This is a genomic window from Neorhizobium descurainiae (assembly GCF_051400715.1).
Taxonomy (GTDB): domain Bacteria; phylum Pseudomonadota; class Alphaproteobacteria; order Rhizobiales; family Rhizobiaceae; genus Neorhizobium.
Window position 1 is genome coordinate 112,672 of record NZ_JBLFFK010000001.1, and the last position, 228,385, is coordinate 341,056.

198 protein-coding genes, 3 pseudogenes and 1 riboswitch (1 of these 202 cut by a window edge) are annotated in these 228,385 nt (G+C 63.5%); of the genes and pseudogenes, 111 read left to right on the plus strand and 90 right to left on the minus strand.

Going from position 1 to position 228,385, the window contains the following annotated elements; all coding sequences use genetic code 11:
- Positions 1–8 precede the first annotated feature (8 nt).
- The 7 genes from ACMGE0_RS00550 to ACMGE0_RS00580 all read left to right on the plus strand — a co-directional run bounded on the left by ACMGE0_RS00550 (position 9) and on the right by ACMGE0_RS00580 (position 9,253).
- Positions 9–1,403, plus strand: a complete 1,395-nt coding sequence (locus ACMGE0_RS00550; protein ID WP_436813911.1) for an aldehyde dehydrogenase family protein — start codon at positions 9–11, stop codon at positions 1,401–1,403.
- A 7-nt stretch (positions 1,404–1,410) separates the two neighbouring features.
- The gene (locus tag ACMGE0_RS00555) at positions 1,411–3,342 is read left to right on the plus strand and encodes an MOSC domain-containing protein (RefSeq protein ID WP_436813912.1); all 1,932 of its coding nucleotides are present in this window, start codon (positions 1,411–1,413) and stop codon (positions 3,340–3,342) included.
- 235 nt (positions 3,343–3,577) lie between these two features.
- The gene (locus ACMGE0_RS00560) at positions 3,578–4,999 is read left to right on the plus strand and encodes an aminotransferase family protein (protein ID WP_436813913.1); all 1,422 of its coding nucleotides are present in this window, start codon (positions 3,578–3,580) and stop codon (positions 4,997–4,999) included.
- A complete protein-coding gene (locus ACMGE0_RS00565) occupies positions 4,996–5,979 on the plus strand; it encodes a 3-hydroxyacyl-CoA dehydrogenase NAD-binding domain-containing protein (RefSeq protein WP_436813914.1) in 984 nt (327 codons plus the stop codon). Before ACMGE0_RS00560 ends, ACMGE0_RS00565 begins: the two co-directional genes overlap by 4 nt.
- Positions 5,976–6,782, plus strand: coding sequence for a beta-keto acid cleavage family enzyme (locus tag ACMGE0_RS00570; protein WP_436813915.1), 807 nt, complete (start codon positions 5,976–5,978; stop codon positions 6,780–6,782). Before ACMGE0_RS00565 ends, ACMGE0_RS00570 begins: the two co-directional genes overlap by 4 nt.
- Positions 6,779–7,699: a siderophore-interacting protein gene (locus ACMGE0_RS00575; RefSeq protein WP_436813916.1), complete on the plus strand. Its 921-nt coding sequence runs from the start codon at positions 6,779–6,781 to the stop codon at positions 7,697–7,699. Before ACMGE0_RS00570 ends, ACMGE0_RS00575 begins: the two co-directional genes overlap by 4 nt.
- A 171-nt stretch (positions 7,700–7,870) precedes the next feature.
- Positions 7,871–9,253 carry an aspartate aminotransferase family protein gene (locus ACMGE0_RS00580; protein WP_436813917.1) on the plus strand — a complete coding sequence of 461 codons (1,383 nt, stop codon included), beginning with the start codon at positions 7,871–7,873 and terminating at the stop codon, positions 9,251–9,253.
- A 39-nt stretch (positions 9,254–9,292) separates the two neighbouring features.
- Here ACMGE0_RS00580 and ACMGE0_RS00585 read toward each other — a convergent pair whose 3' ends face one another.
- The gene (locus ACMGE0_RS00585) at positions 9,293–10,729 is read right to left on the minus strand and encodes an ATP-binding protein (RefSeq protein WP_436813918.1); all 1,437 of its coding nucleotides are present in this window, start codon (positions 10,727–10,729) and stop codon (positions 9,293–9,295) included.
- A gap of 181 nt (positions 10,730–10,910) precedes the next feature.
- Between ACMGE0_RS00585 and ACMGE0_RS00590 the strand changes: the two genes are divergently transcribed.
- On the plus strand, positions 10,911–11,294 hold the full coding sequence (locus ACMGE0_RS00590) for a hypothetical protein (protein ID WP_436813919.1): 384 nt from the start codon (positions 10,911–10,913) through the stop codon (positions 11,292–11,294).
- On the opposite strand, the gene ACMGE0_RS00595 is transcribed toward ACMGE0_RS00590, so the two are convergent.
- Positions 11,291–12,007, minus strand: a complete 717-nt coding sequence (locus ACMGE0_RS00595) for a response regulator (RefSeq protein WP_436813920.1) — start codon at positions 12,005–12,007, stop codon at positions 11,291–11,293. The two genes, ACMGE0_RS00590 and ACMGE0_RS00595, sit on opposite strands and share 4 nt — an antisense overlap.
- A 264-nt stretch (positions 12,008–12,271) precedes the next feature.
- Here ACMGE0_RS00595 and ACMGE0_RS00600 point away from each other — a divergent pair, with 264 nt between their 5' ends.
- The 3 genes from ACMGE0_RS00600 (at position 12,272) to ACMGE0_RS00610 (ending at position 17,763) form a co-directional block, all read left to right on the plus strand.
- Entirely contained in the window at positions 12,272–14,842 is a 2,571-nt protein-coding gene (locus ACMGE0_RS00600) for a DUF1217 domain-containing protein (RefSeq protein ID WP_436813921.1), read from the plus strand.
- A 107-nt stretch (positions 14,843–14,949) separates the two neighbouring features.
- A complete protein-coding gene (gene flgK / locus ACMGE0_RS00605) occupies positions 14,950–16,419 on the plus strand; it encodes a flagellar hook-associated protein FlgK (protein WP_436813922.1) in 1,470 nt (489 codons plus the stop codon).
- 153 nt (positions 16,420–16,572) lie between these two features.
- Positions 16,573–17,763, plus strand: coding sequence for an OpgC family protein (locus tag ACMGE0_RS00610; RefSeq protein ID WP_436813923.1), 1,191 nt, complete (start codon positions 16,573–16,575; stop codon positions 17,761–17,763).
- Positions 17,764–18,009: 246 nt separating this feature from the next.
- Here the strand turns inward: ACMGE0_RS00610 and ACMGE0_RS00615 are convergent, their stop codons facing one another.
- Positions 18,010–18,189 (minus strand): hypothetical protein, encoded by a 180-nt coding sequence (locus ACMGE0_RS00615; protein WP_436813924.1) that lies wholly within the window; start codon positions 18,187–18,189, stop codon positions 18,010–18,012.
- 20 nt (positions 18,190–18,209) lie between these two features.
- Here ACMGE0_RS00615 and ACMGE0_RS00620 point away from each other — a divergent pair, with 20 nt between their 5' ends.
- Genes ACMGE0_RS00620 through ACMGE0_RS00650 form a run of 7 tightly spaced genes read left to right on the plus strand, consistent with a single transcriptional unit; the run spans position 18,210 to position 25,529 of the window.
- Positions 18,210–19,643 carry a M24 family metallopeptidase gene (locus ACMGE0_RS00620; protein ID WP_436813925.1) on the plus strand — a complete coding sequence of 478 codons (1,434 nt, stop codon included), beginning with the start codon at positions 18,210–18,212 and terminating at the stop codon, positions 19,641–19,643.
- A gap of 43 nt (positions 19,644–19,686) precedes the next feature.
- A complete protein-coding gene (locus ACMGE0_RS00625; protein ID WP_436813926.1) occupies positions 19,687–20,943 on the plus strand; it encodes an ABC transporter substrate-binding protein in 1,257 nt (418 codons plus the stop codon).
- A gap of 30 nt (positions 20,944–20,973) precedes the next feature.
- Complete coding sequence (locus tag ACMGE0_RS00630; RefSeq protein WP_436813927.1) at positions 20,974–21,879, plus strand: carbohydrate ABC transporter permease; 906 nt, start codon at positions 20,974–20,976, stop codon at positions 21,877–21,879.
- On the plus strand, positions 21,879–22,712 hold the full coding sequence (locus ACMGE0_RS00635; RefSeq protein ID WP_436813928.1) for a carbohydrate ABC transporter permease: 834 nt from the start codon (positions 21,879–21,881) through the stop codon (positions 22,710–22,712). The genes ACMGE0_RS00630 and ACMGE0_RS00635 overlap by 1 nt, the downstream gene beginning before the upstream one ends.
- Positions 22,713–22,715: 3 nt before the next feature.
- Entirely contained in the window at positions 22,716–23,864 is a 1,149-nt protein-coding gene (locus ACMGE0_RS00640; protein ID WP_436813929.1) for an ABC transporter ATP-binding protein, read from the plus strand.
- 17 nt (positions 23,865–23,881) lie between these two features.
- Positions 23,882–24,787, plus strand: coding sequence for an ABC transporter substrate-binding protein (locus tag ACMGE0_RS00645; protein ID WP_436813930.1), 906 nt, complete (start codon positions 23,882–23,884; stop codon positions 24,785–24,787).
- A 25-nt stretch (positions 24,788–24,812) separates the two neighbouring features.
- On the plus strand, positions 24,813–25,529 hold the full coding sequence (locus tag ACMGE0_RS00650; protein WP_436813931.1) for an aspartate/glutamate racemase family protein: 717 nt from the start codon (positions 24,813–24,815) through the stop codon (positions 25,527–25,529).
- Between the two features lie 14 nt (positions 25,530–25,543).
- Here the strand turns inward: ACMGE0_RS00650 and ACMGE0_RS00655 are convergent, their stop codons facing one another.
- The 9 genes from ACMGE0_RS00655 to ACMGE0_RS00695 all read right to left on the minus strand — a co-directional run bounded on the left by ACMGE0_RS00655 (position 25,544) and on the right by ACMGE0_RS00695 (position 35,750).
- Complete coding sequence (locus tag ACMGE0_RS00655; protein WP_436813932.1) at positions 25,544–26,446, minus strand: MurR/RpiR family transcriptional regulator; 903 nt, start codon at positions 26,444–26,446, stop codon at positions 25,544–25,546.
- Between the two features lie 150 nt (positions 26,447–26,596).
- Positions 26,597–27,445 carry a 5-dehydro-4-deoxy-D-glucuronate isomerase gene (kduI, locus tag ACMGE0_RS00660; RefSeq protein ID WP_436813933.1) on the minus strand — a complete coding sequence of 283 codons (849 nt, stop codon included), beginning with the start codon at positions 27,443–27,445 and terminating at the stop codon, positions 26,597–26,599.
- Between the two features lie 27 nt (positions 27,446–27,472).
- Positions 27,473–28,618 (minus strand): glycoside hydrolase family 88/105 protein, encoded by a 1,146-nt coding sequence (locus tag ACMGE0_RS00665; protein ID WP_436813934.1) that lies wholly within the window; start codon positions 28,616–28,618, stop codon positions 27,473–27,475.
- A 5-nt stretch (positions 28,619–28,623) separates the two neighbouring features.
- Positions 28,624–30,138, minus strand: coding sequence for a polygalacturonase PglA (pglA, locus tag ACMGE0_RS00670; protein ID WP_436813935.1), 1,515 nt, complete (start codon positions 30,136–30,138; stop codon positions 28,624–28,626).
- 5 nt (positions 30,139–30,143) lie between these two features.
- Positions 30,144–31,400 carry an ABC transporter substrate-binding protein gene (locus ACMGE0_RS00675; RefSeq protein WP_436813936.1) on the minus strand — a complete coding sequence of 419 codons (1,257 nt, stop codon included), beginning with the start codon at positions 31,398–31,400 and terminating at the stop codon, positions 30,144–30,146.
- A gap of 32 nt (positions 31,401–31,432) precedes the next feature.
- The gene (locus ACMGE0_RS00680; RefSeq protein WP_436813937.1) at positions 31,433–32,545 is read right to left on the minus strand and encodes an ABC transporter ATP-binding protein; all 1,113 of its coding nucleotides are present in this window, start codon (positions 32,543–32,545) and stop codon (positions 31,433–31,435) included.
- Positions 32,546–32,550: 5 nt separating this feature from the next.
- On the minus strand, positions 32,551–33,390 hold the full coding sequence (locus tag ACMGE0_RS00685; RefSeq protein ID WP_436814490.1) for a carbohydrate ABC transporter permease: 840 nt from the start codon (positions 33,388–33,390) through the stop codon (positions 32,551–32,553).
- A 72-nt stretch (positions 33,391–33,462) separates the two neighbouring features.
- On the minus strand, positions 33,463–34,347 hold the full coding sequence (locus tag ACMGE0_RS00690) for a carbohydrate ABC transporter permease (protein WP_436813938.1): 885 nt from the start codon (positions 34,345–34,347) through the stop codon (positions 33,463–33,465).
- Positions 34,344–35,750: a family 4 glycosyl hydrolase gene (locus ACMGE0_RS00695; protein ID WP_436813939.1), complete on the minus strand. Its 1,407-nt coding sequence runs from the start codon at positions 35,748–35,750 to the stop codon at positions 34,344–34,346. The genes ACMGE0_RS00690 and ACMGE0_RS00695 overlap by 4 nt, the downstream gene beginning before the upstream one ends.
- A 166-nt stretch (positions 35,751–35,916) precedes the next feature.
- On the opposite strand from ACMGE0_RS00695, the gene ACMGE0_RS00700 reads away from it, so the two are divergent.
- Positions 35,917–36,825: an AraC family transcriptional regulator gene (locus ACMGE0_RS00700; protein WP_436813940.1), complete on the plus strand. Its 909-nt coding sequence runs from the start codon at positions 35,917–35,919 to the stop codon at positions 36,823–36,825.
- A gap of 49 nt (positions 36,826–36,874) precedes the next feature.
- Here the strand turns inward: ACMGE0_RS00700 and ACMGE0_RS00705 are convergent, their stop codons facing one another.
- The 10 genes from ACMGE0_RS00705 to ACMGE0_RS00750 all read right to left on the minus strand — a co-directional run bounded on the left by ACMGE0_RS00705 (position 36,875) and on the right by ACMGE0_RS00750 (position 44,921).
- A complete protein-coding gene (locus ACMGE0_RS00705) occupies positions 36,875–38,083 on the minus strand; it encodes a UxaA family hydrolase (protein WP_436813941.1) in 1,209 nt (402 codons plus the stop codon).
- Positions 38,080–38,376: a UxaA family hydrolase gene (locus tag ACMGE0_RS00710; RefSeq protein WP_436813942.1), complete on the minus strand. Its 297-nt coding sequence runs from the start codon at positions 38,374–38,376 to the stop codon at positions 38,080–38,082. Before ACMGE0_RS00710 ends, ACMGE0_RS00705 begins: the two co-directional genes overlap by 4 nt.
- A gap of 7 nt (positions 38,377–38,383) precedes the next feature.
- Positions 38,384–39,073, minus strand: coding sequence for an RraA family protein (locus tag ACMGE0_RS00715; protein ID WP_436813943.1), 690 nt, complete (start codon positions 39,071–39,073; stop codon positions 38,384–38,386).
- A 27-nt stretch (positions 39,074–39,100) separates the two neighbouring features.
- Complete coding sequence (locus tag ACMGE0_RS00720) at positions 39,101–39,862, minus strand: SDR family NAD(P)-dependent oxidoreductase (protein ID WP_436813944.1); 762 nt, start codon at positions 39,860–39,862, stop codon at positions 39,101–39,103.
- Positions 39,859–40,893 carry a zinc-binding alcohol dehydrogenase family protein gene (locus ACMGE0_RS00725; RefSeq protein ID WP_436813945.1) on the minus strand — a complete coding sequence of 345 codons (1,035 nt, stop codon included), beginning with the start codon at positions 40,891–40,893 and terminating at the stop codon, positions 39,859–39,861. Before ACMGE0_RS00725 ends, ACMGE0_RS00720 begins: the two co-directional genes overlap by 4 nt.
- A 4-nt stretch (positions 40,894–40,897) precedes the next feature.
- On the minus strand, positions 40,898–42,007 hold the full coding sequence (locus ACMGE0_RS00730) for an enolase C-terminal domain-like protein (RefSeq protein ID WP_436813946.1): 1,110 nt from the start codon (positions 42,005–42,007) through the stop codon (positions 40,898–40,900).
- A 71-nt stretch (positions 42,008–42,078) separates the two neighbouring features.
- Positions 42,079–42,855, minus strand: a complete 777-nt coding sequence (locus tag ACMGE0_RS00735; protein WP_436813947.1) for a transporter substrate-binding domain-containing protein — start codon at positions 42,853–42,855, stop codon at positions 42,079–42,081.
- 34 nt (positions 42,856–42,889) lie between these two features.
- Entirely contained in the window at positions 42,890–43,543 is a 654-nt protein-coding gene (locus ACMGE0_RS00740) for an amino acid ABC transporter permease (RefSeq protein ID WP_436813948.1), read from the minus strand.
- An 8-nt stretch (positions 43,544–43,551) separates the two neighbouring features.
- Positions 43,552–44,223: an amino acid ABC transporter permease gene (locus tag ACMGE0_RS00745; RefSeq protein WP_436813949.1), complete on the minus strand. Its 672-nt coding sequence runs from the start codon at positions 44,221–44,223 to the stop codon at positions 43,552–43,554.
- Between the two features lie 14 nt (positions 44,224–44,237).
- Complete coding sequence (locus tag ACMGE0_RS00750) at positions 44,238–44,921, minus strand: GntR family transcriptional regulator (RefSeq protein WP_436813950.1); 684 nt, start codon at positions 44,919–44,921, stop codon at positions 44,238–44,240.
- Between the two features lie 121 nt (positions 44,922–45,042).
- Between ACMGE0_RS00750 and ACMGE0_RS00755 the strand changes: the two genes are divergently transcribed.
- The 16 genes from ACMGE0_RS00755 (at position 45,043) to ACMGE0_RS00830 (ending at position 62,060) form a co-directional block, all read left to right on the plus strand.
- Positions 45,043–45,789, plus strand: a complete 747-nt coding sequence (locus tag ACMGE0_RS00755) for an amino acid ABC transporter ATP-binding protein (RefSeq protein ID WP_436813951.1) — start codon at positions 45,043–45,045, stop codon at positions 45,787–45,789.
- A 29-nt stretch (positions 45,790–45,818) separates the two neighbouring features.
- Complete coding sequence (locus tag ACMGE0_RS00760; protein WP_436813952.1) at positions 45,819–46,937, plus strand: mandelate racemase/muconate lactonizing enzyme family protein; 1,119 nt, start codon at positions 45,819–45,821, stop codon at positions 46,935–46,937.
- Between the two features lie 276 nt (positions 46,938–47,213).
- Positions 47,214–47,411, plus strand: a complete 198-nt coding sequence (locus tag ACMGE0_RS00765) for a hypothetical protein (protein WP_436813953.1) — start codon at positions 47,214–47,216, stop codon at positions 47,409–47,411.
- Positions 47,412–47,452: 41 nt separating this feature from the next.
- On the plus strand, positions 47,453–47,587 hold the full coding sequence (locus ACMGE0_RS00770) for a hypothetical protein (protein ID WP_436813954.1): 135 nt from the start codon (positions 47,453–47,455) through the stop codon (positions 47,585–47,587).
- A gap of 516 nt (positions 47,588–48,103) precedes the next feature.
- Positions 48,104–50,881, plus strand: coding sequence for an autotransporter family protein (locus tag ACMGE0_RS00775; protein ID WP_436813955.1), 2,778 nt, complete (start codon positions 48,104–48,106; stop codon positions 50,879–50,881).
- A gap of 37 nt (positions 50,882–50,918) precedes the next feature.
- A complete protein-coding gene (locus ACMGE0_RS00780) occupies positions 50,919–51,221 on the plus strand; it encodes a hypothetical protein (RefSeq protein WP_436813956.1) in 303 nt (100 codons plus the stop codon).
- A gap of 196 nt (positions 51,222–51,417) precedes the next feature.
- On the plus strand, positions 51,418–51,846 hold the full coding sequence (locus ACMGE0_RS00785; protein ID WP_436813957.1) for an SH3 domain-containing protein: 429 nt from the start codon (positions 51,418–51,420) through the stop codon (positions 51,844–51,846).
- A gap of 278 nt (positions 51,847–52,124) precedes the next feature.
- Positions 52,125–53,003 (plus strand): DUF2865 domain-containing protein, encoded by an 879-nt coding sequence (locus ACMGE0_RS00790; RefSeq protein WP_436813958.1) that lies wholly within the window; start codon positions 52,125–52,127, stop codon positions 53,001–53,003.
- A 686-nt stretch (positions 53,004–53,689) separates the two neighbouring features.
- The gene (locus ACMGE0_RS00795) at positions 53,690–54,724 is read left to right on the plus strand and encodes an ABC transporter substrate-binding protein (protein ID WP_436813959.1); all 1,035 of its coding nucleotides are present in this window, start codon (positions 53,690–53,692) and stop codon (positions 54,722–54,724) included.
- A 5-nt stretch (positions 54,725–54,729) separates the two neighbouring features.
- Positions 54,730–55,545 carry an ABC transporter ATP-binding protein gene (locus ACMGE0_RS00800; RefSeq protein WP_436814491.1) on the plus strand — a complete coding sequence of 272 codons (816 nt, stop codon included), beginning with the start codon at positions 54,730–54,732 and terminating at the stop codon, positions 55,543–55,545.
- Positions 55,542–56,375 (plus strand): ABC transporter permease, encoded by an 834-nt coding sequence (locus ACMGE0_RS00805; RefSeq protein WP_436813960.1) that lies wholly within the window; start codon positions 55,542–55,544, stop codon positions 56,373–56,375. Before ACMGE0_RS00800 ends, ACMGE0_RS00805 begins: the two co-directional genes overlap by 4 nt.
- Before the next feature lie 26 nt (positions 56,376–56,401).
- Complete coding sequence (locus tag ACMGE0_RS00810; RefSeq protein ID WP_436813961.1) at positions 56,402–57,760, plus strand: FAD-dependent oxidoreductase; 1,359 nt, start codon at positions 56,402–56,404, stop codon at positions 57,758–57,760.
- The gene (locus tag ACMGE0_RS00815; RefSeq protein WP_436813962.1) at positions 57,757–58,929 is read left to right on the plus strand and encodes a CaiB/BaiF CoA transferase family protein; all 1,173 of its coding nucleotides are present in this window, start codon (positions 57,757–57,759) and stop codon (positions 58,927–58,929) included. Before ACMGE0_RS00810 ends, ACMGE0_RS00815 begins: the two co-directional genes overlap by 4 nt.
- Positions 58,926–59,702, plus strand: coding sequence for an enoyl-CoA hydratase-related protein (locus ACMGE0_RS00820; protein ID WP_436813963.1), 777 nt, complete (start codon positions 58,926–58,928; stop codon positions 59,700–59,702). The genes ACMGE0_RS00815 and ACMGE0_RS00820 overlap by 4 nt, the downstream gene beginning before the upstream one ends.
- A gap of 34 nt (positions 59,703–59,736) precedes the next feature.
- Positions 59,737–60,660 (plus strand): LysR family transcriptional regulator, encoded by a 924-nt coding sequence (locus ACMGE0_RS00825; RefSeq protein ID WP_436813964.1) that lies wholly within the window; start codon positions 59,737–59,739, stop codon positions 60,658–60,660.
- Complete coding sequence (locus tag ACMGE0_RS00830) at positions 60,657–62,060, plus strand: amidohydrolase family protein (RefSeq protein ID WP_436813965.1); 1,404 nt, start codon at positions 60,657–60,659, stop codon at positions 62,058–62,060. The genes ACMGE0_RS00825 and ACMGE0_RS00830 overlap by 4 nt, the downstream gene beginning before the upstream one ends.
- Here the strand turns inward: ACMGE0_RS00830 and fdxA are convergent.
- Positions 62,057–62,401 carry a ferredoxin gene (gene fdxA / locus ACMGE0_RS00835; protein ID WP_436813966.1) on the minus strand — a complete coding sequence of 115 codons (345 nt, stop codon included), beginning with the start codon at positions 62,399–62,401 and terminating at the stop codon, positions 62,057–62,059. The two genes, ACMGE0_RS00830 and fdxA, sit on opposite strands and share 4 nt — an antisense overlap.
- A 224-nt stretch (positions 62,402–62,625) precedes the next feature.
- Here fdxA and ACMGE0_RS00840 point away from each other — a divergent pair, with 224 nt between their 5' ends.
- A complete protein-coding gene (locus tag ACMGE0_RS00840; RefSeq protein ID WP_436813967.1) occupies positions 62,626–63,645 on the plus strand; it encodes a ketopantoate reductase family protein in 1,020 nt (339 codons plus the stop codon).
- Here the strand turns inward: ACMGE0_RS00840 and bglB are convergent.
- Both bglB and ACMGE0_RS00850 read right to left on the minus strand, forming a co-directional pair.
- Positions 63,642–64,760 (minus strand): beta-galactosidase BglB, encoded by a 1,119-nt coding sequence (bglB, locus tag ACMGE0_RS00845; RefSeq protein ID WP_436813968.1) that lies wholly within the window; start codon positions 64,758–64,760, stop codon positions 63,642–63,644. The two genes, ACMGE0_RS00840 and bglB, sit on opposite strands and share 4 nt — an antisense overlap.
- A 68-nt stretch (positions 64,761–64,828) precedes the next feature.
- On the minus strand, positions 64,829–65,614 hold the full coding sequence (locus ACMGE0_RS00850; RefSeq protein ID WP_436813969.1) for a FadR/GntR family transcriptional regulator: 786 nt from the start codon (positions 65,612–65,614) through the stop codon (positions 64,829–64,831).
- 321 nt (positions 65,615–65,935) lie between these two features.
- Between ACMGE0_RS00850 and ACMGE0_RS00855 the strand changes: the two genes are divergently transcribed.
- The 11 genes from ACMGE0_RS00855 (at position 65,936) to ACMGE0_RS00905 (ending at position 77,515) form a co-directional block, all read left to right on the plus strand.
- Positions 65,936–67,084: a mandelate racemase family protein gene (locus tag ACMGE0_RS00855; protein ID WP_436813970.1), complete on the plus strand. Its 1,149-nt coding sequence runs from the start codon at positions 65,936–65,938 to the stop codon at positions 67,082–67,084.
- Positions 67,085–67,151: 67 nt separating this feature from the next.
- Positions 67,152–68,759, plus strand: a complete 1,608-nt coding sequence (locus tag ACMGE0_RS00860) for an ABC transporter substrate-binding protein (protein WP_436813971.1) — start codon at positions 67,152–67,154, stop codon at positions 68,757–68,759.
- A gap of 300 nt (positions 68,760–69,059) precedes the next feature.
- Complete coding sequence (locus ACMGE0_RS00865; protein WP_436813972.1) at positions 69,060–69,818, plus strand: IclR family transcriptional regulator; 759 nt, start codon at positions 69,060–69,062, stop codon at positions 69,816–69,818.
- A 5-nt stretch (positions 69,819–69,823) separates the two neighbouring features.
- On the plus strand, positions 69,824–71,533 hold the full coding sequence (locus ACMGE0_RS00870) for a hypothetical protein (RefSeq protein WP_436813973.1): 1,710 nt from the start codon (positions 69,824–69,826) through the stop codon (positions 71,531–71,533).
- Positions 71,530–72,267 (plus strand): hypothetical protein, encoded by a 738-nt coding sequence (locus tag ACMGE0_RS00875; protein WP_436813974.1) that lies wholly within the window; start codon positions 71,530–71,532, stop codon positions 72,265–72,267. The genes ACMGE0_RS00870 and ACMGE0_RS00875 overlap by 4 nt, the downstream gene beginning before the upstream one ends.
- Positions 72,264–73,235, plus strand: a complete 972-nt coding sequence (locus ACMGE0_RS00880; protein ID WP_436813975.1) for a dipeptidase — start codon at positions 72,264–72,266, stop codon at positions 73,233–73,235. The genes ACMGE0_RS00875 and ACMGE0_RS00880 overlap by 4 nt, the downstream gene beginning before the upstream one ends.
- Positions 73,236–73,250: 15 nt before the next feature.
- Positions 73,251–74,291: an ABC transporter substrate-binding protein gene (locus ACMGE0_RS00885; protein ID WP_436813976.1), complete on the plus strand. Its 1,041-nt coding sequence runs from the start codon at positions 73,251–73,253 to the stop codon at positions 74,289–74,291.
- A gap of 97 nt (positions 74,292–74,388) precedes the next feature.
- Positions 74,389–75,237 carry an ABC transporter permease gene (locus tag ACMGE0_RS00890; RefSeq protein ID WP_436813977.1) on the plus strand — a complete coding sequence of 283 codons (849 nt, stop codon included), beginning with the start codon at positions 74,389–74,391 and terminating at the stop codon, positions 75,235–75,237.
- 6 nt (positions 75,238–75,243) lie between these two features.
- Positions 75,244–76,047 carry an ABC transporter permease gene (locus ACMGE0_RS00895; RefSeq protein ID WP_436813978.1) on the plus strand — a complete coding sequence of 268 codons (804 nt, stop codon included), beginning with the start codon at positions 75,244–75,246 and terminating at the stop codon, positions 76,045–76,047.
- Between the two features lie 15 nt (positions 76,048–76,062).
- Entirely contained in the window at positions 76,063–77,124 is a 1,062-nt protein-coding gene (locus ACMGE0_RS00900) for an ABC transporter ATP-binding protein (protein ID WP_436813979.1), read from the plus strand.
- Positions 77,125–77,134: 10 nt separating this feature from the next.
- The gene (locus tag ACMGE0_RS00905; protein WP_436813980.1) at positions 77,135–77,515 is read left to right on the plus strand and encodes a RidA family protein; all 381 of its coding nucleotides are present in this window, start codon (positions 77,135–77,137) and stop codon (positions 77,513–77,515) included.
- Here the strand turns inward: ACMGE0_RS00905 and ACMGE0_RS00910 are convergent, their stop codons facing one another.
- From ACMGE0_RS00910 to ACMGE0_RS00980, 15 genes are all read right to left on the minus strand, one after another.
- The gene (locus ACMGE0_RS00910) at positions 77,516–79,033 is read right to left on the minus strand and encodes an acetolactate synthase large subunit (RefSeq protein ID WP_436813981.1); all 1,518 of its coding nucleotides are present in this window, start codon (positions 79,031–79,033) and stop codon (positions 77,516–77,518) included. It abuts the gene before it with no gap.
- 45 nt (positions 79,034–79,078) lie between these two features.
- The gene (gene gabT / locus ACMGE0_RS00915) at positions 79,079–80,386 is read right to left on the minus strand and encodes a 4-aminobutyrate--2-oxoglutarate transaminase (protein ID WP_436813982.1); all 1,308 of its coding nucleotides are present in this window, start codon (positions 80,384–80,386) and stop codon (positions 79,079–79,081) included.
- A gap of 74 nt (positions 80,387–80,460) precedes the next feature.
- A complete protein-coding gene (locus ACMGE0_RS00920) occupies positions 80,461–81,045 on the minus strand; it encodes a cupin domain-containing protein (protein ID WP_436813983.1) in 585 nt (194 codons plus the stop codon).
- Between the two features lie 127 nt (positions 81,046–81,172).
- Positions 81,173–81,931: an iron ABC transporter ATP-binding protein gene (locus ACMGE0_RS00925; RefSeq protein WP_436813984.1), complete on the minus strand. Its 759-nt coding sequence runs from the start codon at positions 81,929–81,931 to the stop codon at positions 81,173–81,175.
- Positions 81,928–82,869, minus strand: a complete 942-nt coding sequence (locus tag ACMGE0_RS00930) for an iron chelate uptake ABC transporter family permease subunit (RefSeq protein ID WP_436813985.1) — start codon at positions 82,867–82,869, stop codon at positions 81,928–81,930. The genes ACMGE0_RS00925 and ACMGE0_RS00930 overlap by 4 nt, the downstream gene beginning before the upstream one ends.
- Entirely contained in the window at positions 82,862–83,839 is a 978-nt protein-coding gene (locus tag ACMGE0_RS00935) for an ABC transporter permease (protein WP_436813986.1), read from the minus strand. Before ACMGE0_RS00935 ends, ACMGE0_RS00930 begins: the two co-directional genes overlap by 8 nt.
- Positions 83,836–84,735, minus strand: coding sequence for a siderophore ABC transporter substrate-binding protein (locus tag ACMGE0_RS00940; protein WP_436813987.1), 900 nt, complete (start codon positions 84,733–84,735; stop codon positions 83,836–83,838). Before ACMGE0_RS00940 ends, ACMGE0_RS00935 begins: the two co-directional genes overlap by 4 nt.
- Before the next feature lie 43 nt (positions 84,736–84,778).
- On the minus strand, positions 84,779–85,078 hold the full coding sequence (locus tag ACMGE0_RS00945) for a DUF2218 domain-containing protein (protein ID WP_436813988.1): 300 nt from the start codon (positions 85,076–85,078) through the stop codon (positions 84,779–84,781).
- A 112-nt stretch (positions 85,079–85,190) separates the two neighbouring features.
- Positions 85,191–87,446 (minus strand): TonB-dependent receptor, encoded by a 2,256-nt coding sequence (locus ACMGE0_RS00950; RefSeq protein WP_436814492.1) that lies wholly within the window; start codon positions 87,444–87,446, stop codon positions 85,191–85,193.
- Positions 87,447–87,644: 198 nt separating this feature from the next.
- Positions 87,645–88,616 carry a FecR family protein gene (locus ACMGE0_RS00955; protein WP_436813989.1) on the minus strand — a complete coding sequence of 324 codons (972 nt, stop codon included), beginning with the start codon at positions 88,614–88,616 and terminating at the stop codon, positions 87,645–87,647.
- Positions 88,617–88,714: 98 nt separating this feature from the next.
- Positions 88,715–89,230: a sigma-70 family RNA polymerase sigma factor gene (locus ACMGE0_RS00960; protein ID WP_436813990.1), complete on the minus strand. Its 516-nt coding sequence runs from the start codon at positions 89,228–89,230 to the stop codon at positions 88,715–88,717.
- Positions 89,231–89,482: 252 nt separating this feature from the next.
- A complete protein-coding gene (locus ACMGE0_RS00965) occupies positions 89,483–90,793 on the minus strand; it encodes a DUF6005 family protein (RefSeq protein WP_436813991.1) in 1,311 nt (436 codons plus the stop codon).
- On the minus strand, positions 90,790–92,070 hold the full coding sequence (locus ACMGE0_RS00970) for an AMP-binding protein (RefSeq protein WP_436813992.1): 1,281 nt from the start codon (positions 92,068–92,070) through the stop codon (positions 90,790–90,792). The genes ACMGE0_RS00965 and ACMGE0_RS00970 overlap by 4 nt, the downstream gene beginning before the upstream one ends.
- Positions 92,067–93,803: an IucA/IucC family protein gene (locus ACMGE0_RS00975; protein WP_436813993.1), complete on the minus strand. Its 1,737-nt coding sequence runs from the start codon at positions 93,801–93,803 to the stop codon at positions 92,067–92,069. The genes ACMGE0_RS00970 and ACMGE0_RS00975 overlap by 4 nt, the downstream gene beginning before the upstream one ends.
- The gene (locus ACMGE0_RS00980) at positions 93,787–95,571 is read right to left on the minus strand and encodes an IucA/IucC family protein (RefSeq protein WP_436813994.1); all 1,785 of its coding nucleotides are present in this window, start codon (positions 95,569–95,571) and stop codon (positions 93,787–93,789) included. The genes ACMGE0_RS00975 and ACMGE0_RS00980 overlap by 17 nt, the downstream gene beginning before the upstream one ends.
- 457 nt (positions 95,572–96,028) lie before the next feature.
- Positions 96,029–96,131, plus strand: a riboswitch (TPP riboswitch).
- Positions 96,132–96,263: 132 nt separating this feature from the next.
- Here ACMGE0_RS00980 and ACMGE0_RS00985 point away from each other — a divergent pair.
- The 8 genes from ACMGE0_RS00985 to ACMGE0_RS01020 all read left to right on the plus strand — a co-directional run bounded on the left by ACMGE0_RS00985 (position 96,264) and on the right by ACMGE0_RS01020 (position 104,888).
- Entirely contained in the window at positions 96,264–97,046 is a 783-nt protein-coding gene (locus tag ACMGE0_RS00985; RefSeq protein ID WP_436813995.1) for an ABC transporter permease, read from the plus strand.
- Entirely contained in the window at positions 97,043–97,987 is a 945-nt protein-coding gene (locus ACMGE0_RS00990; protein ID WP_436813996.1) for an ABC transporter substrate-binding protein, read from the plus strand. Before ACMGE0_RS00985 ends, ACMGE0_RS00990 begins: the two co-directional genes overlap by 4 nt.
- Positions 97,988–98,168: 181 nt before the next feature.
- Entirely contained in the window at positions 98,169–99,515 is a 1,347-nt protein-coding gene (locus ACMGE0_RS00995; RefSeq protein ID WP_436813997.1) for a lactonase family protein, read from the plus strand.
- Between the two features lie 174 nt (positions 99,516–99,689).
- Positions 99,690–101,216 (plus strand): ABC transporter substrate-binding protein, encoded by a 1,527-nt coding sequence (locus ACMGE0_RS01000; RefSeq protein WP_436813998.1) that lies wholly within the window; start codon positions 99,690–99,692, stop codon positions 101,214–101,216.
- A gap of 82 nt (positions 101,217–101,298) precedes the next feature.
- Positions 101,299–102,240 carry an ABC transporter permease gene (locus ACMGE0_RS01005; protein ID WP_436813999.1) on the plus strand — a complete coding sequence of 314 codons (942 nt, stop codon included), beginning with the start codon at positions 101,299–101,301 and terminating at the stop codon, positions 102,238–102,240.
- Positions 102,241–102,256: 16 nt separating this feature from the next.
- The gene (locus ACMGE0_RS01010) at positions 102,257–103,135 is read left to right on the plus strand and encodes an ABC transporter permease (protein ID WP_436814000.1); all 879 of its coding nucleotides are present in this window, start codon (positions 102,257–102,259) and stop codon (positions 103,133–103,135) included.
- Position 103,136: 1 nt separating this feature from the next.
- Positions 103,137–104,345 (plus strand): amidohydrolase/deacetylase family metallohydrolase, encoded by a 1,209-nt coding sequence (locus ACMGE0_RS01015; RefSeq protein ID WP_436814001.1) that lies wholly within the window; start codon positions 103,137–103,139, stop codon positions 104,343–104,345.
- Between the two features lie 30 nt (positions 104,346–104,375).
- Positions 104,376–104,888 carry a RidA family protein gene (locus tag ACMGE0_RS01020; protein ID WP_436814002.1) on the plus strand — a complete coding sequence of 171 codons (513 nt, stop codon included), beginning with the start codon at positions 104,376–104,378 and terminating at the stop codon, positions 104,886–104,888.
- A gap of 10 nt (positions 104,889–104,898) precedes the next feature.
- Here ACMGE0_RS01020 and ACMGE0_RS01025 read toward each other — a convergent pair whose 3' ends face one another.
- Positions 104,899–105,738, minus strand: a complete 840-nt coding sequence (locus ACMGE0_RS01025) for an IclR family transcriptional regulator (RefSeq protein WP_436814493.1) — start codon at positions 105,736–105,738, stop codon at positions 104,899–104,901.
- Between the two features lie 129 nt (positions 105,739–105,867).
- Between ACMGE0_RS01025 and ACMGE0_RS01030 the strand changes: the two genes are divergently transcribed.
- A complete protein-coding gene (locus ACMGE0_RS01030) occupies positions 105,868–107,064 on the plus strand; it encodes an aminotransferase class V-fold PLP-dependent enzyme (protein WP_436814003.1) in 1,197 nt (398 codons plus the stop codon).
- 221 nt (positions 107,065–107,285) lie between these two features.
- A complete protein-coding gene (locus ACMGE0_RS01035; RefSeq protein ID WP_436814004.1) occupies positions 107,286–109,121 on the plus strand; it encodes an ABC transporter ATP-binding protein in 1,836 nt (611 codons plus the stop codon).
- 3 nt (positions 109,122–109,124) lie between these two features.
- On the opposite strand, the gene ACMGE0_RS01040 is transcribed toward ACMGE0_RS01035, so the two are convergent.
- The 4 genes from ACMGE0_RS01040 to ACMGE0_RS01055 form a co-directional block, all read right to left on the minus strand.
- Positions 109,125–110,225: an alpha-hydroxy acid oxidase gene (locus tag ACMGE0_RS01040; RefSeq protein WP_436814005.1), complete on the minus strand. Its 1,101-nt coding sequence runs from the start codon at positions 110,223–110,225 to the stop codon at positions 109,125–109,127.
- 59 nt (positions 110,226–110,284) lie between these two features.
- The gene (locus tag ACMGE0_RS01045; protein WP_436814006.1) at positions 110,285–110,635 is read right to left on the minus strand and encodes a RidA family protein; all 351 of its coding nucleotides are present in this window, start codon (positions 110,633–110,635) and stop codon (positions 110,285–110,287) included.
- A gap of 82 nt (positions 110,636–110,717) precedes the next feature.
- Positions 110,718–111,827: an NAD(P)/FAD-dependent oxidoreductase gene (locus ACMGE0_RS01050; RefSeq protein WP_436814007.1), complete on the minus strand. Its 1,110-nt coding sequence runs from the start codon at positions 111,825–111,827 to the stop codon at positions 110,718–110,720.
- Between the two features lie 83 nt (positions 111,828–111,910).
- Positions 111,911–113,515, minus strand: coding sequence for an ABC transporter substrate-binding protein (locus ACMGE0_RS01055; protein ID WP_436814008.1), 1,605 nt, complete (start codon positions 113,513–113,515; stop codon positions 111,911–111,913).
- A gap of 299 nt (positions 113,516–113,814) precedes the next feature.
- On the opposite strand from ACMGE0_RS01055, the gene ACMGE0_RS01060 reads away from it, so the two are divergent.
- Both ACMGE0_RS01060 and ACMGE0_RS01065 read left to right on the plus strand, forming a co-directional pair.
- The gene (locus ACMGE0_RS01060) at positions 113,815–114,723 is read left to right on the plus strand and encodes a LysR substrate-binding domain-containing protein (protein ID WP_436814009.1); all 909 of its coding nucleotides are present in this window, start codon (positions 113,815–113,817) and stop codon (positions 114,721–114,723) included.
- Between the two features lie 86 nt (positions 114,724–114,809).
- Positions 114,810–115,499, plus strand: a complete 690-nt coding sequence (locus ACMGE0_RS01065; RefSeq protein WP_436814010.1) for a superoxide dismutase — start codon at positions 114,810–114,812, stop codon at positions 115,497–115,499.
- A 53-nt stretch (positions 115,500–115,552) separates the two neighbouring features.
- Here ACMGE0_RS01065 and ACMGE0_RS01070 read toward each other — a convergent pair whose 3' ends face one another.
- The 4 genes from ACMGE0_RS01070 to ACMGE0_RS01085 all read right to left on the minus strand — a co-directional run bounded on the left by ACMGE0_RS01070 (position 115,553) and on the right by ACMGE0_RS01085 (position 119,953).
- A complete protein-coding gene (locus tag ACMGE0_RS01070) occupies positions 115,553–116,566 on the minus strand; it encodes an acyltransferase family protein (protein WP_436814011.1) in 1,014 nt (337 codons plus the stop codon).
- A 56-nt stretch (positions 116,567–116,622) separates the two neighbouring features.
- Entirely contained in the window at positions 116,623–117,900 is a 1,278-nt protein-coding gene (locus tag ACMGE0_RS01075; protein WP_436814012.1) for an O-antigen ligase family protein, read from the minus strand.
- Positions 117,901–117,907: 7 nt separating this feature from the next.
- Entirely contained in the window at positions 117,908–119,164 is a 1,257-nt protein-coding gene (locus ACMGE0_RS01080) for a polysaccharide biosynthesis/export family protein (protein ID WP_436814013.1), read from the minus strand.
- A gap of 108 nt (positions 119,165–119,272) precedes the next feature.
- Positions 119,273–119,953, minus strand: coding sequence for a sugar transferase (locus ACMGE0_RS01085; protein ID WP_436814014.1), 681 nt, complete (start codon positions 119,951–119,953; stop codon positions 119,273–119,275).
- Between the two features lie 729 nt (positions 119,954–120,682).
- Between ACMGE0_RS01085 and ACMGE0_RS01090 the strand changes: the two genes are divergently transcribed.
- Positions 120,683–120,976, plus strand: coding sequence for an exopolysaccharide production repressor protein (locus ACMGE0_RS01090; protein WP_436814015.1), 294 nt, complete (start codon positions 120,683–120,685; stop codon positions 120,974–120,976).
- Between the two features lie 89 nt (positions 120,977–121,065).
- Positions 121,066–122,070 (plus strand): glycosyltransferase family 2 protein, encoded by a 1,005-nt coding sequence (locus ACMGE0_RS01095; protein ID WP_436814016.1) that lies wholly within the window; start codon positions 121,066–121,068, stop codon positions 122,068–122,070.
- Here the strand turns inward: ACMGE0_RS01095 and ACMGE0_RS01100 are convergent.
- Together ACMGE0_RS01100 and ACMGE0_RS01105 are read right to left on the minus strand one after the other, a co-directional pair.
- Positions 122,061–123,011 (minus strand): polysaccharide pyruvyl transferase family protein, encoded by a 951-nt coding sequence (locus ACMGE0_RS01100; protein WP_436814017.1) that lies wholly within the window; start codon positions 123,009–123,011, stop codon positions 122,061–122,063. The genes ACMGE0_RS01095 and ACMGE0_RS01100 overlap by 10 nt on opposite strands.
- Positions 123,012–123,054: 43 nt before the next feature.
- Positions 123,055–124,023, minus strand: a complete 969-nt coding sequence (locus ACMGE0_RS01105) for a glycosyltransferase family 2 protein (RefSeq protein ID WP_436814018.1) — start codon at positions 124,021–124,023, stop codon at positions 123,055–123,057.
- A 56-nt stretch (positions 124,024–124,079) separates the two neighbouring features.
- On the opposite strand from ACMGE0_RS01105, the pseudogene ACMGE0_RS01110 reads away from it, so the two are divergent.
- The 9 genes and pseudogenes from ACMGE0_RS01110 to ACMGE0_RS01150 all read left to right on the plus strand — a co-directional run.
- Positions 124,080–124,281 (plus strand): annotated as a pseudogene (locus ACMGE0_RS01110) (lipopolysaccharide biosynthesis protein); the annotation flags it as partial.
- A gap of 504 nt (positions 124,282–124,785) precedes the next feature.
- Positions 124,786–125,895 (plus strand): acyltransferase family protein, encoded by a 1,110-nt coding sequence (locus ACMGE0_RS01115; protein ID WP_436814019.1) that lies wholly within the window; start codon positions 124,786–124,788, stop codon positions 125,893–125,895.
- 2 nt (positions 125,896–125,897) lie between these two features.
- Positions 125,898–126,695 carry an endo-1,3-1,4-beta-glycanase ExoK gene (gene exoK, locus ACMGE0_RS01120; RefSeq protein ID WP_436814020.1) on the plus strand — a complete coding sequence of 266 codons (798 nt, stop codon included), beginning with the start codon at positions 125,898–125,900 and terminating at the stop codon, positions 126,693–126,695.
- Positions 126,696–126,755: 60 nt separating this feature from the next.
- Complete coding sequence (locus ACMGE0_RS01125; protein ID WP_436814021.1) at positions 126,756–127,964, plus strand: glycosyltransferase; 1,209 nt, start codon at positions 126,756–126,758, stop codon at positions 127,962–127,964.
- An 8-nt stretch (positions 127,965–127,972) separates the two neighbouring features.
- Positions 127,973–128,968 (plus strand): glycosyltransferase family 2 protein, encoded by a 996-nt coding sequence (locus ACMGE0_RS01130; RefSeq protein WP_436814022.1) that lies wholly within the window; start codon positions 127,973–127,975, stop codon positions 128,966–128,968.
- 2 nt (positions 128,969–128,970) lie between these two features.
- The gene (locus ACMGE0_RS01135) at positions 128,971–129,897 is read left to right on the plus strand and encodes a glycosyltransferase family 2 protein (RefSeq protein ID WP_436814023.1); all 927 of its coding nucleotides are present in this window, start codon (positions 128,971–128,973) and stop codon (positions 129,895–129,897) included.
- On the plus strand, positions 129,894–130,907 hold the full coding sequence (locus tag ACMGE0_RS01140) for a glycosyltransferase family 2 protein (RefSeq protein WP_436814024.1): 1,014 nt from the start codon (positions 129,894–129,896) through the stop codon (positions 130,905–130,907). The genes ACMGE0_RS01135 and ACMGE0_RS01140 overlap by 4 nt, the downstream gene beginning before the upstream one ends.
- Positions 130,898–131,803, plus strand: coding sequence for a UTP--glucose-1-phosphate uridylyltransferase (locus ACMGE0_RS01145; protein ID WP_436814025.1), 906 nt, complete (start codon positions 130,898–130,900; stop codon positions 131,801–131,803). Before ACMGE0_RS01140 ends, ACMGE0_RS01145 begins: the two co-directional genes overlap by 10 nt.
- A 72-nt stretch (positions 131,804–131,875) precedes the next feature.
- On the plus strand, positions 131,876–134,227 hold the full coding sequence (locus tag ACMGE0_RS01150) for a polysaccharide biosynthesis tyrosine autokinase (protein ID WP_436814026.1): 2,352 nt from the start codon (positions 131,876–131,878) through the stop codon (positions 134,225–134,227).
- Between the two features lie 33 nt (positions 134,228–134,260).
- On the opposite strand, the gene cysG is transcribed toward ACMGE0_RS01150, so the two are convergent.
- The 11 genes and pseudogenes from cysG to ACMGE0_RS01205 all read right to left on the minus strand — a co-directional run bounded on the left by cysG (position 134,261) and on the right by ACMGE0_RS01205 (position 147,798).
- On the minus strand, positions 134,261–135,769 hold the full coding sequence (gene cysG / locus ACMGE0_RS01155) for a siroheme synthase CysG (protein ID WP_436814027.1): 1,509 nt from the start codon (positions 135,767–135,769) through the stop codon (positions 134,261–134,263).
- Positions 135,741–136,757, minus strand: a pseudogene (locus ACMGE0_RS01160) (molybdopterin dinucleotide binding domain-containing protein); the annotation flags it as partial. The gene cysG and the pseudogene ACMGE0_RS01160, both read right to left, overlap by 29 nt.
- Positions 136,758–136,952: 195 nt before the next feature.
- Positions 136,953–138,590 (minus strand): annotated as a pseudogene (locus tag ACMGE0_RS01165) (molybdopterin-dependent oxidoreductase); the annotation flags it as partial.
- 31 nt (positions 138,591–138,621) lie between these two features.
- The gene (locus ACMGE0_RS01170; protein WP_436814028.1) at positions 138,622–139,473 is read right to left on the minus strand and encodes a formate/nitrite transporter family protein; all 852 of its coding nucleotides are present in this window, start codon (positions 139,471–139,473) and stop codon (positions 138,622–138,624) included.
- 48 nt (positions 139,474–139,521) lie between these two features.
- Entirely contained in the window at positions 139,522–139,857 is a 336-nt protein-coding gene (gene nirD / locus ACMGE0_RS01175) for a nitrite reductase small subunit NirD (RefSeq protein WP_436814029.1), read from the minus strand.
- Positions 139,858–139,861: 4 nt separating this feature from the next.
- A complete protein-coding gene (gene nirB, locus ACMGE0_RS01180; protein WP_436814030.1) occupies positions 139,862–142,312 on the minus strand; it encodes a nitrite reductase large subunit NirB in 2,451 nt (816 codons plus the stop codon).
- 4 nt (positions 142,313–142,316) lie between these two features.
- On the minus strand, positions 142,317–143,114 hold the full coding sequence (locus tag ACMGE0_RS01185; protein ID WP_436814031.1) for an ABC transporter ATP-binding protein: 798 nt from the start codon (positions 143,112–143,114) through the stop codon (positions 142,317–142,319).
- A 68-nt stretch (positions 143,115–143,182) separates the two neighbouring features.
- The gene (ntrB, locus tag ACMGE0_RS01190) at positions 143,183–144,073 is read right to left on the minus strand and encodes a nitrate ABC transporter permease (RefSeq protein ID WP_436814032.1); all 891 of its coding nucleotides are present in this window, start codon (positions 144,071–144,073) and stop codon (positions 143,183–143,185) included.
- Between the two features lie 181 nt (positions 144,074–144,254).
- Positions 144,255–145,553: a CmpA/NrtA family ABC transporter substrate-binding protein gene (locus tag ACMGE0_RS01195; protein WP_436814033.1), complete on the minus strand. Its 1,299-nt coding sequence runs from the start codon at positions 145,551–145,553 to the stop codon at positions 144,255–144,257.
- A gap of 342 nt (positions 145,554–145,895) precedes the next feature.
- Positions 145,896–147,173, minus strand: a complete 1,278-nt coding sequence (locus ACMGE0_RS01200; protein WP_436814034.1) for a CmpA/NrtA family ABC transporter substrate-binding protein — start codon at positions 147,171–147,173, stop codon at positions 145,896–145,898.
- 37 nt (positions 147,174–147,210) lie between these two features.
- Positions 147,211–147,798, minus strand: coding sequence for an ANTAR domain-containing response regulator (locus tag ACMGE0_RS01205; RefSeq protein WP_085420801.1), 588 nt, complete (start codon positions 147,796–147,798; stop codon positions 147,211–147,213).
- A gap of 150 nt (positions 147,799–147,948) precedes the next feature.
- On the opposite strand from ACMGE0_RS01205, the gene ACMGE0_RS01210 reads away from it, so the two are divergent.
- On the plus strand, positions 147,949–150,399 hold the full coding sequence (locus ACMGE0_RS01210; RefSeq protein WP_436814035.1) for a DNA translocase FtsK: 2,451 nt from the start codon (positions 147,949–147,951) through the stop codon (positions 150,397–150,399).
- 34 nt (positions 150,400–150,433) lie between these two features.
- Here the strand turns inward: ACMGE0_RS01210 and ACMGE0_RS01215 are convergent, their stop codons facing one another.
- The 4 genes from ACMGE0_RS01215 to ACMGE0_RS01230 all read right to left on the minus strand — a co-directional run bounded on the left by ACMGE0_RS01215 (position 150,434) and on the right by ACMGE0_RS01230 (position 154,269).
- Positions 150,434–151,603, minus strand: coding sequence for a pyridoxal phosphate-dependent aminotransferase (locus ACMGE0_RS01215; protein WP_436814036.1), 1,170 nt, complete (start codon positions 151,601–151,603; stop codon positions 150,434–150,436).
- A gap of 76 nt (positions 151,604–151,679) precedes the next feature.
- On the minus strand, positions 151,680–152,207 hold the full coding sequence (gene smoA / locus ACMGE0_RS01220) for an NADH-dependent FMN reductase SmoA (RefSeq protein WP_436814037.1): 528 nt from the start codon (positions 152,205–152,207) through the stop codon (positions 151,680–151,682).
- Positions 152,204–153,097, minus strand: coding sequence for an aldo/keto reductase (locus tag ACMGE0_RS01225; protein ID WP_436814494.1), 894 nt, complete (start codon positions 153,095–153,097; stop codon positions 152,204–152,206). Before ACMGE0_RS01225 ends, smoA begins: the two co-directional genes overlap by 4 nt.
- A 14-nt stretch (positions 153,098–153,111) precedes the next feature.
- Positions 153,112–154,269 carry an LLM class flavin-dependent oxidoreductase gene (locus ACMGE0_RS01230; protein WP_436814038.1) on the minus strand — a complete coding sequence of 386 codons (1,158 nt, stop codon included), beginning with the start codon at positions 154,267–154,269 and terminating at the stop codon, positions 153,112–153,114.
- Between the two features lie 103 nt (positions 154,270–154,372).
- On the opposite strand from ACMGE0_RS01230, the gene ACMGE0_RS01235 reads away from it, so the two are divergent.
- The gene (locus ACMGE0_RS01235) at positions 154,373–155,077 is read left to right on the plus strand and encodes a GntR family transcriptional regulator (protein ID WP_436814039.1); all 705 of its coding nucleotides are present in this window, start codon (positions 154,373–154,375) and stop codon (positions 155,075–155,077) included.
- Between the two features lie 25 nt (positions 155,078–155,102).
- On the plus strand, positions 155,103–157,094 hold the full coding sequence (locus ACMGE0_RS01240) for an alpha-glucosidase (protein WP_436814495.1): 1,992 nt from the start codon (positions 155,103–155,105) through the stop codon (positions 157,092–157,094).
- Between the two features lie 173 nt (positions 157,095–157,267).
- On the opposite strand, the gene ACMGE0_RS01245 is transcribed toward ACMGE0_RS01240, so the two are convergent.
- From ACMGE0_RS01245 to ACMGE0_RS01255, 3 genes are read right to left on the minus strand one after another with little or no spacing between them, the layout of a single operon-like run.
- Positions 157,268–157,909, minus strand: coding sequence for a ThuA domain-containing protein (locus ACMGE0_RS01245; RefSeq protein WP_436814040.1), 642 nt, complete (start codon positions 157,907–157,909; stop codon positions 157,268–157,270).
- A 16-nt stretch (positions 157,910–157,925) separates the two neighbouring features.
- Positions 157,926–159,029 (minus strand): Gfo/Idh/MocA family protein, encoded by a 1,104-nt coding sequence (locus ACMGE0_RS01250; RefSeq protein ID WP_436814496.1) that lies wholly within the window; start codon positions 159,027–159,029, stop codon positions 157,926–157,928.
- A 47-nt stretch (positions 159,030–159,076) separates the two neighbouring features.
- Positions 159,077–160,276: an ROK family protein gene (locus ACMGE0_RS01255; RefSeq protein ID WP_436814041.1), complete on the minus strand. Its 1,200-nt coding sequence runs from the start codon at positions 160,274–160,276 to the stop codon at positions 159,077–159,079.
- Between the two features lie 232 nt (positions 160,277–160,508).
- Between ACMGE0_RS01255 and ACMGE0_RS01260 the strand changes: the two genes are divergently transcribed.
- The 4 genes from ACMGE0_RS01260 (at position 160,509) to ACMGE0_RS01275 (ending at position 164,746) form a co-directional block, all read left to right on the plus strand.
- Positions 160,509–161,807 (plus strand): extracellular solute-binding protein, encoded by a 1,299-nt coding sequence (locus ACMGE0_RS01260; protein WP_436814042.1) that lies wholly within the window; start codon positions 160,509–160,511, stop codon positions 161,805–161,807.
- Between the two features lie 70 nt (positions 161,808–161,877).
- Positions 161,878–162,816 carry a carbohydrate ABC transporter permease gene (locus ACMGE0_RS01265; protein ID WP_436814043.1) on the plus strand — a complete coding sequence of 313 codons (939 nt, stop codon included), beginning with the start codon at positions 161,878–161,880 and terminating at the stop codon, positions 162,814–162,816.
- A complete protein-coding gene (locus tag ACMGE0_RS01270; RefSeq protein WP_436814044.1) occupies positions 162,809–163,657 on the plus strand; it encodes a carbohydrate ABC transporter permease in 849 nt (282 codons plus the stop codon). Before ACMGE0_RS01265 ends, ACMGE0_RS01270 begins: the two co-directional genes overlap by 8 nt.
- Positions 163,658–163,675: 18 nt before the next feature.
- Positions 163,676–164,746: an ABC transporter ATP-binding protein gene (locus ACMGE0_RS01275; RefSeq protein ID WP_436814045.1), complete on the plus strand. Its 1,071-nt coding sequence runs from the start codon at positions 163,676–163,678 to the stop codon at positions 164,744–164,746.
- 2 nt (positions 164,747–164,748) lie between these two features.
- Here ACMGE0_RS01275 and ACMGE0_RS01280 read toward each other — a convergent pair whose 3' ends face one another.
- The 4 genes from ACMGE0_RS01280 to ACMGE0_RS01295 all read right to left on the minus strand — a co-directional run bounded on the left by ACMGE0_RS01280 (position 164,749) and on the right by ACMGE0_RS01295 (position 170,859).
- Positions 164,749–165,369, minus strand: coding sequence for a nucleoside triphosphate hydrolase (locus tag ACMGE0_RS01280; RefSeq protein ID WP_436814046.1), 621 nt, complete (start codon positions 165,367–165,369; stop codon positions 164,749–164,751).
- Between the two features lie 48 nt (positions 165,370–165,417).
- Entirely contained in the window at positions 165,418–167,727 is a 2,310-nt protein-coding gene (locus ACMGE0_RS01285; protein ID WP_436814047.1) for a xanthine dehydrogenase family protein molybdopterin-binding subunit, read from the minus strand.
- A gap of 336 nt (positions 167,728–168,063) precedes the next feature.
- The gene (locus tag ACMGE0_RS01290; RefSeq protein WP_436814048.1) at positions 168,064–169,788 is read right to left on the minus strand and encodes a M28 family peptidase; all 1,725 of its coding nucleotides are present in this window, start codon (positions 169,786–169,788) and stop codon (positions 168,064–168,066) included.
- Positions 169,789–170,058: 270 nt separating this feature from the next.
- Positions 170,059–170,859: an IclR family transcriptional regulator gene (locus ACMGE0_RS01295; protein ID WP_436814049.1), complete on the minus strand. Its 801-nt coding sequence runs from the start codon at positions 170,857–170,859 to the stop codon at positions 170,059–170,061.
- Positions 170,860–171,143: 284 nt separating this feature from the next.
- Between ACMGE0_RS01295 and ACMGE0_RS01300 the strand changes: the two genes are divergently transcribed.
- From ACMGE0_RS01300 to ACMGE0_RS01340, 9 genes are all read left to right on the plus strand, one after another.
- Positions 171,144–172,796 (plus strand): ABC transporter substrate-binding protein, encoded by a 1,653-nt coding sequence (locus tag ACMGE0_RS01300; protein ID WP_436814050.1) that lies wholly within the window; start codon positions 171,144–171,146, stop codon positions 172,794–172,796.
- A 114-nt stretch (positions 172,797–172,910) separates the two neighbouring features.
- Entirely contained in the window at positions 172,911–173,888 is a 978-nt protein-coding gene (locus ACMGE0_RS01305) for an ABC transporter permease (protein ID WP_436814051.1), read from the plus strand.
- Positions 173,881–174,795 (plus strand): ABC transporter permease, encoded by a 915-nt coding sequence (locus ACMGE0_RS01310; protein ID WP_436814052.1) that lies wholly within the window; start codon positions 173,881–173,883, stop codon positions 174,793–174,795. Before ACMGE0_RS01305 ends, ACMGE0_RS01310 begins: the two co-directional genes overlap by 8 nt.
- Positions 174,792–175,808 (plus strand): ABC transporter ATP-binding protein, encoded by a 1,017-nt coding sequence (locus ACMGE0_RS01315; protein ID WP_436814053.1) that lies wholly within the window; start codon positions 174,792–174,794, stop codon positions 175,806–175,808. Before ACMGE0_RS01310 ends, ACMGE0_RS01315 begins: the two co-directional genes overlap by 4 nt.
- Positions 175,805–176,794 carry an ABC transporter ATP-binding protein gene (locus ACMGE0_RS01320; protein WP_436814054.1) on the plus strand — a complete coding sequence of 330 codons (990 nt, stop codon included), beginning with the start codon at positions 175,805–175,807 and terminating at the stop codon, positions 176,792–176,794. Before ACMGE0_RS01315 ends, ACMGE0_RS01320 begins: the two co-directional genes overlap by 4 nt.
- A 12-nt stretch (positions 176,795–176,806) precedes the next feature.
- Positions 176,807–177,814: an NADPH:quinone reductase gene (locus tag ACMGE0_RS01325; RefSeq protein WP_436814055.1), complete on the plus strand. Its 1,008-nt coding sequence runs from the start codon at positions 176,807–176,809 to the stop codon at positions 177,812–177,814.
- Positions 177,811–179,697, plus strand: a complete 1,887-nt coding sequence (locus ACMGE0_RS01330; RefSeq protein WP_436814056.1) for a hydantoinase B/oxoprolinase family protein — start codon at positions 177,811–177,813, stop codon at positions 179,695–179,697. The genes ACMGE0_RS01325 and ACMGE0_RS01330 overlap by 4 nt, the downstream gene beginning before the upstream one ends.
- Entirely contained in the window at positions 179,684–181,720 is a 2,037-nt protein-coding gene (locus ACMGE0_RS01335) for a hydantoinase/oxoprolinase family protein (RefSeq protein WP_436814057.1), read from the plus strand. Before ACMGE0_RS01330 ends, ACMGE0_RS01335 begins: the two co-directional genes overlap by 14 nt.
- Position 181,721: 1 nt before the next feature.
- Entirely contained in the window at positions 181,722–183,095 is a 1,374-nt protein-coding gene (locus ACMGE0_RS01340) for a M20/M25/M40 family metallo-hydrolase (protein WP_436814058.1), read from the plus strand.
- A gap of 209 nt (positions 183,096–183,304) precedes the next feature.
- Here ACMGE0_RS01340 and ACMGE0_RS01345 read toward each other — a convergent pair whose 3' ends face one another.
- Together ACMGE0_RS01345 and ACMGE0_RS01350 are read right to left on the minus strand one after the other, a co-directional pair.
- Positions 183,305–184,300 carry an MDR family oxidoreductase gene (locus ACMGE0_RS01345; RefSeq protein WP_436814497.1) on the minus strand — a complete coding sequence of 332 codons (996 nt, stop codon included), beginning with the start codon at positions 184,298–184,300 and terminating at the stop codon, positions 183,305–183,307.
- Between the two features lie 44 nt (positions 184,301–184,344).
- On the minus strand, positions 184,345–185,097 hold the full coding sequence (locus ACMGE0_RS01350; protein ID WP_436814059.1) for a FadR/GntR family transcriptional regulator: 753 nt from the start codon (positions 185,095–185,097) through the stop codon (positions 184,345–184,347).
- 216 nt (positions 185,098–185,313) lie between these two features.
- On the opposite strand from ACMGE0_RS01350, the gene ACMGE0_RS01355 reads away from it, so the two are divergent.
- From ACMGE0_RS01355 to ACMGE0_RS01365, 3 genes are read left to right on the plus strand one after another with little or no spacing between them, the layout of a single operon-like run.
- Positions 185,314–186,723 (plus strand): FAD-binding oxidoreductase, encoded by a 1,410-nt coding sequence (locus ACMGE0_RS01355; RefSeq protein WP_436814060.1) that lies wholly within the window; start codon positions 185,314–185,316, stop codon positions 186,721–186,723.
- Positions 186,724–190,203: an indolepyruvate ferredoxin oxidoreductase family protein gene (locus ACMGE0_RS01360; protein WP_436814061.1), complete on the plus strand. Its 3,480-nt coding sequence runs from the start codon at positions 186,724–186,726 to the stop codon at positions 190,201–190,203. It begins immediately after the preceding gene.
- A 32-nt stretch (positions 190,204–190,235) separates the two neighbouring features.
- Positions 190,236–191,213: a nucleoside hydrolase gene (locus ACMGE0_RS01365; protein ID WP_436814062.1), complete on the plus strand. Its 978-nt coding sequence runs from the start codon at positions 190,236–190,238 to the stop codon at positions 191,211–191,213.
- Here the strand turns inward: ACMGE0_RS01365 and ACMGE0_RS01370 are convergent, their stop codons facing one another.
- Genes ACMGE0_RS01370 through ACMGE0_RS01385 form a run of 4 tightly spaced genes read right to left on the minus strand, consistent with a single transcriptional unit; the run spans position 191,214 to position 196,261 of the window.
- Positions 191,214–193,319 carry an acetate--CoA ligase family protein gene (locus ACMGE0_RS01370; RefSeq protein ID WP_436814063.1) on the minus strand — a complete coding sequence of 702 codons (2,106 nt, stop codon included), beginning with the start codon at positions 193,317–193,319 and terminating at the stop codon, positions 191,214–191,216.
- A 14-nt stretch (positions 193,320–193,333) separates the two neighbouring features.
- Positions 193,334–194,158: an enoyl-CoA hydratase/isomerase family protein gene (locus ACMGE0_RS01375; protein ID WP_436814064.1), complete on the minus strand. Its 825-nt coding sequence runs from the start codon at positions 194,156–194,158 to the stop codon at positions 193,334–193,336.
- Between the two features lie 23 nt (positions 194,159–194,181).
- Entirely contained in the window at positions 194,182–195,111 is a 930-nt protein-coding gene (locus tag ACMGE0_RS01380) for a pseudouridine-5'-phosphate glycosidase (protein WP_436814065.1), read from the minus strand.
- 28 nt (positions 195,112–195,139) lie between these two features.
- Positions 195,140–196,261 (minus strand): carbohydrate kinase, encoded by a 1,122-nt coding sequence (locus ACMGE0_RS01385; protein WP_436814066.1) that lies wholly within the window; start codon positions 196,259–196,261, stop codon positions 195,140–195,142.
- Between the two features lie 116 nt (positions 196,262–196,377).
- Here ACMGE0_RS01385 and ACMGE0_RS01390 point away from each other — a divergent pair, with 116 nt between their 5' ends.
- The 5 genes from ACMGE0_RS01390 to ACMGE0_RS01410 all read left to right on the plus strand — a co-directional run bounded on the left by ACMGE0_RS01390 (position 196,378) and on the right by ACMGE0_RS01410 (position 201,255).
- A complete protein-coding gene (locus ACMGE0_RS01390) occupies positions 196,378–197,352 on the plus strand; it encodes an isopenicillin N synthase family dioxygenase (protein WP_436814067.1) in 975 nt (324 codons plus the stop codon).
- A gap of 80 nt (positions 197,353–197,432) precedes the next feature.
- Positions 197,433–198,470 (plus strand): ABC transporter substrate-binding protein, encoded by a 1,038-nt coding sequence (locus tag ACMGE0_RS01395; RefSeq protein WP_436814068.1) that lies wholly within the window; start codon positions 197,433–197,435, stop codon positions 198,468–198,470.
- 83 nt (positions 198,471–198,553) lie between these two features.
- Positions 198,554–199,609 (plus strand): ABC transporter ATP-binding protein, encoded by a 1,056-nt coding sequence (locus ACMGE0_RS01400; protein WP_436814069.1) that lies wholly within the window; start codon positions 198,554–198,556, stop codon positions 199,607–199,609.
- The gene (locus ACMGE0_RS01405) at positions 199,606–200,466 is read left to right on the plus strand and encodes an ABC transporter permease (RefSeq protein ID WP_436814070.1); all 861 of its coding nucleotides are present in this window, start codon (positions 199,606–199,608) and stop codon (positions 200,464–200,466) included. Before ACMGE0_RS01400 ends, ACMGE0_RS01405 begins: the two co-directional genes overlap by 4 nt.
- A gap of 6 nt (positions 200,467–200,472) precedes the next feature.
- Positions 200,473–201,255: an ABC transporter permease gene (locus ACMGE0_RS01410; protein ID WP_436814071.1), complete on the plus strand. Its 783-nt coding sequence runs from the start codon at positions 200,473–200,475 to the stop codon at positions 201,253–201,255.
- A 91-nt stretch (positions 201,256–201,346) separates the two neighbouring features.
- Here ACMGE0_RS01410 and ACMGE0_RS01415 read toward each other — a convergent pair whose 3' ends face one another.
- Together ACMGE0_RS01415 and ACMGE0_RS01420 are read right to left on the minus strand one after the other, a co-directional pair.
- Entirely contained in the window at positions 201,347–203,296 is a 1,950-nt protein-coding gene (locus ACMGE0_RS01415) for a methyl-accepting chemotaxis protein (protein WP_436814072.1), read from the minus strand.
- 394 nt (positions 203,297–203,690) lie between these two features.
- Positions 203,691–204,284, minus strand: a complete 594-nt coding sequence (locus ACMGE0_RS01420) for a TetR/AcrR family transcriptional regulator (protein ID WP_436814073.1) — start codon at positions 204,282–204,284, stop codon at positions 203,691–203,693.
- Positions 204,285–204,525: 241 nt separating this feature from the next.
- Between ACMGE0_RS01420 and ACMGE0_RS01425 the strand changes: the two genes are divergently transcribed.
- Genes ACMGE0_RS01425 through ACMGE0_RS01435 form a run of 3 tightly spaced genes read left to right on the plus strand, consistent with a single transcriptional unit; the run spans position 204,526 to position 208,279 of the window.
- Positions 204,526–204,999: a (2Fe-2S)-binding protein gene (locus ACMGE0_RS01425; protein WP_436814074.1), complete on the plus strand. Its 474-nt coding sequence runs from the start codon at positions 204,526–204,528 to the stop codon at positions 204,997–204,999.
- Positions 204,999–205,994 carry an FAD binding domain-containing protein gene (locus ACMGE0_RS01430; protein WP_436814075.1) on the plus strand — a complete coding sequence of 332 codons (996 nt, stop codon included), beginning with the start codon at positions 204,999–205,001 and terminating at the stop codon, positions 205,992–205,994. The genes ACMGE0_RS01425 and ACMGE0_RS01430 overlap by 1 nt, the downstream gene beginning before the upstream one ends.
- Positions 205,991–208,279, plus strand: a complete 2,289-nt coding sequence (locus ACMGE0_RS01435; protein ID WP_436814076.1) for a xanthine dehydrogenase family protein molybdopterin-binding subunit — start codon at positions 205,991–205,993, stop codon at positions 208,277–208,279. The genes ACMGE0_RS01430 and ACMGE0_RS01435 overlap by 4 nt, the downstream gene beginning before the upstream one ends.
- A 172-nt stretch (positions 208,280–208,451) precedes the next feature.
- Here ACMGE0_RS01435 and ACMGE0_RS01440 read toward each other — a convergent pair whose 3' ends face one another.
- The 3 genes from ACMGE0_RS01440 to ACMGE0_RS01450 all read right to left on the minus strand — a co-directional run bounded on the left by ACMGE0_RS01440 (position 208,452) and on the right by ACMGE0_RS01450 (position 210,446).
- Positions 208,452–209,078, minus strand: a complete 627-nt coding sequence (locus tag ACMGE0_RS01440) for a DUF3011 domain-containing protein (RefSeq protein WP_436814077.1) — start codon at positions 209,076–209,078, stop codon at positions 208,452–208,454.
- A gap of 51 nt (positions 209,079–209,129) precedes the next feature.
- The gene (locus ACMGE0_RS01445; protein WP_436814078.1) at positions 209,130–209,480 is read right to left on the minus strand and encodes a hypothetical protein; all 351 of its coding nucleotides are present in this window, start codon (positions 209,478–209,480) and stop codon (positions 209,130–209,132) included.
- Positions 209,481–209,783: 303 nt separating this feature from the next.
- Positions 209,784–210,446, minus strand: a complete 663-nt coding sequence (locus ACMGE0_RS01450; RefSeq protein ID WP_436814079.1) for a sulfite oxidase-like oxidoreductase — start codon at positions 210,444–210,446, stop codon at positions 209,784–209,786.
- An 89-nt stretch (positions 210,447–210,535) separates the two neighbouring features.
- Between ACMGE0_RS01450 and ACMGE0_RS01455 the strand changes: the two genes are divergently transcribed.
- The 3 genes from ACMGE0_RS01455 to ACMGE0_RS01465 are packed head-to-tail and all read left to right on the plus strand — an operon-like array spanning position 210,536 to position 213,333.
- The gene (locus ACMGE0_RS01455; protein WP_436814080.1) at positions 210,536–211,708 is read left to right on the plus strand and encodes an aminotransferase; all 1,173 of its coding nucleotides are present in this window, start codon (positions 210,536–210,538) and stop codon (positions 211,706–211,708) included.
- Between the two features lie 27 nt (positions 211,709–211,735).
- Positions 211,736–212,995, plus strand: a complete 1,260-nt coding sequence (locus tag ACMGE0_RS01460; protein WP_436814081.1) for a DUF763 domain-containing protein — start codon at positions 211,736–211,738, stop codon at positions 212,993–212,995.
- 56 nt (positions 212,996–213,051) lie between these two features.
- Entirely contained in the window at positions 213,052–213,333 is a 282-nt protein-coding gene (locus ACMGE0_RS01465; protein WP_436814082.1) for a hypothetical protein, read from the plus strand.
- A 15-nt stretch (positions 213,334–213,348) separates the two neighbouring features.
- Here the strand turns inward: ACMGE0_RS01465 and ACMGE0_RS01470 are convergent, their stop codons facing one another.
- From ACMGE0_RS01470 to ACMGE0_RS01480, 3 genes are read right to left on the minus strand one after another with little or no spacing between them, the layout of a single operon-like run.
- Positions 213,349–214,965: a 5-guanidino-2-oxopentanoate decarboxylase gene (locus ACMGE0_RS01470; RefSeq protein ID WP_436814083.1), complete on the minus strand. Its 1,617-nt coding sequence runs from the start codon at positions 214,963–214,965 to the stop codon at positions 213,349–213,351.
- A complete protein-coding gene (locus ACMGE0_RS01475) occupies positions 214,955–216,157 on the minus strand; it encodes a pyridoxal phosphate-dependent aminotransferase (protein ID WP_436814084.1) in 1,203 nt (400 codons plus the stop codon). The genes ACMGE0_RS01470 and ACMGE0_RS01475 overlap by 11 nt, the downstream gene beginning before the upstream one ends.
- A 15-nt stretch (positions 216,158–216,172) precedes the next feature.
- Positions 216,173–216,820 carry a TetR family transcriptional regulator C-terminal domain-containing protein gene (locus tag ACMGE0_RS01480; RefSeq protein WP_436814085.1) on the minus strand — a complete coding sequence of 216 codons (648 nt, stop codon included), beginning with the start codon at positions 216,818–216,820 and terminating at the stop codon, positions 216,173–216,175.
- A 284-nt stretch (positions 216,821–217,104) separates the two neighbouring features.
- On the opposite strand from ACMGE0_RS01480, the gene ACMGE0_RS01485 reads away from it, so the two are divergent.
- The 5 genes from ACMGE0_RS01485 to ACMGE0_RS01505 all read left to right on the plus strand — a co-directional run bounded on the left by ACMGE0_RS01485 (position 217,105) and on the right by ACMGE0_RS01505 (position 221,885).
- The gene (locus ACMGE0_RS01485; protein WP_436814086.1) at positions 217,105–217,878 is read left to right on the plus strand and encodes an ABC transporter ATP-binding protein; all 774 of its coding nucleotides are present in this window, start codon (positions 217,105–217,107) and stop codon (positions 217,876–217,878) included.
- A gap of 54 nt (positions 217,879–217,932) precedes the next feature.
- Positions 217,933–218,691: a transporter substrate-binding domain-containing protein gene (locus ACMGE0_RS01490; RefSeq protein WP_436814498.1), complete on the plus strand. Its 759-nt coding sequence runs from the start codon at positions 217,933–217,935 to the stop codon at positions 218,689–218,691.
- 15 nt (positions 218,692–218,706) lie between these two features.
- Positions 218,707–219,420 (plus strand): ABC transporter permease, encoded by a 714-nt coding sequence (locus ACMGE0_RS01495; RefSeq protein ID WP_436814087.1) that lies wholly within the window; start codon positions 218,707–218,709, stop codon positions 219,418–219,420.
- Positions 219,421–219,424: 4 nt separating this feature from the next.
- Positions 219,425–220,240, plus strand: a complete 816-nt coding sequence (locus tag ACMGE0_RS01500; protein ID WP_436814088.1) for an ABC transporter permease — start codon at positions 219,425–219,427, stop codon at positions 220,238–220,240.
- A 124-nt stretch (positions 220,241–220,364) separates the two neighbouring features.
- On the plus strand, positions 220,365–221,885 hold the full coding sequence (locus tag ACMGE0_RS01505; RefSeq protein ID WP_436814089.1) for a methyl-accepting chemotaxis protein: 1,521 nt from the start codon (positions 220,365–220,367) through the stop codon (positions 221,883–221,885).
- A gap of 14 nt (positions 221,886–221,899) precedes the next feature.
- On the opposite strand, the gene ACMGE0_RS01510 is transcribed toward ACMGE0_RS01505, so the two are convergent.
- A complete protein-coding gene (locus ACMGE0_RS01510) occupies positions 221,900–223,135 on the minus strand; it encodes an MFS transporter (RefSeq protein WP_436814090.1) in 1,236 nt (411 codons plus the stop codon).
- 217 nt (positions 223,136–223,352) lie between these two features.
- A complete protein-coding gene (locus tag ACMGE0_RS01515) occupies positions 223,353–224,714 on the minus strand; it encodes an LLM class flavin-dependent oxidoreductase (protein WP_436814091.1) in 1,362 nt (453 codons plus the stop codon).
- Positions 224,715–224,804: 90 nt separating this feature from the next.
- Here ACMGE0_RS01515 and ACMGE0_RS01520 point away from each other — a divergent pair, with 90 nt between their 5' ends.
- From ACMGE0_RS01520 to ACMGE0_RS01540, 5 genes are all read left to right on the plus strand, one after another.
- Complete coding sequence (locus ACMGE0_RS01520) at positions 224,805–225,368, plus strand: helix-turn-helix domain-containing protein (protein WP_436814092.1); 564 nt, start codon at positions 224,805–224,807, stop codon at positions 225,366–225,368.
- A gap of 226 nt (positions 225,369–225,594) precedes the next feature.
- Positions 225,595–225,864: a hypothetical protein gene (locus ACMGE0_RS01525; protein WP_436814093.1), complete on the plus strand. Its 270-nt coding sequence runs from the start codon at positions 225,595–225,597 to the stop codon at positions 225,862–225,864.
- Positions 225,865–225,913: 49 nt separating this feature from the next.
- Positions 225,914–226,114, plus strand: a complete 201-nt coding sequence (locus ACMGE0_RS01530) for a hypothetical protein (protein ID WP_436814094.1) — start codon at positions 225,914–225,916, stop codon at positions 226,112–226,114.
- A 22-nt stretch (positions 226,115–226,136) separates the two neighbouring features.
- Positions 226,137–226,379, plus strand: coding sequence for a hypothetical protein (locus tag ACMGE0_RS01535; protein WP_436814095.1), 243 nt, complete (start codon positions 226,137–226,139; stop codon positions 226,377–226,379).
- Between the two features lie 132 nt (positions 226,380–226,511).
- Complete coding sequence (locus ACMGE0_RS01540; RefSeq protein WP_436814096.1) at positions 226,512–227,192, plus strand: phosphoribosyltransferase; 681 nt, start codon at positions 226,512–226,514, stop codon at positions 227,190–227,192.
- Between the two features lie 4 nt (positions 227,193–227,196).
- Here the strand turns inward: ACMGE0_RS01540 and ACMGE0_RS01545 are convergent, their stop codons facing one another.
- The gene (locus tag ACMGE0_RS01545; RefSeq protein ID WP_436814097.1) at positions 227,197–227,949 is read right to left on the minus strand and encodes an endonuclease/exonuclease/phosphatase family protein; all 753 of its coding nucleotides are present in this window, start codon (positions 227,947–227,949) and stop codon (positions 227,197–227,199) included.
- A 67-nt stretch (positions 227,950–228,016) separates the two neighbouring features.
- Between ACMGE0_RS01545 and ACMGE0_RS01550 the strand changes: the two genes are divergently transcribed.
- Positions 228,017–228,385, plus strand: the beginning of a protein-coding gene (locus tag ACMGE0_RS01550; RefSeq protein ID WP_436814098.1) for a putative bifunctional lysylphosphatidylglycerol flippase/synthetase. The gene runs 573 nt beyond the window's last position; 369 of the gene's 942 nt are visible here — the first part of the coding sequence; the start codon lies at positions 228,017–228,019; the stop codon falls past the right edge of the window.

The window sequence follows — 228,385 nt, forward strand, 5'->3', positions numbered from 1 at the left end:
AGCGGTTCATGGGGTCTCAGGCTGCCGAGAACCGCAGCCCGTCGGACCAGTCGGACATTGTCGGTCTCTATTGCGTCGGCGATGCGTCGTCCTTGGGTGCCGCCGTTGCGGCCGCCCGTGACGCGTTTCCGGCCTGGTCGGTCACCACGCCTCAGCAGCGCTTTGCCATTCTCGACAGGGCGGCGACCGAAATCCTGGCGCGCGAGGAGGGACTGGGCCGGCTGCTCAGCCGCGAAGAAGGCAAGACCTTGCCGGAAGGGCGCGCCGAGGTGGTCCGTGCCGGCATGGTGTTCAAGTACATGGCGGGAGAGGCGTTGCGGAATCCCGGCGACGTTCTTCCCTCTGTGCGGCCCGGCATCAAGGTGGAAGTCACCCGCGAGCCGGTCGGCGTCGTCGGCGTCATCACGCCGTGGAACTTCCCGATCGCCATTCCCGCCTGGAAGATCGCGCCAGCGCTTGCCTATGGCAACACCGTCGTCTTCAAACCGGCGGAACTCGTTCCCGCCTGCGCGTGGGAGCTTGTCGATATCCTCCATCGTGCCGGACTGCCGGCGGGCGTCCTGAACCTGGTCATGGGACCGGGACGGACCGTCGGGCAGGCGATCCTCGATCATCGCGACGTCGATGCGGTATCCTTCACCGGTTCGGTCGGGATCGGCCGCGCCGCCATTTCGGCGGTCGCCGCCCGAGGCGCCAAGATCCAGGCCGAGATGGGAGGCAAGAACCCCTTCGTCGTCCTCGACGATGCGGACCTCGATGTCGCCGTCGAAGCGGTCACGAACGGCTCCTTCTATTCGACGGGCCAGCGGTGCACGGCCTCAAGCCGCATTATCGTGACCGAGGGCATCCATGACCGCCTGCTCTCGGCACTCAAGGCGAGGCTTTCGCGGCTGCGGGTGGGGCACGCCCTGCATGCCGACACCGAAATCGGCCCCGTGGTCGACCGGCGCCAGTTCGAGCAGGACCTTCGTTACATCGAGATCGCCCGCGCGGAAGGGGGCGTTCTCGAAGTGGGCGGAGAGGCTCTCGTGCGCGATACGGAGGGCTTCTTCCTTCAGCCTGCTCTGTTTTCCGGCACGACGAATGACATGCGCATCAACCGGGAAGAGGTTTTTGGTCCCGTTGCGGCCGTCATTCGCGTGAAGGACTACGAAGAGGCGCTGCAGGTCGCGAGCGATACCGAATTCGGCCTCTCGGCAGGTATCGCGACGACGTCGATCAGGCATGCCGAACATTTCAAACGGCATGCCCGCAGCGGCATGGTCATGGTGAACGTGCCGACCGCGGGGGTGGACTACCATGTCCCCTTCGGCGGCATCCGCGGATCGAGCTACGGTCCGCGCGAGCAGGGCGCCTATGCCCGTGAGTTCTACACGAACGTCAAGACCGCCTATTCGATGTGAGGCCGCAATGTCCGCCTCGTTTATCCAGGTTCGCAGCCTGCATGTCTATCCGTTGAAATCGGCCGCCGCCGTGGATGTTTCGACGGCTCTCGTGGAGCCGGAGGGATTGGCCGGCGACCGGCGCATGATGGTGATAGACGAAGCGGGTGAGTGCCTGACATCGCGGCGCTTTCCGGCCCTGCTGACCTTGCGCTGCGTCGTGGAAGGCGGGAACGTGATCCTGATAGCCCCGAACCGAAAGCCATGCGTCTTTTCGTGTGCCCGGCTTGAGGCGGCTCCCGATGTGGCGGCGCGGATCTGGGGAGCGGAGGTGAGGGTTCTGGATGCCGGCGCCCCGGTGGCCGCCTGGCTTTCGGAATTCCTCCGGCATTCCTGCAGGCTTGCGCTGAAGGGGCCAAGGACGGACCGCAGGCTTCTGCTCGATCCCGGCGGTGTCGTCAGCTTTGCCGACACGGCGCCGCTCCTGCTGGTCGGCGAGGCCTCGCTCGCCGACCTCAACGCCCATCTCGTGGAACCCGTCGAAATGGGGCGTTTCCGGCCGAATGTCGTCGTCTCCGGGACTTTGCCTTTCGATGAAGACGGCTGGAGAACGATACGCATCGGCGAAGTCGAATTCGACGTGGCGGGTCCCTGCGATCGCTGCATCGTCACGACCCTCGATCCCGGAAGCGGCGCCTTGCGCGAGGACCGGGAGCCGCTGTCCACCTTGGCTAAACGCCGCCGGGGGAGGGATGGAAAACCCTATTTCGGGCAATTCCTGGTGCCGCGCGGCGCGGGACGTATGTTCGTCGGCGATACGATCGAAGTCGTCTCCCGGAAGAAGCCGGTGGACCTCATGGAACCGCTCGAGACGTCGCGTCCGGTCGCTCTCGCGCGCGCTTTGCCCCGACCTCGCGCGGGGGCAATCAACCTCGTCTGCACGGGGGTCGTGCGCGAGACCGAGGACATGACAAGCTTCCGGTTCAGGCCGGAGGACGGCATTCCGATCGGCTATCATGCCGGCCAATTCATGACGCTCCGTCTCGATATCGGCGGCTCGGCCATCAGCCGCAGCTACACGGTCTCCTCCTCGCCGTCCCGGCCAGGCATTGTTTCAATCACCGTCAAGCGCGTCACCGGCGGCGTGGTGTCGAACTGGCTTCACGGCAGCATCCGCGTCGGGGATCGCATTGTGGGGACCGGTCCGCATGGGCGCTTTCACATCGCCGCGGTCGGGGCGAACCTCAAGCTCCTGATGATCTCCGCCGGGAGCGGCATTACGCCCATGATATCGATGCTGCGTTTCGTCGCCGATCTCGATCTTCCTTACGATATCGTCTTTCACCACAGTGCGCGCAGATTGCAGGACCTGCCGTTCATGGAGGAACTGGCAGCCCTGGAACGGCAGATGGTGGGCCGGTTGCGTCTGTCGTGGAATCTCACGGGGGAGGAGGATCGGAAGAACGGACGGGAATCCCGATATCTTCAGGGGCGTTTCGATGCCGGTATGCTGGAAGGCATCTGCCCGAACGCCGCCGACCGGGTTGCCCTGTGCTGCGGTCCTGCGGGTTTCAGGGCGACAGTCAGAGCGCTTCATCACAGCTTCGCTCCGAATGCGCTCTATCTCGAAGAAAGTTTTGGTGCGGAAGCCGGAACGGCCGGGATCGAATCCGCAACCGCTTCCTACGAGATCATGTTTCGAAAGAGCGGCGTCGACGTCAAAGGCGAGGGCTCCGGGACCATCCTGCAGATAGCCCGGCGGTCCGGTATCGATCTGCCGGCCGATTGCGAGGCGGGCATCTGCGGCACCTGCCGCTGCCGGATCGTATCCGGCGAGTGGAAGCTTGCACCCAACTGCGCCGATCCGGAATGTCTTGTTCTCGGTAATGATGAAAAACGCAGCGGTTACGTTCTTGCATGCAGTACCCAACCCGTCGGCCGGGTGGTGGTCGATATCTGACTAAGCGAGGCGGCAGTTTTCCGAGGGCCTCACCCGCTTCTGTGGATCGCACTGCTTCGGAAATTGCAGAGAAATGGCTTCGAAAACATACGCTTGGTTGAGGGGTTTCCTAATTTGGAAGCCGTTTGCGAGAATTTGAGAGTTCGCTATTGTGCGATCTGCGATCGCGCTATATCGTGCATTGAAGAAACAATGGGCCGCAGTGCGGACCGAATTCAAATGCGAGGGAAGATCCATGGATGGCTTGAGCATCGATCCGGTCATGGACGGCAACAGAAGTCTCGTCGACAAGGATCGGGAAGCTTTCTTCCACCCGTTCACGGCCATCAAGGACCAGAAGAGCAATGGTGCCCTCGTGATGGCTTCGGCCGAAGGTTGCCGCATTCGCGATGTCGCCGGCACGGAATATCTCGATGGCGCGGCGGGGCTCTGGTGCGTCAATGTCGGTTACGGCCGCAAGGAGATCGCCGATGCGATCCACGCGCAGTCGCAATCCCTGCCGTATTTTCACACGTTCAACACGATCGCCAACGCGCCGGTCGTTCGCCTTTCCGAGCGCCTTCTGGAGCTTGCGCCGCCGAACATGAAGCGGGTGTTCTTCGGATCGTCAGGTTCCGACGCGAACGACACGGCGGTGAAGATGCTCTGGTCCTACAACATCTGCCGGGGCAAACCGGAAAAGCGGAAAATCATCTCGCGCGCCTATGCCTATCACGGCGTGTCGGTCGCGGCCGGCAGCCTGACGGGCGTGCCCATGGTGCATCAATATTTCGGTCTGCCGCTCGATTTCGCCAAGCATGTATCCCGCCCCGATCTCTATCGCGACGCGCCGGCGCGCGGCTTTTCGTCCGAGGAGGCCTATTCCGCCCACCTCGCCAGGGAAATCGAGGACATCGTCATTGCGGAAGGGCCTGAGACCGTTGCCGGCTTCATCGCCGAACCGGTGATGGGAACGGGTGGTGTCCTGCCGCCGCCCAAGGGGTATTTCCAGGAAATCCGGAAGGTCCTCGACAAATACGATATCCGGATGATTGCCGACGAGGTGATCACCGGATTCGGCCGTCTCGGACGGTGGTTCGCCTCCGACCTCTATGGAATCAAGCCGGATCTGATCCTTGTTGCCAAGGGCCTGACCAGCGGCTACCTGCCGCTTTCAGCCGTCATCGTCGGCGGGGAAATCTGGCGTGTGTTCGAAGAAGCCGCCGATGACGGGCGGGCCTTCGCTCATGGCTTCACCTATTCGGGGCATCCGACCTGCGCCGCGGCGGCGATGGCCAATCTCGACATTATCGAGCGCGAGGGGCTCGTGGAGCGTGTGGATGAGATTGCGGCTGCTTTCCGCAGGATCTTTGACGACAGGCTTCTCGGTCTCGACATCGTTGGGGATATCCGAAGTGCCGGCCTGATGATGGGGATCGAGCTCGTCGCGGACAAGCGGGAGAAACGGTCCTTCGCCGCATCCGCCAAGGTCGCCGGGCGCGTGTCGCTCGCCGCGCGCCGCCATGGCCTGCTGTTGCGCGCGCTGCCGAATTCCGACGTGCTGGCGCTGTCGCCGCCGTTCGTTATCTCGCTTGAAGAGATGTCGACGATTGCCGAACGCGCTCACGCTGCTATCGTTGACATTACGCACGAGCTCAAGGCGGAAGGACTGGCATGACGGAAGCCGGAACGGTTTTCAGGTCGGAGGCGATCGGTACGGTCGCGATCATAGGTGCCGGTCTCATCGGGGGCGGCTGGGCGGCCTTCTTTCTGAGCCGCGGCTTGAAGGTGCGCGTCTACGATGTCGATCCGGATGGCGGGGCGAAGCTGCAGAAAGTGGTCGCAACGGCTCTTGCCGATCTCGAACAGCTCTCGCCGATCGCCTCGTTCGAGACGGAGAACCTGTTCTTCTCACATGACCTGCAAACGGTCCTCGAAGGCTGCGACTATGTGCAGGAAAATGCGCCGGAAAAGCTGGATCTCAAGCAAGCGCTTCTGAAACAGGTCACCGATCTGACGCCCGCCGATGTGGTCGTCGGGTCCAGCACCTCGTCCTTCCAACCGAGCGAATTGCAGGACGGTGGCGCCGATGCGCGGCGGATCGTGGTCGCCCATCCGTTCAATCCGCCGCATCTCCTGCCGCTGGTGGAAATCGTGGCCGGCCCTGCGAGCGATCCGGCGGCGCAGGAGGCGGCCTATCGCTTCTTCGAGCGTCTCGGCAAGGCGCCGATCCGCATCACGCGCGAGGCGGCCGGGCATGTGGCGAACCGCATGACCGCCGCGCTTTGGCGGGAAGCCGTGAACATCGTCGCGCAAGGCATTGCAAGCGTCGAGGATGTGGACCGCGCGATCCGTTTCGGCCCTGGTCTTCGCTGGGCGGTCGACGGGCCGCACATGCTCTACCATCTCGGCGGAGGCGAGGGCGGTATCGCCCATTACCTCAAACATCTCGGCCCGGCTCAGGAAGCACGCTGGCGCTCGCTCGGAACGCCTTCGCTGACGGCCGACGTCCAGCGGCAGCTCGTGGAAGGGGTGATGGCGGAAGCTGCGGGCCGCAGCATCGGCGAGCTCGGCGCCCGTCGCGATCGCCTGCTGATCTCGCTTCTGAAAACACTGGATGCCGATGGAGGCGCCCGAAAGAAAGAGGCCGCGGAATGAGCCGATCCGGCATCAGGGAATTGCCGCGCATCATGGTGGCACCGACGGGCGCCCGCCGCACCAAGGCGGACCACCCCGCGCTGCCGATCAGCCCCTGGGAGATCTTGGATTGCGCAATCGCCTGTCACGCTGCGGGTGCTGGCGCAATTCATGCCCATGTGCGCGACGACGAAGGTGGGCACAGCCTCGACATCGACCGCTACCGGCATCTGATGGCGCTTTTGCGCACGCATGTTCCGGATATGATCGTGCAAATATCGACCGAGGCGGTCGGCCTCTACGGGCCGGATGACCAGATGGAACTCGTCCGCCTGTTGAAGCCGGATTTCGTCTCCGTCGCCCTGCGGGAAATCCTGGGAGATGACGGGGACGAGCAAAAGGCTGCAGCCTTCTATCGTTGGTGTGAGGCCGAGGGAATTTCCGTCCAGCACATTCTGTATGATGCGGCAGATGTCGGCAATCTTGCAGGGCTGCAGCGGCGCGGCCTGATTTCGCAGTCGCGCCTGTCGGTCATCTATGTCCTGGGACGCTATTCGCCCGGCCAGGAGAGCCATCCCGACGATCTGAAACCTTTTCTCGAAGCATCGCGGGCATTTGTCGCATTGCCCGACTGGATGGTCTGCGCCTTCGGTCGCGGCGAGACCGATTGCCTCGCTGCCGCGCTTGCGGGGGGCGGAAAGGCGCGGGTCGGTTTCGAGAACAGTTTTTGGCACCGGGATGGCCGCCTGGCGGCCTCCAATGCGGAGCGCGTCGAGGTCATCCGCGGGCTTGCCGGCCGTCTGCTGCAGGAAGGTGCGGCATGACCCGGCAGATCACCACGCCTTATCGCATTTTCGACGTGGTTCTCGCACGGCGGCAAATGCTGTCGCCGAACATGGCGCGCCTGACGTTTGCCGGTCCTCAGATCAAGCACATGGCAACGCTCGCGCCCGACCAGCGCATCAAGATTTTCTTCCCCGCGGTCGATGGACGGCCGCCGGAGATCCCGCATCGTCCGGATTGGTACGAAATTTACAAGTCCCTGCCGCCACGGGATCGCGTGCCGATGCGCAGCTACACCATCCGGCATCTTCGAACCGATGATTGCGAGGTCGATGTCGATTTCGTCCTGCATGGCGATGAAGGCCCGGCCTCTCGCTGGGCGGCAAGCGCCGATCCGGGAGATCCCGTGCAGATGTCGGCACCGAACCGGGATCATGCGGCCGGCAATCAGGGCTATGAATGGAAGCCGCCAAGAGGTGTTCGAAACGTTCTTCTGATCGCCGATCTTACGGCCATGCCGGCGGCCGTCGGCATCCTTGAGGAGCTGGCCGCGCTTTCGCATCCGCCCAGGACGCAGGCCTTCTTCGAAATCCCGGAAGCCGGAGACCGGCTATCCGTTCCCGACTGGCCCGGACTTTCGATCTTCTGGATGAACCAATCGGAAGCCGGGCAGGAGCCTGCTCCCTACGGGACGCTGATGGTCGAAGCCGCGGGAAAGGCGGAATTGCCGGAGGCCGCGCTGTCGGCCGGCGCATCGGGCGAACTCGCCGAGATCGATGTCGACAGGGATTCTCTTTGGGAGAGGGCGGATGCCGGCAAGGACAGTTTCTACGGCTGGATCGCCGGAGAGGCGGATGCCGTCCGCGTGATCCGCAACCTGCTCATTAAGGAGCGGGGCGTCGACCGGACATTGCTCAACCTGATGGGCTACTGGCGGCATGGCCGCACCCGCGACTAGGAGCAGCCGGCATGTTCCTGTATACTTTTTTCGAGGATGTTTTCATTTCGACCCCGTCGGCCCGAACGCTTCATGCCGATCTGCTGCGTCTTTGTGCCCGCATCGGATATTCACCGCCGCAGCTCTTCTGAATCCACTTGAAAAAACTTCAATTCGGACAAGGAAGACAACATGAACACCCAGAAATACTCGCTGGCCGATCTTCAGCGGATCGACTCGACCCATTTCCTTCATCCTTTCACCGATCACAAGGAGCTGCGCACGAACGGCGCGCGGATGATCGTGCGCGGCGAAGGACCTTTCATCTACGACAGCGAAGGCGCGGAAATCCTCGACGGGATGGCCGGCCTCTGGTGCCTGAACGTCGGCTATGGCCGAGAGGAGCTCGCCGAGGCCGCGGCCGCACAGATGCGGGAGCTGCCCTTCTACAATTCCTTCTTCAAATGCACGACCCCGGCGCCGGTGCAACTGTCGGCCAAGCTCGCGGAACTCGCGCCGCCGAACATGAACCAGGTCTTCTATGGATCGTCCGGTTCGGAGGCCAACGACACGGCGCTCCGCCTCGTGCGGCACTACTGGGCGCTGGAAGGAAAGCCGCAGAAGAACATCGTGATCTCCCGCAATTACGCCTATCACGGCTCGACGATCGCTGGCGCTTCGTTGGGCGGCATGCCGGATATGCACAAACAGCTCGGCGGCGCCGTACCTCATATCGTGCATGTGATGGCGCCCTACGCTTACGACCTGGCGCTGCCCGGGGAAAGCGATCACGATTTCGGGCTGCGGGCGGCGCGGGCGGTCGAAGACGCGATCCTGGCTGCCGGCGCCGAGAATGTCGCGGCCTTCATCGGGGAGCCGATCATGGGTGCGGGCGGCGTCAAGATACCGCCGGCAAGCTATTGGCCGGAGATCCAGCGCATCTGCGAGAAATACGACGTCCTGATCATGCTGGACGAAGTCATCACCGGCTACGGGCGGACCGGTGAATGGTTCGCTGCCACGACCTTCGGGATCAAGGCCGACACGATCACCACCGCCAAGGCGCTCACGTCCGGCTATCAGCCGCTTTCGGCGCTCCTGGTGGGCGACCGGATTGCGGAAACGCTGGTGGAGAAGGGCGGCGAGTTCTATCACGGCTATACCTATACCGGTCATCCGGTATGCTGCGCGGTGGCATTGAAGAACCTGGAAATCATCGAACGCGAAGGCCTTGTCGATCGCGTTCGCAGCGAGACAGGTCCCTATCTCAACCAGCAACTCGCTCAGCGCCTCGGCGGCCATCCATTGGTCGGCGAGACCCGTTCGGTCGGGCTTATGGCGGCCATCGAGATCGTCAAGGACAAAGCGACACGCGAACGGTTCAAGCCGGCGAGCTCGGCCGCAACCCTCGTGCGCGACCATGCGATCGCCAACGGCCTCATGGTTCGCATGGTGGAGGATACGATCATCATGGCGCCGCCGCTCATCTGGACGCGGGAAACCATCGATCTTGCCTGCGACCGGCTCTCGCTGGCCTTGGATCTGGCCGAAGCGTCGCTGGCTCACAGGCGCTGAAAACAAGCGAACCGGCCGCTGTTCTTCGGCCGGTTCGCTTCATGTCGCGGAGCGCGGAAGGATGAGCCTCGCCTCGAGCCCGCCGCCGGGATTGTTTCTGAGCGAAATCTCGCCTCCAAGCTTGCGGATGAGATTTCGCGCGATGGTCAGACCCAGCCCCGAGCCGCCGGTTTCCCGGTTCCGCGATTGCTCGAGCCGGATGAACGGCTTGAATACCCGATCGATTTCCGTATCCCCGATCCCGGGGCCTTCGTCGGTGATCGAAAGGATGACGTGATGTTCGTCATGCCGGAGGGCGAGCCTGGCCCTGTGACCATATTTGATCGCATTCTCGACGACATTTCTGATCGATCGCCGCAATGCCACCGGAGGCGCAAGGCAGATGAGGCGCGGTGTTTCGCCCTTCAGGGGCTCCATGGTCGCCTCGTCGTATTCGTCGGCGATCGCATCTGCCATGCTCCAGAGATCGATCAGTTCCACGGACTCGGTATTGGCGCCCAATTTCGCCAGCCCGATCACGGACTCGACGGTTTCCTCGATATCGGCGATATCTCCCGCCAGAGCCTTCTTCAGCGAGGAGCTCCGCAGCAGCGCGAGGCGCAGCCGCATCCGTGTCAGAGGCGTCCGCAGGTCATGCGCCAGCGCCGCTGCCAGCAGCTCTCTTTCTTCAAAGTGCTCCTGGAGCCTCGCCTGTGTCTGGTTCAGCGCGCGGGCGGCGCTCCGGAAGTCCCGGCCGCCCTTCTCCGGCAGAGGCGGGCTGTTGAGATCGTCTCCAAGTCTTCTGACCGCTGCTTCAAGGAGCTGGTATGGAGCTGCAATACGCCACACCGCCCAGAATGCAATCACCACGACGCAGGCGCTGACGACCAGGTATCTTGGAAGGCTGTCGGGAGAGAGAAGCGGCCCCGTCGGCGTCACGGGGGTCACGATGTTCAGCCATTCGCCGTCCTGAAATCTCAGCGAAACCCTGTAACGCGGGCTCTTCATAAAATCGCTGGCGATTTCCGAGAGGTTTTCCTGCACGTCGCTGGTCTGGTCGGGATTTTCTTCTCTCCTTGCCGCAGCGTCCGGCGACTGCGGCTCTTCGAGACGAACCCGGACATCCTCTATGCCAAACCTCGAAAGCTGCGCGGAGAGAATATCCTCGAGTTCGGCAAGGGGATCGCCGGAGGCCGCGATCGGAGCGACACCAGGTGACGAAGAAAGGGTCAGGACGACCGTAGAGTCCGTAAGTTCGCCGCTGATGCGCTTGCGGTCCTCGGGCGAAAGCGGCGTCATGAGTTTGGCAAGCCAGAAAGCCCTTTCGTTGATCCGGTAGAAGTCGATGGCCTCGTTCGAGGCCACGCGGTCACGCGACATGATGACGAAAAGGCTGGTTTGCGAGACGAGCAGGACTGCGATCAGGACGATCAGCACCCAGGCCGGAAGCGTCCGTGGAATGAGACGCCGTGCAGTAGACCATCCTAGATCGCGCATAGTCGAGATGTGACCTCCAGCAACTGCATGCAAAGGCTAGCCGATACCATCCGCGCGGCGGTTCGTCAGTGGCCGTGCCCTCGGTTTTTACAATCCGGAAACACGATTTGCACGGCGGCGAAAAATGCCGCGGACTGTTGCGTGCAATAACGACCGTGTCTTCCAAACGGGGCAGCAGCGAATGGAGAACATCATGTTTGAAAGACCCTCGGACATGAAGGCCGGCCAGTTCCGCGACGGGGCGCGATGGCACGGACATAATGACAATACTTCTCCGGGAAAGCGAAACTCCAGGGACGACCCGGGCACATGTGGGCATCTGCGCGTAGAGGCGGATGGTAAAGTCGCGGAGTTCATCGTTCCAGGCGACGAAGAAAGCGAGCTGATGGTGCTGATCTCCGAAATCGCCGCGGCAGCGGATGCCGAGGAGGCCATTGCGGTCGCCCGAAGGCGGCGCAGATATCTGGTCGCGGGATCGGTCGCCCTGGGAATTTCAATGCTGGTGCTGATGATGCTTATTGAACTCGCACCTAACTTCGACCTCCAGGCCGAAGGTTCCGATTAGTCGCGGAACGTGTCCGCGACGAATTGATAGCCGCCGCCACGCACCGTCTCGATCATCGAAGGTGCCTTGGGATTGTCGTCAAGTTTGCGCCTCAGCCGGCTGACCAGGATATCTATGCTGCGGTCGAAGCTCTGGCTGGCGTTTCCGCCGCATCGCTCGATCAGCTGCTCTCTGCTGAGGACGCGCCCGGAAGCCTCCACGAGGGCTTCGAGCAGGTTGAATTCCGCGCGCGTCAGCTCCACCCGCACGCCGGCGGCATCGGTGAGCCGGCGGCGGCCGAAATCCAGGGTCCATCCGGCGAACCGAACGATAGCGCCGGCGGACGGCTCCGGAGGAACGGCTCCGCCGTGGCGACGAAGCACGGCGCGGATTCGCGCGAGAAGCTCGCGAGGGTCAAAGGGTTTGGACATGTAATCATCAGCGCCGACCTCCAGCCCGACGATCCGGTCGCTCGTATCCGTCATGGCGGTCAGCATGATGATCGGAATCCGCGAGCGCCGCCGGATTTCCTGGCAAAGCTCCAGCCCGGTCCTTCCCGGCAGCATGATGTCGAGAACGATCAGGTCGAGCTTCGTCCGCTCCAGTTCGAGAGCGAGCTCGTTACCGTCCTTGGCCAGCGACACGCGCATTCCGCGGCGCTGAAGGAAGTCCTTCAGCAGCGACCGTATTTCCGCATTGTCGTCCACGATCAGGATATGGGGAACAGAACTCAAGGCCACGAATCCACTAGGTTGGCGAGTCATTAGAATACCCCTTAAGCGCTCGCCACTCCTTCGTATCGGCCGATCTGCCGTCGTTACAATTCGGAAACACTTTTTTAACTTTCACGAAAAACACCGAAGCGGCCGTTCATGCGAAATAGAACGTGTCGGCTGATTCATCGGGATGCCAAGGGCGGACCGCAAGTCTTGCGTCACTGTGGTTGGACAGGCGGCGAAAGTCGCTGACACACGGATATTCCGCCGGAGATCGCCGCGATGGTATCGACCTATCTGACTTTCGATCTGGTGAACCGCGATATCGCAAAGAGCCTCAGTCGCGTTGCGGCACAGTCGACCGTTGCGAGGGACGCGGAATACTACCGTCAGAATATCGGAAAGGTGAAGACGATCGACGAGTTCATCGCGGACTATCGTCTCTATTCCTATGCGATGACCGCCTACGGCCTTGAGGAGATGATCTACGCGAAGGCCTTCATCAAGAAGGTTCTGGAGAGCGATCTCAACGACGCGAACAGCTATGCCAACCGCCTGACCGATGACAGGTACAAGAACTTCGCGGCCGCCTTCAATTTCGGCAGGACGGCTTCCGCGCAAGGCGTCGCCCAATCGGAAGCGCAGCGGGACAGGCTCTTGGGGCTTTACGACCAGAGCATCTCGGCTTTTGCGGAACATACGAAGGAGGAGACGCGCTACTATAAGGCGATGGTCTCTCAGGTGAAGAATGTCGACCAATTTCTTCAGAACGAGCGTCTGCGGACCTACATGTTCGAGTCCTACGGCATCGACGGCCGATACTTCATCTACAAGGATCTCCGCGGCGCCCTCACAAGCGACCTCGGCGACCCGAGCAGTTACTATAATCTGACCTGGGGCAATGCCGCCGCAGAGGCCAAGGCCAGGCTCGCAGCCGCCAGGAGCGAAGACGCCGATCTCATCGAACGGCGGAACCTGAATGGCTCCGTTACAAATCTGCAGGCGACCATAGTCTCCAAGGAAACGAGGATCGGTGCTCTGGAGACCGAAATTGCCGATCTCAGGGCGCAATTGGAGGACGGAGGGGATGAAGCCGAGCTTCAGGCGCTCATCGATGCGAAACAGGAGGAAATGGACGCCCTGCAGGAAAATCTCGAAACCGATCGGAGGAACCTCGAAAGCTCCCGATCTCGCCTGGACGACCTGAACGCGCGGCTCGTGCCGCTGGACAGGACGGATCAGCGCAGGGCCGAGCTTAAGACGCTGCAGACGCGCCTTACGGCCGACATAACATCGAACGAGAGGTTCCTTGCCCTTGTCGAGGATTTCCAGTTCAACGCCGATGGCTCGGCGCCGCCGGGGGGTATCCAGACTGCCGAAAAGCTGGACAAGACGGTTTCAGCCTACCTGATGAAGCAGCCGCGCCTCACTCAGACACAGGCCGAGATGATCCGGGATTACGCGATCCAGAGGCTTGCCACCGCAACGAGCATCGCCGACCTCAACCTGTCGCAGGACAAGCGGCTGTTCGACTATATTCGCTCCGCCTTCGATCTCAACGAATCCTACATCGTCCCCGCAACGATCGAGCAGATCCTCGTCAACTCCGGCGACATCGTCGGGAAAAACCTCGACACTCGTCCGCAATACAAGGCGCTCTACGAGGCGTTCAATTTCGATGCCGACGGGAGCGTGAACGGACAGGCGCAGACGAAGCAACAGTCCGACCGGACCGCCAGCTTCTACATGAGCAGGTACGACGACAAACAGGAAGAGGCGGACCAGAAGGCGATCAGGCTCTACAAGACCGCCCTTTCAAGCGTCACGTCGCTCGACGATTTTCTAAAAACCGGCAACGTTTATGCGCTGGCGCTTCGCGCGGTGGGGATCGATCCCTCCCAAGTGTCGAAATTCACCATCAAGAAGGTTCTGACGAGCGACCTTTCGGACCCGAAGAGCTATGTCAACCAGCTCAAGGACGAGCGTTTCGTCGTGCTGGCCAAGGCCTTCAACTTCACCCCGAAGGGGGCGTTCACGACGCCGGTCCTTGCGCAGTCCTCCACCACCATCACCCAGACGGCGCGCGACTACATCGTTGAAAAAACGCGTTTTCTGAGCAAAAGGGAAAAGGAGGAGGCGCGCAAGCAGGCCGAAGAGGAATCGAAATATTACACGGATCACATCTCGAGGGTGGAGACGCTCTCGCAATTCCTCGCCGACAGGAAACTGGTCGATATCGTGCTCACGGCGCATGGCATCGACCCAAGGGCGGTAAACGACGACTTCCTCAGGAAGATCTTTGCGTCCGATCTCAACGATCCGAAGAGTTTCGCCAACCGGCAAACCGACAAGCGGTTTGCGCAAATCCTCGGTTCTTTCAATTTCGACAGGCAGGGCAACATCTCGCGTGAGAAAGCCACGGGCGCACAAAACCTGGGAAGCGTCATGGTAACCGAGCAGGCCTATCTCAACCAGGTGCTGGAGACCCGGCAGGGCGAAGACAATCCGGGCGTCCGCCTGGCGCTTTATTTCCAGCGTGTCGCTCCGACGATCACGGACGCCTATGGCATCCTCGGCGACGACGCGCTTCTCGAGTTCTTCCGCGTGACCTTCAGCCTGCCGAGCGAGTTCAGCGCCATAAATGTCGACAAGCAGGCGAAGATCGTCGAAAAGCACCTCAACCTGAAGGACCTCAAGGATCCGGACAAGCTCGCGAAGCTCGTGCACCGGTTCACCATCATGTACGACCTCGAATACGGCTTTTCTCAGCCGCTACCGGCGCTGCTCCTCGGCGGGGGAGGCGGGATCAGCGCCGATACGCTGTGGGCACTTTCCCAGATCAGGCGCGGGTAGGGCCTCTTGGAAGGAAACCGGCAACCGCTCTGGCCGGCCAAGCGATACCTCCCCGATAGCAGGGATTTCACGGGCACGGAGATCCCGCAACCAATTCAGGAGTCCAGATGTCGTTGTCATCGACGCTTTCCACGGCGCAGGCAATCCTCGGCAACACGGGGACGCAGGCCGCGGTGGTCGCAAAGAACCTCGCGAACGCCCAGAACCCGGATTATGTCCGCCGGTCTGCCCCGATTGTCGCCGGCGGCAACGGTGCGGTTGTGGGCGATATGGTCAGGGCGAGCAATCCGGCGCTGCTGCGGCAGACGATCGAGAGCTCTTCCGCCGCGAGCGGCCAGCGGACGCTTCTCGACGGCCTGAACGCGATCAAGAACCTGATGGGAGGAAACGACAACGAATTCTCCCCCGCAAAGCTCATAGCCGCCCTCCAGACCAATCTCGACGCCTTTGCCGCCAAGGCCAACGACATCGGGCTCGGTATCGCCGTGCTTGCAAGCGCCCAGGATGTAGCGGCGGGCCTCAAGACCGCTTCCGACAAGCTTCAGGATCTGCGCAAGCAGGCCGACGAAGAGATCGGGAGCCAGGTCCGAGAGCTCAACGCCTTGCTTTCGCAATTCCAGGAGGCGAACAACCGGGTCAAGAACCTGACAGCGACCGGCGCCGATCCCAACGACGCGCTCGACACCCGCGATGGCCTGCTCAAGAAGATAACGGAAATCGTCGGCGTCTCCGCGTCGCTCCGCGACGGCAATGATATGGTCCTCTACACGTCGGACGGCACCACGCTGTTCGAGACCGTGCCGCGCAAGGTGACCTTTCAGCCGACGGCCAGCTTCGACGCGTCTACGCTCGGCAACGGCATTGCCATCGACGGCGTCCCGCTGAAGCCAGGGCAGGGCGGAGATACGACCGCGAAAGGTTCGCTGCAGGCCCTCCTTCAACTGCGCGACCAGATAGCCCCCGTCTTCCAGAGCCAGCTCGACGAGATCGCACGGGGGCTCGTCACGGCGTTCGCGGAAACCGGGCCGGACGGCACGCTCGCCCCCATGACCGGGCTGTTCACCTACAAGGACGGGACGGGCGCCCTGCAGACGGCCGTGCCTGCGGCCGGCACGATCCTTCCCGGTCTCGCTTCCAGATTGGTCGTCAATCCGGCCGTCGTACCGCCGGCAGGCAGCATGGACGCGCTGCGGGACGGCGGCATGAACGGCGCCGCGTATGTCGTGAACACCGGCGGGAGCAGCTATGCCGGCCTGATCGATCGCTACAACCGGAACCTGGAGGCGCCGATGACCTTCGATCCGGCAACGACGATCGGCGATTCCAAGAACCTCCTTTCCTTCGCGACCATGTCGATCGGATGGCTGGAGCAGCTGCGCAGCTCCGCCACTCACTCGGACGAAGCCAAATACGCGATGCTCACCCGTTCGCTGAATGCCTATTCGAGCGCGACGGGGGTCAGCATCGATGAGGAACTGTCGCTGCTTCTCGACATCGAACAGGCCTACAAGGCCGCCGCCAAGCTGCTGCGAATGGCCGACGAGATGATGGAGGCGCTTCTGAAGATGGGGCGCTGATCCGACGACGCGAGCGGGCCGCCGGCGGCGGGCTCTCACGATTGCGAGAGCGAAAACTCACTGCATATCAGCCTTCTTTCATTTGACATCGATCCGCGATTTCGTCACCCCACAAAGGGCGTGACCACGGAAGACATTGCCCAAGGCCAGAACATGAAGCGACATGAAATCATCGACGGTTTGCGCGGTTATTTCCTCGTCTTCATGCTGATCAATCATCTTGTCTTCGTCGGCGGCTATTGGATGCTGCTCGTCAATCACAACCAGCTCGCCTTCGTGGAGGATGCGCAGGGTTTCGTCTTCCTGTCCGGCCTGCTCGTCGGCATGGTCTACAGCCGCAAGATGGCCAAGAACGGCTACAGGCAGGCGCGCCAGCAGCTCTGGGCGCGCGCCTTCGAGATCTATCGCTATGCGATGCTTATCGTCATGGCCGTCCTTGTGGCGCAGATGGCGCTGCCGGACGCCCACCGGATCTGGCATGCCTGGCTGGGATATACGACCTTCGGCGAGCCGCTTCGCCTCGCGGCCATCGCCGCGCTGCTGTTCCAGCCGACCTTCATGGACATCCTTCCCCAATACGTCGTCTACATGATCTTCGCGCCGCCGATCATCTGGTTCTGCCTCAACGGCAAATGGGCCCATGTCGTGGTCGGCTCCCTCATCCTGTGGATGGCGGGACAGCTCGGCCTGCAGCGGCTGGCCACGGAGAGCGTCAACGGCTGGATCGTCGGCAGCGACCAGCAAGGCGTGCGCGCGAGCTTCAACCTGTTCGGCTGGCAGATCGTCTTCTTCTCCGGCCTCGTCATCGGCGTTCTGACGGCGAACCGGAAGATCGACTGGTCAAAGGTCTTCCGGCCGGAAGCTACGCTCGTTCCGAAACTATGTCTGGCGGTCTGCCTTTTTTTCCTGCCGCTGCGGATCGCCTCCGCTCATGACCTGCTGCCGCAATTCGTGCTTGCGAAGTTCACGACGATGGAAATCCGCGCCGATTTCGGGCCGGTTTACATCGCGAACTTCCTGGCTGTCGCCGTGGGGCTCGTCTGGCTCCTGATGGCGGGCCCGCGCCACGAAAACATCCACGTGCGCCGATTGGCGGCCGGGCTGACCTGGCTGTTTTCGGCCGGCTTTCTGCGCCTTCTCGGCCGGCATTCGCTGCATGTCTATGTCTGGCATGTGGCGATCGTCTACATGGTCTTCTATGTCGACCAGCAGACCCCGGAATTCTCTCAGTTCACCAAGACGCTGATCGCCTTGATCTCGATCATGCTGCTCTCGCTGCCGGCGCTCTGGCGCGAGCGGGACCGCTTCATCGGCGGACCGCCCGCAAAACTTGCCAATGGCTAGCGTTGCCATGCCCTGAAGCGCTTTGGGGTCCTCTCGCCGGCCATCCCGGCGACCGGCTCAGGCGGCGCCAAGTTCGGGGAGTTCGCCGGGAGCCGAAATGTGAAACTTTTTTTTCTTATTGTCGGGATGTTGGCATTTGCTCGCCTTTCCGCGGATTTTTGACGATGCGCTAGGCAGTGTCCGCCGCGTTGTGCGGCAGTATTTTCATGTAAATTGCGTTTTTTATGTAGCTCAGGGATTTCGGCGTCAAAGATTATGAATATCATTCAATGATTTACCGTTCCATTCCGAAAACCTGTTGCTGACTTTTTTCAACTTTTCTCCCAATTTTTCGTCATTTGCCTCAAGCTTCGGCAAAACGGTCAGCAAACGGTCAGTCGCGGGTCTTTGCAAAATAATTTTCATCGGTAAGCTATCGTCATCCATATTTACCGATGAGAAGTCCCATGAGTGCCTTGAACCGTTCGAACCTTGCTGCCCTACCCGATATGCGGTTCGAGCGCCTCCTCGACGGCTTTACCCCGAATTTCGAGTTCGAGCCGGTCGGGCCCTTGCCGGAGAGCGAATTCGCCGACCGTCTGCGGCGTATCCGGCGGGAGGCCGTCGTCGCCGGCCACGATGTCGTCCTCGTTCACGCGGATTCCATCGGTTCCTACAAGGTCTCCAATTCCTATCTCCGCTATATCTGCGACTGGGCGCGCGAGGGCGTTCTCGTGGTTCCGACGGACGACGACAAGCCGCTCACCATGTTCTCCTTCTTCAGCAGCTCCGTCCTGCTTCCGCCGGCTGGCGAGCCGGTCCTGGTCGAAGACATCTGGCAGGTCGGCACCTGGGGCCGGGAGACCTATAACCGGCCGGGAAAGACGGTCGACAAGGTTGTCGAAGCCGTCGCCTCCTTCCTGGAGCGCGAGGGCTTTTCCGTGGCGCAGGTCGGATTGATCGGCGACGCGACCTCCGCCGGCTACTGGAACGGCTTGAAGGCACGGCTCCCCAGGAGTTCCTTCGTCCATTCCGAAGCGATCGTCGACCGCATGCAGAAGATCCGCTCGCCGCGGGAACAGGCGATCGTCCGGGCTGCGGCACAGCTTGCCGATATCGGCATCCAGGCGGCCTATCACGTCATCCGGCCGGGCGTGACCGATCATGAGATCTACGCCGCCTTCACCTATGCCCAGATGTCGCGCGGCGGCGAAAGCGGCGACGGCTACCAGATCGGCATCAATCGTTACGGCACCCATTGCGGCAAGCCCTACGGCCACGTGGTTCGCAACGGCGATCTCATCAACCTCTATATTTCCGCCGTGATCTACCAGGGCTACACGGCCCAGATCGCCCGCATGATCGCCGTCGGCGATATCACCGACAAGCAGGAAGAGGTGCTGCAGATGTGCGTCGAGGGCGTCGAAAAGGCGGCGGCGCTCGTCAAGCCGGGCACGTTGATCTCCGACGTCGCCAATGCGTCGTTCGAGCCTTACATCGCCCGCGGCTACCTATCGTCCGCCGACAGCCGGACCATGCCCTACAACTGGGCATCGGCCGACGACGGCGCGCCGCGGCTCATTCCGCGCAAGCATGTGGTCGACGAGGACTGGGAACGGCAGGGCCGCAAGCTGATGCACGTCTATCCGGCGACCTTCGGCCCGCATAATCCGAATGTCGGTCACTCGGTGTCCATGCCGAAATTCGCCAACTACAACATCCAGTCGAACAATCACGACAAGCTGGAGGAGGGCATGACCTTCGTCCTTCATTCGCAATGGCTCGAACCGGAAGTGGCCGGCTGCAATGTCGGCGACTGCTATCTGGTCACCGCAACGGGGGCTGAAAATCTCAGCTGCCATACGCCGCTTGCGCCGCATCGGGTGAAAGCCGGCGCCTGATCTTTGAAAAATAAAAAAAGCAACCCCAGAAGGAGAACTGAACATGTTTGAGAAGATTCGTCGCCGCAAACTTCTGGCCACTGCCGCCGTGGTGAGCTTCGCGTTTACGATGGGTGCAGCGGGTGCCGGCCATGCCCAATCCGGCGAGAAGGTCACGCTGAAGATCGCCAATTCCCAATGGCTCGACGCGCTCCGGGGCAAGAACCTCTGGAATGCCATCCTCAAGTACCAGGAGGTCGCTCCCAACGTCACGCTGGAGCAGGAAGCCATTCCGTCGGCGGAGTTCGCCGACAAGCTGACGACGGAAATGGGCGCCGGCCAGGGGCCGGATATCGCCATCATGCAGGAAGGCTTGTTCTACGCGATGGCGGACGCGGGCTTTCTGGTCGATGTCGCCAAGGCGACGGAGGGCGTCAAGCTCAACAAGACCAACGACAACGGCATCATAGACGGAACGCGCTACGGCATTGCCTGGCAGCGTGCGGTTTATGCGCTGATCTACAACAAACCCGTGCTCGACGCGGCCAATGCCAAGGTTCCGGCAACGGTGGAGGAATTGATCGCCTCCGCGAAGGCGGCTTCCGTGGCAACACCCGGCGTCATCGGCTTCACGGCACGTCACCAGATCGCCGATTTCAGCGGCTGGTTCATGGACTTTCAGAACTGGGCTTACGGCTACGGCGTCAACTGGGTGGATTCCAGCGGCAAGCTGACGATCGATACGCCGGAAGCCGTGGAAGCCGTTGCCGCCTTCAAACAGACCTACGATTCCGGCATAATCCCGGTCGGCGACAGCATGCCGACGCAGCGCACGCGCTTCAAGGAGAAGCATGTTGCCTTTTCGATCGACAATTCCGGCGGAACGCTCAACATCGCTTCCGGCGGTGCGCTGGCGAGCGCCGACATCGGCGCCGCGGCAATGCCTTTCAAGAATCCCGGCGCCCACCAGCAGATATTCCTCGGAGTGAGCACCCACAGCGAGCATCAGGAAGAGGCCGTCAGGTTTCTCGCCTGGCTCGTCAGCCCGCCGGGTCAGCAGGCTCTTCGCGATGCCTCCGGGCCGGATGCCCTGGCGACGGATGTGCCGGTCAGCGATGCCTATGCGGCGGCCAATCCCTGGGCTCCGGCATTCGTCAAGCTGGCGGAAACGTCCCGCAGCACGCTCATACCGGGCCATGAAGTCGAAACGGCACAAATTATGCGTTTCGTCATGCAGGCGGTCGAGAAGGTGATCCTCTCGAATGCCGATCCGAAGGCGGCTCTCGCGGAAGCTCAGGCTGCCGTCGAGAAGCAGTTCTGAGACGGGCGTCCAGCAGCGAGGGAGAATGACGTGAGCACGAGCGGCTTGGCAAAAAGGAACGGCATGGCCCGGCTCTTGCCCTATGCCTTCATTCTGCCGCCCATGATCTATCTGGTGGTCTTCATGTTCTGGCCGCTCGCCCGGCAGATGTATATGAGCCTGACCAACACGCGGATCATCAATCCCAACCGGGGCCGGTTCATCGGCCTCGGCAATTACGAACGGCTCTTCGAGGATCCGGCGTTCTACGTCTCGCTCAAGGCGACGCTCATCTATGCGTTGCTGGCGGTCATTCTCGGTGTCGCGCTCGGGGTCGTCTCGGCACTCGCCATAGATCGCCCCTTCCGGGGAAGGGCGGTCGTGCGCGCTATCCTTCTGTTCGGCTGGGCCGTGCCGAACGTTGCCGCCTCCCTGATCTGGCTGTGGATGTACAACGAGCGCTCCGGCGTCTTCAACCGGATCACGGAATTGCTCGGCCTCGGCCGCTTCTCCTGGCTCACCAGCATCGATCTCGCCCTCGGCTCGATCCTGGCGGTCACGGTGTGGCAGGTGGCGCCCTTCGTCATGCTTGTGGTTCTCGCCGCACTCCAGTCCGTGCCCCAGGAGGTTCGGGAGGCCGCCCGCATCGATGGTGCGGACGGCCTCAGCATCTTCCGGGCCGTCACACTGCCGCATATCCGCCCGGCCGTTCAGCTTGCCGCGCTTTTGGTGGCCGTCTGGTCGATCCGCCGCTTCGACATCATCTACCTGCTCACCGGCGGCGGGCCGCTCGGAACGACGAGCACGCTCGTCGTCAAGATCCGGCAGACGGCCTTCGAAGGGCACGAGCTCGGGCTCGCCAGCGCCTACGGCGCCGTAGGCCTCGTCCTCGCGCTCGCGATCGCCGCGATCCATTACACCGTCGAACAACGCCGCATGAAGTGGATGGCCCGCTGATGACGCCCAGGAAGCTCATTCTCAAGGCATTGCGATACCTGCTGATCGGTGTCCTGGTCGTTCTTGCCGGCTTTCCCGTCTACTGGATGGCGGTCACGGCGCTGTCGGTCAATTCCGAACTCTACGGCACCGGTCAGGTCGTCTGGCCGCAGCCCCAGAACTTCCCGGGCCTGATCGAAGAACTCGGCGAGGTACCGATCGGCCGCTGGCTGTTCAATACGCTGCTGATCGCCGCCGGCGGCACGGTGCTGAGCCTGACGCTCGGCTCGCTGGCAGGGTATGCGCTGAGCCGTTTCCGTTTCCACGGACGGGGCCTCGTCGGCTTCCTGCTGTTCATGACCCAGGTGGTTCCGGAAGCGCTGATCCTCGTGCCTCTCTATGCGATGTTCATCACCTTCGGCCTGCTCAACAGCCTGACCGGGCTGATCCTCGCCAATGTCGGCTTCTCGCTGCCCGTCGCCTGCTTCATCCTCAAGGGCGCCATGGACGCGGTGCCTTACGAGATCGAGGAATCCGCCATCATCGACAACTGCCCGCGCTTTGGCGTGCTGACGATGATCATCCTGCCGCTGATCATGCCGAGCATCGCGGCGGCGGCGGTCGTCGCCTTTTTCGCGGGCTGGAACGAGTTCCTGTTCGCCTCCACCTTCCTGATGGATGGTTCCCGCTGGCCGGCGAGCGTGGGGCTTGCCTCCTTCATCGGCCAATACGAGACGCCGATGTCGGCGGTCATGGGTGCGGCGCTGGTCTTCAGCCTGCCGGCCATCGTCTTCTTCCTCCTCATCCAGCGCAAGATCGTCGCCGGTCTCACCGCCGGTGCCGTAAAGGGATAATTCATGCCGGCTCTGACCTTCAACAACGTTTCCAAGAAGTTTGGCGACAATACCGTCATCGATGCCTTCAGCGCGGATATCCATGACGGCGAGTTCCTGGTTCTTCTCGGCCCGTCGGGCTGCGGGAAATCGACGCTGCTGCGCATGATCGCGGGGCTGAGCGACATCACCTCGGGCGAACTTCTGTTCGACAGGACCGTTGCCAACGACTGGGAGCCGAAGCAGCGCGGCGTCGCCTTCGTGTTCCAGACCTATGCGCTCTATCCGCACATGACGGTCCGCGAGAACATCGCCTTTCCCCTCGTCATGGACGCGTTCCGCAAGTGGTATCACCTCCCGGTCGTCAACGTCATCGCCCGCCACCGCCTGATGAAACGTCCAGACATCGCGGAACGGACGCTGCGGATCGCCCGCCAGCTCGAGCTCGAAGCCCTGCTCGACAGGCGCCCGTCCAGTCTTTCCGGCGGGCAGCGGCAGCGTGTCGCGCTTGCGCGCGCCCTTGTCCGCAATCCTTCCCTCTACCTGCTCGACGAACCGCTTTCGAACCTCGACGCCAAGCTGCGCACGCAGATGCGCTCCGAGATATCGGCGCTGCATCACAAGGTCGGCAAGACCTTCGTCTACGTGACGCACGACCAGGTCGAGGCCATGACCATGGCGACCCGCATCATCGTCATGAACAAGGGCGTGGTGCAGCAGGTGGATACGCCCGACGAGATCTACGACCGGCCTGCGAATACCTTCGTGGCGCGGTTTGTCGGCTCGCCGCCGATGAACCTCATCCCCACGGAAGCAAAGGCGGGGTCGCTTCTCTTCTCCGGAAAGCTTGCGGTCGAACATCACGGACCGGTGCCGCGCACGGGCGAGATCGTTTTCGGCATCAGGCCGGAGAAGCTCGTCCTCAAGGCAGAGGGCGAGGGGCGTCTGCCGGCGCAGGTCGCCGTGGTCGAACGCCTCGGCGCCGAGACCGTTATCGGTTGCCGGTTGCTTACCGAAAACAGCGGGGGCGACACCCGGCTCCTGGAGCACGACCTCGTATTCGTGCGCGTATCCGGCAATCCGCGGCTGCGGGTCGATGACCGCTGCTCGCTCGATTACCGCGCAGACGACGTCCTGTGGTTCGACAAGGCGACAGGCCAGCGCATTTCCTGACAGGCAGAGTGAGCACCATGCAGACCTTCCACGTTTCCGCCACGGGGCACAGCCTCAACTATCTCCCCGAATATATCGCCGTCCGGCAGGGATTTTTCGCGGAGGAGGGGCTGGCGGTCACCGCCAGCGTTCCCTCGCCCTGGGATCTCGTCCTGAGCGACATCGGCTCCGGCAGCGCGGCGGCCGCGCTCGGCGGCATATGGGTACCGTCCATGTTCTTCGGACGCGGCAAGCGTTATACGCCCTTTGCGCAGGTAGCAGCCCGCGCGCCGCTGGCGATCGTCGGCCGCGAGAAGCCGGAGGATTTCGACTGGCAGGCCATGCCGGGCAAGGTCGTCGCGATGAAGGGCAGCAATGGTGCGAGCGTCGGCCTCTTCACCAAGCTTCTCATGCGGGAACACGGCATCGACCCGCTGGCGGTGGGCTTCGTCCAGGACCTCGACGGAAAGATGCTGTCCGATCTCTTCGTGGGCGGCATGGCCGATTATCTGGTGATCGACTATCCTTCAGCGATGACGCTCGCTGCGGCGGGGGGCGGCCACGTTGTCGCGCCGCTGCCGGTCACCGGCGGCAATGTTCCCTGGAGCGTCTACTATGCCGAGGGCGAAAGCGACGAGGCGCGGCTGGAGGCGCAGACCCGCTTCGCGCGGGCGCTCGGGCGCGGCATGGATTGGATTCTCGCGCGAGAGGCCGGGGAATACCGCGATTTCCTGGCGAAAACCTTTCCGAAATTCGCACCCGACCTCTTGGTCCAGCTCACGAATGTCTACCGGGCCAACGGCATGTGGACGACGCCGCGGATCGACCCGGACGCTTATGCGCGCTGGCAACAGGGCATCGCGGACGGCCACCTGACAAAGGCGCCGATCGCCTATGACGACCTCATCGACGCACGTCCCACCGCGGCATTCGCAGGCGAGTGACGATCAGAACCCCGGGGAGAAAACGATGCGTATCGCCGTCATTAATCCGAACACAACCGCGTCGATGACGGCGCGCATCGCCGCGGCCGCGCGTTCCGTTGCCGGCGATGCCACCGAGATCATCGGGCGTCAGCCGGTGGTCGGACCGGAAGCGATCGAGGGACCGTTCGATGGAGCCCTTTCCGTCCCCGGGCTCCTCAGGGAAATCGTCGCTGCCGAGAAGGAGGGCGCCGACGCGCATGTCATCGCCTGTTTCGACGACACCGGGCTCGATGCAGCCCGGGCCGTGGCATCGAAGCCCGTCATCGGCATCGGGGAGGCCTCGTTCCACGCGGCAAGCCTCGTCGCCCACAGTTTCTGCGTCGTGACAACGCTGTCGCGCTCGGCGCCGGTCATCGAGGACAATATTCATCGCTACGGTTTCGGCCATCGCTGCCGGCGTGTCTTCGCAACCGACATTCCTGTCCTTGAACTGGAAAGCCCCGCAAGCGGGGCGTTCGAGCGCATATCTGCCTTCATTCGGCAAGGCATCGCCATGGGGGCGGAAGGCGTGGCGCTCGGCTGCGCCGGGATGGCCGACTTCGCACTCGACCTGCAGAAGGCACACGGCATTCCGGTCGTCGACGGCGTAACGGCGGCCGTCGGCCTTGCCGAAACACTCGTCAAGTGTCGGCTGAATACGTCCAAGGCCGGCATATGGGCGCCACCGACCCGGCTGCACGTTCTTGAAGATTTCCGGTGAACGAAGGCTGCGGCTCAGCGGCCGATATTCGTCTGCGGTGTCGAGACGTCGTCGAGCAGCTTCACCAGCCTGTCGATCTTCCGGAAGCGGGCCAGGCTTTCCTCCCCCATGGCCGTGGCCACGCTCCAGGCGAGATAGTTGATGATGGTGAGCGCAGCGACGAAGGAATTGAAGGGAGAGGGCGACTGGCAACGGCATCTGAGGACATGGTCGGATGCCTTCGCGCTTGCCGCGGCGCTGAGATCGGTGATCAGCACCGTGACGGCGCCCGCGGCACGCGCTTCCTTGATGATGGTCGGCAAGAGGCGCGGCCGCCGGCGAAAGGCGATGACGAGCAGCACGTCGCCTTTCGCGATGGAGGCGATCTCGTGCGAATAGCTCGCCCCGCCCGCGGGGAGGACCTGCACGTCGTTCTTCATCAGCGTGAGGTAGTGGGCGGCCTGATGGGCAAGGCCGTATCCGCTGCGCAATCCCATGATCCAGACGCGCCGCGCCGCCACGATCGCGTCGCTGGCCTCCTGAAGCGTCTTTTCCGACAGGCTCTCGGCCGTGGTGCGGATATTGTCGAGGTCCATCTGCACCGTGCTGCTCAGGGAGACCTTTCCTGACGGCGCCTGGTCCGGATCGACCAACCCGGCGCGGGGTGAACCCCAATGCTGATCCGTCCGGATCTGCCGCTTCGCATCCGGATAGGTCGCGTAGCCGAGCGAGCGGATCAGCCTTGCGGCCGTGGCCTTCGAGACCTGCGCCTTCTCGGCAAGCTCGCCCGCCGTATAGCTCGGCAGATCCATCTGGTATTGCAGCAGCACGTCCGCCAGCCGTTTTTCCGCCGGGGAAAGGGTCGAATAGATGGCATAGATGCGCGCTTCGAGCGAACGCGGCCGCTTTTGGGCGGTCGATCTGCCGGGAGACTTCACAGGATTTCCTTTGCCTGCCTGAACGTTTCCGGTCGAACCTAAGCCAAGGCCGTCCGGCAAGGCAAGCATCCGCGACCGGCACCCGGCCTGCCCCGCTTAGACACCAAGGTTCTCATCTTTCCCGAGGAGCTTCCCGTGAGCCCGGCAGCCTCAATTCAGGCTCTTCATGTCAACCATATCCATATCCGTGAAGGACTGGTTGTCGCCGGCCATGCTCCAGATGAAGGCATAGGCCCCGGTGCCGGCGCCGCAATGGATCGACCAGGGCGGCGAGAGCACGGCCTGTTCGTTGCGGACGATGAGGTGGTTCGTGGCCTGCGGCCGGCCCATCAGATGCACGACGAAGGCGTTTTCCGGCACTTCGAAATAGAGATAGGCTTCCATGCGCCGGTCGTGGAGATGGGCCGGCATGGTGTTCCAGACGCTGCCGGTTTCGAGCCGCGTCAGGCCCATCAGCAACTGGCAGGTCGGCAGGACCTTGGGATGCAGGTACTGGTAGAGCTTGCGCTTGTTGGAGGTGGCGCCGTCGCCGAGATCGTTCTCGATCGCGTCCGTCCTGCTGACGATCCGCGAGGGGAGGCTCGTATGGGCCGGCGCGCTGTTGATGTAGAATTTCGCCGGCGTCGAGGCATCGAGGCTTTCGAAGGAAACTTCCCTGGTGCCCTGGCCGAGATAGAGCCCGTCCATCGGCCGCAGTTCATAGGCCTTGCCGTCGGCGATGACGCGCCCGGCGCCACCGATATTGATCAGGCCGAGCTCGCGGCGCTCCAGCAGGTAATCCGTGCCGACCAGCTTCGCCAGCTCGCCGCCGACGCCGATGGTACCCGTGGTCGGCATCGCTCCGGCCACCAGCATCCGGTCGTAGTGCGTGTAAACGGCCTGCAGAGTGCCTTCCGCGAAAAGGTTCTCGATCAGGAAATGCTCGCGCAGCTCCGTGCCGGTCATGCGCTCGGACTGGGAATAGTGGATCGCATGGTGAGTCCGGACATTGGTGCTCATGGGTATCCTCGTTTTCTATGGCGTGCTCTATCGCTTGGCAGCGGCGGCGAGTTCAACGTATTCATCCATTTGCGGGGACGCTAGTCCGACAGACTGCGGATTCCGCAATGTTTCCGCATAGGCCATCATCAAGGGGCCGACACCCTTGATGTCGTCGGGGCGGATTTCCTCCGAGAGATAATATCCGACGGTGCCGTCCCGGTAACGGCCGTTGAAGCCGCCGAGCCCCGCGACGCAGCAGATATTGTGGAGCTGAAGCCGGCCATGCGCATCGGGCCGCAGCTCGTGCCGGACGAGCGACCGGAAGCTCGTCTCCCCGGCCTCCGCAAGGGCAACTGGCCCGCCGAGGCGGGCAAGCTTCTGCAGGAAGTAGGAGAACATGGCGGTCGCGGAGCTTTCGGGATAGTTCCCGGCGGCATCCGGCCGGTCGATGACCTGCAGCCAGCGGTGATCCGATGTCCGCAAGGCGAGCAGCCGAGCCGCCAGTGCCGAGGCGCGATCGACAAGTTCCTGCCGCTCCGGCCCGGGGGGCAGGTGTTCGACGATATCGACGAACGCCATGGCCAGCCAGCCGATCGACCTTGCCCAATGGGCAGGCGAAAGTCCGCTTTCCGCATCCGCCCAGGGCTGCTGGCGGGCCTCGTCATAGCCGTGGCGATAGAGGTCGGCATCGCGGTCATAGGTCAGATCAAGTGCGGTGGAGAATTGGCGAAGCGCCTCGTCCACCATGGCAGGCTTCGAGGCGGCCCGGGCATATTCCACCTTGAAGGGGAGCGCCATGTAAAGCCCGTCCAGCCAGATCTGGTGCGGATAGCGAAGCTTGTGCCAATAGACGTCGCTTTCCGTGCGCGGGTGGGTTTCGAGCTGCCTTGCGAGCGGTGCCGCGGCATCGAGCCAGGTTGTTTCGCCGGTCAGCGTATGGAGGAAGACGAGCGCGCGGCCCGACAGGATATTGTCGATGTTGAACTCTTCGATTTCATAGCCCACCAGCCGGCCCTGGGCGTCGATCTGTCCGCCCACGAGCCGGACGAGATGATCCAGCCAGCGCTTCTCGCCCGTCGCCTGGTGAAGCGCGCTCAGGCCGCGATAGAGGCATCCATCTTCGTAGCACCAGGCGCCACCCTTGTAATATTCGTAGTCGCGGACATAGGTCTCGAAATAGTCTTGAAGCATCTGTGTCAGTCTTGTGCTGGATGGATGAAAGCGGGAGAAAGCCGCGCGAGGCGGCTGAAGACGGTGTTTTCCGCGACGATGCCGGCATGGCGCAGCGGCGGGAGGAGCAAGGCCATCTCCGGCACTTCAGCTTGCGCGTCAGGTGCGAAGGAAACGGAATAGTCCTCGAAGGCGATGTCATGGATCGCCGCTTCCGGCAGGCCGTAGAAGACGGCGGCCGCGGTGCGCGCACCGGAGACCGTGACGTTCCTGATCGTGATGGATTTGATGCTCGGCGTCTCGGCGGATACGGGCAGGGGCGAGCGGGACTGGACGTAGTCCGACCGGCCGTCGGCATCGCAGAAGTAGAAGGAATTGACGGCGACCGGCGTCGCCACATCCTCCATCAGGCTGTCGGAAAGCCTGATATCCGAGACCATGCCGCCCCGGCCCCGCCGGGTCTTGATGCGAAGGCCGCGATCGGTGCCTTTGAAGTGGCAGTTCGTGATGGCGATGTCGCGGACGCCGGCGCTCATCTCGCTGCCAATCACTACCGCGCCGTGACCGCGCTCCATGAGGCAGTTGGCAATCCGCACATGCTCGGTCGGCCGGTCAGGACCGCCGTTCGGGCTGCGTTTACCGGCCTTGAGGGCGATGCAATCGTCGCCGACCGAGATGGAAAGGCCGATCAACCGGATGTCGGAACTGCTCTCGGGATTGAAACCGTCGGTGTTGGGGGAGTGCGGATCGTTCTCGATCGTCAGGTCCGCCGCGAGCAATCGCCTGCACAGAACCGGGTGGACCGTCCAGGACGGCGAGTTGCGGATGGTGAGACCCGAAAGGACCACGTCCTCGCAGCCGGAGAGGAAGAGCGTACGCGCCCGCCGCGCGCCGTCGCGCGTCTCCTTCGGCCAGGACCACCAGTCGCCGCGGTTGCCGCCGCCGTCGATGATCCCTTTGCCGGTGATGAAGAGGTTTCTGCAGTCGAGCGCGTTGATCAGGCTTGCGTAACAGGCTTCGGCCACGCCCTCCCAGGTGCCGAGGACGCGACCGTCCGGATGGAGCGCGGGGAGGACGGGAAAAGCTTCGCGTTCGGAAATCGCGGCGAGTACCGCTCCCTCCTCGACGAGCAGCGTCATGTCGCTCTTGAGGAAGACCGGTCCGCTCGGCCAATGACCGGCCGGTATCTTCAGCGTTCCTCCCGCGGGAAGCGCCGAGATCGCGCGCCGGATGGCTTCGGCATTGTTCGGCGCATCCGTCGAGGCGCCGAAGTCGCGGATGTCGGCCAGGGCGGTTTCCGGCCGCGTGCGGAATTCGAGCCGGGCGCCGCCTGCATGAAGAATATAGGCTTCGTCAGGCGCGAGCTGAACGGCCGTGAAGACGACCCGCCGGGTCCTCCCCTCGGCCGCGAGGCCGCCATCGGGCTTTCGCACCTGCCAGGCGAGCGCAGCACCGCGTTCATAAAGATGCCTTTCGGCATCGACGCTGAAGGTCGCGCTGCGTGGACCGGAGGCCAGGAGTTCGATGGCGGCGATCGTCACGGTGCTCAGATTCCCGTCAGCGCTTCGTTGATGCCGGCGATGATCTCCGCCGCCGCATCCTTGGCCGACTGCTGGCCATAGGCGAAGGCTTCGAAATTGCTGTCGAAGACCTCGGTGACGCGGGGATGCTCGTTGAGCGGCGAAACGCCGGGGCTCGACGGTTCCATGACCTGCTTGTAGGCTTCCAGTTGGACCGGCTTGACCTTGCCTTCCTTGGTCAGAACGTCGAGCGCGGCCTTGCTGGACGGAATGCCGCGCGTGGCGCCCATCACCTTCACCGCTTCCGGATCGTTGAGCAGGCAATTGACGATCTGAGCCGCCGCCTTCGGGTCCTTGCTGTTCCTGGAGACCGCAAAGAGCATGGACGGCTTGCGGTAGACCCCGTCCGTCTTGGCGCCCTCGACGGTCAGCAGCTTGACGGGCACGAGTTCCTGGCCCTTTTCCATCGGCGTGGAAATCTTGCCGTAGGTGCTGTCCCACTGGTAGCTGCCGGCGATCTGGCCCTTCGCCCATTTCTGGTTCTCATGCAGCGGCGTATTGCCGCCGGCGGCCACCTGCTTCCAGGATTCGATGACGCCCTTGTCGACGAGCGTCTGATAGAATTCCAGTCCTTCGACGAGTTCGTCCTCCGTCCAGGCGACCTTGTTGGTGGCGGGGTCGATCAGGTCCTTGCCGGTCTTCTGCGTGGTGCGCAGGATGACGACGAGGCGCGCATCGAGTGCTGCGCCCTCGAAAGGATAATAATCCTTGCCGAGCTTCTCCTTCATCTTCGGGGCGGCGGCGATCAGATCGTCCCAGGTCTTCGGAATCGGGACGCCGGCCTTGTCGTAGGTCGTCTTGTTGAACATGAAGACGCGGCCGGTGGTGGAGACGGGGATGCCGTTCAGCTTGCCCTTGACCGTGCCGCTGTCGAGGTCGGCCTTGGTCCACTGGCTCAGGTCGATGACGTCCTTGTACTGGTAGAGATCGGCAAAGCCGGTGCCGTTCTTGGTGAAAAGCGGCAGCCATGGCCAGTTGATCTGGATGATGTCGGCTTCGGTTCCGCCGGCGAGCTGGGTGGCGATCTTCTCCTGATGGCCCGTCCAGCCGGAGAATTCCGGCGCGATCGTGTGGCCGAACTTGGCCCCGCAGATTTTCAACGCCTCCTGCGTGGCGATGTGGCGGTCGTCGCTGCCCCACCAGGACATGCGCAGGTCCGCGGCGGATGCCGTCGAAAGGCTCGTTGCGGCAAACAGCGCCGCGGTTATGATCATGGTTCTCATTTTGGCTCCTCCCAAGTTGGAACGATGAAGTTTCAGGCCGCCAGGCTGATGTTCTCTCCCGTCTGGCGGTCGAACAGGTGGCACCCCTTCGGGTCGGCGGTCAGCCAGACCCAGTCGTCGCGCAGCGCGCCGCGATCGTAGGACGCGGACGGCACGACGGCGATCAGGCGTTTCGGGCCGATGTCGACATAGAGGTAGACTTCGTGGCCCATGAATTCGATGTGATTGACCTTGCCCTTGAGCGTCCCCGGCGTTTCCGGCATGGCTATGCGCAGATGCTGGGGCCGGATGCCGAGCGTGACCTCGCCTCGTGAGCCGGCCGAGAGCCGCGGGGCGAAGTCTTCCCCGAGCGCAACCGTCTGGCCCGCGGCCCTGACGTTGCCGGCGCCTTCCATCTCTGCGTCCAGGAAATTCATCTCGGGACTGCCGATGAAGCCGGCGACGAAGGTGTTGGCGGGGCGATTGTAGAGCGTCACCGGATCGGCGACCTGCATGATGCGGCCGTCCTTCATGACGCAGATGCGGTCGCCCATGGTCATGGCTTCGGTCTGGTCGTGGGTGACGTAGATGACCGTCGCCTGCTGGCCTTCCGCCTTCAGCCGCTTGTGCAGGTCGGTGATGCGCACGCGCATCGAGGCCCGCAGCTTGGCGTCGAGGTTGGAGAGCGGCTCGTCGAACAGGAAGACCTGCGGTTTCTTGATGAGCGCGCGGCCGACCGCGACGCGCTGGGCCTGGCCGCCGGAAAGCTGTTTTGGAAGCCGGTCGAGGAGTGGGTCTATTTCCAGAAGACCGGAGACATGCCGGGTAGCCGTCTCGATCTCGTTGCTCGGCCGCCGTTTCAACCGCATGCTGAAAGAGAGGTTCTTGCGCACCTTCATATGCGGATAGAGCGCGTAGTTCTGGAAGACCATGGAGATGCCACGGTCGCCGGGCGTCTTGTCGTTGACCAGCTCGCCACCGATGCGGATCTCGCCGCCGGTCACCCGTTCGAGACCGGCGATCATCCTGAGCGTCGTCGATTTGGCGCAGCCGGAAGGGCCGACCAGCACCATGAACTCGCCGTCCTCGACATCGAGGTTGATGCCGTGCACCGCGCGGAACGAACCGTAATCCTTTTCGAGGTTTCTCAGTTGCAGACGCGCCATTTCGATTATCCCTTGATGCCGCCGGACGAGATGCCGTCGATGAAGTATTTCTGAGCGAGGAAGAAGACCGCGAGCGCCGGCGTGAGTGCCAGCACCGACATGGCGAGCACGCGGTTCCATTCGAAGGCTTCCGTCGTGTCGATCGAGAGTTTCAGCGCCAGTGACACCGGGTATTTGTCGACCGAGGAGATGTAGATCAGCGGGCCCAGGAAGTCGTTCATCGTCCACATGAACTGGAAGAGGCAGACCGAGATCAGCGCCGGCATGAGCAGCGGCACGACGATGAAGATCAGCGTCTGCCAGGTGGTGGCGCCGTCGACGCGGGCGGCCTCCTCCATGTCGCGCGGGATGGCGCGCAGGAACTGCACCAGCATGAAGACGAAGAAGGCGTCTCCCGCAAAGGCCGAGGGCACCCAGAGCGGCAGGTAGCTGTCCAGCCAGCCGAGGTCGCGGAAGAGCAGGTATTGCGGAATACGGGTGACCACGTTCGGCAAGAGCAGCGTCGCGATCAGCGAGGCGAAAAGCAGCTTCTTGAACGGGAAGTCGAAGCGGGCGAAGCCGTAGGCGACCGCGGTGCAGGAGATCGCCGTGCCGATCACCTTCGGGATGACGATCCAGAGCGTGTTCAGGAAGAAGGTGCCGAAGGAATAGGGCGTCGAGGTCTGCCACCCCCTGATATAGCCGTCGAGCGTCGGGTTCTCGGGCCAGAAACCGGGATTGGAGAAGATCTCGGAATTGGTCTTGAAGGACGCGCCGATCAGCCAGATCAGCGGATAGAGCATCAGGAGACCGACGCCCGCAAGCAGGATGTAGCGGAAGGCAACGCCGATGCGGTGGCGGCGCATTTCCCGGGCGCGGACGGTCTCGACGTCCTGGGCCGCGGAAGGGCTTTGCGAAAGAACGTGTTCGGCCATCGGTCAGCTCCTCTTGTCGCCGGCGTAGTAGACCCAGTGGCGCGAGGACCAGAAGGCGATGAGGGTGAGCGCCATGATGATGACGAAGAGGACCCAGGCGATCGCCGAGGCATAACCCATGTCGAAGCGCTTGAAGGCCTCGTCATAGATGTAGATCGGCAGGAGATAGGTGGATTTCAGAGGCCCCCCTTGCGTGATGATGTAGGGGCCGTTGAACTCCTGGAAGGCCTGGACCATCTGCATGATCAGGTTGAAGAAGATCACCGGGGTGATGAGCGGCAGCGTGATGTAGACGAAACTCGTCCACTTTCCTGCGCCGTCGATTGCGGCGGCCTCGTAGAGCGTCCTGTCGATGCTCTGCAGAGCGGCGAGGAAGATCACCATGGCCGACCCGAACTGCCAAAGCCTCAGCAGCGTGATGGTGAACAGCGCGTTGGTCGGATCGCCGAACCAGTTGACGGGTTCCAGGCCGACGAGCTGCAGGCCCATGTTGACGAGACCGACATCTGCGAAGATGTAGCGCCAGAGCACCGCGATCGCGATCGAGCCGCCGAGGATCGAGGGCACGTAATAGGCGGTGCGGAAGACGTTGATGAATTTCAGCTTGTAATTCAGGATCACCGCCATGAAGAGCGCGAAGGCAAGCTTCAGGGGCACGGTCGTGAAGACGTAGACGAGCGTCACCCAGAGCGACTTGCGGAAGGTACGGTCGTTGGTGAAGAGTTTGATGTAGTTCGCCAGGCCGGTGAAGATCGGCTCGTTCATCAGGTTGTAGTTCGTGAAGCTCAGGTAGAGCGAAGCGACGAAAGGCAAGGTCGTGAAGACCAGCAGCCCGATGATATAGGGCGACAGGTAGAAAAGCCCCAGGAACCGGTTGTCTCCGCTCATGCCGCTTTCCCCGCTTTCGCCAGGGCTTCCGGCAGCCGGTGCATCGTCGCGGCAACCATCTCGCGGAACATGGCGGCAGCGCGATCGGGGGAGAGTGCGGCAACGAGCGGATCGGACAGGAACAACGGCAGAAGGGCACCGCCGTCATGGGCGAGAACCGCCTCCACCAGCGCCGTCTGCCGTTCGGCATGCGGCCGGACGATCACTTCCAGCGCCACCGGCAGGCGTCCTGCCTGGATCGGCTGGACGCCGAGGCCGCTGAAGCGTGCATTCGTCTCGACGATCGCGCCAAGCGGCAGGCCCTGCATCTGGCCCAGGTTCGGCAGGTTGACGTTGCTGACGTGCTCCGGGCCGCCGGTCAGCGCCTTGATCTGCTCGACGATCGCCTCGTCGGAGGGGGCCGGCGGAGGGAGGGGTGCACCGGCATCCAGCGCGGCTGCAGCGGCCTGCTTTTCGGTACGTTCACGAATGCGGTAGTCGACTGGGGTCAGGCCGAACTTCCACCTTTCGTTTTCGTCCAGGTACCAGGACTGCGGCACGAATTCCGCCAGATGCCGGTCACCCGCGGCGCCTGCGATGCCGAAGCGGCAGGCGAGATCGAACTTCACGCGGTTCATGTCCTCGAAATAGCCGGCATGCTCGTCCGCAGGGTCGATCGGGCTTTCGCGCCACCCGGCGGCATGGTGTTCCTTCGCAAAGGCCATGTAATCGGCCATCATGTCCATGCCCCCGACGGAGGCGGCGTCGACGAAGGTGAAATGGTTGATGCCGAGGACGTTCACCTTGGCGTCCCGATATCCGAACGCGACCTCGCCCTTGCGGCGATTGGCGAGGAAGGCCATCAGCTTGCGGACCTTGATGACCTCGTGGCACGAGCCCCAGGCGCGGATTTCCGGAAAGACCCTGTAGAGGGTTCCGGTCAGCACCGACATCGGATTGGTCAGATTGCAGACATAGGCCTTCGGGCAGAACTCGCCGATCGCCGCCGCGATCCCGGCAAGCTGCGGAATGGCGCGCAGCGCACGGACGAAACCGCCAGGCCCCACCGTATCGCCGACCGATTGGCGGATGCCGTAACGCTCGGGAATGGCGATATCATGCGCCATGTCGTCGAAGCTTCCGGGCAGGATGGAGATAATGACGAAATCTGCATCCGTGAGCGCCGATTTCAGCGAAGGTTCCGCGGTATATCGCAGGCGTTCCGTCTGGCCGGCCCGGTCGGCATAGCGCATCCCGATACGGGCATTGCGCTCGGCGGCGGCCTGGTCGAGGTCGTAGAGTCGGACATGTGCCGCGACCGTTCCGTCATAAGCAAGGTCGCCCATGAATTTCGTCGCCCAGTTGAGCGAGCCGCCTCCGATATAGGCGATATTGTACGAAGAGCCATTTCCTTTATTGTGCATCGCAATGTCTGGCGTTTCGACATGCGGGCCGGCCTTCCGCGGCCGATACCCCGCAAATAATCCGCCAATTCCTCCCATTGATATCTCAGATCTGTTGAGGTCCAAGCTCCCGCGTTGATATTCTCATGTTGCATGGTAGATCAAATCGACAAATTCGGGGAAAAGGATGGACAAAATCGAAGGTAGCTTTCTGGCCGGGATTCCCATGGGCGCGCTGGCGCTGACGCTGACGCGCTCAACCATAAGGATGCAGCATTCCCACACCTGGAGCGTCGACAAATCGAACAGCGTGCACGATCTCATCATCTGCCTGACGGGATCGGCGAATTACGAGGTAGAGGGCGAAATCATAGAGATAAAGCCGGGGCGGGCTATGCTCCTGCCGGCCGGAGTGCGCTTCACCGGTTACTCGACCTCCCGTGAGCCCTACACGGGGATCGCACAGCATTTCACGCTCGACCTATTCGGCCGGCTGGACATGATCTCCCAGATGCACCTGAAGCGATCCGTCACGCTTGCCCGCTGGGAGATGATGGAGCCGCTCACCCGCTACTACCACGACAATTCGCCGCCCTATTCGCCGACGCTTCTGCAACACCACCTCTTCATGTTCCTGCTGATCGAGTTCCTCGAACAGGCGCATATCGGCTGGCGGGAGCAATCGGTCGGGAACGTCAACAATCCCGATGCGCTTTCGCTCTCCATCATGGTCGTGGCGAGCCAGATCGCCGCCGATCCGCTCAACGACTCCATCGTGGAGCGGGCCTTGAGTTCCGCGCCCTATAACTCCGACTATTTCAAGCGCGAGTTCCGCAAGCGCGTGGGCTGGACCCCCGACAAGTTCCAGGAGTTCAAGCGGATGGAACGGGCGATGGGTCTGATGGCCGGCGGCTGCAGCGTGAAACGGGCGGCGGAACTCTCGGGATATTCCGATGCCTATTATTTCTCGCGCATGTTCAAGCGCTATATCGGCATCAGCCCGCTCGGCTACCGGCAGGCGGAAAAACGCAACCGCGAGGGCGCATTTCCGCGAGGCGAGGAGGACGGGCAGCTCCTCTATCCGCTGACCCGTTAATGTGCGGGATCAAGCTAGGCGGCGGCGCTGCCGCCGAATTCATGTCAGCCTATGCAGGCAGACACGCCGGGCCGGCCGGCTCGAACGTCTTGTAGGTCAGGATGAACTCGCGGTGGCCGAGCCGCTCAGACTTGGTCGCCTGTCCGTTGGCGACCGAAAGGATCAGGTCGAAGATTTCGTCGCCGACGTCGGAGAGTTTCGCGCGGCCTTCGAGGATGCGGCCGGCATCCACATCCATGTCGCCGGATAGCCGGCGATAGGTCTCCGGATTGGCGCAGATCTTGATGACCGGCGCGATCGCCGATCCGGATACCGAGCCGCGGCCGGTGACGAACAGCGTGAGGTGACAGCCGGACGCGATCAGTTCGACGATCTCGGCATTGTCCGAGATATTGGGGAAGCCGAAGCGGACATCACCGTCAGGCACGACGTCCATGAGATAGAGCCCGCCCCTGGGCGGAATGTCGCCCGGCTTGATGAGGCCGGAAATCGGCGAGGAGCCCGACTTGGCGTAAGCGCCCATGGATTTCTCCTCGATGGTGGAAAGGCCGCCGTCGGCATTGCCGGGAGCGAAACTGCCATAGCCCAGCGTCGCATAATACCGGGCGGCCTTGGCCACCGAAGCACGCAGCTCGGCGCCGAGCTCCGGCGTCACGGCGCGGTTCGCCATGATTTCCTCGCAGCCGATCAGCTCGCCCGTCTCCTCGAAAATGCAGGCCGCGCCTGCTTCGACCAGCCGGTCGAAGGCGAGACCGGCGGCAGGGTTGCCGGTCATGCCGCTCGTGCCGTCGGAGCCGCCGCAGATCGTGCCGACGATCAGTTCGCTCGGGTCCATCGGTACCCTCGGGACCCGATCCAGCTCTTCGAGGCGTCGGATGATCCAATCGATGCCGTCGGAGATGGTGGAGAGGGTGCCGCCGTTTTCCTGGATCGTCAGCGTCGCGACGGGCCGGCCGCTCGCTTCCACGATACGCGAGAGCGAGAACTTGTTGAAGCTTTCGCATCCGAGCGACAGGAGCAGCACGGCGGCGACGTTCGGGTGCGTGCAGAGCCGTTCCATCATCCGCTGCGCATAAGGGTTCGGAAAGCAGCCGGGAAAACCGATCAGATGCACGTCCTTGCCGCGGAAATGGCTGACGATCTCGCGGCCGACATGATGGGCGCATTCCACCAGATAGGCGACGACCACGATATTGCGGATGCCCTTGCGGCCGTCCGGCCTCAGATAGCCGAGAATGGTGGGGTGCTCACCTGTCATGACGCGGCCTTTGCGATCACATGCGTCTTCGTGTAGTCGCTCTTCAGGTTGTGGATATGGACGTGCTCGCCGGGCTCGATCGCCCGCGTCGCCGAGCCGATCGGGACACCGTATTTGACGACCTTCTCGCCTGCTCCGATGGGACACCGCGCCAGCTTGTGGCCGAGTTCGACGGTCTTTTCGAGAACGTGCGGCCGGCCGCCGATGACAACAGTCTCGCCCTCTTCGATGCGCCGGCAGGCCACCAGCACATTGTCCCGTTCCGAAAGCAGAAGCAGGCGCGGGTCGTCCATCGTCCGCTCACATGACGCCGAAGGTCTGGAACGCTTCGCAGGCGCTCATGCCGTTGCGGATGGCAGTCGCGACCTTGTTCTCCGTGCTGACCTTTTCGAGCGCCCGCTCGATCGCTTCCTTTTCGGCCTCGCGCGGGATGACCAGCACGCCCTCGCGGTCGCCGAAGATCAGGTCGCCGGGCGTCACACGGACGCCGTCGATCTCGATCGGGCAGCCGTAGTCGATCACCTTGCCCCGCGGCCCCTGGTCCTGGGCATAGATGCCGCGCGAAAAGACGGAGAAGCCGAGCTTCTCGATTTCCCAGCTATCGCGCACATACCCGTTGAGGACGGCGCCGGCCGCCTTCAGCTTCTGGGCGCGGGTGGACATCAACCCGCCCCAGAGCGCGTAGCGGAAGGATGAGCCGCTGGCGATATAGACGTCGTTCTCCGTCAGGCTGTCCAGCGCTTCCATCATGATGCCGAAGGGCTTATTGGCGAGGGGGCCATGCGCCTCCGGCGAGCCGTCAGAGAACACGTCCGCCTCCAGCACCGGCATTGCCCGGCCGATGACCTTCATCCCGGGCTGCAGCGGCGCGATGCCGGCCGGCAGGAACTGGCGCCGATGTCCCATGACGTCGAGCACGTCGCCCACCACGGCGGTGAAAAGCTCCTTGCGGATGACCTCGAACATGGCCTTGTCGGTATCGGTCGTCATCTGGTTTTCCTCCTCGAATGTCTGGTGTCAGAAGCCGTGCAGCGCGCCGCCGTCGACCACCACGATGTGGCCCGTCACATAGGCTGCGGCGCGAGAGGCGAGATAGGTCATGGCCCAGCCGATATCGGCGCCTTCGCCGAACCGGCCCATCGGAATGCGGCTGTTGATCTTGCGCGCCCGTTCCGGATCGGCGGCGGTCGCCTGGCGGAGCAGGGCGGTATCGATCCAGCCCGGCGCCACGCCGTTGACGCGGACGCCGGAAGGCGCAAGTTCGGTCGCAAGCGCTCTCACCATGCCGACATAGGCGGATTTCGCCGCGGAATAGCCGATGACATTAGGAATGCCGAGGAACGAGCTCATCGAGGCGGTGAAGAGGATGCTGCCTTTCGCTTCGGTCACCTGCGGCAGGAAGGCGCGCGACAGGGCAAAGGCCCCGCCCACATGCACGTTCAGCACGGAATTGAACGCCTCCACGCTCATCTCGCCGAGCGGCTTCTTGACCGTGTTGCCGGCATTGTTGACGAGGATCGAGACCCGTCCGAACTTCTCTTCGATGTCGCGCGCGAAGTCTTCCGCACTAGCCGTGTCGGTCACGTCGAAGACATGGCTTCCTGCGGATGGGCCCAGCGCCTCGCAGGCTTTGGCGAGCTTTCCGGCATTGGTGCCGACGATCGTCACCCTGGCGCCCGCTTCCAGGAAACAGGTGGCGATCGCCAGCCCGAGGCCGCTGCCGCCGCCGGTGACCACGGCATGTTCGCCCTTCAGCCCGAAAATGTCCTGAAGGCTCATAGGTCCTCTCCCGCTTCGATCCGGACGACGATCTTGGTGAAGCCGCCGGGGTCCTTGTCCCAGGCCTCCATGGCCGCGCCGGCCTCTTCGATCGGTACGACGCGCGAGACGATGCGGTCGCCGGCATCCGGATGCTGCTTCAGGTAGGCGACGACATCATGGAAATCGGCGAGTTCCGAACCCCGCGACCCGCGGATATCCATCTCCTTCAAGAGGAAATACTTGGTGTCGTAGGCGATCGGGTTCTTGGCATAGCCGACATAGACGACCCGGCCGCAGGAGGCGACGAGATCGATCGCCTGCCGGAAGGTGACATCCGCGCCGACGGCCTCGATGACCACTTGCGGGCCATCGCCGCCGGTCATTTCGAGTACATGCGCCAGCACGTCCTCGCGTAACGCATCGATGGTCTCATCGGCGCCCAGCGCCTCGGCGACGGCGAGCTTGTCTGCGCTCAGATCGACGGCGATCACGCGGGCGCCGCGCCTGACGGCGCCGAGGAGAGCGCCAAGTCCGATCACGCCGCAGCCGAGAATGACGACAGTCTCGCCAGCCTGGAGTTCGGACCGGCGGACGGCATGGAAACCGACCGCGATCGGCTCGATCAGTGCGAGATCCCGCTGCCGCATGCCTTCGACGGGAATGACCTTGCCCGCCGGGACGACGACGGTGGAGGTCATGGCGCCTTCGCGCTGGACGCCCATCGTCTGGTTGTTCTTGCAGGCGTTCGGGCGGCCAAGCCGGCAGGCGTGGCATTTGCCGCAGTTGAAATAGGGCAGGATGGTCACCGGCTGGCCGATCGCCAGTCCGCTGACGCCGGCGCCAAGTGCTGCGACCGTTCCGGAGATCTCATGGCCGGGAACGCGCGGATAGGAGATCAGCGGATTGAGGCCGCGGAAAGAGGTGAGATCGGAACCGCAATAACCCACATATTCCATCCGGACCGCCACCTCACCCGGGCCGGGTTTCGGTTCGGGCAATTCGATCAGCGAAATCTTGCCGGGTTCGTCGAGGCAAACGGCTTTCATCATGGCGTCAGACCTCGGCGATCGTGCTGTTGTCGATGACGTCCCAGTCGATCTCCACCCCGAGACCGGGACCGGTGGGCGGCGTCGCGTAACCGTCCTTGATCGGCAGCGGCTGCTTGAGGCCGAAGGCGAAGTTCTCGATCGGGTAGAGCAGTTCGAAGAAGTCGCAGTTCTTGATCGCCGCGGCGCAGTGCAGGTTGACGATCTCCATCGGGTGGAAGATCGCGGTATGGATTTCGCAGTTGACGCCGAAGGCCTCGGCGAGGCGCGCAGTCTTCATCACACCCGTGACGCCGCCCGTCCATGAAACGTCGGCGCGGACGCGGTCGACAACGCGGGTCGAGATGCATTCGGCGATGCTGTAGGGGTGCTTTGCGAGGACTTCGGTTCCGACCAGCGGGATTTCCAGCGTGCGGGCAAGCTCCCGCAGCGAATGGACGTCCTCGTCGTAAAGGGGCTCTTCGAGCCAATAGAAGCCGAGACGCTCCAGCTCGCGGCCGAAGCGGATCGACTGTTCGAGGTTGAACATCGAGACGGGGTCGGACATCAGCGTGAAATCGGGACCGACTGCGGCGCGGACCTGGCGATGCACGTCGATATCGTAGTCCAGATCGAGGCCGGGGGTATGAAGCTTGTAGGCCTTCAAGCCTTCCGCCTTGGCGCGCAACACCTCGTCCACATAGTCCTGCGGGCCGGTGAGGATCATCGAACTGCCATAGACCGGCACGCTTTCGCGGAAGGCGCCAAGGTATTTGTAGAGGGGCTGGCCGGCGGCGGCGGCAGAGAGCAGCCAGAGGCAGGTATCGAACGGTCCATAGGCATAGATCGGCAGATGTCCCCACCAGCGGTCGGCGACGCGAAAATCGTGCCAGGCTTTCTCCCGGTCCAGCGGATTGCGGCCGATGAAGAAAGGGCGGAGCGTATCGGCGATCAGCCTGCCGGCGCCGGGGGCGGAGCGGCCGGCGAAGCCGAAGGCGGTCGCCTCAAGCCCGGTATCCGTCACCATGGTGATGGCGAGAAACTCGAATTTCTGGAAATCCCTGGTTCGAAATGCGCTGGCGGCAAATTCGCCTGGTTTGCGCTGGCAGCAGCGCACCTTCACGTCCGTAATCTTCATGGAAAAGCCTTTAAAACCGATCGTAGCGGCATGGTGGGATCCGGAAGAGGCTTCCGGATCCCATGTCGTTCTCAGAAGCGCGGCAGGTCGACTTCCACGCCCATCCATTTCTTCTGCAGCGCCTGCAGTTCGCCCGTCGACTGCAGCATGAAAAGCTCGGTATTCAGCCAGTGCAGGAAGTCCGGATCGTTGCGGCGCAGGCCGATGGCCATCGGGGCCGAGGCCACGACGAACTGTTTCTGGAGTTGGGAATTGCGTTCCTCGACGGCCTTGGCGAGCGCTCCGCTCGTGACGATGCCCTCCACCTGGCCGGCGAAAAGGGCCTGCGACGTGGAAGCGTCGTCGTCGTAGCGCTGGAGCTGCACGCCCTCGATGGCTTTCTTCGTCATGACGATGTCGTTCGTGCTGGCGCGCGTCACGCCGATTTTCCTGCCCGCCAGATCCTCCACCTTGGCAATAGGCTTGTCGGCCGGGCCGACATAGACCTGCTGGTCGACATAGTAGGTATTGGTGAAGGCGATCGCCTTGGCGCGTTCGGCGGTGATCGAGAACGAATAGATCACGATGTCCAGCTTGCCCGACGTCAGGTTCGGGATGCGGTTGGCGGCGGTGGTATCGACCAGGTTGACCTTGACGCCGAGATCGCGGGCAATCAGCTTGGCCACGGATACGTCATAGCCGTCGGGCTGCATGTTGCTGTCCATCAGGCCGTAGGGCGGCGTTCCAAGGCCGACCCCGACATTGATGGTGCCGCGCTGGATGATGGCATCCAGCGTGCTTTCGGCTTTGGCGGGCAATACGGTCGCCAGCACGGCGGCAAGCCCGATGGCAAGTCTCTTCAATAGCATGGCACTTTCCTCCCTCGAGTGATGAGCTACGATTTCAATGGCCTGTCCGGTGTAGCCTCTGCTCCAGGCGCCGGCTGGAATAGGACAGCACGGAGCAGATGGCGAAATAGATGGCCGCGACGACGAGATAGACCTGCAGCGGCTGGAACGTCGCGCTGGAGACGATCTGGCCCGCCCGCGTCAGCTCCACGAAGCCGACGATCGAGGCTAGCGCGGTGTTCTTGACGACCTGGACGGTGAAGCCGATCGTCGGCGGAATGGCGACGCGAAGAGCCTGGGGCACGATGATATCCGTCATCGTGTGCCGCCAGCCGAGCGCGAGCACGAAGGCCGCTTCCCACTGCCCCTTGTTGATCGACTGGATCGATCCGCGCCAGATTTCTCCGAGAAACGCGCTGCTGTAGAGCGTGAAGCCGATGCCGGCCGCATAGATCGCCGGCAGATCGTAGCCGAGGCTGGCGACGCCGAAATAGGCGATGAACAGGATGACGAGCAGCGGCGTGCCCTGGATGACATAGATATAGGCCTGTGCGATCCAGCGCAGCCACGCAAAGCGCGACAGCCGCATGAGGGCGACGATCGACCCGCCGATAGCCCCGCCGACAAGCGCAATGACCGACAGGACGACCGTCCAGGTCGCGCATTGCAGAAGAAACCCGACGTGATGAATGTTGAAGGTCTGGAACATGGGCGTTCTCAACGGGCCGCGTAGCGGAAGGAGAAGAGGGCGCGGTCGATTGCCGCGAAAGCGCCTTTGAAGACGGCGGTCAGCGCGAGATAGATGGCCGCGACCACGAGATAGGCTTCCAGGCTCCGGAAGGTCAGCCCCTGCACGTCGTTGGCCACACCGGTCAGTTCGGGCACCGAGATGACCGAGACGACGCTTGAAGCCAGCATGATCAGCACGAACTGGCTGGTCAGCGCCGGGAAGATGGCGGAGATCGCCGGCAGCAGGACGACGTAGCGGAAGGTCAGGTAGGGCGACATGCCGAGCGTGCGTGCGGCCTCCCGCTGGCCCTTGCCGATCGTCAGGATGCCGGCGCGGACGATTTCGGTGATGTAGGCGCCGGCATAGAGGGTCAGCGACAGGACGGCCGCCGTCATTTCCGAAATCCGGATGCCGACCGAGGGCAGGCCGAAATAGACGATGTAGATTTGAACGAGGAACGGGGTGTTGCGGATGATTTCCACATAGGCCGCGGCGATCGACGAGATCACCTTCGATCCGGAGAGGCGCATCAGGGCGCCGATCACGCCGACGCACATGCCGAGCACCAGGGCGGCGACCGAAAGCGCCAGGGTCAGCACGACGCCATGGACGAAGAGGTCGCTGCGCGCGAACGTGCCGGAAAAATCTAGGTACCCCATACTCGTTCCCCGGATTAAAGGAGATTCGGTTCCATCGTCTGCGCCAGGACCTTGACCTGTCGCAGCGTGTTCTGGCGGCTTCTCTCGAGATGCCGCTGCAGCGCTTCGATGATCTGGCTTTTCTTGCCGGCAACGATCGCGTCGAGAATGTCCTGATGTTCCTCGACCGAACGGCTGTAGTCACCCGGAATGGACACGAAAACCGTATGCGTCTGGCCGACGATGCGGGCATGCGCATCCGAGATCATCGGTATCCTGGCTGCGCCGACGAGGGCGCTGTGAAAGGCCCTGTCGTGGGAAAGCGCCTTGGCAAGGTCGTCGAGCGATGTTCCCTTCGCATAGCGTCGATGGCTTTCCAGGCTTTCCGCCAGTTTCGCTTGCAAAGCCTCGTCTATCCGACCGGCGTCGAAGGCTGCCTCCACGGCGCCTTTTTCGATCAGCATCCGCGCCGCGTAGAGCTCCTCGACGTCTTCTTCGTTGAAGCTGCGGACCACCATGCCGCGCCTTGAGGAATTGATGAGAAGCCCATCCGCCTCCAGACGCAGGCAGGCCTCCTTCACCGGTGTGGGGCTGATGCCCAGGTCCGCCGCAAGTTCGTTCGGCAACAGCCGCTGCCCGCCCGCCAGCCTGCCGCTGACGATCCGGGAGCGCAGCTCCTGATAGGCCTGCTCGGCCAAGGTCATCTTGATCATGTTCATGCGCCAAACATTGTCCACCTTCCCGCTCGGCGCAAGAAAAAAATTAAAAATGAAAAATTTTTTATTTTCCGTTTTCGATCTTTCACGTTACAAGCCATGCCAGACGAATGAGGAGGAGTTCATGAGCTTGAACGGCAGCGCCTTCGTGAAATTGCGGGGCGGAGTGAAGATGTTCGGCGCCTTTCAGGCGCTCGACCATGTGAACCTGGACGTCGCAAAGGGCGAGAAAATCGTGATCTGCGGTCCGTCCGGCTCCGGCAAATCGACGCTGATCCGCTGCATCAACGGGCTGGAAGAGTTGCAGAAAGGCTCGGTGGAAATCGACGGCAAGCCGTTGATCGACAAATCTCGCGGCCGGATGGCTCCGCGCCGCGACATCGGCATGGTGTTCCAGCAGTTCAACCTGTTCCCGCATCTCAAGGTGATCGAGAACTGCACCCTGGCCCCGATCCGCGTGCTCGGGAAATCGAAGCGCGAAGCCTTGGAAAATGCCATGGAAATGCTGCGCAAGGTGCGGATTGCCGACCAGGCGGACAAATACCCGTCGCAGCTTTCGGGCGGTCAGCAGCAGCGCGTGGCGATCGCGCGGGCCTTGTGCATGCAGCCCAAGATCATGCTTTTCGACGAGCCGACATCGGCGCTGGACCCGGAAATGGTCAAGGAGGTGCTGGACACGATGGTGTCCCTTGCATCCGAAGGCATGACGATGATCTGCGTGACCCACGAGATGGGCTTTGCCAGCCAGGTGGCGGATCGCATCGTGTTCATGGACCAGGGGCGGATCGTCGAGGAGGCCACGCCGAAGGAGTTCTTCGCCGCGCCAAAGCACCAGCGCTCCCGCGAGTTCCTTTCGCAACTCCTCCACTGACGAAATTGAGACCATCCCGAGGTTCGCCCATGAAAATTGCAGCCGTCCATCCGTTCATCCTCCATCTTCCTCTGACCTCGGATTCCATCTCCGACTCAACCCACAGCATCACCCATTGGGGCGTCGTCGGGGCAAGGATCGTCACCACGGACGGGCTCGAAGGCTACGGCTTCACCGGCACCCATGCGCATCTTGCCTCGGACCGGCTGATCACCTCCTGCATCAGTGATTGCTACGGGCCGCTGCTGATCGGGGAAGACGCGTCCGACCACCAGCGCCTCTGGACGAAGCTCGCGCGCTATCCTTCGCTGCAATGGGTCGGCCGGGCCGGCATCACGCATCTGGCGCTCGCGGCGATCGACGTCGCCCTGTGGGACCTGAAGGCGAAGAAGGCCGGCGTCCCGCTCTGGAGCTATCTCGGTGGTGCGCGCACGGAGGCGCTGGAGGCCTACAACACGGATATAGGCTGGATTTCTTTCGATCTGGAAACGCTCTTGCGCGGATCGGCGAAAGCCGTCGAGGAAGAGGGCTTTACCCGTATCAAGATCAAGGTCGGCCATGACGATCCGAACACCGACGTCGAACGGCTGGCGGCGGTGCGCAAGCGCGTCGGAGCGAAGGTCCGCATCGCCATCGACGGCAACGGAAAATGGGACCTGCCGACCTGCCAGCGTTTTTGCGCGCTGGCGCGCGATCTCGACATCTACTGGTTCGAGGAACCCCTCTGGTATGACGACGTCGCCAGCCATGCGACGCTTGCCCGCAATACGTCGATACCGATCGCGCTCGGCGAACAGCTCTACACGGTCGATGCCTTCCGATCCTTCGTGGATGCGGGTGCGGTGGCCTACGTGCAACCGGATGTCACGCGGCTCGGAGGGATCACCGAATATATCCAGGTGGCGGACCTCGCGCTTGCGCACCGGCTTCCCGTCGTTCCGCATGCCGGCGAAATGAGCCAGGTGCATGTGCATCTCAGCTACTGGCATCCCGCCTCGACGATTCTGGAATACATCCCCTGGATCAAGGATCATTTCGAGGAACCGATCAGCGTCCGGAACGGGGTGTATCGGCGTCCCGAACAACCCGGAGCGGGCACGACCGTCCTTGCCGAGAGTTTCGCGCGATACGGCAAAAGTCTGAGCTGACCGGCCCGGCCAAGCGCAATCCAGCCGGGGTGAGTGCTGGACCCGCCACCGCGCTGAAAGCCCGCGGTCTGCGAAAATATACGGTGCTGTCGGCCCGGTTCCGAAAGGAGGATGACCCGTGTATCTTCCTTGTCGGCCGCGACCGCGAACATGCTCCCGCGCCAAAACTTTCACCGGTTGCGAAACCTTCTGCTTTCGATCTTGTTCGGTTGTTGGTTCACAATGCGAAGGAGCGGGAGGCCTGGTCGAAGCCACGCTCCACGTCAGGAGACAAAGATGACCGAGGCACGGAGACTGGCGGAGGAATATCTGCGGCTCGGCGGTCGCCGAAAGTCCAAGATCGACGACAATATCGTCAACACCCGGCTGTGGGAGGACGAGCCTCCCGAGGCGGATAAGTTCTGGACCGAACATATCCAGCCCCTTGGTGAAGAGCGCCGGAGGCAGGTGGAGATTTTCCTTCCGAGCATCTGACGCACCCGTTCACGGTTGCGGACGCGAATTCGGAGTGCAGCATGAGCAAGCGCAATATCATCATCCTGGGCGCCGTCGTGATCGTGGCGCTCATCGCCATATTCGGATCCAGACCATTCCAGGCATCAGTGAACGAGGAGGCCGGAACGGCGTCTCCTCATGCCATCGACCAATGATGGACGCGGTGAGGCTATCCTCGAGCTGATTCGCGTCGGAGGGACCCGCTTGAACGCGCCGGCGAATACCGGGTCGTCGTAAGATGCCGATTTTCCGATCACATTTTCGTGTTCCCCGTGGCAGAGAAGCCCGGTCACTGCTTTCACATCGCGATCAATATCGGGAACGTTTTTCTTACTCAACCCTAAGATGTTCATTGCTTGTATTTTGGTAAAATAATTTAGGTGTACATAATATTTTACAAAGGCGTCCAAATAGGCAATTCTACTCATCCTTGCGAGATTCCTGCGCAGTAAACCCATAAAAATCCATGGAAATTTCCCCAAATTAACCTCGCGTATACTGATCTGACAAAGGCGGCCTTCAATTCTCTAGTTAGCGCCCTAACCTTCACGGTGTTCGCGAGAATGCGGCAGGCTCGGCTCAGGGTTGCGCTTCGGTTGCTGCTGTGGCGTACTCGGCGGGTCGGGGGGATGGCTTGAACAGAGCATTTCACATTTATCGACGGGGGGACGATGAACAATCGTGCTGATTTGAGGGTGTTGAGACGGTTCCTGCTTTCCGGAACCGGACTGGTTTCAGGCGTTATCCTTTTCTCTACCGATCCCGCCCACGCATGCTCCTTCGCACCACCCACCGGAAACGACAATTACATTTGCGACAGCGGTACGTCGATCGGCGGCCTGACTGACACGGGGGGCAACAACACGCTCCTTCTGCCGCCGTCGGGCACGGGTACGATCGCAGGCAACGTCGTGTTCGGCGCTGGCGCCGACACGATCGAAATTCACTCCGGCACGATCGGCGGCGCGGTCAACCAGGGCGACGGCGCCGACACCTTCATCATCTCCGGAGGAAACGTGACCGGCAATGTCCAGCAGGGCAGCGGCGCCGACGACTTTCAGATGAGCGGCGGCGAGATATTCTCGCTTAGCCAGGGCGATAATCTCGACACCTTCCGCATGACCGGTGGCCGCATCGTCGATTCCTTCGAAGACGGCGACTACGCCGAGATGACCGGCGGCCGCATCGGCCGCGTCAACATGAAGCTCGACGACAACACCTTCGACATGTCGGGCGGCATCATCGACAAGAACCTGGTGACCGGCTTCGGCAACGACACGATCATTCTTTCCGGCGGCACGATCGGCGGCAACATCAGCGTCAGCGGCGGCACGGACAGCGTGACCGTAACCGGCGGCACGATCGGCGGCGAGGTGCGGCTGAGCGTCGGCTCCGACGCCTTTACCTGGAATGGCGGCGGCATCATCTACGGCCTGGTCGATCTCGGCGGCGACAACGACACCGCATCCCTCAGCAACCTGACCGATGCCAATATCGGGGCCACGCCGCAGATCACCGGCGGGCTCGGCACGGATGCCATCACCTTCGACAATGTGAAGACCGGCGACGTCGCCCGTTTCGACAGCTGGGAAACGATCGGTCTCACCAACGACACCCAGCTCGTCTTCGACGAGACCCTGACGCTCGGCGACAGCGGAACCGGGACGGGATCGCTCACCGTCGATGCGGCCAGCACCATCTATGGCGGCGGGGCCAATGGCGGCATCGCCGCCTTTACGGCCGGGCAGGTGGTGGAGGTCGTCAACGCGGGGCGCCTGGATCTGACCAATGGCGGCGACGGTGCGACCGACACGTTCACCATCGGCGGCAATTACATCGGCAATGACGGGCAGATGTTCCTCAACACCGTGCTCGGCGACGATTCCTCCGCATCCGACAGGCTGATCGTGGAGGGCGATGCGTCCGGCACCACGGGTCTCAACATCCTCAATGCCGGCGGTGCCGGCGATGCCACCACGCAGGACGGCATCATGGTGGTGGACGTCGGCGGCACGAGCGCCGATGGAGCCTTCGCCCTCAACGGACGTGTCGCAGCCGGCGCCTACGAATACTATCTGTTCAAGGGCGGCGTTTCCGCGAGCACGGAAGAGAACTGGTATCTCCGCTCGACGCTCGTGACACCGCCGGCAGCGCCGCCGCCGGAGCCGGCGCCGGCCCCCGACCCGGTGTCTCCGCCGGCGGAGGAGCCCGCTCCGGAAGAACCCGAAGTGGTCCCGCCGCCGCCGCCGTCGGAGCTTCCCGCGGTCGATCCGCCGACGGAAGGCGATCCCGTGACGGAACCGGTGGACCCTACGCCCCCGGTCGATCCAGCCGATCCCGAGCCGGAACCACCGCCTCCGCCACCTCCAGCCGAACCGGCGGATCCTCCTCCTCCGCCGCCGGCACCGCCCACGGCACCGGCACCTGTGCCGGTGCCGGGCGGGACTGCGATACCGCCGACGCCCGGAGCGACGCCCGTCATCGCCGAGGTCGTGCCGCTTTATCGAATGGAGGTTCCGACCTATTCCGTCGTGCCGCCGGTCGCTCACCATCTGGCGCTCTCGACGCTTGGTACGTTCCACGAGCGCCGCGGCGAGCAAATCCTGCTTCAGGATGGCGGCTGGCTGCCCACCACGTGGGGGCGCGCCTTCGGGCAGAAAACAGAGCTGGAGTGGGACGGTACCGTTTCGCCGAGCTTCGACGGCAACCTCTTCGGCTTCCAGGCGGGCCAGGACCTGTTCGGCCGCGAAACCGATGGCGGGCATTTCGACCGGTTCGGCCTTTTCTTCGGCTACGCCAAGATAGATGGCGACGTGAAGGGGCAGGCGCTCGGCTGGAACGACCTTGCCGTGGGTGACGTCGACATCAGCGGCACGAGCTTCGGCGGATACTGGAGCCATATCGGGCCGCAGGGCTGGTATGTGGACGCCATTCTGATGGGTACCTGGTTCGATGGCAGCGCCTCGTCGAATGCCGGTCAATCGATCGGCATCGACGGAACCGGTCTGACGGCCTCGCTGGAAGGCGGTTATCCGATCGTTCTCGACGATCAGTGGAGCCTCGAACCCCAAGGCCAGATCATCTGGCAGCGCCTCTCGCTGGACGATTCCTCCGACCGTTTTTCCTCGGTCTCGTTCGACTCCGACAATGCCGTTACCGGCCGGTTCGGCTTGAGGCTGCAGGGTAAATACCAGACGGACTCGGGGCTCATCCAGCCCTATCTCAAGGCAAACCTCTGGCACAACTTTTCGTCCGACCAGACAGTCCGTTTCGATGGCGATCCGATCATCACCGAGATCGGCGGAACATCGCTCGAGCTCGGCGGCGGCGTCATCGCCAATTTGACGGAGAAGGTCAGCCTGTTCGCGACGGTGGACTACACGACCAATCTTGGAGGCGAGAAAACCCGCATCTGGGAAGGGAATATAGGCCTTAGCATCAAGTGGTAGTCCGCTGGCGGTCAGCGGACCGGTGGAAGTGGAGGAAATGATGGAAGCCATTCTCGCACAATTGATCGGCGGGGCTGTCGGCGGAGCGGCCGGTGGCAAGGTTCTCAAGGATTCCGATCTTGGAGGCATCGGCAATCTGCTTGCCGGCGCGGTCGGAGGGATCGGCGGAGGCCAGTTGCTGGGAGCCTTGCTTGGCGGAGCAACCGGCGACGCTACGGCCGCCACGGCCGGTCTCGATATCGCGGCTCTCGCAGGCCAGTTCGTGGGCGGCGGCGTCGCCGGCGCCATTGTCCAGATCGTCGTCGGACTTATCAAGAACAGGCTGGTGGCACGGCCTTAACCCCCCGGCACATGCCAAAATCGGCAGAGGAGCTCGAACCGCACCCGGCATCCAGCTTTTTTCCGTAACCGACAAGGGCGTCGCATAGCCTGAAGAGCTTGTCGAGGCGGCGGGACATCCCGCCGATCGCTGAAAGACTATTGGTGATTTGCAGCATTTAGAGCGTCAACGCAAAGCGTAGCGGATCGAGGAAACGATGCGAACGAAAGTCATTACGGCGGCTCTTGCCCTTCTCCTGGGGATTTCTCTCCCCTCATTGGCGGAAGCGGCGAATGCCTATGCCACGGGCTCGGTGAACATGAGAACAGGCCCCGGAACGGAATATGCGCGGATAGGCACCATTCCGGCCGGCGCGACGGTTACAATCCGGGGATGCCTTACCGGCTATAGCTGGTGCGATGTCAGCTTCGCCGGCCGGCGGGGCTGGGCTTCCAGCAATTACCTGCAGGCGCTGTATCAAAACCGGCGCCGGCCGATCATCTATGTCGGCCCGATGATCGGTCTGCCGATCATATCGCGTCCGCGACCGCCCCATTGGCGCCCCGACCGTCCGCGACCGCCCCATTGGGGCCATCGTCCCAGACCTCCTCATCACGGGCGCCCGCCGAGACCTCAGCCGCGTTGAGTGGGCGCCATGAACTCCAATGGTTATCTGGCCACCGCGGCGAGGGCTCTCTCATTGTCCAACAAGGAGATTGCCCATCAGCTGGGACTATCCGTGGGGGCTTTGAGAGCCCTCGACGGCCCCGTGCCGCCGTCTTATCTGCGCCTGGCTCTGGCAGCTCTCGTGGCGGGGCTTGATCCCGATTCCATTCTGAAGCCCGGTCCTGTATCCGCCGCGTATCCCCCGAAAGGAAGAAGTGCCGTCGGGCAGGAGCGGTCGAGCGACCCGGATCGCGAACAATGATCCGCTTTTGGCTTGCGGCGGTCGTCGTTCCGCTTGCGCTGCTTGTCGGCCAGACGGCATCGCATGCGGAGAGCTGCGCTCCTTCGAGAAGTCAAGGCCGCCTGGTAAAAAGCGCCAATGATACCCAGACCGCCCAGCTTGCAAGGCAATTGTCGGCGATCAGGGCGATGGAGCGTAAGCGCGAATGTACCGAGGAGATGTCGAGGGGCGGCGGCCTGTTCAACGCCTGCCGCGACCTTGCCAATCAGCGGAAAAAGATCCAGTTCCAGATCGAGGAAGCACGCAGATCCGTGGGCGGCAAGGAGGCGGCCGGTCGGAAAACCGCTTCCGCAGCCTGCGGCGCCGCGGCCAAAAGCGTGGAACGAAAGCAACCCGCGCCGAAGAAATCCGGCTACGGCAACGCCATGCTTTATTGCGTCCGGCTTTCGGACGGCTATCTGTTTCCCGCGCCGAATTCGCAATTCGTGAACGCGGCTGCGGCAGATACCACCCTCAGGCAATGCCAGTACATCTGTGAGGACCAAGGTATCGAGGTCTATATTCGCCAGGACCCGACGCTCGAGACGGAGGAGATGGTTTCGGTCCGAAGCGGCACGAGCTATAGGGAACTCCGCACCGCCTTCCGGTATCGCGACGGCGGAAATTTTCGACGGTGCGACTGGGAGCGTTATGTAGACCGCATCCAGGAGGTTCAGCTCGCGCGGATGATGTCGGAACATCTGCCGCAAGGCATGGTGCCGATCCCCGGGCAGCGTCCGGAACCTGAGCAAGAAGAGATATCTGAGGAGGCGACGGCGAGCATCGGCGGCGGAGACAGACCTTTGACCGACAGGCCGGTCAGGGTTGTCGGGCCTCCTTTCCTGCCGGAGCTGTAGCGACTGCGCCGCGCCGTGTTTGGCGAGAGCCACCGTGCCGCAGGGGCCAGGCGGGGACGATGCCGGCGGGCGGGAAAGAAATCCTCCTTCCGTTTCAACGGGAGGATTGGAAAGATATCCCCGCTTCGTCCACGCCCGGTTTGTGAGGCCTATGCTGATCGCGTCATCGGGCAGGGAGCCGGGTCGCGAACCGGTCTACCCACGGGGAGCAATCCGGCGTCCGGTGATGGTCGTTGAGGCAGGGGACGCGCCGTCAGGGCGCCAACCGCCGGAAGGAAGGTTTCCTGGCGCGGAAACCCTGTCTTGCGGAAAAGCCGAAGCGATCGGGCAGGCGGACAAGCCTGACATCCATATCACCCGATACCCACTGCCTGCCCATCCCGATGGATCAGGCCGCGGCGGAGCCCTCTCCGCCGCGGGCATTCGTGCTGCTTGCCGGACGGTGCTCCGCGCCGGGCCCAGACTTGCCGGACCCAGACTTGCCGGACCCAGACTTGCCGTGCCCGCACCTTCGCAAGCCGCAGGGCCGAACGAGGCTGGGGGCGTTGCCTTATCGGCAACGAGAGATACGAAATATTGTTCTTTATTAGAACGCGGCATTGCGCCATCCTCCCCTTAATCCGGCAATCGAGACCGGGCGCAGCCAAGCCGGCACATCCGGTGTCGGAGCAAAACAGGGGAACAAGATGTCCAATTTCATGATGAACCGCCGGCGTTTCATGACCCAGACGGCCGCCCTTGGCGGCCTTGCGGCGGCCTCCAGTTTCGTCGGCATCAGGGCAGGTCTCGCCAAGGACGTGGCCAAGGTCAGGATGCAGCTCGGCTGGCTCGCCTCGAACGGCGTGCTGGGCGAAGTCGCCGCCGTGAAGAAAGGTTTCTTCGAGGAGGAAGGCGTCGAACTCGAAATCGTGCCCGGCGGGCCGAGCGTCGACGGCGTGGCGGGCGTCGCGTCGGGCCAGTCCGCGACCGGCCAGATCTCGTCGAGCCCTTCGGTCATGCTGGCGCGATCGGCGGGCATGCCCGTCAAGGCGTTCCTGTCGGGATACCAGAAGCATCCGTTCACCTATTTCTCGCTGAAGGACAAGCCGATCCGCGAGCCGAAGGACATGATCGGCAAGACGATCGCCACCCAGCCAACCGCCTTCATCCTGCTGCGCGCCCTGCTCGCCAGGAACGGCATCGCCGAGGACCAGGTGAAGATGGTCAACATGGGCTCTGACATGAACCAACTCCTCACCGGCCAGGCCGATGCGGTCACCGGCTGGCTCACCAACGTCAATGCGCTCGACGTGCTCGGCGACAACCGGGTCGACATGATGCTCTGGGACAGCGGCCTTCAGCTTTATGCCAACGTCTACTACACGACCGACCAGCAGATCGGCGAACATGCCGATGTCCTTCAGCGGTTTACGCGCGCCGCCGCCAAGGGCTGGGGGTATGTCCGCGACAACCAGCAGGAGGCCGTGGAATATCTCTGCGAGGCCTATCCGAACCTCGACAAGCCGAGCGAACTGAAGGCGGTCGGCCCTTGCGTCGATTTCTCCTTCGGCGACACCACCAAGGCTGCCGGCTGGGGTACGATGTCGCGCGAGAACTGGGAGGCCCAGATCAAGGCCTATGCCGATCTCGGCCAGTTCAAGGGCACCGTTCCGACGGTCGACGACGTCGTGGATTTCACGATCCTCGAAGCCACGTCCGACGTCCGCAAGCAGGTCGGGTGACCGTCATGCAGGGAGCGGTGAAGTTGAAGCCCAATGTTCCAGCGCCCCAACCGGCCGCCTCGGCGGTGTCGGTCCGGAACCTGCATGTCCGGTTCGGCGACAGGAACAACGAGATCACGGCGCTTTCCGATATTTCCGTCGATATCCCGGAAGGCGCCTTCGTGACCATGCTCGGGCCTTCCGGCTGCGGGAAATCGACCCTTCTCCGGTGCATCGCCGATCTCGTCCATATCAGCGAGGGCTCGATCTCGGTCTTCGGACGCAGTCCGCGGGAGGCGCGCGAGGGGCGGGATTTCGCCTTCGTCTTCCAGGATGCGACGCTGCTTCCCTGGCGGACCGTCCTCGACAATATCTGTCTGCCGCTGGAAGTCGGCAGGCGGTCCGAAACCGGCGACCATGCCGATCCGCATGCTCTCCTTGAAATGGTGGGCCTGAAGGGACGGGAGAAGGCGCTGCCGCACGAGCTTTCGGGAGGAATGCGCCAGCGCGTGGCGATCGCCCGCGCGCTCGTCACCCGGCCGCGCATCCTGCTGATGGACGAGCCTTTCGGAGCGCTCGACGAGATCACCCGCGACCGCCTGAACGAGGAACTGCTGCGCGTCTGGCAGGAGACGGGAACGACGATCCTGTTCGTCACCCATTCCATTCCCGAAGCGGCCTTCCTCGGCCAGAAGGTGCTGATGCTCCAGGCCCATCCCGGCCGCGTCAAGGAGTTCACCAAGGTCGATCTTCCGTTCCCGCGTTCGCTCTCCGTGCGCGACACGGTGGAATTCATCGGCGTCACCGCGCATTTGCGCGCCCGTCTGGAGGAATGCCTATGAGCCAAGTCGTTTCCTCCTCCAGAAAGGCCGAGGCCTTGCCGGATCGCAAGATCGCACTCCTCGATGCGACGGCCGGCGTTCTCGCGAGACACATGCCGGCGATCCTTGCCGCCACCGGCCTGGTGGTCCTGTGGCAGTTCGTGGTCTGGTTCTTCGCGATCCCGACCTTCATGGCGCCGAGCCCGGTCGATGTCTTCTTCGCCTTCCGCGACAATGCCGGAATGCTCTGGACCAACCTTCTGCCGACGGTGCTCGAAACCGTCCTCGGCTTCGTGTTCGGCAATCTCGTCGCCATCCTTCTCGCGATCTGGTTCGTGCACAGCGCGACGGCGGAAAAGGCCTTCTATCCGATCGCCGTCTTCATCAAGGCGATCCCGATCATCGCGCTTGCGCCGATCCTCGTCCTGATCTTCGGGAACGGACTGGCGCCGAAGATCATCATCGCCGGTCTGATCTGCTTCTTCCCGACGCTGGTCAACATGGTGCAGGGCCTGAAATCCGCGAGCCCGGCCATGCTCGACCTGATGCGGGTTCTTTCGGCCAGCAACACCGAGATCCTCTGGAAGGTCCGGCTGCCGAGTTCCATGCCGTTCCTCTTCGCGGCGTTGAAGATTGCCGCGACCAGCAGCGTCATGGGCGCCATCGTCGCCGAATGGATCGGTTCGAGCTTCGGTCTCGGCGCCCTCATCATCGAGGCCACCTACAATTTCCGCTCGCCGCTGCTCTACGCAACGGTCGTGGTCGCCGCAGCGCTTGCCGTCGTCCTCTTCTTCATCGTCTCGGTGGTCGAAGCGAAGATGGTCCGGTGGAAGCCGGCCGGCACGCACTGAGCCTGAGCTCTCTGGGAGTTTTGAACATGCAGCAGACAATCATTCAGGCGGCGCGCGACGCTGCGGTGGTCGACCGATCCGATGTGGTCGTGGTCGGCGGCGGGCCAGCCGGCATTTCGGCGGCGGTTTCTGCCGCCCGCAACGGCGCCAAGGTGACCCTTCTGGAACGCTATCCCTATGTGGGCGGGCTTGCCGCCGGCGGCATGGTGCTGGTGCTCGACGACATGATCAACGGCCTGGAGATCACCGTGCAGGGCATCTGCATGGAGATGATCGAGCGGATGAAGAGATGGGATCTCTGCGTCACGCCGACCGGCCGCGACCGCGAGCTCGACATCCGCGAGACGCCGGAGGCCTGGCGGCGCTGGGCACGCTGGGGCCTGTTCGATTTCCACACGCAATCCATGCCGCACCCGATCTGCTTCTCGGCCGCCTTCGATCCGGACGGCTTCAAGCGGGCCTCCTACGACATCCTCTCCGAAGCGGGCGTGAAGCTGAGGACCCATAGCTGGTTCTCCTCCGCCATCATGGACGGCAAGACGATCAAGGGCGTCGTCTGCCAGACGAAGCCGGGACTGGAGGCGATCCTCGGCGACGTCGTGATCGACACGACCGGCGATCTCGACGTGGCGGCTTCGGCCGGCGCCTCGCATGCGGAATCGAACTTCATCCTGACCACCGTCTCCCGCTGGGGCGGGGTCGATACGGACGCTGCCGAGCGTTTCGAATTCGAGGAGCCGGAAGCCTTCAAGAAGCTCGATCACGAGGCCAAGCGCCTGATCGGCGGCTGCTGGTCCTTCTGGTGGCTGAAGACGCCGCTGCCGGGCGTGGTGTGGCTCAACTGCCCGCATATGCCGAACCTTTCCGGCCTCAAGACCGAGGACCTGACGAAGGCGGAGTTCGAGGGCCGCGCCCGCATCGGCAGGCTGCTCGATTTCGCCCGGGAAAAGATGCCGGGTTTCGAAAAGGCCTATGTGGTGGATTTCGCGCCACAGACCGGCGTGCGCCAGACCCGTCTCCTGGAAGGCGAGTATGTCGTGACCAAGGACGACGTGATGAACCGCATCCATTTTGCCGACACCGTCTGCCGCGGCCGCGACTATTACACGCCTTACCGGTCGATGCTGCCGCGGGAGGTGGGCCAGCTCATCGTCGCCGGCCGGCATTATTCGGCAACGCCGCAGGCGCAGAAATCGAGCCGCGAAATCCCGCCCTGCATGGCCATGGGCGAGGCGGCGGGCGTTGCCGCCGTCGTTGCGCTCAACGCGGGAACGACGGTCAGGAACGCCGATATCGCCAAGATCCGGAAGCAGATGCGGGCGCAGGGCGCCGATCCCGGTGACATTCCCTCCGAAAATGCAACATTCCTCGAGGCAGCAGAATGACTTTACTCCCACTCGACGGCATCCGCGTGATCGATTTCACGCAGGTCATGCTCGGCCCCTGCTGCACCCAGACGCTCGCCGACTACGGCGCGGAGGTCATCAAGATCGAGAAGAGCCGGATCGGCGATCTTTCGCGCTGGTCGCTCGGCTCCGATCCGGACGGGCTCAACAATCCCGTCTTCTGCTCGCTGAACCGCAACAAGAAGAGCCTGGCGCTCGACCTCAAGCTCGAGGAAGCGCGTGAGGCCGTGCTGACGCTGATCGAAGGCGCGGACGTGGTCGTCAACAATTTTCGGCCCGGCGTCATGGAGCGGATGGGCTTTGGCTACGAGGACCTGAAGACGGTCAACAAGCGGCTGATCTATGCCGTGGGCACCGGCTTCGGCCTGACCGGCCCCTACCAGCACAAGGGCGGCCAGGACATCCTGGCCCAGGCGCTTTCGGGCGTCATGCGGCGCAAGTCGGACGATACCCATCCGACCTCGATCTACGCGACGCCGCTTGCCGACTATTCCGCCGGCATGCATCTCGTCCAGGGCATCCTGCTGGCGCTGCTGCACCGGGAAAAGACTGGCGAAGGCCAGCAGGTTGCCGTCAGCCTCTATAATTCCATGCTGGCGATGCAGATGCAGGAGGGGGCCGCGCACATGATGCGCGGGAAGGATCTGAACTGGGGCGCCTTTCCGCTCACCGGCGTGTTCGACACGACGGACGGTGCGATCGTCATGGTCGGCGCCTTCAAGCAGAACCCGCTTCAGGACATCTGCAACGCGCTGGAGATCGAGGACCTCTCCCAGCAGCCGCGCTACAAGGATTTCGATGCGCAGATGGCGAACCGGCCGGAACTGCAGACGATCTTCCGCGAGAATTTTGCAAAGAACAGCACCGCGCATTGGCTGAAGCGGCTGGAGGAGGTGGACATCCTCTGCGCACCTGTCCGCAACCTCGCAGAGGCGCTGGAAGACGAGCAGACCATCATCAACAAGATGATCCTGGAGGCCGGCGAGACGGCGGCAGGCCCGATCCGGCTGATCGGCTCGCCGATCGACATGTCGGCGGCGCCGGTTTCGGTCCGCATCCCGCCGCCTCGGCTCGGCCAGCACAATGACGAGATCCTCGCTTCGCTGGAAGCCCGATCACTGGAAGCGACGCGGGGAGATGCGGCATGACCGTCGGGTTTTCCGTCGAGAACCGGGTGGCGCGCGTCACGCTCGACCGTCCGGAGCGGATGAATGCCGTGGACGCCGAGACCGAGCGGGAGCTCGAAGCCGTCTGGCTGGAGATCGAGGCCCGCGACGACATCAGTTGCGTGGTGCTGACCGGTGCGGGCCAGAAGGCCTTCTGCACCGGCGCCGATCTCAAGGGCAGCGGTACGAAGACGGGGCTGGAATACTGGGCGGAAAGCCGCCTCAACGGTTTTGGCGGGCTGGCCTTCCGCAAGTCGCTCGATGTGCCGGTGATTGCCCGCGTCAACGGCTATGCGCTCGGCGGCGGCTTCGAGATGGTGCTCGGCTGCGATATCGTGATCGCGGCGGATACGGCTAGGTTCGGCCTGCCGGAGGCCCGCGTCGGCCGCATGCCGCTTGACGGCGGCATGGTGCTGCTGCAGCGGAAGATCGCCCATAACCAGGCGATGGCGGTGATGCTGACCGGCCGGCAGTTCACCGCCGCGGAAATGCAGGGCTTCGGCATCGTCAACGAGACGGTGCCCCATGACGAACTCGACGCGGCCGTGGGCCGATGGGTGAGCGAGATCGTCGCCTGCGCTCCCCTTTCCCTGAAGGCGATCAAGCAGACGGTGAACCGCACCGGCCATCTGAGCCCCGCCGAAGCGCAAGGGTTGCGCACGCCGGCGCTCATCCGGGCGCTCCAGAGCGAAGATGCTGTCGAGGGCGTGACGGCTTTCCGCGAGAAGCGGGCACCCGTTTGGCGGGGTCGCTAAGCATGTTATGAATTTCAGGATATCGGGGACGTTCATGCACGCCAGCATCCTGAAATATTTCATAGAAGTCGCTCGCTCCGGTTCGATCCGAAAGGCGTCGGAGGAGCTGCACGTGGCGACTTCCGCCGTCAGCCGCCAGATCCGCAAGCTGGAGGACGAGCTCGGCATGCCGCTGTTCGAGCGCTTCTCCGACGGGCTGCGGCTGACCGCCGCCGGCAAGGTGGTGCTGAAGCATGCCAAGGAGACCATGCAGCACTACGAGATCATGAAATCCGATCTCGGCGACCTTCACGGCAAGCGGACGGGGCGCGTCCATATCGCCTGCCTCGACAGTCTCGCCGTGCAGTTCATGCCGGAATTCGTGGCTGCCTTCCATCAGAAGAACCCGGCCGTCGATTTCCGCATCCGGGCCGACAATTTCAACAACATCTTTCATTTCGTCGCCGACGGGGATTGCGACATCGGCATCACCTTCGATCTGGCGCGGCCGCATGACATCAAGCTCGTCCACGGCGTGCGCATGCCGCTCATGGCGATGGTCGCGCGCCATCATCCGCTCGCCCGGCAGAAGAGCGCGACATTGCAGGAATGCGCACAGTTCAATCTGCTGCTGCAGCTCGACAACGAGGTGATGAGCTCGATGATCGCCGTCGAACTCGCCTCGCTGGACCGCGTCGGGCGTACCTTTGTTGCCACGAACAACCAGATGATGCTGAAGCCGCTGATCCTTTCGGGGGAAGGGGTGGCCTTCTTCACGCCGCTCGGCCTGTTGAAGGAACTGAAGGCGGGCGACGTGGTGGCGCTGCCGATCGCCGGTTCCCGGCTGCAGAACATGGAAGTCGGCATCGTGGCGCCGCGCCAGAGGCAGCTCACCCATGCCACCGAGGCGGTGATCGAGGCCATGAGCGTCGATCTCGGGAAATTCGCCGAACAGATCGCGGAGGTCATCAAACGGTGACGGCAAAAGGGGATATACGCTTCCTGTCCCGGCCGGGTCACGAAAAGGCGATCCGCGGCGAGGCGGCGCTTGCGGCCCTGCCAGCAGCGGCGGCGGACTTTCCGCTTGTTTCCGGCGATCTGATCCTGCCGATGCCGGTCAACGCCCATGACCATGGCTACGGCATCCGGACGCTCGATTTCGGCAGTATCGACGATGCGCTGGAGGCCTGGATACCGACGATGCGGCTGAGGCCCCGCACCGATCCTTATCTGGAGGCGCTGGTGGCTTTCGCGCGGCTGGCCAAGACGGGAATCGGCGCGACGATCCATTGCCACAATTCGCTGAACGCGGCGCGGCTGGTGGACGAGGCTCTGCAGGTGATCCGCGCGGCGGGCGAAGTCGGCATTCGCGTCGGCCTTTCCTGCCCACTTCTGGATCACGACGCCTGGGCCTATGACGGCGGCCCGGAAAGGCTGAGGCCGTTCCTCAGCCCCGAAGACTGGGAAACGCTTTCGCCAGCCGCTCCACGCTATGCGCCGTTCCGGGAGCAGATGGCGGCAGTCGATGCAGTGGCCGCGGCAAACACCAATCCGTTGGTGGACGTTCAATATGGTCCGGTCGGGCCGCAATGGTGTTCCGATGCGCTGCTTGAGGCGATCGCCGAAGCATCCGCCGCAAACGGCCGCCGGATACACATGCATCTTCTCGAAAGCCCGCGGCAGCGGCTGTGGCTCGACCGCCGCTTCCCGCAAGGGATCGTCCGGCATCTCGACGATATCGGCTTCCTTTCGCCGCGGCTTGCCGTGGCGCATGGCGTGCAACTCCGGCCGGAGGAATACGAATTGCTGGCGGAGCGCGGCGTCCAGCTCGTCTCCAATCCCTCGGCAAACCTGCGTCTGCGCTCCGGCATCGCGCCTCTGGCGGATGCCGTCCAGAGCGGCCTTCGCTTCGGCATCGGCCTCGACGGCAGCGCCTTCGACGACGACCAGGACCTCTGGCGGGAAATGCGCCTTCTCTATTTCCTCCATGGCGGGCGCGGGCTGACGAGGGATTTCACCGCCGCGGCGATTTTCGATGCCGCGATCAAGACCGGCTCGGTCGTGGTCAATGCGCCACTGGATCAGGATTTCACGGTGGTGGATTACGCCGGCCTGACCGAGGACAGCCTTTTCGACGATCTCGACGAGGCGGAGGTGCTGCTGACGCGCATGTCGGCAACCCGCGCCAGAGGCCTCTATGTCGCCGGCCGTCCTGTCATGCGGGACGGCAAGCTTCTGACGGTCGATTTCGATGCGGCGCGAAGGGAGCTCGTGGCACAGGCGAAAGCCGACCTGCCGCGGCTGGCGGCGGAACGGGAGCGTTGCGGCAAGCTCATCGCCGCCACCCGGGCCTATTACGCGGGCTGGGCAAAAACCTAATGTGAGGGCGCTGCCGCCTTGGCGGGGACAGCGGCGACAGCCGGATGATCGGCGGCCCGCGTGCGGCTCTTGTCCCAGCCGCCGGGAGAGCCGAGGCCGGTGACCGCCGGCCCGAAATAATCCCTGTTCACCGGAATGAAGGTCTTCTGGGCCTCCGTGGCCTCCTCGTCATAGGCGATCGCATCGACGGGACAGATGGAAAGACAGAGCCCGCAATTGATGCATTCGTCCGGATGGATGTAGAACATCCGCCCGCCTTCGTAGATGCAATCGACAGGACAGGCCGCGGTGCAGGCGCCGTCCTTCACGTCGATGCAGGGTTCGGTAATGATATAGGCCATGGGGTCTCGATCCCGCAGGGAGTTTCCCGGCAATATCGCAAGCCCCGGCGTTGCCGGAAAGCGCTATATTTCGTCCGCGCCGTTCGAATTTCGGCAATCAGCCGCCTCTATCGGAGAGCCGCTTGACCCGACTACAGGGCGCAGGATAACCCTCGTCATTGCGTATTGGCGGGATATGCAGGCGATCGAGGACGACCCGCGCGCATTGCTGGAGGAGCTTGGGCATGAGCCAACCGATCCTGATCTGGGGCGCCGGCGCGATCGGCGGAACGCTTGGCGCCACCTTGATCCGGGCAGGCGAAGAAGTGATCTTCGTCGACAGTGCCAGGGAGCATGTGGACGCGATCAACGGGAAAGGCCTGAAGATCGTCGGGCCGATCTTCGAGGAGGTGGTGAGGGCGAAAGCCTGCCTGCCCGAGGAGCTCGAAGGCGAATATCAGCGCACCTTCCTCTGCGTCAAAGCCCATCACACCGAAGAGGCGGCCAAGGCGCTTGTCCGGCATCTCGCCGCTGACGGCTATGTCGTCTCGGCCCAGAACGGACTGAACGAGAGGGTGATCGCCCGCATTGCCGGCGACCACCGCGTAATCGGCTGCTTCGTCAATTTCGGCGCCGATTATCTGGAGCCGGGCGTCGTCCAGTATAGCGGCCGCGGCGCGGTCGTCATCGGCGAGCTGGACGGTCGGTTTACCGACCGCGCCGAAGATATCTATCAGCTGATGAGGCATCTCGAGCCGAAGGCGCTGATCACCAGCAACATATGGGGCTTTCTCTGGGGCAAGCTGATCTACGGCGCATTGCTGTTCGGCACGGCGCTCACCAATGACAGCATCGCGGACGTGCTCGACAATCCGGCCGCGCGGCCGGTCCTGCGCAAGCTCGCCCTGGAAGTGGCGACGGTCGCCGCGATCAACAATGTCAGGCCGGAAGCCTTCGACGGTTTCGATCCCGCGGCTTTCGGTCCGTTGGCGACGCCGGAACAGACGGACGCATCCTTCGACGAGATGGCGGCGCATAACCGCAAGTCGGCGAAATCCCATACCGGGGTCTGGCGGGATCTGACGATCCGCAAACGCCGGACGGAGGTCGATGCGCAGATGCTGCCGGTCGTGGAGATCGGCCGGGAATCGCGTGTGCCGACGCCTATGTGTGTCCGCCTCATCGAGATGATCCACGAGATCGAAGACGGCAAACGGCCGCTCGACCTTGCGAATATCGACGAGCTTGCAGGGGTCGCCGCCTAGATATAGGCGCGCAACAGTTCCGAAAGGCAGAGCATCGCCATGGCCTGACCATAGGGCATCGATGTCAGCTTGATGTTGCGATAATAGTCGAGCGTGTCGCCCATGGCCGTGCCGAAGGAGACCTGCTTCAGTTCGCCGTTCCGGTCGATATTGGCGACCACGGCCTTCACCGCACGTTCGGCGGTCTCGATGTATTCCGAAGGCAGGTAGCGTTTCCTTACCGCTTTCATCAGCCCGTATCCGAATCCCGCGGTGGCGGAAGCCTCAAGGTAGCTGCCGGGGTCGTCGAGCAGGGTATGCCAGAGACCTGATGGATGCTGGCAGGCCTTCAGAGCGGCCGCTTGCCGCTCAAGCGCCGAGAGCAGGTGGCGGCGGAGAGGATCTCCCTCCCGCAGATCGACAAGCTCGATGAATTCCGGGATGGCGACCGTGATCCAGGAATTGCCGCGCGCCCAGAGCGCGGACGCGAAATTATGATTGCCGTCAAAGGTCCAGCCGTGAAACCAGAGCCCCGATTTGCGGTCCGCCAGATATTGCGCATGAACGAGGAACTGGTACTTCGCTTCCTCCACATAGTCCGGCCGGTCGAGCACGAGACCGATCTTGGCGAGCGGCATGACGCTCATCATCAGGGTGTCGTCCCACATCTGCTGGTCGTTGAAGGAATTGTAGACGATGTGCTGGAAGCCGCCCTCCCTGGTGCGGGGCAGGCTGTGCATCACCCATTCCGCCCAGGTTTCGAGATAGGCCGCCCATGCCGGCGAGGGGTTTCGCTCGTAGAGGCAGGCAAGGGTGAGAAACGGCGCCACCGTATTGATATTCTTGGTGGGCGTGCCTTCCTTCAGGCGTGCGTCGAACCATCCGGTGATGATGTCCAGCGTCTGCGCGTCGCCGGTCAGCTGCCAGAATTTATAGAGCCCGTAGAGGCCTATGCCATGCGTCCATTCCCAGCCGGCCCAGCCCTTGGTGTCGATGACCCGTCCGTCGTCGAGGTGCAGAAGGAACTCGCCCGTCTCGTCCCGGATGTTGACGAGGTTGTCGGTCAGGCGCCTGATCAGAGCGGTGACTTCGTCGCGGGAAAGGAAACGCGCCGGCTGGCGAAGCTGGGGGTGCATGGGCATTTTTCCGGGAATGAGCCGCAGGTTCGATATTTCAGGGATGGCTTGTCGGTTGCGTGCCAGCCTCAACCCTCGCCATCGAGGCGGGCCGCAGCCGGGCGGATGGGATCGGAAACCCGTTCGATCAGCAGGGTCTTGTAGCGGCTGAGGCTTCCCTGCAGATGCGCCCTCATGGCTTCACGCGCTTCCGCAGGCTTGCCCGCGAAGATGGCATTGACGATCAGGCCGTGCTCTTCCTGCAGATGGCGGTTCGGCGGCAGCGCATCGGGATGGCGCCCGCCCTGAAGATCGCGGTCCATGATGATGCCCGGCTTGATGAGCCGGAGGAGTTCGGAGAAACGGCGGTTCTGGGTCGCCTCGGCGATCGCCAGGTGGAGCGCGAAATCGGCCTCTCGGGTCGAAAGGCCTTTTTCGAGATTGGCGCCGATCTTGCGGTGCAGTTCGAGGATCATCTCCAGTTGCGCCGGCGAACGGCGTGCCGCCGCCAGGGCGGCCGCCTCGGTTTCGCAGGCGGCGCGCAATTCCAGAAGCTCGATGACCGAGGAAATCCTCTCCAGGGAGAGGCCGCTGAAAGGCTGGCCGCGCTGCTCGGCATCGACCACGAAAACGCCCACGCCACGGCGCGCTTCGAGCATTCCCTCCGAGCGGAGGATGGCGACGGCCTCGCGAATGACCGCGCGGCTGACCGAATGAAGCCGGGTCAGTTCGTTCTCGCTCGGCAGCTTGTCGCCCGGCTTGACCGTTCCGCGCTCGATGTCGCGCCGCAATGCCGTGACGATCTGCCGGACAAGCGACTGGCCGACGAGATCGACCAGGTCGTTGTCGCTTTCCTGCTCAATCAAATCCCTCATCCGCTCTCCTTCGCTTCCTCGTAGCCTAGCTGACTGCGTGCGCCACTTGTCATACTGCAGATTGCTGTGTGAGCGCAATTGAAACATCACGAACCCATTCTTGTAGGTCCTAAATGGCCAAGCGGGCGCCAGTTTTCCCCAGCGGCAACAGCTTATCGGCTCTCTTCCAATCTTGACGCGCTCTTGCTGTTGGCTTAGCGTTGTCATATTACATCGGCAATGTAGTCTGATGTCTAGGCGATGTAGGCTGATTGCAATGCCTGCTCGACGATGGATTAGCCAGCCAGCCGGCAATTTGCGCGGGCCACGTGAGGGAGAAGTATGAAGATCATCGATGCCAGCGTCCGGACCTTCTGGTATACGACGCACGAGGAGCTCGACAGCGACGGGCATGCGCATCCGGGGCCGGCGCGCCGGGTGAAAAAATCCCTGCTGACGCTCACCTGCGAGGACGGCACGAAAGGCCACGCATTCGGCAGCCCCGAGCAGCTTCGGCCGCATCTGCTCGATCGCTTCATCCGTCCCGTCGTGCTGAACCAGGATGCGCTTGCGCGGGAAATGCTGTGGCAGGATCTTGCTCACTGGCAGCGCGGCAGCGGCGGGCAGCTCAGCGACCGGACCCTTGCGATCGTCGATTGCGCCCTCTGGGATCTCGCCGGGCATCTGCTCCGGGCTCCCGTCTACAAGATCATCGGCTCCTACCGGGACAAGGTGCCCGCCTACGGCTCGATCATGTGCGGCGACGAGCTGGAAGGCGGTCTCGCGACGCCCGAGGACTACGGCCGCTTTGCCGAAAAACTGGTCGCGCGCGGTTATCAGGCCATCAAGCTTCACACCTGGATGCCGCCGGTGAGCTGGTCGCCCAATATCGAAATGGACCTGAAGGCCTGCGCGGCCGTTCGCGAAGCCGTCGGGCCCAAGGTGCCGCTGATGCTGGACGCCTATCACTGGTATTCGCGCGAGGAGGCTTACGAGCTCGGCAAGGGCTTGGAGGCTCTCAACTTCGCCTGGATCGAGGAGGTGATGGACGAGCAGTCCATGTCGTCCTACGCGTGGCTCGCGGCGGAACTGAAAATCCCGGTCATCGGACCGGAATCCATGGGCGGCAAGTACAAGCACCGCGCCGAGTGGATCAAGGCCGGAGCCTGCGACATCCTGCGCACCGGCGTGGAGGATGTCGGCGGCATCACCCCGGCGCTCAAGACCATGCATCTGGCCGAGAGCTTCGGCATGAATTGCGAGGTGCACGGGCATGGAGCGGAAAACCTCGCGATCTCTGCGGCCACCAAGAACTGCCGCTGGTACGAGCGCGGCCTGCTCCATCCGTTCCTCGATTACGACGCGTGCCCCGAATATCTGAACTCCATTCCCGACCCCATGGACGCGGAGGGCTTCGTCTGGCTCTCGCAGGCGCCCGGCCTCGGGGAGGATATCAACTTCGAATATATCGACGCCAACCTGGCGGAATAGTCGGGCCGGTCGGCTCATATCCGGCGCAGGGGGAGGTCTGCTGCGCCTTACATCAACGGGAGGTAACATGAAACGACGCAGCCTGTTTCTCGGCGCTACCTGCGCGATCATCGCATTCACGTCCATGCACGGAGCAGCCTCGGCCGAAACGCCGGCCAACCAGCTCGTGATCGGCTTTTCGATGTCCAACGTGCTGACCCTCGATCCCGCGGGATCGTCGAGCAAGGAGAGGGTGCAGATACTCGCCAATCTCTACGACGGGCTGGTGGGCATCGACCCGGTTCAGCGGTCCAAGGTCGTTCCCGCTTTGGCGGAAAGCTGGGAAGTCGCCGCCGATCGCCGTTCGATCCGGTTCCAGTTGCGGCCGGACCTGCGCTTCGCCTCCGGAAACCCGGTGACTGCGGACGATGTCGTATGGTCGCTGGAGCGCGTCCTGAAGCTCAACCAGGCGCAGGCGACAAACCTTCGACTGCGCGGCTATACCGCCGAGAATGCAGCGCAGAGTTTCCGCGCGGTCGACGAAAAGACCGTCGAGATCGCCATCCTGCAGCCGATCGATCCGCAAATCGTCCTGATGACGCTCGCGATGGCCGGAACGGGAAGCGTGCTCGACAAGAAGGAAGTCCTCAGCCACGAGAAGGCAGGCGACCTGGGTGCGGCGTGGCTTACCACAAATTCCGCCGGTACCGGTGCCTTCACCATGCAGTCCCTGCGGCCGAACGAAATGGCGATCCTGGCCCGGAACGAGAATTACTGGGGTCCGGCGCCGGCCATGACCCGCGTCCTGATGCGCCATATTCCGGAGGCGCAGAGCCAGCGCCTGCTGATCGAGAAGGGCGATCTCGACATCGCCTATTCGCTCGGGGCTGCCGATCTCAAATCGCTTGAGAGCAACAAGGATGTCAAGGTCACGACGGCGACCGGCAACGGGCTCTATTATCTCGCGATGTCCCTGAAGAACGCGAACCTCGCGAAAGCCAAGGTTCGCGAGGCCATTCTGAAGCTCATCGACTACGACGGCCTGAACAAGACGGTGATGCCCTATTACGGCGTCAAGCATCTCAGTCCGATCCAGGTCGGCCTCGCGCAGCAGCCTTACGAACCCGAGATCAAGATGGATGTGGCGGCGGCCAAGGCATTGCTTGCGGAGGCGGGATATGCCGACGGTCTCGATTTGACGATCCGCACGCTCTCCGAGCCGCCGTTCGACAATCTGGCGGTGGCGCTGCAGAGCATGCTCGGCCAGGGCGGCATCAGGGCCAAGATCCTGACCGGCAGCGGCGAACAGGTCTACGGCCCGATGCGCGAACGGAACTTCGAATTGATCGTCGGCCGCAGCGGCGGCCAGATCTCCCATCCGGACGGCGACATGCGCAGCCTTGCCTACAATCCCGACAACAGGGATGAGGCGAAGCTGACCGGGCTTCAGGGCTGGCGCGTTTCCTTCAAGGACGACAAGCTGAACCAGAAAATCGAGGCCGCATTGCAGGAGCCGGATCCTGCAGCCCAGGCGAAGCTCTATCACGACATCGAGCAGCTTTACGCCGAAGGCATCCCGGCAATCCAGCCGATTTCGCAGGTCACCGACTCGGTCGCACAGCGGGCGGACATCGAAGGATTCCAGATCAGTCCCGTCTGGCAAACGAAGCTGGAAACCGTCCGCAAAAACCGCTGACGGCGATCGATCGTCGGACGGTAATCCGATCTGCCAAAGCCCGCCGCGGACCTTCGCGGCGGGCTTTCCGGCGTTGAAAACCAGGCAAAGGCTTGGGAACAACGAGCCGCGGCCGCGAAACCTCTCCTCAGCTCCTGCCGAATCCGCCTTGCTGCAAGAGAAGGCATGCCTCCGACACCTATGCGAGGCGAAAAATTTCAAAAGGTAATGAACGGCTTAGTGCCTTGGTCCGGCAAAAGCGCAGCAAAACCTCCGTCAGTGCAGTTGACAGAGATCGATTCTCGGCAAATCATATTCTCTATGGATACATCATATTCATATAGAATACAAGAAGAAAGTGGCGGCGTCCGCCCCCTCTCGACAGTGCTGAAGACCATGGCGGTGCTGGACGTGCTGGCGTCGAGCGCGCGCGGCATGAAGCTGCCGGAGGTTGCCGCCGCCATGGAACTGTCGCGGCCGACCGCCTATCAGCGCCTCTTGACGCTCATCGAGGCGGGCTGGGTCGAGCAGGATCAGGAGATGCGCTACCGGCTCTCGATGCATGCCTGCCGCATCGCGGCTTCGGCACTGGAACAGGCCAATCTCGGCACCCGCGTCCAGCCCGTCCTTGAAATGCTGGTCCACCGTGTGAAGGAAACCGCTTCGCTGGCGGTGCTCGATCGGGGGGTCCCCTGCATCGTCTCGCGTGTCGAATCCGAAAGCGTGCTGCGCGCGGAACAGAAGATCGGCACGACCATGTCGCTGGAAGGCTCCGCATCGGGTCGTATCCTCACCGCCTTCGCGGACGATCTGACGCTTGCGCGGCTGAAGGAAAGCGGCGAGCCGCTTGCTGCCGACGAACTTCTTCAGGAAGCGCGCGCCAACGGTTACGCGCTGTCGAGCGGCTACACCCATAGCGGCGTCATCGCGATCGCGGCGCCGATCTTCGATCTCAACGGCAAATGCACGTCGACCGTCTCGCTGGTCATGCCGGAGATGCGCTTCGATCTCGAAACCTTCCGCGAGCCGCTTCTCGATGCGGCGCGCACAATCACGAAAATGCAGCAGGGAGAACGTTGACGGTCATGACCGCGACTTCCGAACAGGCAGCGAAGCCGCTGCCACGACCGGGCCACAAGGTGATGGAGACCGCGCGGCTGGCGGCGATCCAGCCCAGCCGCCTGAGCGGCACACGGGCCTTCATGAACAAGATGATCCGCGAGCGCTGGGACATTTCCAACGTCCTGTTCGACGTGGATGGAAACGCCGAAGGCACGGTCGTCTATTCGATCAAGGCGCCGGATCAGGAATTCTCCTTCATCGGCTTTTCCCGGCCGCCGAGCCGCACCGCGCGCACAGGCCGCATCATCGGCCAGGCCTGGGACATGATGGGAGCCCTGATCGAGGGACCGGCGACGGAGGCGGAGATCGAAACCGCTAGGCGCGAGATCCCGAAGCTCTATACGGGCCGGGCGACCCCGAACACGCTGATCTGGTGCCGCTCCAACCGCTCGATGCGCGTCTTCGACCAGACGCTCGAAGCGCTCGCCGAAGGCCGGCAGCCTAACGTCGCCGATCTCGCCAAGGTCTGCTATCTGATGCGCAATACCGGGCTCGACGGTAACGGTACGTTCGGGACGCGCTCCTTCCCGTCCCTCGGCGCCCGGCATGCGCTCGGCGGCGTCCTGCAGGCGCAGCTTCTGACCGCCTATCTGATGCGGGAGTTCTCCTGCGATCTCGTGGAGCACTTGGCCGCCAAACGGTCCGACAAGGCGGTGCGGCTCGATCCGAAACTGCGCCGCTATATCGGCGTCGGCAACGGTTCCGCGCTCGGCCTGATCTTCTTCGTGCACAAGCATCCGCGGCTGATCGACGGCTTGATCGCGGCGCGCGAAAGCGCGATCGCCATGGCGCGCGGGCTGAAGCTGGAACCATCCGATTCACGCGTTGCAAGGCTGATCGAGCTGCTCGCTCAGGCGATCGTCTTCCGCAAAGAGGACCGGATGGTCTACGAAACCTTCGCCTCGAGCGCCGAGGTGGCCGCCGATCTCGAAAAGCTTGTCGAAGCGCTGGAGGAATTCCGCCGCAGCGGAACGGTGCTGGGCCGCAAGGCGGACCATCCGCTCGATATCCTGGCTTTCGAATTCGAGACGGAACTGGTCCCGGAAGCCTACGAGACCTTCCTGTCGCTGCTGATCGAACTCGTTCCGGAAGCGGCCGACCGCCTGCTGGAGGCGGTTCATGCGCCCGACGAATTCAATGTCTCGCCGGCGGAAACCGTGGAGAGCCTCGCAAACCTCATCGGCGAGGAATACCGGTGGGCGCTCGACACCGACATGTCGGGTCCCGACGCCTACAAATATGTCTGGTACAAATCGGAGACGGCGGAAGAACCCCGCCGCGGCGCGCGCGAAGAAGTTCCGGATGCGCTCGATCTCGGCCTGGACGTCTGCGGCGGCATCCAGGCGCTTCATGGCGATCTCGCCAAGGCTGCGCCCGCGCTCAGCGTCGCCCGTTTCCTGATGAAGCATCCGGAACATCGCTTCATGGTGGCGCGCGTCCAGAGTCTCCGGGGCCTCGGCTATCATACGCCGCGCGCCAACATCAACGCGGAAGCCTTCGTGCCGATCGATCTCGTGCGGCTGATGAATGTCGGCATCCACGGCATCGACAAGACCCGCGACTTCCTGAGCCGCAACCTGCGCGGCGTGCTCTATCACGGTGCCCCGACGCCGGACGATCTGCGCTCCGGCTACACCGGTACCTGGTACTACCCGGCGGAACCTGTTCTATGACCTCTTCGCATTCCAATACCTCCATGCGCGTGATGCCCCGTGAAATGCGGCTGATGTCCGAGCGCATATTTTCGCTCACCAACCTGCCGAAAGGCTTCGTCCTCGGGATCGGCGATTTCCCGATGTACTCGCAGAAGCTCGGGCTTGGCGGTTTCGCATTGTTCGAAGGACGTTTCGAAAGCCTCAAGTCCGCCGATCCGGCCCGTATTTCGATCACGGCCGAAAACGGCAGCCGGGTGATCCTCGATGCGGCAGGCGAACACGCGTGGTTCGTGGTGCCGGCGGCGATCGATCTTCTCGGCGAGCTCGCCCAGCGTTTCGGATCGGCGGAGCTTACGGTGGCCAACGCGGCGGATGCGGCGGAACTGGCGATCGCGGCCAGCCTCGGCGGCCGGACCGGACTTCAGATCACCGTAGCGGGCAACGTGCTCAAGGCGGTTCCGGCGGCGGTCACCGGTGATGTCCGCAAGGACGATCCGCTCCTCTGGTCGCTGCTGGAGAACGGCGCCGACATCGAGGCGGACCTGTGGTGGCGCATCTATCATCTCGCCAAGCAGGCGCTTGCGACCGACAGCGTCGTCTCTCGCCGCCATGCTGGCCCGATGATCATCAACGAGGACGGCACGATCATCGGCCGCAAGGACAATGATGACGAAACGGATGTGAGTTTCCTTGCATCGAAGCTTTCCGAACGTGAACAGGCCCAGCCTCAAAAAGAAAGTGCGAGATCATGATCATCGACGGTTTGCAATGCGGGCATTTCGATCGCGCAGCCTTTGAAACGCTGCTCAAGGGAACGGTCGGCGGCGTCGTCAATACCTGCGGCTTCTGGGAAGGCACGGTGGAATCCATGGATTCGATCGGCCGCTGGCGCGACCTCGTCCGCGAAAATTCCGACATTGCCGAGATCGCGCTGACGGCCGGCGACATCACCCGCATTTCCGATGCCGGAAAGCTTGCGATCATCATGGGCTTCCAGAACAGCAACCTGTTCGAAGGCCGCATCCGGTTCGTCGAGATGTTCGCCGAGCTCGGCGTACGCGTCGTGCAGCTCACCTACAACAACCAGAACGAACTTGGCGGCTCCTGCTACGAGGCCGAGGATTCTGGCCTTGCCCGCTTCGGCAGGGAAGTGGTGCGCGAGATGAATGCGGCCGGTATCCTGGTCGATTGCAGCCATGTCGGCGACCGCACGACGCTCGACGCCATCAAGGTTTCCGAAAAACCGATCGCCGTCACGCATGCCAACGCCCAGTCGCTTTTCATGCACAAGCGCAACAAGTCAGACGACGTCATCCGGGCGCTGAAGGATACCGGCGGCGTAATCGGCTGCGCGGCCTATCGCAACATCACGGGCGACGAGTTCTGTGCCTCGATCGAGGCCTGGTGCACGATGGTCGCCCGGACTGTCGATATCGCCGGCATCGATTCCGTCGCGATCGGCACCGACAAGAGCCACAATTTCACCGCCCCCGACTATGCCTGGATGCGCAAGGGCCGCTGGACGCGCGGCGAGGACTACGGCGCGAGCGCCGCAGGCAAGCCGCTGAAGGCGGCACCACCGGAATGGTTCCAGAAGGTCGAGGACATCAAAGTGATCCCGGACGGCCTGCGCGCCGTGGGCTTCTCGGAACAGGAAGTCGCGAAGATCACCCACGGAAACTGGCTCCGGCTCTACGAAGCCACCTTCAGAAAATCATAAAGAGGAGAACTGACCATGACCGGAATGAAGACTTTTCTCATGCCCAGCCGCCGACGCTTCCTGAAGACTGCCGGTGCCGCCGTCACGGCCTCGCTTGCTGCGCCCTATATCGTTCGCGCTCAGGAGAAGATCCTGTACGTGAACACCTGGGGCGGTCCGTGGGAGGCCGCCGCCAAGGCCAATCTCATCGATCCGTTCACCGCCGAAACGGGCATCCAGGTGAAGACCGTTTCTCCGGTTTCCTTCGCCAAGCTCGCCCAGCAGGTGAAGACGGGCACCTATGAATTCGACGTCACCACGCTCGGCGGCGGCGAACTGGTGCGCGCCAACCAGGCCGGCATCATCGAGGAGCTCGAGGCGCCTTACGAAGGCGGCCTTTTCGAGAACGGCGTCGCATCGCACGCTTTTGCGACCGTCCTCGCCTGGCGTACCGACAAATACAAGGAAGCCCCGAAGACCTGGGCGGACTTCTGGAATGTCGAGAAATTCCCGGGCGGCCGTTCGCTGCAGCGCTATGCCTCGCGCGTCATCCCGATCGCGCTTCTGGCCGATGGCGTCGCGGTGAAGGACCTCTATCCGCTCGACGTGGACCGCGCCTTCGAGGCGCTCGACAGGATCAAGCCGCATGTCCGCGTCTGGTGGACGGCGGGCGCCCAGTCGACGCAGATCCTGCGCGACGGCGAGATCGACATGATCGGCATCTGGCACGGCCGTTACTTCGAGGCCGAGAAGGCGGGTGCGCCGGTCGCCATGACCTGGAACCAGGGCGAAATCGAGCGCGCCTACTGGGTCGTCGCCAAGGACACGCCGAATCTGGAAAACGCCAAGAAGTTCATCGAGTTCGCCACCAGCGCCAAGCCGCTCGCCGGCTTTGCCAAGGCTGCCGACTACGGCGCGCTGAACCCGGCTTCGAACGAGTTCGTCAGCGCCGAAGACGCCAAGCGCATGCCGACTTCGCCGGAAAACTATCCGCTCACCTTCGAGCAGGACATGGCGAACTTCGGCATCGACCCGGCAGAGCTTGCCGAACGCTTCGAAGAGTGGGTCGCAAGCTGATCCGCTTCCGCGGACCGATCCGATCCGTAGACCGTCATCGCGGGCGAGGCCCCGCGATGACGCATCGACCTTGCCAACCATAAAAAGGGGAGCGGCAATGGGCATAAGCCTTTCAAAATTGGCGGAAAAGACGAACCTTTGGCCCTGGCTTCTGCTGGCGCCGCTGGGCATCTACATGCTCATCTTTTTCGTCGTGCCGCTCGCCGACGTGGCGATCATGAGCTTCACGGAACCGCGCGTGTCGCTCGCGAACTACGAGCGGGTGCTGACCGGAGCGCTCTATCAACGCGTCTTCGTCAACACCTTCCTGACCGCCGCTTTCGTGACCCTCTGCTGCCTCGCGGTCGGCTACCCGCTCGCCTATCTGATGGCGCATTCCAAGCCGCGTACCGCGATGCTGATCCTGCTGCTCGTGACCATGAGCTTCTGGACGAGCTTCCTGGTGCGCACCTATTCCTGGATGGTGCTGCTCGGCAACAACGGCCCGCTGATCGCCTTCCTGCAGATGATCGGCATCGAGCAGCCGCCGCAGCTTCTCTTCACCCGTTTTTCCTCGACGCTTGCCATGGTGCACATCCTGGCGCCCTACATGATCATGAACATCTATTCCGTCATGAAGAAGATCGATCCGGTGCTGATCCGCTCGGCGGAAAGCCTCGGCGCCAAGGGCTGGTCGCTGTTCCGGCACGTCTATCTGCCGCTGACTGCGCCCGGCATCGCCAACGGATCGGTGCTCGTCTTCGTCATCTGCCTCGGCTTCTACGTGACGCCGGTCCTGCTCGGCAGCCCGCGCGAGCAGATGATCGCCGGCCTCATCGGCCACCAGATCGACGAGTTCCTGGCGTTCGGCATGGGTTCGGCGATGGCGATGGTGCTCTTGGTCGTCACGCTCATCATCCTCACCATCTATCACCGCCGCTTCGGCCTCGACAAACTCTGGGGTTGACCGATCATGAACCTCTTCATGCGCTGGACCGGCATTCTGGTCGTGATCTTCATCGCCGCGCCGCTCGTCATCGTCGTCCCGATGTCGTTTTCAAGCGCGAACTCGCTGCAGTTCCCGCCGCCGGGATACTGGCTCGGCTACTACCGCGCCTATTTCACCAATCCGGACTGGCTGGTCCCGACCTGGAACAGCATCCTGATCGCCACGGCGACCACGATCCTGACGATGGTGCTGGTCGTGCCGGCGACCTTTGCGCTGGTGCGCCACAAGTTCCGCGGCAAGAGTTTTGCCGACCTGATGATGCTGATGCCGCTTGCGGTGCCGCATATCGTCATGGCGGTCGGCTATTATTCCTATCTCGGCGATCTCGGGCTCGTGCACAGCCATCTCGGCGTCATCCTGGCGCATACCTGCCTGTCGGTGCCGATCGCCTTCCTCGTTCTCTCCGCCAACCTGAAAGGCTTCGACCGCAATCTGGAGCGCGCGGCCCAGAGCCTCGGCGCCAGCCCGACGAAAACCTTCATGCACATCACGCTGCCGATCCTCAGGCCCGGCCTGATCATCAGCGCGCTCTTCGCCTTCGTGCAGTCTTTCGACGAGACCGTCGTGGCGATCTTCATCTCGGGCCGCGATGCGGCGACCCTGCCGCGCAAGATGTTCGACAGCATCCGGCAGGAGGCCGATCCGGTGATAGCGGTCATCTCGACGCTGCTGTTCTTCCTCGTGCTGATCGGCATCGCCGCCCCCTATTTCGTCAGCGCGCTTCGCAGCCGCGCTCCCAAGCCGAGCCGGCCCGCCGGCGCACACTGATCCCAAGGACTTTCCATGAGCTATCTGCAACTCTCCAACATCACCAAGACCTACGGGCATTTCACGGCGCTCGACAATGTGAGCCTCTCGGTCGACAAGGGGGAGTTCGTGACTTTCCTCGGGCCGAGCGGTTCCGGCAAGACGACGACCCTGATGATCATCGCGGGCTTCGAGAAGGCGAGCGCCGGCACGGTCGAGGTCGGCGGGCAGTCGATCTCGCAGCTCGCGCCGCATGAGCGCAATATCGGTATCGTTTTCCAGAACTACGCACTTTTCCCGCACAAGACGGCGGTCGAAAACGTCTACTTTCCGCTGCAGATGCGCGGCGTCGGCCGCACCCAAGGCCTCCGCCAAGCCGAGGACATGCTGTCGCTCGTCGGCCTCAAGGGTTTCGGCCATCGCCATCCGAAGGAGCTTTCCGGCGGCCAGCAGCAGCGCGTGGCGCTTGCCCGCGCGCTCGTCTTCGAACCGTCGCTTCTGCTCCTCGACGAGCCGCTCGGCGCGCTCGACAAGAACCTGCGCGAGCAGATGCAGATCGAGATAAAGCGCATCCAGCGCAGCCTCGGCGTGACCACGATCTTCGTCACGCACGACCAGTCGGAAGCCATGTCCATGTCCGACCGCATCGTGGTCTTCGAGAAAGGCCGGATCGAGCAGGCAGCCGCGCCGCTCGACATCTATCATCGCCCGCAGACCTCTTTCGTCGCGGCTTTCATCGGCGAGAGCAACCTCATCCCGGCGACGATCACCAGCGCTGCGGGGAAGACCGCCGAGAACCCGGCGCTCGGCGCGTTCGACTATGCGGGCGGCGAGGCCCTGTCCGACGGCCAGAAGGTGACGCTGCTGATCCGTCCGGAGCATATCAAGCTGTCGCGCAATCCGATCGAAGGGCGCAGGAACGTCCGCATGACGGTCGAGACGATCGTCAACTACGGCGACAACGCGCTGGTGATCGGCCGGGCAGGGGAGGTGGCGATGCGGGTCCGCGTGCTCGGCGCCGACGTGGTCATCATCAAGGAAGGCGAAGAGTGCTGCATAAGCTGGACGCCGGATTCCGTCTTCGTCATCACGAAATAAGGTGTCTGCCATGACCCAGGACTTTTCCTCGATCATCCAGCGCTTCGGCGTCGGCAAGCGCGGCAGCCTCGCCGTCGTCCACCAAGGCACGGGTTACTTCGCCTGCACGCCTCAGGCGCCTTACGACGGCTCGCTGAGCACCGCCGAACAGGCCCGCCAGCTTCTTGCCAAGGCAGAAGGACGGCTTGCCGAGATCGGCAGCTCGAAGGAAGGGCTGATCTTCTGCGCGATCATGCTGGCGGACATGGACGATTACGCCGCCATGAACGAGGTCTGGGACGAGTGGGTCTCCGGCATCTCTCCGCCGGCACGCGCCTGTTTCGAGGCGCGGCTTGCAAGCCCGGACCTGAAGGTCGAGATGATCATGGTTTGCGCCGCCAAAGCGGCGTGATCACGCCATGACGGCTTCGATGAGGAACGGTCTCTTGCGGCCGAGCGCGCCGGTATAGAGCTTCACGAATTCCTCGACGGTCGTGGCGCGGCCGGATTCGACGCCGAGGCCTTTGGCGAGCGAGCACCAGTCGAGCTTCGGCTGGTCGAGGTCGAGCATCTTGCGGGCGTTCACGCCGAAGGAGTTGACGCCGACATTCGCCATCTCGCCCTGCAGGATTTTGTAAGCGTTGTTGGCGAAGACGATCGTCACCACGTCGAGCTCTTCGCGGGCCTGCGTCCAGAGGCCCTGGAGCGTGTACATGCCGCTGCCGTCCGCCTGCATCGCCACAACCTTCCGCTCGGGCGCGCCGATCGCCGCACCCGTCGCGAGCGGAATGCCGATGCCGATCGAGCCGCCTGTGATCGGCAGATGATCGTGCGGATGAAGGCCGGGGGCCAGCGCGGAATGCTGGCCGATCGAGGTCAGCGCCTCGTCGATGACGATCGCGTTTTCCGGGAGATGGCGGGCGATCGCAAGGCTGATCGCATCGGGCGTCAAGGCGCCGCCGGTGACCTGGATGTCGTTCTGCCGGAAGGGATTGCGCGCGAAATCGGCATTCGGCCTGACGCCCAGCTCGTCGGCCAGCGCGTCCAGGACGTTCGCGAGGTCATGCTCGTGTTCGGCAAGCTGGATGACCTCGCAGGAGGGAGGCAGCGTCGTGCTCGGTTTGCCGGGATAGGCGAAGAAGGTGACGGGCCGCGGCCCGCCGATGCAGATCGCCACCTCGAATTCCTTCAACGCCTCGACTGCGAGCTCGATATTGTAGGGAACGGGCCGCACCAAAGGGCGCCCGGCGCCGCGTGCGCTTCTGGCCGAGGAGGTCGAGAAGAGGGCGGCCCCGGTGGCGGCGGCGATCCGGCCGGCCGTTTCCACCGGCTTTTCGCGCATCGCCCGGCCGGCAAGGATGATGACCGTCCGCTTGCCGCTGCGCAGTGCTGCGGCGGCGGCCTTCAACCTATCCGGATCGACGGACGGCGGCGCCGGGATCTCCACGGGGGAAAGCGTTTCCGGCGAGACCTCGCCCCAGGCGGCATCGGCCGGCAGGATCATCGTGGAGACGCCACGCCGGGCGATCGAGGCCGCAAAGCCTTCCTCGGTGCAGCGGCGGATGTCGTGAGCGCCGGCGGCGCGCCCGACCCAGTGGGACATAGGCCTTGCCAGGCTTTCGATGTCGCTGGTAAGCGGCGCGTCGTATTGCAGGTGATAGGAGGCGTGGTCGCCGACGACGTTGAGGATGGGCGTGCGGGCGCGCCGGGCGTTGTGAAGATTGGCAAGGCCGTTGGCGAGACCCGGTCCGAGATGGAGAAGCGTCGCGGCCGGCTTGTCCGCCATGCGGGCATAGCCGTCGGCCGCGCCGGTGACCACGCCCTCCGAAAGCCCGAGAATGCAGCGCATCTCCGGCTTGCGGTCGAGCGCCGCGACGAAGTGCATTTCGGACGTGCCGGGATTGGCGAAGCAGACGTCGACGCCGTTCATGCGCTTTTCCCTTCCTGGTTTCGCCTTGTTGCTTCGGTGAGCCGGTCAGGCTGTCGCTGAAGCGGCCGTGTCGGAAAACGCGGCCTCGATCGAGGCTTCGAGAATGTTCAATCCTTCCTCGAGGACATCCCATTCGATCGTCAGCGGCGGCAGCAACCGGATCACGTTGAGCCGCGTTCCGCAAGAGAGCAGGATGAGGCCGCGGGCTTCCGCTTCGGCGACGATCCGGTTGGTCATCGCCGGGGATGCGGCTTTCGACTGGCGATCCTCGACCAGCTCGAACGCGACCATGGCGCCGAGCCCGCGCACCTCGCCGATCCGCTCCATGCCCTGGCGCGCGGCAATCGAGTTGAGGCGGTCGGTGATCCTGCGGCCGACTTCGGCGGCCCGTTCGCAAAGCTTCTCGTTTTCGATCACGTCAAGCACGGCATTGGCGGCGGCGACGCTGAGCGGATTGCCGGCATAGGTGCCGCCGAGCCCGCCCGAATGCGCTGCGTTCATGATCTCCGCCCTGCCGGTGACGGCCGACAGCGGGAAGCCGCCGGCAAGGCCCTTCGCCATGGTCACCAGGTCGGGCTTGACGCCCGCATGCTCGAAGCCGAACATCTTTCCCGTGCGGGCCATGCCGGCCTGCACCTCGTCGGCGATCAGCACGATCCCGTATTTGTCGGCGATCTCGCGAAGGCGGACGAGGAATTCCTTCGGCGCGACGTTGAAGCCGCCTTCGCCCTGAACCGGCTCGACGATGAAGGCTGCGATCCGCTCCGGGTCGACATCGGCGGCGAACAGGCGCTCAAGGCCGGCGATCGCTTCTTCCGTGGACAAACCGAGATAGGGGTTCGGGAAGGGCGCATGATAGATATCGGCCGGGAAGGGACCGAAATTCTTCTTGTAGGGCATGACCTTGCCGGTCAGCGCCATGCCGAGCATGGTGCGGCCGTGAAAGGCGCCGGAAAATGCGACGATGCCGGCGCGGCCGGTATAGGCTCGGGCGATCTTGACGGCGTTCTCGACAGCCTCGGCGCCGGTTGTCACCAGCATGGTGCGGTTTTCCGCACCGGTCGGCGCGATTGCGTTCAGCCGTTCGGCGAGCTTCACATAGCCTTCGTAAGGTGCGACATGGAAGCAGGTATGGGTGAAGCGCTCGGCCTGTTCGGCGACGGCCTTCATCACCACCGGATTGCGATGGCCCGTATTGTTGACGGCGATGCCGGCGGCGAAATCGATGAAGCGCTTGCCGTCCACGTCCCAGAGTTGGGCGTTCAGCGCCTTCTCCGCGAAGATGGCGCGGGTGCCGACCCCGCCCGCCACGGCAGCCTTCTGACGCGAATGGAGATCACTGGAAACGGTCATCGCAATATCCTCTGATGTCGATGACCAAGCTATATCTCTGCTCATTATTTTGAGCAATAGGGCGATCCGAGGAATTACAGGTAGGGCGGAGAGCAGGCGGAGATGACGATCGTGCGGCGATCGGAGAGGTTGCGGAAGCGATGCGGCACGCGGCTGTCGAAGAGATAGGCCTCGCCGGCTTTCAGCACGCGGACTTCCTCGCCGACGGTGACCTCCAGCTCACCTTCGACCACGTATCCTCCTTCGGACGAGGCATGCTGCAGAGGCGTGTCCCCGGTATCCGCATTCGGTTCGTAGACCTCGTGAAGGATCTGGAGGTTATGCGCCCGCGCGTCGCCGATCTGCCGGAACACGAGAGTTCCGTCACCGCCGGAAATGGGTGAGGCAGCGACTTTCGACGTCAGATCGACGAGTTCATGCGCCGAGAAGAACGGACCTTTCGGGGGGCTGCGCTCCGGTTCGAAAAAGTCGCCCATGCCGACGCCGAGGCCGTTCAGGATCTTCCGCAATGTCGCGACGGAAGGGCTGACCTTGTTGGTCTCCACATTCGAGATCTGGGCATGCGGCACGCCCGCCCGCTCCGCAAGCTGACGCTGTGAAAGGCCCGCTGCCAGACGCATGGCGTTGAGCCGCGCGCCGATATCGAATGTCTGATCCATCTGCATCATCCCGGCTTCCGAAGACCGGTTATGCCGTGGATGGCCCGGATGATCAACTGGCTCATATTTTGAGCGGTATGGCTGGTGTCATGGCGACCGGCATGATCGGCCTTGGCACGGCTTCCTCCTACCGGAAATGCAGCGCCACCGGCTTGCCGTCGAGGACCTCGACCGGCATGCGGAAGCCGAACACGGCTTCGAGGACATCCGGGTTCAGGAGATCCGCAGGCGCTCCGTCGGCGATGAGGCGGCCGTCCTTCATCGCGACGATCCGGTCCGCATAGGCGCCCGCCTGGTTGATGTCGTGCAGCACGATGACGATCGTCTTTCCCTTTTCGTCGGCGATCGCGCGCAGGGACCGCATCAGCCCGCGGGCATAATACATGTCGAGATTGTTGAGCGGCTCGTCGAGCAGCAGGTAATCGGTGCCCTGGCAGAAGGCCATGGCGACGAGCGCCCGCTGCCGCTGGCCGCCGGACAGCGTCTCGATGAAGCGGTCGGCGAGATCGGCAAGGTCGAATTGCTGCAAGGACTGCTCGACGATCGCCCGATCCTCTTCGGTGAGCCTGCCCCGGCCATGGGGAAACCGCCCGAAGCCCACGAGTTCGCGGACCCGCAACCGGCTCGCAACGATCGAATCCTGCCGCAGGATGGCGATGACCTTCGCAAGTTCCCGGTTCGGCGTCGTATCGACCGGGAGGCCGTCGATGGTAATGCTGCCGTCCTGCAGCGTCTGCAGCCGCGAAATCAGCGACAGCAGCGAGGATTTGCCGGCGCCGTTGGGTCCTACGAGGGCGGTTATGCCGCCCTTCGGGATGATGAGGGAGATGTCGTGCAGGATCTTCGCCGGGCCATGCCGAAACGAAACATTCTCTATCCGGATCATTTGCGGCTCCCGAGAATGAGCAGAAGAAGGAAGACGAGCCCGCCGGCAAACTCGATGACGACGCCGAGCGTCGAGCTGTTACCGAGGGCGTGCTGGAAAAGCGTCTGGCCGCCGACCAGGATGAAGACGGCCATCAGGGCGGTAGCCGGCAACAGCACGGCATGGCGCCGCGTATCGACGAGGCGTTCGGCGACGGCGACGACCAGCAGACCGAGGAAGGCGACGGGTCCGACGAGCGCGGTCGAAACAGCGACGAGGGCAGACACAAGCAATAGCAGGCCGGTGACCGTCCTTGCCCAGGCCACTCCCAGCCCGGTTGCGGCATCCGGTCCCAGAGCGACGATATCGAGAACGTGCCTTGCCCTCCAGGCGATCGCGGCGCCGACGAGGGTCAGCGCGGCCGCGAAGACGAGGAGGTCGGTGCGCACGTCGTTGAAATTGGCGAAGCTCGCGCCCTGGACGACGGCGAAGTCGTTGGGGTCGATCAGCCGCGCGAGCAGCGAATGCAGGCTGCGGAACAGCACCCCGAAGATGACGCCGGCCAGCAGCATTAGGCCCATGTCCACACGGCGCCGAAGCATCGGCAGCAGCAGGCCGGTCGCAAGCGCCATCAGCACCAGCACTTCGCCGCCGAACTTGAATTGGGGGTCGAGCGCGGCATAGCCCATGCCGCCGAGCAGGAAGACCAGCAGTATCTGACCGAAAAGATAAAGCGCGTCGAGCCCCATGATCGACGGCGTCAGGATACGGTTGCCGGTGACGGTCTGGAAGATCACCGTCGAGACGGCGATCGACACGCTCACCTGCAGAAGTGCGGCAAGTTTCGCAGCGCGCAGGCCGAGCACGAAGCCGAGATTGCCGCGAAGCCCGATCGTCATGAAGGCGGCGACGCATAGGAGGGCGGCCAGGCCGAGATAGAGGAGGCGGCGGTCAGGCATGGGCCGGGCGGCGGAAAAGGAGCCAGAGGAAGATGAGGCCGCCGACGACGCCCATGACCGTGCCGACCGGGATCTCATAAGGGTAGCGGAGCAGCCGGCCGAGGATATCGCAGCCGAGCACGAGTGCCACGCCGCTCGCGGCGACGACGGGAAGCGTGCCGCGCAGGTTGTCGCCCATCAGCCGGGAGACGATGTTCGGCACGACGAGGCCGACAAAGGGGATCATCCCGACCACGACAACGCCGAGGGCCGATATAATCGAGACGATGAGGAGCCCGAGCTGCATCATGCGGGCGTAGTCGATGCCGAGGCCGATGCTGGCGTCGCGGCCGAGCGTCATGATCGTCAGGCGGTCGGCGATGAACCATGCGACGGCGACCATGAGCGCGCCGATCCACAGAAGCTCGTAGCGGCCGCGCAGCACGCCGGAAAAATCGCCATTGGTCCAGACGGCAAGATACTGGAGGAGATCCGCCTGCCAGCCGATGAAGGTGACCGCCGCGCCGATGACACCGCCGTAGACGAGGCCGAAGAGCGGTACGAGGAACGGCTGGGTCGGCGGCAGCCGGTGCGCGGTCATCAGGAAGACAGACGTGCCGAGAAGGGCGGCGGCACCGGCCGCAAGGCTCTTGAGGGCGAGGCTTGCCGACGGCCAGAGAAGCGTGGCGAGAAGGATGCCGAGTTCGGCGCTCTGGGCGGTTCCCGCGGTGGACGGCTCGACATAGCGGTTGCGGGCCAGCGTCTGCATGATGAGGCCCGCGATCGCGAGGCCGGCACCCGCGAGGATTGCGGCCAGGGTCCGCGGCAGGCGGCTCACCAGCAGAAGCTCGAGAGCGTCTCCGTCGGAGAGCAGGCGGCCGAGGGGCATATCGCCGACGCCGACGAAGAGGCTCAAAACGAAAAGGATCGCGAGCCCGAGGCCCGCGACCGCCGCCGTTCCGAATGGATGCTTTGCGGTTGCGGCGCTCATTCGGCGGCAGCGAAGGCCTCCGCGACCGTCGCCATGACGCGCTGCAGCGACTGCACGCCGCCGGCGGCGATGTAGAATTCGGCGGCCGGCAGGTAGACGACCTGGCCCTTCTTCCAGGCCGTCGTCTGGGCGACCAGTTCGTTGTCCAGCGTCGCCTTGGCGCCCTGTTCGCCGGAGCCGATGGCGGATGCCCGGTCGAGCACCAGCAGCCAGTCGGGATTGGCGTTGCGGATGAACTCGAAGGAGACTGCCTCCCCATGGTTTGCGGCCTCCACATCGGGGACCGCCGGTGGCAGGTCGAGGGCCTCATGCACCCAGCCGAAGCGCGAGCCGGGGCCGTAAGCCGTGACCTTCGGCCCGTTGGTCATGACGATAAGGGCCTTTCCCTTGCCGGCGACGGCTGCCTTTGCGGCCTGGAGCTGGGCGTCGAGCTCGCCGGCGGCCCGGACGGCTTCGTCTTCCTTGCCGAAAAGGATGCCATAGGTCGTGAGCCTCTCCTTCGCCTGTGCGATCAGGTCGTCGCCGTTCATCGTCATGTCGATGGTCTGCGCCACCTGCGCGGTCACGTCCGCCTTGGTCGAGGACCGGCCGCCGACGATGACGAGGTCCGGGCCAAGGGCGCTCAGGGCTTCGAGATCGGGCTCGAAGAGATCGCCGACGATTTCGGCGCCCTGCTTGAGGTCCTCCAGCTGCGAGACGAACAGCTTTTCCGGCACGCCGGCCGGCTTGATGCCGAGGCGATCGAGCGTGTCGAGTGCGGCGATGTCGAAAACCGCGACCGTTTCGGGCGTTTCCGCGATCGTGACCGGCCCCTTGGCGGTCGAGATTTCCGCCGCGTCAACGGCGATTGCCGAAACCGCAAAAGCGGCAAATGCCGCGATCATCCTCAAATTCATTCCGTCACCGTCTCCTGGATATCATTCGGCCGAAAAGCAGGCATCAAGCGGCCTGGTCCAGCGTCTTCCATTGCAGGCCTTCCAGATTCTCGCGGAAGGCGAAGCGCACGAGATGCCTTTCGATCACCGATTTCGTCTCGGCGAGCTGGTCCTCGTCGGCGGCCGTGGCCAGGATTTTCAAGCCGGTGTCGTCCGAATCGAGGATGGCGGTGCCGCAGGAGAAGCGGCACTCTCCATGGTTTTCCGAATAGGAGGTCTCGATCTTGTGCGCGAAATGCTTGCACAACTGGGTGAGGTATTTCTGGCCGTGTTCCGTGTGCCATTCCGCAAGCGCCTGAAGCATGGTCGCATTCCTTCTTGAATTTCACGCTCCACTTATACTCGCCGGACGGCGCCGCACAATCGAAAACCGGAAGAGGTGCTGCGATATGAAGCAGCACCTCCGCCCGCCACCGTCAGAACGTCGCCTTCGCCGTCAGGAGGAAGCTGCGGCCGGGCTCGTAGAGCGGATTGACCGTGCCGAATTCCTGACCGTAGGTGGCGCGGTTGGCATAGGTTTCGTCGAAGACGTTCTTCAGTTCGGCCCGGAAGGTGAAGTTCGGCAGCGTTTCCGGCTTCCACTCGGCGAAGATGTTGACCACCTCATATGCCTTGTAGGCAGGCGTCCCGGCCACGACGTGATCGTATTTCGGTGCGAGCTCGATATCGCCGCCGATCGTCAGGCCCCAATCCGCGAAAGTATGCGCGGCCGTAATGGTGATGATGTCGCCGACCGGCGTCGCAAGATAGTTGCCGGCATCGGAATCAGCCGGAGCATCGTCGATATCGACGTCGATATGGGCGTATTTGATCTTTACGTAGCTGTTCGTCCACTCGTAGCCGACGCCGATCTCGAAGCCTCTGGATTCCACATCCCGGCTCTCCACCGCTCCTCCGACCGGTGGGTTGTAGCTGGCGTCACGGGCGTTGAAGATGTCGGTCCGGAAGACGCTGGCCTCGGCAGTGAAGCCTTCATATCTGGCTTCGAGGCCGAACATGTAGTTGTTGGCGGTGACGACGTCCGGACCGTCCGGCCCGTAGTCCCATGCGGGGTTGATGATGAAGTTCTCGGCAAGCGGTATGCCGGCCCAGACATGCGAGAAGCCGGCCTTGGCGGTCAGGAAATCCGTCAGGTCGTATTCGCCGGAGATGTTGGCGCTGAGACCGCCATGGTCGAACTCGGACCCGTCGACGCCGGTGAACCATTGATGATCGGCGCGCGCGCCGAAGGAAAGCCTCGTCCGCTCCCAGGGTTCCAATCTCGCCTGGGCGTAGATGCCGACATTGCTCGCCTTTTCGCGCCCGGAATCGGAGAAGCCGAGCACCGTGCTCTCGGCATCGAGTTTGGCGCGGTCACTGTAGAAGTCGACGCCCGCGACGATGTTGCCGATGTCGAACGAGAACTTGTTCTCGAACTTTCCGTTGAAGCTCGAGGTCTCGCCGATCGACGGATAGGTCGTGGGGATCGACGGGGGAGGGCAGGCGCGCGGGCAGGCATAACCCAACGTCTCGACCTCTGTCGCGCTGTAGGCCAGCATGATCGTCGGGTCCCACCAGCCTTCGGGTGACGTATCCGTATAGGTAAAGACGGTATTCTGACGGTCTATCCTGAGGTCGCGGATACGCGGTTCCCAGGTCGGGCGGCCGGGAATCTCCCCGATATTCGGCCGGAACGGGCGAGGCGCGTCGTCGACGACCCGGTCATGGCTGATCTCGAAGCGGTGACCCTCTTCGGATTCGTAGGCGATCTTGCCGAGACCGCTCAGGAGATCGGTGCTCGTACCACGCACCTCGTCGCCGTTGCCGGCATGGAAGTTGTTGCCCTTGCCGAAGGTGAAGTAGCCGAGGAACTCGAATCCGTCGTGCTGGCCATAGGCGGAGAGGCCAGTCGTCACCGTATCGCTGTTGAAGTTATAGGTGGAGGTCACGAAGCCGCCGATCGACTGGCCGGGCGCCAGGAGGTCGATCGCATCCTTGGTCTCGTAGTTGATCGCGCCGGCGAGCGCGCCGGGCCCGGCATCCGCCGGCGCAATCCCGGCATCGACATCCACGGCCTTCAGGATCGACGGATCGATGAGGTTGGTGGCGTTGTGGTGGAAGACCTTGTTGTTCTGGCGGGCGCCGTCGATGCTGACGGCGAGATTGGTTTCCTCGACGCCGTGGACATAGACCTTCTGCGACATGGGAAGCGAGCTGCCGACCTGCACGCCGGGTTCTTCCCGGAAGACGTCGGCAAGATCGGTCGGATTGATACGTTCGAGCTGTTCCGGACCGATGACCGTTTCGCCGATATCGCCTTCCGCGCCCGGCTGGCCCTGCAGGACGATCGGCTGGAGCGTGGTTGCGCCCTCAGCCGGAACATTTCCCGCGGCGCCTGCCGGTGCGCCGATGACCGCCGTGCCGTTGGCGATCCGATAAGAGACGCCGGTGCCGGCTAGCAGGCGGGCGAGCGCCTGGTCGGGCGTGAGATTGCCGCTGACCGCCTGCGCGCTGATGCCGCGCGACGTGGAGGCGGCGAGCGTCACCTGCAGGCCGGACTGGCGGCCGAAGGCATTCAGAGCCGCGGCAAGCGGCTGGGCCGGGATATCGAAGCTGCGCGTCGCGGTCTGCGCCATGGCGGGAGAGGGGAGGGAAGGTGCTGCGAAGATAGCGGCCGTCGCCACCGTCGCCATCAATCTCAAGGCGATGGCCCTCCGCCTGCGCTTCGTCCGAACTCCGCACGTCACTCCGCTTACCGGCAAAATCATCCGCCCCGTCTCCTGCTACGCTTTATCCGCCAAGGCCCCCCGGCCTGCGTTCAGCGTTAAGACGACCGCGCCCGGCGCTTTTTTCACGGGCGCCGGAAAAATTTCGGAAAATTTTAATCGCCCCTAAAAGAGGGCAAGCACCCGGAGATAGGGCGAGATGCGGTGCACTTTGCCGCCATAGGGCTGGACAAGCGCTTCGAGCGCCCTATCCGGGTCGGACAGGTTATAAAGTCCGGTGACGCGGCGGCCGGCGAGATCGCCGCTCGGAATGCTGATCCAGGCGGGGTGGTAGCGCTGCAGCTCCTCGACCACGGAGGCGATGGTCACGTCGTTGACGAACAGCCGGCCGTGCCGCCAGGCGGCCATGTCTTCCGGCGCCAGTCTGCCGCGCGATATCCGGCCGTCGTCGCGGCGGACCGTCACCGTGTCCCCCGGCGAAAGCTCGAACGTATTCGGTGCGCTATCCACGGTGAGGCCGACCACGCCGCGGGCGAGTTCGATCGTGGTGTCCTCGGGCGTCATGCGGACGTCGAAGGCGGTGCCGAGCACGGTCACCTTCACTCCGCCCGCCGTGACGACGAAGGGGCGGGTCGGATCGTGCTTCACGTCGAAGAAAGCTTCGCCGGCAAGCAGCGTCACGTGCCGGGATCCGCCGGTGAAATCCGTGTCGATCGCACTCGCCGCCCCGAGTTCGACCGTGCTGCCGTCCTTGAGCGTGACCGTGCGGAGCTCGGCCGTCGCCGTTTTGAAATCCGCCTGGTAACGGAGGAGAAGGGAAGGGCCGGCCAGCGCCAGCACAAGACAGGCCGCCAGAGCCATCGCCGCGCCGACGCCGAAAGCGCGCCGCCGGCGGCGGGCGGCCACGGCCTTCGCCTGCCGGCCCGGACGCCAGAGGTCCTCGTGGATGGGCGTCGTCTCGCCCATCAGTTCCCAGGTCTTGCAGGCCTTCAGCCAGGCCTCCCGGTGCGCCGGCGACCGGTTGAGCCAGACGGCGAAATCGCCTTCGTCGCCCGCCGCACGGGACGCCCTGAGGCGCAGGAACCAGTCCATCGCCTCTTCGAGAATGTCTTCGTCTGTTTCGCCGTTGCGTGCCAAATCGTACCTGCTTCGGATGTCCCGTCGCTTCTATCCGAATTTTTCTTCCATGCGTAGGAACGATTGACGCGTGCGGATTTTTCGTCGGCCGCGACTGTTCAGGAATTTTTTCTATCGAGCGCCGTGGCGATCTTCACCATGGCGGTGCGCACATGGCGATGGGCGGTCGCGACCGAGATGCCGAGATGGTCGGCGACGCCTTCGAGCGTGTAGCCGCCGAAGCGGTACATTTCCACAGCCACCTGGATCTCGTTCGGAAGCGAGGCAAGCACGCTTGCCGCGATGCGCACCTCGTCGCAGAACATCACCGCCTGTTCGGGCGTCTCGGCCGACTGCGGCATAGTCCAGAAAGGCGGATCCTCCGCATGCCCGCGATGCTCGATCCTGCGGCGCTTCAGCACGTCGAAGGAGAGGTTGCGGACGATGCGGTAGAGATAGGCAACCTTCTGGCGTGCCGATTCCGTCGTGGTCCTGCCGGGGGCGAAACGCAGATAGGCTTCCTGCACGATGTCTTCGGCGGCTTCCCGAGAGCCCAGGATACGCGCTGCGTAATCGACCAGGGCCGACCGGTGGGCGAGATAGAGGCTGTGTCGGTTGTCTGCTTCCAAAGTCATCTGATTGGAATATCGGGTTTCGTCCAATATGCAGCCATCCACGCGCCGAAACGCATCAGAGCTGAGTTCGTGATACGAATGACACGTCCGGATCGTCCGCCATGCCGGACGCATATCTATCATCAAAAACTTGATGGCAATAGTCATATTATGATGACAATGGAAAAGGCATATCCTCCCGCCGCTGTTGCCGGGAACTGCATCAGCGGCGGGGCATAGGCAGGAAGAGCGAAGCGGTCGCCTGGATTGCGTTCACCCTGCGGCTCTTTTGAGCGCGGTGACGGGTGCTGCGACGTTCCGGTCGCACCACAGGGCGAAGACCTCTCCGAGCCTGTCCTTCAGCTTCCGCTCCAGGCGGTCGGCCTCGTCCAGCCGTTCGAATACCGCGTCCGCCTGCTCCCTGTCGCCCGTCTGGCCGAGCTTCATGCAGGCATAGTGAAGGCCCTTCAACGACTGGACGAGCGCTTCGATCTCCTCGCACCATGTCTCGAATTCCGCCGCCGGCAATTTGAGGGCGCGCCAGAAGAAGGCGAAGCCGTGCTCATAGGCATATTTGCGAATGGTAATGACCGGCAGTTCGCGCACCGCCGCCGCAAGGTCCGCAAGCGTCAGGCCGTCGCGGCCTTCGAGATGGGCGGCGACGATATCGCGGACGGCATCGACGATCGGATTCCTGTCTGCGATGAAGCAGGCCTCGAAATAGGCCTTGATGTCTTCCGCGTCCGGTTTCCGCGCCTCAGCGTTGTCGAAGACGTAACCGCCGCCGACCGTCGGCTGCATGATCGCGTGGATCACCTTCTCCCGCTCGATCTCGCCTTCCCAGCGGTAGTCCGGATCGTGCACGAACCATTTCCGGGGATCGGCGGTTTCCTGCAGCATCAGGTAATGCGGAAAGGGGTTCTGGTTGAACTTGTTCTCCCGCTCGGGGAGGTGGAACATGTCGAGCATGACCATGACCGAACCGGTATCGGCACGGGTCTTCACCAGATCGAGAAGCACGGCGAGGTTTTCGAGCTTGGTTTTTCGAGGGTCGTACCATTCGCGGACGGTGACGCCGTAGAGCCGCTGAAACCAGCTCCGGAAGAACTCCTGGGTGATTTCCGGCGAATGGTAGAGAAGCTGGAAGCGGTCGCTGACGGTGAATTTCGCGTCCCAGACACCGAAATAGAAAGGCCGCTGATCGAGGCTCTGCCGCTTCAGCCCGTCGCAGACGCAGCTCACGAAGCAGTGCACCTTGATGTCGTAATAGGCCTCGCCATGCACGCCTTCATCCGTGGTGCCGCCGGTCAGGGGGAAGGAGGGAACGGTCGCGGCGGTGGGTTTCGGCACGTAGAGCGAAACCAGGTCGGCCACGGTCTCGATCTCCTGCCGGGCGATCGCCTCTTCGGGCATGGCGAGGCCGTATTCGAGCTCCAGATTGAGGAAGATCTGCAGGATCAGCACGGAATCGAGGTAAAGATCCTCGTTGAGGCGAGCCTCCGGACCGAAACCCTGCATATGCGCATGCGCCATGTGCTCGGAAAGCACGGTCCGGATCGCATCGAGAACGTCTTCGCGTGTCATGAGGCAACTCCTGCCGCCGTTGTGCTGAATTCGCCCGCCGCATGGCGGGCCGCCACGTCGCGGCGGCTGATCTTACCGTTCGCCTGGCGGGGAATTTCGGTGACCTGGATCATTTCCATCGGCAGTTGATGGCTGGCGAGATGGCGGCTGCACCATTCGCGGATGTCCTGCGCCGGAACCGGCCGGCTGGCGCTGTAGAGGAGCGCCACCCTTTCTCCTGCAAAACGGTCACTCTTGCGGAAGGCGACGGCATCGGTGACGGCCGGCATTGCCATGACGGCGTCCTCGACATCCTTGGGATAGACGTTGAGGCCGGAGACGTTGATCATGTCGTCCATGCGCGACACGAAGACCAGCATGCCGTCTTCGCGGCGGTAGCCGAGATCGCGGGTATGGATCGCATCGCCGCCTTCGCTCTGCACGACGATCTCGCCCGTGTCTTCGGCGCTCGTTCCGGTGGTGGCCGTCAGGTGCGGCAGCACGAAGCCCATGTCGCCGGCGGCGCGGACATCCGGATTGATGGCGATGCAGCCGGATTCCGAGCAGCCGTATTGCTGGAAGAGATGCTCGCTCTTGGCGCGGATCTGCGTGAACCACGGGTCGGGCAGCAGGGTGCCGGAGGTCATGGCCGCGTAGAGCCGTTCTCCCTCGGGCAGAAGCCGGGAGAGCGTATGAAGGATCGCCGGCGAGGAATAGAGCAGGGGGCGATCGGTCTCGCGCAGCACCTTCAGAAGATATTTGGGATTGGCCGTCTCGACGATGACCGGCACCTGCCCGCGCTTCAGGGCGACGAGAATGCCGCAGATGAGCCCGTAGGAATGGGTGGTGGGGCAGGCGATGACCGGCGTCATGCTCTCGGGCTCGCGGAAGGTGCGCACGTAGCTTTCGACCTCGCGGTCGATCTCGTCCCAGTTCCGGGCGATGCATTTCGCGGCCCCCGTCGTGCCGGAACTCATGTGCAGCAGCCGACCGGGCTTCGGCGCCTCTTCCCGTGCGTCGAGCACTTCGGCCGTCATGCCGTTATAGAAAAGCCGGTCACAGTTCGCGGTCATCGCAAGCTTGCGGGCGGCGGCATAGGGCGTGCCCGGATGGATCGGCAGGACGCTGGCGCCGGCCTTGCGGATGGCGAAGAAAAAGGACAGCCATTCCGTGGTGTCGCCAAAGCAGACCGCGTAGCGGCCGGTACCGTCCTCGTGGAGGCCTATCTGTTCGGCGATGCGGTTCGATGCCTTGTCGAAATGGGCATGGTCGTAGAGCCGTCCGTCGATCCGGATCATGGCTTCCTCCTTCGTTCGGACGTCCTTTCGGCCAAAGCGTTGGATATCGCGTGGTGATATTCCGGCTTCAGCGCGAGGAGCTTTCGGGTGATCAGGGATTCGGTGAGGACGAGCGGGCGGTCGTGCCCGAGCTCGGCCTGGCGGCGCTGCATGCCCCGCTCGTTCGCATAGGACGCCAGCAGGCTTTCGACCCGCTGCCAGAAGCGGAATTCCGGAAGGCCGTAGCAGACATCGAGAAGATGCGAGATTTCGCTCAGGTTATAGACGAAGAGCGTGTCCATCACGAGTTCGCGGAGCGAATCGAGATTGTCCGTCCAGTAATACCGGTCCGGCTCCGCGTCGCGGTAGAGCGGGTTGATCGACAGGAAGTCGGGCGCCTTCTCGGGCTCGCGCAGGAAGCCGGGGGAGAATTCCACGCTCTCGTGGAAGTCGCGCAGGATGAGACGCGTCGGCCAGCCGTCCCGGTGCACGAGCAGCATGTTCTGTCCATGCGCTTCCACCGCGATCCCGTGCCACACGAGCAGGTGCCAGACGGGGAGAACGGCGATCTCCAGGAGCCGGTTCATCCACGGCATGAGGCCGAAGCGATCGATCCACTCGTCCGCGAATGCCCGCCCGTCCGCCTCGACCATCATCAGGGCGTTGAACGGAACGATCGCCTCGCCCGGCAGAAGCGAGGCTTCCGCATTCTCGCGCCAGATCGCCCCGATCTGGCCCGCGAGCCGCCCCTCGGCATCGCCGATGATTCCGGCATATTCCCGCAGTATGGTCAGCGGATATTCTTCGACGAAGACAGGATCGCTTTGGACGATGCCGGCGATCCAGTTCGAGAGAGGCGGCGCGGTGCAGACCGAATGCGGTTCGAGGATGCGCTTCGAAGAAGTATTGACCATGTTCATCGGGAGCTTGACGCTCGCCGCCAGCGGCCGGTCGACATTGAGCAGCGAGCGCACCGACTGGGTCGCGACATAGCGGTCCCCTATCGGCCCCAGATGATGGGCTTCGCCCTTGGCGATCCAGCCCGACAGCAAGGTTTCGCGCAGCGTCTGCCATTGCCACGGATGCAGCGGCAAAAGCCCGAATTGCTCGTTGGACAATCCAAGCTCCTGCCGCCTGGCCTGGATTTTCCCCCACGTTTCCTCGCCTAGCTCGGTAAGCCAGAAGGCATCTTCGCTGCCGGGAAGCGCCTGGCGGAGATGCTTTCGTGCGACAAGCAGCCAGACGAGCTGGAAGGCCTGACCGGTCTCCGGCCCGTAGGCCGTGTGATCGGCGATCGAGAAGCCGGTGCGCGCTTTGTAGCAGGGATGGTAGGGGTGCCCTTCGTCCAGCGCGCCTTCCAGCTCCGTAAAGCTCATGCGGCGGCGGACGCGCGGCGGAAGATTATGGTGGTTCCATTCGCAGAGGGCGATCGTCTCTTCCAGTTCGCGGAGAAGCTTTCCGCGCGAAATGCCGGTGCCCGGAAGCGACGTGACGATCGCGCCCAGCGAGGCGGGCTCCCATCTGCCATCATGAGCCTGCATTTCGACGGAGGCTTCCGCGACGCGAACCCGTCCGAAAGGACCGGCCGTGCCGCGGCACCGGAACTGCCGGCCGCCGAGCGACCAATGGAATTGCCCCGGGCCATCGCCGGCACTTTCCCGCGCATCGGCGATGCCTTCGAAGAGCAGCGCCGCCACGAGCTGGCGCAGCACGCGGTCATGCGGCCGGCCCGGTGTTTCAAGAGGCAATGGCATGGCTCGTCCTCGGGGCGGCAAGCACCATCGGAACCCTCAGCGGGTTCGGAACCTGCCGGTAGAGGGTGTGGGTGCCGTCGGATTGCAGCTCGTCGATATCGAAGAGGCGCGTCGTCAGATTGGCCTTGGAGGCGATCGTCGGCAGGTCGAGGACATGCCGCGCGAACTCCTGCCCGGCCCCGGTCATCTTTTCCGCGCATCGTTCCAGATGGCCCCTGAAAGCACATAGAAGCACGCTCTCGTCGCAGAGACCGTCATGGCCCATGCGGCTGATGACCGAGAAGACCTGGTTGACGATCAGGTAATAGGCGAAGCGGTCGCGGATCTCGCTGTCCGGGAAATACAGGGAAGCGATCGCTTCCGTTTCCGGCACGTGGCCGGCAAGCAGGCCGCGATAGCGCTCGGACAGATAGAAACCCTGATTGTCCCGATAGTACCCGATGGTGGGATAGCCCGCGCCGATGTCGAGAAGGCTGTTCTGCTGATGGGCTTCCAGCGCGATGCCGTAGTCGTCATAGAGCCGGATCAGCGGTTCCACGGCGCAATCGAAATAATGCCGGAACCAGGCGAGGGCCGTATCGGATATGCTGTCGGCACGTCTGACGGCGAGCCTGCGGACAAGGCGTTCCAGCCTCGAAACGTCGCCGGGAAGCGGGTCGGCGGTCAGCGCGGCGACGGTGACCACGCCGCGCGCGCCGTCGCCCCTGAACGGGTTTTCGCGCAAAATCACCTCGAAGCCGCTCTCGTCGCGGCCGGGCATGTCGAGCGCGATATAGGCGGAATCGTGGATGATGCGGAAATTCGCCGACCGTTCGGCAAAGCCGATGCGCCGCATCAATTTTGCCATCGCCACGCCGGCTTCGAGCTCCTGACGGCGGTTGATGCGGACGGAATTGGTGATCCTGACGGGAAGCGAGAACTTGAGCATCCAGTCGGAGCGGGCGCTGTAGACCGTGCGGACGGAGGAGGTGGCGGTGAAGAGGGGACCTGCCGGGCCGATATGGCGCAGGCTGCCGCCCCGCTGCAGCGCCTGCACGTCCGGGTCGAGAAGCAGCGCTTCCGCCTGAAGCGGATGCATGGGGACGAGGCATTCATCGCTGCCGGCCTCGACATCGCTGCCGGACATGCCGAGCTGCGACCGGATGATCTCCTGCACGTCAGTCCCGCGCGCCGAAGCCTGGCGCACATGGCTTTTCCTTGCGGCAAAGTAATGGAGCCTGAATTGGCCGCGCAGTTCCGGCGCATACCGTTCCTGCTGCCAGAACGTCATGCCCTGCCGGCTTTTCGGCGTCGGATGCTGCCAATGGCCGAAGACGAGCGACTGCTCCGCCTCGATGAAATGTCCTTCGTCCTGCGGGATGGGAGAGGCTTTCTCGATATAGAGCGCCATCTGCTGGTAGCTGTCGAGAACGCGCATCAGAAGCTCGAGCTCGAACGTGCGCAGGGCATCGGTCCGGCCGTCTTCCATCTGCCGGTAGGCCTCATGGATGAGGAGGTGGAGGGCCGACATCGGCTCGGCCTGCCGCCAGGCGGCATCGGAGACCGCCCGCAGCCACAGCCTGCCGAAATGCTGCGGCCCGCAAAGGGAGGAGGAGAGGATTTCCACCCGCAGCAGCGTCTGCTGCCGCGGCAGGGACCATTCGATGCATTCGACCGATCCGGCAGGAATTCGATGCACGACCGGCGTGCCGGGATTGACCTCCCGCAGGTAGCAGTTTGCAAAACTCTGGAACGTGGCAGCTTCGGCGGCTTGCCTGGACGATTGCATGATCTCCATCCCCGGCACGCGATACAAAGGATCGCGCAATTGCTCGTCTGTTTCGGCTTCGATGACGGAGAGCGGTCGTAACCTTCCCGCTCACCATCGGTACCGGCACGTCTGTGCCGCTGATCGGGTTGGGCTCTAGGTGACCGGTTTCGGTGAGAAGGATTTTCGATCGGCGAAAGGCACGAACATTGCCTCGCGCGGCGGCAAATGGAGTTGATGTCTCATGGAAGCGAACTCGTCTTAACCCGTCTATGTCGTCCTGGATGCGCTCCGAAGCCAAAGACGACGAGCTCGCGATCTTTTTTCATCACATTCGAATTTTGCCGAAATTTTCCATCCGGCCTCGGAGAAGGCGCATATCCGCCGGGCAATCTCTCCTTTTGGCGCGCGGGTGAATGGCCGGGCGGCCCTTCCGGCTCGTACCCATTGACAGGTTCTCGGAAAACCGACAGTTTCGGGGAATTCCGAGGGGGGCATCCTACGATGCTGAGATGGCGGTGAGCCGGACCCTTGAACCTGATCCGGGTCATGCCGGCGTAGGAACGGAAACAGACGTCACCAGACGGCACTTTCTCTTCTCCGCTTCACCTGGATCTCCGTGATTGGCACATCTGGAGATCGACCGATGACACATATGCATCTTTCCCCCGTCGGACATTCGCCGGCCGCCAGCAGCCGCGCCTGACAAACCCATGCGCGCCTCCCATGCGGCCGTCGGGCTTGCCGTGCTCCTTGCCCTCTGGCAGGCCGGCGTCTCGGTCTTCTCTCCGCCCCGTTACATCCTGCCGTCGCCGGTTGCGGTGGTCTCCGCACTCCTGCGCCAGCCGGGCTTCCTGCTGGAAAACAGCGCCGTCACGCTGACGGAGATCGCGCTGGGGCTCGCGATCGGCTCCGTGCTCGGCATCGCCATCGCCTTCGGCGTGGCGGCGCTGCCGCGGCTGGGCCGTCTCGTCTGGCCGATGGTCCTCGTCGTCCAGGCATTTCCCGTCTTCGTGCTGGCGCCGATCCTCGTTCTCTGGCTCGGCTTCGGCCTCGCCTCGAAGGTGGCGATGACGACCATCATCATCTTCTTTCCCGTCGCCTCCGCGTTTGCGGACGGCCTGCGCCGCACCGACCGGGAAATCCTCGACGCCGTCTCGCTGGAGGGCGCGACGCACTGGCAGACGCTGGTGCGGGTGCGCGTGCCGCTGGCGATCCCCCATCTCGTATCCGGCCTCCGGGTCGCCGCGCCGCTGGCGCCGCTCGGCGCCGTCGTCGGCGAGTGGGTCGGGGCCTCCGGCGGCCTCGGCTTCGTGATGGTCCAGGCCAATGCCCGCATGCAGACCGATACCGTATTCGCGGCAATGACGGTGCTTGCCGGCCTCACACTCGTTCTCAGGCTTCTCGTCGACCGGCTGACGGCGAACCTCGCCCCATGGGCCAGCGAAGCCGATCCCGTGTCCCCGTTCACATCAAGGAGTAACTCCCCATCATGATCCGCATCCTTTTCGCCTCCTTCATCGCGCTCGCGGGCGCGCTTGCGCCCGTTCCGTCGCAGGCGACCGACAAGCTCACCGTGCTTCTGGAATGGTTCGTCAATCCGGACCATGCGCCGATGGTGATCGCCCGGGAGCAGGGGCTGTTTGCCGCAGCCGGGCTCGACGTCGAACTCGTGCCGCCTTCCGATCCCTCCGCCGTGCCGCGCCTCGTCTCCGCCGGCCAGGCGGATATCGGCGTCCATTACCAGCCCAATCTCTATCTCGATCACGAAGCAGGCCTGCCGCTCGTCCGCTTCGGCACGCTCGTCGAGACGCCGCTCAACACCGTGACCGTGCTGGCGGACGGACCGATCAGGAGCCTCAAGGACTTGAAGGGCAAGAAGGTCGGTTTCTCGGTCACCGGCTTCGAGGACGCCATGCTGAAGCGGATGCTGGCCTCCGAAGGTCTGAGCAACGACGACGTGGAACTGATCAACGTCAATTTCTCGCTCTCTCCCTCGCTGATCGGCGGCAAGGTGGATGCGACGCTTGGCGGATTCCGCAATTTCGAGCTGACGCAGATGAAGCTGGAAGGCCATCAGGGGCGCGCCTTCTTCCCGGAAGAGCACGGCGTTCCGGCCTATGACGAGCTGATCTTCGTCACCCGCCGCGACCTTGCGGAAGACAGCAGGTTGCCGCGGTTCCTGGCGACCGTGGAACAGGCTTCGATCTTCATCACCAACCATCCGCAGGAGGCGTGGCAGCTTTTCATCAAGGCCTATCCCAACCTCGACGACGAACTGAACCGCACGGCCTTCTTCGATACGCTGCCACGCTTCGCCAAGCGCCCGGCCGCCCTCGATCGAGCGCGCTACGCCCGCTTCGGCGCGTTCATGCAGGAGATGGGGCTGATCAAGACCGCGCCGTCCCCGGAGGAGATCGCCATCGAAATCCATTGAGCGGAATGGCGAATGACAATGTGCGAGGCGGCGCGGTTCGCCTCGCATACCGGCAGCAGACATGCATTCTTTATTGTTCTGGATTGCCTATCACAGAGGCTGAACTTCCGATTGGACGCCAATCAGCATCGCCGACATCCTTGCGCTCGTGCAAACGTCGAACACGGGCCGCAAGATGAAGATGACCAAGACATTTACCCTTTCCGCAATGCTGCTAACCGCTGCCATGCCGCAGGCCGGGGCTGCTTCGCTTCCAGATTTCGTCGGCGGCATTTCCGCCGGCACTATCGCCGCCATCTCCGACGGGGAGTTTTTCGGCAGCACTTACGGGACGGGACAACTCACCCCTCGCTCGGCGGGCTTCCGGGATGCGCTGACCGTGATCTCCATCGAGGACGGCAAGGTGGCCGTGGGCGAGGTCCCCGTCTCGAATTCGGTGACGGCCGCGCCCGAAATCCTGCAGCTCACCCCGGACGGCCGGACGGCCTTCGTCGCGGAGCGCCTGGGCGAGCGGCCCGAGAACGGCGAGACCATCCGGGACCTGCCGCCCGGCCGGCGTCTCTTCGCGGTGGATTTGTCTGACAAATCGGCGCCGCGGATTGCCGCGACGGTCGAGGTCGAGGCCTTCCCGGAAGCGCTTTCGATCAGTCCGGACGGCATGCGGATCGCTGTCGTGTCCAACACGCCGGAAGCGAGCTTCGTCCAGATCGTGTCCTATCGCGATGGACGCTTCGGCGAGGTGATGCGCTTTGATCTCGCCGATCTCGGGATTAGCGGCACGGTTCCCGGACCACGCGGCGGCGTCACTTCAACCAACGTGCACTGGCATCCGTCGGGCCGTTTCCTTGCCGTCAACATCAACTCGCAGAACCGTATCGCCTTCTTCGAGGTGGCGGAGGCCAATGGCACGGCAGCGTTCGCGCCCTGGGGCAATGTCGTCGAAACCGGGCGCGATCCGATGGTTGGCCGGTTCACGCCGGACGGTCGCTTCTACATCACCTCCGACTGGGGTCGCGACCTGCAGGCGCCGACGCTCGAAGGCCGCATTCCGCAGACACCGTCGGGCATCAGCGTCATCCGTCTTGCAGACACTGCCGCGGATAGGGAAACGGCCCGCCACGAGCGGGTGGCGACCGCGACGACCGACCGGTCGGCCGAGGGCCTTGCCATCAGCCGCGACGGACGGCTGGTCGCGACCGTCAACATGCGGGATACCGCGTTTCCGCCCGGAACGCCGCGCTTCCAGCGCGAGGCGACGGTGACGCTTCTGACCTTCGATCCTCAAACCGGGGCGATCGAAAAGATGGGAGATTATCCTTTCGAGGGCGTGCTGCCGGAAGGCGGGACCTTCGATCTGACGGGCGACCATTTCCTTGCCACTGTGTTCCACGGTCATGAAGGCGCCGGCGCCGAGACCGGACCGGGGCTCGAGGTCTTCCGCATCGTGAAGGGCGAGCGGCCTTCGCTCGAACGCCTTGGCCGCATTCCGCTGCCGCATGGCGTCCACCATGTGGATGTGGCGCGGTAGGATCCGCTGACAATCAATGCTTTCGGAAGCCGGCTGCGTCTTGGGCGGCCGGCTTCACCCATTCCAGCAATCGTCGGCCGTCGCGCATGCCATTGACAGAGGCTCCCACGTCGCTATTCTGTTATAAAAGTCGTTATAACATAATTGTGGAACACTAAAACGGGAGCCTCCTACATGCGATTGAAACTTGCATTCCTTGTCGCCACCGCGCTCGTCGCCACGCCGTCGTTCCTGACGGCTCAGGAAAAGGGCGGGGTGATCAACGTCGCGACGATCGGCGAGCCGCCGACGCTCGATCCGATGGTTTCCACCGCCGACCTGGTGGGCATCGTCACGCAGCACATCTTCGAAACCCTCTACACGTTCGACAAGGACTGGAAGGTGACGCCGCTTCTGGCGGAAAGCCTGCCGGAGATCAGCGCCGACGGCAAAACCTACACGATCAAGCTGCGCACCGGCATCAAGTTCCACGACGGCAGCGACATGACCTCCGAAGATGTGGTCGCCTCGCTCGACCGCTGGAAAAAGCTCGCCTCGCGCGGCAAGCAGGCCGCCGGCTTCATCGAAGAGATCGCCGCCGCCGATCCGGCGACCGTCACCATCAAGCTCAAGCAGCCCTATGCGCCGCTCGCCTCGCTGCTCGCCTTCAACAACTCCGCCGCCATCATCATCCCGGCCGAGAAGCAGGCCGACACGATGACCGATTTCGTCGGCACCGGCCCTTATATGCTGAAGGAACGCAAGGCCGACCAGTATATCCAGCTCGCCCGCTTCGACGGCTACAAGCCGCGCGAGGGCGAGAGCGACGGTTATGGCGGCGCCCGCCACCAGTATCTCGACGAGATCCGCTTCGTGCCGGTCCCGGATCCCAATACGCGCGTCGAGGCGGCCGTTTCCGGCCAGTATGACTATGTCGATTCCCTGCCTGTCGAATCCTTCGACAAGCTCAAGGCCTCCCAGGCCACCCAGCCTCTGCTCTTGAAGCCCTTCGGTTATCCGGTCTTCGTCTTCAACACGGCCGAGGGTGTTGCCAAGAACGTCGAGGTCCGCAAGGCCATCCGCCAGGCGCTCAGCATGGAAGACATGATGGCGGCAGCCTTCGGCGGCACGGATTTCTATACGCTCGACGGCAATATCTATCCGGGCAACTACACCTGGAGCACGGATGCCGGCGTCGAGGGCAATTACAACACCGCCGATCCGGAAGGCGCCGCCGCTGCCGCCAAGGCTGCCGGCTACAACGGCGAGCCGATCCGCATCCTGACCAGCCGACAATACGAGTTCCACTACAAGATGGCGCAGGTCGCCGCCGAATACCTCAAGCTTGCCGGCTTCACTGTCGACATGCAGGTGGTCGACTGGGCGACGCTTACCCAGCGCCGCGCCGACAAGGCGCTCTGGGACATCTACATCACCCACAGCCCCTTCCTGCCGGAACCGGCGCTGATCGGCTCGCTTTCGACCAGCTCGCCGGGCTGGTGGGACACGCCGGCCCGCAAGGCGGCGGTCGATGCGTTCACTTCGGAGGTCGATCCGGACAAGCGCGTCGCGCTCTGGGCCGACGTGCAGAAGGCCATCTATGCCGACGTTCCGTTCATGAAGATCGGCGATTTCAATGCGGTCGCTGCGGTGTCCACGAAGCTCGAAGGTGTCGATCCGGCGCCGTGGCCCTATTTCTGGAACGCGTCGATCAAGAAGTAAGCCGCTTCGATGAGTTCGGGTGCCGGCCGTGGCCGGCGCCCGGTCTCGATCCTGTCCGTTTGCGGACACAGGAACCGACCCAATGATACGTTACATCCTTCAACGCGTCGCCGGCATGATCGTGGTGATGTTCCTCGTCGTCACGATCGTCTTCGTGATCGTGCGCGTGACGCCGGGCGATCCCGCCGCCGTCATGCTCGGCCCCGATGCGACGCCGCAAGACATTGCACAACTCAGGACCCAGCTCGGCCTCGACCAGTCGATCGCGATCCAGTACATCTTTTATATCGGCCAGCTCCTGAGGGGTGATCTCGGCCAATCCATCTTCCTCAACATGCCCGTCACCTCCGCCCTGATGGAGCGGGCCGAGCCGACCTTCTTCCTGACGATCTTCTCGCTTCTGATCGCGAGCGTCATCGCGCTGCCGATCGGCATCTATGCCGCCTACCGGCGCGGCTCCTTCATCGACCAGCTGTCGACGACCGTCGCCATGCTGGCGGCGAGCATTCCGAGTTTCTGGCTCGGCCTCATCCTGATGCAGTTCTTCGCCGTGCGTTTCAACGTTTTCCCCGTCTCGGGCTATGGCGGGCCGGGCGCTTCCTTCGCCGAACGGATGTACCACCTGACGCTGCCCGCCTTTGCGCTCGGCCTCGTCTCCTCGGCGCTGATCCTGCGCTTCACCCGCGCCTCGATGCTCGACGTGCTCGGCGACGACTATATCCGCACCGCCCGCGCCAAGGGCCTCATCGAGCGCCGCGTCGTGCTGAAACATGCGCTGAAGAATGCTCTGATCCCGATCCTCACCGTCCTCGGCCTGACGGCCGCCGTGCTGATCTCCGGCGCCGTCGTCACCGAAACCGTCTTCGGCCTGCCGGGCGTCGGCAATCTGGTCGTCTCCGCCGTGCTTCGCCGCGACTATCCGGTGATCCAGGGGGCGCTGCTCGTCATCGCCGGCCTCTATGTCCTCATCAATTTCGCGATCGACATGCTCTACCTGGCTGTCGATCCCCGAGTACGTTATTAAAGGGGGTGCGCTACTGATGGTCGACATCGCAACCACCACTGAAAAGCCGGCCGCCGGCGAGCGCAGCAAATTCCTCCGGCGTCTCCTGAAGCGCAAGACCGTTGCCGCCGGGGTGATCGTGCTGACGATCTTTGTCCTGCTCGCGGTTTTAGCGCCGTGGATCGCGCCTTATTCGCCGTCGAAGCTTTCGATCGTCAACCGGCTGAAACCGCCGAGCGAGATGTTCTGGTTCGGCACCGACGAATTCGGCCGCGACGTCTTCTCGCGCACCATCTATGCCGGGCGGCTGTCGCTGCTGGTCGGCGCGGCGGTCGTGACGCTGTCGGCGCTGATCGGGGTGACGCTCGGCCTGCTCGCGGGTTTCTTCCAGAAGCTCGACACGCCGATCGCCCGGCTGATCGACGCGATGATGGCCTTTCCGGACATCCTGCTGGCGATCGCGCTCGTCGCAGCCCTCGGCCCGTCGCTGGTGACCGTCATCGTGGCGCTCTCGATCGTCTATTCGCCGCGGCTCGCGCGCATCGTCCGCGCCTCGACGCTGGTGATCCGGGAACTCCCCTATGTGGAGGCGGCGAAGGCGCTCGGCATTTCCACCTTCCACATCATGACGCGGCACGTCCTGCGCAATCTCGTCTCGCCGATCCTGGTGCAGGGCACGTTCCTCTTCGCCAGCGCCATGCTGGCCGAAGCCGGGCTCTCGTTCCTCGGACTGGGTGTAAGTCCTGAAATCCCCACATGGGGAACCATGATCGCCGCCGGCCGCCAGTATATCGGCCAGGCCGACTGGATGACCTACTTCCCGGGCTTCGCCATCATTCTCTCCGTGCTCTCGCTGCAGATGGTCGGCGACGGGCTCAGGGACATGCTCGATCCAAGACTTCGAAAGGACCTCTAAGATGACCGGTGAAAAGGCGGGCAAGCCGCTCCTCCTCACCAATGTGAAGCCGATGGCCTTCGGCACCGACAAGCCGGCGGGCGTCACCGACATCCTCGTCGGCGCGGATGGCAGGATCGCCGCGATCGGCTCCTCGCTTGCCGCGCCTGCCGATGCGGAGCGCATCGACGGCAAGGGCGCCTGGATTTCGCCGGGCTGGGTCGATCTGCACGTGCATATCTGGCATGGCGGGACCGACATATCGATCCGTCCGTCCGAATGCGGCGCCGAGCGCGGCGTCACGACGCTCGTCGATGCGGGCTCGGCCGGCGAAGCCAATTTCCACGGTTTTCGCGAGTATATCATCGAGCCGTCGAAGGAACGCATCAAGGCCTTCCTGAACCTCGGCTCGATCGGCCTCGTCGCCTGCAACCGCGTCGCCGAACTGCGCGACATCCGCGATATCGACCTCGACCGCATCCTCGAATGCTACGCTGAAAACGAAGACCACATCGTCGGCATCAAGGTGCGTGCGAGCCACGTGATCACCGGTTCCTGGGGCGTCACCCCCGTCAAGCTCGGCAAGAAGATCGCCAAGATATTGAAAGTGCCGATGATGGTGCATGTCGGCGAGCCGCCGGCGCTCTATGACGAGGTCCTGGAAATCCTCGGCCCCGGCGACGTCGTCACCCATTGCTTCAACGGCAAGGCCGGTTCGAGCATCATGGAGGACGAGGACCTCTACAATCTCGCGGAGCGCTGCGCAGGCGAGGGCATCCGCCTCGATATCGGCCATGGCGGCGCCTCCTTCTCGTTCAAGGTCGCGGAAGCGGCCATCGCCCGCGGCCTGCTGCCATACTCCATCTCGACGGACCTGCACGGCCATTCGATGAACTTCCCGGTCTGGGATCTGGCGACCACCATGTCCAAGCTGCTTTCGGTCGGCATGCCGTTCGACAAGGTCGTGGAGGCCGTCACCCATCATCCGGCGTCGGTCATCAAGCTTTCGATGGAGAACCGGCTGTCGATCGGGGAGCGCGCCGATTTCACCGTCTTCGATCTCGTCGATTCCGATCTGGAGGCGACGGATTCCAACGGCGACGTCTCGCGTCTCAGCAAGCTTTTCGAACCGCGCTACGCCGTCATCGGTTCGGAAGCGATTACGGCCAGCCGCTACATTCCGCGTGCCCGCAAGCTCGTCCGTCACAGCCACGGGTATTCGTGGCGGTGAGCAGAATACCGAAATCACCAAAGAAATAGCATGACAGGGGTTTACGTGAACACGTCTCCAGCAAAGGCCGCCCAAGGGCTGCAAACGCCTTACGAGCGGCTCGCTGCGCTCGGCATAGAGCTTCCGCCGTCGCCGCCGCCGATCGCCAATTTTCTGACGCATGTCTGCGAAGGCAACATGCTTTATCTCTCCGGCCAGGGGCCGCGCGAGGTGGACGGCCATCTTCATGCCGGCAAGGTCGGCGGCGATGTGGGCGTCGACCAGGCCTACCAGCATGCCAGGCTCACCGGCATCAACCTGCTCGCCGTCATGCACGAGGCGCTCGGCGACCTTTCACGGGTGAAGCGGGTGGTGAAGCTGCTCGGCATGGTGAATGCCGTGCCGCATTTCGAGGATCATCCGAGCGTCATCAACGGTTGCTCGGATCTCTTCATCGAAGTCTTCGGCGAGGCGGGCCAGCATGCCCGCTCGGCCGTCGGCTTCGGGTCGCTGCCGGGCAATATTACGGTGGAGATCGAGGCGATCGTCTCGCTCACCGATTAAGGAGACAAGGTCAGTGGCTGCGCCAGCCCATCAGCTTTTCGATCCGCTCCGCAGAGGCACGAACGTGCTCTCCGTAGTGGTTGCCGTCGGAAAAGACCTTCTGTTCCGGCAGCACGATCGAAATGGTGGCGACGCACTGGCCGTCCCGGTCGACGACCGGCGAGGCGATGCAGGCGACGGCGTAATCGGATTCGGCCACCTGGATCGAAAGGCGCTCCTGAAAGGCTTTTCCGGCAGAATCGGAAAGTGTGCGGGCGTCGATCTCGGCGCGGCCGGTGGGCGAGGTGCGGGCGCAGCGCTTGAAGAGCTCCATCCTTTCGCTTTCCGGCAGATGGCCGACCAGGAGGCGGCCCGACGCCGTCCAGTTGAGCGGCACGCGGGTGCCGACGCGCGAGGCCACCTGGAAATGGCTCGGACCGTCCGCCATGGCGAGCACCAGCATATAGTCGCCGTCGCGGCCGCAGACCTGCACCGTCTCGCCGGCCTGCCGGCAGAGATCGTGCATCTCGTGGGTGGCGACGCTCATGAAGTCCAGGGAGCGGGCGTAAGCCAGGCCATAATGATAGAGCCGCGCCCCGAGCCAGATCGAGCCGTCCGCATTGCGGGCCAGCATGTTCTTTTCAACGAGATCGTCGATGATCACGTAGACGGTGGAAAGCGGCGCCTTGACCGCCTTGGCGATCGCATAAGCGCCTGCGGGCGAACCCGTTTCATAAAGATAGTCAATCACCTGCAGCGCACGGTCGATGCCGCTCACGCGCGAGCGGCGCGCGGCCTTGGCCCCGGTTTCTTCCGCCGAAACCATGTCTTCGGAGAATGCTGCGGATGAGGTCTTGGCGTCCAACTCGATGCTCCTCTTGGAGGGCCTTGCGGGGCTCCTCGTCTGGCTTCGGGAGGCTATTACATTACTATGGCATAGCTGTCGATGACAATCCGCAGCCGCCATTCTTTTGAAGAGACAGCACTTTGGAGAGACAGAATGCCCGATGATATCCGCACCAAGATCGGCCTCAGGCCCGTCATCAACGTTTCCGGCACGATGACCAGCCTCGGCGCCTCGATCGTCGTTCCCGAAGTGATCGAGGCGATGGCGGCGATCCTGCCGCAGTTCGTCGAGATCAACGACCTGCAGCGCAAGGCAAGCGCCGTCATCGCGAGGCTGACGGGCGGCGAGGCGGGTTTCGTCACGGCCTCCTGCTCCTCCGGCATCACGCTCGCGGTCGCGGGCGCCATGACCGGCGACAACCTGCTCGCCATCGAGAGACTGCCGGACGTGACGCCCGACAAAAACGAGGTGATCGTGCAGACGGGCCATGTGGTGAGCTACGGCGCGCCGGTGGATCAGGCGATCCGGCTTGCCGGCGGCAAGGTCGTGCTGATCGGCCAGGCGACATCCACGCACCGGTTCCACCTGGAAAACGCGATCACCGAAAAGACGGCCGCCGCCGTCTATGTCGTGTCGCATCACGTCGTCGATTACGGCCTGCTGCATCTGACCGAATTCGTCGAGATCGCGCATGCCAGGGGCGTGCCTGTCATCGTCGATGCGGCTTCGGAATACGACCTGAAGCTCTTTTTGGCACAGGGAGCGGATATCGCGCTCTATTCCGGCCACAAGTTCCTGGGCGGTCCGACCTCCGGCATCGTCGCCGGCAAGAAGGAACTGGTGCGCAGCGCCTTCCTGCAGAACATGGGCATCGGCCGCGGCATGAAGGTCGGCAAGGAAAGCATCTACGGCGTCATGGCGGCGCTGGAGGCCTGGCAGAAGCGCGACCATGCGGGTATCCGCGAGCGGGAGACGGGTTATCTCAATCTCTGGAAAAGGACGCTGGACGGCCGGCCAGGGGTGACGGCGCTGATCGAGCCCGACCCGACCAACAACCCGCTCGACCGCATGCGGGTGATCCTCTCGCCGCAGGAGGCGCATATCACCGCCTGGGACCTTGCGGCAGCGCTCGCCCGCGGCAACCCGCCGGTCATCGTCCGCGACCACGAGGTGGAGCACAATCACTTTTACCTCGATCCGTGCAACCTGCATCCGGGCCAGGAGACGATCGTCGCCAACCGGCTCGCCGAGGAGCTCGACAAGGCGCGCGCCTCCAACGAGATCATCGCCACGCCGATCGAAGACCGCAGCAGGCACCGCTTCGACAGCGTGCTGCGCTGGCCGGATTGAGAGATGGGTGGATAGCAGGGCAGCGCATATAGAATATAAGGCGGTGCGTGGAGCCCCTCCCCCTTGTGGGGAGGGGTTGGGGAGGGGATCTTTCTCGAACAGAAAAGACCCCTCCCGCCTGCCGGCCACCCTCCCCACAAGGGGGAGGGTTAAGGATGCCGCACCGCCCGACCTTCCATAAGCGTCGGCCCTGCGGACAACGACAGAACAAGGGAACGATCATGAGCACGTCGCAGACAAAAACCATCGAGGCCCTCGAACCGGTTCTCTCCGTCGAGCACCTCACCACTTCGTTCAATGTGGATGGCGAATGGAAGCCGGTGGTGCGGGACGTTTCCTTCTCGGTCGCGCCGGGCGAGACGGTGGCGATCGTCGGCGAGAGCGGTTCCGGCAAGAGCGTCACGTCGCTGTCGATCATGCGGCTGCTGCAGGAAGGCACGAGCCGCATTCAGGGCAGGATCATGCTCGGCGGACGCGATCTGCTTTCTCTTCCCGAACACGAGATGCGCAAGGTGCGCGGCAACGACGTCTCGATGATCTTCCAGGAGCCGATGACGAGCCTCAATCCGCTCTTCACCATCGGCGACCAGATTTCGGAGGCGCTGCTCTGCCATAAGAACATGTCGGCGGCGCAAGCGAAAGCCGAGACGATCCGGCTGCTCGAAAAGGTGCGCATCCCATCCGCCGCCTCGCGCTTCGACGAATATCCGCACCGCTTTTCGGGCGGCATGCGCCAGCGCGTGATGATCGCCATGGCCTTAGCCTCGAAGCCGAAGCTTCTCATCGCCGACGAGCCGACGACGGCGCTCGACGTGACGATCCAGGGCCAGATCCTCGATCTCATCAAGATGCTGCAGGACGACGAGGGGACCTCGGTCCTCTTCATCACCCACGACATGGGCGTGGTCGCGGAGATCGCCGACAGGACGGTGGTCATGTATCGCGGCGAGCAGGTGGAAACGGGCGCGACGGCCGACATCTTCCATCGCGGCAAACATCCCTACACCCGGGCGCTGCTTTCCGCCGTGCCGGTGCTCGGATCGATGCAGCCCTACGGGCGGCCCCTGCGCTTTCCGGTGGTCAACACGGCAACCGGCGAGTCCAACACGCCGGTCGAGGTGCCGGACACGGTCGCGAAGGACAAGCCGATCCTCGAGGTCAAGAACCTTTCCAAGCGCTTCGATATCCATTCCGGCCTGTTCGGGCGCCTGAGCGGCCGGGTGCATGCGGTCGAGAACGTCTCCTTCGATCTCCAGGCCGGCGAGACGCTTTCGCTGGTCGGAGAATCCGGCTGCGGCAAATCGACGACCGGCCGCGCCATCATGCGGCTGATCGAGCCGGATTCCGGTTCGGTCATCGTCGAAGGGCGCGATATGGTCTCACTCGACAAGCGGGAAATGCGCGAGATGCGCAAATCCGTGCAGATGATCTTCCAGGACCCGTTCGCCTCATTGAACCCGCGCATGACGGTCGGCCAGGCGATCGCCGAACCCTATCTGGAGCACAAGATGGGAACGTCGAAGCAAGCGAAGGAGGTCGTCGCCGACATGCTGCGCAAAGTGGGGTTGACGCCGGACATGGCGACGCGTTATCCGCACGAATTCTCCGGCGGCCAGCGGCAGCGCATCTGCATCGCCCGGGCGCTGGCGCTGGAGCCGAAGGTGATCGTCGCCGACGAAAGCGTCTCGGCGCTCGACGTATCGATCAAGGCGCAGGTCATCAACCTGATGCTCGACCTGCAGCAGAGCCTGAACCTCGCCTTCCTGTTCATCTCCCACGACATGGCGGTGGTCGAGCGCGTCAGCCACCGCGTGGCGGTGATGTATCTCGGCGAGATCGTCGAGATCGGCCCGCGCGCCTCGGTCTTCGGCAATCCGCAGCACGACTATACGAAGAAGCTGATGGCCGCGGTTCCCGTGCCGGACCCGGACCGCCGCCGCGAAAAGCGCATGGCCGCCAATGACGAGCTGAAGAGCCCGATCCGTCCCGCCGACTACGTGGTAAAACCCCGCGAATATCGCGAGATCTCTCCCGGCCATCTCGTGCAGATCGCGTGAGGTTCAGCGCTTTGGGGCAATGACATCGCCGGACAGTTCGGCGACGGTCGAGCAGCCGAGATGGCCGAGCGTCGTCCAGAATTCGCGCTGCAAGAGCTCCAGCGTCCGCTTGACGCCGTATTCGCCATCGGCCGCAAGCCCGTAAGCGACGATCCGGCCGAGCGCCACGGCATCCGCGCCGAGCGCGACGGCGGCGGCGATATCGCTGCCGCGGCGGATGCCGGAATCGAAGACGATCGGCACATCCCTGCCTACGGCTTCACGGATCGCGGGAAGCGTTTCCAGCGCCGACGGCGTGCGGTCGATCGTGCGGCCGCCATAGTTCGAGACATAGAGGCCGACGGCGCCGGCATCGAGCGAGGCCCTGGCATCGCGCACGCTCGACACGCCCTTGACGATGCAGGGTAGCGGGGCCTTCCTGATGACGCTTGCGGCCTGAGCCCAGGTCCAGCGCGGCTGCGTGAAATCGAGAAGCTCTGTGAGTGCCGCCGGATCGGATTTGCCGGGGCCGAAGTTCGATGGGCCTGTTTCGCCGCGGATCGAAAACCGGTCCTCCATCATCCGCTCGCGCCACTGGCGGATCGGCGAATAGGTGACGCAGATATATTTGTAGCCGGCGGCCTTGGCGCGCTCCATCATGTCGAGCACTGCGCCATCGTCGCCGACGAAGGTCATCTGGAAGACGGATGCGACGGGCGAGGCCTTGGCGACGTCTTCCAGCGAATGGGCGGCCGCGACCGGCACCATCTGCTGAATGCCGACGGAGGCGGCGGCCCGGCCGATCGCCAGATGTCCTTCCGGATGGAAGACGGCCTCGCCGCCGCCGAAGGGCGCTATAAAGGCAGGGAAACTCAGGTCGAAGCCGAGCACTCTCGTGCGCGTGTCGGGATTGCCGATGCCGGCAAAGAGCGGCACCTCGAACCGGATCTCGTCGAAGGCGGCGGTGTTCTCGCGAAGCGTCACCTCGTCGCCGGTGCCGCAGGAAAGATAATTCCAGTCGATCTCCGAAAGCCGGCGCTGCGCGTCCTTATAGATGCCGCGCAGCGTCGTGTATTTCTCAGCCGTGGCGTAACGATCGTCGATCCGGTTCGGCTTGTCCGTCATGTCCGTCCTCCAGTCCTGAAATGCAAGACGGGCGAGCCTGAGCCCGCCCGTCATTCGTCTTACTTCTTGGCGGCGATCAGCACGATTTCGATCAGCCGCCTGGGATCGCCGAGATCGGCGACGCCGATCGTCGCGCGCGACGGCAGGTCGTCGGCCTCGATCCATTCGAGCCAGGCCTCGTTCATCTCCTCCTTGCGCGACATGTCGGAGAGATAGATGCGGGCCGAGAGGATGTGCTTCTTGTCGGAGCCGCATTCGGCGAGCACTTCGTCGAGTTTGGCGCAGGTCTGCTGCGTCTGCTCCTTCATGCCGACCGAGATGTCGCCGGCGGCGTGGCCGCCGAGATAGAGCACGCCGTTATGCTCGACGGCGCCGTGCATGATGCGGTGTTTGCGGTGACGTTTGATCATTTTGAGCATTCCTTTGACAAAGGGAAGGATGCCCGCCGCGTCGTCGCGGCAGGTCGGGGTGAAGCTGGAGGGACAGGGCGGCTCAGGCGCGGCCTTGCGGGGCGTAGCGGTCGAGCGGGATGTCGGTCGCCTGGCCGGTCACGACCCTGGCGAGCTGTGCGCCGGCGAAGGGACCGATGGTCAGGCCGCCGGCGCCGAGCCCATTGCCGAGCGTCAGATTGACGATGCCGGGGACGCGGCCGAGGATCGGGTTCATCGTCTCGCCGGCCGGGCGGAAGCCGATGCGGGTCTCGATCAGCGTCGCGTTGGCAAGGCCCGGCGCGATATTGAGGCCGGCGCCCAGAACCTCATGCTCGCCCGCCGCCGTGACGCGGTAGTCGAAACCGGAATTGTTCTCGCGGGTTGCGCCGATCACCACGCGGGAATCGTCGAAGGCGAGCATGTAGTGACTGCTCATCGGCAGAACGACCGGCCATTTGGCGGTCGCGACGCCGGGCAGGCGCAGATGGACGATCTGGCCCTTCTGCGGCACGACAGGATGCGTGAGGCCGAGCGGGCGGAGAATCTGCGAAGCCCAGGCGCCGGCGGTGACGATGATCTCGTCGGCCGCGATCTCAGCGCCGTTGCTGTCGAGGCAGCGGGCGCTATCGCCGTCGAGCTTCAGGGTCACGTAGTCGCCGCGGAATTTCGCGCCCATGGCGACGGCGGCGCGCACCATGGCGGCGGAAAGCAGGCGGGCATCGACGCGGGCGGCACCCGGAATGTGGATCGCGTCGAGATCTTCGCGGAGCGGCGGGAAGAGCGCGCGGGCTTCTGCCGGCGTCAGGTGGCGGACAGTGCCGGCTTCCGGCGCGTCCTTGACGCGGCGCGCGACGCGTTCGGCGGCGGCGTCGAATTCGGCTCGGTCCTCGGCGACGACCAGCGCACCGACCTTGCCGTAGCCGAGGTCGGTTTCGCCTTTCGCCTTCAGCCCTTCGATCAGGCCGTCATAGAAGCGCGCGCCGGCCGCGTACATTCTGTACCAGTCCGGCTCGTCCGCCTTGGTGGCCCAGGGGCAGACGATGCCCGCGCCGGCCATGGTCGCCTTGCCCTGATGGGCTTCGTCGACGATTTCCACTTCGACGCCTTGAGAGGCGAGATGATAGGCGGTGCTGGCGCCCAGGATGCCGGCGCCGATGATCAAGACACGCATTATTCCATTCCTGCACTTCAAACTTGGATCCGGCCGGGGCCGGGGAAATGCCGGCGGCATAAACCGCCGGCATTTGTCGGCTTTTATTCGACAGTCACGCCGGAGAGGCGGCTGGTGCCGAAGATCGCCGGGACGTAGCCCTTGACGCTCTTGGCGACGGCGGTGATCGTGTCGGCACCGCCGAGGATGACGGCCGGCACTTCCGCGTGAAATTCCTCCTGCGCCTTTTTGTAGAGCTCGATGCGGCTGGCTCGGTCGGTCACCGCACCGGCCTCGTTCATCAGGCCGATGAACTCCTTGTCGCACCAGGCGCCGATGTTCGACGGGCTCGGCTTTCCGGCGGAATCGCAGGTGAAGTAGTTGTTGGGGATCTGGCTCGGATCCGGGAAGTCGTAGATGCCGCCGAACATGCCGACCTCGGCTTCGCCGTTGCGGGCGCGGGTGATGTATTCGCCCCATTCGTAGGAGACGACCTCGGCCTTGACGCCGATCTTGGCCCAGTCGGCCTGGATCATCTCGGCGGCGCGGCGACCGTTCGGCATGTAGGGACGCGAAACCGGCACGGCCCAGAGCTGGGTCGAGAAACCATCGGGCAAGCCTGCCTCGGCGAGCAGCTTCTTCGACAGTTCCGGATCATAGCTGTAGGCACCGACATCCTTGTCATAGCCCCAGAGCGACGGCGGGATGACCGCGCCGGTGACGGTGCCCATGCCGTCATAGACGAGATCGACCAGCGGCTTGATGTTGATCGCGTGGGCCAGCGCCTCGCGGACGCGCTTGTCCTTGAACTTGTCTTCCCTGAAGTTGAAGGTGATGAAGCCGGTAGAGGCGACGGGAGTCTGAACGAGGTTGAGGGTTTCGCTCTTCTCGATCATCGCGCGATCGGCGAGGTTCGGATAAAGCGCGATCTGGCATTCGCCGGCCATGGCGCGCTGCAGGCGTACCGAAGCGTCGGCGCTGATCGCCATGACGACGCCGTCGAGCATCGGCGTGCGGGCCGGATTGTTGATCGCGGCGCCCCAGGTATCCTTGAAGGGCACGAGGCGGACGACTGCATCCTGCTGATAGGCCTGCAGCTCAAAAGGGCCGGTGCCGATCGGCTGGCGGTCGATGAGTTCCGGCGTGCCTGCCTTCGACAGGGCGTCGGCATATTCGGCGGAGGTGATCGCCAGCGACTGGTGGGCCATGATGCCGATAAAGGGGGCGAGCGGGTTCTTCAAGGTGAAGGCGACGGTATAGTCGTCGATCTTCTTCACCGATTCCAGCGCGTCCGCGAGCTTGGTGTTGAAGGTGATGAAGTTGCCGCCGTTGACCTTGGCATAGGGATGCTCGGGCTTCATCATCCGCTCGAAGGTGAACATCACGTCATCGGCGTTGAACTCGCGGGTCGGCGTGAACTTGTCGTTCGACTGCCACTTGACGCCTTGGCGCAGCTTGAACGTATAGGTGCGGGCGTCGTCCGAAACGGTCCAGCTCTCGGCAAGCGCCGGCTCGATGTCTGAAGATCCGGCTTTGACGGAAACCAGGCCGTCGTAGATCTGGCCGAGGACATAGGACGTCGTGCCGTTGCTGGTGAGTTGCGGGTTGAAGACTTCCGGCGAACCTTCGATGCAGACCGAAAGCACCGCGGCATTGGCGGGCGCGGCTGCCACCAGAGCCAGAATGGACAGGCCGATGATTTTCTTCATATGTCGTCGTTCCCTTCTTTGATGGGCCGCCTGCCGCGGCCTTCGCATGGATGTGCACCAGCCGGCCTCACGAGAAGCCGCCCGCCGGACCGGAATGGGCCTGCAGATGATTGTTTGCGGAGCCGGATTGCCGTCGGGAGCGGCGCTCTTTTCCTTGAATATCGCCCTTCTTCGGTCTGCAACCGGCATCGCTTGCATGATAAAGCGCCTTGACAATATGATTGTCAAATAGCTTGTTCTCCCGTCATTATAACCAAAACTCATGTCGAATATCGCGGCATGCAGGAGATCGGCCGATCATGAACATCAGGCAGCTTGAAGCCTTCCACACCACGATCGAAACCGGATCGGTGACGCTTGCGGGCGAGAGGCTCGGCATTTCCCAGCCGGCCGTCAGCAAGCTCTTGCGCAGCTTTTCGGAAGCCTGCGGGTTCCAGCTCTTCACGCGCAGCGGCGGCCGGCTGGTGCCGACGCTGGAGGCGCGGATGATGGCGGTCGAGGTCGAACGGATGTTCTCCGGCACCAAGCGGATCGCCCGGCTCGCGGAAGCCGTGCGCAACCGGGAATGGGGCGAGGTGACGATCGCGGCTCCGCCAGCGCTGGCAACCCTCTATCTCTCCAACGCGCTTTCCCCCTTCCTCGCCGAACAGCCGGACATTCACTTCACCCTGCAGAGCAAGACTTCGCCGCGGATCGGGGAACTAGTGTCCGCCGGACAGATCGATATCGGCCTCAGCGTACTGCCCTTCGACCATCCGAATGTCAGCGCCGAAGTGATCATGCGCTTCGCCATGGTCTGCATCCTGCCGGCAAGGCATCCGCTTGCCGAAAAGCAGGTGATCGAGATCGACGATCTGCGCAACGAGAGCTTCATCTCGCTCTTCCGCGACGACTGCTCGCTGATGACGATCGACCGGGCTTTCCAGCTCAAGGGCGTCCAGAAGCGCAACCGCATCGAAGTGCCCCTTTCGGAAACCGCCTGCAGCTTCGTCGCCAACGGCGTCGGCGTCTCGATCGTGCCGCCGTTCGTCGGGCTCGACTATTCCGAGGAGCGGCTTGTCCGGCGGGCGCTGCTGCCGGAAACCTTCATGGATGTCTGGCTGCTGACGCCGAACGGCCGGCCGCTGTCGCTCGCCTCCCAGAAGCTGGTGGATTTCATCCGTGCGGCGGTTTCTCCATTCGACCAGCGCCTGGCCTCCAGGCAGTGATGGGAGAAGCGATAACGGCTCTTTGAGGAAACATTTGCAGTCTTCCCGGGTTCGCGTGTCATCACCCGCTTTCAGGAGGTTTTCCGATGGATATGACACGACGCGCCGTTCTGACCGCCAGCGCCCTCACCGCTGCCGCTGCCGTTTTCCCCACACCCAACATCGCCCGGGCGGCGCTGCCGCTCAGCCAGCCAGCTTTGCCTTTCAAGGAAGATGCGCTCGCACCCGCCATATCGGCGAAGACCGTATCGCTGCATTACGGCAAGCATCACAAGGCCTATTTCGACAAGCTGAACCAGCTTGCGGCCGGTACCCGCTATGCGGATATGGACCTCGCCGGCATCGTCGAGGCTTCCGCGGATTCGGAGGCGGATGCCAAAATCTTCAACAACGCCGCCCAGGCCTGGAACCATGTGGCCTATTGGGAACAGTTCACGCCGGGCGGCCCGAACCGGCCCGAGGGCGATCTCGCGGCCATGATCGACGATACGTTCGACGGCTACGATGGCTTCACCGATCGAGCGATTGCGGTATCCGACGAAGTGTTCGGAACCGGCTGGGTATGGCTCACGCGCGACGATCGGAATGAGCTGGCGCTGGTCGGCTATGAGGACGGCAACAACCCGATCGCCGTCGGGCGTCCGGCCTATCTCGGCATCGACATCTGGGAACATGCCTATTATCTCGATTACGAGAACCGCAAGCCGGAGCATATCCGCGCCGTGCTGGACAGGCTGGTGAACTGGCGCGTCGTCGCCGACCGCGTCGGACAGTGATATTTTTCGGCGCCGCTACCAATGCTTCAAAGGCGTGAACCGATTAAGTGGGATCATCTTGCCGGTCGGCGCATCGGCAAGCGCCAGAGGGCGGACCTCTTTCCCTTGAGGAGGAATTGCACGGGTCTTTCCAGGCACTCGTAACCGGCGACGCCCGCCAGCGTGCCGAGAACGACGGCTGCGAGAAGGATTGCCGGGGCGGCAAGCGAAAGCACTGCGCCGACCTGCACGACGACGGAAATGGCAAAGGTGTGCCAGAGATAGATGGAGTAGGAACTGTCGCCCAGATAGGCGACCGCGGGAAGATCCGGCAACTTGCCGCCGGCCTCGACGGCGAGCGCTCCCAGTACGAGCATCACCGCCAACGGCCCGCATGACCAGGCATCGAATTCAAGCTTCAGCACATGGATCGCCGCAAAGCCCGCTATCGACGCACATACGAGCAGAAGGCCCGCCAAGGGCGACGGCAGGCGCCGGTCGCGCCACAGTTTCGCAAGCGCCGCCCCAGCGACGAATTCGAGGATCACGGGCGCCGTGTAAAAACCGATGACCGGATTTTCCGGCTGCAACACTGCTCCGGCGGCGACAAGCAGGCCGAACAGGACGGCGAGCGCCGGAAGCCGCGAAGCGGGTTTCAGGAACAGGATCAGGGCGAATATAGCATAGAAGAAGATTTCGTAGTTCAGCGTCCATCCCTGCACCAGGACCGGCCATAGCTTTCCGCTGTTCGGCGAGGCTACGGGCATGAAGAAGAAGGATCCGAGCGTATGGGCGAGGTCGAGCTTCAGGTTCGGAAAGAGGCCCACGACCGCCCCGATGACCATGACGAGGGTCGCGGCCCAGTAGGCGGGCGCGATGCGCAGAAGGCGGTTGCGGAAGAAGCCGGCGGGGCTGACCGGCCGGGTATCGCTGATGACCATCATGATGAAACCGCTGACCACGAAGAAGACGTCGACGCCGGCAGCGCCGATCGTGAAATGCAGGCCGGTGCGCTCGCCGGCGTGAAAGATCACGACGGCCATTGCCGCGAATGCTCTCAAATACTGGATGGAGTAGAGCGTCTGCATCTTGGATGTCCTTCAACGCGCGGCCGGGGTCATCCGATACGCGGGGTCGATAGCATTCAGCCCGCTTGCACGCCGTTGGGGCTGGAAACGAATTGATCGAAATAGGTCCGCCGGGCCCGATGAGAGGACTGTGCGACCGCCAGCCTGCCGGCGGCGAAATAGAGCAGGAACGAGCCGACATGATAGGGGTGCATGATGTCGATCTCGACGAAGGAACGCACCAGCAGCAGGCTGGCTATGCCGACGAGGAGAAGCGCTTCCGGGTTTTTGCCGGTGGTGAGCAGGCGTCTCAGATGGCCGAAGAGGGTCGTCAGCAGAATGAGGGTGAGGAAAACCGTGCCGAACACACCGGTTTCCACCATGGTCTCGATATAGGTGTTGTGGAAATGGAAGCCGCTGCGACCGGCGATGAAGAATTCCTGCCACAAGCGCTCCGCTTGGGCGAAGCCCGGCACCCAATATCCCTGATAGCCTATTCCGAAGTAGGGATTGTCGCCGGCTGCGGCAATGCCCTGCTGCCAGAGATAGGTCCTGCCGGTCAGGGTCGAATCCTTGCCGAAGATCGCCAGGATGGCATCCATGGCGCCGAACTGCAGGGCGCCGACGGCGGCGACCGCCACCAGAACCAAGGCCGCGGCGAAGAATATCCGCCGGGTCTGCGGCGTCAGCGACATCATCACCTGCATGCCGAGGCAAAGAGCGACCACGCCGAGCGTGGTGATGACGGAGGTTGCCGATTGCGATGCCAGGAGCGAATAGGCCGAAAGCAGGCCGATCAGGCCGGAGCCGATGAGCCAGAGGCCGCGCGCCCGGAAGATCATCACGGTCGCATAAGAAAAGAAGACGCCGAGCGAGGCATAGAGCCCAAGCTGGTTCTTCGAGGAGAACGCGCCGACAAAGCTGTAGGTGCCGTCGATCGAATCGTAGAGATAGGTGCCGAACAGCATCGAATACATCAGCACAATGGCGCAGCCGACGATGGCGCCACGCGACAGCGTCAGCACGCTCATCGTGCGCATGGCGACCAGCGCACAGACGATGTGCGTCAGATATTGGATCGCCGTGCGCAGCGATATGCCGAAGGCCGGCGACCAGAAGGCCGACAGGAAGCAGAACAGCGCGAAGGCGAAAACCCACAGATACCGGAAGGAATTGCCGAGGACGCGGCGGTAATCGACGAGGACCAGCAGGAACCAGAGGCCGTAATAGGCGAGGACGGAAATCTGGCCGAACCGGCTCGAATAGGCAAAGACGAAGAAGGACAGCGCGACCGCGGCCACGCCATACATCTCGTTGCGGGCCGGATCGATCAGCGCAGATTTGGCGATCCTCATGCGAACCTCACTGCATCAGGAGCTCGGAGCTGACCTTGATGACATCGCCGGGCAGAAGCCGGGCGTTTTCGTCCACCGTGATCTCCTTCGGCCCCTGGCCCTCGTCGCGCACCACGACATACTTGATGGTGGCGCTCTTGCCGGTGGGGTCGAATTTCAGCGCCTCGGCCGATTGCGCCAGCGCTTCCGACATCAATTCGCGGCTGGTGCCGAGCTGCAGCCCGAGCTTTTCGAGATCGGCCTCGGTATCCTGCAATTCCTTGGCGCGTTGGGCTTCCCAGTCGTTGCGCAGGTTGATCTCGTCCTGGTTGGCCTTGTTGATATCCTGCTTGGCACGAAGCGCTGCCGTATCCGTATCCAGCATGTTCGACTCGAGGTCGGCTGCCCGTTCCTCGGCGGTCAGGCGCCGGCTGGAGGTCGCCAGGCCTTGTTCGGTCAACCGCGCCATCTTCTCGCGATCCTCGCTGACGAGCTGAAGCTGACGCTTCTGGGTCTCGGACTTCTGGGCAAGCGACTGGACCTCGCTCTCGAGAAGGCTCCTGAGATCCGTCAGCGCCTTCAATTGAAGCTCGTAGCGATCCCGCCGCGATTTCATGAGCGAGGCTTCGCTGGCGATCAACTGGTCGGCATTGGGAACGCTCTGAAGTTCCGGCGGAGCTTTGAGTTCGGTTGCGCCCGAGACTTCCGCCAGAAGCCGGGTGCGGCGGGCCAGGAGCCGCCAGCGTTCGGAATCGTAGACGGAGGCATCTCCGCGGGCATTGATGAAATCGCGGGCGAAACGCTGCCCGGCATCGGACCGGCGAAGCCCGCCGGCAAGGCTTACGGCCTTCAGAACGGTCAGGTTCGGAGCATAGGGATATTCGCCGGGCGTATGCACGTCGCCGGCCAGGAAGACAGGGCGGAATTCGGCAATCTCGACGGAGGCGGAGGGCAGGTTGCGCAGCGCGAATTTGCTGCGCAGCTCCTCACCGATGGTTTTCGCCACGTCGGTCGTCGTCCTGCCCGCCGCCGGCAGGTCGCCGATGAAGGGCAGGGAAAGCGAGCCCGTCGGCCCGACGGTATAATCGCCGCTCACCGCATCCCAATTGCGGACTGTGCCTTCGGCCGGCTGCCACTCTGCCACCCGGATGCGCAGCTTGTCCATGACGCCGAGGCGATAGCCGGTCTCCTCGGCGGCGGCATTGCCGGCCAGCGCGACGAGGACCGCGCCTGCCAGAAAGCACAAAACACGCAAACTCCTTGCGGAGGCGGTTCGTATCTGCATGGATTTTTCCTTCAAACAGCGCGGAATTGCTCCACGCTTTGGCTCATCATTTGGCCGAACCCATCATTGCGACAGGCTTCGGATTCAGTGGCAAGAGAAGACGAACGATCAGTAGCTGCCGCGTGCCAGGCAAACGGCGGGGATCGTTTTCACGATGATTGCAAAGTCGCCGACAAGCGACCAGTTCTGGACGTAGTGGGTATCGAAAGCGATGCGGCTTTCGTAGGAGACATCGTTGCGGCCGCTGATCTGCCAGAGACCGGTAAGGCCCGGGCGCGTCCGCAGGTAGTAGGCGGCAAAGCTGTCGTAGAGGTTCAACTCCTCATCGACGACCGGCCGCGGACCCACCACGCTCATCTCGCCCCGCAGGATGTTGATAAGCTGCGGCAGCTCATCGAGGCTGAGCTTGCGCAGCACGGTGCCGACGACCGTCACGCGGGGATCGACCTTGAGCTTGCGGGTCGCCCGCCATTCCTCCACAGCCTGCGGATTGGCCCTGAGATAGTCGCGCAGGATCTCTTCGCCGTTGACGGCCATCGTGCGGAACTTGAGGCATTTGAAGGTACGGCCATTATGGCCGATCCGGCGATGTCCGTAGAAGACAGGGCCGTTGTCGGTAAATTTCACCAGCGCCGCGATCATCAGGAAAATCGGGCTGAAGAGGATCAGGGCGAGGGCGGCGGCGGTGATATCGAAGGTACGCTTCGCCAAGCCGCCGGTCGGGAGAACCATGTCGGCTTGGTCGGGAGTTGAAAACGGCGAACCTGCCGAACGTGTCGCTGACTTCATAGAGTGAACTCCATTTAGGTTTTGCGATAGTCGGTGCCATTACGGCGCGTCATTCCGAGCCATGGGATAATAAGTCTGTGTTCGGAATTTGATGCCAGTCAAATTTTCTGTGTGCTCGCGTCCGGCGGGCAGCCGCCATGGCGCGTGCGGAGCGGGAGGAGTGGCGATAAGCTTGGGCCGGCCATGTCGATATGTTTAAAAATACTAAATTTGGAGCGTAAAATTTGGCCTTCGTTCAATACTTTCCAGCCACGCTATTCTATTTCCGCCGTTCATTCTTGCGGCATGGCCAGCTATATTGGGCCGTGGATCTTTGACGGTGGGACCAAAGTAGCTTGCGGCTAGGACCAAAGGCCCAGCTCTGTTGCATCGCAATACAATGCTGCGCCGCAATAATCGTCGGCGGCTTCATGAGACCTTTGTAATAAAAGTTGATCGGCGGAGAGGCCGGCTTGCGGCAACCGATCAGAGGATTGTTCCAAACGCGGCAAATCCGGGCAGAAATATGGCAAAAGCGAGGCAAAGGGGCTTGTGGTACCGGGATAAAGAACGCTATGAGCCGCCAGTATTCCAGGGAACCTTGGGAACCTTACGAAAGTTTCACTAGTAGCCTGGCATAATTGAGATAGGGAAACTTGAATCCTCTCCTGCAGGCTCATATGGTTGTTTGATTGGGAGAGGAGCAGAAAGACCGACGAACTAACAAGTTTATGCTCGGGAGGAAGGATCATGTACGCACCGCGCGTCTTTGTCAGCATGACAGGGGTTCTGATCGTGTTTGCGGTGGCTGCGTATTTTATGACCGGATCGGCCTATACGGCGCTTATACAGACGCTCATCTGTGCCGTGCTTCTGCAGGCTGGTTATTTCATCGGTGTTCTTTATCTGGTGCGCCGCGAAAAGAAGCTCCGCGAAGGAGGACTTCCCGCAGAGGCGGCTTCCGCCAAGAGTTCCAAGGATAGCAGCCGGCGTGACGGTCTTCGCGCCGACGCGGCGCCCAATCTGCCCGCCGGCGACACCTGAGCGTTTCCTGAACGTTTTTCCTTAAATTTCACATCACGGCCATTTTCCTCAGCCCATAGTTCGCCTATCGATGAAGGATGGAGAGGGCTATGGCTGAAACCGCTCACCAGACGATCTGCGTCGTCATTGCGGCCAAGAATGCTGCGGAAACAATCCGCACCGCGATCCGATCGGCCTTGAACGAGGCGCATGTCGGCGAGGTCGTCGTCGTCGACGACGGTTCGACGGACGGAACCGCAGCGGCCGCGCGGGAAGCGGATGACGGATCAGGCCGGCTGACGGTGGTCTCGTTCGAGAAGAATCGCGGCCCCTCCGCCGCCCGCAACCACGCGATCGCCATATCCAGCGCGCCGCTGATCGCCATCCTCGACGCGGACGATTTCTTCTTCCCCGGACGTTTTGCTCCCATGCTGGCGGAAGAGGGCTGGGACCTCATCGCCGACAATATCGCCTTCATCTACGAGCCGAGCGAAATCCCCCATCCCGAACGGTTCGAGACCCGGGCGCGGACCATGTCGCTCACCGAATTCGTCGAGGGCAATATCTCGAAGCGCGGTGTGAAGCGCGGCGAGACGGGCTTCCTGAAACCGGTGATCCGGCGGGATTTCCTGGAGGCTCACGGGCTGCGCTACAAGGAGGAGATGCGGCTCGGCGAGGACTACGATTTCTATGTCCGGGCATTGGCGAAAGGCGCCCGCTACAAGGTGATCGAGCATTGCGGCTATGGCGCCGTGGTGCGGCGGGATTCGCTGAGCGGCCGGCATCGCACCGAGGACTTGCGCAAGTTCTATGAGGCTGATGAGGCGATCCTTGCCGATCCCGCGCTCGGCGAAGAGGCGCGGACCGTGATAGCGCGGCATCGCGACCATATCCGCGACCGTTACGAGCTGCGCGCCTTCCTCGACGTCAAATCGCAGGCCGGGAAGCTGGCGGCGATCCGCCGCCTGCTCGCCCGTCCGCAGGTCCTGCCCGCCGTCGCGACCGGCATCTTCCTCGACAAGCTGGACCTCCTGCGCGCGAAGTCGTCCAAGGCGCCGGTCGAGCCGATGCGCATGCGCTATCTGCTGCCCGGCATCCCCGCCGTTCAGAAATAATCGCGGCGAATCTCGTCCAGAACCGTGCGGAATTTCTGCTTCCGCTCTTCCAGAACGCTGTCCGGGCTCAGCCGCGGCGTCGCACGGCTTGCCTGCCAGAGCGCCAGGATGGAGGGCGATGCGAGGAACTGCTTGGCCATGCCGCGAAGCCCGGTCTGTGGCGGAGGTTTGCGGGTGATGACCTCCGAGCCGTGGGTCTCGATATCCGGTGCGGCTTCATGGGCGGATTGCTGGCCGTCGAAGCGCACGCCCCAGAAACGCGAACGCTTGGCGACCGCTTCGGCCCGGGTGGACACCGGCACGTAGTGGGGCTGGTAGGTCGTGCCGACAGAGCCTGCCCAGTCGTTCCATTTGAAATTGTTGATCGAACGGGACGTGCTGACAGCGATCCACGGCACGCGGAAGGCATCGGCAAGGATCGCCCCGTGCATGGATTCGGCAATCACCAGCTCCGACTGGGCGATATGGCGGATGACGGATTTGGCTTCGCCGCGGGGGTCGAGATAGGTGAGGCCGACCGGTTCGCAGACCGCGTCCCACATGCCGAACTCGGCCGATTCCCAATGGGGGATGAAGGTCTTTCTGTGGACTTTCGGCAGGTTGCGGAATTCCGGCATGTCGGCGATCAGCGCGGCCGGATCGGTGATCGCCTTGTCGGGCGAAAGGCCGAGTTTTGCGGCCGTCAGCGGCCCGCGAACCGCCCGCACGTCCCATTCCGACGTGTTGGCAACATCCGGCGGCGTGCCATAGCCGTAACCGCTGCCGATGACGAGCTTCTTTTGGCCGGAGGGGAGAAGGACGGGGTTGAGGACGGTGCCGACGCCGACCAGCAGAATTTCGGGATGAACGTCCCGGAAGCCGGGCAGCAATGCGTCCCAGAGCCAGAGGTTGAGATCGTCGCCGAAATTGCCGTGATGCGATTCCCAGTAGTACGCTTGCATGCGGGCCTCCGTGGGATGTTGATTGAATGGGGCGGAACAGGTTTCAGCGCGCGCTGCGGCCGAGCTTCCCGGTCCCAAGTTCGAAGGCGGCTCGGATCAAGCCGGGATCGCGCATCACCCAGCGGGCGAGCAGGCCGAAATCCGGCGCCTGGCGCCGCCTCACCCGCCCTGCCTGGCTCCAGAGCGCCTGCCGGCGTGCCGTGTTCTTGTAGGAGGCGATCGACGCCACGTCACCCGGCCGGGAGCGGAAACGCTGCTCCAGCGTGTCGAGCGCCACCCAGGTGTTGAACTGCTGGCGCAGGAACTGCGGCGAGCGGTTGTCTATGCTGTGGAAAATGTTGAGCCCCATGCCGCGGGCGGCGCCCGCCTCGTCGCAGAGCAGGGTTCGCTTCGATTTGAGGATGCAATCGCAGAAGAACAGTACGTCTTCCGCAGCCAGCCGCAGCGACGGCTCGAAGCGGATGGCTTCGAAGACCGGTCGCGCGATCACCATGCAGGAGAGATGCAGGAAGCTCCAGTTCTTCAGCATCACGCTCGCCAGATCCGGCATCTCGATGACCAGCGGATGCTCGGAGAGGCGCGTGCCGCCCTCCGCCTGTTCGAGCTCGGCCATGCCGAAATGATAGTAGAACTCGTCGCTCGCCTGCATGGAGGCCCAATAGCACTCGGCATCGAACCGGGTCATGCTGTCATAAGCGTTCTTCAGATGGTCCGGGAGCCAGACGTCGTCGGAGTCCAGAAGGGCGACGAAGCGGGTCGCGGCGGGCACGTTGTCGAGCCCGGTATTGCGCGCGGCGCCCGGCCCGCCGTTTTGCTGGCGGATCACCCGAATGCGGGATTTCCAAGCCTCGTCAGCGCCTTGGAGTTCGACGTCGGCCGGAAGGGGGGATTCGTCATCGACGACGATTATATCGAAGTCCTGATAGCTTTGATCGAAGATCGATTTCAATGCGCGGCGCAATATGCCGGCTTCCTTCTGGAAAAATGGGATCACCACCGTGAACGTCGCCATGTTTTTGCCCCTGCGTTCAAAGAATTGAAAGCCACCGATATTTCGGCGGCAGTTCGTTGCCGTATCCTCCCGACCTCCACCAGATTCCTATATGGCCCCAACCCACGCCGAATGTCGGCCGGAGCGCGCTATCAAAGACCGCCACATTCGGGCTGAAATTTGTCACGGTGTCCATTCTGGCAAGACTACGATACTCGAAGCCTTCCGATCGGTGGCCGTTGCGCTCTTCTTGGCGCGGTTCCGGCGATGATCGGCGGACCCCGGGGCCGGCCGCCGACCGGGAGGTGATATGGGCACCGCCCCGCAGGATTCTCGGGGCTACTCTCACCGCGGGCCTGTCTGAGGGCGCTTGTGCCTTCCATGTCGCAGATTTGCCTAAATCCTGCCACATTTCGGCCCGGGCGAGGGCGCAAGCGGTAACGCGGTAAGCGATCATCGGCTTTTCGCTCACCGGCGAGCGAGATTTTTTTCGTGTGCTGCGGCGCAATATTCCGCAGCAAGAATCACCTCGAACTCATTGGAAATCATAATGCCGTGTGGTCTACGTGAGGGGGGCAGCATGGGGAGGGCGGGACGCCGACTATTCTATCCCCGGCTGGCTTTTTTGCTGCGTCGCCACATTTTACGCTAAACTCGGAATGATCCTCTTACGGACTGCGGGCCCAAGTCTGCTCTGATTGAAACGGCGGTGACGGGAGGCACTGCCCAAAAGGGGTGACTCGTTTGACTGTTGATCAGAACTTATCCTCCCGTATCAATTTGATGCGCATCCTTTTGATCTCCGGCATCGTCTTCGTGCATGTGCCGCATGATCCACAGACCAGCCCGTTCCTCGGGCTGAACGGCTTTTTCGACTGGCTGCGGGTGTTTCTGGGAGACAGCCTGTTCCGCATCGGCGTGCCTTGCCTGAGCGCCATCTCGGGCTATCTGCTGTTCCAGCGCGGCCGGAACGCGTTCGATTATGGGAAGACGCTTCGTTCCAAGGCCAAGACCGTTCTGCTTCCTTTCCTGTTGTGGAATGGCGCTCTTCTGGCGGCCGTCCTCGTCATCCAGCCGTTCGGCATCGGCGTCGGCTATTTTCCCGACCTTTGGAACGCGTCCACACGGGAGTTCCTGAGTTACGCGCTCGCGACGGAAGGGTTGCCGATCGATATCCCGCTCTATTTCCTGCGCGACCTGATCGTCTGCATCCTGCTTTCGCCGGTCCTTGCCGTCCTGGTGCGCCGCTATCCCGCGGTAACGCTCGGCGTCCTGTTCGTGCTGGCCATCCTGCCGGGGGTGACGCTCGGCATCGTTCTCAAGAAATCGATCCTTTTCAGCTTCACCTTCGGGATTTTCCTGGCGCTCAACAGGCTGGACCTCAAGGCGCTCGACAGGTTCTCCGTCGCGGGATCGGCGGCAGTGCTTGCGGCTGCCGTCGTGCTCTCCATCGGTCTTTATCACACCGGCCCGGATTTCCCGTGGGCGCTCGATCTCGCGCGCAGCACGCTGTCGATCGTCGGCGCCGGAGGCTTCTGGCTGATATCGGCATTGGCCATCCGGTCCTCCATCGGCCAGCGTCTGGCCTCCACCGGCAGCCTGAGCTTCTGGATATTCTGCGCGCATTACCCGCTGCTCATGCTGATGTGGATGGCGTGGAACCGCGTGGCGGATGACGGCGCCTACCCGCTCTTCTACGTGATCGCGATCGCCGTGAGCTTCATCATCCTGCCTGCCACGAATTTCTTCGTCTCCCGCACATTGCCGGGGCTCTACGAGGTTCTGACAGGCAGCCGCGGACGGAAGGCCAAGCTCTTGGCCGCGTCGAAATCCTATTCCTCCGTCGGGCTGACCAATCCGGCAGAGCCGACGATGACACAACAACGGAGGTGAACATGACGCCGAAAGCCAGACAGATCAAGCGGACATGGCAGGTCATCGCCGCAGCCGTCGCGCTGGGGCTTGTTGCGCCTGCGGCGCAAGCGCAGCAGGGAGCGACCGGCAAATCCTTCGTCGAGAACTTCGACAAGCTCGACCGTTCGTTCTGGTATGTCTCCGACGGCTGGAACAACGGCAAGTATCAGAACTGCACGTGGTCGAAGAAGCAGGTGCGCGTCGAAAACGGCGCCCTCCGGCTGGAGTTTGCCGAAGGCAAGACCAAAGACCGCGACTACGCCTGCGGCGAGATCCAGACCAAGACACGCTTCGGCTATGGCACCTATGAGATACGAATGAAGGCTGCGACCGGCCCGGGGCTCAATTCGGCATTCTTCACCTATATCGGGCCGACCGACAAGAAGCCGCATGACGAGATCGACTTCGAGGTTCTCGGCAAGAACACCGGGCAAGTCCAGGTCAACCAATATATCAACGGCAAAGGCGGAAACGAAAAGCTCGTGCCGGTCGCAGGCGGCGCCGATCAGGGTTTCAATGACTACGCTTTCATCTGGGAGGAGAACCGCATCCGTTACTTCTTGAACGGCAAGCTCGTCCACGAAGTGACGGACAAGGCAAAGATACCCTCGAACCAGCAGAAGATATTCATGAGCCTTTGGGGCACCGACACACTGAAGAACTGGATGGGCGACTTTTCCTACAGCCAGCCGACATCCATGACGATCGACCGCATCGCCTTCACGGCGATCGGCGAAGACTGCCGCTTTCCCGAATCCGTGCTCTGCACGCTCGACTAAGTCCCTCAACCCCGGCGGCTCATTGCCCGACAATGATTTCGAGAGCCGGAAGGCTCGAAAATGGAGCTGGACGATTTGACTTTGAACGTTCTTTATCTCGCCCACGATCTCGCCGATGCGGCGATCCGGCGGCGGGTATTGACACTGAAGGCGGGCGGCGCCGACGTCACGGTCGCGGGTTTCAAGCGCGGCGCGAGCGCGCTGGCCGGCGAGCAGGACGTGCCAACCATCGTGCTGGGGCGGACAGCGGACGGCCGTTTCGTTCAGCGCATCGCGGCGGTCATTGCTGCCCGGATGGCGCTGAAGCGCAGGCTGGCGGGCATTGCGAAGCCTGACGTCATCATAGCCCGCAACCTGGAGACGCTGGCGCTTGCAGGGCATGCCGCCTCGCTTCTCGGGCGGGATATCCCGGTCGTCTACGAATGCCTCGACATTCACCGGCTGCTCCTCGACGAGGGCATCAAGGGCCGTCTGATGCGGCAGGCGCAACGCCATTTCGGCCGCCGCGCCAGCCTGCTGATCACCAGTTCCCCCGCCTTCGTGGAGAATTTCTTCAAGCCGCGCTCCGGGCTCGATCTTCCGATCCTGCTTCTGGAAAACAAGGTGCTGGCACTCAAGCCGGAGCCGGTTTCCGGACTGCGCGCGCCGCGCCTGCCGGGAACCGGAAAGCCCTGGCGGATCGGCTGGTTTGGTGCGATCCGCTGCCGTAAGTCGCTCGACATCCTGATCGATTTTGCAGCAAGGATGGAGGGCAGGGTCGAGATCGTTCTGCGCGGCCGCCCCGCCTATGGCGAGTTCGACGGCTTCGACGACAAGGTGAATGCCGCTCCGCACGTGGAATTCCACGGCGCCTACCGCAATCCGGAGGATCTCGCCGCCATCTATCGCGACGTGCACTTCACCTGGGCGATCGATTTCTTCGAGGAGGGCCTCAATTCGAGCTGGCTTCTGCCGAACCGGCTCTACGAAGGCGGCCTTTACGGCGCGGTGCCGATCGCGCTTTCTGCGACCGAGACAGGCCGGTTCATCGAGAGGCGCGGCATCGGCACGGTGCTCGATCGCGCCACGCCGGAGACGCTTCAGGCCCTGTTCGACGGCATGACGGAGACGCGATACGCCGAGCTTGCTTCACACCTCGCGGCCATCGAGCGAAGCCAGTGGGTCACCGGCCCGGCGGAGTGCCGCGCCCTTGTCGCCAGGCTCGCCGCCCTACATTCGAACGTCTCGTCGCCGGCGGACGTGCCGGCAATCTCAACCGTGCAGTCGTGAGGTAGGGTATGGTTCCGCGTTCTTGCTCCGATATCCGGACGCTCCTGGTGATCCCTTGCCTCAACGAGGCAAAGACGATCGAGCCGCTGCTGCATAAATTGAACGCGCAGCGCGGCGAACTCGACATGCTGATCGTCGTGGCGGACGGCGGAAGCCAGGACGGCACGCGTGATATCGTCAAGCGGCTGGCGGCCGACCTCCCTGGTCTCGTCCTGCTCGACAACCACAAGCGGATCCAGAGCGCCGCCATCAATCTGGCGGTGGAGCGGTTCGGCGAGGGGCGGGACTATCTGATCCGCATCGACGCGCATGGCGACTATCCCGACGACTACTGCAGGGTCCTTCTGCAGGAGGCGCTGGAGACGAGTGCGGATTCCGTCGTAGTCGGCATGGAAACGGTCGGCTTCGGCATGTTTCAGAAAGCCACCGCCGTGGCGCAGAATTCCAAGCTCGGCAACGGCGGTTCGAAGCACCGTGCCGGCGGCGGCGGCGAATGGGTCGATCACGGCCACCATGCGCTGATGCGGATAGAGGCGTACCGCGCCGTCGGCGGATATGACGAAAGTTTCAGCCACAACGAAGATGCCGAGCTGGATTTCCGGCTGCGAAGCGCCGGTTTCCGCATCTGGATGACCGGCAAGACCTATATGACCTATTATCCGCGGGCGAGCGCTTCGGCGCTCTTCAGGCAATATCTCGCCTATGGCCGCGGCCGGGCGAAGAACCTCATCAAGCACCGCTCGATCCCGAAGTTGCGCCAGGCCATTCCGCTGGCGGTCGCCCCCGTCGTTCTCGGCGCGCTGCTCACCTTGCTTTACTGGTGGGCGGCGGTGCCGGTCGTCATCTGGGCCGCTGCCTGCATCGGCTACGGCTTCTGGCTGGCCGTCGGACAGAAGAATCCCTATGGGCCGCTCGCTTCCTTGTCCGCCATGATCATGCATTTTGCCTGGTCGGCAGGCTTCTGGCTGGAACTGATCGGCATCCGCGCGCGGAGGGCCGTCTGACGATGAGAGAGGAGAAACCGATCCGCATCGATATCGGCATCTGCACCTACCGGCGGCCCGAATTGCTGGCTACGCTCGAATCCCTGTTTTCCCTGACTGTTCCGTCCGGCGCCGAACTGCGCCTGATCGTCGCCGACAACGATGCGGTCCCGAGCGCCCGTGACCTGGTGGAGAGCCTGCGCGAGCGTTCGCCTTTCGAAATCCGCTACGTCCATTGCCCGAAATCGAACATCTCGATCGCCCGCAACGCCTGCCTTGCCGAATGCGATGCGGATTATCTCGCTTTCATCGACGACGACGAAACGGCCGAACCTCAATGGCTGTCCGAACTCCTGGCCCAGGCGCAGCGCACCGGAGCCGACGCGGTTCTTGGTCCCGTCCGGGCGGTCTATGGAACCGGGAGCGCTGCCTGGATGCGCAAAGGCGATTTCCATTCCACCCTGCCGGTCTGGGTCGATGGGCGGATCAGGACCGGCTATACCTGCAACGTGCTTCTGCACATGCGTTCGCCCGCCGTCGCGGGACGGCGGTTTGCCCTGTCGCTCGGCCAGAGCGGCGGCGAGGATACGCATTTCTTCACCGAACTTACCGACGCCGGCGGACGTATCGAGTTCGCCCGGGATGCGGTCGTCGAGGAAAGGGTTCCCGAAAAGCGTGCGAGCTTCTCCTGGCTCGCCAAGCGGCGTTTCCGGTCGGGCCAGACGCATGGCCGCATCCTCGCTTCCAGGAATTCCGGCCTGAGCCGGGTTCGGCAGACCGGTCTGGCCGCGCTGAAATTCACTTTCTGCGCCGCGATGTCCGCCGCGACTTTCTTCTCTCCGGTCGCCCGCAACCGCTATGCCCTTCGCGCGGCGCTGCATGCGGGCGCGGTCTCCGGCACGCTCGGCATGCGCGAGATCCGGCAATATGGGGTCGCGGAAGCCACATGACCGTGCTCGTCCATCAGCCCGATATAAGCTTCGTCATCGCCGCCTATAACGCCGAGGAGACGATCGAGCGCGCCATCGCGAGCGCGCTTGCACAGATCGGCGTGACCATGGAGGTGATCGTCGTCGATGACTGCTCGACCGACGGCACCCGCGAGCTGGTGCGCGCCTACCGCGACGAACGGGTGAGGTTGATTACCCGGGAGAAGAACGGCGGGCCGGCCGCCGCTCGCAATGTGGGGTTCGACGTGGCGATAGGCCGCTGGATCGCGGTTCTCGATTCCGACGACACGATCCATCCGGAGAGGCTTCTCGCCATGCTGGAAAGGGCCGAGGCGGCCGAGGCGCAGATCGTGGTCGACAATATCGAGGTCGTCCCGCTCGATCTCGGGGAGCCGACCACCATGTTTCCCAAGGAGGAGCTCAGGCGGCGGCCGATCATGACGCTTGCCGATTTCATCGGCTCCAACGTGATTTTCCAGTCGACCTTCAACTTCGGCTACATGAAGCCGATCTTCGAACGAGACTTCCTAGCCCGCCATGAGTTGAGCTTCGATGAAACGCTGAGGGTCGGGGAGGATTATCTGCTGCTTGCCTCGGCACTCGCCTGCGGCGGCCGCTGCGCGGTCGTGCCGGATGTCGGCTATGTCTACCACCTCAGGCAGGGCTCGATCTCGCGGGTCCTGCAACAATCCCATCTCGATGCGATGCTGGCGTCCGACCGGGCTTTCCTCTCCCGCTACACGCTGGATGCGAAGGCCATGGCCGCCCAGCGCCGGCGCACCCGCAGCATCGTCGAGGCGGCTTCATTCCTCACGCTTGTCGAGGAGATCAAGAAAGGCTCCCTCGGGGGCTTCCTGAAAACAGCGATCGGAAATCCGCGTGCGCTCAAGCACTTGAGTATGCCGATCGCTGTTCGCATGCGCCGGCTGCTGGGGAGCGGCTGGCGTCAAATGAAATCCGATCGGTCAGGGCGGGGGCGCCCTCCAGAAAGGACGAAGGAATGGATATGAATAGACCAGTTCGAAAGGCGGTGATTCCCGTCGCAGGCAACGGGACTCGGTTCCTGCCGGCCACCAAGGCCATGCCGAAGGAGATGCTGACGATCGTCGATCGTCCCGTCGTCCAATATGCCGTCGACGAGGCCATGCAGGCGGGAATCGAGAACATCATCTTCGTGACCAGCCGCAACAAGACCGCGATCGAGGACTATTTCGACAGCGCACCGGAGCTGATCGCGACCTTGACGCGCTCCGGAAAAACCGTGCAGGTCACCCAGCTTGAAAAGATGCTGCCGGTCGCCGGAACCGTCAGCTACACGCGCCAGCAGGTTCCGCTCGGGCTCGGCCACGCGGTATGGTGCGCCAGGGAACTGGTGGGCAACGAACCCTTTGCTCTCCTGCTGCCCGACATGGTCTCCTACGGTCCGCAGGGCTGCATGGCGGGCCTGATGGAGCTTTACGAGGAAGTGGGCGGCAATGTCTTCGCCGTGGAGGAATGCTCGCCCGAGGAGACGTCGAGCTATGGCATCGTCGGGGTCGGCCATTCCGTCAAGCATGGCTTCGAGGTCACGCAGATGGTCGAGAAGCCGAAACCGTCCGAAGCGCCGTCCAATTATTACCTAAATGGTCGCTATATTCTTCAACCGGAAATCTTCGAGCTTCTGGCGCGTCAGGAACGCGGCGCCGGCAACGAGATTCAGCTGACGGACAGCATGCACAAGCTTGCTCAGGTTCAGCCGTTCCATGCGCATCCCTACAAGGGGCGTACTTTCGACTGCGGCAGCAAGCGCGGCTTCATCGAAGCCAATGTCGCCTTCGCCCTGCTACGGGCCGATATGGGAGCCGATCTCCACGTCTCCATCAAGGAACTGCTGATGTCCCACGAGACGCGGGTTCAAGCCGCGTAAGACCCGTAATCATCCGAGGCGGATGGCAGTGCACCTGCCGTCCGCTACCCAAAGCTCCGGAAAGCGAGCCCTATGGATCAGGTAAACTTTAGACCCAGAACAATATTTCCGAGTGAGACGCGCGACAACGACACGTTCATCGACCTGGACAAGCTCTGGGCGGCGGCGATCCGCCGCTTGAGCGTGATCGTCATCTGCCTTATCGCGACCGTCGCCCTCGCAGGGCTTTATCTCTTCACCGCAAAGCCGATCTACACGGCGCTGACGCAAATCCTCATCGACGACAATCTTTCGCGTTATGCCGAAGACGAGCAGGACAGCCAGACTGCGCAACAGATCGACAACCGCATGTCGAGCGCCGTGGAAATCCTGAAATCCAAGGCGCTTGCGCTGCGCGTTGTGGATCAGGGCAAGTTCGACCAGAACGAGATGCTGGTGAACCCGCCGCAATCGCCCGTCGATCTTGCCAAAGGCGCGATCAAAAGCGTCGTCACCATGCTGACGCCCGGCGGTCCGCCGCCGTCGGAAGAGCTCGAACGGCTCGGCCGGCGGGAAAAGGCGGCTGCCATCCTGCAACAGTCGCTGACGGTCGAGCGCGTCGGACGCAGCTCGGTGATCGCGCTCTCGGTTCGTTCGCCCGACCCGCAGCTTTCGGCAACGGTCGCGCGGACTTACGCGGATTCCTATCTCACCGACCAGCTCAACGCCAATTTCGACGCGTCCGAGAAGGCATCGCTGTGGCTGCAGGAGCGGCTGAACGACCTCAACGCCCGCTCCCAGCAGGCGTCGCTCGCCGTGGAGCAATACAAGGTCGAGCACAATCTCGTCTCGCCGCGCGGGGAACTGCTTTCGGCGCAGCAGCTTTCCGATCTCAACAGCCAGCTGATCGTCGCCCAGGCGGATGCCGCGAGCGCTTCGGCGCGCTACCAGCAGTACCAGGCGATCATCGACAAGGGAGCGGAAGCCGCCGTTCAGAATGCCGTGGTTTCGGCGCGTGACACGGACAATACGGTCATCCAGGATCTTCGGAAGCGCTATATCGCGATCAACGACCGGGAGCAGGGGGTCGTCCAGCAGTTCGGCGCAGACCATCCGCAGGCCATCGCCCTCAAGGCGGAAAAGAACGATGTCTCCCAGCAGATTTATCGCGAACTGCGGCAGTTGACCGGCAGTTTCCGCAATGAGTTCGAGGTGGCGAGTTCACGCGAGAGGTCGCTCCGCGAAAGCATCGAGAGGGTTGCGGGTCGAGATTCGCAGGCCAATGTCTCGATGGTTCAGCTCCGCGAGCTGGAACAAAGGGCAACGGCGCTGAAGACGCTCTACGAATCCTATCTCGGCCGCTTCGAAGAGGCCACGCAGCGCCAATCCTTCCCGATCGCCAAGGCGCGGGTGATCTCGGATGCCGGCCTTCCGACCGCGCCATCAAGCCCGCGCAAGACGCTGACCATGGCGCTTTCCATCGTGCTCGGCCTGCTCATCGGCGGTGCGGCGGCGACGCTGCTCGAATTCCGCGAGCGGTTCTTCCGCACCGGCGACGACGTGCAGGACAAGCTGGGGCAGCGCTTTCTCGGCTATCTGCCGAAGGTGAATACTGCTCTTGCGGAAGAAAGCACGGCGCCTCCGGCGCCGCCAGCGGCTACCGAGGGAGAGGCTGCGGCCGCTCCTCCCGGCAATCCCATCTCGTTCCGGCGCCTGATGCGGATCGCGGTGGAGGCGCCGCGGTCGCATTTCGCAGAAACGCTGCGCAACGCCAAGCTTGCCTGCGATATCATGCTTCAGGACCGGAAGTGCCGGGTGATCGGCGTCGTTTCCTGCCTGCCGGGCGAGGGCAAGTCCATGGTCGCCGCGAATTTCGCCGGCCTGCTCGCATCCACCGGCGTGCGGACGCTGGTGATCGACGCCGACCTGCGCAATCCCGGCCTCAGCCGCATGCTCGGCAGCGAGCCGGATGTCGGCCTCGTGGAAGTCATTCTCCAGAAGACGTCCTGGACCAGCGCCGCACGCGTCGACCGCAGGTCGCGGCTGACGATCCTGCCGATGACGATGCGCAGCCGCAATCTCGCCCATACGAGCGAGCTTCTGGCATCCTCCGGCATGAGCCAGTTCCTCGAGAGCATCAAGGAAACGTTCGACGTCATCGTCGTCGATCTGGCGCCGCTGATCCCGGTGATCGATGCCAAGGCCTTCGAACCCTATGTCGACGGGTTCCTCTTCGTGACCGAATGGGGCGTGACGCCTGCCAAGGCCGTGCAATCGGTGCTGCGTTCGGAACCGCAGATCGCTTCCAAGACGGTCGGCGTCATCCTCAACAAGACCGAGATGTCGGAACTGCACCGCTATGCCGATCCGGGTGCCCCGGAGCGGCTGCGCAGCAGCTATGCCTCCTACTACAAGGACAAGGAAGGCGTGGCGGCGTCGCGATAACCCGAGAGAAAAATCGTTCTCTTGTTCGGCGGTTCAGGCTGTGAGGCGTGAGCCGCCGAACGCCGTGTGATCGGCGGACAGAATATCTGCGCCGGCGGCGAGACGAGCCTTGCGGAAAACATCGCCGATGCCGATCAGGACGGGTTCATCGACGCCGATTTCCTTCATGGCCTCCGCCATGTCGCCGAGTGGCCCGGCCCAGCGCCGCTCGTTCGGCCGGGTCACCGCGCTGACGATGACGACCGGCATGTCCGGCGTCATCCCTGCTCCCGAGAGCTTGGCGGCAATCTCTCCGGCGGTGCGGCCGGCCATATAGTAGATGGTCGTGGTTCTGGGGATGGCGAGGTCTTTCCAATCGAGATTGTCCGGAAGGACGCCCTTGCGGGAATGTCCTGTGACGAAACGCACGCCCTGCGCATGGTCGCGATGGGTGAGCGACACGCCGAGCCGCGAGGCCATGGCGCTTGCGGACGTGATGCCCGGCACGACGTCGACCGAGATGCCTTCCCGTTCCAGGCAGTCGATTTCCTCGCCGGCGCGGCCGAAGATCATCGGGTCGCCGGATTTCAGACGGACCACGCGTTTGCCGGCCCTGGCGAATTTGACCATCATCTCGTTGATGTCTTCCTGCCGGCAGCTCACGCGGCCGCCGCGTTTGCCGACCAGCATGCGCCTGGCTTCGCGGCGGGCAAGCTCCAGCACCTCGTCGGAGACGAGATCGTCGAACAGGATGACGTCGGCCGCCTGCAACGCCCGCACTGCCTTCAACGTCAGCAGTTCGGCATCGCCCGGGCCTGCGCCGACGAGCGTGACGCGGCCATGCCCGGAAGAGTAGGCGGGAGCTTCCGAGAGCCTTTCGGCTTCGCTCAGAAGCTCCCCGCCGGCGCCCTCCTCCGGCGTATTTGAACCCGCAAAAGCACGATCGACGAAGCGCTCCCAGAAGGCGCGACGCTGCGGCCCGGGCGACAGACGCGCATTGATCCTTTCCCGTAGCGACTGGGCGAGCTCCGCCCAGCCTTTCAGGGATTGCGGCAGTAGGGTCTCGATGCGGCGGCGGATCGCTTGGGCGAGGATCGGTGCCGCGCCGTCGGTCGAGATCGAGACGACGACCGGCGAACGGTTGACGATCGAGCCGAACTGGAACTGGCAGAAGGCGGGCTTGTCGATGACGTTGACCGGTACGCCGGCCGCACGCGCCGCATCGAAAAAGGCTTCCGCTTCCTCGTCTTCCTCGCAATCGGCGATGGCGAGCGCGGCGCGGGAGAAGATGCCGGGATGCCAGGCGTCGGCATGATGGATAAAGCCGCCCTGCGGATGTTCGGCGCCGCGGGCGATCAGCTTTTCGAAAGTCTCCGAAAGCTCTTCCGCATGGACATGCACCTCGGCGCCGCAGGCGGCCAGGAGTTCGGCCTTCCATGCCGCCGCATCCGATCCTCCGGCGACGATCACGCGCTTGCCTTCGAGCGCCCAGAAGACCGGGAGCTTGGCCAGAGGCGCCATGCGGGCGGGCGCTTCATTCCGCTGCTGCTGCAAGACATCCATCGATGATCCCCCTGATTTCGGCGCGGCAGGAGCCGCAATTGGTGCCGGCATTGGTTTCCTTGCCGACGGCTTCGACGCTGCGGCAGCCGCCGCGCACTGCTGCGACGATACGGTTCACGCCGACCGAGAAGCAGGAGCAGACGGTGGCACCCGGATCGGGCTGGTCGGAGCCCGGGCGGCCTGCGACGATCGCGAAGCGCTTGCGTAGGTCGGAGTGCTTGGCGGCCAGCTGGCCGATCGCCCAGTTGCGGGCGACCGCGACCGGCTCCCGGGCGAGGAAGAGCGCCGCGAGCAGTTTTTCGCCGTCGAAGAAGGCGAGGCGCAGGTCTCCGGTCTGATGGTCGGCATAACCGAGCGGTTCGATTTCGGCCGGGATGGCGAAGGTCTCGCGGCACCAGGTTGCCCAGTCCTCGACGGTATCCTTGAAGGCAAGCTCGATCCGCCAGCCGCCATCCGCCTTGGCGAGTGCCCAGTAACCTGCCATTGGCGCATGCGGTTTGGCGGCCGAGACCGCAAAGCCATAGAACGCGGCCGAGAAGGGCCGAGCGGCGATCGCGACATTCTTCGACGCCGGCTGGCCGGAGTGAGGATCGGTGACCGGCGCGACCAGCGCATCGATGCGCGCCCGAGCCGCGAATTGATCGTTCCAGTGCATGGGTACGAAAATGCTGCCGCGGGCCTGCCGCTCCGTGACGAGAGCGCGGACCACCGCCTTGCCATAGGGGCTTTCGAGTTCGACCAGGCCGGCGCCGTGAATGCCGAGCTCCATCGCATCCTGAGGATGGAGTTCCACGAAGGGTTCGGCGATATGGCCGGAAAGCCTTGCGCTTTTGCCGGTCCGCGTCATCGTGTGCCAGTGGTCGCGGATGCGGCCGGTATTCAGCGTCAAAGGGTATTTTTCGTCGGTCCGGCCGGTCGCCGGTGCCTCTACGGCGATGAAGCGCGCTTTGCGATCCGGGTGGTAGAAGTGGCCATCGGCGAAGAAACGCTTGTCGGCGCTACCCCCCTCTGCCCTGCCGGGCATCTCCCCCTCAAGGGGGGAGATTGGCCGGGCGGAAGTTCCTCCGTCCCACTCATCGCTTGAATAGGTCGCGTCGTTTCCTTTGGAGAGATTGTCTTGCAGCTTGTGATCTCCCCCCTTGAGGGGGAGATGGCCGGCAGGCCAGAGGGGGGTGCCTTCAGCAGCAGGTGCCGGCCATTGAAAGGGGGAGAGGCTATCATAGGCCGCGCCGTCGATATCCGCATAGGCGCCGATGTCGAAATCGCGATTGCCGTTGTTCTCGAAGGCGGAAAGGGCTGCGTGTTCGGCAAAGATCTCGGCGGGAGAGCGGAAATCGAAACCGGCAAAACCCATGCGCCGGCCGACTTCGGCCATCTGCCACCAATCGGCTCTGGCCTCTCCTGGCGCTGCAAGGAACGGCCGCTGGCGGGAAATGCGGCGTTCCGAATTGGTGACCGTGCCGTCCTTCTCGCCCCAGCCGAGCGAGGGGAGCAGCACATGCGCATGGCGCGCGGTATCGGTGTCGCGCAGGATGTCGGAGACGACGACGAAGGGGCAGGCCTTTATCGCGGCTTCGACGGCATCGGCATCCGGCATCGAGACGACGGGATTGGTCGCCATGATCCAGAGCGCCTTGATGCGCCCGTCTGCGACGGCGCGGAACATGTCGACCGCCTTCAGACCCGGCTTCGGCGCGATGGCCGGCGAGTTCCAGAAGCGCTGCACGCGGTCGCGGTCCGCCGCGCTTTCGATCGCCATATGGGCGGCGAGCATGTTGGCGAGCCCGCCGACCTCGCGCCCGCCCATGGCGTTCGGCTGGCCGGTCAGGGAGAACGGCCCCATGCCCGGACGGCCGATGCGGCCGGTCGCCAGATGGCAGTTGATGATCGCATTGACCTTGTCGGTGCCGGATGAGGACTGGTTGACGCCCTGGCTGTAGCAGGTGACGGTCCTTTCCGTCGCTTCGAACAGGCGGTAAACCTCACGAAGCTGCATGGCCGTCAGGCCGGTGCGTTCGATCAGTTCATCGAAGGAAAGCGCCGATGCGGCGGCGAGCGCTTCTTCAAAACCTTGGGTATGAGAGCCGATGTAAGCCCCGTCGATAGCCTGGCCGGCGGCGAGATGGGCGAGCAGGCCCATGAACAGCGCCACGTCGCCATCCGGCCGGATCGCAAGATGGAGGTCGGCGATATCGCAGGTCATCGTCCGGCGCGGATCGATGACGACCACCTTCATCGACGGCCGGGCAGCCTTTGCCGCCGCCAGCCGCTGGTAGATCACCGGATGGCACCAGGCGAGGTTGGAGCCGGTCAGGATGACGAGATCGGCGAGTTCGAGGTCCTCATAAGTGCCCGGCACCGTATCGGCGCCGAAGGCGCGGCGATGGCCGGCCACCGAGGAGGACATGCAGAGGCGGGAATTGGTGTCGATGTTCGCAGAACCGATGAAGCCTTTCATCAGCTTGTTGGCGACATAATAGTCCTCGGTCAGCAATTGGCCGGAGACGTAGAAGGCCACCGAATCCGGTCCATGTTCGGCAATGGATCGGGAAAACTTTCCGGCGACGAGATCGAGCGCCTCGTCCCAGCGCGCCCGCCTTCCGCCGATCTCGGGAGATAGCACGCGGCCGTCGAGGCCGATCGTCTCGGCAAGCGCCGAGCCTTTCGAACAGAGGCGGCCGAAATTGGCCGGATGCTCGGGATCGCCCTTCACCGTCACGGCGCCGTGGTCCGCCCCGGTCGCTCCCGCCGTGGCGATCACGCCGCAGCCGACGCCGCAATAGGGGCAGGTGGTTCTGGTGGACGTGCCGCCTGCCTGCATTTCCGTTTCCAGAACCTCCGCCCCCATCGCCTCACTCCGCGGGAACGCCGGCGGGATTGGTCACGCGGGCGGCCGGAGCGGCCTGCTTGCCGCTTTTTCTGCCATGCGTCGAATAGAGGGTGAGGCCCACGAAGGTGAGGCCGCCCACGAGGTTGCCGATCACGGTCGGGATCTCGTTCCAGATCAGATAGTCCATGACCGAGAACTTGCCGCCGAGCAGCAGGCCCGAGGGAAACAGGAACATGTTCACGATGGAATGCTCGAAGCCCATGTAGAAGAAGAGCATGATGGGCATCCACATGCCGATGACCTTGCCGGACACGGAGGTCGACATCATCGCGGCGACGACACCCGTCGAAACCATCCAGTTGCAGAGCACGCCGCGGATGAAGAGCGTCAGCATGCCGGCGGCGCCGTGTGCGGCATAACCCAGCGTGCGGCCTTCGCCGATATGGCCGATCCTCTGGCCGACTTCGTTCGGGGCTTCGCTGAAGCCGAAGGTGAAGATGATCGCCATCATGACCGCGACGATGAAGGCGCCGGCGAAATTGCCGACGAAGACGAGCGACCAGTTGCGCAGCACGCCATTTGCCGTGACGCCCGGGCGCTTGTCGATCAGCGCGAGCGGCGCCAGCGTGAAGACTCCGGTCAGGAGGTCGAAGCCCATGAGATAGAGAAGGCAGAAACCGACCGGGAACAGGATGGCGCCGGCCAGCGGATTGCCGGTCTGCACCGTGATGGTCACGGCGAAGGCGGCGGAAAGGGCGAGGATGGCGCCCGCCATGAAGGCGCGGATCAGGGTGTCGCGCGTCGACATGAAGACCTTCGCCTCGCCGGCGTCGATCATCTTGGTCACGAACTCCGTTGGATGGACATAGGACATTTCAACTCGTCTCCCTAGGGTATGCGTTGTTTGAATTGGCCGCCGCGGCTATTCGGCTGCGACAAGCTGCTCTTCGAGAGCCATGAAAATGTCTTCGCCGCGCAGCTCGAGCCGGATGGTCCGGACCGAACCTTCGTCTGCGCCGAGCGCCTTGCCGGTTTCGAGCGAGATCACCCAGTTGTGCAGCGGACACGTCACCGAAGTTCCGTGGACGATGCCCTGGCTGAGCGGTCCGCCCTTGTGAGGGCAATGGTCCTCGATGGCGAAGACCTGGTTGTCGGCGGTGCGGAACACGCCGATCTTGCCTTGCGGGGTCTTCACACAGCGCGCACCGCGGAGCGGAATGTCGGTCAGCTTGCCGATCGCGATCCAGTTCATCGTCATCTCCTCACTCAGCGGCCTGATTGAAGCCGACGGTCGCCATCGGCTTGAATTCGTGCTTGTCCTTGCCGGAGACGCGTTCCGACCAGGGATCGACCTGGGCGAATTTCTGGGAGAAGACGAAGCGGTCGTAATAGGCCTTGCGCTTCTCGTGATCCTCCATGATCTGGCGGCGGATTTCGTCGAGGCCGATGCGCTTCGCCCACTTGTAGATGCGCTCCAGGTAACGGCCCTGTTCGCGATACATCTGAGTGAGCGCCACGATGTGTTCGAGCGCCTCGTCCTCGGTCTTCACCAGGCCCAGGACTTCCGTTCCCTTGATGTCGAGACCGGCGGCGCCCGCGAAATGGATTTCAAACCCGGAATCCACGCAGATGACGCCGATATCCTTGCAGGTCGCCTCGGCGCAGTTGCGCGGACACCCCGAGACCGCCATCTTCAGCTTGGCCGGCGTCCAGGAGCCCCACATGAACTTCTCGATGCGGATGCCGAGACCCGTCGAATCCTGCGTGCCGAAACGGCACCAGTCGGAGCCGACGCAGGTCTTCACGGTGCGGAGCCCCTTGGCATAGGCCTGGCCGGAGACGAAACCGGCCTTGCCGAGATCGGCCCAGACGGCGGGAAGATCTTCCTTCTCGACGCCGAGCAGGTCGATGCGCTGGCCGCCGGTCACTTTCACCATCGGAATGGCGAACTTGTCGACCACATCGGCGATGGCGCGCAGCTCCTGCGAATTGGTCACGCCACCCCACATGCGCGGCACGACGGAATAGGTGCCGTCCTTCTGGATGTTGGCGTGGACGCGCTCGTTGATGAAGCGCGACTGGTAGTCGTCGGCATATTCGTCCGGCCAGTCGCAGACGAGATAGTAGTTGAGCGCCGGCCGGCACTTGGCGCAGCCGCAGGAGGTTTTCCACTCCAGCTCCTGCATGACGGCGGGAATGGTCTTCAGCTTCTTCGCCTTGATGAGGCGGCGCACGTCATCGTGGCCGAGCTCGGTGCAGGTGCACATCGGCTGGACGGCCTTCGGGTTATAGGCGTCGCCGAGCGTCAGCGACATCAGCTGTTCGACGAGGCCGGTGCAGGTGCCGCAGGAGGCGGACGCCTTGGTATGGGCGCGCACGTCGTCCAGCGAGGTCAGGCCCTTGGCCGTGATCGTCGCGGTGATCTTGCCCTTGCATACGCCGTTGCAGCCGCAGATTTCCGCATCATCCGGCAAGGCTGCAACGGCCGCCATAGGGTCCAGCGGGGAACCTCCCTGATAGGCCTGGCCGAAGATCAGCGTCTCGCGCATGTCGGAAATGTCGACGGCCTTCTTCTTGAGGTCGTTGAACCAGGCGCCGTCCGACGTCTCGCCGTAAAGCACCGTGCCGATGATGCGGTTGTCCTTCAGAACGAGGCGCTTGTAGATGCCGGCGGTGGCGTCGCGGAGCACGATCTCCTGGCGGTCGTCGCCATCGGCGAAATCGCCGAGCGAGTAGAGATCGATGCCGGTGACCTTGAGCTTGGTCGGCGTATCGGAATGCACGAAAGCCGGTTTGGTGTCGCCGGAGAGATGCGAGGCAGCGATGCGAGCCATCTCGTAGAGCGGCGCGACAAGGCCGTAGACCATGCCGCCCACTTCGGCGCATTCGCCGAGAGCGAAGATATCGCCGTCCGAAGTCTGCATGCCGGCATCGACGACGATGCCGCGGTTGACGGCAAGGCCGGCTTCCTTCGCAAGGCCGGCATTCGGACGGATACCGACCGCCATGACGACGAGGGTCGCCGGGATGATGCGCCCGTCGTCCAGCTCGACGCCTTCCACCTTGCCGTCGCCGACGATCTGCTTGGTATTGGCCTTGCAGATCACCTTGATGCCGCGTTTCTCGACGGCTTTCTGCAGCAGATAACCGGCGGCCGGATCGAGCTGGCGCTCCATCAGCGTCGGCATGACGTGCAGCACGGTCACGTCCATGCCGCGCTGGGCTAGCCCCGCGGCGGCTTCGAGACCGAGCAGGCCGCCGCCGATGACGATCGCCTTTTCGCGCGACTGGGCGGCGAGCAGCATCGCCTGCACATCGTCGAGGTCGCGATAGGTGATGACGCCCGGCAGGTCCTTGCCGGGGACGGGGATGATGAAGGGAACGGAGCCGGTGGCGATCACCAGCTTGTCGTAGCTTTCGGTGACGCCGTGATCGGAGGTCACGGTCTTTGCGGCGCGGTCGATCGCGACGATCTTGTGGCCCTTGTAGAGCGTGATGCCGTGATCGATGTACCAGCCGTCGCCATGGATGACGATCTGCTCGTAGGTCTTTTCGCCCGAAAGCACCGGCGACAGCATGATGCGGTCGTAATTGACGCGCGGCTCGGCGTTGAAGATCGTTACCTCGTAACGGCCAGGCGCCTGTTCGAAAAGGTGTTCCAGCATGCGCCCCGGGGCCATGCCATTGCCGATGATGACGAGTTTTTCTGTCATGGTATTACTCCGCGGCTTCGACGAAGCGGTGGCGTTCGTAGAGGAATTTGAGGACGGCCTCGCGGCACTTCAGATACGTGCGGTCGGAGGCGAGCTCGATGCGGTTGCGGGGACGGGGGATCGCCACGTCGAGCACTTCGCCGATTTTGGCCGCCGGCCCGTTGGTCATCATCACGATACGGTCGGAGAGCAGCACCGCTTCGTCGACGTCGTGGGTGATCATCACCATCGTATTCCCGAGGCGGGCATGGATATCCATCACCGCGTCTTGAAGATGGGCGCGGGTCAAGGCATCGAGCGCGCCGAAGGGCTCGTCGAGCAGCAGGATCTTCGGCTCCATCGCGAGTGCCCGGGCGATGCCGACGCGCTGCTTCATGCCGCCGGAGATCTCCGAGGGCCGCTTGTCCCTGGCATGCGCCATCTGCACCAGGTCGAGGTTGGCCATGACCCAGTCATGCCGTTCGGCCCTGCTCTTGGTGTTCCTGAAGACCTTCGAGACCGCGAGGTTGACGTTCTCGTAGACCGTCAGCCAGGGCAGCAGCGAGTGGTTCTGGAAGACGACGGCGCGTTCCGGACCGGGCTCGTTGACCTCGCGGTTTTCGAGCAGGACCGCGCCGGCGGAGACCCGAGTCAGCCCGGCGATGAGGTTGAGCAGGGTCGACTTGCCGCAGCCGGAATGGCCGATGATCGAGACGAACTCTCCCTTGGAGATCGCCAGGTTGATGCCCTTCAGGACTTCCGAGCGGTTTCCGCCGCGATCGAAATGCTTGTCGATATGGTCGAGTTTGAGATAGGCGGTCATGATTGTTCCCTCTTGTTTCGTGACGCAATTCCGGACGGAAAACCGGTTTCCACTTTTCCTGGAATTGCTTAGCTGGCCGAGGCGCCGCGGGTGACGAGTTTGCCGAGCGCAGCGACCAGCTTGTCGAGGGCAAAGCCGACGATGCCGATATAGGCGAGCGCGACGATGATGTCGGGGAGCCGCGAGGAGTTCCACGCATCCCAGATGAAGAAGCCGATGCCGACGCCGCCGGTCAGCATTTCGGCCGCGACGATGGCGAGCCAGGAAAGCCCGACGCCGATCCTGAGACCGGTGAAGATATAGGGTGCGGCCGAAGGCAGCATGATCTTGAAGAAGAACTCGAACTGGTTGAGCCGCAGGACTTCCGCGACGTTGCGATAATCCTGCGGGATGTTGCGCACGCCGACCGCGGTATTGATGATCACCGGCCAGATCGAGGTTATGAAGATCACGAAGATCGCGGACGGGTTCGAGTCCTGGAAAGCGGCGAGCGACAGCGGCAGCCAGGCAAGCGGCGGCACGGTGCGCAGCACCTGGAAGATCGGGTCGAGGCCGCGCATCGCCCAGACGGACTGGCCGATGATCGCGCCGACGATGACGCCCGTCACCGCCGCAAGCCCGAAGCCGTAGGCGACGCGCTGCAGCGAGACCAGCACTCGCCAGCCGAGCCCGATATCCTGCGAGCCGTAGTTGAAGAAGGGATAGGCGATGAGGTCATAGGCCTCCGTCCAGACCACATGCGGCGAGGGGAGCGACGCATCCGGCGCGGAACAGAGGACCTGCCAGACGAGCAGGATCAGCGCCAGTACGACCGTCGGCGGCGCGACGCTGCGCAATGCGGCCAACGCAAGCTGCTTGAGGTCGATGCGCCGTTGGGGCTGTTTCGCCAGATGCACGATATCTGCCGTCTTGGGCGTCGTCTTCGCGACGGCGGCTTCGTTCTTTGCCAATGCGGACATGGATTATTCCTTCTGGTTCAATGGCCTGGCGTAAAAGTGCCCCTCACCCGGCCTCTTCCCGCAAGCGGGGAGAGGGGACGCGCTCCGCTTGGGTTCGGGAAGAGGCCTTTGCGGCATCCGTCCTTCTCCCCGTGCACAGAGAGAAGGTGCCGACCGGCGGGTGAGGGGCAAGTTTCACGCATCACGACGCAGCCTTGATCGAGAGGCTTTCGAGATAGGCCGAGGGATTTTCGGGATCGAAGACCTTGCCGTCGAAGAAGGTCTCCTTGCCGCGCGAGGGCGAGGCTGGGATATCGGCCGCCGCTACGCCCAGATCCTTGGCGGCCTGGCGCCAGATGTCCTCACGGTTCACCTGGCCCACCAGCGCCTTGATGTCGGTATTCGCCGGCAGGTTGCCCCAGCGGACGTTCTCGGCCATGAACCAGGCGTCGTGGCTCCGATAAGGATAGGAAGCACCGTCCTTCCAGAACTTCATGTAGAGGTCCGTGCCCTTGACCTCGCGGCCGTTGCCGTAGTTGATGTCGCCCTTGAGGCGGCCGAGCACATCCTTCGGCGGCACGTTGAACCACTGGCGCTTGCCGAGGATTTCGGCCATCTCCGCCTTGTTGTCCATGCTGTCGCACCACTGCTGGGCCTCCATGACGGCCATCAGCAGGGCTTTCGCGGCATTGGGGTTCTTCTCGATCCAGTCGGCGCGAAGACCGAGCGCCTTTTCGGGATGGCCCTTCCAGAGTTCGCCTGTGGTTGCGGCGGTGAATCCGATGCCCTGGTTGACGAGCTGCTCGTTCCAGGGCTCGCCCACACAGAAGACGTCCATGTTGCCGACCTTCATGTTCGCCACCATCTGCGGCGGTGGCACGACGATGGTCGAGACGTCCTTGTTCGGGTCGATGCCGCCGGCGGCGAGCCAGTAGCGGATCCAGAGATCATGCGTGCCGCCCGGGAAGGTCATGGCCGCCTTGATCTCCTTGCCCTCGGCCTTCTTCTTCTCGAAGGCGGCCTTCAGCTTCGATGCATCGAGCTGGACGCCGGTCTCGGCATATTCCTTGGCGACCGAGATGCCCTGGCTGTCGAGATTGAGCCGGGCGAGGATCGCCATCGGCACGGGTTTGTTGTTCTGCGTCACCTTGCCGGTATGCATGAGATAGGGGAGCGGCGAGAGGATATGCGCGCCGTCGATGCCGTTCGCCGCGCCGCCGAGCACGAGGTTGTCGCGGGTGGCGCCCCAGGAGGCCTGCTTGGCGACATCGACATCCGGAAGACCGTGTTTTTCGAACAGGCCCTTTTCCTTGGCGATGATCAGCGGTGCTGCGTCGGTGAGCGCGATGAAGCCGAGCTTGACGCCCGTCACCTCAGGACCGGCCGAGGCAGCAAAGGCGCCGGAGGGGAAGGCGATTTTTGCCGCACCGATCAGGGCGGCGGTGGCTGTGGTCTTGAGCATGCTGCGGCGGCTGAGGCCGGTCGTCAAAATCCTGTTCATGCGCAGGTTCCCTCTGCTGGCGGAATTTGGGCACAAAAAAACGCCGCTCGGCGATTGCGTCCGCGGGATGGGAGGGTCCCGGACAGCAAAAACCTTGCGACGTCGGTGTCTTCTGCAAGCGCTTATGGCGCGCCTATCTGCGCCGGTCGCCGTTGACCGGTGCAAACTTTATCACGCAAGCCGCGTGCCAGTTTTGAGGTTCGAGGCTATCCCATTGACAAAGCGGGGAAAGATTCGCTTCGAAAGTTTTCGCTTAAACTTTAAGCGCGGGGCTCTTCTGCAAAGATTTTGTGCGGCTGCTAAAAGAAAGCGCGTAAAGGATGAGCAGCGATTGCGGCGTCTTCAGATTTCGTGCCGGTCGGAATGGCTTGCGAGAGCACCGCGGACGGCGAAGTTTTCGACATAGGCAGAGATGTTCGACGGGTCGAAAACATGGCCGTCCATGAAGCGGTCGCCGTTCCTGCTGCCCTCGGCGCCGATATCGGGTTCCGATGGTCCGACGCCCAAAGCAGTTCGATAGAGATCGGGACGATAGGCGCCGGCGGCGGCGCGCGCACCCGCCTCGCTGAACCCGGTCTGGCCCCAGCGGATCATCTGGCTGTAGATCCACAGTGCCTGGCTCGGGCGCGGATAGTTCGCGAAACCGCGATGGAAGGTGAAATAGTCGGGGATGACGCGGCGGTTGCCCTTGGCGTCGAGGCTGAACTCACCGGCCAGAACATGGCGGATGATATCCACCGGAGCGGCGATGAAACGCGGATCGGCCAGCGCCTCGGCCAGCGCATCATGGTTTCCCGGCTCATCGCACCAGCGGGCAGCCGCGTCGAGCGCGACGATAAGCCGGGAGACGATTTCGGGATGCGTCTCAGCCCATTCCGGCCGCATGCCGATGACCTTTTCGGGGGCGGAGGGCCAGATGTCCTGCTTGGCGGCGACGATGCGGCCGACGCCTCGCCCGGAGGCAACCATGTTCCACGGCGCGCCGACGCAGAATCCGTCGATCGCGCCGGCGGCCAGCGCATCGGAGGTCATCGGCGGCGGCACGACCACAAGCTTCACGTCGCGGTCCGGATCGATGCCGCCGGCGGCGAGCCAATAGCGGAATTCGTAATTGTGCGACGAGAAGGGGTAGGTCATGCCGAGCGTCGGCAGCGGCTCGCCGCGCTCCTTCATGATCCGCAGCACCTTTGCGAGCGCCTGTGCGTTCTCCAGCGCGCTTGCGTTTTCCGAAATCCCGCCGGCCTCGCGCATCCGTTCGAAAAGCCGGATCGAAAGGGTGATGGCATTGCCGCCGCGGCCGAGCGAGAAGGGCGTGATCGTGGGCGAGGGGTTGGAGCCGAGGCCGAGCATCGATGCGACCGGCATGGGCGACAGCATGTGGGCGATGTCGAATTGCCGGAAGGCGAGCCGGTCCCGCACGTTGGCCCAGGAAACATCCTTCACCAGATCGAGCGTCAGGCCTTCCTTCCGGGCAAAGCCGAATTCGGCTGCGGCGATCAGCACCGAAGCGTCGACCAAGGGAATAAAGCCGGCGCGCAGCACCTTCGGACCTTCGCCGTTCGAGCGCACGGGTGCCGCGAGGTTGCTTCCGGATTGGTCGATCTTGCTCATCATGCTCACTCCGGCTTTCTCCCGGGTATTTCTTTACTCGAATGCATCACATCAGCAGCCCGGCTGCCGTCACCACGCTCTGGGCGATCTCGGATATCTTTTTCTTCTCGTTCATGGCGGTCTGGCGAAGCAGTGCGAAGGCGTCCTCTTCCGAAAGGCCGCGCATCTTCATGAGAATGCCCTTGGCGCGCTCGATGACCTTGCGTTCCTCCAGCGCCGATTTCGCATCGGCGAGTTCGCGCTGCAGCCGGCTGAAGGCGTTGAAGCGGCTTACCGCCATGTCAAGGATCGGCTTGACGCGCTCCTTTTTCAGCCCGTCGACCACATAGGCAGAAACGCCGGCTTCCACGGCGGCCTCGATGGAGGCGGTGTCGGAGCGGTCCACAAACATGGCGATCGGCCGGCTGACCGTTCGCGTGAGCTGGAACAGGTGCTCCATCATGTCGCGGTTCGGGTTCTCGATATCGATGACGATGACGTCCGGCTTCAGCGTATCGATGATGCGGGCGACGCCCTGCACCTCATGGATCACCGTGACATTGCCATGCCCGGCCTCCCGCAGCCCTTCCTCGATGATGGAAGCGCGAATGGCATTTTCGTCGATAACCAGAATGGTGAGATCGGGTGCCGGCATCCCATAGTGTTGCCGCAGTGCAGCAACCTTGGCAAGCGTCATGATCAGGCCTGGGGATTTGTTTCGCCACGAGCCGGACGGAAAGGACCAGTTAACCTTTATTTTTTACTTCATGGATAGATGTGCCCTCTCGTTTCTCGTCCGGTTCTCATGCAATTCACACGCAATAATTTTCCTCAGAGTTCCGATCCAGCCAGCACCGAAGACGATGCAGTCGAGGTGGTGCGGCAGAATGTTCGCCAGCAGAGCCTGGCCGACTTCAATCAGCCCGTCATAGACCAGGCGCCCTGGCAGGCGGCGTTCCGGCTCGCGCCGAACGTGCGGTTCACCCGCACGCCGGAAAGCGTTCTCAATCGCAAGCAGGCAGAGGCCGAGCCGCTTCCGGCGCAGATAGACGACGCTGCCGAATACCAAGCGATCGAACCGGCTGCCGAACCTGTCGAAGCCATCTCGGCCGAGTCGTTTGCGGCGGTTGCACGTGATTCGGATGCCGCGCACGAAACGCCGGCAGTGCCGCTCGACCAGATCGCCGGCCTGCAGCAGCTCGCCGCAACAATGCGGCAGCCGGTTGTCGCTGCACCCCGGTCTGGCATTCCGGCGGCTGTCGCCGAGGCGACGCAGCCGGAGCCCGTGCAGGAGATGCCCGCGATCACAGCCCCGCGCCAGGATATCGCGATCTCCGACTTCGCCTTTTGGGACGCCATGCCGTTCGAACTGGAGGGGCCGGCCGTTGTCGAGCCTGTTCCGGCACCGCCGCAGCCGGCAGAACCGCCGGTCGTGCGGGCCAACCAGCCGGTGACGGCTCTCTATCGGGAAGTGCCGCGCAAGGCGGCCGCCCGGACGCTCGTGGTCGCGCCATCCCCGAGACCGGAGCCGGTCAAGGCTCCTGAGCGCAAAGTGTCTGCTCAGGTCGTTCCGGCGCCGGTGGTGGTGGCTGAGGCTCCTCTGGTGTCGGAGCCGCCGCGGCCAACCCCCGTTTTCACGGCAGCTCCTGCGCCGGTTCCCCAATCCGAGCCGGCCCGTCCGCAGACCGTCCGGCCGGCGGTAGCCGAATACGAATTCCCGCCGATCTCGCTTCTGCAGGAGCCGCGCGGCGAGCGGGGCCAGGCCATGCAGCCGGACGCCCTGCAGCAGAGCGCCGGCCTGCTCGAGAGCGTTCTCGAAGATTTCGGCGTGCGCGGCGAGATCATCGACGTCAGGCCGGGTCCGGTCGTGACGCTCTACGAGTTCGAGCCGGCGCCGGGCGTCAAATCATCGCGCGTCATCGGTCTCTCCGACGATATCGCCCGCTCGATGTCGGCGCTGTCCGCGCGTGTGGCTGTTGTGCCCGGCCGCAACGTCATCGGTATCGAACTGCCGAACGCGACCCGCGAGACGGTCTATTTCCGCGAGCTCATCGAATGCGAGGACTATTGGGAGACCAAGCACCGGCTGGCGCTCTGCCTCGGCAAGACGATCGGCGGCGAGCCTGTCATCGCCGAACTCGCCAAGATGCCGCATCTGCTCGTCGCCGGCACGACCGGCTCCGGCAAATCGGTCGCCATTAACACCATGATCCTGTCGCTCCTCTACCGGCTGCGCCCGGAAGAATGCCGCCTGATCATGATCGATCCGAAGATGCTCGAGCTTTCCGTCTATGACGGCATACCGCATCTGCTGACGCCCGTCGTGACCGATCCCAAGAAGGCGGTCCTGGCGCTGAAATGGGCGGTCCGCGAGATGGAGGACCGCTATCGCAAGATGTCGCGCCTCGGCGTCCGCAATATCGACGGCTACAACCAGCGCGCGGCGCAGGCGCGGGAAAAGGGCGAGGTCATCACCGTCAGCGTGCAGTCCGGCTTCGACCGCACGACCGGCGAGATCGTCTACGAGGAACAGGAACTCGACCTATCGCCGATGCCCTATATCGTCGTCATCGTCGACGAGATGGCCGACCTGATGATGGTGGCCGGCAAGGATATCGAAGGGGCGATCCAGCGGCTGGCGCAGATGGCGCGCGCTGCCGGCATCCATCTCATCATGGCGACGCAGCGTCCCTCGGTCGACGTCATCACCGGTACGATCAAGGCCAACTTCCCGACCCGTATCTCCTTCCAGGTGACGTCGAAGATCGACAGCCGCACCATTCTCGGCGAGCAGGGGGCCGAACACCTGCTCGGCCAGGGCGACATGCTGCATATGGCGGGCGGCGGGCGGATTTCCCGCGTCCACGGCCCGTTCGTCTCGGATGCGGAAGTGGAATCGGTCGTCCGCCATCTGAAGACGCAAGGGCGCCCGGACTATCTCGGAACGGTCACCGAGGATGAGGAAGAGGCCGAAGGCGAGGAAGCTTCGCAGGAAGCCGTCTTCGACAAGAGTTCCATGGGTGGAGACGACAGCGACGAGCTCTACGAAAAGGCCGTGAAGGTGGTCATGAAGGACCGCAAGTGCTCGACCTCCTACATCCAGCGCCGGCTCTCGATCGGCTACAATCGCGCCGCCTCGCTGGTCGAGCGCATGGAACAGGAAGGGCTCGTCGGCCCCGCCAACCACGTCGGCAAGCGCGAAATCATCTCGGGCGGACGCCCGGGTGCGGCGGTGCCGGATGGTTTTGAGGAGTGAGGCGCGGCGTTGTGCGCTTCGTTCCCGATAAGCCTCAACGGCTGCGAATGTAATCGCTCAGCCTCTGCGCCGCGTCCTCCACCTGCAGCGGATCACGCAGGTAGCAGGCGCGCATGAAGCCTTGGCCGCCGGGGCCGAAGGCGGTTCCCGGCGCCATGCCGACGCCCGTCTGGTCGACGATCCTGAACGCCTCGTCGCGGCTGTCGGTGACGCCGTCGATCTTCAGGAAAGCGTAGAGCGCGCCGTCCGGCTTTCGGGTCTCGACACGATTGGTCGCGATCAGCGCGTCGCAGAGGATGTCGCGGGATTTTCGCGCCCGTTCCACATTCGAGCGGATGAAATCGTCGCCCTCTTCGAGAGCTGCGATCGCGCCCTTCTGCATGAATTGCGCGACGCCTGACGTGGAATACTGGATGAGGTTGGTCAGCGTCTGGCCGGTCCCCGCCGGCGCCACCATCCAGCCGACGCGCCAGCCGGTCATGCACCAGTTCTTCGAGAAGGAATTGGCGAAGATGATCCGGTCTTCCGGCTCCATGACGTCCATAAAGGATGGGGCACGGGCGCCTTCGAAATAATAGAGGCCGTAGATCTCGTCGGCGACGATCCACAGCCCGCGCTTGCGGGCAAGCTCCAGGATCGCCTTGAGATCTTCGCGCGTCGCGGTCCAGCCGGTCGGGTTGGAGGGCGAGTTGATGAAGAGCGCGCTCGTTTTCGGCGTGATTGCCGCTTCGAGACGCTCGATGTCCAGCACCCAGCGGCCGTCTGTGAAGCCGAGCTGAACCATAACGGGCTTGGCTTCGGAAACGCCGATGGCGTTCACGACGTTCGGCCAGGCGGGCGAGAGGTAGACGATCTCGTTGCCGGCGGAAGCGACCGTCTGGATCGCCAGCACGATCGACTGCATGCCCGAGCCTGTGACGTAGATATTGTCAGCCGAAAGGTTGGCGCCGTAATGCCGCTGGTAATAGCGGACGATCGCTTCGCGCAGCGCCGGAATGCCTTGCGTCCAGGTGTAGAAGGTCTCGCCGGCGAGAAGCGCCTCGCTTGCGGCGCGGGTGATGAAATCCGGCGTCGGAAGATCGCCTTCGCCGATCCAGAGCGGCATCAGGTTCTCGCGGCCTCTGGCATAGGTGACGATCTCGCCAATGCCGCTGCGCGGCGCTGCCGCGGCGCGGGCGCTGATATCCGGTCTGATGATGGTCATGGATGGCCTGTCGATACGGGAATGGTGTTTTCCTGCGTAGGCCCGGACCCTATTCCCGGTCAATATGTTTCAGGCGTCAGTGGCCCTGAAAACGGCCGAACGTGCCGCGCGAGAAGCATAAGGGATCGCCCTCGCGGTGGGCGGCGCGCAGCACGCGGCCGAGGATCAGCGTATGGTCGCCGGCGTCGTGCAGGTCGGAGCGTTCGCATTCGAAGCGGGCGAGCGTGCCGGGGATGACCGGCGCGCCTTCCATGTTTTCGATCCAGTCGAGCCCTTCGAAACCCGCTCCATTGCGGGTGAAACGGGCGCTCAGGCGATCCTGCTCGGCACTCAGCACATGGATGACAAAATGGCTTGCCGCCGTGAAGGCCTGATGGCGCGACGAACTTTTCGCCGGCGACCAGAGGACGAGCGGCGGGTCGAGCGATACCGACGTGAAGCTGTTGACCGTGATGCCGATCGGTCCGTCCGGCGTCCTTGCCGTCACCACCGTCACGCCGGTCGTGAACGTGCCGAGCGCATTGCGGTAATGCCGGGCGGTCGATGCGTCTGGAATGAAGACCTGCTCGTTCAGGCCGTGGGTGACGTCGGCTGATATCGTCATGGCACCTGCTTTCCGATGGCAGCGGTATAGAGTTCGAACCAGGTCTGGCGATCGATCGCCACTTTCGCGGCGTCGGCGATCTTCTTGATGCGATCGAGATTGTTGGTGCCGAGCACCGGCAGGATGCTCGCCGGATGGGCGAGCAGCCATGCGACCGCGACGGCCGTCGCATCGACACCCTGTTCGGCGGCGATCCGGTCGAACACCGCCATCAACTCCCGGTTTTCCGGCTTGAAGAGCGAACCGCCGCCGAGCGGCGACCAGGCCATCGGCGCGATATTGCGTTCCTGCAGATAGGCAAGGTCGCCATTGACGAAGGAATCCGTCGCGACAAGGCTCATCTCGATCTGGTTGGTGACGAGTTCCGCTTCCATCGAGGACTGCAGCAGCGAAAAATCCCAGGGGCGGAAATTCGAAACGCCGACGGCGCGCACCTTGCCGGATGCCACGAGCGCGTCGAGCGCCGGCCCGGTTTCGTCCGGATCCATGAACGGATCGGGCCGGTGGATGAGGAACAAGTCGATATAATCCGTCGCCATGTCGCGCAGCGAGGCCTCGACCGACGCGTTGATGTGCCCGGCGCCGGTATCATAGTGCTTGCCGCGGACGGCCGAATGCCGGCCGGCCGGCGCGACGATGCCGCATTTGGTGACGATCTCGATCTTTTCGCGCAGGACCGGTGAGGCCTTCAGCGCGCCACCGAAGATCGCTTCGGCCGTGTAGCCGCCATAGATGTCGGCATTGTCCATGGTGGTGATGCCTTGCTCGAGGCAGGCTTCGACCTTGGCTTGGACATGTTTCGGCGAAGTATCGGCATCGTCGCCGATGCGCCACAGGCCGTAGACGAGGCGGCTGAGTTCGAGTTCGGGCGAAAGTTGGATGCGATCCAATCGAGTATTGGCCATCAGTGACGTTTCCCTGTGCCGAGCGGGGTTGCGGGTGTCCCGGCCGGGACACGGCCATAGACATGCGGCAGCGAACAGGTCTTGAGCTGCGGCAGCACCTTCTGGCCGAAATGCTCCGCCTCGTCGAGATGGGGATAGCCCGAAAAGATGAAGGCCCTGACACCCATCTTCTTGTAGGCTTCGATTTCCGAAAGCACCTGATCGGTGGAGCCGACGAGCGCTGCGCCGCAACCGGAGCGCGCCCGGCCGATGCCGGTCCAGAGGTGGCGCTCGGCATAGCCGAACTTGTCGGCGAGCTCGCGGGTGCGCGCCTGATGGGAAACGCCGAGCGAGGTGCTGTCATGGGCGCGGCCACGGATCAGCCGGCCGTATTCGTCGTCCAGTTTCGAGACGAGATGCTCGGCATAATCCCGGGCTTCCTGTTCGGTATCGCGGACGATCATGTGGACGCGCAGGCCATAATCGAGGGTCCGGCCATGGGCTTCGGCGCGAGCGTGCACGGCCTTCATGCGTTCGGCGATCTGCTCCTTCGGCTCGGGCCACATGAGATAGACGTCGCATTGCGCGCCGCAGAGTTCCAGGGCATCCGGCGAATAGCCGCCGAAATAAAGGAGCGGGCCGCCGTTCTGCTGATAGGGCGTGGCCGGGTCGGTCGTGACGCCCTTGAAATTGTAGACCTCGCCTTCATGATCGATCGTGTCGCGCGTCCAGGCCTGGCGGAGGATCTGCACGACCTCGTGGCTGCGGCGATAACGGAAGGCGCTGTCGGCCACTTCGCCCGGGAAATCCGAGCTGATGACGTTGAGCGTCAGGCGGCCCTTCAGCATGTGGTCGAGGGTTGCGACGGTGCGGGCGAGCATGATCGGCTGCATCTCGCCGCAGCGGATCGCGGCGAGAAGGTTGATCCTGTCGGTCATTTGCGAGCAGGCGGCGACGAAGCTCAGCGTGTCCTGCCCGACCTGATAGGAGGAAGGGCAGAGGATGTTGCGGAAGCCGAGCGCCTCGCTCTTCCTCACGATCTCGGAGCAGTGCTCGAAGCTCGATTTCAGGGCGTCGTCGGGAACGCCGAGATAGGCATAGTCGTCCGAGCAGAGAGCGGCGAACCAGGAAATTTCGGCCGCATCGAGATCCGGCGACGTGATCGGAACAACGGTCATTCAAAATCCTCCTCCGCTGTTGACGCTTGACACTTGCATAACATCTGATTTGATGTAGATCAATGATGTATCAATTTTCTCTTGGGGAGGGAGAAACGCGTCGATGGAAAGCCATCCCGGCAGCCTGCCGATCTATCTGCAGATCACCGAACTCCTGGTGCGCGATATCGCGGCCGGCCGGCTGGTCGATGGCGAGAAGCTCGCGCCGGAGCGCGATATGGCGGCCGAACTCGGCATTGCGGTCGGCACGTTGCGGAAGGCGCTGGCGGAGCTCCAGAGCCGCGGGCTTCTGGAACGGGTGCAGGGCTCGGGGAACTATATCCGGGCGATCAGCGACCCGAAAAGCGTCTATGCCATGTTCCGCCTGGAGCTCATCCAGGGCGGCGGACTGCCGACTGCCGAGGTGATCGATGTCGAGCGGCTCGACAAATCCAAGGACCTGCCGAAGTTCGGCTTTTCTCCGGAAGGCCATCGCATCCGGCGGATACGGCGGTTGTCGGGGAAGGTGGCGGCACTGGAGGAAATCTGGCTCGACGGCTCCTATGCGGGAACGATCGCGTGGGAGGACCTTTCGGAATCGCTTTATCTCTACTATCGCACGCGGCTCAATCTCTGGATCGTCCGGGCCGAGGACAGGATCGGTCTCGATATCGTGCCCGATTGGGCGCCGCCGGTCTTCGGCCACAAACCGGGTGCGCCGATTGCCCACGTGCTGCGCATGAGCCAGGCGCAGGACGGCGCGGTGGCCGAGGTTTCCCGTACATGGTTCGACCATTCCGTGGCGCGCTACGTGTCGCGCTTGAGGTAGGCCGATGGACTTGCATACCCGACAGATGACATTCGAAAGCACGCCCGACGGCTTCTTCATCTCGCTGAACGGCCGGACGATCCTCCGGCACAGCGCTTCCTCGCCCTGCATTTTCGTGGGAGAGGGCCAGGAGCGGATGGATATGTACCGCGGCAATTTCGAGGTCGAGGATTATATCGTCGAGCGCAGTCCGCTCAGGCATGCGGCTGTCGAGGGGGATACGATCAGCCTCTCGGAAGCGGAGGGAAGGGCGCCGCGCCTCGAATTGACGATCGCGGAATCGGCGATCCATTTCCGTTCGCTGGACGGCCGCATCAACCGCTTCTGGATCCGCATCCATGCAAAGAACGACGAGCGTGTGTGGGGCGGCGGCGAGCAGATGTCCTATTTCGACATGCGCGGGCGCCGTTTTCCGCTCTGGACCTCCGAGCCGGGCGTCGGCCGCGACAAGACGAGCGAGATCACCTTCAAATCCGACCTGAAGGACAAGGCGGGCGGCGATTACTACAACACCAATTATCCGCAGCCGACCTATATCTCCTCGGCGCATTATGCGCTGCATGTGGAGACGACGGCCTATTCCGCTTTCGATTTCCGCCGCCAGACCTTTCATGAGATCGAGGTCTGGGCGGTGCCGGAGCGGATCGAGCTCTATTGCGCGCCGACCTTCGCCGAACTCGTCGAAACTCTGTCATCGCGTTTCGGACGGCAGCCGGAACTGCCGGATTGGGTCTACAACGGCGCGATCATCGGCCTCAAGGACGGGATGAATTCCTTCGACCGGCTGGACAGGATGCGGCAAGCGGGCGTTCGGGTTTCCGGCCTCTGGTGCGAGGATTGGGTCGGCATCCGCCAGACCTCGTTCGGCTCGCGCCTCTTCTGGGATTGGCAGGCGAACGATGAGCGCTATCCGGGCCTCAAGGAGCGCATCGCCAAGCTGAACACCGAGGGCATCCGCTTTCTCGGTTACGTGAACCCCTATCTCTGCGTCGATGGAGCATTGTTTCCGGAGGCGGAGGCGGCGGGTTATTTCGCCAAGGATCAGCTCGGCCGCACGGCCATCGTCGATTTCGGCGAGTTCGACTGCGGCGTCGTCGACTTCACTAATCCGGAGGCTGCGGAATGGTTTGCCGAAGAGGTGATCGGCCGGCGCATGCTGGATTTCGGACTGTCGGGGTGGATGGCCGATTTCGGCGAATACCTGCCGATAGATGTCGAGCTTGCGAACGGCATCGACGCCAAGCTGATGCACAATGCCTGGCCGGCGCTTTGGGCCGAAATCAATGCAAGAGCCGTCGAAAGCCGCGGCAGGACCGGCGAGGCGCTGTTCTTCATGCGGGCCGGCTTTACCGGGGTGCAGAAACATTGTCCGCTCTTATGGGGCGGCGACCAGTCGGTGGATTTCTCCCGTCATGACGGTCTCGTCACCGTCATATGTGCGGCGCTGTCGTCAGGCCTCCTGGGTAATGCCTATCATCATTCCGATATCGGCGGTTATACGAGCCTGTTCGGCAATGTCCGCACGCCCGAGCTTCTGATGCGCTGGGCGGAGATGGCGGCGTTCACGCCGGTGATGCGCAGTCATGAGGGCAACCGGCCACGCGACAACGTCCAGATCGACCAGGACCCGGAGGTGCTCGCGCATTTCGCAAGGATGACGCGGATCTACGTGCATCTGGCGCCGTATCTCAAGACCTTGTCGAAGGAGGCGGCCGCGCGCGGCCTGCCGGTGCAGCGGCCGCTCTTCCTGCATTACGAGCACGACCCGAAGACCTACGCGATCCAGGACAGCTATCTCTACGGTCCGGACCTGCTGGTGGCGCCGGTCTGGCATGCGGCTCAAGGTGAGCGCACCGTCTATCTGCCGGAAGGGGCGGATTGGGTGCATGTCTGGAGCGGCTGCGAATATGCCGGCGGTCAGGAGGTCACGGCGGCTTCGCCGCTCGGCAGCCCGCCGGTATTTTACCGGAAGGGTGCGTTGTTTGCCGGGATGTTTGAGGGGTTGAGGGGGATATAAGTGCGGCATACTCCCATCTCCCCCCTTGCGGGAGATGTCAGCAGAGCTGACAGAGGGGGGTGGCTCAGCGAACTCAACTGGCGAGGAGGATGTGGAACCACCCCCCTCTGCCTGCCGGCATCTCCCCCGCAAGGGGGGAGAAGGCCTAGAGGCGCTGCCTCGGCTTTACAGCCTTACCGAGCCGCCCAGTTCGCCCCACGTCTGAAAATCGTCCGCATCTGCGGCACGTCGAATTCCTTCGCCTGATGGCCGAGCGAGGAATAGAAGACGCGGCCATTGCCGTATTTCCGCTTCCAGACCACCGGCATCACGACGCCGTCGATCCACCAGGCATGCGCGCCGGTGAAGGTCGTTGTCGCCAGCACCTCGTTCGAGGGATCGACATGCATGTAATATTGCTCGGACGTGTAGGGGAAATCGGAAATCCCCTCCATCAACGGATCGTCGGGCCGAGTGATATTGACGGTGTAGTCGATGATGTTGCCCGGATGGGCGACCCATTGGCCGCCGATGATGAACTGGTAGTCGACCGACTCGCGGAAGGCATCGCCCGCGCCGCCGTGATAGCCGGCGATGCCGACGCCGCTTTCGACGGCTGCGGCGAGGTTCTTCACCTCTTCCTTCTCGATCTTCGACATGGTCATGATCGGCACGATGAGGCTCAGATCATGGATCGAGGGATCGGCGAAGGCTTCGGTCGAATGTTCGATATAGACCTTGAAGCCGTCCTCTTCGAGCATGTCCTTGATGATCTCGGCGCATTCCTGCGGCTCGTGGCCGCTCCAGCCGCCCCAGACGATCAGTGCTTCCCGCATTTCCTTTTCCTCCAGATTATTTGGCCAGCCGGCCGTCGACAAGCGAGGCCGACAGGGGCGCCGGGCGCTCCGTCGCCGTGGTGATCTTGATCGTACGGCCTTCGGCTGCGGCGGTGTGGAAGGCTTCCATCACCTCCAGCACATGCAGCGCAAGACCGCCGTCCGCCCGGTGCGGGCGGTTGGAGCGGATCGCGCAGGCCATGTCGGCGACGCCGAGCGAGCGGTAGTTGCCGTCCGCATAGGGCGCTGTCACCGGCTGGTCCTCGAACTGGCCGCCCTTCTTCAGGTATTCGACCCGTCCGCCGAAATGGTTCGGATCCGGCACGATCAGCGTGCCCTCCGTGCCGTAGACTTCCAGCGGCACATGCTTATGGCCGGCGACGTCGAAGCTCATGCCGATCTGCACGACCGCGCCGCTGGCAAAGCGCATTACGCCTGCCACATGGGTCGGCACATGCACGGAAATGCGTTCGCCGTTCCTCGGTTCGCTGGTGATGACGCGCTCCTTGCGGGGAGTGACCGCAAAGCCAGCGACCTGCGATACCGGTCCGAGCAGGTTGACGAGATCGGTGATGTAATAGGGGCCCATGTCGAGCATCGGTCCGCCGCCGACTTCGTAATAGAAGGCGGGATTGGGGTGCCAGCGCTCATGGCCGGGGCACATGAAGGTCGCCGTGCCGCCGACCGGTATCCCGATGACGCCCTGGTCGATCAGCGCGCGGGCGGTCTGGTGGCCGCCGCCGAGGAAGGTATCGGGTGCCGCGCCGATGCGCAGGCCCCTGGCTTTGGCAGCCTCGGCCAGTTTTTTTCCTTCCGCGAAATTAATTCCGAGCGGCTTTTCCGAATAGGTGTGCTTGCCCGCTTCGAGCGCTTGCAGGCCGACGGCCACATGCGCCTTCGGGATCGTCAGATTGACGATGATCTCGATCTGCGGGTCGGCGAGCAGTTCCTCGACGCTTCTGGCGGAGAGGTTGAATTCCGAAGCCTTCGCTTCCGCAAGGTCGCGGTTGAGATCGGCCAGACCGCGGATATCGAGGATCGGGAAGGCGGAAGCCATCGCCTTCAAGTAGGCGCTCGAAATATTGCCGCATCCGATGATGCCGATACCGACTTTGTCCATCATTCTCCTCCCGATGAATGCTGATGAATCCGGATGTCCGGGGCGCGTCAGAGCGCCGGCCCGGTGGTGCTCCAGGGCGATTCGTAAAGTTCGTAAAGCGCGACGGCTGCCGCCCCCTGCGCCCAGAAATCGTCCGTCGAATCGTCGAAGACGAGTTCGCTGACGCCTTTCAGCGACGGCGGGATGGCGAGCGCATAGGCATCGCGCAGGCTGTTCAGGAACGGTTCCCCGAGCGCCAGCGACGAGCCGACGAGGATGACCCTGGGCGGCGCGAACAGCGTGACGATATTGGCGATCGTCAGCCCGACGGCTTCGCCGGCGCGCATGGCGGCGCCGATCAGCCGGTCGTCGTCAGCCTGGATCAGCGCCTGCACGTGGCTCATGCCGCGGCCGAGCCGCACGGCTTCCGCAAAGCGCCCGTCCGTCTGCTGTTCGCCGAGGATCGCGCTTTCGCCCGCCCGGCTCGAAAGCCGCACGAGACCCTGCTGCCCCATGCCGAGCACCAGGTCGCCGAGATTATGGCTGAGGCCGCCGGCGCCACGGAAAAGCTGATTGCGGTGCAGGACGCCCAAGCCCAGCGTCTGCTCCAGCGATATCAGGACCATGTCCTCCAGGTGGCGGGCCTTGCCGAACCAGTGGTGCGCGAGCGTGATGGCGTGTGCGTCGCTTTCGATGATCGTCGGCGTCGACAGGCGCGCCGACATTTCCGCGGCGAAATCGATGTTCACTTCACGGAAGATCGGGCTCGACCGGATATGGCCGGTGCGATGCTCGATGACGCCCGGAATTCCGAGGCAGACGCTGTCGACATCCTCCAGCGACAGGTCGGCATCCACGACGCAGCGGCGCACGCCGTCTTCCACCAGGTCGGCGATGACGGCGATCGGCTGCCGGTCGATGCGGATCGGCAGCGTCAGCTTGGAAAGCACGTCGCCGCGGAAATTGGTGACGACGAAGACCATGCGATTTGCGGCGATCTTGGCACCGACGACGCGGGCGGCATCCGGATTGACCTCCAGCATGACGCGCGGCCGGCCGCGCACGGTCTCGTTGCGGATGTCGCCTTCATGACGGGTCAGGATCAATCCGTCATCCAGAAGGGAGGCGGTGATCGCCGAGACGGTGGTGGTCGAAAGCTCGGTTCGCTCGCTGATTTCCACCCGGGAGATCGGCCCGTGGCGCCGGATCGTGTCCAGCACGCTCAGGCGGTTGATGGCGCGCATCAGTTCGGGATCGGCAGTTTTCATCGTCTCGTGCGGGCACCCAACCCAGTCAGTGCCCCGCGTATTTTTTACGCATGGCAAATTAAATTCGCCTTCTTCTAAATCCGAATTTCGCGTTTGCGCAACAGGAATTTCTGCTTAAGCCTTCTTTTTAGGCGCTTTTTGCCACTTTCTCAGGCTGGCTATTGACAGAATGGGAAAGGCTGCGATTATTTAATCCGGGTACAGAAATAAAGCGCTACGGGAGGAGTGCGAAATGCTGACCATCGGTAAATCGGGAATTCGCTTTGCGTTTGCCAGCGTCATCGGAACGCTGGCTTTATGCGCGACGGCCGCCACGGCCTCGGCCGACGCGGTCGTGAAATGGCTGCACCTGGAGCTCAATCCGGAATATGTGAAAGTCTGGCGCGGCATCGCCGACAAGTATCAGGCCGAGCATCCCGGCGTGAAGATCGAGATGCAGTTTCTCGAAAACGAGGCCTTCAAGGCAAAGCTGCCGACGCTGCTGCAATCCGGCGATGCGCCGGACTTCTTCTACAGTTGGGGCGGCGGCGTGCTGAAACAGCAGCAGGCGACGGGCGCGCTCAAGGACATCACCGACAAGATGAAGGGGGATGGCGGCGCCTGGGGCAAGAGCTATAACCCCGCCGCTCTGAAGGCGGTCACCTTCGACGGCAAGATCAGTGCCGTGCCCTTCAAGATGGGAACCGTCAGCTTCTTCTATAACAAGGCTTACTTCGCAAAAGCCGGGGTCGATGCCGCGGGCATCAAGACCTGGGACGATTTTCTGGCCGCGGTCAAAAAGCTTAAAGATGCCGGGATCGTGCCGATTGCGGGAGGCGGCGGGGAGAAGTGGCCTATCCACTTCTACTGGAGCTACCTCGTCATGCGCAATGCCGGACAGCAGGGCTTCGACGCGATGAAGACCGGCGCGGGCGACGGCTTTGTGGCGCCTGAAGCAATAAAGGCCGGCGAGCAGCTTGCCGAACTCGGCAAGCTTGAACCGTTCCAGCCGGGCTATCTCGCCACGACCTGGCCCCAGGCACTCGGCGTCTTCGGCGACGGCAAAGCCGCGATGATCCTCGGTTTCGAGACGACGGAAGCTTTCCAGCGCAGGAATGCCGGCGACGGCAAGGGGCTCGCAAGCGACAATATCGGCCGGTTCGCCTTTCCCGTGGTGGCAGGCGGAGCCGGCCAGGCCACCGATACGCTGGGCGGCATCAACGCATGGGCCGTGACGGCGAAGGCGCCGCCGGAAACCCTGGATTTCCTCGCCTACCTGACGAATGCGGAAAACGAACGTCTCATGGCGAAATCGGGGATGATCCTGCCGGCGACGATCGGAGCGGAGGACGGCGTCACCAACCCGCTCCTTAGCGAGTCTGCAAAACAGCTCGAAGCGTCCACCTGGCACCAGAACTTCTTCGATCAGGAGCTGGGTCCCTCCGTCGGCCGTGTCGTGAACGATGCGTCGGTCGCCATCGTGTCGGGTCAGATGTCGCCGGAGGAAGGCGCGCAGACGATCCAGGACGCGGTGGAAATGGACAAGATGTGATGCGAGGCGCCGGCGGGGCCGATTGCCCCGGCCGGCGCGTTCCCTGCAGCCCATGACAGTCGGAACGAAAATGACCAATGTTTCTGCAACGACCGCCATCGGGCATGCGGCGGGCGCTACAGGCGTTGCCAGGCGCAGGAGCCCCACGGCACGGGGCCGGCTGCCGGTATTGATCCTGTTTCTGCCGCCGGCGCTTCTTCTTTTCACGATCTTCGTGATCATGCCGATGGGAGAGGCCGCCTGGTACAGCCTCTACCGGTGGGACGGCTACGGCCTGCCCGAACAGTTCGTGGGCTTGCGGAATTTCGAGGTGCTCTTCGGAAACGGCGCCTTTCTGACGGCCCTCAAGAACAACTTCCTGATCATCGTCGTTTCGCTGCTGCTGCAGATACCGCTCGCGATCTGGCTTGCCATGATGCTGGCGAACCGCATCAAGGGTGTGATCGTCTTCCGGTTGATCTTCTTCCTGCCCTATGTGCTTGCCGACGTGGCGGCCGGCCTCATCTGGCGCTTCGTCTATGACGGCGACTACGGGCTTTTCGCGGCCGTCGCCGGCTTCCTCGGGACGGAAACGCCCTATCTCCTCGCCGACAAGGACCTTGCCATCTATGCGGTGCTCGCCGTGGTGGTCTGGAAATATTTCGGCTTCCACATGATGCTCTTCATCGCCGGGCTCCAGTCCCTCGACAAGAGCGTCCTGGAGGCCGCCGAGATCGACGGCGCCACCGGCTGGCAGAAGTTCCGCTTCGTGACGCTGCCCCTCTTAGGCTCGACGCTGCGCCTGTCGGTGTTCTTTGCCGTGGTCGGATCGCTGCAACTGTTCGACATGATCATGCCGCTGACCGGCGGCGGTCCGTTCAATTCCACCCAGACCATGGTGACCTTCCTCTACAATTTCGGGGTCACCCGGATGCAGGTGGGTCTCGGAAGCGCGGTCGGCGTCGTCCTGTTCGTGATCTGCGTCACGCTCGCCTTCAGCTACAAACGGATATTCATGCGCCATGACTGAGACGGGATCCTCAATCCGGATGAGCGCCGGCACGAAAGTCTACCTCTACGTCTCGCTCACCATCATTGCGGCCGTCGTCGTCGTTCCGCTGCTGACGACGGCTCTCGGAGGCTTCAAGACGCTCGGCGATCTGCGCGTCAATCCGTTCGGCCTGCCGGCGGAATGGCAATGGTCCAACTATACCGACATCCTGTTCGGGGAGCGGTACTGGCGGCAGATGGTGAATTCGCTGATCATCGCCACGCTCACCGTGTTCCTCACAGTGTCCGTAGCGGCCATGGCGGCCTTCACCTTCGCCCACGTGCGGTTCTTCGGCTCGAATTTCCTGCTCAACTACTTTCTGATCGGACTGATGTTTCCCGCCGCCACGGCGATCCTGCCGCTCTTCATCCGCATTCGCGACCTCGGCCTGCTCAATTCCTATTGGGGCGTGGTTCTGCCGCAGGTCGCCTTCGGTCTCGGCATGAGCATCCTCCTGTTCCGGAATTATTTCCGCAATCTTCCGGAGGAACTGTTCCAGGCGGCCTTCGTGGACGGTTGCGGCTATATGCGCTTCTTCTGGCATGTCACCCTGCCGCTCTCCCGCCCGATCATCGCGACGGTCGCGATCGTTTCCTTCGTGGCGAGCTGGAACAGCTATATCCTGCCGCTCATCATGCTGAACTCGGAATCCATTTATCCATGGCCGCTGGGGATCATGGTCTACCGGGGAGAGTTCGGGACCGAGTGGCAACTGGTGCTCGCCTTCATCACGCTCACCATCCTGCCAACCATCATCGTCTTCTTCCTTGCCCAGAAGCACATCATCGCCGGCCTGACCGCCGGCGCCGTGAAGTCCTGACCGAAGATCGGAACATCCATGGCCTCCGTCACACTGTCCAACGTCAAAAAATCCTACGGCTCGCTGGAAATTATCCATGGCGTGAGGCTCTCGATCGAGGATGGCGAGTTCATCGCGCTGGTCGGCCCGTCGGGATGCGGAAAATCCACGCTTCTCAGGATGATCGCAGGACTTGAGGAGATCACGGAGGGCGATGTCCTCATCGGTGGCAAGGTCGTCAACGAGCTGACGCCGCGCGAGCGGAACATCGCCATGGTCTTCCAGTCCTATGCGCTCTATCCGCATATGACGGTGGCCGAGAACATGGGCTTCAACCTGCGCCTTTCCGGCGCGCCGAAGCCGGTCATCGCCGAACGGGTCAACGAGGCGGCGCGCATGCTCGATCTCGTGCCCCTCCTCGACCGCAAGCCAGCGCAGCTTTCCGGCGGCCAGCGCCAGCGGGTCGCCATGGGGCGGGCAGTCGTCCGCAACCCGGCCGTCTTCCTGTTCGACGAGCCGCTTTCCAACCTCGATGCGAAACTGCGCGTGCAGATGCGCTCCGAGATCAAGACGCTGCACCAGAAGGTGGGTACGACCTCGATCTACGTGACCCACGACCAGATCGAGGCGATGACGCTCGCCGACCGCATCGTCGTGCTCAACCAGGGACGGGTGGAGCAGGAGGGCACGCCGATGGAGCTCTACAAGACGCCGGCGAACCTCTTCGTCGCGGCCTTCATCGGCTCGCCGGCGATGAACATCCTCGACGGCACCGTCGATGGCGAGGGTGGCGAAGCGGCGGCGCGCCTTGGCGACGGCACGGCGATCCGCATCGCGCCGGACCGCAAGGTGAAGCGCGGGCAGGCGATCAAGATCGGCCTGCGCCCCGAACACCTGAGCCCCGGCACGGGCGGGACCGCGCTGGCCGGCCAGACGCTGCTGGTCGAGCCGACCGGGGCGCAGACGCATGTGGTCTTCGACCTTGCCGGCCAGCCGGTGACGGCGATCGTAGACGGCGAATATCCGGCCCGCTATGGCGCAAGGTTCGAGGCGAACATTCCGGCGGAGCAGGTGCATGTCTTCGACCGCGAAAGCGGCGTCGCGCTGTAATTTCAGAACGTCTCGAGCCGGATGTCGGCGGGGCGGGAGTTGGCGATGATGAAGCGGCCGTTCGGCAGATCGTTGCCGTCGAGCTTCCAGGCGATGGCGGCCTCGTCCAGCCCGTAATGCACCCAGCGGGCTGTCAGGCGCTCGCGTAGCACCTCTTCCTCGGGGCCGACGAAGATAGTGAGGTCGAAAAAATCCGCGAGCCGCGACCAGGGAGCGGCATCGATCAGCAGGTAGTTGCCTTCCGCAAGCACGATACGGGTCTCCGGCGAAATCGGCCGCGCCGAAGCGATGGCGATCTCGCGCGAGCGGTCGAAGACCGGCACCAGCACTTCCTCGTCCGCCTGCCGCACGGCACGGAGGATATCGGCAAAGCCGCGGACGTCGAAGGTTTCCGGCGCGCCCTTGCGGCGCAGCAGGCCGCGGGCTGCCAGAATGCCGTTGTCCATGTGGAAGCCGTCCATCGGCAGGACTTCGGCGGTTTCGCCACGCGCCAGCAACGCCTGGTGCAGCGCATCCGCCAGCGTCGACTTACCCGCGCCGGGGGGACCGGCGATCGCGACGACGAAGCGCCGTTTGCCCCCGGCGCGGGCGATGACGGTTTCAGCGATTTCATCCAGATTCATCGTCCGGAACCCTCAGGCAGACTCAAGTCGGGCGTTTGATCGTCTCCGTCATATGCCGGCTTCGGCCGATTTCAAAGCTTTCCAGATCCTGTAGGGCGTTGCTGGCATGTCGAATTCCTTGACGCCTGCCCGGCGCAACGCATCGATCACCGCGTTCATCAGCGTCGGCAACGCGCCGGTCGTGCCCGCTTCGCCGCCGCCCTTGGCGCCGAGCACGTTGGTGGGCGAGGGCACCGGCATGTCGAAGAAACGCGGCGTCGGCATGAAATCCGCCCGCGGCATGAAATAGTCCATGAAGGTGGCGGTCAGGAGCTGGCCGCTGTCGCTGTCATAGACGATCTCTTCGCCGAAGACCTGGCCGGCGCCCTGGGCGAGGCCGCCATGCATCTGGCCTTCGAGAAGCGTGTGGTCGATCACGCGGCCCGCGTCGTCGACGCCGACATACGAGACGACCTTCGTCTCGCCGGTGCCGGGATCGATCTCCACTTCGGCCACATGCACGCCGCCCGGAAAATTGCGCTCCGGCTGGATCGAGGCCAGCGTGTCGAGCGCATTGCCGTCCGGCGTAACGTTGCGGGCGGCGAGTTCCATGAGCGAGACCGAAAGGTTGGTGCCGGCGACCTTGTAATGGCCGTGGTCGAATTCGATGTCGTTTTCCGAGGCTTCCAGCGCTTCCGCGGCGAGCTTGAAGCCCTTCTTCACCACCTCGCGCGAGGTGACCGTGAGCGATGCGCCGTGCGAGGCCATGGTGCGGGAGCCCATCGTGCCGGCGCCTTTCAGCCTGTGAGGCGCCTTCGCGCTGTTGGCGCGGAGCGTGATCAGGTTCTCGTCGACGCCGAGTTCCCTGGCGACAAGCCGCGGCAGGACCGTCTCATGGCCCTGGCCGGCGGAGCCGGAGAGCGTGTAGAGCGTGATCGTGCCGTCGGCCTCGAAACGGATTTCCGTTTCCTCCGGCAGATGGCCGCCGCCCGAGGGCTCGATGAAAATGCCCATGCCGATGCCGCGCAGGTTGCCGCGGCTTTCGGCCTCCTTGCGGCGCGTCTCGAAACCCTTCCAGTCGGAGATCGAGAGCGCTTCCTCCAGCATGGCGACATAGTTGCCGCTGTCATAGACCGTGGTCGGCGTCCGGTAGGGATAGGCATTGTCCGGGATCAGGTTCTTCCGCCGGATTTCGACCCGGTCCATGCCGATGTCGGCTGCTGCCTGGTCGACCAGCCGTTCCACCATGTAGTTGATGTCGGGACGACCGGCGCCGCGATAGGCGGCGATGGGTGAAGTATTGGTGAAAGCGAGCCTGTTGAGGCCGAAAACGACAGGAATCCTGTAGCAGCCCGTCCCTGTCAGCATGGGGTTCAGCACGTTGATCAATGCGCCCGGCGGCGAATGATAGGCGCCGAGATCGCACACGACGTTGATGCGCATGCCGAGGAACTCGCCGGCCTCGTTCATGGCGAGTTCTCCGGTGAGCTTCACTGCGCGGCCGTGGTAATCGGCAAGAAAACTCTCGGTGCGGCTGGCGGTCCAGCGCACCGGGCGACAGAGCTTTCGCGCGGCGAGCATGATCGCCGCATATTCCGGATAGGCAGCGCCGCGGATGCCGAAACTGCCGCCGACATCGCCCATATGGTGCCGGACCTTTTCCGGCGGATGGCCGGTGAAGCGCGCAAGCCCATCGGCAAGGCCCGTGCCCTGGCTGGCGGAATAGACGTCGAAGACGTCAGTCTCCGGGTCATAGGCCGCCATGAAGGACTTGAGTTCGAGGGGGTTGGCGGCGACACGCTGCGATTCGACGGTAAGCTTCGAGATATGGGTGGCCTTGGCGAAGGCCTCGTCAGTTGCGGCCTTGTCGCCGAAGCCGTGCAGGAAGACCAGATTGCCGGGCACGTCGTCGAAGAGCTGCGGCGCATCCTCTTCGAGCGCCGCTTCGGCATCGACGACCGCCGGCAGCTCCTCGTATTCGACGGAGATCAGTTCGGCCGCATCGGCGGCAGCCTCCGCGCTGTCGGCAACGACCAGGACGACCGGCTCGCCGACGAAACGGACGCGGTCTGTGGAAAGGGCATGGCGGATCGGCGCCCTGATCGTCATGCCGCCGACGCCGGGGAATGAGACCAGCGGGCCGGGGGCGATCAGCTTGGCTTCGAGCGCATCCTTGCCCGCCAAAACGAGATGAACGCCGGGCGCCTCCAGCGCCGCTTCCACGTCGATCGAAACGATGCGCGCATGCGGCTGGTCCGCCCTCAAAAACGCGGCGTAAAGCTGTCCCTCCAGTGCCTTGTCGGCGGTGTAGGCGCCTTGTCCGGTAACAAGCCTTATGTCTTCCCGGCGGCCGGTGAAGACCTCATGATTGTTGCTCAAAAAAACGCACTCCCCCGGCGGACACAAGCGATCGGTATCAGCCTCGCTGACATCGGCCGTGACGCTAAGGCAGGAGTTCCGATTTGACAATGTTCTGTCATCCCGCCGGGCAGAATAGATGCAAGCCCGCACCGAAAAATCGGCACGAGCAAGACTGCTGACAAAGGTTCGAAAATCTCTGATCGTCATGCTCGGGGCCTATCCCGAGCATCTGCAAACCATCGACGTTTATAGATCCTCGGCACAAGGCCGAGGATGACGCCGTGTAAGACGCGAGGTTTGTCATCAAGCTGCCCGCGACGAGAAAATCAGCGCGGGCTTTCGTCCGTCGTCCGGTCAACCGGCGGAGCGGACGAGCTCCTCGGCCTGGCGAAGCGCCGCGATGACGCGGTTCTGGCCGCGGACGAGCTGCGTCCTGGCGAAGCCATGCTTGGCCGGATCGAGCTTGTCGAAATCGGCGGCCGTCGAGAGCGCCGGCAGTTCCGGGATCGGCAGGGCCGGATCGTGGCGGAAACGCTGTTCGCGGGTGTAGTTCAGCGGCACGAGTATGCGGGCGAGGCGCTGGATCACGCGGTTGGCGTTCCTGGCCTCCACCTTGCCGCTGTCGATGCCGGCATAGAAGGCGGCCAGAGCGTCGGCGATCTGCTCCACCGCCTTGCGGGTCGGGGAGAGGTCGAAGCGGTCGCCGGCCTTCTTCTGGTAGATCTCGACCGTGTGGAGGAATTCCCGTGCCGTCGCGCGCCAGTCGAAGGGCAGGATTTTCGCGTTGGCATTGCGCAGCACGGCGAGCAGGTAGACCTTGATGTCGCGCAGCAGGATATCCTTGTCGGCGATCTCCAGCGTGTCGTTCTCGGTATGCCAGGCGATGTTGCCGCCGCAGCCGCCGACCGTGTAGTAGCCCTTTTCCTCGCGGTCGCGGTCGGCCATGGTCGAGGAGAGCATCAGGTAGCTCGAAAGGCCGATATTGTTGAAGGAATAGTCGCCGGCGCGGTGCGGGCGCTCGCCTTCGGCCTTTTTGCCGGCCACTTCCTCGATGACGTCGGAGAGGAAGGCCTCCGTCTCGCTCATCATGCAAAGGTTGATGAATTCCGTCGCCCAGCGGCAGCCGGGGCTGTCGCAGTTCACCGAGGCGACGCAGTTCTCGTCGAGGTCCAGCGCGAAGTTGTCGGAAAACCAGGTGGAGCCGGCATAACGGCCGGTCGAGTGGCCCGGCCACCAGCAGATGCGCACCGAACGCTTCAGCTTGTCGCGATTGGCCCAGAGCACGCGGGCGATTTCGAGGAGGGTCGCGTCGCCGGTGGCATTGTCGCCCACGCCGACGTCCCAGCTATCGAGATGTCCGTGCAGCAGTATATATTTTTCCGGCTCATCCGTCCCCTTGACGAAGACTTCCGGCAGGGTGGACGTGAACCAGCCTTCCTCCATGTCCGTGAAGACGGTGACCTCAGCGCCGCTCCCGGCGAGCTCGATCAGTGCATCGCCGCTCTCGCGATTGACGGCGACGGCCGGAATGGAGGGTTTGCGCGGCAGGTCGTCGAGGTCGGGCGTGCCCCAGACGGTGGTGCAGATGCCCCAATGGATGTCGATGCCGGGATTGATGGCGATGACGCCGATCGCGCCGAGTTCTGTGAATTGCGAGACGAGACCCGGATTGGCGAACCCTTCCGACAGCACGATCTTGCCGCGCACCCGGGCGGCGAGGTTGTCGGTGTCTTCGACGGCCTTCTCGAACATGGTCGAGATCGCCTTCGGCTGATGACTGCTGATATAGACGAGCTCGCCCTTCACGCCGGCCTTGGCGTCCTTGGCGTAAGCCGGCGGCTTGGCGCGAAACGTCTTGCCGCCCGCTTCGACGCGGGCAAGCCCCGGCAGGCTGAGATAAAGGCTCGGCTCGTGCATGGTCACCTCGACACCATGCTTCCTCAGCCGCGCGGCCACTTCGTCCATGCCGCGGTTCACATCGGCCGGATGTTCGCGCTTGTAGGTCGCGAAGCTTTCGATCAGCGCCCAGGGTTCATCCAGCTTCACCGCTCCCAGAACGGCGGATTCGATCTCGTTCATCTCCGGTACTCCCCATCTTGTTTTATCAGATGAAACATCGTTTCATAAAACATAAAAACGCTAACAGAGGTTTCCGGACCCCGCAAGCGGGTTCGGAGGGCAAGAAATCGCACTGAACGAAACGGGCGCTAAAGCGCCCGTGGATTTTCCTGGCGAAGCTAGTTTGCAATTTGCGTCATCCTCGCCCTTGTGGCGAGGATCTAACCCCGTTTGATGTGGACAGATTCTCGGGACAAGCCCGAGAATGACGGAGGAGGGGGTGTTGTGCCTCTAAGCCATTGATTTAACGCGGTCATTCTCACCAGGGCCGTGGATCGACAGGCGTTCGGAAATTTCCGCCGCGGCATCGAGCGCCGCCTTCAGATAGGTTTCCCGGCGCTCCTCGTCGAAGCGGACCACCGCGCCCGCGACCGAGATCGAGGCGATCACGGCTCCGTCGGCGCTGCGGATGGGCGCGGCCACCGAGAAGGCGCCGTCGTCGAGGTCGTTGAGCACGATGTTGTAGCCGTTGGCCCGGATGCGTTCGAGCACTTGGCGCAGCTTGGCGCGATCGGTGACCGTATGCGGCGTGAAGGCTTCGAGGGGCTGGGCGAGCACCGTGTCGACAACAGACGGATCGGCATAGGCAAGCAGAAGCAGCGACCCGCCGCCCGCATGCAACGGCCCGTTGCGCCCGGCCTGGGCGAAAAGCCGGATGGAATGATAGCCCGCGCGGGTGGCGAGCACGTAACTTTTCAGCCCTTCCCGGATGACGAGATTGACGTTCTCCGACGTCTTGTCGCGCAGCGCGTCCATCACCGGCCGGGCAGCATAGAGCAGGGCGCCGTCCTTGCCGAGCCGCTCGCCGAGCACGCCGATGCGGTAGCCGAGCGAATATTCCGCGCGTTCCGGATCGCGCGATACGAAGCCGCGCTCCTCCAGCGTATGCAGCAGCCGGAAGACGAGCGACTTGGTCATGCCGAGGGATTTCGCCAGCGAGGTGACGCCCTGCTCCGGACGGTCGGCCAGCGCTTCGAGAAGGGCAAGCGCCCGGTCCACGGCCGCGATCTTGTAGTCTTTCGGTTCGGTCATCGGATGCGTCCTCCGTCATCTCAACACGGATTGCTTGAAGCTTCTTGCAATCTTCTGGGAATGTGATTTACTCGTTTGCAATGCGAAACGATGTTTCACAGAATAAAACATTGCGCGCCGCGATGCAATCGCTTCTGCGGCGCCGGCAATGAAGCTGTGGATTGAATGTCGTTTTCCGGTGCGTGCGATGCGTGCCGGAAGAAGATTTCGGGAATTCGCGAAGCAGGGGGAGCCAACCCCTTGCCAACAAAGAGAATAGTCAAACTATTCAGAGGAGAACGACAATGAAGTCCGTGTTGAAAAGTGCATTTGCAGCACTTGTGGTGACGGCCGCCGCTCTGCCCGCCTGGGCCGGCGATCCGATCCGCAAGATCACCCTCCTGAGCCGTCCGCAGGCCGGCCAGCAGGCGGAATTCCAGTCCGTCCAGCTCATTGCCCAGGAATGGCGCAAGCTCGGCCTCGACGTCGAGGTCAAGGCGATGCCGTGGGAACAGATGTCCGATGTCGTCTGGTACAAGCGTAACGACTGGGACTCGACCGCCTGGCAGATGGTCGGCCGTCCCGAGCGCTCCGATCCGGACGAGCTCATCTTCAACCTCTTTCATTCCTCGACAGCGGAGAACGGCTATAATTTCGCGGGCTATCTGAACAAGGATTACGACGCGACGGCCGAAGCGCAGCGCGGCGAGATCGATCCGGAAAAGCGCAAGGCGCTCGTCTACAAGGCGCAGGAGATCCTCAGCAAGGACCAGCCCTACATGATGCTGGTGCATCCGAAATCGACCTTCGCCTTCGACAAGACCGTCTGGAAGCCGGAATCGGTCGTCAACCAGAGCGGCATCGGCATCCGCAATACCTGGACCTTCCTGGGCATCGAGCCGGCCGGCGCCAAGAAGGACCTGATCATCAACTCCTCCGACAATATCAAGTCGATCAACCCGCTCTATATCTCGGGCAGCGTCGACAGCTGGATCACCGAACTCGTCTGGGACCGCCTGCTCCGCGTCGGCCCGGACGGCCTGCCCAAGCCGTGGGCGGCCGAGAGCTTCACCTGGAAGGACGCGACCACGGTCGACGTGAAGCTGAAGTCCGGCATGAAATGGCATGACGGCCAGCCGGTCACGCCGGAAGACGTCAAGTTCTCCTTCGAAGCGGCCGTCGGTGGCGAAGCGCCGATGTACAAGCCCTTCGGCACGAATATCGACTCGATCGCCATCAGCGGCGACGTCATCACCTTCAAGCTGATGAAGCCGGCCGCCTCCTTCGTCACCTCCAGCCTTGCCAAGATCAACCTGATCCCGAAGCATGTCTGGGAGCCGATCCTGAAGGACCTCGCCACCAAGCCGGAAACGGCGGAGAGCTACCAGGAGCAGATGCCGATCGGCTCCGGTCCGTTCAAGTTCGTCAGCTGGGCGAAGAACGAGTCCGTCACGCTTGCCGCGAACAAGGATCACTTCAATCCGCCGAAGGTCGACCGCTGGATCCTGCGCATCGTTCCGAATGCGGAAGCAGCACTCGGCATGCTGCGTTCGGGCGAGGTCAACTTCATGGGCGAGTTCACCGGCGATCCGCAGGTGCTGGTCAATGCCGCCCAGCAGGACGGCGATCTGGAAGTCGTCTCGACGGTCGACATGGGCTTCCGCTACATCGCCTTCAACGAACGCCGGCCGCCCTTCAACGACCCGGCGTTCCGCCGCGCTCTCTCGGAAGCGGTCGACCGCCAGCTGATCGTCAAGGCTGCCTATCGCGGTTTCGCGGTCGCCTCGAACTCCATCGTCTCTCCGGCGCTCGAATTCTGGCACGACAAATCGGTCGTCGAAAACTTCAAGGCAGGCCAGGCCATCGCCGCGAAGACCTTGAAGGATGCGGGCTACACGCTGGAAGGCGGCAAGCTCCACTACCCGGGCGACAACAAGGAAACGGTCGCCGCCAAGTGATCCTTCGGGAGGCGGCGGGCTCCTCCTGCGCCGTCTCCCTTTTTTCCCGACGCTTGAGATCGGCTTCTCCTCTCATTTCCCGCGAGGAGCCGAGCCAAGAGAAGGATTTTTCAGATGACCAATTTCAAGGCCGTGGGCAGCAGGCTGCTGCAGCTCGCTCTTGTCTTGTGGGCGGTGGTGACCATTCTCTTCCTGATGTTCCGGCTGATGCCGGGCAATCCGATGGCCGCCTATATCGACCCGACCTTCACGCTGGAGCAGCAACAGCAGCTCATGGCCCAGTTCGGCCTCGACAAGCCGCTCTGGCAGCAATACCTGATCTATCTCGGCAATCTCGTCCAGGGCGAGCTCGGCCAGAGTTTCCGCTACCGCGAGCCGGTCGGCCAGCGCATCTGGACCCTGCTGCCGAACACGCTGATCCTGACCTTCTCTTCGCTGATCATCGCCTACGCCTTTGGCATCCTCGCCGGCGCCTATCTCGCCTGGCGTCGCGGAAGCTGGGTGGAGCAGGCGGCCATTCCGATGGTGCTGACGACCCGCGCCATGCCGGAATTCTGGCTCGGCATGGTGCTCCTGGCGATCTTCTCCTTCTCGCTCGGCTGGTTTCCGGCAGGCGGCACGCGCGATCCCGGCGTCGAATATTCCGGCTTCCTCGATCTCTACACGTCGCGCGACTTCCTCTCGCATCTGGTGCTGCCGGCGGCGACGCTCGCCATCTACAGCCAGGGCCTGCCGCTCCTCCTCATGCGATCCAACATGCTGGACGTGATGAAGGAGGACTTCGTCACCATGGCTCGCATCAAGGGCCTTTCGAACTGGACGGTGGTGGTGCGCCATGCTGCTCGCAATGCGCTGCTGCCGGTGATGACCTCGTTTGCGATCGCCGTCGGCTATCAGCTTCAGGGCAATGTCGTGGTGGAATCGGTCTTCTCCTGGCCCGGCCTCGGCCGCGAGCTGGTGAATGCGGTCGCTTCCTCCGACTACCCGCTGGCGCAGGGCGCCTTCCTGATGATCGCGCTCGTGGTGATCTTCATGAACCTGCTTGCAGACCTGCTCTATGCCTTCCTCGATCCGAGGATTTCCCATGCCTGAGATCGCCATTCCCAAGACCATAGGCGTAAGAAGGCCTAATATCTTCGCCCGCATCTTCCGGGCGCTCAGGCTGCCGGTCAACGATCCGTTCGCGGTCGCCGGCCTCGTCATCTATCTCGTCTTCGTCGTGACGGCGGTGTTTGCCGACCAGATCGCCACGCATGATCCGACGGAAATCCTTTACACGCCTTCCTACGATCTGGCGGCGGACCTCCGGCCGGGGCAGGACGGTTTCCTGATGGGAACCACCAGCCTCGGCCGGGATATCTTCTCGCAGCTCGTCTACGGCAGCCGTTCGGCGCTTCTGATCGGCGTGACAGCGGCCTTCATGGTGGCGCTGATCGGCTCGTTCATCGGCCTCGTCGCCGGTTACTTCGGCCGATGGGTGGATGCGGTGCTGATGCGGCTCGCCGACATCGCCTTCGGCATCCCCTTCCTGCCCTTCGTCATCGTATTGGCCGCCTTCCTCCAGCCGTCCATCTGGAACGTCGTGATCGCCATGGCGCTGGTGCTCTGGCGCGACACCGCCCGCGTCATCCGCAGCCAGGTTCTGACGCTCAGGACCCGCGGTTATGTCGAGGCGGCGCGGGTGGCGGGCTCGTCCCACTTCAAGATCATCCTGCGCCATATCGCCCCGAACATCCTGCCGCTTTCCTTCCTCTACGGATCGATCGCGATCGGCTGGGCGATCCTCACCGAAGCCTCGATCAGCTTTCTCGGCTTCGGCGACCCGGATTCGATCAGCTGGGGCTACATGCTGCAGGATGCGTTCGCGAGCCAGGCGCTCGCCAAGCAGGCCTATTACTGGTTCGTGCCGCCGGGCGTCTGCATCATCCTCGTCGTCAGCGCGGGCTTCTTCATCACCCGCGGCTATGAAAACATCCTTTTCCCGAAGTTGAACCGATGAGAGAACCGCTTCTTTCCGTCAGGGACCTGCGGGTCAGCTATCAGGTGGGGCGCAATTTCGTCCACGCCGTGGACGGCGCGAGCTTCGATATCCCGAAAGGGTCCATCACCGGTCTCGTCGGCGAATCCGGCTGCGGCAAGACCACCGTCGCCCGGGCGCTGACGCGGGTGATCGCCGACAATGCCACGATCTCCGGCGGGCAGATCCTGTTCGACGGCAAGGACCTCGCGAAGATCCCCGAGAAGGAGATGAACGCGCTCCGCTGGCGCGATATCGCATTCATTCCTCAGAGCGCCATGAACTCGCTCGACCCTGTCTATACGGTCGAATACCAGCTCGGCGAAGTGCTGCGTCGCCGCGGCGGCATGAGCAAGGCACGGGCGAGGGCGCGTTCTGAAGAACTGTTCGAAATGGTCGGCATCGATCGCGGACGGCTTGCGGACTATCCGCACCAGTTCTCCGGCGGCATGCGCCAGCGCGTGGCGATCGCGCTTGCCCTGGCGCTCGACCCTAAGCTGATCATCGCCGACGAGCCGGTGACGGCGCTCGACGTCATCGTGCAGCGGCAGATCCTCGACCAGTTGAAGGAGCTGCAGACGCGTCTCGGTCTGTCGGTCATCCTCGTCACGCACGACATTTCCGTGGTTGCCTATATCTGCGACCGCACGGTCGTCATGTATGCCGGCAAGGTGGCGGAATCCGGCACGATGCAGGCGGCGCTGACCGCCCCGTCGCATCCCTACACGATGGGCCTGCGCAACGCCTTCCCGGATCTGCAGGGAGCGGCTTCCGGCGTGCTGACGCCGATCGAGGGGGCGCCGCCGAACCTCGCAAATCCCCCGGCCGGCTGCCGGTTCAAGCCGCGCTGTCCCTTCGCCCTCGATCTTTGCGGCTCGGAGCCGCCGGTCATCGACGTCGCGCCGGGGCATCCGGTGCTTTGCCACCGGGCATCCGAAAGCGCTGCCTTGCGTATCGAAGCCGCCAAGACGGAGACCTGGATGGCCCGCGCATGAATATTGCGACGAAGAAAGCCGACGTGCTCGTCTCCGTGCATGACGCCAGGCTGCACTACCATGTGGGCGGCGCCTTCGCGGCGATGCGCGGCAAGTCGACGGTCGTGAAGGCGGTCGACGGCGTCACCTTCGATATCCGCCGCGGCGAAAGCGTCGGCCTGCTCGGCGAGTCCGGCTGCGGCAAGACCTCGATGGGCCGGCTGCTGTTGAAGCTCGAGGAGACGACCGGCGGTTCAATCCATTTCGATGGCGAAGAACTGGGCAAGGTCCAGCGCAAGGGGTTGAAGGCATTCCGCTCGAAGGCGCAGCTCATCTTCCAGAATCCATTCGATGCGATCAATCCGCGTTTCAGCATCCGCGCGACGCTCTCCGAGCCGCTGGAGAATGCAGGCATCCCGCGCGATGAGCGGGAAGGCCGCATCATCAAGGCGCTCGAACTCGTCCGCCTGCCCGAGCCGGCGCAGTTCCTCGACCGTTATCCGCACCAGCTTTCCGGCGGCCAGTTGCAGCGCGTCGTCATGGCGCGGGCGCTGATCCTGCAACCGGAATTCGTGGTGGCCGACGAGCCGGTGTCGATGCTCGACGTTTCGGTGCGGGCGGGCGTGCTCAACGTCTTCCGCGACGTGCGCGACCGGCTGGGGTTGACGGCCATCTATATCAGTCACGACCTGGCGCTGGTGCGTTACGTCTGCGAGCGGACGATCGTCATGTATCTCGGCCGGATCATGGAAGACGGGCCGACCGAGGATATCGTCCACGAACCGCTGCATCCCTATACCAAGGCGCTGGTCGCCGCCGTACCGGTGCCGAACCCGAACCAGAGCCATGAACCGCTGCCGATCGGCCGTGGTGCGCCGGACCCGCGCAACCCGCCCTCCGGCTGCGTCTTCCGAGACCGGTGTCCGGCCGCCCATGCGCGCTGTGCCGCGGAGGTGCCACAGCCGCGGCCGGTCGGCTCACGGCTTGTCGCCTGTCATCTGTTCTGAGCGGAGGTTTCGATGTTAGCCGCCTCTTACACACATACCGGTCCCGCTGCGGAGGTCCTTTCGGTTGGAGAGATGGCCGCGCCGGTCGCGGCCCCCGGCGAGGTGCTGGTGCGGGTTCGTGCATCCGGCATCAACCCGGCCGATGTGAAGCGTCGCGCCGGCTGGCGCGGCATGGGGCTCGATCACCCGCTGGTCATTCCGCATACCGACGGCGCCGGTGAGATCGTGGCGGTGGGGGAGGACGTCGATCCCTCCCGCGTCGGCGAACGGGTCTGGATGTGGAATGCGCAAGGTGGGTATGGCGAGGCCGGCCGCGCCTTCGGCACCGCCGCCGAGTTCATCGCCATCGCCGCGCATCAGGCCGTCAAGCTGGCGGACAGTCTGAGCTATGCCGAAGGCGCCAATCTCGGCGTGCCGGCCATGACCGCCTATCGCGCCGTCTTTGCCGATGGGCCTGTCGCCGGCCAGACGATCTTCGTCAGTGGCGCCGCCGGTGCGGTCGGGCATTTCGCGGTGCAGATGGCGGTTGCCGGCGGCGCGCGGGTGATCGGCACGGTCAGCAATCCGGAAGCGGCCGCGCATGTCATGGAAGCTGGCGCATTCGCGGCCATCGACCGTAAGAAGGAAGACGTTTCGGCGCGCATTCTCGAACTGACCGAGGGCCGAGGCGTCGATCGCATCATCGAGGTGGATTTCGGCGCCAATCTGGAACTCGATGCGGCCGTTCTGAAGCGGAACGGCACGGTCGCTTCCTATTCGTCCAGCAGCAACCCCACGCCGACGCTTCCCTACTACGCTTTCGCTAGCAAAGGCGCCAATCTGCGCTTCATCCAGGGCTTTCTCATTCCGGAAGCCCAGCGGCTGGCGGGCGAGAAGATGATTGCCGAGTTGGCCGATGCCGGCAGGCTCAAGGTGGCGATCGGCGCGACATTTCCGCTTCACGACATCGCCAAGGCGCATGAGCGCGTCGAGCGCGGCAGCCTCGGCAATGTCGTCGTCCTGATCGGAGGCCAGTCATGAGCTCCCGATCTCTCCATTCCATTTCATCGATCGAGGATTCCAGCATGTATAATCCCAAGGAAAGCGACAGCGCGCCCCTGCGGACGCCGAAACCGGGAGGGGCCGTCTGCGATCCCGTGTCGCTCGAAATCATCCGCGGCGCGATCGCCGCTGCCCAGTCCGAAATGGAAGCGCTGCTCGAGCGTACCGCGATTTCCGCCTTCATCCGCGAGAAGAAGGATTTTTATACCGCGCTGTTCGATGCCGACGGCGTGATGGCGGTCGGCTCCATGGTGCCGATCTTCGGCGACATGACCGGCCCGGTCTTCGATAGTTTTCCCGCAGACACGATGAAGCCCGGCGACCTCTACTGGTACAACGACTGCTACGGGTCGCGCGGCGCCGTCTCGCATTCCAACGACCAGGTCCTGCTGGCGCCCGTCTTCAAGGACGGCAAGCGCTCGGCCTTCGTGATGAGCTGGGCGCATTTCGCCGATATCGGCGGCATGCGGCCGGGTTCCATCAGCCCCGATGCCACCGACATCTACCAGGAAGGCATCATCATTCCGGTCACCAAGCTGATCGACCAGGGCGTCACCAACGAGGCGACGCTGTCGATCTTCCACCGCAATTCCCGCTTCCCCGAGCAGAGCATCGGCGACATGCGGGCGCTGATGGCGAGCGTCGAGCTCGGCGTGAAGCGCATCGGCGAAATCCTCGACCGCTTCGGCGCCGATATCGTCGAGGATGCGCTGGCGCAGTTGCTCACCCGCACCCGCAAGCTGGTGCGCGCCAAGCTCGCCCAGACCTTCGATTACGGCACGCACAGCTTCACCGATGCGATCGATACGGATGGCCACGGCAACGGCCCGTTCAAAATGCGGTTCTCGCTGACCCGCGAGAAGAGCAGCGACGGCGAGGACAAGTTCACGTTCGACGCCACCCAATCCGACGATCAGGCGCCCGGTCCGGTCAATTTCCTGATGAACCGCGGCGTGCCGGGCATGGCGCTCGGCCTCTATTATCTGGGCGGCGATCCGGCGCAGGTCTGCAATGCCGGCGGTCCGCAGGCGCTCGACGATGTGAAGCTGCGCCAGGGCTCCTTCCTGCAGCCGAATTTCCCGGCCGCGCTCGGGATGCGCGGGTTGACCACCATGCGCGTGCTCTCGGCGCTCAATGGTCTCGTCAACACGGCGGGCGGCAAGGCGCCGGCCTCGAACTCGGCCTATGTCATCACCATCATGCGCGGCAATTACAAGGACGATGCGGGCGAACTGCAGCGTTTCCTGCTCGCCGACGGCATCGGCGTCGGTTACGGCGCCCGGCCGGAGGCGGACGGCATCGACGCGGTCTATTTCGTGGCGCAGGAAAACTATCCGGTCGAGTTCCTGGAAGTGGGCTATCCGGTGCGGCTCAGGACCTACGGCATTGTCAAGGATTCCGGCGGCGCCGGCCAATATCGCGGCGGCTGCGGGATCATTCGCGAATATGAAATCCTGGCGGAAGACATGATGCTTGCAGTCCGTATCGACAGCGTCAAGAACCCGCCCTGGGGCATCCACGGCGGCATGGGCGGTGGCACCGGCCGCGTCACCGTCAATCCCGGCCAAGAGAATGAACGCATCCTTGCGCCGCTTTCCGATGGCAACAGGCTGGTCAAGGGCGACATCCTGCGCATGGAGACCGGTGGAGGCGGGGGCTACGGCCATCCCTACGACCGCAAGCTGGACGCCGTCCTCGAAGACGTGCTCGGCGGTTTCGTCAGTGCCGAAGCGGCCCGGCGCCTCTACGGTGTCGTCATGAGCGGCAGCAGGATCGACGAGGCCGCTACCGCAAGCCTCCGCGCCACCCGCCCCGCCACCCGTGCATTCCATCGTCAGGAGTATGTCGATGTCCTCGCCTGAGCATTCTCTTTCCGTTGCGGTCGATATCGGCGGCACCTTCACCGACGTCGCCCTTCTCGACCGGAGAACCGGCAAGGTCTGGCGGGCCAAGACGCCGAGCGTGCCGTCCGATCCGTCCGAGGCCTTCCTGAACGGCATCCGCCTGGCGCTTGCCGATGCCAGCCGCGAAGCCGGCTCGCTCGGACAGGTGCTGCACGGCACGACCGTCGCCACCAACATGATCCTGGAAGACAAGGGTGCCCGCACCGCGCTCGTCACGACTCGCGGCTTCCGCCACGTGCTGGCGATCGGCCGGCAGGACATTCCCCGCAAGGCGAACCTCTATACCTGGGTGAAGCCGGAGCGGCCGGTGCCGGCCTCGCGCATCGTCGAGATCGATGAGCGGATTGCCGCCGGCGGTGCGGTGATCGATGCGCTCAAGGAGGAGAGCGTGCGCGCCGCTGCGGAAGCGATCCGCGGGATGGAGGTCGAGGCCGTCGCCGTCTGCCTGCTGCATGCCTTCGCCAATCCGGTGCATGAGAAGCGCGCGGCGGAAATCCTGCGTGAGGAACTGCCGCATCTTGCGATCACCACCTCGACCGACGTCCTGCCCGTTGTCCGCGAATTCGAACGCTCCCTGACGACGGTGCTGAACGCCACCGTCATGCCGGGCGTCACCACCTATGTCGGACGGCTGGAAAAGCGGCTGGAAGACGAGAAGGTGGCGGCGCCGCTGCTCCTCATGCAGTCTAACGGCGGTGTGGCGGGAGCGGCGACCATCCGCCAGGCCCCGGCGCTGACGGCGCTCTCCGGTCCCGCTGCCGGTGTGGTCGGCGCGCGGTCGGTCGCGGCCGCCTGCGGCATCAAGGACATCATCACTGTCGATATCGGTGGAACGAGCGCCGATATCTGCCTCATCAAGGATGGCAAGATCGGGCTCACCCAGCACGGCAAGGTCGGCGAGTGGCCGCTGCCGCTCCCCATGGTCGACATGGTGACGATCGGCGCCGGCGGCGGCTCGATCGCGAAGGTGAGCGACCACACGCTGTCCGTCGGCCCCCAGAGCGCCGGTGCACGTCCGGGCCCCGCCGCATACGGCCATGGCGGCGAGAACCCGACCGTCACCGACGCGCATGTCGTGCTCGGCCATCTGCCGGCCCGTCTTCTCGGCGGCCGCATGGCGCTCGACGTCGAAGCCGCACGCAAGGCTGTGGATACGAAGGTCGCGGGACCGCTCGGCCTTTCGACCGCCACCGCCGCGCGCGGCATTCTGGCGATCGTCGATAATCACATGGTCGGCGCGGTGCGCGTCGTCTCCGTCGAACGCGGCCACGATCCGCGCGATTTCACGCTGGTGCCCTTTGGCGGCGCCGGGCCGCTGCATGGCTGCTCGCTTGCGGAACTGCTCGGCATTTCCCGTGTCATGATCGCGCCGGCGCCGGGTATCCTCTGCGCCGACGGGCTGCTCGCCGCCGACCTCAAGGCCGAGTTCAGCCGCACGCTGCCGAAGGCCGGCGCGATCGATGTCGGCGTTGCGAACGGCATCATCGCCGATCTCAAGAAGCAGGCGGTCGCCTGGTTCGAGACGGAAGGCGTGGCCGAGAAGGACCGCCGTATGCAGACGGTCGCGCTGCTGCGTTATCACGGCCAGGGCGGCGAGCTTCCGGTCGTCTGGGGCGAAACCCGCGAAGCGGTGGAAGCCGCCTTCGCCGCCGAGCACAAGGCGCTCTACGGCTTCACGCTGGATACGGCGATCGAGCTCGTCACGTTGCGTGTCGAGGCTGCGGGCATGACGGTCGAGCCGCCGCCGGCGAAGCTCGAAGCGGGTTCGGTCGTCACACCGTTCGACCACGTTCCTGTGCATTTCGAAAGCGGCGCAGCCAGCGTTCCGGTCGTCGATCGTTCGACGCTCGGCGCCGGCGCCGCCTTCGCAGGGCCGATGATCCTCACCCAGCTCGATACGACGACGCTCGTGGCTCCGGGCTGGACCGGCACGGTTCACCCTTCCGGCGCTCTTCTTCTCACCCGAAAGCAGGAGGCGTGACATGACCGAGCAAAAGAGCGATCTGGAGCGCGTCTTCGCGCATATCGAGGAAAACCGCGAGAGCTTCATCGAGCGGGTGATGGATTATGTCCGCCATCCCTCGATCAGCGCCCAGAACAACGGCATCAAGGAAGTCGCGGCGATCCTCGTCGACATGCTCACGGGCATGGGCATGGAGGCCACCACCATTCCGACCAGGAACCATCCGATGGTTCTCGGCCGCATGGAAAAGCAGCCAGGCAAGCCGACCGTGCTGCTCTACGGCCATTACGACGTGCAGCCGCCGGAGCCCTACGAGCTGTGGCTGAGCCCGCCTTTCGAGCCGACGATCCGGAACGGCCGAATCTACGCGCGCGGCATCGGCGACAACAAGGGCCAGCATTTCGCCCAGCTCATGGCGCTGGAATCGCATCTGAAGGTGACCGGCGAACTGCCCTGCAACGTCATCTTCCTGCTGGAGGGTGAGGAGGAGATCGGCAGCCCGCATATCGCGGAATTCGTTGCCGAACATGCGGACAAGCTGGACGCCGATCTCGTCGTCACGTCGGACGGGCCGCTGCATGAGAGCGGACTGCCGATCATCACGTTTGGCGTGCGCGGCGTCGCCTCGTTCGAGCTGCGCTGCAAGACGGCCGATCGCGACGCCCATTCCGGCAATTTCGGCGGCGTCATGCCGAACGCGATCTGGAAGCTGGTGCATCTCCTCGCGACCATGAAGAACGAGCGCGGCGACATCACCATCGACGGGCTGCATGACGTGGTCGTGCCGCCGACCAACATGGAGCGCGAGGCGGTTTCCAAGCTGCCGCTCGATCTCGATGCGATCAAGGCCGATCTCGGCATCAGGGAACTCGACCAGCCGCTCGACCGCGGCTATTTCGACCGGCTGATGTTCCATCCGACGCTGACGATCAACGGGTTGCATGGCGGCTACGGCGGTCCGGGCCAGAAGACGGTGCTGCCTTGCGAGGCCTTCGCGAAGTGCGACATTCGCCTCGTCGAAAGCCTGACGCCGGACTACGTGTTCGAGAAGGTGAGGGCGCATGTGGAACGCCATGCCCCGGACGTGGAATTCGTGCCGCAGAACGCCATGCTGCCGTCGAAGACACCGATGGATAGTCCGTTCGCTTCGGTCATCCAGGAGGCGATCGTCGCGGCTCGGGGCGTGGAACCGTTGCTCTATCCGACTGTCGGGGGCTCGCTGCCGGATTACGTCTTCACCAAAATATTGAAAAAGCCTGCGTTTGTCGTTCCTTACGCCAACGCGGACGAAGCGAACCATGCGCCGAACGAGAACCTGAAGATCGATCTGTTCATCGACGGTATCAGGACAGGTGCGGCGCTGCTGACGAAGCTGGGCGAGATGAAGATGTGAGGCATTGAGGGTTGGCCCCCTCATCCGGCCCTTCGGGCCGCCTTCTCCCCGCTGGGGAGATGGTGTTTGCCGCGCCGTCTCTATCCCCTTCTCTCCCCTCGGGGGTCCGGAGGACGGGACGGGGCCGTCGACCCGTCCCCGGTTGGTGGCCGAGCAACGCGGAAGCCGGGTGAGGGGGCTTCGATCTCTGCCCGAGCTTTCCAGTGTGGTTACCGCGTCACATCGATCACCACCCGGCCCCGCACCTTCCCCGCAATAATATCCTCCGCCAGTTGCGGCAGGTTGGACATGGGCTCTACGGTCGTCATGCTGTCGAGCTTGGCCTTGTCCAGATCGCGGGCGAGGCGTGCCCAGGCGGAAAGCCGCTGCTCACGGGTGGCGATGACGCTATCCACGCCGATCAGGGTCACCGCACGCAGGATATGCGGCAGCACGGTGCCGGGAAGGTCGGCACCGCCGGCGAGGCCGCAGCAGGCAATCGCGCAGCCGCGCACGGTCTGGGCGAGCGCGTTGACGAGAGTGGTGGAGCCGACCGAGTCGATGCCGCCGGTCCAGCGTTCCTTTTGCAGCGGGCCGCCCTTTTCGGCCAGTGTCGCGCGGTCGATGAAGTCGGTGGCGCCGAGGGAGGCGAGATAATCATGGGTTTCCGGTCGGCCGGTGGAGGCCGTCACGATATAGCCGCGCGCCGCGAGCAGGGCGATCGCCACCGAACCGACGCCGCCGGCCGCGCCCGTGACCAGGACCTCGCCTTCGCCGGGCCGGATAGAGCCCCATTTCTCGAGCGCATCGACGCAGAGCGCCGCCGTATAGCCGGCCGTGCCGATCGCCATGGCCTGTTCCATCGTGAAGGCGTCTGGCAGGCGGATCAGCCATTCCGGTTTGACGCGCTGGTAGCGGCCATAGGCGCCCCATTCGGTCTCGGAAAGGCCCCAGCCGTTCAGCACCACCTTGTCGCCCGGCTTCCATTCCGGCGAGCGGGATTCGACGACCGTGGCGGAAAGGTCGATGCCGCCGACCATCGGCATGCGCCGGGCGATGCGGCCCTTGCCCGTGATGGCGAGCCCGTCCTTGTAGTTCAGCGTCGAATAGGCGATCTCGACCAGCACCTCGTGATCGGGAAGATCGGCGACGGAAATTTCCCTGAATGCGCCTTTCGGCTTGCCGTCGGCGGCATCGATCACCATTGCCCTGAAGGCCTCGGGCACTCTGAAGGTTCCGGTCATGGCATCTCTCCGATTTTGCTGATGAATTAGGCGGAAGCCTGGGCTTCGCGTTTGGCCCGGGCGTCGAGCACGGCGGCATAGCTTTCGCGCACATAGGCGAGCAGCCGGGCAAGCGCATCGGCAGCCTTTTCATCCTGACGATCGTGCACCGCGGCGAGGATTTCCCGGTGCAGCGAGGCGACGTGCCGGCGCTCGCGCACCCGGAAGACGATCATGTTGGTGATCGGAATGAAGGCCTCGATGACGGTGTACATCATCAGCTTCAAGGGGCCGTTGCCGGTCGATTCCACCAGCGCGCGGTGGAAACGCACGTCCGAGGCGCAGAAGTCCTCGTCGCTGATCGTCTCGTCCTGCTGCACGGCGATCTCCGCCGCCATGGCGGCGAGATCGGTTTCGCCGCGGTTTTCGCAGGCGAGCCGGCAGCAGACGGTTTCGGTCTCAAGCCGGGCGGTGATGATCTCCTCGATGTCGAAGGCGCCGACGCCGACGAGCAGGGTGGCCGCGCCGGTGATCGCCTTGGAGAGACCTTCCGGGTCGGGCCGCTTGACGAAATTGCCGCCGGCAGGGCCGCGCTTCGAATGGATGAGGTTCTGGGCGGCAAGGCGTTTCAGGGCCTCGCGGACGGTGGGGCGGGAGATGCCGAAGCTGCGCGCCAGCTCTTCCTCGGTCGGCAGGCGCTCATCGATCTTGAGCCTTCCGTCCATGATCGCCGAGCGGATATTGTCGGCCACCTGCCTGGCGATGCCGGTGCGGACAACCTCGTCGTATTTGAGGATCATGCTACCCTTCCCCACATGTCTTGGCCATGTCTCCTACCCAGACATTGATGCCATGGCGAAAACCAAAAGGCTACTGCTTTTTAAATATAGGTTTGACAAATAGCGGAATGGTAATAACCTCACCTCAAGCCGGCAAGGCGAGGGGAATGGCATGGGCGAGATCGTATTCGGCGGGGCGTCGAGCCCGGAAACAGGATATCGGTGGGGAGGGCGCATTTGCCGGATCGCCTGAACCGTCTTCTCGCTCATCTCGAAGGCAGATTGGATACCGCTGCGATCCTTGCAGGCGAGGCGGTTTCCGATGGTTATGTCTCAGACGCGACGGCACGCGGCCACCGTCCTCTTGCGGTTCTCCGGCCGCGCAATACCGTTGACGTTTCGACCATTCTCGCCGCTGCCAACGATTTCGGCCAGCCGCTCGTCGTGCAAGGCGGTCGAACCGGGCTTTCCGGCGCTTCGCGTCCGCAGGCCGGCGAGGTTTCGATCTCGCTCGAGCGGATGAGCGGCGTGGAATCGATCGACGTTGCGGCACAGACCCTGATCGTGGCTGCCGGCACTCCGCTGCAGATCGTGCAGCAGGCCGCAGCCGACAACGACCTGTTCTTCGGCGTCGATATCGGCGCGCGCGGCACTGCGACGGTCGGCGGCAATATAGCCACCAATGCCGGGGGCATCCGCGTGCTGCGCTACGGCATGTACCGGGCGCAGGTCATGGGGCTCGAAGCGGTGCTGGCCGACGGCACGATCCTCTCGTCGCTGAAAGGTCTGCCGAAGGACAATTCCGGCTATGATCTCAACCCGCTGTTCATCGGCACGGAGGGCACGCTCGGCGTCGTCACCCGCGCCTGCCTGAAACTGCATCCGAAGCCGAAGATCGAGCGCAACGCCTTTGTCGCGCTGCCATCGCTGCAGGCGGCCCAGGAGCTTCTGGGGAAGCTGCGGATCGAGTTGTCCGGCCTGCTCTCAGCCTTCGAAGCGATCTTTCCGAACGTCTACGAGGGTACCGTCGTCCATATGGGCATCCGCCCTCCGGTCGAGTCGGGCGCGGGCATGTATGCCATGGTCGAAATCCAGGGCCAGTCGCCGGAACAGGACAACGAGCGCTTCGAGGCGGCTCTCGCCGCGGCGCTGGAGGAAGGTCTTGCCACCGATGTCGTGCTCTCCAATTCGCTGCGCGAGTTCAACGGACTCTGGGCGATCCGTGACGGCATCAACGATTATCTCTTCGGCCTTGGCGAGATGGCGGGCTACGACATTTCCGTGCCGCTCTCCCGCATGGGGGAATTCCTGGACAGGGCCGCTCACGCCATAGCGGAGATCGATCCGGATGCTGTCTCCTTCATCTTCGGCCATCTCGGCGACGGCAACCTGCATTATTGCGTGCTGACGCGGCAGAAGGAGAAGATCGCCGAGGCGGTGTTCTCCGGCATCGCGGCGGTCGGCGGCGGCGTTTCCGCCGAGCACGGCATCGGCACCGACAAGGTCCGGTATCTCAGATATGCGCGCAGCGACGCCGAGATCGCCACGATGCGGCGGCTGAAGGCTGCCTTCGACCCGAACCATATCCTCAACCGCGGCCGGGTCTTCGAAGCGCCGGTTCCGGTCGGCGAGACGGAGCGGACCTAGATGTCGATCCACGCCGCACCGGATACGCTTTCCTCGGATCGCAAGGTCAGCCTCGATGACCGCTATACGCTGGAAAAGGGCCGTATCCTGGTGTCGGGCACGCAGGCGCTCACCCGCCTGCCGATGATCCAGCGCCAAAGAGATCTGGCGCAAGGTTTGAATACCGCCGGCTATGTTTCGGGCTATCGCGGTTCGCCGCTGGCGGGCTTCGACCGCGAAATGGGCAAGGCGAAAAAGTATCTCGATGCGGCCCATGTCAAATTCCAGCCGGGCCTCAACGAGGACATGGCGGCGACCGCCGTCTGGGGCACGCAGCAGACCGGCATGTTCCAGGGCTCGCGTTACGACGGCGTCTTCGCCATGTGGTACGGCAAGGGGCCGGGCGTCGACCGCAGCATGGACGTGATCCGCCACGCCAACGCGGTGGGCACCAATCCGAACGGCGGTGTGCTGCTCCTGGTCGGCGACGATCATGGTGCTGTCTCCTCCACCCTGCCGCATCAGAGCGAGCACAACCTGATCTCCGCCATGGTGCCGATGCTCTCGCCGGCCGGCGTCGGCGAATATATCGACTACGGCCTGCTCGGTTTCGCCATGAGCCGCTATTCCGGCGCCTGGATCGGCTTCAAGTGCCAGACCGAGATCGTCGAATGTTCGGCGACCGTCGATCTCGATCCGGAGAGGCCGCAGATCGTCATCCCCGATGAGACCTTCGCGCCGGACGGCCTGTCGCTGCGCTGGCCCGACGGGCCGCATGCGATGGAACTGCGTCTCGAACGCAAGATGCTGGCGGTGCAGGCCTTCGCCCGCGCCAACAGGATCGACCGCACGGTCTGGGGTTCGGCCGGACGAGCCCGGCTCGGCATCGTCTCGACGGGCAAATCCTGGCTCGACCTCATGGGTGGGCTGGCGCTGCTCGGGATCGACGAGACCCGCGCCCCCCAACTCGGCATCCGGCTCTACAAGGTCGGCATGGTCTGGCCGCTGGAACCGCAGGGGATTACGGACTTCGCCTCGGGCGTCGAGGAACTGCTGGTGGTGGAGGAGAAGCGCTCCATCCTGGAAGACCAGATCAAGGCGCAGCTCTTCAACCTGCCCGCCGACCGGCGGCCGCGCGTCTTCGGCAAGACAGACGAAGAGGGCGCAACGCTTCTCCAGTCGATCGGCGAGATCAATACGCTCTCGGTCGCCAAGGCGATACTCTCGCGGCTAGGCCCGCTTGACGAGGCGTTGCAGGCAAAGGCCCGCTTTGTCGAGGAAATGACGATTGCCATGGGCGTCGAGGCGACGGCGCTTCGCCGCGAGGCCTATTTCTGCTCGGGCTGTCCCCACAGCGTCTCGACCCGCCTGCCGGCGGGAAGCCGCGCCTCGACCGGCATCGGCTGCCATATGATGATCATCGGCAACGAGGACCGCAACACTTCCACCTTCACCCAGATGGGCGGCGAGGGCGGCTCGTGGATCGGTCTCTCGCCCTTCACCGACGAGAAGCACATCTTCGTCAACATGGGCGACGGCACCTATTTCCATTCCGGCGTGCTGGCCATCCGAGCGGCGATCGCAGCGAAGGTCAACGCCACCTACAAGATCCTCTACAACGATGCGGTTGCCATGACCGGCGGCCAGAAGCACGACGGCGAGGTCACCGTGCCCGGCATCGTCGCGCAAATGCTGGCCGAGGGCGCTAGCCGCGTCGTCGTCGTGGCCGAGCGGCCGGAGGTCTGGCGGGGCAATCTGCCGCGCGAGGTCTCCGTCCACCACCGTGACGAGCTCGATGCCGTGCAGCGCGAATTGCGGGAGATTCCCGGCGTCAGCGTGCTGATCTACGATCAGGTCTGCGCGGCCGAAAAGCGCCGCCGCCGCAAGCGCGGCGCCTATCCCGTCTCGGACAAGCGCGCCTTCATCAACGAGCTGGTCTGCGAGGGTTGCGGCGACTGTTCCGCCGTCTCCAACTGCATCTCCATCGAGCCGCAGGAGACGGAGTTCGGCCGCAAGCGGCGCATCAACCAGTCGAGCTGCAACACTGACCTTTCCTGCATCAAGGGCTTCTGTCCGAGCTTCGTCACGGTCGAGGGCGGCAGCATCCGCAAGCCGGCCGTGAAATCGAAATCGGTGAAGACGGACGATCTGCCGGCGCCGGCCTTCACCACGGATTTTTCGGAGCCCTACAGCATGCTGCTCGCTGGTATCGGCGGCACGGGCGTGATCACGGTCAGCGCCATCCTCGCGCAGGCCGCACTTCTCGACGGGCTGGCGCTGGTGACGCTTGACCAGACGGGGCTGGCGCAGAAAAACGGCTCGGTCGTTTCCCATATCCGGCTGGCAAGGGACCCAGCGCAGATCAACGCGGCGCGGATCGGACCCGGCGAAAGCGATCTGGTGCTCGGGTTCGACATCGTCGTGGCGGCGCAGAAGAACTCGCTTGCGTCCTTCGCCAGAACCAAGACGCTGGCGGTGATCGATGACCATTTCGCGCCGACCGCCTCCTTCGTGAAGGACACGACGATCGATTTCCGGCAGGAGGCGACGTTGAAATCGCTGCGCCGCGCCGCCGGAGGGGATGCGGTCGAAATCGTGCCGGCGACCGATCTTGCGACCGCGCTTATGGGCGATGCGATCGCCGCCAACATGTTCCTGCTCGGCCATGCCTGGCAGCGCGGCCTCGTGCCGATCGGCCTTGCTTCGATCGACAAGGCGATCGAACTCAACGGCACGGGCATCGCCATGAACCGCGCCGCCTTCGGCTGGGGCCGCCGAGCAGCGGTGGATCTGGCGGAAGTCGCCCGTGAGGCGGGTTTGACGGAGGCCGAGTCCAGGGCCGAGACGCTGGAGGAGATCGTCGCCAGACGCGCCGCGTTCCTCACCGGTTACCAGAATGCCGCCTATGCCGCGCGCTATCGGGATATTGTCGAGAGCGCGAAGAGCGCCGAGGCACGGCTGCGTGGCGTGACCGGTTTCGCCGAGGCGGTGGCGAAGAGCGCCTTCAAGCTGATGGCCTACAAGGACGAATACGAGGTCGCCCGGCTGCATCGCGACCGCAGTTTCGAAAGGAAGCTCGCGGAGCAGTTCGAGGGCGATTTCAAGATAAAGCACCATCTTGCGCCGCCGCTTTTCTCCCGCAGGATCGATGCGCGCACCGGCCACGCGGCCAAGATCGCCCTCGGCGGCTGGATCAGGCCCGCCTTCGCGGTGCTGGAAAAGCTGAAATTTCTGCGCGGCACCGCCTTCGATCCCTTCGGCCGCACGTCCGAGCGGCGCATGGAGCGGCAGCTTGTCGAAGATTATTTCGCGCTCGTAGCGGAGCTCGCCTCCGGGGTGGACGCCGGCAATCACGCGCTGGCGGTAGAGCTTGCCGGACTGCCGGAGATGGTCCGCGGTTTCGGCCCCGTCAAACTTGTTTCCGTCGAGCGTTTCGATAAACGCAAAACAGACCTCATAGCGAAATGGCGTGCAGCGGTAACGCTCACCCATGTCGCCTGACCGTTTTCCCAGTTTCCGAGAGTGAGCCTCACATGGCAGAAAAGATCATCATCGACACCGATCCCGGCCAGGACGATGCACTGGCCATTCTGCTGGCTCTGGCGAGCCCGGAACTCGATGTGCTCGGCATCGTTGCCGCGGCGGGCAACGTGCCGCTTTCGCTCACCCATGTGAACATCCGCAAGATCTGCGAGCTTGCCGGGCGGCCTGACATCAAGGTCTTCGCCGGCTGCGGCCAGCCCATGGACGGAGCTTTGGTAACGGCAGAGCACGTGCATGGCGCGACGGGCCTTGACGGCGCCGATCTGCCGGAGCCTGCGATGCCGCTGCAGGAAAGGCATGGTGTCGATTTCATCATCGAGACGCTCCGGAACGAGCAGGCCGGCACGGTGACGATCTGCACGCTCGGTCCGCTTACCAATCTCGGCAAGGTGCTGGCGAAGGAGCCGGAGATTGCCGGCCGCATCAGGCAAATCGTGCTGATGGGCGGCGGCTGCTTCGAAGGCGGCAACATCACGCCGGCCGCCGAGTTCAACATCTATGTCGATCCGCAGGCGGCGGCCGTTGTCTTCGGTTCCGGCGTGCCGATCGTCATGATGCCGCTCGACGTCACCCACAAGACGCTGACGACGCGCGCCCGGGTCGAGGCGATCCGGTCGATCGGCGGGCATTTTTCCGAAGTGCTGGTCGGCTGGCTCGATTATTTCGAGCGCTTCGACGTGGCGAAATACGGCAGCGAGGGCGGACCGCTTCACGACCCGAACGTGATCGCCTATCTCTTGAAGCCGGAGCTTTATTCCGGCCGGCTCTGCAATGTGGAGATCGAGACGGAATCCGAACTCACCAAGGGCATGACCGTGACCGACTGGTGGGGCGTTTCCGGCCGGCCGAAGAACGCGATGTTCATGCGCGATGTGGACGCCGACGGTTTTTATGCGCTGCTGACCGAGCGGCTTTCCCGGCTGGCCCGGGGCGGGGCCGAACGACAGTCTAGGCTAGGTCTTCTCTGATCAGCCTTTCCTGCGGGGAATGATCAGAGCATCGAGGATACGCACGCCCTTGCCTTCCGGCAGGACGGCGACCGGGTTGAGGTCGACCGCCTCGATATCGTCGCCGTAGCAGGCGGCAAAGCCGGAGAGGCTCACCAGCAATTCCGCCAGGGCCCTGCGGTCGGCCTTCGGCGCGCCGCGATAGCCGTCGAGGAGCGATGCGAGCTTCGTTTCGCCGATCAGCGTTTCGGCGCGGGCAGGGTCGATCGGCAGGAGCCCGAAGGCGCTATCTTTCACAAGTTCCACCAGCACGCCGCCGATGCCGATCACGAGGCCCAGACCGAAGGGTTCATGGCGGACGAGGCCGACCAGCGCCTCGACGCCGCCCGTCACCATTTCCTGAACTGAAACTCCGCGCAGGTCGGCTTTCGGAGCATAGGCGCGGGCGCTTGCCATGATCGTCTCGAACGCGGCGCGGGCTTCCGCTTCGGAAGCGATGCCGAGCTTCACCCCGCCGGCCTCCGTCTTGTGGAGGATATCCGGCGACTCGATCTTCATCACCACGGGAAAGCCGAGCGTCTTTGCCGCTTCCGCGGCGGCATCGGCGCTGGTCACGAGTTTTTCCGCCGGCACCGGCAGCCCTTCGGCAGCCAGCAGCGCCTTGGCCTGGCGTTCGGTAAGTGCGCCGGCGGGTAGGGATTTCTTTGCCGCCGTCGCCATGCCCGGCCATGAGACGATGCGGTTCTGTCCGATCAGGCCGGCAATGGCCGTCAGCGCGCTTTTCGTGCCCCGCAGGACCGGCACATCGGGCAGCTTCGCCTCGATGGCCGGATGATGGCCGGAGGAGAGATTGCCCATGAAGACGACCGGTACCTTGCCGGTATGGGCATAGGCGGAAACCGCCTCGGCGATGCCGAGATATTCGGAGGCGCAGAAATCGTCGAGACCGGCTGGAGCATCCTGCGCGGCGACGATCATTCCGATCGACGGGTCATCGGCGAGGGAATGCAGCACGTCGCGATAGATATCGCCATTGGCGAAAACCACGCCGGTCGTGTCGAGCGGGTTCTGGGGCGTCGCGAAGGGCGGCAGCAGCGTCTTGATTTTCGCGACCGTTTCCGGCTGCAGGTCGGGCAGCGAGAGGCCCACCTCGTCGGCGATGTCGGAGACATGCGCCACGCCGCCGCCGGAGACGCCGACGATGGCGACGCCCGGCTTCGTAGGCCGCTGCTTCAGGCTCAGGCAGAGTGTCGCCGTCTCCATGAAACCGTCCATATCCGGCACTTCGATGATGCCGGCGCGCTTGAAAAAGGCTCGATAGGCCTCATGGCTGCCGGCGAGCGAGCCGGTATGGGCAGCCGTCGCCTGCGCCCCGCGCGCCGAGCGCCCGGCCCGAAGCGCGATCACCGGTTTGCCGACCGCATGCATCTTCTCCATCGCTCGGGCGAGCTTTTCCGGCTCGCGGATCGCCTCGATGACGACGCCGGCGGCGCTCGTGGCTTCGTCCGTGGCGAGGAACTCAAGATAGTCGGAAATGTCGGTCGCGGCGCTGTTGCCGGAGGAGACGATATGGCTCAGCCCGAAGCGGCCGGTATTGCCAAGCGCGATGGCGCTGGCGCCGGAATGGGAGAGGATCGCGAAGCGGCCCTTTTCGAGATTGGTCGAGAGGCTCGATGAATACAGTGCCGCACCCGTGCCGAGATTGAAGAGGCCGAGGCAGTTCGGCCCGCAGACCGCCATGCCGTGCCGTTCGGCGATCTCGACCAATTGCCGCTGACGCTCGCGGCCGGCTTCATCGAGCTCGGCAAAGCCTGACGCCAGCACAACGGCCGCCTTGACGCCGGTGCTTCCGGCTTCTTCGAGCGCTGCGATCACCTTGTCGGCGGCAATGCCGATCACGGCCACATCCGGCGCGGCGTCGAGAGCGGAGAGGGAAGGAGCGGCCTTATAGCCAAAGACCGTCTCCGCCTTCGGGTGCACCGGAATGATCTTTCCCCGATAGCCGAAGCGCATCAGGTTCTTCATCACGAAGCTCGACGAAGCGTCGGCGCGCTCGGTGGCGCCGACGACGGCCACGCTGTGCGGCGCCATCAAAGCCCGCATGGCATCAAGTGTGTTTGCGGGCATCGGCAAAAGCCTCCTCAGTCGAGACCCTTGAACGGATTGTCGCGGAAGGCGAGGTATTCCTTCAGCGACATTTTTGCGAGGTTCGCCATCCATTCGCGGCCCTGCCTGGTCACGTGCAGGGCGGCGATGGCCTCGATATTGTACTGGAAGGAGGGCAGGAGACCGGCGACCATCTGCTGGTTGTTGATCGAGGCCTTGGTGTATTTCAGCGCCGGAACCGGCATGCGGGCCAGTTTGCGGGCAAGGTTTTCGGTCTTTTCCTTGAGCTGATCGGCCGGCACGACCTTGTTGATGAGATGCATGCGCAGCGCCTCGTCAGCGTCCACCATGTCGCCGGTGAACATCAACCAGCGTACGTCGCGGGTGGCGAGCAGCCAGGGCATCATCAGAGCCGGCGGGCCGGAATTATGGCGTACTTCCGGTTCGCCGAACTTGGCGGTATCCGCGGCGATCGCCAGGTCGCAGGACATCATCAGTTCCAAGGCGCCCGCCAGCGCATAGCCGTTGACCGAGGCGATGACCGGGATCGGCGCGCGCCAGATGTTGAGCAGCGCCTCGGCATTCTCGGTCATGTCCTCGCGCCAGAAGTCGATGTCGACATCGAAATCGCCGCCCTGCAGGTCATAGCCTGAGGAGAAAGCGCGGCCGGCGCCGGTGATGACCAGCGCGTTGACGTCCGGATCCTCGACGGCAGCCTTCAGCGCCGCGTCGATCTCGCGGATCACCGTCTTGTTCATCGCGTTCATCTTGTCGGGGCGATTGATGGTGATGGTCGCGAACTTGTCGGTCAAATCCTTCTCGTAAAGGATCGTCTCGTAGCTCGTTTTTTGCTGGCTCATGGGCAGTTCCCCTTGTTCTTGAACTATTTGCCGGACTTCTTGAGCGACGCGTAAGCGACTGCCATCTTCGCGGCCAGCCGGGCATTGTTCTTCACCAGCTCGATATTGGCCTTGAGGCTCTCGCCTTTCGAAAGCTCGTTGATGCGGGCGAGCAGGAAGGGCGTCAGCTCCTTGCGGTCGATGCCCTTTTCGTCCGCCTCGCGCACCGCGTCGGCGATCGTGCCGTCGATGAACTCCGGCGTCAGCGCCGCCGCTTCGGGAATAGGGTTGGCGATCAGCAGTCCCGTGCCGGTGCTGAGCTTGTGGTGCAGGTACATGGCCTTTGCGATCTCTTCCGGCGTGTCGAGCCGGTGGTCGGCCTTGTAGCCGCTCTTTCTCGTGAAGAAGGCCGGGAAATCCTCGGTGCCGTAGGCGATGACCGGCACGCGCTGGGTTTCCAGATATTCGAGCGTCTTGGCGATATCGAGGATCGATTTCACCCCGGCGCAGACGACGGTCGTCCTGGTGCGGCCGAGCTCGGTCAGGTCGGCGGAAATGTCGAAAGTCTGTTCGGCGCCGCGATGCACGCCGCCGACGCCGCCGGTGGCGAAGATGTCGATGCCGGCGAGATCGGCGAGCAGCATGGTGGCGGAGACGGTGGTCCCGGCCGACTGCTTCCTGACCATGGCGACGGCGAGGTCGCGGCCGGAGGCCTTCACCACGCCCTTGGCCTGCGCCAGCTCGTCCAGCTCGTGGCGTTCGAGGCCGACGCGCAGCTCGCCCTCGATCACGGCGATGGTGGCAGGCACCGCGCCGTTCTCGCGGATTACCGCCTCGACGCCGAGCGCCGTTTCGAGATTGGCCGGATAGGGCATGCCGTGGGTGATGATGGTCGATTCCAGCGCGACGACAGGGCCGCCGGCTGCAATGGTTTCGGCCACTTCACGGCTCAGCTTCGGTTTCAGAAGGGTCATTGCAGCATTCCTTGTTCGGCCGGCCGGTTCATCCGGCAAGCCGGTGCATATTCGCTTCCAGGAAGCGTTCGGACAATTCCGTATGGACGCTGGCCGCACTTTCGGTCGTCAGCGTGCCGAGCAGCGCGCCGATGCGCGCGGCGGTGTAGGTATCCTCGCCGTGGAGGATGCGGTGGAGGGTTCCGGCAATCATCGCGTCGCCCGCTCCGGTGATATCGACCGGCCTGGCCTGCACGGCAGGATAGGTTTTCGCGCCTTCGGTGCCGGCGACGGCGATGCCGCGCGGTCCCATCGTGACGACCGCCTCACGGGCGCCGGCGGCCTGCAGCGCGAGCGCGGCGTCCCGGGCGTCTTCGATCGTCTCATGTGCCTTGCGGTGCAGGACCGCGTTCGCCTCGTCGATGTTCATGAAGAGAAGGTCGATGCCGGAAAGGTCCTTCGGCAGGCGGGCAGCTTTCGGCGTCGAGACCGCGTCCACCGCCAGCCTGAAGCGTGCGCCCAAATTCCCTCCGTGCCGCTTTGCGATCAGCGCGGCAAGCGTTTCCGCCGGCACGTTGCAATCGCAGAAGACCCAGTTTGCAGCGGCGAGATGCGGCCAGATGCGTTCGAAATGGCGGGGCAGAAGCAGGTCGAAAATGCCCATGTCGGCAATGCCGAGCACGAGATCGCCCTTCAAGTCGAGAATCGCGGCATATTCCGCCGTCGGGCGTTCGGTCGTGGTGAGGACCTGGCTCACGTCGATGCCGCGATCGCGCATGTGCTTCAGAAGCGCCCTTCCGCCCTCGTCGTCGCCGACGATCGACACGAAGCTGGTCGTCGTGCCGAGAAGGGCCAGGTTTTCCGCCACGTTGCGGGCGACGCCTCCCATCGAGCGGACGCCATCGACCGGGTTGGAAGTCTCGAAGACCAGGTCTGCCCTGGCGCGGTACTTGCGGTCCAGCACGGCGCCGCCGATGCAGACGGCCCGGGCTTCGGCCGGCATCACATAGCCGCGGCCGAGGATATAGCCCTTCTGCATGAGCTGGACGATATGCGCGGCCACCGTCGAGCGCGCCAGGCCGAGCTGGGTCGCGATCTCCTGCTGACCCGCGAATGGGTTGTCCTTGATGATTGCCAGGACGGCCGCTTCCTGGGGGGCGAGGTCATCCATGTTCAGCCGATCGTCCTTGGGTCGAGAACCGCGTTGCAACTTCGTTAATTTTGATATGGACAACAACAGATGTTTTTGTCAACATCTGTTTGTCAGATGTGAATTGGAGGAAAGCCATGTCCGTTTCGAGCGCCAATCCCGCGTCATCCAATGGTGCCGTTCCCGGCATTCCGGTCATCGACGTCGGCCCCTTCATTCGAAACGAGGCTGGCGCTTCCGCCGTCGTAAGGGCGATCGAAACCGCCTGCCGCGATACCGGCTTCTTCCTCGTCGCCGGCCACGGCGTTTCGCCGGAAGTCACCTCCAGGCTCTACAATCTCGCCCGCGCCTTCTTCGATTATCCGCAGGACTGGAAGAAGACGCAGGGACGGGGAACCGGCGTTCTCGGCGGCGTTTCGTTTTCCCCGATCGCGGAGGAGGCGCTGGCCGCCACGCTCGGCCTGAAGACGCCGGGCGACTACAAGGAGAGCCTGAACTTCGGCAGGAACCTGCCGGGCGATGTCTGGCCGGACCGGCCGGAGGGGCTGGAGCAGGCGTTCCGCGACTATTTCAAGGAGATGGAGACGCTGTCGAAGCACATGCGCCGCATCTTCTGCCAGGCGATAGGCCTCGATCAGGATTATTTCGAGCCGTCTTTCGAGAACCATCTCTCGGCGCTGCGTGTCATCAACTATCCCGAACAGGAGGAATCCCCGTTGCCGGGGCAGTTGCGCGCCGGCGTCCATACCGACTACGGCTTCATGACCATCCTGCGTTCGGAAGCCTCGCCGGGCGGCCTGCAGGTGCGGAACCGCAACGGCGAATGGCTGGATGCGCCGTCGATCGAGGGCGCCTATGTCATCAACATCGCCGACGCCTTCATGCGCTGGACGAATGACGAATGGGTCTCGACGCCGCATCGCGTCGCCAATCCGCCGAGCGGCTTCAAGGGCACGGCGCGCCGCCAGTCGATCCCCTTCTTCCTCAATCCGTCGAAGGAGACGGTGATCGAATGCCTGCCGCCCTTCGTCAAAGGCGGGGCGAAATACGAGCCGATCACCTATGGCGAATACATCGACCTGAAAACCAAGCAGGCTTTTTCGAAAGGCTGACAACCGACCAAGCTTGTGCTCAGAAGCGGAAAACCGCCGGCACACCGGATCATAAAAGATCGCAACAAGGGGAACTGCACATGATGGATTTGACAAGGCGGCAGACACTTGCCGGAATGGGTGCTCTCGCGGCGGCCGGCCTCATGGGCTTGCCCGCCCGGGCGCAGCAGAAGACGCTGGTCGTGCCGACCCTCGGCGGCGTCTGGGAACAATATTGGCGCTCGACCGTCGCGCCGGAATTCACCAGGCAGAGCGGCGCGGCCGTCACGCTCGATGTCGGCAACGGCCGGGTCTTCGGCGCCAACCTGCGCGCCGCGGGGGTCGCCAAGCCGCCCTATTCGATCGTGATGACCAACGAAGTTTTCGCCTCCGGCCTGCGCAAGGAAGGCTTCTTCGAGAAGCTCGACCTTTCCAAGCTGCCGAACTATGCCGATCTCTATCCGCTCGCCAAGAAGACCGACGGCTGGGGCGCCATCGCCGCCGTCTCTCCGATCGGCATCGGCTATCGCACCGATCTCGTGAAGACCAAGCCGAAGAGCTGGAAGGATCTGTGGGAGAACCCGGAATTCAAGGGCAGGATCGGCCTCTACAATTTCGCCAACAGCGCCGGCAAGATGGAGCTGCTGCTCTTCTCGAAGATCTTCGGCAAGGACCAGTACGACGTCGATGCCGGCTTCGCCGCGCTCGAAAAGCTCGGTTCCGTCATCCAGGTCGATTTCAATCTCTCCACCGGCCTCGCATCCGGCGAGATCGTCGTCGCCCCGTTCGATTTCGGCGAGATCGCGCGCCTGCGCCGTCAGGGCCTGCCGGTCGATTGCATCATCCCGGAAGAGGGCATGATCATGTTCGACCAGACGATCAACATCCTCGCCAACGCCCCGGAAAAGGAACTGGCCTATCAATATGCCAACTTCCTTCTGTCGCCGGAGGTGCAGGCGATGATGATGAAGGAATTCTTCATCTCGCCGACCAACGCCAAGGTCGCCGTGCCCGACGACCTCAAGGCCGATGTTCCGGTCTCGGGCGCGGATATGGACAAGATCCTCACCTGGGACTGGAACTTCGTCAACGAAAAGCAGGGCGAGCTTTCCGAACGCTGGGCGAAGACGGTCAGATGATTTTCCCCCGCTGCGATCATGGCTTGCCTTTGCGGGCATGCCATGATCGGCTTTTTCGGGACGGAATTTGAAAGTGGAATTTCATGACAGAGGTTAGCATCGAAAAGCTGACCAAGGACTACGGGCAAGGCCCCGCGGTCAACGGCATTTCGATAAAAATAGCGGAGGGCGAGTTCATCTCGCTGCTCGGCCCGTCCGGCTGCGGCAAGACGACGACGCTGAAGATGATCGCCGGCTTCGAGGACGCGACGGAAGGAGCGATCCGTTTCGACGGCCGCGACGTGGTGCATGTACCGGTCGAAAAGCGCGATATCGGCATGGTCTTTCAGAACTATGCGCTCTTCCCGCACATGACGGTGGAGAAGAACCTCGCCTTCGGACTGGAGATGCGCAAGGTGCCGAAGCCCGAGATCAGGGAGCGCATCGCCAGGGTCCTGGATATGGTGCAGCTCGCCGGTTATGCGGAGCGCTATCCGCGCCAGCTTTCCGGCGGCCAGCAGCAGCGCGTGGCGCTCGCCCGCGCGCTCGTCATCGAGCCGAAGATATTGCTGCTCGACGAGCCGCTCGCCAATCTCGACGCCAAGCTGCGCGAGGAAATGCGCGTCTTCATCCGCGACCTGCAGCGTCGCGTCGGCATCACCACCGTCTACGTCACCCACGACCAGGCGGAAGCGATGACGATGTCGGACCGCGTCGTGGTGATGTTCGGCGGCCGCATCGCACAGATCGGCACGCCGTCCGCCATCTACGAACGGCCTGCCAATCTGGAGGTGGCCGAATTCGTCGGACAGGTGAACATCATCCGCGGGAGGGTGGGCAACCGGGTCGTCTCGACCGCCTTCGGCGATGTGCCGGTTTCCGGCGACTATGCCGAAGGCGCCGAGCTGATGCTGGCGCTCAGGCCGGAAGCGGTCGAGCTTCTGCCGGTCGGGTCCGGTGCGGCCGGCGTGCCGGCCAGGGTGCTTTCCAGCTATTATTCCGGAAGCCTCGTGGACTACCGGCTGGCGCTTGCGAGCGGCGCGGCCGTCAACGTCCAGACCTTTCCGCGCACACGCTTCGCCGATGGCGACGAGGTGCTGGTGCATGCGCCGGCGGATCGCTTCTGGCCCCTCGGCCCGATGACCGGGACCGGCGCATGAACGCCGCTCCCGCAAAGAAGGGTTTCGGACCGCTGCTTCTGATCGCGCCCGCCGCGATCCTGCTCGGTGTTTTCCTGGTGCTGCCCTACCTCAATATCGTGGTGATGAGCTTCCGCATTCCGGGGCAGGGCACGCCCTATGCCCCGGGCTTCACCCTCGCCAATTACGGCAAGTTCTTCGCCGACAGCTTCTATATCGGCCAGGTCGTCAACACGCTGTGGATCGGCTTCGTGACCACCTTCGCCTGCCTGATCCTCGGCTATCCCGTCGCCTGGCAGCTCGCGCGCGGCACCTCGGCGTTTCGGGCGTTGGGTTACGGCCTCGTGCTCTCGCCGCTCCTCGTCGGCATCGTCATCCGCAGCTACGGCTGGACGATCCTGCTCGGCAACAACGGCATCATCAACCGCACGCTGACGAGCTGGGGCGTCATCGAAGGGCCGCTGCCGCTGATGTACAATGCGCTCGGCATCATCATCGCGCTGGTGCATGTCTTCCTGCCCTTCATGATCCTGCCGATCATGAGCGCCATCCAGGGCATCGATCCGTCGCTGGAGGCGGCAGCGCGTTCGCTCGGGGCTTCCCGGATCTCGGCCTTTCGCCGCATCACCCTGCCCCTGTCGCTGCCGGGCATCCAGGCGGGCTGCATCCTCGTCTTCGTGCTGTCGCTCAGCGCCTATGTGACGCCGTCGCTGATCGGCGGCATGCGGGTGAAGACCATGGCCGTCACGGTGGTCGACGCACTGATCGACACGTTCCAGTGGCCGTTCGGTTCGGCGCTGGCGCTGATGCTGTCGATCACCGGCGCGATCGTGGTCGTCCTGTTCGGGCGGCTGACCCGCATGAAGTGGAAAGCCTGAGGAACGATGTCGAAGCCCTTCTTCACCGCTTATTGCCTGATCATCTACGCTTTCCTGCTGGCGCCGATCCTGGTCGTCGTCGTCGCCTCCTTCAATGCCGGGGCCTTCCTCACCTTCCCGCCGCAGGGCTTTTCGTTCCGCTGGTACGTGGTCTTCTTCAACAACGAGGTGTTCATGCGGGCGATCCGCACCTCGCTGTGGATCGCGGCGATCACCATGGTGGTCTCGGGCGTCATCGGCACGATGGCGGCGATGTTCTACGTCCAGTATTCCGGCAGGCTCAAGGAGACGGTACGGATCGCCATGCTGGCGCCGCTGCTTCTTCCCGAGGTGCTGACGGCGATCGCGCTGCTCTTCTTCGTCTATTCGGTCGGCATCGGCACGCAGACCATGATCGGCATGATCGTCGGGCACGTGCTGATCACGCTGCCCTTCGTCTTCATCAACGTCTCGGCCTCGATGGAAAGCTACGACCCGTCCTGGAGCATGGCGGCGCAGAGCCTTGGTGCGGGCCGCTTCACCCGCTTCCGGCGGATCATGCTGCCGCTCATCAAGCCGGGCGTCATCGGCGGCTGCCTCTTCGCCTTCATCATCTCCTTCGACATCTTCACCATCTCCTTCATGCTGAAGAATGTCGGAACCTCGACGCTGCCGATCCAGCTCTTCGACTACCTGCGCACCAATTTCACGCCGGAGGCGGCCGCCGTTTCGACCTGCTCGATCGTGCTGACGCTGGCGGTGGTGATCATTTCGGAAAAGGTGCTGGGTCTCAGGATACACCGGTTCTGACCAGGGAACACCTGCCCGAATGTCGGCACGAAACGGCTCGGCTTCCGCGGGCGGGAGCCGGACCGTCGAAGATCGGAAGCTGATCGGCGGATCAGAATTCGGTCCACTGGGCTTCGGCGGTTGCCACTGCCGTGGCGCTGCCGAATGATTTCGTCACCCGCTGCGCGAGCCGGCGGGCCGGCGATTCCTGCGGGGCGGCGTTGCGAGCCGCTGCAACCGGCCCCTGAATGCGTGGCGCGCCTGCACGGTTGCCTGCGGTTTCGGCGAGCCTGAAGCGGCCGATGAGCTCGCGCAGCTTCGAGCTTTCCGAGGCGAGGTTGGCGCCGGCGGCGTTGGTTTCCTCCACCATCGCGGCATTCTGCTGGGTCACCTGATCCATCTGGTTGACGGCCGAATTGACTTCCGCCAGGCCCACCGACTGTTCGCGCGCGGCGGTCGCGATCGCGCTGATGTGCTCGTTGATGGTGACGACATGCGCTTCGATCGTCTTCAGCGCATCGCCCGTCTCGCGGACCAGCTTCACGCCGTTCTGCACCTCGGCGCCGGAGTTGCGGATGAGGTCCTTGATTTCCTTGGCGGCGTTGGCCGAACGCTGGGCGAGTTCGCGGACCTCCTGGGCGACGACCGCGAAACCCTTGCCGGCTTCACCGGCACGGGCGGCTTCGACGCCCGCATTGAGCGCCAGGAGGTTGGTCTGGAAGGCGATCTCGTCGATCACGCCGATGATGTTGGAGATCTGGCTGGACGACTGTTCGATGCGCTGCATCGCGTCGACGGCGTTCGCCACGACGCTGCCCGACTGGGCGGCGCTGGCATTCGCTTCCCGCGCGATCGCCTTTGCCTCGTCGGCGCGCTTGGAAGAGTTCGAGACGTTGGCGGTGATCTCGTCGAGTGCTGCGGCGGTCTCCTCGAGCGAGGCGGCCTGCTGTTCGGTGCGCTTCGAAAGGTCGTCGGCGCTCTGGCTCACTTCGCGCGAGCCGCTGTCGATCGACTGCGCCGAGGAGGCGACTTCCGAAAGGGCGTTGCCGAGGCGGGCCACGGCGGAGTTCAGGTCTTCGCGCAGCGCTTCGAAATCCGGAGCGAAGGGCTCGTTGAGCTGGAAGGCAAGATCGCCGGAGGCGAGGCGGCGCAGACCCGCGGCGAGGCCGGAGGTGGCTTCCTGCAGACGGGCCTGAGCGGCGGCTTCGGCCTCTTCCTGCAGGCGGATGCGGTCTGCCTCCGCACGGGCGCGGGCCTCTTCGGCCTCTTCCTGGAGCTGCCGGTTGGAGATCGCCGCCTGGCGGAAGACCTCGACGGCGCCGGCCATGGCGCCGACTTCATCCTTGCGGCCCGCGAAGGGAATTTCCGTCACGGTGTCGCCGGCGGCAAGATTGCTCATCGACGCGGTGATGCGCTGAATCGGGCGGGCGATGCCGGTCAGAACGTAGACGGCCGCGCCGGCGATCAGGGCGAATACGACACCCAGGATCACATACATCGTGGTGAGCGCGCCGGCATAGGTCGCCTCCGCCTTGGCGGTTTCGACGACCGCCTCGTCGGCGTTCACCTTGACGAGCTCTGTCACGGCCTCCACGACCGGCTGGATCGTGATGCGCATCTTCTCCATTTCGACGCGGGCGCGGGCATCGGAAGCCTTGCGGGAGAAGCCGAGCATCTTTTCGCCGGCCGCCACGTACTTGTCGACGCCGGTTGCGATCTGATCGACGAGCTGTTTTTCGTCATCCCCGGAAATCATCGGCTTATAGGTGTCGATGGCGGATTTCAAAGCGTCCGACTGATCGGCGATCAGCTTTTCGGCGGCTTCCATGCCGAAGTCCGACGTCGTCGTGAGATGGCTCATGTAGGCGATCGTCATGCCGAGGATGGCCGTCTCGATGTTCTTGGAGGCTTGAACGCTCCGCAGGGAATCGTTGGAAATCGTATTGAGATTGCCGGCCACTTGGGAGAGCGAGGAAATGGCCGCCCAGGAGAGAACGGCGGTGAGCGCTGCAATCGCGCCGAAGACGGCGATAAGCGAGCTGCGGATGGAGAGACGGGACATGAGTTCGGCTCCGACATGAGGAAGCCTCGACAAGAGGCATCGCGTTTTCACGCGCAGATCTGATATCTGGCAGTGTGGGGGAGAGAACCGGCCTCATACCGGTTCCTGCGCCATGCCGGAGGGCGACGGCGCCATGGTCGGGAGCCTAGGTCAAACTCTTTAACGACAGATTGAATTTTGACAATGTACAACGATTTTTGACGATTTTCGGGCGGAAAAATCCCAAATCGCGGTTCTGCTATCCAGTTATTTTATAAGGATAATCTTATGAGTTTGGAGGCGGAGTAACAGGATACCTGCCAGGAAGGATTGATTGATTTTCCGTTCAAGGGCGATGCGAAATCTGGCCCTTCCGAAGGGGGTCGAGGACGGCCCAATACCGCATTTCTAGGTACTATTTCTTCGTCCTCAAACCATCCATCAGCAGACCGATCAGACGATACGCCCGCTCGCGCCATTCCGGCGAATCCGGAATCGAATAGATGCTGGACAAGGCCTGCAGAAGATCGGTCGTCTCGATGTCGGTGCGGATGTAACCCTCTTCTCCGGCGGTCTTCAGAAGCCCTTCGAGAGCGCCGCGAATAAGCCCAAAGCCTTCGGCGAACAGCGAGGAATTGGAGGTCATCAGGATGCGCAGGCTGTTCGCCATGCCGCGTTTGGCGGCGATGTAACCCACGAAACGGCGCATCCATTCCTCGAGCGCCAGATCGGGGGGATGTTTTCCGGCGAGTTCCGCAGCCGCGGCGGCGAGGCTTTCCAGTTCGCGGCGGTAGACGACCTCGACCAGATGTTCGCGGGTCGGAAAATGCCGGTAGAGCGTGCCGATGCCGACGCCGGCCTGCCGCGCTATGTCCTCCAGCGAGGTCTCGACGCCATTTTCCGCGAAGGCGGCGGCGGCCACTTCGATCAGCTTGTCGCGGTTGCGGCGGGCGTCGGCGCGAAGCTTGGTGGAGGCGGTCGATGCTGTCTTGGGCTCGGCCGAGGCCAAAATGATGCTCCAGGCGAATGAGGGCTTGACGAAATCCCGCAAGCCACTAGTTTAAACGGAGGCGCCTCCGTTTATCTGGAGTGCCTTTCACTTCTTATTCCAGAAGGGAGCCGGATGCCATGCCCAAATGTGCCGGGGGCTTCTTTTGCAGGAAATCAATATAGCGCTCGGCCGGCGATCGGCCAGCCCCATTCTGGATTCTGAATTTCTCATTCTCGTGACAATGGCAGGAGCTTGATCCATGACACGAACCATCCATCTTTCGCTCGATATCAACGGGAGGCGGCACGAGCTCGATGTCGAGCCCCGCGTCACGCTGCTTGACGCGTTGCGCGAGCATCTGGCGCTGACCGGCACCAAGAAAGGCTGCGACCAGGGCCAGTGCGGCGCATGCACCTGCCATGTCGATGGCAAGCGCGTGCTCGCCTGCCTGACGCTCGCCGCCCAGGTCGAAGGCCGGCAGGTCGCCACGATCGAAGGGCTGGCGGCGGAAAACGGCGACCTTCATCCCGTCCAGGCCGCGTTCATCGAGAACGATGCCTTCCAATGCGGCTATTGCACGCCGGGCCAGATCATGTCCGCCGTCGCCTGCATCCGCGAGGGCCATGCGGGTTCGGACGAGGAGATCCGCGAATACATGTCCGGCAATCTCTGTCGGTGCGGGGCCTATAACAGCATCGTCGCGGCGGTGCGCGAAGCGGCGGAGATGGCCTGATGAGAGACTTTTCCTATCTCCGCGCCTCTTCCGCAGAGGAAGCCCGTCAGGCTGCCCTTCAGTCCGGCGCCGCCCTGCTCGCCGGCGGCACGACACTGCTCGATCTCGCCAAATGCGGCGTTGTCGAGCCTGAAACGGTGATCGACATATCCCACCTCTCCGGTCTTGGCGGGATCACGGTCGATGCAGGCGGCGCCACGATCGGCGCGCTCGCCAGGATGGGCGACGTCGCCGACCACCGCGGCATCCGAACAGCCTTCCCGGCCGTTGCCGAATCCCTCTCGCTCGCCGCTTCGGCCCAGCTCCGCAACATGGCGACGATCGGCGGCAACCTCCTGCAGCGGACGCGCTGTCCCTACTTCCGCGATCCGGGCACTTTTCCGGCCTGCAACAAGCGCAATCCGGGCTCCGGCTGTTCGGCGATCGGCGGCGTGACGCGCAACCATGCCGTCCTCGGCACGAGCGACGCCTGCATCGCCTCCAACCCGGGCGATCTGGCGGTGGCTCTGGCGGCGTTAGACGCCGTGGTCGATCTGGGTACCCGAAAAGTCGCCATCGACGACTTCTTCCTGACCCCCGGCGACATGCCGGACAAGGAAACCGTGCTGGAACGCGGCGAGATGATCGTCGGCATCGGCATTCCGGCTTCCGTCGCGGCGAAGAATTCCACCTATCTCAAGGTGCGCGACCGGCAATCCTACGAATTCGCCGCGGCGAGCGCTGCCGTCGGCATCGAGTTCGAAGCGGACGGCGAAACGGTCCGCGACATCCGCGTCGCCCTCGGCGGCGTTGCAACGAAACCCTGGCGGGCCCGCGCCGTCGAACAGGCGCTCGTCGGCAGGCCGCTGGAGGCCGAAGCCGTCGAAAAGGCGAGCCGTCTCGCCATGGAAGGCGCCGTCTCCCACGGCGGCAATCATTACAAGATCGAACTGGCGCCGCGCGTCGTTACCCGCGCCATCCTGAAAATGGCCCAGAATATTGGAGTTCTCGCATGACCATCATGGAACCCCGCAAACATGGCGACGCTTCCGACGGCATGGTCGGCGGACGCCAAACCCGCTTCGAAGGCCAGTTGAAGGTGACCGGTGCGGCAGTTTATGCCTTGGAATATCCGGTCGAAAACCTGGCGCATGCGGTTCTGGTCCAGAGCACGATCGCGGCCGGCCGCATCGTCTCGATCGACGCGTCGAAGGCGCTTGCCGCGCCGGGCGTGCTGATGGTGCTGACGCCGGAGGACGATCTCGGCCTGACCGTCGCGACCGACTGGTACGGCAACCGGCCGGAAAACCAGCCCTATATCCCGCTGCCGCGCGAGGTGCGTTTCAACGGTGAAGCAATTGCAGCAGTGGTGGCGGAAAGCCGGGAGCAGGCCGATGAGGCCGCGAAGCTGATCCGGGTCACCTATGAGGAAGCCCCTCATGTCGCGAGCCTCGACGATCCGAAGGCGGGCGAAGGGATGGTGATGGATAATCTCAGCTCTGCCTGGGGTGATGCCGAGGCCGCGCTTGCGGCCGCACCCGTTCGGATCGAGGCGGAATATTCCACGCCCCGCGAGTACCACACCGCTATGGAACCGCATGGATTGACGGTGAAATGGGATGGTGACGAGCTGACGGTTTGGGAGCCGAGCCAGTGGTCGCATGGCATGGCGCGCACCTATGCGGAATGGTTCGGCATTCCCTACGAGAACGTCCGCCTCATCTCCCCGTTCATCGGCGGCGGTTTCGGCTCGAAGGGAGCGGTGCTCGCCTATGGTGCGGTCGCTGCCTTCGCGGCGAGAAAGCTCGGCCGGCCGGTGAAGCTCGCGGTTACCCGGCCGCAGAATTTCACGAGTTACGGCGGCCGTGCCGCAACCCGCCAGACCATCAGGCTCGGTGCGACGGAAGACGGCATCCTGCAGGCGATCGTTCATCGCGGCGCCAGCGAGACATCCACCTATGCAGTCTGGCCCGAGCAGACGGGTGCCGCGACGCCGATCCTCTACAAGGTCGAGAACTTCTCGTCGCAACACAGGGTGGTGCCCGTCAATACGGTGACGCCCGGCGCGCTTCGAGGGCCGGGCAAGAACCCGAGCGCCTTCGGCATCGAAAGCGCCATCGAGGAGCTGGCCTACAAGCTCGGCATGGATCCGCTGGAACTGCGGCTGAAGAATTATGCCGACCGCGACTACCAGTCGGGGAAACCCTGGTCGACCCGCCGCCTGCGCGAGGCCCTGACCGAGGGGGCCGAAGCCTTCGGCTGGTCGAAGCGCAGCCACGCGCCGCGTTCCATGCGTGACGGGAAGACGCTCATCGGCTGGGGTATCGGCTGCGGGACGTTCCCGGTCATCCAGGCACCGAGCGAGGCGATGATCCGCATTCTCGGCAACGGCCGCGTGGAAGTCGTCAGCGGTGCCATCGACATGGGGCAGGGCACCTACACGATCCTCGCCCAGACGACGGCGGAAGTGTTCGGCGTGCCGGTCAGCCAGGTCGATGTGAAACTCGGCGATTCCCGCCTGCCGGGTTCGGCGATCGCCGGCGGCTCGATGCTGGCGGGCTCCATCCTCGGTGCCGTTCACAAGGCTGCGACGGCAGCGCGCGACGAGCTGATCGGCCTTGCGCTCAGCGACGCCAATTCGCCGCTGCGCGACACTGGGGCCAACACGCTCACCTTCAGCGACGGGCAGATCGGCGTGCAGCGCGGCGAGGGACCCTCGCTTACCCTGCCGGAACTGATGGCGGCGCTCGGCCGCGACGAGCTCGAGACGCGCCGGAACACGCTGCCGGACGGCGCAACCGCCCAGGAGCACCATCAGGCCTGGACGACCATGGCAAAGGTTCAGGGGCCGACCATGGGCGAGTATTCCATGCACAGCTGGTGCGCCCATTTCGCCGAAGTTCGCGTGGACGAGGATTTCGGTACGGTGCGCGTCTCGCGGATGGTCTCCGCCTTCGATTGCGGCCGGCTCTACAATCCGCGGCTGGTGGAAAGCCAGTGGCGCGGCGGCATCATCATGGGCATCGGCCAGGCGCTGCTGGAGGAGGGGCTTGTCGACCAGCGCAACGGCCGGACGATCAACAACAACATGGGCGACTATCTGGTGCCGACCAATTCGGACATTCCGGATATCCAGGTCATCTCCGTCGGCGTGCCGGACTACAATGCCTCGGCGCTCGGCGGCAAGGGGGTGGGCGAGGTCGGCATCGTCGGCGTCGCGCCCGCGATCGCCAATGCCGTCTTCCACGCGACGGGAAAACGCGTCCGCGACCTGCCGATCACGCTGGAAAAGCTGATCTGAGGGCTGCCATCGGATAACCCCATCTTCTCCCCCTGCGCGGGGGAGAAGATGGGGATCCTGCCGCATGCGCGTCGCATCAAATGCATTAGACGAAGAAATGGGGCGGGCTCTGGGCCTGAATTCAGGCCGCCAAGATCGGGATAAGCAGGCCGCTGGGGAGGAGATGAGCCCTTTAGCCAGGGTCGTCAGGGTTGTCGACCAAGCAGCCCACCCCGTGGCATCCCTGGTAATTTCCGTGGGTGTCGAAATTCGGCTCGCCGTTTTTGTCGAATTGCGGGGTCGTATCAATGCTTGCGTTGGAATCGGGTCGGTCCACCGTGCAACCAATGCCGTGACAGCCATTATAGCCGCCGTCATCATTGAAATTGCTAGTGCTATGGCGGTGCTTGTGTTTGCTGTCCTCGGCTATTCCTTCAATGATCGATCCAAGCACTGCGCCGGCAACAACGCCACCAACGTCATGGCCACGATGATCGTACATGCGCGCTCCCGGATCGAAGCCATCACCACGGCCATAGTGATAGCCGCCCACATCGGCAAACACGCCTGCGCATCCCTGAGCGACCCAGACATATCGACTATGTGGATTGTATCCCCAGGTACGATTCAAAATGCAGGGGGCGCTTGAGGTCTGATGGACAAGTTGCGGTCTGGAAAGCGGCCCCGCATAGCATTCGTCATATTGATAATGCCGCGACCGGCATTCAACGGTCATCTGCGCCCGTGCTTCGAGCGTAAATTGCGGAGCAAACAATGTTCCGGAAAGACCGAGGCTCACCGCCACTATGGTTCTGATCATTTCCCTTCTCCCTTGACTGACGTTCGGTGCTTTATACGTCCGGGCGCCAACTTAATCCGGCGCCATCTGGCAGTTGGGTCCGACCCACTTGCCGGATGAAATATCAAGTTCAGCATCCATGTCGGAGGCGCTGCATACGGGATAGCGATCATCGCCGCGTCGAGCCATGCTGCGGTCTACATACCGGCGGACAAGTGTGTCGTGATCGGGGGGTAACTGACCCTGCTGCCGCATTGAAAGCTTCATCGTGCAATTGGCAAAGGCGTCCGTGCCTTCTTCAAAGCCGAATCCGGCGCACCGGACCTTATTGTCCGAAAGTTGATCTGCGTTTCCATCGGTTGTCGTGCAGCCCATCAGAAAACCGGCAAACATTGAAAATGCAATAGAGGCCGATACGCGCATGCCGTGCTTCCTCGCCAATTTTCCCGCTTTTAGGACTAACAACTATCAAGACAATTGACAATTCATGTCTGAGCGTCTCCGGCTCCAGGCGAATGAAACCTTAATCGTTTGCCTCTTTGGACCAGAGACATTCGACGGGCCTGATCTATTTCGGGGCGCCGCCACGATGGCTGCCGGCAGGATTAGGCCGAGGCAATGACTCCGGAAGCTCGCATCCGGACGAGCATGAGACCGAAGACCCTGCGTACCTCCATCTGTAAACGGAGAAGGTGCCGGGAGGGGGAGGGGCTTCGTCAATTTCCCTCAGTCTTCCGAATAGCGCTCCTCGGTCCAGGGATCGCCCCGCATATGGTAGCCGTTACTCTCCCAGAAGCCGGCCCGGTCCCGGTCGAGGAATTCGATCCGGCGGAGCCATTTGGCGCTCTTCCAGAAATAGAGATGCGGCACCACGAGACGTACCGGCCCGCCGTGCTCTTCCGTCAGCGGCTGGCCCTCCCATTCGTAGACGATGATCGCGTCCGGCGAGGCGAAATCGGACAGCAGGAGGTTGGTGGTATAGCCGTCATAGCTCGTCAGCATCACCGCCACCGCCTCGTCCTTCGGGTCGACGGCATCGAGGAAATCGTGGGTGGAAACGCCCTTCCAGTTGTTGTCGTAACGCGACCAGGTGGTCACGCAGTGGATGTCGGAGCGCATTTCGGTCTGCGGCAGCGCTTGGAAAGCCGCCCAGTCGAAGGTCTTCGGATCGTTGACGAGGCCGCGCACGTCGAGCTTCCACTGCGAGGTCGAAATCCGCGGCTGCTGGCCGAGATCGAGCACCGGCCAGTTCTTCACCAGATGCTGGCCGGGCGGCAGCCGCTCGGTCTGCGGCCTTGAGATGCGTCCCGTCAGGAATTTTCCCTGCTCCGCCCATTTGCGCTTGGTGATGGTGAGCTTCGAATCCTCGGGGGGAATATCGTCGGCCATATGCGGTTCTCCTTGCGTCCCCCGATAATCTGATGAACAAGGGGTTCAAATCAATCGCCTGTCTTTGAAAAGACTGTTCCGGAACAACCATGCCTGCCTTCAACCCCCTTGTCGAAAAGCTTGAGCCGCCGCCCGTTCCCTCCGTCGCCGCCTGGGGGCGTGCCTATGACGGATCGAAAGGGCCGCTGATCGACCTGTCGCAGGCGGTGCCCGGATATCCGGCCCATCCGGACATGCTGAAGCTGCTCGGGGAGGCGGCATCTTCCACGGCCTTCACCGGTTACGGGCCGATCGAGGGTGAGACCGAGCTTCGCCGCGTTTATGCGGAACACCTCTCCGAAATTTACGGCGCATCGCTTGGCGTGGAAAACATCCACATCACGTCCGGCTGCAATCAGGCCTTCGTCTGCGCCGCGATGACGGTCGCCGGTCCCGGCAACACGGTGCTGATGACCGAACCCTTCTATTTCAACCACGAAACCACGCTCGCCATGATGGGCATCGGGACCGCCTTCGTGGCCTGCGCGGCGGAAAGCGGTTTTCTGCCGGATCTGGTCGGGCTGGAAGCGACGATCACGGCGGACGTGCGGGCGCTGGCGCTCGTTTCCCCCAACAATCCAACCGGCGCGATCTATCCGCCGTCGCTTCTGGAAGCCATCTTCAAGCTCTGCCGGTCGAAAGGCATCTGGCTGATCCTCGACGAGACTTACCGGGACTTCATGCCGCAAGCCGGCGCGGCGCCGCATCCCCTCTTCGGCCTCGACGGCTGGCAGGAGACGCTGATCAGCCTTTACAGCTTCTCCAAATCCTTCTGCATTCCAGGACACCGGCTGGGCGCGATCACGGCGGGCGCCAAGGCTGTGGAGCAGATCGCCAAGATCATGGACAACCTGCAGATCTGCGCGCCGCGTGCCGCTCAGGCGGCCGTCGCAAGAGCGCTGCCGCTCTTAGCGGATTGGAGAGAGCAAAACCGGCAGGAGATCGGCCGGCGGGCAGATGCCCTGAAGACGGTGATGCGCTCGGTCAACGACTGGAAGCTCGATGCGATCGGCGCCTATTTTGCTTTCGTGCGTCACCCCTTCCCGGGCAGGAGCTCTGCGGAAGTCGCTGAAAAGCTTGCGAAACAGGCCGGCATAACCTGCATCCCCGGCGCCTATTTCGGCGACGGCCAGCAGAATTATCTCCGCTTCGCCTTCGCCAATGCGGACGTGCCGACGATCCGCCTTCTGGAAGAACGTTTGCAGAACTTTTCCCTGTCCTGATCGGGCTCCTCCGTATATAAGCGGATCATGGTCCAAAGAGCAGGCAGCGCCGATCTCCCGCTTCACGGCGGCCGGGTTCCCCGGTGGCTGGGCGAGCGCATGACGAAACTCGGTGCGATCATCACGCAGGCGATCGTCATCGAATACGGCCGCGACGAGCTGCTCAGGCGGCTCGCGCACCCCTTCTGGTTCCAGTCTTTCGGCTGCGTCATGGGCATGGACTGGCATTCCTCCGGCATCACCACCAGCGTCATCGGTGCGTTGAAGCGTGGGCTGACGCCGCTTGCCGGCGAGCTCGGCATCCATGTCTGCGGCGGACGCGGCCAGAACTCCCGCAAGACGCCGGAGGAATTGATCGCCATCGGCAACCGCGTCGGCATCGACGGCGGTGCCCTTGCACAGACCAGCAAGCTCGTCGCGAAGGTGGATAGCGCCGCAGTGCAGGATGGTTTCGACCTTTATCTGCACGGCTTCATCGTCACCGACGACGGCAAATGGGTCGTCGTGCAGCAGGGCATGAACGGCGACAAGCGGCAGGCGCGGCGCTATCACTGGCTTTCGGAAGGCATTACCAGCTTCGTCGCTTCTCCGCACGCGGCGATCGAGGGGCGCAAGCAGGGCGAGATCGTCAATCTCGCCGACCGCCGGGCGGAAGCTTCCCGGAAAGGCCAGCTCGACCTGCTCGCATCGCTCGGGCCGGACCGGATCGTCCGCGAAGTGATCGCGCTCGATCCTTCGCTGAGACCTAAGGAGACGGCACAGCCCATGCTGCCGCATCTCATCATGCCGGCGCATCACGATGTCCGCGAGGAAGACGTCAACATGAAGCGGCTGCACGGCACGCTTGCGGCGGCGGCCGATCGAGGTCCGGAAGATTTCGAAAACCTGCTGCTGATGCCAGGCGTCGGCGCCCGCACGGTCAGGGCGCTCGCCATGGTGGCGGAAGTGGTGCATGGCGCGCCGTGCCGTTTTTCCGATCCGGCGCGTTTCTCGCTCGCCCATGGCGGCAAGGACCGGCACCCTTTCCCCGTGCCGATCAAGGTCTATGACGAAACGATCAAGGTGATGAAATCGGCGGTCGGCAAGGCGAGGCTCGGCCGCGAGGAGGAGCTGCAGGCACTGAAGCGGCTGGATGACCAGGCGCGCCGGCTCGAGCGCTACGTCACCGGCCCGGACCTCAAGGAGATCGTCGCGGGGGAGTTCCGCCATTCGCATGAATGGGGCGGGCGCAGCGTCTTCGGCTTCGAACCGCCGCCGGAGGACGAGGCTCGGAAGCGGCGAGGGTGAGCCGGGAACGATGAGGCCTCCCACTGGTTTTCCATGAGACCAAAAGGAGGATCACCATGGAACGCAATGACGCCAGCCAGGAAGCGAAACGCTTCGGCAGCAGCCAGCCGAATATCGCCAAAAGCTCCGGCACCGGCGAGAGCACGATCCGCAAGCAACCCGATCCGGCCACGACCGAAATCAACAAGGCGCGGAAGGTCTGGGATGCGGAAGGTTCCGGCAACATGAGCGGCCGCGTCGCCGACGCGGGCGATGCAGGCGGCCAGAACTTGCCCTACGATACCGAGACGCAAGCCGATGTGGTCGGTCGCCAGACCAGGCGCAAGGACGGGCATTGACCCTGACGGCATGCCTCAGGCGGTCGCGCCGACCGTCTTCGTCTGATGGATCTCGACCAACGACGGTCCCTTGTGCTGCCGGAACTTCTGCAATGCCGCCGGCAGCTCGTCCACATGCGCGAGGCGTTGTGCCGGCAGGCCGAAGGCTTCCGCGATCTTCAGGAAGTCCGGCGCCGAAGGTCTGACGCCTTCCGGCTCGATGCCGTTCTCGACCATATAGGTCTCGATCTCCTGGTAGCCGTCGTTGTTCCAGACGAGGAAGATGAGGTCGGCGCCGGCATCCTTGGCGGAGCCGATCTCGGCAAGCGTGAATTGAAGGCCGCCATCGCCGGTGAGGCAGACGACCGGGGCTTCCGGCTCGGCGATCGCGGCGCCCACGGCGGCCGGCGGGCCGTAGCCAAGCGCGCCGTAGCCCGTCGCGGCATTGAACCAGCCATGGGGCCGGCCGGCCTCGTAATAGAGGTTGCCGGCATAAACGGCTTGAGTGCTGTCGCCGACGATGATCGCGCCGGGCAGAGCGTCACGGACCTTGTCCAGAATGCCGATCTCGACACGCATCTTCGGCGTCAGTTCGGCAAGCGCTGCCTCTCTTGTCGCCTCTGCTCGGGAAGCGCCCTCGGCCTGCGGCCGGTTGCCCGCGCCGATTGCGGCAAGCAGATCGGCCACGGCATTTTCCGCCGAAGAGAGGATCGAAATTGCCGCCTGCGGGCCGCGGGCAAGCTGGGCGGCGTCGATATCGACACGAATGAGATTGCGGAGTTCGGGGAAGCCGTTATCCGCATACATGTCGTAATCCGTCTGTCCCATCTGGGTGCCGAAAGCGAGCACGAGGTCGGCATCCGCGACTAGCTTGCGGACGGATTTGAGGCTCGGGCTTGCCGGTACGGAAAGCGGATGGCCGGCAAAGGCGCCGCGGGCGTTGGTGGTCGTCACCAGCGGCGCGTCGAGCCGTTCGGCAAGCGTCCGGACATCTCCGGCGGCCGGCACGGCGCCGCCGCCCACGAGGATGACCGGCCGTTTCGCGGAGAGACAACGGGAGGCCGCTTCCCCGATCGTGCCCATGTCGGCGCGGGGCCGGAGGGGGGCGATGTTTCGAAGGCGAGGGGCCTTGATCCTGGCGGCCATGACGTCAGTGGGGATTTCGATATGCACCGGCCCCGGCCGGCCGGAGCGCAGGATCGCGAAGGCCCGTTCCATCACGTCCGCGAGGTTTTCGGGTTCATGCAGCGTGTGCGACATCAGCGCCAGCGTCGCCATCATGCCGCGCTGGTCGGGCAGCTCGTGCAGCCGGCCGCGGCCATGGCCGAGCGTGGCGCGGGCGTTGACGCCCGATATCACCAGCATGGGTACGGAGTCCTGATAGGCCTGCGCCATGGGGGTGATGATGTTGGTGAGGCCCGGCCCGGTGATGACGAGGCAGACGCCCGGCTTGCCGCTGACCCGGGCGTAACCGTCGGCCATGAAGCCGGCGCCCTGTTCGTGGCGCGGCGTCACGTGGCGGATGTTCGAGGCGGCAAGGCCGCGATAGAGCTCGACGGTGTGGACGCCGGGGATGCCGAAGACGACATCCACGCCGTTGACCTCCAGAAGGTCGATCAGCGTTTCTCCGACCGTCTTCGGCTCATCGGACATGCACAGGCGCCTCCCTGCGCGAGACGACGCGGCCGGCGAGGTCGGCGATGCGGCCCATGGCGGTCGCAACGACATCTTCCGGTACGGTCAGCGAGATGCGCAGGAAACCGGCGGCCTGGTCTCCGAAGGACGTGCCGGGCATGACTGCGACCTTCTCCTCCTGCAGGAGCTCCCACGCGAATTCCTCGCCGTTGAGGCCGGTCGCCGTCACGTCGAGCAGGATGAACATGCCCCCTTCCGGCGGCATGGGCTTCACGAGATTGCTGCCGGCAAAGGCCTTCTCGACGATCGCGGCGCGGCGGCTATAGTTCTCGCGCATCACGTCGGCGGTGTCGAAATGCTGCGACAGCGCCATCGCCGTCATGTCGGAGATGAAGGGCTGGACGCCGAACAGCATGGTCTCGGAGACGGGCAAAAGCTTTTCGCAGAATTCCTCCGGGCCGGCGGCCCAACCGCTGCGGAAGCCGGGTGCGGCATGCGATTTCGAGATGGAAGATACGACGATCGTGCGTTCGGCGAGTTCAGGCATGTCGAAGGGCGAAGCGAAGAGGGTGCCTTCGAAGATCAGCTGTTCGTAGACCTCGTCGCAGACGATCCAAAGGTCGTGGCGGCGGCAGACCTCGCCGATCTTGGCGATCTCGGCGGCTGTGAGAACCGCGCCTGTCGGGTTGTGCGGCGTGTTGAGGAGCAGCACCCGGGCTTCCGGCGTGATCGCCCGTTCCAGGTCGTCGGCCTGCAGGTGGAATTTCTTCTCCGGGCGAAGCGGCACGGGGATCATATGCGCCCCGGTCGAGGCGATGACGCCCTCATAGGTCGCGTAGAGCGGATCGCCGACCAGCACGCCGTCGCCGGCCTCCACCAGGCCGGTCATGACGCCGTAAAGCGCAGTCTGGGTGCCGGGGAAACACAGGAAACTGCGCTCGGTGACGCCCGGGCGGCGTTTCGAATATTTCTCCACCAGCGCATTCAGGATCGACGGTTCGCCGCGGCCGTTCGAATAGCGGGTGCGGCCGGCATGCATGGCGCGGGCAGCCTCGTCGAGCAGCGCCTTGTCGGGAGCCACATCCGGTTCGCCGATCGTCAGCTCGATGATCTCTTCGCCCGCGGCCTTCATGCGGCGGGCGGTCAGATGAAGCGCCCAGCGGCCGGAGCCGAGATGGGCGAGGCGATCGGTGATGGAGGCATAACGCATCGGTATTTCCTTTTCTTATCGTTCTTCGGCCGAGAGTCCGCCCGGCTCCAGGCGCAAAAGCGCCTCCACGGAGTGAAGCGCGTTCTCCGCCAGTTCCCTGTCCGCGAACATGTCCGCGGCGAGCGTTCCTTCAAGCCACAGCCCGTCGACCAGCGCGTTCAGCGCAACGGCGTAACGGCGGCACTCCTCTCGGCTCACTGCCCGGTTTTCTTCCCGGAAGAAAGCGGTAAGCAGCGTTTCCAGCGCTTCGAGGAAGGCCAGGTAGTTCTCGCGGTGAACGGCCGCGAAGCTCGGGTCGATCTGGATATGGCTGATGAAGGCCGCCCAGAGCGACAGGGTGCGCGGATCGGTGACCGGCGGCGTGACGTTGGCGACGATGAAGCGGCGGAGCCGCGCCTTGGCCGTCTCGCCCTCGATCGCTGCCGCTATCGCGGTTTCCGTCATGCCGGTCATCACCTTCCGGTAGGCCGCCTGCAGCATCTGGTCCTTGCCGGCGAAATAATGCCGGATCAACCCGCCGGTCACGCCGGCGCGCGTGGCGATCTGACGGACGGTCGCACCCTGGATGCCGAATTCCGCGATGCAGTCGAGCGTGGCGGCGATCAGGTCCTCGCGCCGTTCGGCCTCGCTGGCACGGTGATAGGTGCGCCGGCTCGCCGTCATCTGCGGACCTTTCCCCGCCGGCCCATCAGGACATGCGGCAGGGGCGTCGGCATGGCTTCTGAGCCGTAGGCGGTCATGGATCATCCCTTCGGGAAGACGAAGCGGGCTGATGCCGCTCTTTTTCGGATTGGGCTTTATTATACGCTTGAATAATTCCGGCACAAGTGCCAGACTTCTCCTCACAGGGCCACGGAACCAGCGCCGCGAGCCTTAAAAATCATAAGCTGGGGGAACAGTGCCAATTGTGCGGACCGGCTTCATCCGAGCCGGCGGTGACGGTGTCCATGACGGATTCGGCGCAAGCCATAGAAGTCTCGAACCTGCATAAACGTTTCGGTCCTCTGGAAGTGCTGAAGGGTGTCTCGCTCACGGCCCGGCAGGGCGACGTGATCGCCATCATCGGCGGCAGCGGCTCCGGCAAATCCACCTTTCTGCGCTGCATCAACATGCTGGAACTGCCGAGCGCCGGCACGATCGCCGTTCATGGTGAAACGATCGCCATGAAGAAGTACGGGCATGGCGGGCTGATGCCCGCCGACCGCAGGCAGGTGCAGCGCATCCGCTCGCAGCTCGGCATGGTGTTCCAGAGCTTCAATCTCTGGCAGCACATGACGGTGCTGCAGAACGTCATCGAAGTGCCGGTGCATGTGCTTAAAACACCGAAGGACAAGGCGGTGGAAATCGCCGAGGCGCTCCTGCGCCGCGTCGGGCTCTACGAGAAGCGCGATGCCTATCCGGCTTTTCTGTCCGGCGGCCAGCAGCAGCGCGCGGCGATCGCCCGGGCGCTTGCCATCCAGCCGCTCGTCATGCTGTTCGACGAACCGACCTCGGCGCTCGATCCGGAGCTGGTGGGCGAGGTGCTTTCCGTCATCGGCGACCTGGCGCGCGAAAAACGCACGATGATCCTCGTCACCCACGAGATGAAGTTCGCCCGCGAGGTCTCCAACCACGTGGTCTTCCTGCACAACGGCATCATCGAGGAACAGGGGCCGCCGGATCGGATTTTCGGCGCTCCGAAGTCCGAGCGGCTCAAAAAATTCATCAGCTCGATCCACTAACCAAAACAACATCGGAAAAAAGGGGAAAAGATCATGAAAAATGTCATCAAGGCCATGGCAATTGCGGTCGTTCTCGCGGCGGCCGCCTTCGGCGCGGCTCAAGCGCAGGAGGTCAAGGTCGGCTTCGCCGCCGAACCCTATCCGCCTTTCACCTCGCCGGATGCGAGCGGCAAATGGGTGGGCTGGGAGATCGAGTTCATGGAAGCGATGTGCGCCGAGGCCAAGCTTCAATGCGTTCCCACGCCGATCGCCTGGGACGGCATCATTCCGGCGCTGACCTCGAAGAAGATCGACATGATCATCGGTTCCATGTCGATCACCGAGGAGCGCCTGAAGACGATCGATTTCTCCGACAAATATTACAACACGCCGACCGGCATCGTCGGTCCGAAGTCGGAAAAATTCGACGCGACGCCGGAAGGCCTCAAGGGCAAGATCATCGGCGTACAGGTGTCCACCGTGCATCAGGAATATGCGATGAAACATTTCGGCCCAGTCGCCGCCGAGATCAAGGAATACCAGACGCAGGATGAGGCGAACCAGGATCTCGCCGCCGGCCGCATCGATGCCGTTCAGGCGGATGCGATCGCGCTCGATGCCTTCCTGGCGTCCGATGCGGGTGCCTGCTGCGACCTCAAGGGCAATGTGGAGGACGATCCGGCGGTTCTCGGCGCCGGCATCGGCGTCGGCCTGCGCAAGGGCGAAACCGAGCTGAAGGACAAGGTCAACGCGGCCATCAAGGCGATCCGCGCCAACGGCACCTACGACACGTTCTCGAAGAAATATTTCGACTTCGACATCTACGGCGGCTGACGGTAGCGCACCGGCATGCCGTCCGGTCTTGAACTCCTCTCGCTCTCGCCGCCCGGCTGGGGCGGCGTGCTGCTCGCGGGGCTTATGGCTTCCCTGCAGCTTGCCGCCGGCGGCTATCTGCTCGGCCTCGTGATCGGGATCGGCGGCGCCTGCGGCAAGCTCTATGGCGGGCCGATCCTGCGCGACCTGCTCGAAGTCTATACGACACTCATCCGCGCCGTGCCGGAACTGGTGCTGATCCTGCTTCTTTATTACGCCGGCACGGATGCCGTGAACCAGATCCTGCTGCTGCTGGGCTTGCCGGTGGTCGATATCAGCGGGCTTGCGGCCGGCATCTTCGTGATCGGGGTGGTGCAGGGCGCCTATTCCACCGAAGTGCTGCGCGGCGCGATCAAGGCGGTGCCGCCGGGGCAGATCGAGGCGGCGCGCGCCTACGGCATGCCGCCCCTCCTCGCTTTGCGCCGCGTGATCCTGCCGGCCATGCTGCCTTATGCCATCCCCGGGCTCTCCAATCTCTGGCTGATCGCCACCAAGGATACGGCGCTGCTCGCCGTCGTCGGCTTCAGCGAACTGACGCTCGTGACACGTCAGGCGGCCGGTTCCACCAAGGCCTATATGACCTTCTATCTGGCGGCGGGCGCTCTCTATCTTCTGGTGACTCTGGTGTCGAACATCGGCATCGGCTTCCTCGAACGGCATGCGCGGCGCGGCATGCCCCGCACGGCGTGACGTCATGGGGGAAGAGATTTCCGCCCTGCCGGCCTATATCCCGCCCAAGGCGCGCAGCCTTTTCGAGCCGCACCGGCTGTTCCTGATGGCGGTCTTCCTCGTCATCGTCGTCTGCGCCGTCTGGTTCATGCGCTGGGACTGGCTGCCGCGCTATGGCGGCCGGCTGGCCTACGGCGTCTGGCAGACGCTCCTCATGCTCTTCTGCACGGCGGCGATCGGCTTCCTGCTCGCCGTGCCGATCGGTCTCGTGCAGGTCACCGGTCCGTGGCCGCTCGCCTGGCTCGCCAGGATCTTCTGCACGATCATCCGGGGCACGCCGCTGCTCCTGCAGCTGTGGCTCCTCTATTATGGCCTTGGTTCGCTCTTCGCCCAATATCCGGAGATCCGCTCCTCCTTCCTCTGGCCTTATCTGCGCCAGGCCTGGCCCTACGGCTTCACCGCGCTGATGATCTCGTTTGCGGCCTATGAGGGCGAGGTGATGCGCGGCGCCTTTGCCGGCGTGCCGCGCGGCGAACTGGAGGCGGCGCGCGCCTTCGGGATGGGCCGCTTCACGATGTTCCGCCGCATCTGGCTGCCGAGAGCCGTGCACCGGGCGCTCCCGACGCTTGCCGGCGAAACCGTGCTGCAATTGAAGTCCACGCCGCTTGTGGCGACCATCACCGTCATCGACCTCTATGCGGTAATCTCGCGCGTGAGGCAGGATACCTTCCTGACCTACGAACCGCTGCTGCTGCTGGCGCTCATCTATTTCTGCCTGACGGGCATTCTGGTGGCCGGCTTCCGCTTCCTGGAAAGCCGCATTCCCGCCCGCGGGGCCTGACGGAAATTCCGACAGCCTATTACTTCTCAGGGCGCCTTATTAAGGGATCTTATACCTTAAGGTTCACAATATGGACGTGGAACGCCCTGCTCGGGGTGCGGATGCGGCGGATTGGGGGCCTTGAATGTCGTCGGCTGAAGAAAAACGTGAATTGCAGAAGCGCCTGGATTTCGTCGGTCTGGACCAGGAAGCGCGTGCCACGCTTCGCCGCCTGGCTCCCGTCATCAACGCCAGCCTCGCGGCGGCGCTCGGCACGCTTTACAAGAAAATTCAATCCACGCCGGACACCGCGGGCTTCTTCTCCAGCCCAGCCCATATGGACAGTGCCAAGAAGCGCCAGATGAGCCATTGGGGTGTTGTCGGCGAAGCCAGTTACGACGAGCGCTATGTCGAGGGCGTCCGGGCCGTGGGCGCTGCGCATGCCCATGCCGGGCTCGATCCGCGTTGGTATATCGGCGGTTATGCGCTGGTCATGGAAAACCTCATCCACGCGGTGATGGCGGCGAACTGGCCGTCCCGCTTCGGCCGCGGCAATTCCGAAAAGCTCGCCAAGGAGATCAGCGCGCTCGTCAAGGCGGCGATGCTCGACATGGACTATTCGATTTCCGCTTATCTGGATATCCAGGCTGAGGAACGCCGCCGTGCCGAGGAGGCCAAGCGGGTCGCGGAACAGGCGCAGGACGTCGCGCTTCAGGCGCTCAGCGACGTGCTGAAGGGGCTTTCCGCCGGCGATCTGGAAAGCCGGCTTTCCGGCGAGTTGCCGGCAAACTTCGCCCGTATGGCGGAAGACTATAACGGCAGCGCCGAAAAGCTGCGCTTGACGCTGGCAACGGTCCGTCATGCCGGCGAGGAGATCCTCACCAGCACGAATGCGATCACCCAGGCGTCCAAGGATCTCGCTCGTCGCACGGAGGAACAGGCGCAGGGGCTGGAAGAAAGCTCGGCGACGCTACACCAGCTCACGCAGAGCGTTTCCGGCACCGCCGAGGGAGCCAGCAAGGCAGCCTCCGCCGTCCACGTGGCTCTCTCGGAAGCGCGGGCGTCCGGCCCGGTCGTCAAGCAGGCAGTGGCGGCCATGGACGAGATCGAACGCTCCTCCGCGGAAATATCCAAGATTATCGGCGTCATCGACGAGATCGCCTTCCAGACCAATCTTCTCGCGCTCAACGCCGGCGTCGAAGCCGCCCGCGCCGGCGAGGCCGGCCGCGGTTTCGCCGTGGTGGCGCAGGAGGTGCGGGCGCTCGCGCAGCGCTGCGCCGATGCCGCCAAGGAGATCAAGGACCTGATTTCGGACAGCTCCCGGCAGGTTCAGGCGGGTGTCGATCTCGTCAACAATGCCGGCGCGGCGCTGAGCCAGATTACCGATCGCATCGACGACATCAACACGATCGTCAATACGATCGCCACCGAGGCAGCCCATCAGTCCACGGGCCTTCACGAGGTCAACGGCGCGTTGAGCCGCATGGATACGCTGACGCAGGAAAATTCCGCAATGGTGCAGGAAACCTCCAAGCGGACGTCGGACCTCCGCGATGCCGTGGAACGGCTGGTGACGGCGCTGCGCGGCTTCAAGACCCGCAGCGCGGAGCGCCTGACCCGCGACCGGCAGGCGCGGGAGGAGGAAAACCGTCGCCTGGTCGCCTGATCAACGGCGCCTGATCAGCGCCGGCCTCCGGCGAGCCGGACGGCATCCGGCCTGCCGCGCAGGATCAGCATGGAAACGGCGCCGAAGATCGGACCGACGGCGAGCAGGACGAAGGTCCAGCGCCAGCCGCCGAGCAATTCCGCCAGATGCGGCATCAGCCAGATCATGAAGATGGTCAGCGCAAAGCCCATGCCCATCTGCAGGGAGAGCGCCGTGCCGATATAGTTGCGGTCGGCGAGTTCGGTGACCGCGGCGGAGAACTGCGCCGAATCCCCGATGATCGAAATGCCCCAGACGATGACCACCAGTATCAGCAGCCAGAAGGGACCGTCGAAGACGAAACCGGTCGTGAGCGCGCAGGCGCCCGAGACGATCATGAGGCCGGCGGTGGTCGCGGTGCGGCCGAAACGGTCCGAGAGAATGCCGCCGGCGAAGCAGCCGACGACGCCGGAGGCGACGGCGACGAAGGTGAGCAGCGAGGCCTCGCCGCCGATGCGGCCTCCGCCGTCGTCCAGCGCGGCGGTCAGATAGGCGAGCAGCCAGGCCCACATGGCATAGAGTTCCCACATGTGGCCGAGATAGCCGCCGTTGACGAGCAGCAGATTGCGGTCTTTCAGCACCCGGCCGATCTGGCGCGGATCGAACAGCGCCTTGCCGAACGGATAAGGGCCTTCGCGGGTGAAGAGCAGGAAAACGACGGCGCCGATCAGCGAGGCGCCGCTCGATAGAGCGACGACAGCGTGCCAGTCGACGGCGGACGACATGCCGCGGAAAAGATGCGGCAGCGAGGAGCCGGCGGTGATGGCGCCGATGACGCCGGCAAGCGCCAGGCCGCGGCCGGAAATGAACCAGGTGGAAACGAGCTTCAGCGCCGGCGGATAGACGCCGGCCAGCGCAAAGCCCGTGACCATGCGGCAGAAGACGGCGCCGGCCGGTCCGGGCTCCAGCAGCATGGCCGCGTTGGAGAGAGCGGCAAGCAATGCGGACGCGGCCATCAGCCGGTTCATGCGGATGAGATCCGGCAGGTTGAAGAGGCTCGCGGACAGCGCCCCGATGACGAAGCCGATCTGCACGCCGTTGGTGAGCCAGGCGGCGCTGCTTTCCGACAGCGACCAGACGCGCTTCAGCTCCGGGGCGATGGCGTTTGCCGAAAACCAGGTGGAGAAGGAGAGCACGACCGCGAGGCACAGGAGCGCCAGCATGCGCCAGCGGCCTTCGGCGCGTGCTTCCGAAGTGGCGGCGGTCGTCATCCCTCACCCCCCTCTGCCCTGCCGGGCATCTCCCCCTCAAGGGGGGAGATCGACAAGAGGCTCCGGCTTCCAGAACCACCAACGCTGTTGAACCTAGCTTGGGCAGTCCAGAACCTGTGGTGGGGGCGAGAGCTTGCTACCATCCGATCTCCCCCCTTGAGGGGGAGATGCCCGGCAGGGCAGAGGGGGGTGAGGAGCGTCGCGTCGTATGGAAGGTTCATCCTGCAGCCCGATATCTTGCGGCGATATGCCGGTCCGGCAGGCGCGGCGATCCGAACAGCTTTTCGCGGAACGTGCCGTCGCGGTAGCCGGTCTTGTAGAGGCCACGTTCCTGTAAAATCGGGATCACCAGTTCGATGATGTCGTCGAAACATTCCGGCACGACGGTCCGCGACAGATTGAAGCCATCGACGCCGGCCTCGTTCATCCACGCGACGAGGTTATCCGCGATCTGTTCGGCGGAGCCTACCATCGGCGCCTGCCGGCTGCCGAGCACCATCTGTTCGAGCAGCTTGCGCTTGGTCCATCGCGGCCCGGCCCCGCGGGTCATCGCCTCGACATTGGAAACGATCGCCGTGCTCTTGCCCGTCTCGATCGGTTCGTCGAGATCGTATTTCGCGAAATCGAGGCCGAGGGAGGCGGCGGCGTGTACGAGCGCACCTTCCGAGCTTGCATAGGCGCGGTAATCCTCGAATTTTTCGCGCGCTTCCTTTTCCGTGCGGCCGGCGACGATCGTCGCGCCGACGAAGACCTTCACATCGTCCGCCCGCCGGCCGTATTTCACGGCACGGGCGCGGATATCGTCCACGATGCCTTTTACGCCCTCGATCTTCTGGCCGTTGACGAAGACGCATTCCGCATGGGTTGCGGCGAACTGCCGGCCGCGGGTCGATGAGCCAGCCTGATAAAGGACAGGCGTACGTTGCGGCGAAGGTTCGCAGAGATGGATGGCGTCGATCCGGTACTGTTTGCCGTAATGCCGGACCTTACGGACCTTGGCGGGATCGGCATAGATGTGGCTTGCCCGGTCGAAGACGACCGCTCCGTCCTCCCAGCTTCCCTCCCATAGCCGGTACATGATTTCCATATACTCGTCCGCCAGATCGTAGCGGTCGTCATGGGCGGCTTGTGTGTCGAGGCCCATCGCCTTTGCGGCGCTGTCGAGATAGCCGGTGACGACGTTCCAGCCGATCCGTCCGCCGGTCAGATGATCGAGGGTCGACATGCGCCGCGCGAAGAGGAAAGGCGGCTCGTATGTGAGGTTTGCCGTGACGCCGAAGGAGAGGTGCTCGGTCACCGCCGCCATGGCGGGCACCAGCATTATGGGATCGTTGACCGGAACCTGCACCGCGCCCCTCAACGCCGCCGCGTTGCTGCCGCCATAGACATCGTTGACGCCGACGATATCGGCAAGGAAGATGCCGTCGAATAGGCCGGCCTCCAGCTTCCTTGCGTAGTCGGTCCAGTAGCGCAGTTCCGCATAGCGGTGCGAGCGGTCGCGCGGATGCGCCCAGAAGCCCTGCTGGATGTGGCCGACGCAGTTCATGTCGAAGGCGTTGAAGCGGATTTCGCGTCTCATGCTCTCCCCTGTTTTTCGTTGCGAACCGCGCTCGTCTCTTATAGGCTACTTTTGTCCACTATAGAAGACGATCGGTGAAAGGCAAGCATCTTGCAGCAGGCGGAGAAGGATCCGGGTCAGGCGATCGCCGTGCGGATCAAGATCGAACGGGAGGCGCGCGGCTGGTCGCTGGCCGAACTTGCGGAGCGTTCCGGCGTCTCGAAGGCGATGATCAGCAAGATCGAGCGCAGCGAGGCGAGCCCGACCGCGACCGTGCTCGGCCGGCTTTCCGGCGCTTTCGGCCTGCCGCTGTCGGTGCTCCTGGCGCTGGCGGAGCGGGCGCAGGAGCGGGTTGCCCTGCATGCGGAGCAGCCGGTCTGGACCGATCCGGAAACCGGCTATACCCGCCGCGCCGTCTCGCCGCCGAATGCCCTGCTGGAACTCCTGGAGGTCTCGCTGCCCCCCGGCGTGCGTGTCCCTTATCCGGCCTCGGCCTTCGCCTTCCAGCACCAGCAGATCTGGGTGCTCTCGGGCCGGCTCGATTTTCTGGAAGGCCCGACCCTGCATCGCCTGACCGAGGGCGACTGCCTTTTGCTCGGCCCGCCGGCGGACTGCGTCTTCTTCAATCCCGGCAAGCAATCAGCCCGATACGTGATCGCGCTGACGCGACGCTGAAGGTCCGTTGCGCGCCTGCGGGGAAAGGACGCTTCCCGCGAAGGGAAGCGCCAGTTGGGGAGGGTACTTGTGACGCTGTCGGCCGCGTGGAGGTTCGGCGTCCGACAGGGCCTGAACACATAGTCGTGAATTTTGTTCCGCCTACCATTCCGATTGCCCGTTTTGCGAACGGAACAATCGTCCGCGGCGCCGGTTCTGCAATCGGACAACAGGGAGAACCAAAGCCATGAGCAAGGCCGTGGAAACGACGGATCACAAGGAAATCCAACAATGGATCGAGGAGCGCGGAGGCCATCCGGCCCGCGTCAAAGGTGCGCGCGAGGGAGGCATCCTGCGGGTCGATTTCGGCAAGCCGGAAGAGGCTCTCGAAGAGATCGCATGGGACGACTTCTTCTCGATCTTCGACGAGAACAAGCTTTCCTTCCTCTATCAGGAAGAGACCGAAGCCGGAAAGACCAGCCGCTTCAACAAGTTCGTGTCCCGCACGAAGCACTGAAGCCCGCGGCCCATTAGGCCGCGGCCGAGCGCATGAAAGGAGGACGATCATGTCCAAACATTTCAGGCCGAAAGAGCCGAGCGATGCCGATTTGAAAAATGATCCCGGCATCGGTCAGTCCAAGGGATTGAACCGCGCCACCGGCAATGAGGACATCGCCGGCGACAACACCGAAGAGGGCGACGTCGCTAACGACACGACGCGTTTCGGCGGCGTCAATCCCAACCAGCGCGGCCGTGTCAACAAGTAACCGGCTCAAGGAGGAAACCATCATGCAGGGCAAGAAGACCCACCAGCAGCAGCGCAACATCATCGAGAAGCGGGAGAACACCGCCAATGCCGGCAAGGATTTCGATGCAAGCGCCGATCTCCACCGCAGCGAGGCGGCCCGCGAAGCCTTCCGGCGCGGCGACGATCTGGACATGCGTGCTGCGGATCGCTCCATGAACGACGATCCGTCGATCGTCCGCGGCCGCAACCAGGAAAGCGAACACCGCAAGGGCCGCGGCACGTAACGGAGGGCGAAGGGGAACCGAACCTACCTCCCCAAGGTTGTCGGATAGGCTGCTGATGGTATGATCCCTTCAGGGCTGGATAAAACGAAAGGCGCGGCCCGCGGTCGCGCCGTCATGTCGTGGGAGGATGACATGTTCGCTTCAGGCCCCACTTTTTCCGATCGCGAAGATGCCGGCAGGCAGCTTGCCGACGCCATGCAGGCAGCGCCGCTGAAGGATCCTGTCGTCGTGGCGCTTCCCCGTGGCGGCGTCCCGGTCGCCTTCGTGGTGGCGCAGCGGCTCGGCGCCCCGCTCGACCTCCTGATCGTGCGCAAGATCGGCGCGCCGGGCCATCCGGAATACGGCATCGGCGCGGTGGTCGACGGCAAGCAGCCGCATGTGATCGTCAACGAGGCGGCGGCGCGTCAATTCCACGTCCCGCCCGGGTATCTCGCGGCCGAACGCGAGCATCAGCTCGCCGAGATCGAGCGCCGTCACCGGATGTATTTCGGCGAGGACGAGCCGAAGGATCATGACCATGCCGGCCGCGACGTCATTCTCGTCGATGACGGCATCGCCAATGGCGGTTCGATCCGCGCCGGCATCCATGCGCTGAAGGAAATGGGGGTGGGATCGATCCGGCTTGCGGTTCCCGTCGCGCCGCGCGATCTCCTGGAAGAGTTGCGGGAGGAAGTCGACGAGATCGTCTGCCTTTCGGCGCCGGAGCGGCTGGACGCCGTCAGCCTGCATTACGGCGATTTCACCGAGACCACGGATCAGGACGTGGTGCGCCTCTTGAAGGAGGCCCGCCGGTTGAACCGGATGATCCATTGAGGGATCAGAATTCGATCGTTGCAAGCAACGGCAGGTGATCGGACGCGCGGCGCGCCAGCGGCGTCGCGATCACCTCGGCGCCGACAGGTGTGATGTCCCGCGAGACGAAGACATGGTCGATCCTGAGAAGCGGATAACGGGAGGGAAAGGTCGGCTTCGGTTTTGCCGGCAAACGGAGTTGAACGTCGGTCATCTGGCGGGAGACGCCCTTGTATGTCGCCGTCGACGGGATGGCGTTGAAATCGCCGATCAGGACCCGCGGCTTGCCGTGGCAGGCCGGACTGCCGAGCCAGGAAGGACCGAGAAGCGCCGCGATCTGGCTGAGCCGGTCCCGGCCGCGCAGGCCGAGATGCGTGTTGAAGACCTGAAGGCGATGCCGGCCGACCTCGATCTCCACCCAGACGGCGCCACGCTGCTCGCCGAGCGAGGGCAGGCCCGCGCCCTTCACCATCCTTGCCGGCAGGGCCGTCAGGATGGCATCGCCATAGCGTTCCTCCGCCACGCTGAGAGCCGCATGGAAGTGGTATTCCATCCGCAGCAGGGAAGCGATGATATGGGCCTGGTCCACGCCGCCGGTGCGGTTGCGGCCGACATCCAGTTCCTGCAACCCGATGATATCGGGCTCGAGGGCCGCGATGACCTCCGCCACCCGGGCGGGATCGAGCTTGCGATCGGTACCGATGCAGCTATGGACGTTGTAACTCAGGATTTTCAGGCGATGCTTGCCGGCGGGAGCTGGAACTGTCGGGTCGTTCATAGCGCTGGGAACACACTTGCCTATGTTTTCGTTCCCGGTATCAGGCAACAGCCCGCGGGGAGGGATCATGATCGCCAGACGCCATCTGCTGAAGTTCCTCATAGGCGCGGCGATCTGCCTGGCAATCTTTCTCGTCTATCGCAGCCTCGGCCGATATACGCTGGATGAGATCGAGGGGTCCGTGCAATCGATCGCCGGCTTCCGGCTGGCCTCGGCCTTCCTGTTCGTCATCCTGTCCTATCTCTGCCTCACCGGCTTCGATACCCTCGCGGTCCGCTATGCGGGCAGGCCGCTTGCCTACCGCCGGACGGCGCTCGCCTCCTTCACCGCGCTTTCGATCGGGCACAATGTGGGGCTTGCCGCCCTCAGCAGCGGCGCGGTGCGCTATCGGTTCTATTCGCGCTGGGGCCTGACGGCCGAGGAGGTCGCCAAGATC

Excerpts from the sequence above, each read along its gene's own strand:
- ACMGE0_RS00880 (WP_436813975.1), top strand. The coding sequence starts at position 72,264 with ATGATCATCGACGGTTTGCAATGCGGGCATTTCGATCGCGCAGCCTTT.
- ACMGE0_RS01400 (WP_436814069.1), top strand. The coding sequence starts at position 198,554 with ATGACAGAGGTTAGCATCGAAAAGCTGACCAAGGACTACGGGCAAGGC.
- ACMGE0_RS01325 (WP_436814055.1), top strand. The coding sequence starts at position 176,807 with ATGTTAGCCGCCTCTTACACACATACCGGTCCCGCTGCGGAGGTCCTT.
- ACMGE0_RS01390 (WP_436814067.1), top strand. The coding sequence starts at position 196,378 with ATGTCCGTTTCGAGCGCCAATCCCGCGTCATCCAATGGTGCCGTTCCC.
- ACMGE0_RS01415 (WP_436814072.1), bottom strand. The coding sequence starts at position 203,296 with ATGTCCCGTCTCTCCATCCGCAGCTCGCTTATCGCCGTCTTCGGCGCG.
- ACMGE0_RS01065 (WP_436814010.1), top strand. The coding sequence starts at position 114,810 with ATGGATATGACACGACGCGCCGTTCTGACCGCCAGCGCCCTCACCGCT.
- ACMGE0_RS00885 (WP_436813976.1), top strand. The coding sequence starts at position 73,251 with ATGACCGGAATGAAGACTTTTCTCATGCCCAGCCGCCGACGCTTCCTG.
- ACMGE0_RS00640 (WP_436813929.1), top strand. The coding sequence starts at position 22,716 with ATGCCGGCTCTGACCTTCAACAACGTTTCCAAGAAGTTTGGCGACAAT.
- ACMGE0_RS01265 (WP_436814043.1), top strand. The coding sequence starts at position 161,878 with ATGACCAATGTTTCTGCAACGACCGCCATCGGGCATGCGGCGGGCGCT.
- ACMGE0_RS01105 (WP_436814018.1), bottom strand. The coding sequence starts at position 124,023 with ATGGCGACGTTCACGGTGGTGATCCCATTTTTCCAGAAGGAAGCCGGC.
- ACMGE0_RS00575 (WP_436813916.1), top strand. The coding sequence starts at position 6,779 with ATGACCCGGCAGATCACCACGCCTTATCGCATTTTCGACGTGGTTCTC.
- ACMGE0_RS00735 (WP_436813947.1), bottom strand. The coding sequence starts at position 42,855 with ATGCTATTGAAGAGACTTGCCATCGGGCTTGCCGCCGTGCTGGCGACC.
- ACMGE0_RS01245 (WP_436814040.1), bottom strand. The coding sequence starts at position 157,909 with ATGCGGGAAGCACTGATCGTCTGGGGCGGCTGGAGCGGCCACGAGCCG.
- ACMGE0_RS01470 (WP_436814083.1), bottom strand. The coding sequence starts at position 214,965 with ATGTCCGATGAGCCGAAGACGGTCGGAGAAACGCTGATCGACCTTCTG.
- ACMGE0_RS00850 (WP_436813969.1), bottom strand. The coding sequence starts at position 65,614 with ATGAGGGATTTGATTGAGCAGGAAAGCGACAACGACCTGGTCGATCTC.
- ACMGE0_RS00890 (WP_436813977.1), top strand. The coding sequence starts at position 74,389 with ATGGGCATAAGCCTTTCAAAATTGGCGGAAAAGACGAACCTTTGGCCC.
- ACMGE0_RS01335 (WP_436814057.1), top strand. The coding sequence starts at position 179,684 with ATGTCCTCGCCTGAGCATTCTCTTTCCGTTGCGGTCGATATCGGCGGC.
- ACMGE0_RS01210 (WP_436814035.1), top strand. The coding sequence starts at position 147,949 with ATGCAATTCACACGCAATAATTTTCCTCAGAGTTCCGATCCAGCCAGC.
- ACMGE0_RS00815 (WP_436813962.1), top strand. The coding sequence starts at position 57,757 with ATGACTTTACTCCCACTCGACGGCATCCGCGTGATCGATTTCACGCAG.
- ACMGE0_RS01040 (WP_436814005.1), bottom strand. The coding sequence starts at position 110,225 with ATGACGGACAAGCCGAACCGGATCGACGATCGTTACGCCACGGCTGAG.
- cysG (WP_436814027.1), bottom strand. The coding sequence starts at position 135,769 with ATGGATGTCTTGCAGCAGCAGCGGAATGAAGCGCCCGCCCGCATGGCG.
- ACMGE0_RS01195 (WP_436814033.1), bottom strand. The coding sequence starts at position 145,553 with ATGAACAGGATTTTGACGACCGGCCTCAGCCGCCGCAGCATGCTCAAG.
- ACMGE0_RS01535 (WP_436814095.1), top strand. The coding sequence starts at position 226,137 with ATGCAGGGCAAGAAGACCCACCAGCAGCAGCGCAACATCATCGAGAAG.
- ACMGE0_RS01250 (WP_436814496.1), bottom strand. The coding sequence starts at position 159,029 with ATGGACAAAGTCGGTATCGGCATCATCGGATGCGGCAATATTTCGAGC.
- ACMGE0_RS01140 (WP_436814024.1), top strand. The coding sequence starts at position 129,894 with ATGACCGTGCTCGTCCATCAGCCCGATATAAGCTTCGTCATCGCCGCC.
- bglB (WP_436813968.1), bottom strand. The coding sequence starts at position 64,760 with ATGCACCCCCAGCTTCGCCAGCCGGCGCGTTTCCTTTCCCGCGACGAA.
- ACMGE0_RS01045 (WP_436814006.1), bottom strand. The coding sequence starts at position 110,635 with ATGATCAAACGTCACCGCAAACACCGCATCATGCACGGCGCCGTCGAG.
- ACMGE0_RS00800 (WP_436814491.1), top strand. The coding sequence starts at position 54,730 with ATGCAGGGAGCGGTGAAGTTGAAGCCCAATGTTCCAGCGCCCCAACCG.
- ACMGE0_RS00580 (WP_436813917.1), top strand. The coding sequence starts at position 7,871 with ATGAACACCCAGAAATACTCGCTGGCCGATCTTCAGCGGATCGACTCG.
- ACMGE0_RS00680 (WP_436813937.1), bottom strand. The coding sequence starts at position 32,545 with ATGGCGCGTCTGCAACTGAGAAACCTCGAAAAGGATTACGGTTCGTTC.
- ACMGE0_RS00690 (WP_436813938.1), bottom strand. The coding sequence starts at position 34,347 with ATGAGCGGAGACAACCGGTTCCTGGGGCTTTTCTACCTGTCGCCCTAT.
- ACMGE0_RS01460 (WP_436814081.1), top strand. The coding sequence starts at position 211,736 with ATGGTCCAAAGAGCAGGCAGCGCCGATCTCCCGCTTCACGGCGGCCGG.
- ACMGE0_RS01375 (WP_436814064.1), bottom strand. The coding sequence starts at position 194,158 with ATGAGCCAGCAAAAAACGAGCTACGAGACGATCCTTTACGAGAAGGAT.
- ACMGE0_RS01425 (WP_436814074.1), top strand. The coding sequence starts at position 204,526 with ATGACACGAACCATCCATCTTTCGCTCGATATCAACGGGAGGCGGCAC.
- ACMGE0_RS01450 (WP_436814079.1), bottom strand. The coding sequence starts at position 210,446 with ATGGCCGACGATATTCCCCCCGAGGATTCGAAGCTCACCATCACCAAG.
- ACMGE0_RS00610 (WP_436813923.1), top strand. The coding sequence starts at position 16,573 with ATGAAGCGACATGAAATCATCGACGGTTTGCGCGGTTATTTCCTCGTC.
- ACMGE0_RS01085 (WP_436814014.1), bottom strand. The coding sequence starts at position 119,953 with ATGAAGTCAGCGACACGTTCGGCAGGTTCGCCGTTTTCAACTCCCGAC.
- ACMGE0_RS00700 (WP_436813940.1), top strand. The coding sequence starts at position 35,917 with ATGGACAAAATCGAAGGTAGCTTTCTGGCCGGGATTCCCATGGGCGCG.
- nirB (WP_436814030.1), bottom strand. The coding sequence starts at position 142,312 with ATGACAGAAAAACTCGTCATCATCGGCAATGGCATGGCCCCGGGGCGC.
- exoK (WP_436814020.1), top strand. The coding sequence starts at position 125,898 with ATGACGCCGAAAGCCAGACAGATCAAGCGGACATGGCAGGTCATCGCC.
- ACMGE0_RS01080 (WP_436814013.1), bottom strand. The coding sequence starts at position 119,164 with ATGCAGATACGAACCGCCTCCGCAAGGAGTTTGCGTGTTTTGTGCTTT.
- ACMGE0_RS00770 (WP_436813954.1), top strand. The coding sequence starts at position 47,453 with ATGAGCAAGCGCAATATCATCATCCTGGGCGCCGTCGTGATCGTGGCG.
- ACMGE0_RS00870 (WP_436813973.1), top strand. The coding sequence starts at position 69,824 with ATGACCGCGACTTCCGAACAGGCAGCGAAGCCGCTGCCACGACCGGGC.
- ACMGE0_RS01275 (WP_436814045.1), top strand. The coding sequence starts at position 163,676 with ATGGCCTCCGTCACACTGTCCAACGTCAAAAAATCCTACGGCTCGCTG.
- ACMGE0_RS01055 (WP_436814008.1), bottom strand. The coding sequence starts at position 113,515 with ATGAAGAAAATCATCGGCCTGTCCATTCTGGCTCTGGTGGCAGCCGCG.
- ACMGE0_RS00895 (WP_436813978.1), top strand. The coding sequence starts at position 75,244 with ATGAACCTCTTCATGCGCTGGACCGGCATTCTGGTCGTGATCTTCATC.
- ACMGE0_RS00980 (WP_436813994.1), bottom strand. The coding sequence starts at position 95,571 with ATGCAATCGTCCAGGCAAGCCGCCGAAGCTGCCACGTTCCAGAGTTTT.
- ACMGE0_RS01100 (WP_436814017.1), bottom strand. The coding sequence starts at position 123,011 with ATGCAAGCGTACTACTGGGAATCGCATCACGGCAATTTCGGCGACGAT.
- ACMGE0_RS01360 (WP_436814061.1), top strand. The coding sequence starts at position 186,724 with ATGTCGATCCACGCCGCACCGGATACGCTTTCCTCGGATCGCAAGGTC.
- ACMGE0_RS00725 (WP_436813945.1), bottom strand. The coding sequence starts at position 40,893 with ATGATGAAAGCCGTTTGCCTCGACGAACCCGGCAAGATTTCGCTGATC.
- ACMGE0_RS01405 (WP_436814070.1), top strand. The coding sequence starts at position 199,606 with ATGAACGCCGCTCCCGCAAAGAAGGGTTTCGGACCGCTGCTTCTGATC.
- ACMGE0_RS01515 (WP_436814091.1), bottom strand. The coding sequence starts at position 224,714 with ATGAGACGCGAAATCCGCTTCAACGCCTTCGACATGAACTGCGTCGGC.
- ACMGE0_RS01490 (WP_436814498.1), top strand. The coding sequence starts at position 217,933 with ATGGCAATTGCGGTCGTTCTCGCGGCGGCCGCCTTCGGCGCGGCTCAA.
- ACMGE0_RS00645 (WP_436813930.1), top strand. The coding sequence starts at position 23,882 with ATGCAGACCTTCCACGTTTCCGCCACGGGGCACAGCCTCAACTATCTC.
- ACMGE0_RS01380 (WP_436814065.1), bottom strand. The coding sequence starts at position 195,111 with ATGACCCTTCTGAAACCGAAGCTGAGCCGTGAAGTGGCCGAAACCATT.
- ACMGE0_RS00775 (WP_436813955.1), top strand. The coding sequence starts at position 48,104 with ATGAACAATCGTGCTGATTTGAGGGTGTTGAGACGGTTCCTGCTTTCC.
- ACMGE0_RS01270 (WP_436814044.1), top strand. The coding sequence starts at position 162,809 with ATGACTGAGACGGGATCCTCAATCCGGATGAGCGCCGGCACGAAAGTC.
- ACMGE0_RS00615 (WP_436813924.1), bottom strand. The coding sequence starts at position 18,189 with ATGGATGACGATAGCTTACCGATGAAAATTATTTTGCAAAGACCCGCG.
- ACMGE0_RS01310 (WP_436814052.1), top strand. The coding sequence starts at position 173,881 with ATGCCTGAGATCGCCATTCCCAAGACCATAGGCGTAAGAAGGCCTAAT.
- ACMGE0_RS00720 (WP_436813944.1), bottom strand. The coding sequence starts at position 39,862 with ATGAGCCTTCAGGACATTTTCGGGCTGAAGGGCGAACATGCCGTGGTC.
- ACMGE0_RS01435 (WP_436814076.1), top strand. The coding sequence starts at position 205,991 with ATGACCATCATGGAACCCCGCAAACATGGCGACGCTTCCGACGGCATG.
- ACMGE0_RS00675 (WP_436813936.1), bottom strand. The coding sequence starts at position 31,400 with ATGAGAACCATGATCATAACCGCGGCGCTGTTTGCCGCAACGAGCCTT.
- ACMGE0_RS00930 (WP_436813985.1), bottom strand. The coding sequence starts at position 82,869 with ATGCCTGACCGCCGCCTCCTCTATCTCGGCCTGGCCGCCCTCCTATGC.
- ACMGE0_RS00950 (WP_436814492.1), bottom strand. The coding sequence starts at position 87,446 with ATGGCGACGGTGGCGACGGCCGCTATCTTCGCAGCACCTTCCCTCCCC.
- ACMGE0_RS01145 (WP_436814025.1), top strand. The coding sequence starts at position 130,898 with ATGGATATGAATAGACCAGTTCGAAAGGCGGTGATTCCCGTCGCAGGC.
- ACMGE0_RS01205 (WP_085420801.1), bottom strand. The coding sequence starts at position 147,798 with ATGCCGGCACCCGATCTCACCATTCTGGTTATCGACGAAAATGCCATT.
- ACMGE0_RS01090 (WP_436814015.1), top strand. The coding sequence starts at position 120,683 with ATGTACGCACCGCGCGTCTTTGTCAGCATGACAGGGGTTCTGATCGTG.
- ACMGE0_RS01015 (WP_436814001.1), top strand. The coding sequence starts at position 103,137 with ATGACCGGTGAAAAGGCGGGCAAGCCGCTCCTCCTCACCAATGTGAAG.
- ACMGE0_RS00740 (WP_436813948.1), bottom strand. The coding sequence starts at position 43,543 with ATGTTCCAGACCTTCAACATTCATCACGTCGGGTTTCTTCTGCAATGC.
- ACMGE0_RS01235 (WP_436814039.1), top strand. The coding sequence starts at position 154,373 with ATGGAAAGCCATCCCGGCAGCCTGCCGATCTATCTGCAGATCACCGAA.
- ACMGE0_RS01125 (WP_436814021.1), top strand. The coding sequence starts at position 126,756 with ATGGAGCTGGACGATTTGACTTTGAACGTTCTTTATCTCGCCCACGAT.
- ACMGE0_RS00865 (WP_436813972.1), top strand. The coding sequence starts at position 69,060 with ATGGATACATCATATTCATATAGAATACAAGAAGAAAGTGGCGGCGTC.
- ACMGE0_RS01525 (WP_436814093.1), top strand. The coding sequence starts at position 225,595 with ATGAGCAAGGCCGTGGAAACGACGGATCACAAGGAAATCCAACAATGG.
- ACMGE0_RS01115 (WP_436814019.1), top strand. The coding sequence starts at position 124,786 with ATGCGCATCCTTTTGATCTCCGGCATCGTCTTCGTGCATGTGCCGCAT.
- ACMGE0_RS01290 (WP_436814048.1), bottom strand. The coding sequence starts at position 169,788 with ATGAACGAGATCGAATCCGCCGTTCTGGGAGCGGTGAAGCTGGATGAA.
- ACMGE0_RS00765 (WP_436813953.1), top strand. The coding sequence starts at position 47,214 with ATGACCGAGGCACGGAGACTGGCGGAGGAATATCTGCGGCTCGGCGGT.
- ACMGE0_RS01430 (WP_436814075.1), top strand. The coding sequence starts at position 204,999 with ATGAGAGACTTTTCCTATCTCCGCGCCTCTTCCGCAGAGGAAGCCCGT.
- ACMGE0_RS01495 (WP_436814087.1), top strand. The coding sequence starts at position 218,707 with ATGCCGTCCGGTCTTGAACTCCTCTCGCTCTCGCCGCCCGGCTGGGGC.
- ACMGE0_RS01020 (WP_436814002.1), top strand. The coding sequence starts at position 104,376 with ATGACAGGGGTTTACGTGAACACGTCTCCAGCAAAGGCCGCCCAAGGG.
- ACMGE0_RS00755 (WP_436813951.1), top strand. The coding sequence starts at position 45,043 with ATGAGCTTGAACGGCAGCGCCTTCGTGAAATTGCGGGGCGGAGTGAAG.
- ACMGE0_RS01060 (WP_436814009.1), top strand. The coding sequence starts at position 113,815 with ATGAACATCAGGCAGCTTGAAGCCTTCCACACCACGATCGAAACCGGA.
- ACMGE0_RS01240 (WP_436814495.1), top strand. The coding sequence starts at position 155,103 with ATGACATTCGAAAGCACGCCCGACGGCTTCTTCATCTCGCTGAACGGC.
- ACMGE0_RS00965 (WP_436813991.1), bottom strand. The coding sequence starts at position 90,793 with ATGACACGCGAAGACGTTCTCGATGCGATCCGGACCGTGCTTTCCGAG.
- ACMGE0_RS01255 (WP_436814041.1), bottom strand. The coding sequence starts at position 160,276 with ATGAAAACTGCCGATCCCGAACTGATGCGCGCCATCAACCGCCTGAGC.
- ACMGE0_RS00905 (WP_436813980.1), top strand. The coding sequence starts at position 77,135 with ATGACCCAGGACTTTTCCTCGATCATCCAGCGCTTCGGCGTCGGCAAG.
- ACMGE0_RS01070 (WP_436814011.1), bottom strand. The coding sequence starts at position 116,566 with ATGCAGACGCTCTACTCCATCCAGTATTTGAGAGCATTCGCGGCAATG.
- ACMGE0_RS00925 (WP_436813984.1), bottom strand. The coding sequence starts at position 81,931 with ATGATCCGGATAGAGAATGTTTCGTTTCGGCATGGCCCGGCGAAGATC.
- ACMGE0_RS00685 (WP_436814490.1), bottom strand. The coding sequence starts at position 33,390 with ATGCGCCGCCACCGCATCGGCGTTGCCTTCCGCTACATCCTGCTTGCG.
- ACMGE0_RS01475 (WP_436814084.1), bottom strand. The coding sequence starts at position 216,157 with ATGCGTTATGCCTCCATCACCGATCGCCTCGCCCATCTCGGCTCCGGC.
- ACMGE0_RS01340 (WP_436814058.1), top strand. The coding sequence starts at position 181,722 with ATGACCGAGCAAAAGAGCGATCTGGAGCGCGTCTTCGCGCATATCGAG.
- ACMGE0_RS01035 (WP_436814004.1), top strand. The coding sequence starts at position 107,286 with ATGAGCACGTCGCAGACAAAAACCATCGAGGCCCTCGAACCGGTTCTC.
- ACMGE0_RS00555 (WP_436813912.1), top strand. The coding sequence starts at position 1,411 with ATGTCCGCCTCGTTTATCCAGGTTCGCAGCCTGCATGTCTATCCGTTG.
- ACMGE0_RS00600 (WP_436813921.1), top strand. The coding sequence starts at position 12,272 with ATGGTATCGACCTATCTGACTTTCGATCTGGTGAACCGCGATATCGCA.
- ACMGE0_RS00550 (WP_436813911.1), top strand. The coding sequence starts at position 9 with ATGGGGTCTCAGGCTGCCGAGAACCGCAGCCCGTCGGACCAGTCGGAC.
- ACMGE0_RS00790 (WP_436813958.1), top strand. The coding sequence starts at position 52,125 with ATGATCCGCTTTTGGCTTGCGGCGGTCGTCGTTCCGCTTGCGCTGCTT.
- ACMGE0_RS01370 (WP_436814063.1), bottom strand. The coding sequence starts at position 193,319 with ATGCCCGCAAACACACTTGATGCCATGCGGGCTTTGATGGCGCCGCAC.
- ACMGE0_RS01135 (WP_436814023.1), top strand. The coding sequence starts at position 128,971 with ATGAGAGAGGAGAAACCGATCCGCATCGATATCGGCATCTGCACCTAC.
- ACMGE0_RS00945 (WP_436813988.1), bottom strand. The coding sequence starts at position 85,078 with ATGCTTCAGGCGCTTGCGGAATGGCACACGGAACACGGCCAGAAATAC.
- ACMGE0_RS00695 (WP_436813939.1), bottom strand. The coding sequence starts at position 35,750 with ATGCACAATAAAGGAAATGGCTCTTCGTACAATATCGCCTATATCGGA.
- ACMGE0_RS00900 (WP_436813979.1), top strand. The coding sequence starts at position 76,063 with ATGAGCTATCTGCAACTCTCCAACATCACCAAGACCTACGGGCATTTC.
- ACMGE0_RS00875 (WP_436813974.1), top strand. The coding sequence starts at position 71,530 with ATGACCTCTTCGCATTCCAATACCTCCATGCGCGTGATGCCCCGTGAA.
- ACMGE0_RS01005 (WP_436813999.1), top strand. The coding sequence starts at position 101,299 with ATGATACGTTACATCCTTCAACGCGTCGCCGGCATGATCGTGGTGATG.
- ACMGE0_RS01365 (WP_436814062.1), top strand. The coding sequence starts at position 190,236 with ATGGCAGAAAAGATCATCATCGACACCGATCCCGGCCAGGACGATGCA.
- ACMGE0_RS00730 (WP_436813946.1), bottom strand. The coding sequence starts at position 42,007 with ATGAAGATTACGGACGTGAAGGTGCGCTGCTGCCAGCGCAAACCAGGC.
- ACMGE0_RS01185 (WP_436814031.1), bottom strand. The coding sequence starts at position 143,114 with ATGACCGCCTATCTCAAACTCGACCATATCGACAAGCATTTCGATCGC.
- ACMGE0_RS00840 (WP_436813967.1), top strand. The coding sequence starts at position 62,626 with ATGAGCCAACCGATCCTGATCTGGGGCGCCGGCGCGATCGGCGGAACG.
- ACMGE0_RS01315 (WP_436814053.1), top strand. The coding sequence starts at position 174,792 with ATGAGAGAACCGCTTCTTTCCGTCAGGGACCTGCGGGTCAGCTATCAG.
- gabT (WP_436813982.1), bottom strand. The coding sequence starts at position 80,386 with ATGACCGTTTCCAGTGATCTCCATTCGCGTCAGAAGGCTGCCGTGGCG.
- ACMGE0_RS01300 (WP_436814050.1), top strand. The coding sequence starts at position 171,144 with ATGAAGTCCGTGTTGAAAAGTGCATTTGCAGCACTTGTGGTGACGGCC.
- ACMGE0_RS01305 (WP_436814051.1), top strand. The coding sequence starts at position 172,911 with ATGACCAATTTCAAGGCCGTGGGCAGCAGGCTGCTGCAGCTCGCTCTT.
- ACMGE0_RS00750 (WP_436813950.1), bottom strand. The coding sequence starts at position 44,921 with ATGAACATGATCAAGATGACCTTGGCCGAGCAGGCCTATCAGGAGCTG.
- ACMGE0_RS00920 (WP_436813983.1), bottom strand. The coding sequence starts at position 81,045 with ATGGATCAGACATTCGATATCGGCGCGCGGCTCAACGCCATGCGTCTG.
- ACMGE0_RS00760 (WP_436813952.1), top strand. The coding sequence starts at position 45,819 with ATGAAAATTGCAGCCGTCCATCCGTTCATCCTCCATCTTCCTCTGACC.
- ACMGE0_RS01130 (WP_436814022.1), top strand. The coding sequence starts at position 127,973 with ATGGTTCCGCGTTCTTGCTCCGATATCCGGACGCTCCTGGTGATCCCT.
- ACMGE0_RS00715 (WP_436813943.1), bottom strand. The coding sequence starts at position 39,073 with ATGACGACCGATACCGACAAGGCCATGTTCGAGGTCATCCGCAAGGAG.
- ACMGE0_RS00825 (WP_436813964.1), top strand. The coding sequence starts at position 59,737 with ATGCACGCCAGCATCCTGAAATATTTCATAGAAGTCGCTCGCTCCGGT.
- ACMGE0_RS01485 (WP_436814086.1), top strand. The coding sequence starts at position 217,105 with ATGACGGATTCGGCGCAAGCCATAGAAGTCTCGAACCTGCATAAACGT.
- ACMGE0_RS01150 (WP_436814026.1), top strand. The coding sequence starts at position 131,876 with ATGGATCAGGTAAACTTTAGACCCAGAACAATATTTCCGAGTGAGACG.
- ACMGE0_RS00585 (WP_436813918.1), bottom strand. The coding sequence starts at position 10,729 with ATGCGCGATCTAGGATGGTCTACTGCACGGCGTCTCATTCCACGGACG.
- ACMGE0_RS01330 (WP_436814056.1), top strand. The coding sequence starts at position 177,811 with ATGAGCTCCCGATCTCTCCATTCCATTTCATCGATCGAGGATTCCAGC.
- ACMGE0_RS01320 (WP_436814054.1), top strand. The coding sequence starts at position 175,805 with ATGAATATTGCGACGAAGAAAGCCGACGTGCTCGTCTCCGTGCATGAC.
- ACMGE0_RS01455 (WP_436814080.1), top strand. The coding sequence starts at position 210,536 with ATGCCTGCCTTCAACCCCCTTGTCGAAAAGCTTGAGCCGCCGCCCGTT.
- ACMGE0_RS01445 (WP_436814078.1), bottom strand. The coding sequence starts at position 209,480 with ATGCGCGTATCGGCCTCTATTGCATTTTCAATGTTTGCCGGTTTTCTG.
- ACMGE0_RS01395 (WP_436814068.1), top strand. The coding sequence starts at position 197,433 with ATGATGGATTTGACAAGGCGGCAGACACTTGCCGGAATGGGTGCTCTC.
- ACMGE0_RS00665 (WP_436813934.1), bottom strand. The coding sequence starts at position 28,618 with ATGCTTCAAGACTATTTCGAGACCTATGTCCGCGACTACGAATATTAC.
- ACMGE0_RS01480 (WP_436814085.1), bottom strand. The coding sequence starts at position 216,820 with ATGACGGCGAGCCGGCGCACCTATCACCGTGCCAGCGAGGCCGAACGG.
- ACMGE0_RS01500 (WP_436814088.1), top strand. The coding sequence starts at position 219,425 with ATGGGGGAAGAGATTTCCGCCCTGCCGGCCTATATCCCGCCCAAGGCG.
- ACMGE0_RS00940 (WP_436813987.1), bottom strand. The coding sequence starts at position 84,735 with ATGAATTTGAGGATGATCGCGGCATTTGCCGCTTTTGCGGTTTCGGCA.
- ACMGE0_RS00635 (WP_436813928.1), top strand. The coding sequence starts at position 21,879 with ATGACGCCCAGGAAGCTCATTCTCAAGGCATTGCGATACCTGCTGATC.
- ACMGE0_RS01440 (WP_436814077.1), bottom strand. The coding sequence starts at position 209,078 with ATGATCAGAACCATAGTGGCGGTGAGCCTCGGTCTTTCCGGAACATTG.
- flgK (WP_436813922.1), top strand. The coding sequence starts at position 14,950 with ATGTCGTTGTCATCGACGCTTTCCACGGCGCAGGCAATCCTCGGCAAC.
- ACMGE0_RS00570 (WP_436813915.1), top strand. The coding sequence starts at position 5,976 with ATGAGCCGATCCGGCATCAGGGAATTGCCGCGCATCATGGTGGCACCG.
- ACMGE0_RS01215 (WP_436814036.1), bottom strand. The coding sequence starts at position 151,603 with ATGACCATCATCAGACCGGATATCAGCGCCCGCGCCGCGGCAGCGCCG.
- ACMGE0_RS00960 (WP_436813990.1), bottom strand. The coding sequence starts at position 89,230 with ATGACTTTGGAAGCAGACAACCGACACAGCCTCTATCTCGCCCACCGG.
- ACMGE0_RS01230 (WP_436814038.1), bottom strand. The coding sequence starts at position 154,269 with ATGACCGTTGTTCCGATCACGTCGCCGGATCTCGATGCGGCCGAAATT.
- ACMGE0_RS00975 (WP_436813993.1), bottom strand. The coding sequence starts at position 93,803 with ATGCCATTGCCTCTTGAAACACCGGGCCGGCCGCATGACCGCGTGCTG.
- nirD (WP_436814029.1), bottom strand. The coding sequence starts at position 139,857 with ATGACGATGAACTGGATCGCGATCGGCAAGCTGACCGACATTCCGCTC.
- ACMGE0_RS00990 (WP_436813996.1), top strand. The coding sequence starts at position 97,043 with ATGATCCGCATCCTTTTCGCCTCCTTCATCGCGCTCGCGGGCGCGCTT.
- ACMGE0_RS01280 (WP_436814046.1), bottom strand. The coding sequence starts at position 165,369 with ATGAATCTGGATGAAATCGCTGAAACCGTCATCGCCCGCGCCGGGGGC.
- ACMGE0_RS01545 (WP_436814097.1), bottom strand. The coding sequence starts at position 227,949 with ATGAACGACCCGACAGTTCCAGCTCCCGCCGGCAAGCATCGCCTGAAA.
- ACMGE0_RS00780 (WP_436813956.1), top strand. The coding sequence starts at position 50,919 with ATGATGGAAGCCATTCTCGCACAATTGATCGGCGGGGCTGTCGGCGGA.
- fdxA (WP_436813966.1), bottom strand. The coding sequence starts at position 62,401 with ATGGCCTATATCATTACCGAACCCTGCATCGACGTGAAGGACGGCGCC.
- ACMGE0_RS00620 (WP_436813925.1), top strand. The coding sequence starts at position 18,210 with ATGAGTGCCTTGAACCGTTCGAACCTTGCTGCCCTACCCGATATGCGG.
- ACMGE0_RS01530 (WP_436814094.1), top strand. The coding sequence starts at position 225,914 with ATGTCCAAACATTTCAGGCCGAAAGAGCCGAGCGATGCCGATTTGAAA.
- ACMGE0_RS00560 (WP_436813913.1), top strand. The coding sequence starts at position 3,578 with ATGGATGGCTTGAGCATCGATCCGGTCATGGACGGCAACAGAAGTCTC.
- ACMGE0_RS01075 (WP_436814012.1), bottom strand. The coding sequence starts at position 117,900 with ATGAGGATCGCCAAATCTGCGCTGATCGATCCGGCCCGCAACGAGATG.
- ACMGE0_RS01260 (WP_436814042.1), top strand. The coding sequence starts at position 160,509 with ATGCTGACCATCGGTAAATCGGGAATTCGCTTTGCGTTTGCCAGCGTC.
- ACMGE0_RS00565 (WP_436813914.1), top strand. The coding sequence starts at position 4,996 with ATGACGGAAGCCGGAACGGTTTTCAGGTCGGAGGCGATCGGTACGGTC.
- ACMGE0_RS01050 (WP_436814007.1), bottom strand. The coding sequence starts at position 111,827 with ATGCGTGTCTTGATCATCGGCGCCGGCATCCTGGGCGCCAGCACCGCC.
- ACMGE0_RS00710 (WP_436813942.1), bottom strand. The coding sequence starts at position 38,376 with ATGGACGACCCGCGCCTGCTTCTGCTTTCGGAACGGGACAATGTGCTG.
- ACMGE0_RS01505 (WP_436814089.1), top strand. The coding sequence starts at position 220,365 with ATGTCGTCGGCTGAAGAAAAACGTGAATTGCAGAAGCGCCTGGATTTC.
- ACMGE0_RS00995 (WP_436813997.1), top strand. The coding sequence starts at position 98,169 with ATGACCAAGACATTTACCCTTTCCGCAATGCTGCTAACCGCTGCCATG.
- ACMGE0_RS00805 (WP_436813960.1), top strand. The coding sequence starts at position 55,542 with ATGAGCCAAGTCGTTTCCTCCTCCAGAAAGGCCGAGGCCTTGCCGGAT.
- ACMGE0_RS00785 (WP_436813957.1), top strand. The coding sequence starts at position 51,418 with ATGCGAACGAAAGTCATTACGGCGGCTCTTGCCCTTCTCCTGGGGATT.
- ACMGE0_RS00910 (WP_436813981.1), bottom strand. The coding sequence starts at position 79,033 with ATGAACGGCGTCGACGTCTGCTTCGCCAATCCCGGCACGTCCGAAATG.
- smoA (WP_436814037.1), bottom strand. The coding sequence starts at position 152,207 with ATGACGATATCAGCCGACGTCACCCACGGCCTGAACGAGCAGGTCTTC.
- ACMGE0_RS01410 (WP_436814071.1), top strand. The coding sequence starts at position 200,473 with ATGTCGAAGCCCTTCTTCACCGCTTATTGCCTGATCATCTACGCTTTC.
- ACMGE0_RS01540 (WP_436814096.1), top strand. The coding sequence starts at position 226,512 with ATGTTCGCTTCAGGCCCCACTTTTTCCGATCGCGAAGATGCCGGCAGG.
- ACMGE0_RS00795 (WP_436813959.1), top strand. The coding sequence starts at position 53,690 with ATGTCCAATTTCATGATGAACCGCCGGCGTTTCATGACCCAGACGGCC.
- ACMGE0_RS00985 (WP_436813995.1), top strand. The coding sequence starts at position 96,264 with ATGCGCGCCTCCCATGCGGCCGTCGGGCTTGCCGTGCTCCTTGCCCTC.
- ACMGE0_RS01295 (WP_436814049.1), bottom strand. The coding sequence starts at position 170,859 with ATGACCGAACCGAAAGACTACAAGATCGCGGCCGTGGACCGGGCGCTT.
- ACMGE0_RS00855 (WP_436813970.1), top strand. The coding sequence starts at position 65,936 with ATGAAGATCATCGATGCCAGCGTCCGGACCTTCTGGTATACGACGCAC.
- ACMGE0_RS00810 (WP_436813961.1), top strand. The coding sequence starts at position 56,402 with ATGCAGCAGACAATCATTCAGGCGGCGCGCGACGCTGCGGTGGTCGAC.
- ACMGE0_RS01010 (WP_436814000.1), top strand. The coding sequence starts at position 102,257 with ATGGTCGACATCGCAACCACCACTGAAAAGCCGGCCGCCGGCGAGCGC.
- ACMGE0_RS01000 (WP_436813998.1), top strand. The coding sequence starts at position 99,690 with ATGCGATTGAAACTTGCATTCCTTGTCGCCACCGCGCTCGTCGCCACG.
- ACMGE0_RS01465 (WP_436814082.1), top strand. The coding sequence starts at position 213,052 with ATGGAACGCAATGACGCCAGCCAGGAAGCGAAACGCTTCGGCAGCAGC.
- ACMGE0_RS00820 (WP_436813963.1), top strand. The coding sequence starts at position 58,926 with ATGACCGTCGGGTTTTCCGTCGAGAACCGGGTGGCGCGCGTCACGCTC.
- ACMGE0_RS00705 (WP_436813941.1), bottom strand. The coding sequence starts at position 38,083 with ATGACAGGTGAGCACCCCACCATTCTCGGCTATCTGAGGCCGGACGGC.
- ACMGE0_RS01030 (WP_436814003.1), top strand. The coding sequence starts at position 105,868 with ATGCCCGATGATATCCGCACCAAGATCGGCCTCAGGCCCGTCATCAAC.
- ACMGE0_RS00745 (WP_436813949.1), bottom strand. The coding sequence starts at position 44,223 with ATGGGGTACCTAGATTTTTCCGGCACGTTCGCGCGCAGCGACCTCTTC.
- kduI (WP_436813933.1), bottom strand. The coding sequence starts at position 27,445 with ATGAGCACCAATGTCCGGACTCACCATGCGATCCACTATTCCCAGTCC.
- ACMGE0_RS01385 (WP_436814066.1), bottom strand. The coding sequence starts at position 196,261 with ATGGATGACCTCGCCCCCCAGGAAGCGGCCGTCCTGGCAATCATCAAG.
- ACMGE0_RS01350 (WP_436814059.1), bottom strand. The coding sequence starts at position 185,097 with ATGATCCTCAAATACGACGAGGTTGTCCGCACCGGCATCGCCAGGCAG.
- ntrB (WP_436814032.1), bottom strand. The coding sequence starts at position 144,073 with ATGTCCGCATTGGCAAAGAACGAAGCCGCCGTCGCGAAGACGACGCCC.
- ACMGE0_RS00590 (WP_436813919.1), top strand. The coding sequence starts at position 10,911 with ATGGAGAACATCATGTTTGAAAGACCCTCGGACATGAAGGCCGGCCAG.
- ACMGE0_RS01095 (WP_436814016.1), top strand. The coding sequence starts at position 121,066 with ATGGCTGAAACCGCTCACCAGACGATCTGCGTCGTCATTGCGGCCAAG.
- ACMGE0_RS01170 (WP_436814028.1), bottom strand. The coding sequence starts at position 139,473 with ATGTCCTATGTCCATCCAACGGAGTTCGTGACCAAGATGATCGACGCC.
- ACMGE0_RS00650 (WP_436813931.1), top strand. The coding sequence starts at position 24,813 with ATGCGTATCGCCGTCATTAATCCGAACACAACCGCGTCGATGACGGCG.
- ACMGE0_RS01510 (WP_436814090.1), bottom strand. The coding sequence starts at position 223,135 with ATGACGACCGCCGCCACTTCGGAAGCACGCGCCGAAGGCCGCTGGCGC.
- ACMGE0_RS00625 (WP_436813926.1), top strand. The coding sequence starts at position 19,687 with ATGTTTGAGAAGATTCGTCGCCGCAAACTTCTGGCCACTGCCGCCGTG.
- ACMGE0_RS00860 (WP_436813971.1), top strand. The coding sequence starts at position 67,152 with ATGAAACGACGCAGCCTGTTTCTCGGCGCTACCTGCGCGATCATCGCA.
- ACMGE0_RS00970 (WP_436813992.1), bottom strand. The coding sequence starts at position 92,070 with ATGATCCGGATCGACGGACGGCTCTACGACCATGCCCATTTCGACAAG.
- ACMGE0_RS00935 (WP_436813986.1), bottom strand. The coding sequence starts at position 83,839 with ATGAGCGCCGCAACCGCAAAGCATCCATTCGGAACGGCGGCGGTCGCG.